Below are 164,962 nucleotides of genomic sequence, written 5' to 3'. Positions count from 1 at the left end.
CAGCCGAAGCCCTGGCCGTTCACCAGATCACCATCAGCCGCACGGAGCGAGGACTGTTCATCGACACCGCCCTCGTCGACCGCTACCGCGCCTGGATCCGCGCCGCTTGACACCCATAGGAGCTTCAGTGAGCGGCTCAGATCCCTTGTTTTGACCGGGATGTGGACAAACTTCGAAAGTTCTTTTCGACCAACTTTGGGTGCTCGACGTGGTGGTGGTTTCGAGGCTCGTCGCTGGCGCTCCTCGCACCTCAACCACCGTGCCGAGACCACCGGAAAGCCGGGGGCGGCGGTGACCCGAAGCGCGCCGTACCCGCTTTGCTGCCTATCGGCGAGCAGTCCGTGTCCTCCCGCAGGCCGAAGGTCGGCTCACCGGGGTTTCGAGGCTCGTCGCTGGCGCTCCTCGCACCTCAACCACCGTGCCGAGACCACCGGAAATCCGGGAGGCGACGTCGACCCGAAGCGCGCCGTACCGCCTTTGCTGCCTGTCGGCGAGCAGTCCGTGCCCTCCCGCAGGACGAAGGTCAGCTCGCCGGGTTTCGAGGCTCGTCGCTGACGCTCCTCGCACCTCACCAGCGGAAGGCCGCCGGCGGAAGTTCTCCACAGATCAGTCCCCAGATCTGTGCACAGAGCTGGGGACAAGGGTGTGCAGAACGCCGTCCGTATGTGGAGCGGCGGTGGAACCGGAGGAATGTTGCGCGAACCTCTTGCGCCGGCGTTCCGGGAGGGCATACAACTTCTCCCACGCACTCCGGAGACGGGGAGCGGGACGACTCGGAGACGAGGGTCCACACGGATGTTGGCCGGCTTGCCGGTGAGCAGACGCAGCGGCTGGGTGACGAGGTCGCTGGGACCCGAGGAGACGAGCGCGTCGACCGGAAGCGTCACCGGTACCGGTCACCCGGAAGGGCCCTTGCGACTCATACTCGCAAGGGCCCTTCGTCATTTCGCGGTGTCGAGAATCCCGCTCAACTGTGGGGATCTGAGCACTTTCTGTGGACAGCGACCCCACGTTCTGTGGACGAGCAGGCGAATTCCGGTGGAACCAGCAGAATGTTCGCGAAAGCCCTTGCGCGGCGCTGCGCGGAGGGCATAGAACTTCTCCCACGCCCTCCCGCAAGGGAAGGCGGGACAGCTCGGAGACGAGGGTCCACACGGTGCCGGACCAGCTTGCTGGACCGGGGCCGCGGCGGCAGGGTGACGAGGCCGCCGGGACCTGAGGCGAGGAGCGGTCGACCGGGAGCGTCACCAGTACCGGTCAACCCGAAGGGCCCTTGGGACTCATACTCTCGAGGGCCCTTCACCTATTTCCGGGCGCCTCTCCGGTGGGCGGGCTACTGGCGGTAGTTCTCCACCGTGCTCGGCGGCCGGACCTCGGTGTCCGCCGGGTCCTGGCCGGCGCTGCGTCGGGCGCGGCGCTGGCGGAGCAGGTCCCAGCACTGGTCGAGCTCCACCTCGATCGAGCGGAGCTTGTCGTGCTCCTCGTCGGGGGAGATCTCCCCGTCCGAGAGCGACGAGCGCAACCGGTGCTCCTCGTCGATGAGTGACTTGATGTGCTGCTGGATGTCGACGTCGGCCATCTCGCCAGTGTGGCACCGGGTGGGAGGACTGGTGGGTAACCCCGACACTGGGTCCGTGGTCATGTACGCCGTCCTGCACACCGTCGTCCCCCCGGTCGCGAAGGCGATCTGGCGGCCGACCGTCACCGGCCTCGAGAACATCCCGCGGAGCGGCGGCGTGCTGATCGCGAGCAACCACCTCAGCTTCGCCGACAGCCTGGTCATCCCGATCGTCTCGCCGCGCAAGGTGCACTTCCTCGCGAAGTCCGACTACTTCACCGGTCACGGGATCAAGGGTCGGCTGCAGAAGGCGTGGTTCGAGGGGATGGGCATGCTGCCCGTCGACCGCGACGACCCGAAGGCGGCGCTCGGCAGCCTCGACACCGCGCTCGAGGTGCTCGGCCGCGGCGACGCCTTCGGCCTCTACCCCGAGGGCACCCGCTCCCGCGACGGCCGGCTCTACCGCGGCCGGACCGGCGTCGCCCATCTCGCCCTCACCGCCGGCGTCCCGGTCGTCCCGGTCGGGATCTCCGGCACCGACCGGCTCCAGCCGATCGACGCCCGCTTCCCGAAGGTGGTCCCGATCAGCGTCGCCTTCGGCGCGCCGATCCAGGTCGCGGGCCGGTACGACGGCGTCGCGCCCGGCAAGGCCCGCCGGCAGATCACCGACGAGATCATGACCGCGATCCAGGCCCTGAGCGGCCAGGAGGAGGCCGGCGTCTACAACGACCGCGCCCCGGACGCGTAGCGGGGGACGACCCCGCTGGCAGAGGTTGCCGGAGAATCGGTCGTTCGTCGGCAACCTCTGCTGTGGTCCGGCGCGAGCAGGCCCGGTTGAATCGAGGCATGGCAGCTCAGCGGCGCATCCGGATCGGGATCGACACGGGAGGCACCTTCACCGACGTGGTGGCCACCGACCCGGACTCGGGCGAGGTGGTGACGACCAAGACCCCCTCGACGCCGAGCAACCCGGCCGATGGCTTCCTGGCCGGGATCGACAAGGTCCTCGGGCTGCTCGGGGCGACCGGCGCCGACATCGACGCGGTCAGCCACGGGACCACCGTCGCGACCAACCAGCTCCTCGAGGGCAAGGTCGACCGGCTCGGTTTCATCACCAACACCGGCTACGAGGCGATGCTCGAGATCGCCCGGCAGTCGGTCCCGGACGGCTACGGCAACTCCTACTTCTGGGTGAAGCCCGACCGGATCGTGCCGCGTGACCTCGTCAAGGGCGTCGAGGGTCGCCTCGACGTCAACGGCGAGGAGGTGCGCCCCTTCGACGAGGACGGCGCCCGCGCGGTCGTGCGCTGGTTCAAGGCGCAGGGCATCACCACCATCGGCGTCTGCTTCCTGCACGCCTACGCCAACCCGGTCCACGAGGAGCGGATGCGTGCGGTGCTCGCCGAGGAGCACCCGGACGCGGTCGTCTCGCTCTCGAGCGAGGTGCTGCGCGAGTACCGCGAGTACGAGCGCGCGATGACCACGCTGGTCGACGCGGCCGTCAAGCCGCGGCTCTCGGCGTACGTCAACAACATCAAGGCGCGCCTGACGTCGCAGTACCAACCGAACGGGGGCGACCGCACCATCCCCTTCTACGTGATGAAGTCCAACGGCGGCGTGCTCTCGGCCGACGAGGTCGTGCACCAGCCGATCACCACTGTGCTGTCCGGCCCGGCCGCGGGCGCGCTCGGCGCGGCCCTGATCGCCAAGGTCGCCGGCTTCGACAAGGTCCTCACCTCCGACGGCGGCGGCACCTCCACCGACGTCAGCGTCGTCATCGACGGCGAGCCGACGCTGACCACCGAGGGCTCGGTCGGCGCCTTCCCGTCGAAGATCCCGATGATCGACGTGGTCACCGTCGGGGCCGGCGGCGGCTCGATCGCCTGGCTCAGCCCGGAGGGCACGCTCAAGGTCGGGCCGCAGTCCGCGGGCGCCGACCCCGGCCCGCTCTGCTACGGCAAGGGTGGCACCGACGTCACGATCACCGACGCCCACGTCTACCTCGGCCGGATCCCCCCGCACCTGCTCGGCGGCGAGATCCCGCTCGACGTCGACGCGGCCCGGGCCGGGATCGAGACGCTCGCCAAGGAGCTCGACCTGAGCCCCGAGGCGTGCGCGACCGGCATCCTCGAGATCTCCGCCTGGAACCAGGCCAACGCGCTGCGCCAGGTCACCGTCAAGCGCGGCCTCGACGTCCGCGACTTCACGCTCACCACCTTCGGCGGATCCGGCTCGCTGCTGCTCTGCCGGCTGATGGACGTGCTCGGCATCCCGACCGTCCTGGTGCCGCCCAACCCCGGCAACGTCAGCGCCTTCGGCCTGCTCACCGTCGACGTCAAGAACGACTACGTGCAGACCCACGTGACCCTCGCCGACCAGCTCGACGCGGCCGCCGTCACGAGCGTGTACGACGCGCTCGCCGCCCAGGCCGCGGAGGCGTTGGGCAAGGAGGGCTTCGCGCCGGAGGACCACCAGTTCGTCCGCACCGCCGACCTGCGCTACTTCGGCCAGGCCTTCGAGGTGCGCGTCCCGGTCGGTCCCGGCGAGCTCGACCCGGCTGCGGTCGCCGACGCGCTCCACGCCGAGCACAAGGCGCTCTACGGCTACGACTTCTCCGGCGACTCCTCCCAGCAGGTCGAGTGGGTCAACCTCCGGGTCTCCGGCATCGGCCCGATCCAGCGCCCCGAGATCAAGCGCCACGAGGCCGGCGACACGGCGTACACCGAGAAGGGTCGCCGCGACGTCTGCTTCGATCCTGAGGACGGGTACGTCGACACCCCCGTGCTCTGGCGCACCGACCTCGCTCCCGGCACTGTCGTCGAGGGCCCGGCGATCATCGAGGAGTTCGGCTCCACGGTGCCGCTGCACCCGGGCTTCAGCGCCCGCGTCGACGAGTACCTCAACGTGATCGTGACCCGGAAGGACGCCCGATGAGCCGCCGCGCCCCCACGCAGTTCCCCTTCGGCCACCTCACGGCTGATGCCGGCGCGAGCGCCGACCCGGTCCTGGTCGAGATCGTCCAGGGCTCGCTCGCGAGCGTCGAGATGGAGGTCGAGACCGCGATCGGCCGCACCAGCCGCAGCCCGATGATCCGCGACGCCCACGACTTCCGCGCCGGCATCCACGACCGGCTGCTGCGCAAGCTCACCGGTCGCTCCTACTCCGCGCTCGTGCACCCGGTCGCTCGCGACTTCCCGATCGAGGAGATGCGCGAGGGGGACGTCTTCTTCCACAACGACGTCTACCAGTCCGAGGGCGGCATCGGGCACCTGCCCGACCTCTGCGTGACCGTCCCGGTCTTCAGCGGGGGCAAGGTCGTGGCGTTCGTGCAGGCCTTCGGCCACCACGACGACATCGGCGGCGCCGTACCCGGCTCCATGCCGTCCAACGCCACCAGCGTCTTCGAGGAGGGCCTGATGGTCCCCCCGATCCGGCTCTGGGACGCCGGAGTGCCCAACAAGGCCGCGCTCAGCATCATGACCCGCAACTCCCGGATGCCCGAGTCGCTCGCCGCCGACCTCGACGCCGAGTGCTCCGCCTGCCTGATGGGAGCGCGCCGGCTCGGCGAGCTCTTCGACCGGTACGGCGTGGAGACGGTCGAGTCCTGCTTCGACGCGATCATCAGCCGCACCACCGAGACCTACCGCCGCGAGATCCTCAGCCAGATCCCGGTCGGCAGCTGGACCTGGGAGGACTACGCCGAGCACGACGGCGTCGACGAGCCGATGCTGCACACGCAGCGGATCACGCTCACCCGCACCGCCGCCGACGACCCCGACGGGGAGCGGCTGATCCTCGACTTCGACGGCACCGGCCCGCAGGCCAAGGGGCCGATCAACCACTGCGGCGACTACAGCGACGGAGTCTTCCTCAAGAAGTGGCTCGCGCCGATCCTGCGCAACCTCGCCGACAGCCCGGAGCGGATGGCCGAGCTCGACGTCAACGAGGGCATCGTGCCGCTCATCGAGATGCGCTTCCCCGAGCCCGGCACCCTGCTGACCCCGGTCTTCCCGGCGCCCACCAACGCCCGCACCTTCGTGATCCTGCGGCTGCTCGGCGTCCTCGCCGGCGTCGTCGCCAAGGCGGTCGACGGCCGGATGCCCGCCGACCAGGAGACGATCCGCTACACCGGCGTCTACGGCGAGGACCTCGAGGGTCGGCCCTACCTCATGCGCGAGGTGCTCGGCGGCGGCTCCGGCGGGCGCTACTACGCCGACGGCGAGGACACCATCCACGTCGTCCCCGACTCGCGGAACCTGCCGACCGAGTTCACCGAGGCGCGCTTCCCCTTCCGCGTCGAGGCCCTGACCCTCGCGACGGACAGCGGGGGAGCGGGTCAGTTCCGCGGCGGACTGGGCTACGAGAAGCACATCCGGATGCTCAAGGACGGCCACTTCATGTCCATCGCGGACCGGTCGATCCTCGCCTGCTGGGGCGTCAAGGGCGGCCTCGCGGGCGCGCCCTTCCAGGTCACCATCGACCCGGACGGTCCGAACGAGCGCGACGTCGACGCCCTCGCCGACGCCGAGGAGATCAAGGCCGGCGAGGTGGTCCGGATCCGCACCACCGGCGGTGGCGGCTGGGGCAACCCGCTCGACCGGTCGCCGGAGCTGGTCGTCCGCGACGTGGTCTGGCGCAAGGTCTCGCCTGAGGCCGCGCTCGCGGCGTACGGCGTGGTGCTCACCGGCTCCCTCGACGACGACTCGCTGTCCTTCGACGAGGCCGCGACCGTGGCCGAGCGGGCCAGCCGCCCCGAGCCGAGCGAGGCGTTCTTCGACCGCGGGCCCGGCTACGCCGAGCTGGCCGCGGGTGCGCCGTACGCCGAGGTCGACCTGGTCTGAGGCGGGTCTGAACCAGACGCCTGCGGGGAAGGGTGCGGCCATGACCACGGCACCCACTCCCGACGGCGTGATCCCGTACGTCGACCACCACACCGGTCCGAAGCGCTACGTCTCGGTCACCCTCGACGGTGGCGGCAGCCCGCTCGCCGGGCTGTCGAAGTCGATGATCAAGCCCAACCTCTTCGTCGACGGCCGCCAGTACATCGTCTACTGGGGCCGGGTGACGGTCGAGGTGCCCGCTGACCGCCCCGTGCACCTGGGTGTCGGCATGCAGGACGGCGCCCGCGGCGCCAGCATGCTGCTGCCCGCCGGCGCCGAGCCGGTCGAGCTGACCTACTACGTGCCCGCCGCCGGAGAGGTGACCTTCGGGCCCGCGCGCCCGCCGCAGTGACCCTTGTCGGTCTCATCTTCGGGGCGCATGATCGAGGGCACGGCACTTCGAAGAAGGTGTGGCCGATGGGCACGACCGACGTCCTCCGCAGCTCGATCCGGGTGAGTCACAGCCAGATGGGCGAGCGCCTCGGCGCGGCCCGCGCGATGGGCGCCCCGCCCGAGCAGCCGCGGGCCGGCCACGAGCGGATCGACGTCTTCCTCGCCACGACCAGCAAGCACCTGCACGCCGTGGACGCGGTGCTGGTGCCGCAGGCCCGCAAGGAGGTCCCGGACGGCGCGGCACTGGTGCACGACTACCTCCGCTCCACCAAGGACCTCGAGGTGGTCCTCGCGCACGTGAAGGCGCACGAGTACGGCTCGGTCTACGAGACCTCGTTCCGCTGGTCCGAGGTGTGGTCGGAGGTCGATGTCGCGCTGACCGACCACCACCGCCACGAGGAGGTGCTCGGTGACCGGCTCTCCGTCACGCTCGACGACACCGACCTCGAGGACCTGACCCGCCGGCTGTGGAACGCCGAGCTCGTCGCGCCGAGCCGTCCGCACCCGTACACGCCGCACACCGGGATGCTCGGCCTGGTCGCCCGCAAGGTGATGCACACCGCCGACCGCTTCTGGGACGCGGTCGAGGGGCGGATGGTGCCCGAGCCGCGGCCGGAGCCGAAGAAGAGGCCGGGCCGGGTCGCGCAGTACTTCCTGGCCGACCCGCGCTTCGACGAGGAGGAGCCGCCAGCCCGTACCTAGGGCTCTAGGTTGGTCCGCATGACGCGGATCGCCGTCCTGGGTGGACACGGGAAGACCGGACGGGCCGTCTGCGCCGCGCTCACGCAGCGCTCCGCGCAGGAGGTTCCCCTCGGCCGCGCGGACTGGGCCGACCTGCCCGGCGCGCTGGCCGGCTGCGACGCGGCCTACCTCATCGCGCCCAACCTGCACCCGGACGAGCCGGAGTACGTCGCCGACGCGCTCATCGCGCTGGCCGAGGCCGGTGTGGGTCGCGTGGTCTACCACTCGGTCGCGTCGCCGTACGTGCCGGCGATGCCGCACCACCTCGGCAAGGCGGTCTCGGAGGACCTGGTCCGCCGCTCGGGCCTCGTGTGGACGGTCCTCCAGCCCGGCGCCTACCTGCAGAACCTCGACCTCTCCGGCCCGGTCGTCCGGGTGCCGTACGACGTGGACGCGCCCTTCGGGCTGCTCGACCTCGCCGACCTCGGGGCCGCCGCGGCCCGGGTGCTGACCGAGGACGGGCACGCCGGCGCGACGTACGAGCTCGCGAGCCGGCAGACCACCGTGCGCGAGCTCGCGGCCGAGGCCGGGCTGACCGCCGAGCGGGTCGAGGACCCGGGCGAGCACCCGTGGCTGAGCGCGATGTTCGCCTACTACGACCGGCACGGGCTCCCGGTCGGCACGCAGCCGCTGGCAGGGCTGCTGCGATGAGTCGCCGACTCGCCGTCGCGCTCGCGCCCCTGGTCCTGCTGCTCCTGGCCGGCTGCTCGGACGACCCGGAGCCGCAGGGCGCCCCCTGCGAGGGCCACGTCGCGCTCTGCGACCGGCCGTACGACGAGGTCGCCTTCGCCGCCACCCACAACTCGATGTCGGCCGCGTCCGAGCGCGGCTGGTTCTTCGCCGAGCAGCCGGACGGCATCGTGGCCCAGCTCGACCACGGCATCCGGGTGCTGCTGATCGACAGCTGGTACGGGCAGGACACCGACCGCCGCGGCATCGTCGCGACGGCGGAGAAGCAGCGGCAGCAGGCCTTCGACCAGGCGAAGGAGGAGTTCGGCGAGCGACCGGTCCGCGCCGTCCTCCGCGCCCGCGGTGCGCTCGGGCTCGCGCCCCACGGCGACGCGCGGCCCTACCTGTGCCATGCGATGTGCGAGCTCGGCTCGACGTCCTGGCTCCAGAGCCTGCGCGACATCCGGGCCTGGCTCGAGGACCATCCGCGCGAGGTCGTCACGCTCTTCGTCCAGGACGAGGTCACGCCCGCCGACACCGCCCGGGTGATCGAAGATGCCGGCCTGGACCGCTACGTCTACACCCCCGCCGCGGACGGGAGCTGGCCCACCCTGGGGGAGATGATCGACGCCGGGACCCGCCTGGTGGTGCTGATGGAGAACCACGGTGGCGGTGACCGGCTGCCCTGGCTGATCCAGGGCTTCGACGTCGTCCAGGACACGCCGTTCCTCTTCGCGAGCCCGGACGACTTCACCTGCGAGCCGAACCGCGGCGACCCCGACGCGCCCCTCTTCCTGGTCAACCACTGGATCGACCAGAAGCGGAACGTGCCGCAGAACGCCGCGCTCGTCAACGCCCGTGACGTCCTGCTCCCGCGCCTGCGGGAGTGCGAGGAGGAGCGCGGTCAGCTCCCGAGCTTCGTCGCCGTCGACTACTACGACCGCGGCGACCTCCTCGACGTCGTCGACGAGCTCAACGGCGTCGGCTGACGACACTGGCCCGGTTCGGGTGAGGCGGACCGCGGGAGTCCTCGGCAGCATGCCGAGCATGAGCACCCAGACGGAGGCGACGCCTGCCGGCACGATGAGCGTCCCCACGCTGACCGCGATGGTGGTCGGCGGCATGGTGGGTGCCGGGGTCTTCTCGCTGCCGGCCCGCTTCGGCGTCGCGACCGGCATCCTCGGCTCGCTCATCGCGTGGGCGGTCGCGGGCGCCGGCATGCTGATGCTCGCGTTCGTCTTCCAGAACCTCGCGATCCGCAAGCCCGACCTCGACTCCGGCGTCTTCATCTACGCCAAGGCCGGCTTCGGCGACTACGCCGGCTTCAACTCCGCAATCGGCTTCTGGGCCAGCTCGATCGCCGGCAACACCTTCTACTGGGTCTTCATCGGCGCGACGCTCGGCGCCTTCTTCGACAGCTTCGGCGACGGCGACACCGTCCTCGCGGTGGCGCTGGCGACGGTCGGCGTGTGGACCTTCCACTACCTGATCGCGCGCGGCGTCCGCGACGCCGCGGTGATCAACCAGATCGTCACGGTCTTCAAGATCATCCCGATCCTGGTCTTCATCGTGGTGATGTTCTTCTACTTCGATGCCGGCGTCTTCGCCGACAACTGGCTCGCCACCGGGTACGGCGACCTCGGCTCGCTCAACGAGCAGGTCCGCAACACGATGCTGATCACGACCTTCGTCTTCATCGGCATCGAGGGCGCCAGCGTCTACTCGCGCTACGCCAAGCGCCGCGAGGACGTCGGCCGTGCGACCGTCCTCGGCTTCCTGTCGGTGCTGTCGGTCTTCGCCCTGGTCACCCTCTCGAGCTACTCGGTGGTGCCGCAGCCCGAGCTCGCCGGCACCCGGCAGCCGTCGATGGTCGGTGTCTTCCAGTCCCAGGTCGGCGACTGGGGCGAGGTCTTCATCAGCGTCGCGGTCATCGTCTCGGTCCTCGGCGCCTACCTGGCCTGGACGCTGATGGCCGCCGAGGTCATGTACATCCCGGCCCGCCAGGACGACTTCCCGGAGTTCCTCGGCCGCGAGAACGACGCGGGCACGCCGATCACCGCGCTCGTGGTCACCTCGCTCGCCGTGCAGGGGCTGCTCGCGCTGACGCTCTTCGTCACCGACGCGCTCAACTTCATGCTCGACCTGGCGACCAGCCTCGCGCTGCTGCCCTACCTCCTGGCCGCGGCGTACGCGCTCAAGCTCGGGCTCACCGGCGAGGCCTACGAGGGCGTCGCGGCCGGCGTACGCCGCAAGGAGACGATCGTCGCGGGCATCGCGACGGGGTACACGGTCTTCCTCTTCGACGCCGCCGGCATGAAGTTCGTGCTGCTGATGACGGTGATCCTCGCGCCGGCGTCGCTGCTCTACGTCAAGGCCCGCAGCGAGCACGGCCGGCGGCTCTTCAGCCCGGCCGAGATCGGACTCTTCGCGCTCATCGTCGCCGGCGGCGTGATCGGGGCGATCGGCCTCTGGACCGGACGCATCACCCTCTAGGGCTCAGGGAAAGGGACTCTCCATGAACGCTTCCGCGACGTACGGCGTCCACTCCGAGGTCGGCCGGCTCCGCAAGGTGCTGGTCTGCGCGCCCGGCCTGGCGCACCGGCGGCTCACGCCGAGCAACAACGACGACCTGCTCTTCGACGACGTCATGTGGGTCGAGAACGCCCAGCGCGACCACGCCGACTTCGTCAACAAGCTGACCCAACGCGGCGTCGAGGTCGTCGAGCTGCACGAGCTGCTCGCCCAGACGCTCGCCGTGCCGGGCGCGCGGGACTGGATCCTGGACCGGAAGATCACGCCCAACCAGGTCGGTCTCGGGCTGGTCGACGCGACCCGCAGCTACCTCGAGACGCTCCCGGACCGCGACCTCGCGGAGTTCCTCATCGGCGGTCTCGCGACGAACGACCTCCCGGACGACTTCCGTTCCGACTACGTGACGCTCGTGCGCGAGTCGACGGGCGCGCGTGAGTACCTCATGCCCCCGCTGCCGAACACGCTCTACACGCGCGACACCACGTGTTGGCTGTACGGCGGGCTCACGATGAACCCGCTCTACTGGCCGGCGCGCAAGGACGAGACCCTGCTCTACAAGGCGATCTACCTCCACCACCCCGACTACGTCGGCTCGACGGTCTGGTGGGGCGACCCGGAGCGGGACTGGGGCCAGGCGAGCTTCGAGGGCGGCGACGTGATGCCGGTCGGCAACGGCGTGGTCCTGGTCGGGATGAGCGAACGCACGTCGCGCCAGGCGATCACCCAGGTCGCCAAGGCGCTCTTCGACCAGGGCGCCGCGACCCGCGTCGTGGTGGCCGGGATGCCCAAGCTGCGAGCGGCGATGCACCTCGACACGGTCTTCACCTTCGTCGACCGCGACATCGTCACGCTCTACCCGACGATCATGGACGCGGTGCACACCTTCACGCTCACGCCGTCCGACGCGGCGCCCGGCGTCGAGGTGCGGGACGAGGGGACGACGGCGTTCGTCGACGTCGTCGCGCGCGAGCTCGGACTGCCGTCGATCCGGGTGATCGACACCGGCGGCGACGTCTACCAGTCCGAGCGGCAGCAGTGGGACAGCGGCAACAACGCCGTCGCGCTCGAGCCCGGCGTCGTCTTCACCTACGACCGCAACACGCTCACCAACACGCTCCTGCGCAAGGCCGGGGTCGAGGTCATCACGATCGTCGGCGCCGAGCTCGGTCGCGGCCGGGGCGGCGGTCACTGCATGACCTGCCCGATCATCCGCGAGCCCGTGGAGTTCTGAAGGTGACCTTCTGAAGCCCTGGCTCATCCGCCTCGGCCTCCTGGCGGTGGCCCTGGTGGTCACCGTCGTGGTCGTCCGGCTGGTCGGCCGGGTCGACTGGGGCGAGGTCCGCGACGCGCTCGCGCACCTGGACTGGTGGCAGGCACCGGTCCTCGTCGTGCTGCTCCTGGTCCGCCAGGTGCTCAACGCGCTGCCGCTCGCGCTCTACATCCCAGGCGTCTCGGCCGTCCGCGCGACGCAGAACGACCAGGTAGCGATCCTGATGTCGACCGTGGCGCCGCCGCCCAGCGACCTCGCGCTGCGGATGGCGATGTTCTCGTCGTGGGGCGTGCCGGTCCCGAAGGGCATGGCCGGCACGGTCATGAACACGCTGACCTTCTACATCGTGCGCTTCGGCGCCCCGGCCGCCGGCTTCGTGCTGCTCGCCGCGACCGGGGGAGAGGTCGGCTACCGCTGGGCGGACCTGGTCAGCATCCTGGTCTCGGTCGCGATCCTGGTCGGGGTGCTGCTCGTGGTGCGCAGCGACGCCCTGGCCCGTCGGGTCGGCGTCGCCGCCGGCCGGGCGGCGACGCGTGTCCGCCGTACCGTGGACCCGGAGGCGTGGGCAGCGGCCTGCGTGCGCTTCCGCGGCGACGTCGCCGCCCGCTTCCGGCACGGCTTCCCACGCTCGCTGCTGGCGCTCTGCGGGATGCTCGCCGTCGACCTGACGATGCTGGTGCTGGCCCTGCGCTTCGTCGGCGTGAGCACCTCGGAGGCGGCGCTGTCGACCATCGCGGTGGCCTACCTCTTCGCCTATCCGTTCACGCTCTTCCCGTTCTCTGGCCTCGGCATCGTCGACGCGCTCGTCCTCGCGGCGGTCGTCGACGTCGGTGGCGCCGAGGTCGAGGCCGCGGCCGTCGCCGGACTCCTCGTCTGGCGGGTCTTCACCATCGGCGGCCCGCTCGCGCTGGGCGCCGTCTCGTTGGCACTCTGGAGACGGCGCCCCGTCACCTCGTGACGGTGAGCGTCACGAGCGCAACGTTCAGGCCGATGATGACGGCAGCGACCGCGACCGCGACCGCGGTCGTGGCTCGGCGGTTGACGAGCGCGCCCATCACGTCGGCGCGGCAGGTGAACATGATGAGGGGGACGAGCGCGAAGGGGATTCCGAAGGACAGCACGACCTGGGACGCGATCAGCGCCCGGGTCGGATCGGTGCCGACGGCGAGGATCGCGAGTGCCGGCGCCAGCGAGCTCAGACGGCGGACGACGAGCGGGACCCGGCGGCGCAGGAACCCCTCCATGACGACCTGCCCGGAGAGGGTTCCGACGCTCGACGCGGCGAAGCCTGACGCGAGCAATGAGAGAGCGAACAGCACGGCCGTCCCGTGTCCCTCGAGGCGCCCCAACTGGTCGTGGGCGGCCTCGATCGTGTCGGCTCCGGTGCCGCCCAATGTGGTGGCGGCGATCACGAGCAGGGCCAGGTTCATGGCCCCGGCGATCGTCATCGCCGTGACCACGTCGACGCGCTGGCTGCGCAGCAGCCCCCGTCGCTGTCGGTCCGTGGTTGCGACGTAGCGATCGGTGGTGAGGCCGCTGTGCAGGTAGATCGCGTGCGGCATGACGGTCGCCCCGAGCATCCCGGCGGCGAGCAGCACCGAGCCGGCGCCGTCGAAGCGTGGCTGCAGCCCGGCGGCCACCCCGGACGCGCTCGGAGCCCCCACCACGACGTTGTAGACGAAGCCGGCCAGGATCACCGCCAGCATGCCGGTGATCGCGGCCTCGAACGGACGATGTCCCCTCGACCTGAGGGCGAGCATCCCGAAGGCGACTGCCGCCGTGATCGCGCCGCCCACCACGAGCGGGGTGCCGAAGAGGAGGTCCAACGCGATCGCGCCACCGACCACCTCGGCCAGATCCGTCGCGATCGCCACCAGCTCGGCCTGCAGCCAGAGTCCGCGGACGACGGGGAGCGGCAGGTGGCGCCGGCACAGGGCTGGCAGGCTGCGACCGGTGGCGATGCCAGCCTTCGCAGAGAGGTACTGGATCAGCATCGCCATCAGGTTGCTGGCGACGACCACCCACACGAGCAGGTAGCCGTAGACCGAGCCCGCGCTCAGGTTCGTCGCGAAGTTGCCTGGGTCGACGTAGGCGATGGCCGTGACGAACGCCGGTCCGAGAAGGGGGAGCGGTCCCCGGACAGGCGTGCGCGGTGCGGCGAGCACGCGCTGACTTTCCTGGAACACCGGATTCCCGTCGGTCGTGGCGGCACACGAATGCAGTCGAGAACGCCGCTCAGATTCGCTGAGCGCCGTTCATTTCAGAGATTCGATTGGTATTCGGTGGCCTCGCTGGATCGGATTGGTCGGGCTGGCGAGAAATCTGGTCCCAACCTCTTTTCATTCCTCGAATCAGGCGTACCGTCGATCCGCGAGAGGCCCCGTAGAACCTGATGATCGGGACGCGCCTCTCTCGTCCACCGACTGTCGGACGCCGTCGATAAATCGATCTGAGAGCGTCTTCCTGCGCACCGGAGGTGAATCTCCCCGAATCGCCAACCGCTGGCGACCATCGGCAATCTTCTGTCGTCAGAGAATTGCGCTCCCAGTGGTGGTATCCCTTTTCGGCAATATCGGATGGAGATTGACCATGTTCGGAAAGACTGTCGTGCGCGACATGATCGAGCGCAGCGCGGAGAACGAGACAGATCGGCGCCTCTTCCTCAAGTCGGCCGGGGTCGCGGGACTCGGTGCCGTGGGTGGAGCGGCGCTCGCCGGGGTCGGCGTCGACCCGGCGTCCGCCGCGGCGCCGAGCGACGGCGCGGTCCTCAACTTCGCCCTCAACCTCGAGTACCTCGAGGCGGAGTTCTACTCCCACGCGGCGTTCGGGCACGGTCTCGCCGCCAAGCTCACCTCCGGCAAGGGGCGGCACGGCGGGGTGGTGGGTGGTCGCAAGGTCGACTTCTCGACCCCCAAGATCGCCAAGATCGCCCGCGAGATCGCCCACGACGAGGTCGCGCACGTGAAGTTCCTGCGTGCGGCGCTCGGCGGCGCGAAAGTGGCACGCCCGCAGATCGACCTCAAGCACAGCTTCACCGCGGCCGCCCAGGCAGCCGGCCTGATCGGGAAGAACCAGACGTTCGACCCGTTCGCGAACGAGAACAACTTCCTGCTCGCGGCGTTCATCTTCGAGGACGTCGGCGTCACCGCCTACAAGGGCGCGGCTCCGTTGATCTCGAACAAGACCTACCTCGACGCGGCCGCCGGCATCCTCTCCGTGGAGGCCTACCACGCCGGCATCGTCCGGTCGAAGGTCTCCGACAAGGGCCTCTGGCAGGAGGCGAAGAAGATCAGCGACGCGCGTGACTCGCTGGACGGGCGCGGCAGCGACGACCAGGGCGTCGGCAGGGCCAAGCTGAACCTGGTCCCTGCCGACGAGAACGCGATCGCCTTCGGCCGGCCGGCCGCCAAGGTCCTCAACGTCGTCTACCTCAACCCGAAGCGGGTCGACCACGGCGGCTTCTACCCGCGTGGTGTCAACGGCACCATCCGCACCAGCGCGGCGACGAAGAGCTAGGGCTCGCCATGACGTGGCAGCAGCTGGTCGGCGCCGGCGTCCTGGCGCTGATGTACGTACGCACGGGTTGGATGATCGTCCACCCGCGGCACGAGCGGACCGCACCGCAGACGGCGGTCCGCTGAGCCCCTCCGGTCGGGGCCCGCTCGACCCCGTGTCGGCCCCGACCGGACCACCTCTCGACGAGAGGAAGCACGACCATGTTCGGAATCGGTCTGCCCGAGCTCGCGGTCCTGACGGTGGTCGGGATCCTCGTGTTCGGGCCGGACAAGCTACCGGAGCTGGCCCGTCAGTCGGCCCGGATGCTCAAGCGCGCCAGGCAGCTGGCGGACAGCGCTCGGGACGAGCTGCGGGACCAGCTCGGCCCCGACTACGCCGACCTCGAGCTGCGCGACCTCGACCCGCGAGCCGTCGTCCGACGGCACGTGGTCGAGGCCTGGGAGCGCGAGCCCGACGACGTCCCGGAGAAGGACGATCGTGACACCCCTCCATCGGAAGTGAGCACCGCATCATGAACCCGTTCCTCGTCGGGGGTCTCGGCACCCCTGAGCTGTTGGTCCTGCTGGCCGTCGTCGTCCTGCTCTTCGGCGCCACCAAGCTCCCCGAGCTCGCCCGCGGCAGCGGCCGGGCGCTGCGCATCTTCAAGGACGAGACCAAGGGTGTCCTCGGCGGCGACGCCGAGGCGGAGCCCGACGTCGTCGCGTCACCCGATCGCGATCGCGCGGTCTGAGCCATGTCCTCCATCTCGGGAGGGATCGGCCTGCTGTCCGTCCGGCCGCGGCACCCGGTGGGTGCCGACGGCCGGATGGCGGTGGCCGACCACCTCCGTGAGCTGCGCGCCCGCGTCGTGCGCTCCGTCCTGGCGCTGGTCCTGGCCTTCTCCGTGGCGCTGTTCTTCTACGACCAGCTGCTCGCGCTGGTGCTGCATCCCTACAACGACGCTCGCGACATGCTCGGGGCCTCGACCCGCACCGAGGCGTACGTCGCGGGCGCGACCGGACCCCTGATGCTGCAGCTCAAGCTCTGCGGGGTGGCGTCGATCGTCGCGTCGAGCCCGTACTGGTTGCACCAGATCTGGGCCTTCGTCCTTCCTGGGCTGCGCCCCGAGGAGAAGCGGTGGACCCGAGTCTTCACAGCCATCGCGGGACCACTCTTCTTCGTCGGCGTGGCGACGGGCTACTACGTGCTGCCGCGCGGGCTCGAGGTGCTGATCGGCTTCACCCCGGCGGGCCTGGCCAACCTGGTCGAGTTCAACGACTACTTCAGCTTCCTCACCCGGATGCTGCTGGTCTTCGGCATCGCGTTCGAGATCCCGCTCTTCGTCATCCTGCTCAACCTGGCAGGCGTGGTCCGCGGTCGCACGCTCGGCCGTCACCGGTCATGGATCATCCTCGCCACGTTCGTGTTCGCGGCCGTCGCGACACCGTCGACCGACCCGTTCTCGATGACGATGCTCGCCATCCCGATGCTCGTGCTGTTCCTCGTCGCCGAGGTCGTGGCGCGCTGGTCCGACCGAGTGAGGGGACGCTGATCCGACCTCAGCTGCTGCTCTGCGGGAGCTTGGGGATCAGCCAGCCGAGGAAGGCGTCCTGGCTGCGGGTCTGGATGTAGATCCGACCCGGGCCGGTGAGGTCGCAGACCAGGCCCTCGCCGGAGAAGAAGGTCGACTTCCAGCTCCCGACCTTGCGGACGGCGTAGTTGACGCCCTCGGTCCACGCGACCATGTGGCCGGTGTCGACCGTGTAGGTCTGGCCCGGCTGGAGGTCGATGGCGTGCAGCGCGCCGTACGACGAGAGCACGACGTCGCCCTGGCCGCTGACCTTGAGGATGAAGAGTCCCTCGCGGGAGAAGAACGTCTTCGCGCCGCCCCAGCTCGAGTCCACCTCGACGCCCGCGGACGAGGCGAGGTAGGAGCCCGACTGGACATAGAGCGTGCCGTTGATCGGCCACGCGACGACGTCGCCGGCCAGCGCCGGCGCGAGCCAGAGCTCGGCGCCGTCGGCCTGCGCGGTGAAGGTGTTCATGAAGAACGACTCACCGCCCAGCACCGACCGGCGCAGGCCCTTGAGCACGCCGCCCTGGGTGGAGGTCTCCATCGCGAGCCCCGCGGACATCGCGAGCATCGCCCCGGCCTCGGCACGCACGGTCTCGCCGGCGCTCAGCGTGCACTTCGCGGTGGAGTACGCCGGGCCGTACAGGATCTCGGTCTGCATGCGGCCGAGCGTAGCCGTCGTCCCGGCGGTCAGACGGAGAGTGATCCGACCGGTCCGGACAGGCTGGACTTGACCCCGCGGGAGAGGTCGTCGCCGAGCACCTCGTCGTCGCCGCGCTCGACCGCGTCGAGGATCTGCCGGGCCAGCTCGGCCGGGTCGGTCTTCGGGCCGTCGACGTGGGCGGCCATGTCGGTGTCGAGGTAGCCGACGTGCACGCCGACCACGTGAGTGCCCTGCCCCCGCAGCTCGCCGCGCATCGCGTTGGTGAGCGACCAGGCGGCCGCCTTGGAGGCCGAGTAGCCCGACGTCGCCGCCATCGTCACCCAGGAGAGCACCGACAGGATGTTGACGATGGTGCCGCCGCCGTTGGCCTCGAGGGTGGGGGCGAAGGCGCGCGCGGCCACCAGCGGGCCGATCGCGTTGGTCTCGAGCTGCTGGCGCAGGGCCTCGACGCCGTCCGGGCCGAAGACCGAGCCGCTCGACGCGATGCCGGCGTTGTTGACGAGCAGGTCCACGTCGCTGGCGAGCGCGGCCGCGGCGAAGACCGAGGCGGGGTCGGTCACGTCGACCCGCACCGGCGTGAGCCGAGCGTCGGTCACCGACTGGGGGTCGCGCACCGCGGCGTACACGGTTTTGGCGCCGCGGGCGAGCAGCTCCTCCGCGATCGCCTTGCCGAGGCCGCGGTTGGCGCCGGTCACGAGGGCGGTGCTGCCGCTGATGGGCTGTCCGGTCATGGTCTTCATCCCTTCGGAACATATTTCGGACCGATCGGTCCGTCATGGACCAGAAGGAACACGGGTCGGCGTTTCATTCCCATCTGCGAGAAGATTCCGGACCGAGCGGTCCGGTAGACTCGGGACATGGCTCGCCCCGAGGACCCCACCGCGCGTGAGCGCATCCTCGATGCGGCCCACCCGCTCTTCTACGAACGCGGCATCCGCGCCGTGGGCATGGCGGAGGTGGTCGCGGCGGCCGGGACCGGCAAGCAGGCGCTCTACCGCCACTTCCCGGGCAAGGACGAGCTGGTGCTGGCCTACCTCGAGCGCTTCGCCGAGCTGCTGGACGCCTCGACGGCGCGGACTCTCGACGGCCTCGAGGGCGCCGACGGCCTGCGGGCGCTGATCCGGCTCGTCGAGCGGCGCGTCGGCGCGCGGGGGTACGCCGGCTGCCCCTTCCGCAACTACCTGCGCGAGATGCGGGACCCGCGAGACCGGCCGGGCCGCTTCGCCCTCCGGCAGGTGCGTGCGCTACGCCGGCTGGTGGAGCGGTACGCCGCCGAGGCCGGAGTGGCCGACCCCGGCGCGCTCGCCGAGGAGGTCTGGCTGATCGTCGAGGGGGTCTACGCCGGCGCGCCGTACCCCGAGCGCCGCGCGATGGCCGCCGCCGCGGTGGGCCGGGTCGACGCCTTGTTGATCTAAGTCGATAGAGTCACACGACATGACGCGTCCGAACGTGGTCCTGATCCTCGCCGACGACCTCGGCTACTCCGACCTCGGCTGCTACGGCGGCGAGATCCGCACCCCGTCGCTCGACGGGCTGGCGGCCCAGGGGGTGCGGCTCGCGCAGTTCTACAACACCGCACGCTGCAGCCCGTCGCGCGCGTCGCTGCTCACCGGCCTGCACCCGCACCAGACCGGCATCGGCATCCTCACCAACGACGACGGCCCGCGGGGCTACCCGGGCACCCTGCGCGCCGACTCCGCGACGCTCGCCGAGGTGCTCGGCGGCGCCGGCTACGACACGGCGATGTTCGGCAAGTGGCACCTCACCTCGCAGATCGAGGAGCCCGACGAGACCTGGCCCACCCGGCGCGGCTTCGGTTCGTGGTTCGGCACGCTCGCCGGCTGCGGCAGCTACTACTGGCCGACCACGCTGCACGACGGCGAGGAGCCGGTCTCGGAGCTCCCGCGTCAGGACGACGACTTCTACTACACCGACGAGATCTCCCGTCGGGCCTGCGACTACCTCGACGCCCGCGACGGCGAGACGCCCTTCCTCATGTACGTCGCCTACACCGCGCCCCACTGGCCGCTGCACGCGCGCGAGGAGGACGTCGCGGCGTACGACGGCGCCTACGCCGACGGCTGGGACCAGCTGCGCGAGCGGCGTCTCGAGCGGCTGCGCGGCACCGGACTGCTCGAGGAGGGCACCGGCCTCTCGGAGCGCGACCCGGCCCAGCCGCCCTGGACGGACGCCCCGGACCAGGAGTGGCAGCAGCGCCGGATGGAGGTCTATGCCGCGCAGGTCGAGGTGATGGACCGCGGCATCGGCCGGATCCTCGAGCGCCTCGAGGCGAGCGGCCTCGCCGACGACACGATCGTGATCTTCCTCGCCGACAACGGCGCCTGCGCCGAGGAGCTGCCCTTCGGCGACCCGGAGACCTTCGCGGCACGGCGGTCGATCGTGCCGCCGTCGACGCGCGCCGGCGCGCCGCTCGCGGTCGGCAACTACCCCCACCTGCTGCCCGGCCCCGAGGACACCTACGCCAGCTACGGCCAGGCCTGGGCCAACCTCTCCAACACGCCCTTCCGGCTCTACAAGCGGTGGGTGCACGAGGGCGGCATCGCGACGCCGTTCGTGGTCCGCTGGCCGGCCGGCGGGCTCGCGGACGGCGAGGTCGTCCGGACGCCCTTCCAGCTCACGCACGTGCTGCCGACCCTGCTCGAGGCCGCCGACGTGACCCACCCGGCTGCCGCGGGCGAGACCCGCTGGCAGCGCCCGGACGCACCGAGCATGCTGCCGGCCTGGCGGGGCGGGGAGGTCGACCCCGGCACCCTCTGCTGGGAGCACCTCGGCAACGCCGCCGTCCGTCGCGGCGGCTGGAAGCTGGTGCGCGAGTACCCCGGCCCCTGGGAGCTCTACGACGTGGGCGCCGACCGATCCGAGACCGACGACCGGGCCGCGCAGCACCCCGAGCTCGTCGCCGAGCTCGCGGCGGCGTACGACGCCTGGGCCGGCCGGGTCGGCGTCGTCCCGCGCCAGCAGATCATCGACCTCTACGACGAGCTCTTCGCCCAGGGCGCGGTCGTCGAGGGCGGCGTCAACGGATAGTCGACAGACTGGGGCCATGACCCGACCGCCCCTCGCCGAGACCCTCGACCTCGAGCCGCACCCCGAGGGCGGGTGGTACCGCCGCACCTGGCGCTCGCCGGTCGACGTCACCCTGGCCGACGGGCGGGTGCGGCCGACGGCCACGCTCATCTACTTCCTGCTCCCGGCGGGTGAGTCGTCGGCGTGGCACAAGGTCGCCTCCGACGAGCTCTGGATGGCGCACACCGGGGTCGTCACGCTCGAGCTCGGTGGCGACGGCCCGGCGCCCGGCGCGCCGACCACGCTCGCCGTCGACGTCGACCACCCCCAGGCGCACGTGCCAGCCGGGGTGTGGCAGCGCACGGTCCCGAGCGCCGCGGACGCGCTGGTGAGCTGCCTGGTCTCGCCGGGCTTCGACTTCGACGACTTCGAGCTGGCGCCGTCCTGACCGACGCCGGCCGGATCGGGTCAGACCGGATCGGGTCAGGCCGACGGGAGGTCGGCGACCACGACGAGCTGGCTGCCGGCGGTCTCGATCCAGCTCCGCTCGACGCCGTGCCGCTGGAGCGTCTGCTCGATCGCGTCGAGCAGCGCGAGGCGCAGCGCGAGGTCCGTCCCCGTGTGGACGGTGACGACCTCGCGCACGCGGGTCGGGGTGACGGGTCGGCGGGTGAAGGACAGGAGGGTCATGCGCGCCCCATCGGCCGGCCGTGCCGGGGCCTGCGGGACCGCGGCCGCCTTTCCCCGATATTGGGGACGGGGAGCGCGCGCGAGCGTTCTGGGAGACTCGCGCCATGAACCGGACCCTCGTCACCGGCGGCACCCGCGGCATCGGCGCCGCGACCGCGCTGCGCCTCGCGCGCGACGGGCACGACCTGGTGCTCGGCTACACCCGCGACGACCGGGCCGCGGAGGAGACCCGGCTCGCGGTCGAGGACGCCGGCGCCCACTGCGTGCTGGTCCGCACCGACCTGACCGAGCCGGAGGGCGTGGACCGGCTCTTCGAGTGCGCCGGCGACCTCACCGGCGTCGTCAACAACGCGGGAGCCACGCTCCACCTGGGGCCGCTCGCCGAGACCCCGCCCGACGTCGTCGCGGCCACCGTCGACCTCAACCTCACCGCCGCGCTGCTCGTCGCCCGGGCCGCGGTGCGGGCGCTCGGCACGTCGTACGGCGGCTCCGGTGGCGTGCTGGTCAACGTGAGCTCCGGCGCGGCGACCCTGGGGTCGCCGGGGGAGTACGTCCAGTACGCCGCCGCGAAGGCCGGCGTCGACGCCCTGACCGTCGGGCTCGCCCAGGAGGTGGCCGGCGAGGGCATCCGCGTGGTCGGCGTCGCGCCCGGGATCGTGCGCACCACGATCCACGCCGACGCGGGCGAGCCCGGGCGGGTCGAGCGGGTCGGACCGCTGGTGCCGCTCGGCCGGGCGGGGGAGCCGCACGAGGTCGCCGACGCGATCTCGTGGCTGATGAGCGACGAGGCGTCCTACGTCACCGGGACGACGCTGCGCGTGGCAGGAGGCCGCTGACATGACCGGCACGATCACCGTCTCCGAGCTGTCCGTGACCGCGGTCAAGGGCTTCGGACTGACCCATCCCGACCGGGTCGAGGTCGAGACGTCGGGCGCGGTCGGCGACCGCGACTTCTTCCTCGTCGACGACGCGGACCGGCTCTGGTCGGTCACCGGCCACGGTGACCTGCTCGGCCACTGGACGGGCTTCGACCGCGACTCCGGTGTGCTGACGCTGGGCCGCGGCGAGGACGTCGTGCTCAGCGTGCGCGTCGAGCGGGGCGAGCCGATCCACGCGCACCTGTGGGGCGACCGCTACCAGGACGGCCACGTCGTCACCGGCCCGTGGCAGGACCTGATCTCCGGTCTCGCGGGCGACCGGGTGCGGCTGGTCTGGGCGGACACGCCGTCCGGCGGCGTCGACGTCGAGCCGGTCACCCTGGTCTCGCGCAGCTCGGTGGCCGCGGTCGGCGCCGAGCGCGACGGTGCGCCGCTCGACCCGCGCCGCTTCCGGATGCTGCTCACCCTCGACGGCGCCGAGCCGTGGACCGAGGAGTCCTGGGCCGGCCGGGAGATCGAGGTGGGCGGGGCCGTGCTCCGCGTCGGCGGCGAGGTGCCGCGCTGCGCCGCGGTCCAGCGCGACCCGCGCGACGGCGGCTCCGCGGTCAAGGCGCTGACGATGATCGCCGACGTCCGCGGGCGGCGGTCCAGCCACGACGGTCAGACGCTCAACATGGGCGTCTACGCGTCCGTCGTACGGCCCGGCCCGATCGCCGTCGGGGACATCGTCACTGCTCGCCAGTGATCCCGGGTTCTCTTGGCAACTCCTGCCGTGGGCCGGGGTGGGAGGCGGTCGTTACGTTCGACGCATGAGGGTCCTGCTCGCGCTCGGCGGCAACGCCATGACGAACGCCGACGGGCGGGCCCGGCCCGAGGACCAGATCGAGGCGGCCCGGGTCGCGATGGCCGCGGTCGCGGACCTGCTCCAGCACGACGTCGACGTCGTCGTCACCCACGGCAACGGCCCGCAGGTCGGCAACCTCCTGGTCAAGAACGAGCTCGCCGCGGCCGTCGTCCCGCCGGTCCCGCTGGACTGGTGCGGGGCGCAGACGCAGGCCACGCTGGGGTTCGTGCTCATGGACGCCCTCGACGCCGAGCTCGGCCGGCGCGGGATCGACCGTCGTACGGCGACGGTCGTGACGCGCACGGTCGTCGACGCCGACGACCCGGGCTTCGCGCGGCCGACCAAGCCGATCGGACGGTTCCTCTCGGCGGAGGAGGCGGCCCTGCTCGTCGAGCACGGCGAGACCTGGGAGGACCGGGGCGCGAAGGGCTGGCGGCGGGTGGTCGCCTCGCCCGAGCCGCTGCGGATCGTCGACGCCCCGGCCGCGCAGGCGCTGGTCGACGCCGGCTTCGTGGTGATCGCCAACGGCGGCGGCGGCATCCCGGTCGTCGCCGAGCCCGACGGCTCGCTGCACGGCGTCGAGGCGGTCATCGACAAGGACCTCGGCGCGGCCCTGCTCGCCGGCTCGGTGGACGCCGACGTGCTCGTCATCGGCACCGACGTCCCGCACGCGGTGCTCCACTACGGCACCCCCGAGGCCCGCGACGTGGGGGTGGTGACCGTCGCCGAGATGCGCGCGTACGCCGCCGACGGCCACTTCGCCAGCGGCTCCATGGGCCCCAAGGTCGAGGCGGCCTGCCGCTTCGTCGAGCAGGGCGGCGCGCGCGCCGTGATCACCGACCTCGCCCACCTCGCCGACGCCGTCACCGGCGCGTCCGGCACCGTCGTCGTACCCAACTAGGTCCCACTAGGTAAGGAAGAGCCATGCCCAGCGCCATCGAAGTCCGCAAGGTCCCGATCCACTCCGTCGCCGACGCCAGCGAGCTCGCGAAGCTCATCGACGACGGGGTCATGGAGGCCTCGCGCGTCATCGCGATCATCGGCAAGACCGAGGGCAACGGTGGCGTCAACGACTACACCCGGATCATCGCCGACCGCGCCTTCCGCGAGGTGCTGGTCGAGAAGGGCGCGGACGCCGACGCGGTCAAGCAGGTCCCGATCGTGTGGTCCGGCGGCACCGACGGCGTGATCAGTCCCCACGCCACGATCTTCGCGACCATCGACGCCGAGCCGACCGACGAGCCGCGGCTGACCGTCGGCTTCGCGATGAGCGAGCAGCTCCTGCCCGAGGACATCGGCCGCACCGCGATGATCACCAAGGTCGCCGACGCGGTGAAGGTCGCGATGGAGCGGGCCGGCATCACCGACCCGGCCGACGTCCACTACGTGCAGACCAAGACCCCGCTGCTGACGGTGCACACCATCCGCGACGCCAAGTCCCGCGGCAAGACCGTGTGGACCGAGCACACCCACGAGTCGATGGACCTCTCCAACGGCTGCACCGCACTCGGCATCGCCGTCGCCCTCGGCGAGATCGAGATGCCGACCGACGAGGACGTCATGCACGACCGCTCGCTCTACAGCTCGGTCGCGTCCTGCTCCTCGGGCGTCGAGCTCGACCAGGCCCAGGTGGTCGTGGTCGGCAACGCGCCCGGTGTCGGCGGTCGCTACCGGATCGGCCACTCGGTGATGGAGGACGCCCTCGACGCCGACGGCATCTGGGCCGCCATCAAGGACGCCGGCCTCGACCTCCCCGAGCGCCCGCACACCTCGGACCTCGACGGCCGCCTGGTCAACGTCTTCCTCAAGTGCGAGGTGTCCCAGGACGGCGTCGTCCGCGGTCGGCGCAACGCGATGCTGGACGACTCCGACGTCCACTGGCACCGCCAGATCAAGTCCGCCGTCGGCGGCGTCACCGCCGCCGTCACCGGCGACCCGGCCGTCTTCGTCTCGGTCTCCGCCGCCCATCAGGGCCCCGACGGCGGCGGCCCGGTCGCCGCGATCGTCGACCTGGGCTGAGGCGCCGTCTGCAGGGATACCCGGTCGACCGGGTATCCCTGCGCCTGACAGCCGTTGCAACGGCTGTCAGGCGTCAGGACTCCCTGGCCAGTCGCCGCATTCCGCCCAGCGAAACCCGCGACGCGCGACCGCTTGACCCCCGCGCCAGACTCGGCGCATGACGCTCCTCGACGCGCAGACCTGGACCGGCAAGATCCTCCTCGACGGGTGGGTCGACGGGGGCGGGGGCACCGCGCCGAGCATCGAGCCGGCGACCGGCGAGGTCCTCGGCACGTACGGCGTGGCCAGCGCCGACGACGTACGCCGGGCCGCGACCCGGGCCGCGGAGGCCCAGCGGGAGTGGGCCGCGAGGAAGCCCGAGGAGCGCGCGGCGGTGCTCCGCAAGGCCGGCGAGCTCTTCGAGGAGCACGCCGAGGAGATCCAGGGCTGGATCGTCCGCGAGTCCGGCGGCATCCCGCCGAAGGCCGGGCTCGAGACCCACATCGCCGCGGGCGAGTGCTTCGAGGCCGCCGCGCTGCCGACCCACCCCGCCGGCGACGTGCTCGCCACCAACGAGGACCGCTGGTCCTTCGCCCGGCGCCGCCCGGTCGGCGTGGTCAGCGTGATCGCGCCCTTCAACTTCCCCCTCATCCTCAGCATCCGCGCCGTCGCGCCGGCCCTCGCGGTGGGCAACGCCGTGCTCCTCAAGCCGGACCCGCGCACGGCGGTCTGCGGCGGCGTCGTCCTGGCCCGCGTCTTCGAGGAGGCCGGCCTGCCCGCCGGGCTGCTCTCCCTGCTCCCCGGAGGGGGCGAGATCGGCGCGGCCGTGGTCGAGGCGCCTGAGGTGAGCGTCATCGCCTTCACCGGCTCCACCGCCGCCGGCCGCAAGGTCGGCGAGACCGCGTCGCGGCTGCTCAAGCGCGCCCACCTCGAGCTCGGCGGCAACAACGCCCTCGTCGTGCTGCCCGGCACGGACGTCGCCAAGGCCGCGAGCGCCGGCGCGTTCGGCGCGTTCATGCACCAGGGCCAGATCTGCATGACCTCGGGCCGCCACATCGTGCACGCCTCGCTCTACGAGGAGTACGTCGCCGCCCTCGCCGAGAAGGCGCAGCACCTGCCGGTCGGCGACCCGAAGTCCGGCACGGTCGCCCTGGGCCCGATCATCGACGAGAAGCAGCTCAAGCGCGTCGACGGCATCGTCCAGGACGCCGTCCAGCACGGCGCCCGGCTGCTCGCCGGCGGCACCAACGACGGCCCCTACTACCAGCCGACCGTGCTCGCGGACGTCGCGCTCGACAACCCCGCCTGGACCGAGGAGATCTTCGGCCCGGTCGCCCCGGTCGTGAGGTACGAGACGCTCGAGGAGGCAGCCGCCCTCGTCGACGGCACCGACTACGCCCTCTCCGTCGGCATCCTCGGCGAGGTCGGCGAGGCGATGCGCCTGGCCGACCTGGTCACCTCCGGCAAGATCCACATCAACGAGCAGACGGTCTCCGACGAGGCCCAGGCACCCTTCGGCGGCTTCAAGGCCTCCGGCAACGGCTCCCGGATCGGCGGCGCCGCGGCCAACCTCGACGCCTTCACCGAGATCCAGTGGCTCACCATGCGACCCGACGTCGCGCCGTACCCCTTCTAGATCGCGCTAGACGAAGTCGAAGAGCCGCTCGCCCGGCCCCGGCACGCCCGTCGGGCCGGGCCAGCGGTGCACGCCGACCCGGAAGCCGGCGTCGTCGTCGGCGATCAGCGTGACCGCCTCGAAGCCGGCGTCGGCGAAGAAGCCGCGCACCAGCTCGGCCGGGTCGCCGTCGTACGCCGTGGGGTCCTCCGACACCCGGCTGCCCCGCGTCCAGATCACGTGGGCGCCGGAGGTGAGCAGCGAGGGCAGCGCGGCGACGGTGCGGGCGATGTCGTCGTCGACGACGTTGCCGAAGACCCCGCAGGCGAGGAACACGTCGGCCGGGCAGGCGTCGGCGTACGACGCGGTCGTGCCGGCGTCGGCCGTGCGCACCTCGATCCCACCCGGTGCCACGGCGCGGGCTCGGGCGGACAGCTCGGGATCGAGCTCGACGAGCACCCCGGTCACCTCGACGTCGGAGGCGTCGAGGACGGGCAGCGTGTCGCGCCCGTCGCCGGCGCAGACGGAGACCAGCCGCACCGGGCCGCTCGCCGCGTCGAGCACGCCCTGCAGCGCGCCCCGGACCGTCGCGAGGCGTCGGGACAGACCGGAGTCGGGGTCGTCGTAGGCGCGGTACCAGGCGTGCCAGTCGCGGGTCATGCGTCCAGGGTGTCCAGCCAGTCGCGGATCGATGCGTCGTGCTGCCCGAGGGTCGGCGGCGCGAGGTGCTCGGAGCGGCCGCCGGAGAAGGGCTGGTCGTCGAAGCGGATCGGTGAGCCGGGGAGCTGCAGCGACCCCTTGGTCGCGTGCTCGACGTCGAGCAGCAGCCCCTGCGAGCGCACCTGGTCCCACGTGTAGACGTCGTCCATCGAGCGCACCTTGCCCGACGGCACCCCGGCGTCGGCCAGGAGCGCGAGCCAGTGCTCGGCCGGCTCGGCGGCGAAGGTTGCCTCCATCCGCGCGGTCAGCGCGGCCCGGTTGGCCACTCGCAGCGCGTTGCTCGCGAAGTCCGCCTCGGCCGGGTCCCAGCCGAAGGCGCCGCAGAGCAGGCGCCAGAGGTTATCGGAGCCGCACGCGATCTGGATCGGCGCGGAGCCGGTCGCGAACATGCCGTACGGCGCGATCGACGGATGGTGGTCGCCGGCCAGCCCCGGCACCTCACCGGCGATGGTCCAGCGGGTGCCCTGGTAGGCGTGCACTCCCACCATGCCCGCGAGCAGGGAGGTGCGGACGACACGGCCGCGGCCGGTCGTCGACCGCTCGTGGAGCGCGGCGAGCACGCCGTAGGCGCCGTACATCCCGGCGATCAGGTCCGCGATCGGCACCCCGACCTTGGTCGGCTGCTCGGTGCCGGTGATCGACATCAGCCCGCCCTCGCCCTGCGCGATCTGGTCGTAGCCCGACCGCGACGCCTCCGGTCCGTCGTGGCCGAAGCCGGTGATCGACAGGACGATCAGGCGCGGGTTGAGCTCGTGCAGCCGCTCGACGGAGAAGCCGAGGCGGTCGAGCACGCCGACCCGGAAGTTCTCCATCAGCACATCCGCCTGCTCGACCAGCCGCGCGAGCACGTCGCGGTCGGCCTCGGTCTTGAGGTCGAGGACCAGCGACTCCTTGTTGCGGTTGGCCGACATGAAGTACGTCGACTCGCGGTCCTCGCCGTCGCCGAGGAAGGGCGGGCCCCAGCCGCGGGAGTCGTCACCCGCGGGGGACTCCACCTTGATCACGCGCGCGCCCATGTCACCGAGCATCATCGCGGCGTGCGGCCCCGCGAGCGCGCGGGTCAGGTCGAGCACGAGCAGGTCGGAGAGCGGTCCTTCACCCATGCCGGCACGCTATCGAGCGCGACCGACAGGACCTACGGCGAGACGTGCCAAGTCGGACCGTCAGGATTGAGCGACATGCTCGCGCTCGCGCACGTCAGGCACGCTCGCGCACGTCAGGACTGCCACATCCACTCCATCTCGGTGACGGTGCGGTCCTTCGTCTCCTGGCCGGCCAGCAGCTGGACGACGTGCAGGGCGAGGTCGACGCCGGCCGACACCCCGGCCGAGGTGAGGATCGTGTCGCTGCTGCGCACGAAGCGTTGCCCGCGCACCACCTTGGTCGTCGGCGAGAGCCGCGCCAGCTCGTCGTACGCGTCGTGGTGGGTCGTGGCCGACACCCGCTCGAGCAGCCCGGCGGCCGCGAGCACGAGCGACCCGGTGCACACCGACAGCAGCAGCTCGACCTCCGCGGCGCGGTCCTGGAGCCACGTCAGCACCCGCTCGTCCTTCAGCAGCGCCCGGGTGCCGAAGCCACCCGGCACCACGACGAGGTCGGGGATCGGGGCGTCGTCGAGGGAGTACGTCGGCAGCACGGTGAAGCCGCCCCGGCCGACCGCCGGATCACCGGTCACGCCGACCGAGAAGACCGAGAACGGCGCGCCGTCACCCAGCTCCCCGGCCACGTTGAACACCTCGTAGGGCCCGGCGAAGTCGAGCACCTCCATGTCGTCGAAGGCGAGGATCGCCACAGTCCGCTGACTCACGGGGTCCATTGTCGGGCCCTGTCGGCGCCGGGTGGTCGAATAGCCACATGACGGCGAGCCCGACGACCTTCCGCCTGGTGCGGGGCGCGTCGTCGGTCACGGTGCCCGAGCTCGACGACCACCAGCGCCGCGTCGTCGACCACCCGGGCGGACCGCTGCTCGTGCTCGCCGGTCCGGGCACCGGCAAGACCACGACCCTGGTCGAGGCGATCGTGGACCGGGTCGAGACCCGCGGTGCGCGGCCCGACGAGGTGCTCGCCCTCACCTTCTCCCGCAAGGCCGCCGAGCAGCTCCGCGACCGGGTCACGGCACGCCTCGGCCGCACCATGTCGACCTCGCTGAGCTCGACCTTCCACTCCTTCGCCTACGGCCTGGTCCGGCGCTACGCGCCCGCCGAGCTGTACGCCGCGCCGCTGCGACTGCTCTCCGCGCCCGAGCAGGACGTCGTGCTCCAGGAGCTGCTGACCGACCACCCGGAGTCGGTGCGCTGGCCCGACGCCCTCCGCGCGGCCGTCGGCACCCGCGGCTTCGCCCGCGAGGTGCACGCCGTGCTCTCCCGCGCCCGCGAGCGCGGCCTCGACCCCGACGACCTGGTCGCGCTGGGCCGGGCCGAGCACGTTCCCGAGCTGGTCGCCGCGGGCCTCTTCCTCGACCAGTACCTCGACGTCCTGGGCTCCCAGGCCGCGATCGACTACCCCGACCTGATCGCGCGCGGCGTCATCGAGGCGCAGCGGCACCAGGCGGAGCTGCGCGCCCAGTTCACCCACGTCTTCGTGGACGAGTACCAAGACACCGACCCGAGCCAGGTGGCGCTGCTGCGAGCCCTGGCCGGCGACGGCCGCAACCTCACCGTGGTCGGCGACCCCGACCAGTCGATCTACGGCTTCCGGGGCGCCGACGTGCGCGGCATCCTCGACTTCCCCGACCAGTTCCGCACCGCCGAGGGCGAGCCGGCGACGGTGGTCGCGCTCGGCACGACCCGGCGCTTCGGGTCCCGGCTGCTGCGCGCGTCCCGCACGGTCGCCGCGTCGATCGGCATCAGCGGCGCGATCCCGCACCAGGCATGGGACTCCTTCCGCAACCCCCAGGCGGCGGCCCACGAGCTCGGACCCGGGTCGGTCGAGGTGCTCACCTTCGACACCGCCCGCGCCGAGACCGAGCACGTCGCCGACCTCCTCCGCCGCGCCCACCTCGAGGACGGCGTGCGCTGGTCGGACATGGCGGTGCTGGTGCGGTCGGGCCGGTCCAGCATCCCCGCGCTGCGCCGCTCGCTGACCGCCGCCGGCGTCCCCGTCGAGGTCGCCAGCGACGAGACGCCCCTGGTCCGCGAGCCGGCCGTGCTGCCGCTCCTCGGCGCGCTCGCGGTCGTCGTCGATGCCGAGGTCCAGGACCCGGCGGCCTCCGACTTCGTGGGCGCCGATCGCGCGGAGGCGCTGCTGACCTCCCCGCTCGGCGGGCTCGACGCCACCGACGTGCGCGCCCTCACCCGCGCCCTCCGGGCCCGCGAGCCCGAGGCCGCGCCGCGTGCGCTGGTCCGGCGTGCCGTGCTCGACCCGGCCGCGCTGGACGGAGTCGAGGGCGAGCCCGCCCGTCGTGCCCGCCGGCTCGCGGACCTGGTCGCCCGGGCCCGCCGCGAGGCCGCGGACGGGGCCACCGCCGAGGAGGTGCTCTGGACGCTCTGGGACGCCTCGGACTGGCCGCGGCGGCTGCGCCAGGCCACCCAGTCCGGTGGCCCCGGCGCGCGACTGGCCCACCGCGACCTCGACGCGATCTGTGCCCTCTTCGAGATCGCCGCGCGCACCGAGGAGCAGCGCGGCCACACCAGCATCGGCGCCTTCCTCGGCACCCTGCGGGCACAGGAGATCCCGGCCGACACGCTCGCTGACCGCGGCGTGCGCGGCGACGCCGTCCGGCTGCTCACTGCCCACCGGTCCAAGGGCCTGGAGTGGCGGCTGGTCGTCGTCGCCCACGTGCAGGAGGGTGCCTGGCCCGACCTGCGCCGCCGCGACTCGCTGCTCGGCGCCGACCGCATCGGCGCCGACGGGCTGCTGCCGCCGCTCACCCGGGGCGCCATGCTCGCCGAGGAGCGCCGGCTCTTCTACGTCGCCGCCACGCGGGCCCGGCAGCGCCTCGTCGTCACCGCCGTCCGCTCGCCCGACGACGAGGGCGAGCAGCCCTCGCGGTTCCTCTCCGAGCTCGGCCGCGACGCCGAGCACCGGGTCGGCCGGCCGCACCGACCGCTGTCGATGGCCGGCCTGGTGGCCGAGCTCCGCCGTACCCTCGCCGACCCCGACCAGCCCGAGCCGCTGCGCCGGGCCGCGGCCCGCCGGCTCCGGATGCTGGCCGACACCGACCTGCACGGCCGCCCACTCGCCCCGGCGGCCGACCCGGCGAGCTGGTGGGGGCTGCGCGCCCCGACCCGGTCCGAGCGACCGGTCCGGCCCGACGACGCCCCGCTCACCATCTCGGCGAGCACGCTGGAGGGCCTGCTCACCTGTCCCGCGCAGTGGTTCCTCCAGCGCGAGGCCGGGGGAGAGGTGGTCAGCTCGGCCAGTCAGGGCTTCGGCAAGGTCGTGCACGCGATCGCGGAGCGGGTCGCGTCCGGCGAGCTCGCCTCCGGCGACCCGATGCCGGAGCTGATGGCCCTGGTCGACGAGGTCTGGGGCCGCATGGAGTTCCGCACCCCGTGGTCGTCGGCCCGGGAGCGCGAGGCGGTCGAGGCCGCCCTGCTGCGCTTCCTGCTCTGGCACCGCCGGCCCGGCGCGCGCACCGTCATCGACACCGAGCCCCGGCTCCAGGCCCAGGTCACCCTGCCCGACGGCCAGGTGGTCCGGCTGCACGGCTACGCCGACCGCCTCGAGCTCGACGAGGACGGCCACGTGGTCGTGGTCGACCTCAAGACCGGCAAGTACGCCCCCACCGGCCCCGAGGTCGAGCGCCACTCCCAGCTCGGCCTCTACCAGCTCGCCGTCGACAGCGGCGCCGCCGACGAGCTGGTCGGCCGACCCGTCACGTCCGGAGGCGCGGAGTTGGTGCAGCTGCGGCTCGGCGACGAGCTGCCGAAGGTCCAGCACCAGGCACCCGTCTCCGGCGACGGGCCGCGGCTGGTCGAGCTCCAGCTGTCCCAGGCGGCGGCGGCGCTGCGCGACGAGGAGTTCGTCGCGCGGCCCGGCACCCACTGCGACCGCTGCACCTTCTGGGCGGTCTGCCCGGCCAAGTCGTCCGGGACGGTGCTGTCGTGAGGACCATCGACACCCCGGAGCAGCTGCGCGAGGTGCTCGGCGCCGACTTCACCTTCAGCGACCAGCAGTTCGCCGCGATCACCGCCCCGCTCGAGCCCGCGGTCGTGATCGCCGGCGCCGGCTCCGGCAAGACCACCGTGATGGCCGCCCGCGTGGTCTGGCTGGTCGCCACCGGCCGGGTCCGGCCCGACCAGGTGCTCGGCCTGACCTTCACCACCAAGGCGACCGCGGAGCTGCAGCAGCGGATCCGCGAGAGCCTGCGCCAGGCCGGGCTGCTGCCCGACCGCAGCCGGCCCCTCGACGAGGACGAGGAGGAGATCGAGGAGCCGACGGTCGCGACCTACCACTCCTACGCCTCGGCGCTGCTGACCGAGCACGGACTGCGGATCGGCCACGAGCCCGACACCCGCCTGATCGCCGACGCCAGCCGCTACCAGCTCGCGGCCCGCGCCGTGCAGCGCTACTCCGCGCCGGTGCAGAAGCTCAGCGACTCACCGAGCCACGTCGTCCAGTACCTCCTCTCCCTCGACGCCGAGATGAGCGAGCACCTCGTGCAGCCCGAGCACGTGCGGACGTACGACGCCGCCGAGCGGCCGCGCTTCGAGGAGGGGATGGCCACCGAGCACCGCAAGACCTACCGCGAGCGCAACGAGAAGGCGATCCTCGCGATCGACCGGCGCGCCGAGCTGCTCGGCCTGGTCGAGTCCTACCGCGGCCTCAAGGCACACCTCGGGCTGATGGACTTCTCCGACCAGATCGCGCTCGCGGCCCGGCTCGCCCAGGAGTGCCCCGAGGTCGGCGAGGCCGAGCGGGAGAAGTTCCGCATCGTGCTCCTCGACGAGTACCAGGACACCTCGGTCGCGCAGGCGCTGATGCTCTCGCGGCTCTTCGGCGGCGGCCACCCGGTGACCGCTGTCGGCGACCCCAACCAGGCGATCTACGGCTGGCGTGGGGCGTCGGTCTCCAACATCCTCGAGTTCGCCGCCGACTTCCCGGCCGCCGACGGCAGCGCCACGACCTACCCGCTCACCGTCAACCGGCGCTCGGACGAGCGGATCCTCGCGACCGCCAACCACCTCGCCGCCCCGCTCTACGCCGAGCGTCCCGACCTGCTGCCGCTCGAGCCCAAGCCCGGTGCCGCCCCGGGTGAGGTGCGGGCGATCGTCCACGAGACGGACGTCGATGAGCTCGCCTGGCTGGCCGAGCGGGTGATCGAGACCCACGCCGCGATCGCGGCCCGCGAGGACAAGCCGGCGTGGAAGGAGATCGGCGTCCTCACCCGCGACAACGCGACGGCCGCTGCGGTCTTCGACGCGCTGAGCGACCGGGAGGTCCCGGTGGAGATCGTCGGCCTCAAGGGCCTGCTCCGGCTGCCCGAGGTGGCCGAGGTCGTCGCTACCCTCACCCTCGTCCAGGACGTCACCGCCAACGCCGCGCTGCTGACCCTGCTGGCCGGACCGCGCTGGGCGATCGGACCGCGCGACCTCGCGCTCCTGGGCCGGCGCGCCCGCGAGCTCGCCGGCGCGACCGGCGGCGGGGCGACGTACTCCGACATCGAGGCGCAGCTGCGTGCCGCCGTGGAGGGCGCGGACCCGACCGAGATCCCGTCGCTGTGCGACGCCCTCGAGGACCCGGGCGAGGCCGACTACTCCGCCGACGCCCTCGCGCGCTTCCGGCTGCTGGCCGACGAGCTCCGGAGGCTGCGCACCGCGATCGGCGAGCCGATCCTCGACCTGGTCCGCCGGATCGTCGACACGACCGGCATCGACGTCGAGCTCGCCTCCTCGGTCAGCCCGGCCGCGGCCGCGCGCCGCGAGAACCTCGACCTCTTCGTCCAGGCGGTCGCGGAGTTCCAGGCCGTCGACGGCCAGGTCACGCTCGCCGCGCTGCTGGCCTGGCTGGAGGCCGAGGACGAGTTCGGGCAGGGGCTCGACGTCGCGACGCCGTCGGAGGCCGACTCGGTCAAGCTGCTGACCGTCCACCGCGCCAAGGGCCTGGAGTGGGACGCGGTCTTCCTGGTCGGCGTGACCGACCAGAAGTTCCCGACCAACCGAGGCCGGTCGAGCTGGCTGACCGTGCCGTTCGTGATGCCGGCGGCGCTGCGCGGCGACGCCCGCGACCTCCCGCAGCTCGGCGGCCACACCCCCGACGACATCGCCGCGCGGGCCAAGGCCGCCAAGGAGCACGAGGCCATGGAGGAGCTGCGGCTCGGGTACGTCGCCTGGACCCGCGCCCGGCACCAGATGTTCGTGTCGGGCTGGCGGTGGACGGCCTCGCGCAAGGGCGGGCTCGGCCCCTCGTCCTACCTCGTCCGGACCCGGGAGGCGATGGCCGCCTGGGGCGGCGAGCCCGACGAGTGGCGCGAGCCGGTCGCGAAGGGCGAGCCCCACCCCTTCGCCGAGGCCTCGCCCGACCTGCCGTGGCCGATCTCCCACCACACGCCCGAGGTGGACCGCCGGCGGGAGGCCGCGACCTGGGTGCGTGACGCCGACCCGACCGTGCCGGACGCCGTCGAGGACATGCTGCTGCTCGACCGGATCCAGCAGTGGGACGACGAGATCGTCCGGCTGCTCGAGGAGGCGACCCGCGACCACGCGCCCGACGTCGCCGTACCCCTGCCGTCCAGCCTGTCCGCGACGTCGCTCGCGCGGTTGCGTGACGACCCGGAGGAGTTCGCGCGCGACCTGGCCCGACCGATGCCGCGACCGCCGTCGTCGGCCGCCCGCTTCGGCACCCGCTTCCACGCCTGGGTCGAGGCGCGCTTCGGCCAGCAGCTGCTGCTCGACCCCGACGACCTGCCGGGCCGCGGTGACGCCGAGGTCGACGACGACGCCGACCTCCGCGAGCTGGTGAAGCGCTTCGAGGACGGCCCCTTCGGCGACCGGGTGCCGGCCGCGATCGAGCCGTCCTTCGCGCTGGTCCTCCGCGACCAGGTCGTGCGCGGCCGGATCGACGCCGTCTACGTCGAGCCCGACGGCACCCACCTGCTCGTCGACTGGAAGACCAACCGGTCGATCAGCGCGGACCCGCTCCAGCTGGCGATCTACCGGGTGGCGTGGGCCGAGCTGCACGGCCTGCCCCCCGAGTCCGTTCGGGCCGCCTTCTACTACGTGCGCACCGGCGACCTCGTCGAGCCCGACGACCTGCCCGACCGTCAGGCGCTCGAGGCCCTGCTCCTCTGATCGAGCCGGCGGGCGACGCCGGCCGCCGCGGCGCGCCCGGCCCGGTTGGCGCCGATCGTGCTGGCCGAGGGGCCGTAGCCGACCAGCTGCACGCGCGGGTCCGCGACCGCGGTGGTCCCGGCGTGGTCGAGCTGGATGCCGCCCTGCTCGGAGCGCAGGTGCAGCGGCGCGAGGTGCGCGATCGCCGGGCGGAAGCCCGTCGCCCACAGGATCGTGTCCGCCGACCACGAGGTGCCGTCGGGCATCCGGACGCCGTCCGGCTCGATCACGGTGAACATCGGGTGGCGCTCGTAGGCGCCCAGCCGCTCCGCCTCCCGCTCCTGCTCGCGCAGCGCGAGCCCGGTGACGCTGACCACGCTGCGGGGCGGCAGGCCCCGGCGTACCCGGTCCTCGACCAGCGCCACGGCCGCACGTCCGGCCTCGGGCGTGAAGTCGTCGGTGCGCCACACCGGCGCGCGCCGGGTCACCCAGAGCGTGTCGGCGGCGACCGGTGCGATCTCGCCGAGCAGCTGGACGGCGGAGGCGCCGCCGCCGACGACCACCACACGCCGGCCACGGAAGTGGTCCGGGCCGGGGTAGCCCGCCGTGTGCAGCTGCTCGCCGCGGAAGGTCCCGATGCCGGGGTAGTGCGGCACGTAGGGCTGCGTCCAGGTGCCGGTCGCGTTGACGATCGTGCGGGTCGTCCAGCTCCGGTCGCCGGCGTGCACGACGAGCAGGCTCTGCCCGTCCTCGGGCAACACGGACTCCACGCGGTCGACCCGCACCGGCCGCAGCACCGCCAGGTCGTGGGCGCGCTCGTAGGAGCCGAAGTACGCCGGCACCACGACGTTCGCGCGGCCCGCCGCATCGGTGGGGGAGTCGGAGTCGGGCAGCGCCGCGATCCCGTGCACGTCGTGCATCGTCAGCGAGTCCCACCGGTGCTGCCACGCGCCGCCGGGCGCGTCGTCCGCGTCCAGCACGACGTGGCTGATCCCGCGCCGCTTCAGGTGGTACGCCGCCGACAGCCCGGCCTGGCCGGCACCGATGACCACCGCGTCGTAGACCTCCACGCCGGGTCAACGCCGGCAGGAGGGTGCTTAGTCCTGGGCGGTGCCCGCTGTGAGCGCGATCTCCACCATCGCGCCGAAGGTCTCCTGCCGCTCCAGGGCGGAGGTCTCCTCGCCGGTGACGAGGTGGTCGGACACGGTGCAGACGGCGAGGGCGCGGCGGCCGTGGCGGGCGGCGATCGTGTAGAGCGCGCTCGCCTCCATCTCGACGGCGAGGGCGCCGTGCTCGACCATCCGGGCGGTCAGCTCGGGACGGGTCGGGTAGAAGGAGTCGCTGCTGTAGATCAGCCCGACGTGCACCCCCTCGTCCCCGGCGCGCGCGATCGCGGCGTCGTACGCCGCGCACAGCAGGCCGAAGTCGGCGACCGGGGCGTAGTCGAGGCCCTCGAAGGTGATCCGGTTCATCGAGGAGTCGGTGCAGGCGCCGGAGGCGATCACGAGGTCGCGGATGCCGACCTTCTCCGTCATGCCGCCGCAGGACCCCACCCGGATCACCGACTGCACGTCGTACTCGCGGAAGAGCTCGTTGGCGTAGATCGCCAGCGACGGCTGGCCCATGCCGGAGCCCTGGACCGAGACGCGGTGGCCCTGCCAGGTGCCGGTGTAGCCGTACATCCCGCGCACCTCGGTGTAGCAGCGGGCGTCCTCGAGGAACGTCTCCGCGATCCACCGCGCACGCAGCGGGTCGCCGGGCATGAGGACGAGTGGGGCGATGTCGCCGGGCTGGGCGCCGATGTGCGTGCTCACCCCGTCGACCCTAGAGCTAGTCCCGCGGGTGGAAAGTATCTGGATGGTTGGCGTCTTCAGGGTGCGTGCATCGCAAGGCGGCGTCGCGCCGGGCTACCGGGCGTAACTCCAGCGATGCCAACGCAGCGAGGTGGGTGCCATGGTGGCGTGAACCGTCCAACGACTTTTCGCCCGCGGGACTAGCCTCGGCCGCGTGACGTATCAGCACGAGCGCTTGTCCGCGAACGCCCACGACCGCTCCGGCGCCCACCGTGCGGACGACGCCTGGCTGGCCGAGCGGTGGGCCGACGAGCGCAGCCGGGTGCTGGTCGTCTCCGGCACCCGGATCAAGCCGGTCGACGGCGTCATCTCGTGGGTGTCGCCGGCCGAGGCCCCCGACGGCCTGCGCGTGCTGCTGGGCGAGCAGGACGGGCGCGCGTGGTTCGCGGTCGTCGTCGACGCCGACGTCGCGCGGGCCGACCAGGGGGAGTGGGCGCCGCTGCGCGGCCTGCTGCCCTTCCTCGCGGACGACGCGCTTGCCGGGGCGCCCCTGGTCTTCCACGCCCTCGGGCTGGCCGAGTGGCTGTGGGTGACGCGCTTCTGCCCGCGCTGCGGCGAGCCGCTGCAGCCGCGGTCGTCGGGCCACGAGCTCGCCTGCGTCAACGGGCACGTGCAGTTCCCCCGCACCGACCCGGCGGTGATCATGGTCGTCACCTCGGGCGAGCCCGGGTCCGCCGACGAGCGCTGCCTCCTGGGCCGGCAGGCGGTCTGGCCCGAGGGCCGCTACTCCACGCTCGCCGGCTTCTGCGAGCCGGGCGAGACGCTCGAGGACGCCGTACGCCGCGAGGTGCAGGAGGAGTCCGGCGTCGTCGTCGGCGAGGTCGAGTACTTCGGCAACCAGCCCTGGCCGCTGCCCGCGAGCCTGATGCTCGGCTTCATCGGCCGGGCGGTCACCACCGACATCACCGTCGACGACCACGAGCTCGAGGACGCGCGCTGGTTCACCCGCGCCGAGATGAAGGAGCTGGCCGAGGCCGGCACGCTCCTGCTCCCGCGCGGCGTCTCGATCAGCCGGTCGCTGGTCGAGCACTGGTACGGCGGGGAGCTCCCCGGCAGCTGGTGAGGCGCGCCGGCCGGGGTGGTCAGCCGAAACCTGCCGACTCGCCGTGCCGGCATCCGCGTGTCGGCGGGTCTCCCCGGGCAGCCGGGGAAACCCGCCCACGGACGCCTCAGGCGGTCGCGAGCTCCTCGAGCTTCGCCTTCACCTGGATGAGCGACGGGTTGGTCTGGGCGGTGCCGTCGGCGTACACCAACGTCGGGACCGTCTGGTTGCCGTTGTTGGCGGACTCGACGACCTCGGCGGCGGCCGGGTCCTGCTCGATGTCGACCACGTCGTAGGTGATGCCCTCACGGTCCAGCTGGCTCTTCAGCCGGTGGCAGTAGCCGCACCAGGGGGTGGTGTACATGGTGAAGGAACCGCTCATCTCGGACTGTCGCCTCCGGCGTCTAGGGTGTGGATCGTCCACCGGATCCAACCATCCGACCCCAGGAGTTGTTCCCCCGCATGCCCGGTCCCGACCTGCTCGCCGCGCTCGACCCGGAGCAGCGCCGGGTCGCGGAGGCGCTGCGGGGTCCGGTGCGGGTGCTGGCCGGCGCCGGCACCGGCAAGACCCGGGCGATCACCCACCGGATCGCGCACGGCGTGGCCACCGGCGTCTACGCCCCGACCGAGGTCCTGGCCGTCACCTTCACCACCCGCGCCGCCGGTGAGATGAGGGGCCGCCTGCGGGTCCTCGGCGCGGGCGGGGTCCAGGCGCGCACGTTCCACTCGGCCGCGTTGCGCCAGCTGCGCTACTTCTGGCCGCGCGTGCACGGCACCGAGCTGCCGACGCTCACCGAGTCCAAGATCGGCCTGCTCGCCTCCGCCGCCCGGCGGCAGCGGCTCCAGGCCGACCAGGCGCTGCTGCGCGACCTGGCCTCGGAGGTCGAGTGGGCCAAGGTCAGCAACGTCCACCCCGACGACTACGCCCGGATCGCCCGGGGTCGCGGGCGGTCGGTGTCCGGGCAGGACCACGAGACCGTGGCGCGGGTCTTCGCGTCGTACGAGGAGGTCAAGCGCGGCCAGGGCCGGATGGACATGGAGGACGTCCTGCTGCTGACCGCCGGACTCCTCGACGAGGACCCACGGGTCGCCGCGCAGATCCGCCAGCAGTACAAATGGTTCGTCGTCGACGAGTTCCAGGACGTCTCGCCCATCCAGTCGGCCCTCCTCGACCTGTGGCTGGGCGGCCGGGACGAGATCTGCGTGGTCGGCGACCCGGCGCAGACCATCTACTCCTTCGCCGGCGCCGACGCGACCTACCTGCGCGACTTCCCGGCCAAGTTCCCCGGCACCACCTCCATCGACCTGGTCCGCAACTACCGCTCCACGCCCGAGGTCGTCGACGCCGCCAACACGCTCCTCGCGGGCACCATCAGCCAGGGCGTCGAGCTGCGCGCCCAGCGCCCCTCCGGCCCGACCGTCAGCTACACACCCCGCCCCGACGAGGTCGAGGAGGCCGAGGCGGTCGCCGCCCAGGTCCTCCGCCTGCGCGACGCGGGGCGCTCGCTCGGCGAGGTCGCGATCCTCTTCCGCATCAACGCCCAGTCCGAGACGTTCGAGGAGGCGCTCGCCGCCCGCGGCCTCCCGTACGTCGTGCGCGGCGCCGCCCGGTTCTTCGACCGTCCCGAGGTGCGCGAGGCCGTCACCCGCCTGCGCGGCGCGGCCCGCTCCGGAGAGGCCGACGGGACCCCGATGGTCGAGGTCGTCCGCGGGGTGCTGGCCGGGATGGGCTGGACGGCCGAGATGCCGACGACCCGCGGCCAGACCCGGGACAGGTGGGAGTCGTGGGAGGCGCTCGTCGCCCAGGCGACCGACTTCGCCGCCACGGACGGCGCCGACCTCAACGCCTTCGTCGACGACCTCGACCGACGTGCCTCCGAGCAGCACGCGCCGGCCGCCGACGGCGTCACCCTCGCGACCTTCCACGCCGCCAAGGGCCTCGAGTGGGACTCCGTCTTCCTCTGCGGCCTCCAGGACGGCACCCTCCCGATCACCTACGCCGAGAGCCCGGCCGCGATCGAGGAGGAGCGCCGGCTCCTCTACGTCGGCATGACCCGCGCCCGCATCGACCTCGCGCTGTCCTGGTCGGCCGCCCGCAACCCCGGCGGCCGCGCGTCGCGCAAGCCGTCCCGCTTCCTCGACCCGCTCCTGCCCGACGAGGCACGCGCCCAGCGCGACCAGCCGCGCCACCGCAAGATCGCGGGCTGCCGTGAGTGCGGCCGTCCGCTGATGACGGGCGCGGAGAAGAAGCGCGGCCGCTGCGTCGACTGCCCGGCGTCGTACGACGAGGAGCTCTTCGAGCGGCTGCGCGAGTGGCGCAAGGAGCGCGCGAGCGAGGAGAGCGTCCCGGCGTTCGTGGTGTTCACCGACGCCACGCTCCAGCTGATCGCCGAGCACAAGCCGACCACGCCGGAGGCGCTCCTGCGCATCAACGGCATCGGTCGCTCCAAGCTCGAGCGCTACGGCGAGGACGTCCTCGGCGTCGTCAGCTGAGCCCCGCCGGCCCCGCGACCCGGGGTGGCAGAAACTTTCTGAGAAATGGGCAGTAAATCGTTTGCCCATTACTCACCGGAGACGATAGTTTTCTCAGCATTCGCCCGTAACAGCGCACCACGGCCCTGGCAAGGTCGGCGCATGAACTCACCGAAGGAGGTGGCCCTCGTGAACAGCAACCAGATCTGGATGACGGCTGAGACCCCGTCCGACTTCGGCATGCCCACGACCGGCTGCGCCTTCGGCGTGACCACGGCTTCCCGTCGTGCCGCTGTCCAGGGGACCGCTGTGTCCGCTGCCGCCCCGGCCACTGCCACGCTCGTGCGCGAGCGCAAGGCGATCGTCGGTTCCGGCATCGATGGACACCTGGGCCTCGTCCAGTCCTACTTCCCGGGTACCACCGCCTGGAGACCGCCAAGCTGTTGAGAACCAACAGCCACCGGCAGCCTCCAGGCCGCGGAACCCGAACCGGGATCCGCGGCCTTTGTGTTTCTCGGACACAAAGTCTTCCCGGACCGATGAACCGCACCACCCACCGCGATCAGGTCACAAGAAGGAGGTGAAACATGACCATCAGTGAACTCGTCCGCACCGATGGAAGTGCGCCGGAGGCCGTCAGCCTCGGTCAGCTGCACGACCAGGCCGGTCAGGTCGACGACGAGCTGCTGCCCTGCCGGGTCAACAACCCGGAGCTGTGGTTCGCCGAGTCGCCCGCCGACGTGGAGCACGCCAAGAGCCTCTGCTCGGACTGCCCGGTCCAGGCCCTCTGCCTCGACGGTGCGCTCGAGCGCCGGGAGCCCTGGGGCGTCTGGGGAGGCCAGCTCTTCCTCCAGGGCGTGGTGATCCCGCGCAAGCGGCCACGCGGCCGGCCCCGCAAGAACGAAGTCGCTGCCTAGTCCCACCGGTCAGCGTCCCCGCACCATCTCGCACCACCACCTCTTTTCGAGAACGACGTCAAAGGAATCGCCATGACGCACATCCACGAGAACCTGGCTCGCACCCAGGTCGCCGCCCGGCTCGAGGAGGCACAGCAGTGCCGTCCGGGTCGCCAGCTGACCCGCGCGCTCCGCACCGGCCGCCGTGCCGAGCAGCTCGCCCAGCAGGCCCGCCTCGCCATCGCCCGGACGCTGTGACCTCCCGGTCGAGCTAGCGCACCACCGAACCGAAGAAAGTCGATCCGACTCCCATGACCATCACCGTGAACACGAACCCGAACGGACGCACCGACATGAATCTCATGCACGAAAATCTGGCCCGCGCTCAAATGTCCGAGCGCCTGGGAGAGGCGCAGCAGCTCCGGCAGGGCTACCAGCTGGCCCGTGCCCGCCGGCTCAGCCGCAAGGCGGAGCAGGCAGCCCTGCAGGCGCGGCTCGCCCTCGCCCGGGTGCTGTAGGACAGCAGAAGACCTCACCTGATCGCGGGTGACAGCATTCCAACTGAGACCGAGAGCCGGTCCCGACGTAGGTCGTCGGGGCCGGCTCTCGGCGTTCCCGCCGGGGTTAGATTGGCCCCGTGCAGACCTGCGACTTCTGTGGCCGGCAGGAGACCGACGAGGCGAAGACGCTGACGTGGACCACCGCGGTCGAGCGTGGTCGCCAGCGCCTCTACTGCGACGAGTGCTCGCGCACCCACCTGCGGGCGATGGAGGGCAAGCTCGACAGCGAGTGGTGGTGACCGGTCGGGTCAGCCGAGCCCGGCGCGCAGCGCGACCTCGCCGGCGGACGGCCCGATCTCGACGGTGAAGACCCCCGGCTCGCGCACCCAGCCCGCCGTCGTGACGTCCCAGTGCTCGAAGGCCCGTGCCGGCAGCTCGAGGTCGACGCCGACGGTCTGGCCCGGCTCCGCCGACACCCAGGCGTACGCCGCCAGCCACCGCGTCGGCCGGTCCACCCGGCTGTCCGGCCGAGCCAGGTAGGCCTGGACGAGGTGGCGACCGGCCCGCTCGCCGGTGTTGGTCACCGTGACGGCGATGCCGTCGTCGCGGGCGGCGACCGCATCGTAGGACCAGGTCGTGTAGCCCAGCCCGTGGCCGAACCAGTACGCCGGCTCGACCTGGTCGTGCAGGAAGCGCCGGTAGCCGACGTGGATCCCCTCGTCGTAGGCGAGAGCGCCGTCGACGGGCGTCGTCGACGGGAGCGAGCGACCCTCCACGGCCGGCCAGGTGGTCGGCAGCCGGCCGCCGGGCTCGACGCGGCCGGTGAGGACGTCGGCCAGCGCACCGCCGAACTCCTGCCCGGGGAACCACGCGAGCAGGGTGGCGGCCACCTCGTCGCGCCACGGCAGCAGCACCGGTGCCCCGGCGTTGACGACCACGACGGTCTCGGGGCGGGCGGCCGCCACCCGCCGCACCAGCTCGTCCTGGCGTCCCGGGAGCGCCAGGCCGGTGCGGTCGAACCCCTCGCTCTCGACCTCCTCGCTGGTGCCGACGACCACGATGGCCACGTCGGCGGCCGCGGCGTCGGCGACGGCGTGGGCGAGCGAGGCGTCGTCGTCCTCGACCGTGCAGTCCACGGCGAGCTGCAGCGAGACCAGCAGGTCCTCGTCGGGGGTGTGCTCCTTGACGACGTGGACCAGCGACACCCGGACCGACTGGCCGGCCTCGAGGCGGACCGTCGACCACTCCTGCGGCGGCCGCATCAGGCCCTCCACCGGGTCGGCGCCGGGCGGCAGCTCGAGGAGCTCGTCGAAGGCCGGCTTGTCGTCCAGGCGCAGCCGGAACCGGCCGACTCCCGAGGCGCCGATCCGGTAGTCACCGGTCTGGTCGGCGGTGACGACGGTGTCCAGCGCGATCTCGGTGATGAGCGCCGGGTCGACGCCCTCGAAGGCGTTGTTCCAGTTGAACGCCGAGCCCAGCCGGTGGTCGACGCCGAGCACGGCACCCCCGGCGCCCCGGAACTCGACGCGGATCCCGCGCTCCCCGTCGAGGAGTGTCAGGAGCGCGGGATCCGCAGCCGAGACGCGCTCGTGGCCGCGGGCACCGAGGCAGTAGGTCACCTCGACGTCCGGCCCGAGCGCAGCCAGGAGGCCCGCCAGCGGCGACACCGTCGCCGGCGGGAAGACCAGGGCGCTGCCGCCACCGAGGAACCGGGCCTCGCGGGCGTTCGGCCCGATCACCGCGACCCGGCGTACGTCGGGTCGCAGCGGCAGCACGGGAGCCGGGTCGGGGCCGACCGGCTCGTTGCGGACCAGCACGAAGCCGGCCGCGGCGGCGCGTTGGACGAGCGCGTCGCTCTCCTCGTCGGTCCACGGCTCGACCGGCAGTGCGGCCGGACCGTCCGCGAGGGCGCCGACGCGGGAGGCCAGCCGCAGCAGGCGGACCACCTTGTCGTCGACCAGCGCCTCGTCGACCCGACCGTCGCGGACCGCCTCGACCAATGCGTCCCGCCAGGGGCCGGTCGGGCCGGGCATGATCAGGTCCAGGCCGCCGAGCGCGGCCGGAACGGTCGAGCGCCCGGCGTACCAGTCCGTCATCGTCACGCCGTCGAAGCCCCACTCGTCGTGGAGCACGTCCCGCAGCATCGGGCTCTCGGTCATCGTGGTGCCGTTGACCGTGTTGTACGCCGCCATCACCGCCCAGACCCCGCCGTCGCGGACGATCCGCTCGAAGGGGGCGAGGTAGAGCTCGCGGAGCGTGCGCTCGTCGACCCGCGCGTCGACGGTGAGACGGTCGGTCTCGGAGTCGTTGGCCACGAAGTGCTTCACGGTCGCTCCGACGCCCTGCGACTGCAGGCCGCGGACCAGGGCGAGGCCGAGGTCGCCGGTGAGGACCGGGTCCTCCGAGAGGCACTCGAAGTGGCGGCCGCCGTACGGCGACCGGTGCAGGTTGACGGTCGGCGCGAGGACGACGTCGACGCCCTTGCGGCGGGCCTCGTGGGCCAGGAGCCGGCCGACGGTCTCGACGAGCTCGGCGTCCCAGCTGGCCGCGATCGCCGTGGGGCTGGGGATGTTGGTGGAGGGGTCGCGCTCGTCCCAGAGCTCGCCGCGCACGCCCGCCGGTCCGTCGGAGGTGACCATCCGGCGCAGCCCGACGGCGGACTCGTCGTAGAGCGCCCAGAAGTCGGCGCCGGTCAGCAGCCGCACCTTCTGCTCGAGGGTGAGGCGAGCCACGAGGGCAGGCAGATCGGGGGAGGAGGACATGAGGGAGCTCCCGGTGTCGAGGATCGGGTGGGTGGAGGTCGCGGGGAGGGTCGGCTCTAGGACTTCACGCCACCCTCGCTGAGGCCGCTCTGCCAGAAGCGCTGGAGGGCGAGGAAGGCGATCATCAGCGGGATGATCGAGAGGAGCGCGCCGACCACGACGTAGAGCTGGAGGTTGCCGGCGATCGCCTTCTGGCTGTTCCACGTCGCGAGCCCGAGGGTGACCGGGTAGAGCTTGGTGTTCTGCAGCATCACCAGCGGGAGCAGGTAGTTGTTCCAGATGGTGACGAACTGGAAGAGGAAGATCGTCACCAGGGCCGGGCCCATCAGCCGCAGCGAGATGGTGAAGAACGCCCGGAACTCACCGGCGCCGTCCATCCGGGCGGCCTCGAGCAGCTCGTCGGGCACGGCGGCGGCGGCGTAGATGCGGGAGAGGTAGACACCGAACGGCGACACGATGCTCGGCAGCAGGATCGACCAGACCGAGTCGGTGAGGTCGACCTTGCTGAACATCAGGAAGAGCGGCAGCGCGAGGGCGGTGGCCGGGACGAGCACGCCGGCGAGGATGACGTTGAAGACCGCCTCGCGGCCGGGGAAGACGTACTTGGCGAGGGCGTAGCCGGCCATGCTGGCGAAGAGGGTGCCGACCAGCGCGCCGACGGTCGCGTAGAACGCGCTGTTGACCACCCACCGGACGTAGACGTGGTCCTGGTAGGTGACGACGTTCCTGATGTTGGTCCACAGCTCGAACTGGCCGTGGAACCACAGGCTGGTGTCGGTCAGGCCGCCGCGGGTGGTGCTCGAGGCGACCACCATCCACCACAGCGGCAGCAGGAAGTACGCCGTGCACACGACCATGAAGAGCGTGGTGGCGATGACCGGGATCGGCCGGTCGCGCAGGCGGGTCCTCTGGAGGGTGCTCACTGGAACGCCCTCCGCTGGGTGGCCTTGAGGAAGACGAACGAGAGCGCGCAGGTGATGAGCGCCAGCACCACCGAGTAGGCCGCGGCCAGGTGGTAGTTGGGAATGCTCGACGTCGCGTACACGACCATGTTCGGGGTGTACGTGCTGCTGACGGCGCTCGAGATCGTGCGGAAGATCTGCGGCTCGTTGAAGAGCTGCAGGGTGCCGATGATCGAGAAGACGCCGGTGAGCACCAGGGCCGGGGTGACGTGCGGGATCTTGATCGACCACGCGATCCGCACCTGCCCCGCGCCGTCGACGGTCGCGGCCTCGATCACCTCGGCCGGGATCGCGGTGAGCGCCGAGTAGATGATCAGCATGTTGTAGCCCGTGTAGACCCAGTTGACGACGCTCGCGATGGCGACCATCACCAGGTCCGGGCCGAGCAGGTCGAACCGGTCGGCGATCCCCGGGATCGGGGTGGTGCCCGGCGAGTAGAGGAAGCCCCACATGAGTGCGGCGATGACGCCGGGGACGGCGTACGGCGCGAAGAGCGCGAGCCGGAAGAAGCGGTGCGCCCGGAGGACGGGGGAGTCGAGCAGCAGCGCGAACACCAGCGCCAGCACGAGCTGCAGCGGCACCGAGACCAGGAAGAACTGCCCGACGTTGACCAGGCTGTCCCAGAAGTCCGAGTCGTGCACGACCTCGGCGTACTGGCTCAGGCCGCCCCAGACGTCGTGCGCCCGGCCGAACGTGCCCTCGCGCTCGATCTTGAGGAAGGACTGGTAGACGGCGTAGCCGATCGGCAGGACGTAGAACAGCGCGAAGGCGACGAGGAACGGCGCGAGGAAGCCGATCGCTGCTCGGTGGTGCCGTCTCGTCGAGTGCCCTCTGGTCCAGGGGAGTGCCGTCATCGGTTCAGGAGCCTCCGTCGCGGGTCGGGTGGGGCGTGGGGGGGGGGGGGGGGGGGGGCGGGCGGGGCGGGGGGGGGGGGGGGCCCGGCCGCACGTCGGGGATGCGGGTCAGTCGGACACGGTGAGCGACTGCGCCTTCATCGTCTCGATGGTCTTCGCCTGGGCGGCGGTCAGCGCGTCGTCGAGGGTGCCCTGCCCGTTGACGGCCTTGCCGATGCCGTCCGCGAGCGCGGCGTACGTGTCGGTCATCGTCGGGCCCCACTGGAAGCTCGGGTCGACGCCGGCCGCGGCCTGGGCGAAGACCTCCCAGACCTTCTGGTCGCCGTAGTAGGGGAGTCCCTCGGTCAGCGCCGGGAGCTGCTCCTGGCCCTCGGTGGTCGCGGGGTACTGCCCGCCGTTCTTGTTGTTGAGCGCGAGCGCGTCGAGGTTGCTGAAGGCCCACGTCGCGAACTCCGAGGCCTCGTAGGGGTACTTCGAGTCCTTGAAGACGACCGCCGTCGAGCCGCCCCAGTTGCCGGCGGCGTTGTCGCCGGCGGTCCACTGCGGCATCGGGGCGACCGCCCACTTGCCGGCGGTCTTCGGGGCCGAGCTCTCGAGCAGCTTGGTGGTCCAGGCGGCGCCGATGATCGACCACTCCTGGCCCGAGTCGAGCGCCTTCCACTGCGGGTCGCCGAGGCCGGGGATGGTGTCGACCAGGTCCTCGTCGATCAGCTTCTGCCAGTAGTCGGCGACCTGCTGGGTGGCGTCGTCGTCGAGCGAGACGGTCCAGCTGTCGTCGTCGACGGAGAACCACCTCGCGCCGTTCTGCCAGGCGAGGGAGGTGAACCACGCGGGCTGGTCGGTGGGGAAGTCGCCGATCACGCCGCCCTCGGCCTTGATCTTCTTCGCGGCGTCGTAGTACTCGTCCCAGGTCGTCGGGACCGGGATGCCCGCCTTGTCGAAGAGGTCCTTGCGGTAGTAGATCGCCATCGGGCCGATGTCCATCGGGATGCCGTAGACCGCGCCGTCCTCACCGAAGCTGGTCTGCGAGATCGCCCAGTCGACGTACTTGCCCTCGGCGTCCTGCACCGGCTGGCAGCCGCCGACGTTCGTGAGGCCGTCCTGGAGCCGGAACGACGGGAGGTTGTCGAACTCGATCATGCCGACGTCGGGGGTCTTCCCGGCCTTGATCTGGTTCGAGTACGCCTGGTAGGTGCCCTGGTTGCCGCCGACGACCTCCTTGTAGTCGACCTGGATGTCGGGGTTGTTCTTGTTCCAGAGGTCGACGGTGGCCTGCATGCCGGGCACCCAGGACGTGAAGGTCAGCGTGACCGGCTTGCCGGCGGGCTGGCAGGAGCCGGCGTCGGCGGACCCGCCGCCGCCGTCGGAGTCGTCGCTGCTACCGCATGCGGCGGTGAGCAGCAGCGCCGTGGAGACGAGGGCGACGGCCGCTCCCGTCCGGCGCCTACGAGCTGTGCGCATCTGGCATTCCCTTCCCGTCCGGCCGCGGCCGGCGCGATGTGCTGAGAGGCGTGGTGGGCCCTTGTGACTGCGGTCACAGGAGGTGGACGGCCAGATCTAAGCACACTTGCTGACAGGTAAGTAAGTAGCGGCGGCAAATTGTTACCGCGCCGCCCTCGGCCCGCAGGTGCTAGCCGAGCGCGGACGCGGAGCGCTCGTCGCTGCCCCAGCGTTCGAGGATGCTGTCGATGACGAACGCGACCGTCGGCGGCATCCGGACCGCGCCGGGGTCCAGGAGCCACTGGACCTGCAGTCCGTCCATGACCGCGATGATCGCCGAGGCGGCCTGGTCGACCTCGGCCTCCGGCGGATGGAGGTCCGCCGGGACCGACGCGGCGAGGGCGTCGGCGATGAGCCCGCGCAGCACGCTGAACCGGTCGCGGAAGGACGGCTGTGCCGGGTGACCCTCGGTCACCGACTCCGCCGACAGGACGACGTAGGCCTGCACCAGGCCCACCCGGCCGGTGTTGACCGCGGCCGTGCGCACGAGGTGCCGGAGCAGGTCGGGGCCGCGCGGCGGCTCATGGTTCTCGAAGTCGGCCACGTCGAGGTGCTCGCGCCAGGCGAGGACCTCGACGAACAGCTGCTCCTTCGAGCCGAAGTGGTGGAGGATCCCCTGGTGGGTGATGCCGACGCGCTCGGCGATCTCGCCGAGCGAGGCCTTGTGCAGCCCCCGCGCCCCGAAGACCTCGTGCGCGGCGACCAGGATCTCCTGGCGGCGCTGCTCGGCCGAGACCCGGGGAGCGCGGGGTCGGGTCGGGCCGGAGGTCGTCATGCGGCGAAGCCTACTCGTTGCTTACCGCTCGGTCAGTTGCGGTGAGTCCGTCGGCCCAGGTGCAGCCGCAGTGCGGGTGCCGGGTCCACGGCGTACGCCGCGGCAGCGGTCCGTCGTCGAGCGCGACCTCGGCCGACCAGCTGGCCGGCGTGCGTCCGTCGAGGTGGCCGAGGAGGTCGCGGACCGCCCAGGAGACGGCCAGGGCGCGCAGCGCCGGGTCGGGCGCGGCCAGCGGGCGCCCGGCGAGCTGCTCGACCACCACGGCCCGCCGCGGATCGCGCTCGCCGCGATGCGCGTCGACGCAGCGCAGGCAGGCGGTCACGCCGGGCCGGACGAAGGGACCGACCCGGTAGCCGGCGGCGTCGGCGCTGACGACGAGGTGGTCGCGACCGTCGCGCACGTGGTCGTCGACCAGGTCGCGCGGCGGCTCGCCGTCGGCGAGGACCAGCGCGACGCCCGCCGACTCACCGTGGGCGACCGGCACGCCCGCGGCGCCCAGCAGCCGGGTCGCCTCGACGGCCAACGGACCCGCGCCCGCCACCGAGACCGTCGGCCGCGGGGGCGTGGGTGCGTCGACCTGCAGCAGGCCCGCCGCCGCGAGCGATCGCGCCAGCCACTGCGCCGCACCGGTGCGCAGGTCGAGGGGGTGTCCCGCGACGAGGTCGTCGAGGAGCGCGCGGAGGTCGGGACGGTCCGGGACGACCAGCCGCGCCGGCGGGTCGAGGCCGACCTGGAGGTGCCGGTCGTCGCGGCGGACGACGTACAGGCCGGGGCGCAGCCGTGGGGGAGTGGGTCGTCGCATGCGGGTGACCTACCCGCTCAGCGGCCCCCGCGCCGGCTCATCCACAGGCGGAGAACGAGAACGGCGGCGCCGTCCCGGTCCGGGGACCGGGGCGGCGCCGCCGTCGAAGCTCGTTGGGGCGCTGCGTCGTGCGTCAGGCCTTGCCGAGGATCCGGTTGAGGTTGGTGCCACAGACCGGGCAGACGGCCTTCGCCATCCGGGTGCCCTTGTCGTTGACCTTGACCTCGCCCTCGGCCTCGCGCTTCTCCTTGCACTTCACGCAGTAGAACTCGCCGCTCCAGGTCTCCGCCATGACGGCCTCCTTGCCTATGTCTCTTCTCGGTCGTCGCGACGGGGATTCAGGGGAAGTCCCGTCGGAAGTCCGGCAGCGGGTGCCGCCGGGCCGTCTAGACCCTACGACACGCGGGGCTGAGCGTGCGTCAGGCGCACCGTTTCGGCGTGAAACCGCTCACGGCGCGTCGCGGGGGCGGTGAGTACGTTGACCCCATGCCCGAGCCCCAGCCCGACCTCGCCCACCTGCGCCTCGAGCGCCCCGCGGAGGGTGTCGCCCGCCTCGTCCTCGACAACCCCGACCAGCGCAACGCCATGTCCGACGCGATGACCGAGTCCTGGGTCGCCGCCGTCGACCACCTCGCCGCCGACCCGACCGTCCGGGTCGTCGTGGTGACCGGTGCGGGCTCGGCCTTCTGCTCGGGCGGGAACACGTCGTGGATCGCGAGCGAGCCCGACGCGACCGTCGACCACCTGCGCGACCGGATGCTGCCGTTCTACCGCGCCTGGCTCTCGATCCGGCGGCTCGAGGTGCCGACGATCGCGGCCATCAACGGTCCCGCGATCGGCGCCGGCCTCTGCATGGCGCTCGCCTGCGACATCCGGTACGCCGCGAGCGGCGCGCGGATGGGCCTGCCGTTCGTCAAGCTCGGCATGCACGCCGGCATGGCCGGCACCTACCTGCTGCCCGAGGTGGTCGGCCCGGCCGCCGCGCGGGACCTGCTGCTCACCGGCCGGCTCGTCGAGGGCGCCGAGGCGCTCGGGCTCGGCCTGGTCTCGCGGGTCATGGACCCGGCCACGTTCGACGACGAGGTGCTGGCCGCGGCGGAAGGGATCGCGGCCACCGCACCGATCGCGACCAAGCTGACCAAGCTGGCGCTGCTCGGCGGCCACGCCGACCTCGAGCACTGCCTCCAGTGGGAGGCGCTGGCCCAGCCGGTGACGCTCGCGACCGCGGACCTGCAGGAGGGCATCCGGGCCAGCCAGGAGAGGCGCGCACCGGTCTTCACCGGCCGATGAGCCCGGGACAGTGAGGAGGCCCCCGGCCCGCCTCGGGACACCTGCCTTCCCCTTGCGGGTGTCCGTCGACGGAGCCGGGGGCCTCATCTGCGGACCACGCTAGGAGCGCGCGCCGCGGAGGGTCAATCGGAGGCCGTCCCCACCTGTGGAAAACTCTGTGGAGAAGCCTGTGGGGAACCGCGGGCACCGGTGGAGGACGCGCGGCGGGCGCGGGATCGTCCTGTGGAGGAGACCGCACGCCTCCCGGCGTACCCCGCGCTGACCAGCGAGAATGGCCGTCCACCGGGTGTGGAGGAAAGAAACTTCGCGAGGAATTCGGAGGTGGACGGCGTGTCGGAGGGGAACGACGGTGCCTCGCACGGGGGACCGGTGGCCGCGCTGCGGCGGATCGCCTTCCTGCTCGAGCGCAGCCGGGCCGACACCTACAAGGTCAAGGCCTTCCGCAACGCCGCCGCCGCGATCCTCCCGCTCCCGGCCGAGCAGGTGGCCGCGGCGGTCGAGGACGGCACGCTCACCGACCTGCCCGGCGTCGGCGCGAGCACCGCGAAGGTGATCGCCGCGGCCGTCCGCGGCGAGGTGCCGGAGCGGCTCGCCGACCTCGAGCGCGAGCACGGCGGACCCCTCACGCCCGGAGGGGCGGAGCTGCGGGCGGCGCTGCGCGGCGACCTGCACTCGCACTCGGACTGGTCCGACGGCGGCTCCCCGATCGAGGAGATGGCCTTCACCGCCATCGAGCTCGGCCACGACTACCTCGTGCTCACCGACCACTCGCCGCGGCTCACGGTCGCGCACGGGCTCAGCCCCGAGCGGCTGACCAAGCAGCTCGGCGTGATCGACGCGGTCAACGACCATCTCTCCGGCACCGGCTTCACCCTGCTCAAGGGGATCGAGGTCGACATCCTCGACGACGGCAGGCTGGACCAGACCGAGGAGATGCTGCGCCGCCTCGACGTACGCGTCGCGAGCGTTCACTCGAAGTTGAAGATGGAGGCCGCGCAGATGACCCGCCGGATGGTCGCGGCCGTGCACAACCCCCTCACCAACGTGCTCGGCCACTGCACCGGCCGGCTGATCACCGGCAACCGCGGCACCCGCCCCGGGTCGCAGTTCGACGCGAGGGCCGTCTTCGAGGCGTGCGCGGAGACCGGCACCGCGGTCGAGATCAACTCCCGGCCCGAGCGTCGCGACCCGCCCACCAAGCTCCTCGAGCTGGCCCGCGACATCGGCTGCCTCTTCTCGATCGACTCCGACGCACACGCGCCCGGGCAGCTCGACTTCCAGGTCTACGGCTGCGAGCGGGCCGAGGACGCCGGCATCGAGGCCGATCGGATCGTCAACACGTGGCCGCAGGAACGCCTTCTGACCTGGGCGAACGGCTAGGTTCAGGTCATGTCAGCCCGGCCCGAGGTGGAGGTACGCCGCTCGAAGCGGCGCCGCCGTACCGTCTCGGCCTACCGCGACGGCGACCGTGTCGTGGTGATGATCCCCGCCTCCCTCTCCCGCAAGGAGGAGGCCGAGTGGGTCGAGACCATGCTTGCGCGGCTGGAGCGGTCCGAGCGGCGGCGCAAGCCCTCCGACGACGACCTGTTGAAGCGCGCGACGTCGCTCAGCGACCGCTACCTCGGCGGCCTGGCGATCCCGGAGTCGGTGAGGTGGGTCGACAACCAGGAGGCCCGATGGGGCTCCTGCACGCCGGGTGACCGGTCGATCCGGCTCTCCGCGCGGCTCCAGGGGATGCCGTCATGGGTGATCGACTACGTGCTCGTCCACGAGCTGGCGCACCTCTTCGAGTCCAGCCACAACGACCGCTTCTGGGGCTGGGTCGACCGCTACCCGCAGGCCGAGCGGGCCAAGGGCTACCTGCTCGGCTGGTCGGCGGCCGCCAAGGTCGACCCGCCACCGAGCGAGATCGACGGCGCGGTCGACTGACGCTCGCGCGCCAGCTCGACCAGCTCGACCAGGTCCGCCTCGGGGTCCGGCAGGTCGCCGACCGGCCACCAGCGCACGTCCAGCGACTCCTCGCTCACCGCGTGCGCGGCGCCCGCCGGCGCGACGGCCACGAACCGCACGTCGAGGTGGTGCACCTCGCCGTACGGACCGCAGAAGGGGACGGCGTGCTCGCTCAGCTGCACCGGCACCGGGTCGAGCACCAGCCCCTCGAGCCCGGACTCCTCGGTCGCCTCGCGGAGCGCGGCACCCGCCAGCGTCTCGTCACCGGGCTCGCAGTGGCCGCCGAGCTGGAACCACCGCTGCGCCTTGGCGTGCAGGGTGAGCAGCACCTCCCGACCGGCCCCGTCGACGACGAGCGTGCTTGCGGTGAGGTGGTCGGGCGTGCAGGAGCGGTCGAGCCCGTCGGCGTGGGCGCGCAGGTGGGCGACGTACCGCTCGCGCAGCGCCTCCTGCGCAGCGGTGGGCGCCCGCCAGGCCTCGAGGGCCGCGAGCGCGTCCGCGTGGAGGCTCACTCGCTGGTCACTGGCCGTCGAGGAGCTTCTTGAGCTCGGCGTCGAAGTCCTCGTCGCTGAGCTGCTCCGGCGCGCCGGCGTCCTCGCGGAAGCCGAGCGGGTCGTCGAGGTCGGCGGCCGAGGGCAGCAGGTGGGGGTGCATCCAGACGCCGTCGCGGGCCTCGACACCCTGCCGCGTGCGCAGCGAGCCCCACAGGGTCGAGGCATCGCGGAGCCGGCGGGGGCGCAGCTCGAGACCGACGAGGGTGGCGAAGGTCTGCTCGGCCGGACCGCCCGCGGCGCGGCGGCGGCGGAAGGCCTCCTGGAGCCTGGCGGCGCTCGGCATCCGCTCGGCGGTGGCCTGGCCGACGACCTCGTCGACCCAGCCCTCCACGAGGGCGAGGGTGACCTCGAGGCGCTGCAGCGCGGCGTCCTGGTCGGGGGAGCGGGGCAGGTCGAAGAGGCCGCCCTCGAGGAGCTGCTGCATCGACTCCGGGTTGGTCGGGTCGATGCCGCGCATCTGCTCCTCCATCCGGGCCTGCATGCCGGCGGCGTTGATCTCGATGCCGCGGGCGTAGTCGGCGACCGCACCGATGAGGTGCTCGCGCAGCCACGGGACGTGCGCGAAGAGGCGCTGGTGGGCGGCCTCGCGGAGGGCGAGGTAGAGGAGCACGTCGTCGTCGGACACGTCGAGGTCGGCAGCGAACTCCGCGACGTTGGCGGTCACGATCGCGGCCCGGCCCGGGGCCGCGAGCGGCAGGCCGATGTCGGAGCCGCTGAGCACCTCCGAGGCGAGCGTCCCGAGGCCCGAGCCGATCTGGGAGGCGAGCATGCCGCCGACGGCCTTGCCGAGGATGCCGAGGATGGGGCCGGACATCGCCTGGGCGTCGTCGGGCAGCGCGCTGCCGAGGGCCTGGACCGACGACTCGGCGATCGGCTCGATGAGCACCTTCCACACGTCGGTCGTGCCGACGATCCACTCCGCGCGGCTCCACGCGGCCGTCGAGGAGACGCCGGACGGGAAGCCCGTGGTCTCGTCGAGCCAGTGGTCGGCCAGGCGGACGGCGTCCGCCACGGCGTTCTTCTGCCGCTCCGTCGGCGACGGGTCGGGGGACTGCGCGACCGTCTTGCGGGCCAGGTCGAGGGCGAAGTCCCAGTTGATCGGGCCGTCGTGGGGCTGCATGAGGAACTGGAGCTGTCCCATGAGCGCGTTGAGGTCCGGCATCTGGCCGCCGCCGGCGACGCCGCCGAGTGCGCCGAAGAGCTGCTCGAAGGGCGTGCCCTTGAAGGGGTTCTGGCCGCCGTCGGGGGAGCCGGGCTGGTCGCTCATGCCTCAACCGTACGCGGGTGGCGGTTGCATCTTCTAAGGTCTGGCGGGTGACCGCCGTACGACTCGTGGACCTGCGTGAGGAGCCGCTCGACGTGGCCGAGGTCGTGGCTGCGCTCGACGACGACGCCTCGGGCGGGCTGACCCTCTTCGTCGGGCGGGTGCGCGACCACGACCAGGGCCAGGGCGTCCTCGGACTCGACTACTCCGCGCACCCGAGCGCCCTCGACAAGCTGCGCGAGGTCTGCGAGCGGGTCGCCGCCGAGCACGACGTCCAGGGCGTCGCCGCCGTGCACCGCACCGGCTCGCTCGCGATCGGCGACATCGCTGTCGTCGTCGCGACGACCGCCGCCCACCGCGGCGATGCGTTCGCCGCGTCCCGGGCGCTCATCGACACCCTCAAGGCCGAGGTGCCGATCTGGAAGCACCAGCGCTTCAGTGACGGCTCCGACGAATGGGTGGGCACGCCGTAGGACCTCCCCGGCGGGAGCCGTCCGGGTCCGTACCCTCCTCGGTGTGGAGATCCTGCTCTGGCTCGTGCCGTCGGCCGTCGTCGCGGTGCTCGCCATGCTGTGGGTCGCGTGGGTCGGCCGTGAGGGTCGCGGCGAGGTCGACCGCGAGGTCGCCGTCCGCCGCCTCGCCGGCGCCCTCGAGCCGGACGCCCGCAAGCGCCGTCGGCCCGCGCCCGGGTACGCCGCGCCGCAACCGGACCGCGATCGCAGCACCGGCGTGGCCGTCCGCCCCTCCCGCCGCGCGTCCTGAGCCTGCCGGGCCGTCGCTTGCCAGCGTTTGAGAGGCTTGGCCGCATGACGCAGCGCACCCTCGCCGGGCTCCTGGCTGTGCCGCTGCTGATCGGGCTGTGGGTGGCGGCCGCGTTCGAGTCGCTGCCCTACGTCACCTACGAGCCCGGGCTCACCGTCAACGTGCTCGGCACCAACGGCGACGGGGACGAGATCATCCAGGTCTCGGGGCACAAGACCTACCGCGACGACGGCGAGCTGCGGATGACGACGGTCTATGTCTCCCAGCGCGACGCGCACAACACGATCTTCGAGCTGATGCACGACTGGATCAGCCGCGACGCCGCGGTCTACCCCCACGACGCCATCTACCAGGAGGGCGGCACGCAGGAGTCGGACAAGCAGGAGGGCCAGGCCGAGATGACCTCCTCGCAGGACGCCGCGACCGCGGCCGCGCTGACCGACCTCGGCTACCACGTGACCGAGGCGGTCGTCGCCGACGTCAGCAAGGACTCCCCGGCGGACGGCGCGCTCGAGAAGGGCGACGTGATCACCAAGGTCGACGGCGAGCAGGTCGCCAACGCCGACCAGGTCGTGGTGGCCGTGCAGGGCGCGCCGGCCGGCGAGACGCTGCACCTCGTCGTACGCCGCGACGACGAGACCGAGAAGGTCGACGTGACGCCCGAGCAGGTCGACGGGCACCCGCAAGTGGGGGTGCAGGTCGGCACCCAGACCACGAAGTTCCCCTTCGACGTCACCGTCGGGATCGACCCGACCATCGGCGGCCCGAGCGCGGGGCTGATGTTCTCCCTCGGCATCTACGACACCCTGACGCCGGGGTCGCTGACCGGCGGCAAGACCATCGCCGGCACCGGCACGATGGACGCCGCGGGCCACGTCGGCTCGATCGGCGGCATCCAGCAGAAGATCGTCGGGGCCCGCAACGCCGGCGCCGAGCTCTTCCTGGTGCCGGCCGAGAACTGCGACGAGGCGCTGGGCGCCCCCAACGGCGACATGCGCCTGGTGAAGGCCACGACCATGCACGACGCGCGCGAGTCGGTCGAGAAGTGGGTGGCCGACCCGAACGCCGACCTGCCGAGCTGCGAGGACTCGTGAGGGACCAGCGATGAGCGAGTACGAGCCCGAGCTGCCCGGCTTCGACGACGTCGACCCGGCGCTGGCCGCCGCGGTCCTGGAGATCGAGAGCCACATCGCCGCGTCCGGCTGGGACCAGCCGGCCCGGCTCTACGCGCTGGTCGACACCCGCGCGCTCGCCGCGGCCGAGCCGGCCCTGGCCGCCGCGATGGGGCTCGACGACAGCTCGGCCGAGGGGTCGCTGACCCCGATCGAGCAGGACCAGCTCGCGCCCGAGCGGCCGCTCGAGGTCGCGCTCCAGTCGATCAGCTGGCCGGCCGAGGTGGTCGGCTGCGCGGCCGTCGTCGAGCGGCTCGTGCTGCCGCCGGACGCCGACCAGCACATCCCCGAGGACCCGGCGTCGGCCGAGGAGTTCGCGCGCGAGCACCCGGACCGGCAGGAGGTCCGGATCGTGGCCGGCGTGACGCGCGCCGGCGCGACGTACTGCGCCCTGCGGCTGCGCGCGCACGACGACGACCAGTCGGTCGTCGGCGGCGCGGAGCTCGTCCCGGGGCTGCTGGAGCTGCTGAGCGCGACGCTCGAGGACGAGCCGGAGCAGGGCACGTGAGCCGGACCGCAGGACAGGTAGGAGAGACCTGGCATGAGTGAGCTGTTCGACGAGGACCCGCGCGACACCCCGCCGCCACGGTCGGGCTCCCGGCGGTCGCGGGCCCTGATCATCACCGCGGTGGTGCTCGTGCTGGCCTTCCTCGGCCTCTCGACCTTCGCCAACATCTACACCGACCGGCTCTGGTACAAGTACGGCGGCTACTCCAACGTCTTCAGCACCCTCTTCTGGACCAAGACCGGACTCTTCCTGGTCTTCGGCGCGCTGATGGCGGTCGTGGTCGGCGTCAACGTCTACCTGGCCTACCGCTTCCGGCCGTTCTTCCGGCCCAACTCGCCCGAGCAGAACGGCCTGGACCGCTACCGCGACGCGATCACCCCGATCCGCACCTGGCTGCTGGTCGGCATCTCGGTCGCGATGGGCGCCTTCGCCGGCAGCTCGGCGATCGGGGAGTGGCGCGACTACCTCCTGTGGCGCAACGGCGGCGACTTCGGCACCGATGACGCCTACTTCCACAAGGACATCGGCTTCTACGTCTTCGACCTGCCGTGGCTCCACTACCTCGTGGACTTCGCCATGGCCGCCCTGGTGATCGCGCTGATCGCGGCCGCGATCGTGCACTACCTCTACGGCGGGATCCGGCTGCAGGCCACGCGCGACCGGCTCTCCGGCGCCGCGCAGGCCCAGCTGTCGGTGCTCCTCGGCCTCTTCGTCCTCGCCAAGGCCGGCGACTACTGGCTCGACCGCTTCGACCTCGTGCACCAGTCGGGTCCGCTCATCACCGGCATGACCTACACCGACGACCACGCGGTGCTGCCGGCGAAGAACATCCTGCTCGGCATCTCGATCATCTGCGCGGTCCTCTTCTTCGTGAACGTGTGGCGCCGCACCTGGCTGCTCCCGTCGGTCGGCCTCGCGCTGCTCGCGGTCTCGGCGATCCTGCTCGGCCTGATCTGGCCGGGCATCGTCCAGCAGTTCCAGGTCAAGCCGTCGGAGGCGGACAAGGAGGCGCCGTACATCCAGGCGAACATCGACGCCACGCGGGCGGCGTACGACCTCGGTGACGTGACGACCGAGGACTACTCCGACGACACGAGCAGCAACGACGCCTGGGCGAGCGTGCTCTCCCAGACCAAGTCGGTGCCGCTGGTCGACCCGCAGCTGGTCAACAAGACCTTCCAGCAGCAGCAGCAGGGCCTCGCCTACTACTCGGTCGCGCCGGTCCTCGACGTAGACCGCTACGACGTCGACGGCACCGACCGGGCAGTGGTGCTCGGCGTGCGCGAGCTCGACCAGGACAACATCAGCAGCAACAGCAAGAACTGGTCCAACCTGCACACCGTCTACACCCACGGCAACGGCATCATCGCCGCCTACGGCAACCAGCGGCCGGCCGACGACGGCGCGGAGGTCAACAGCGGCGGCAACGACGAGGCGACGGCGTGGGCGGAGGGCCTCAACGCCAAGCAGCGGTCGCTGCGCAGCGCGACCGGCGACTACGAGACCCAGGTCTACTACGGCGAGGACAGCCCGGACTACTCGATCGTGGGCAAGGCCAGCACCGACGCCGCGGACGTCGAGCTCGACCTCGACCTCGACGCGTCGACCGCGGCGGAGAAGCCGTCCGACGACCAGAGCAGCGACGACTCCTCCTCCACCGCCGGCACGGGCGCCACGACCCGGACGACGTACGAGGGCAAGGGCGGCGTGCCGGTCGGCAGCTTCTTCAACAAGCTCATGTACGCCGTGAAGTTCGGCGAGCCCAACTTCCTGCTCTCCGAGCGGGTCAACGCCAACAGCAAGGTCCTCTACAACCGCAACCCGCGCGACGCGGTCGAGAAGGTCGCGCCGTGGCTGACCATCGACGGCGACGCCTACCCGGCGATCGTCGACCACAAGATCGTCTGGATCCTGGACGGCTACACGACGACCGACCGCTACCCGAGCTCGCAGCGGGAGTCCTTCGCGACGATGACCGACGACTCGCTGCAGGACACCAGCGGGCTCCGCACGCTGCCGACCGACGAGGTCAACTACGTGCGCAACGCGGTGAAGGCGACCGTGGACGCCTACGACGGCACCGTGACGCTCTACGAGTGGGACGACCAGGACCCGATCCTCAAGGCTTGGGAGGGCGCGTTCCCCGGCACGGTGACGCCGAAGTCGGAGATCCCGACCGACCTGCTCAGTCACTTCCGCTACCCCGAGGACATGTTCAAGGCGCAGCGCTACCAGTACGCGCGCTACCACGTGACCGACCCGGGCGACTTCTACCAGGGCAACGACCGGTGGGAGGTCCCCGAGGACCCGAACTCGGTGGACCGGCACCTGCAGCCGCCGTACCGGCTCTTCGTGAACAAGGAGGGCGGGACCAGCACCGAGGCGACCGACCCGTCGGACGTGTGGTCGCTGACCTCCAACTTCGTGCCCTACGGCAAGAGCAACCTCGCCGCGTTCGTGTCGGTCGACTCCGACGCCACGGACAACGACAACTACGGCAAGATCAAGGTCCTCAAGATGACCGACGGGCAGACGCCCGGACCCGGTCAGGTCGCCAACGACTTCTCCAACGACCCGGACGTGCGCGACGAGCTGCTGCCCTACCAGAACAGCGGCAACCCACCGCAGTACGGCAACCTGCTGACGCTCCCGGTCGACGGTGGCCTCATCTACGTCGAGCCGGTCTACGCGTCCCGCATCGGCACCACCGGCAGCTACCCGGTCCTCACCTACGTGCTCGTCTCGTACGGCGGCGAGGTCGGCATCGGCTCGACCTTCACCCAGGCGCTCGACGACGCGCTCGGCGGCAGCGGCTCGAGCACCGGCGGCGGCGACAACAGCGGCTCCGGCAACAACGGGAACAACGGGAACGGGAACGGCAACAACGGAGGCCAGACCGGCACGATCCGGGAGCAGATCACCGCGAAGCTCCAGGCCGCCGACGCGGCCTTCCAGGCCGCCGACGCCGCCCAGCGCAACGGGAACTCGGTGAAGTGGGCCAAGGAGATGGAACGCGGCAAGAAGCTCGTCGAGCAGGCGCTCGCCCTGTCCGACCAGCTGCCGGAGAACTCGGGCGGCTCGGGCGGGTCCAGCACGCCCGGCGCGTCCGAGACCCCCAGCACCGAGCCCAGCTCCTCGGAGTCGGCCAGCCCGTCGTCCTGACGGGCTCGGCCGACCCCGATTTGGCGCGCCCCGGGCCGGTCTGTAATGTTGTGTTCACCGACGCGGGGTGGAGCAGCTCGGTAGCTCGCTGGGCTCATAACCCAGAGGTCGCAGGTTCAAATCCTGCCCCCGCTACAAAGTTTCAGGCTCGGAATCTACGGATTCCGAGCCTGAAAGCATTTAGAGACTTGATCAGCTGTCCACAAACGGCCGCGAAAGTCGGACACTGCCTCTGCTGCCCGGCACAGCAGGACCGCTCTCCGCAGGCTGAGCTGGCTGAGCTAGGCGATCTGGCTGATCTGGGTGACCTAGCGGGGGAGTGCGGGTGTTCGCCTGCGGTCATGACCACACCCCGCATGCAGCCCCCTCGCATCCAGTTCACCGCCACGGCCACCTCGAGCGTCCCGGCTCCGAGCGAAGCCCCCGCTGTCGGGACGAGCACCCTCGAGCCGAGTGCTGCCGGCCTCGCAGCTCTGATCCCCGAGTGGCAGCTCGCCATGCGCGCCGAGAACAAGGCCGCCGGAACGATCAAGCTCTACGCCGAGGGGGCCCGGCGCTACCTAGCCTGGTGCCAGACCACTGGCCTCGCCCCGATGGTCCGGACGTCGCTGCAGACCTGGATGGTCCACCTCCTCCAGCGCGGCAACACGCCCGGGACCGTCCGGACCCGGCACCAGGCCGTCCGGCGCTTCACCCTCTGGGCCATCGCAACCGGGACCCTGCCCGCCGACCCGTTCGCCGGCATGAAAGGACCCGTCCACCGGCAGAAGCTGGTCACGCCGCTGAGCGACGACGAGCTGCGCGCCCTGATCCGCACCTGCACCCACCCCACCTTCCGCACCGACGAGACCTTCCACCACCGCCGCGACGAGGCCATCATCCGGCTCATGCTCGAGACCGGCATCCGCATCGGCGAGGTCACCGCCCTGCACACCGACGACCTCGACCTCCCCGGCGGCCGGATCACCATCCGGCACGGCAAGGGCGGCCGAGGCCGCGTCATCCCCGTCGGCCCCGCCACCACCCGCGCCCTCCACGCCTACTTCGACCTGCGGCTGCAGCACCCCTCGGCCGACGTTCCGACCCTCTGGCTCGGCGCCCGCGGCACCCGGTTCGGCTACGACGGCCTCAGCAAAGCCCTGCGCCGCCGCGCCACACTCGCCGAGATCACCGGCTTTCACCCCCACAAGCTCCGCCACACCGCCGCCCACCGCTGGCTCGCCGCCGGCGGCTCGGAATCTGGACTCATGGCCATGGCCGGCTGGACCCGCACCGACATGCTCATCCGCTACACCCGAGCCACCGCTGCCGAACGCGCCCGCGCTGAAGCTGCGCGACTCAACCTCGGCAAACTCTAGAACGGGTGCGAGGCTTTGCGTCCTGCCCACCTAGAGTGATGCGCGCCCGAATCTGCAATGACGCAGCCCGTCGAGGTCCCACCTGACGCGAGAGTCGCCCAGGCCGAGAAACGTGCTGTGTTAGGTGCCCGGGCGCCGGCTGCGACTAGTCACGGGTACCGAGCTGCACGGCGCGTCGCAACTCGTGAGTGCGGTAGCGAGCGTGCCTGGCCGCCGCTGAAGTGGAACGAGAGACCTGAGCTGCAACGAGTTGAGCGTTGAGTTGGACGTCCTGCGGCCTCGTCGAGGCTGTGCCGGAGACCTCGCCAACCAGCCCGAAGTCACCTACCCGCAGAGCGTGAGGGCATCGATGACTCCAACGCGCGACACGCGTTGATTTCATGTTCCGTCAACCTTCCTTTAGATAGAGTCAACTTGACCTGCAGGTACCGCCGGTCAGACGTGCAGTTTCGAGAAGCCGCGGCGGCTCCGGCCCCGCGGCTTTGACCTGGTCAAAGGAGGATGCAATGGGCACCACGACGTCGCCTGCGGCCAGCGCGCTCCGCGACCGCCTACTCAAGCCATTGGCCAGCGACCCCGACTACTGGACATTCGCCGCTGATAGTCGACGGACCATGGGCCATGCGCTGTTCAACTACCCAGCCATGATGGTGCCCCAGGTCCAAGGTGCCCTCCTGGACGCATGGATCGCGACGGAGAAGCGACGGCAACTTGTCGTTGATCCGTTCGCTGGCTCCGGCACCGTGATGACGGAATCCATGCTGCGCGGCCTCGACTTCCGCGGCGTCGACATCAACCCGCTCGCCGTCTTGCTGTTGCGTGTCAAGGCTCGGCCACTCAAGGAGCAGACGCTCCGCAGAGCATTGGCGGACATCTGCGCGACTGTTGCGCGCGACCGTCGGACCGACATGCTCACCTTCCGCGGCCGGGCGAAGTGGTTCTCTGACCCGGTGGCCATTCAGCTCACCAAACTCCACCGTGCCATCGCGTCCGTTGCAAGTCGAGACGTCCGGCGCTTCTACTGGGTGTGTCTCGCCGGGACTGTGCGGCAAGTCAGCAACTCCCGCACCTCGACTTTCAAATTGCACGTGTACGAGGCATCGGTGCTGGAGCAACGCTCGGTTGATGCAGTTATTGAGTTCGAGAGGATCGCTGACGAGAACGTCACCGAAGCGACGGCGCAGCGGGATCAGCTGGTCAGTGCTGACATGGTGGCGCGAAATGGCCATTACGCCGGCGAGATCGGTACCCGGTTGGCCGATGTTCGCTCGCTCAAGACACCAGCCGTTAAGGCTGATCTTCTGATGACTTCGCCGCCGTACGGGGACAACCGAACCACTGTGCCGTACGGCCAGTACGCCTTCTTGCCGCTGTCCTGGATCGACCGAGCAGATCTCGACGGCGGTGACCGACTCGCCGACCTCATCGCGACTCCATACCGAACGGATGTGGCCAGTCTGGGGGGCAAGGCGGGGCCTGATGTGCTGAAGCGGGTTACCACGCTTGGGGCCAGCTCCGATGGGGTCCGGATCACTGCCAAGCTGTTGCAAGACCTGCCTGGCGACGGGCTGCGGCGATTTTCCACGTTCGTGTGCGATCTCGACGACGCGATGATGGCGATCAATCGTCAGTTGCGCGCCGGGGCGTTTCAGTTCTGGACGCTTGGCGAACGAAGCATCTCTGGGAACCGGATCCCGACGACGCAGATCGTGACTGAACTCGCGGCACGCCACGGTTGTGCGCACGTCGTGACACTTGCGCGGAACATCCCTAACGGGCGCAAGCGCATGGCCATCCGAAACGACACCGTCGGCACCATGCGAGCCGAGTCGATCCTCGTGCTGCAGGGCGCCCTATCCTCATAACGCCGCATCCGAGCGCTGGCGACTCTCTAGTCTGATCCCATGGCCAACCCGAGCAGCGACGGACGTACCGACGGCCTCACATTGTCGGTCCATCCGTCGGTTGTTTTTCGGCTCGGCGAGGAGATGATCCAGGATGACGTACAAGCGATCGTCGAGCTCGCCAAGAACGCCTACGACGCGGACTCTGCGAGTGCTCGGATTGTGGTCGATACCCAATCACTGACGGCTGTCGATGGCAGGTCCATCGATTCGCCGAACGATGCCGACGACGGCGGAGTCTTGCGGGGGGAGATCGAGGTCAGAGACCGCGGCACCGGCATGACTCGCGAGGAGATCATCCAGAGCTGGCTCACCGTGTCCGGTAGCCAGAAGCGAGATCTGAAAGCCAAGGGCAAGACCACAGCCAAGAAGCGCACCCCTGTCGGCGACAAGGGGCTGGGTCGGCTCGGGACGCAGCGGCTCGGACGGGTGCTGGATCTCTACACCGTCGTTAAGGGGAGCGGCGTCGCCCACCGATTGACGATCCCCTGGGATGAGTACGCGTCGGCGGACCGGCTCGACAGCGTCAAGTTCACGCTGACCTCCGAGCATGCTGGCCGCGACGAGCACGGCACCACGCTAAAGATCCGTGGTCTGCGCAGTCCCGACAGCTGGCATGGCCCGGATGGCGACGAACTCGAGCGACAGCTCGCGGCCATGATTTCCCCATTCGGGAACCGCGGGTTCAAGGTCAGTCTGAACATCGACGGCCAGGCAATCGATCTCCGTGAACGACCCCGTGCTGTGCGCGCCAACGCCATGCTCCGGTACGAACTGGACTATCGACACCGGGTTCTCTCAGTGTCCGGGACGATGACGCAGGACTACTTCAGGCCGGATCGGAGTGGAGCTGACAAGCGCGCCACGTATGAGCAAACCATCGCTGCTGATCGCGGCGCAGCCTTTCTCGATTGGCTGCTCACGAACAAGCAGGACCAAGTAGCCAGCCTGGGGGTTCGAGCGGATCCGGATGGCTACATCGCCTTTGACGCGCAGTTCGCTCTCGCGGACATGGATGGTGTGCCCAGGAGCAGCGGAGAACTGATCGACCCAGGCCCGTTCTCGGGCGAGATCGACATGGTGCGACTCCGCGACGACGTGCCGTCGGTCTTCGACTCGGCCAGCGACTACCGCGCCTTCCTGAAGGAGATAAACGGCGTCCGGATCTACCGAGATGGCTTCGGGATCCCCGTCTCGCGGGACTGGCTGAACCTCGCCTCCCGGTGGACGACGGGGTCATCGTTCTACAACCTCAGACCTGAGAACATCATCGGCTTCATCGACCTGAGTGCCGCTGACAATCCCGGCCTTGAAGAAACAAGCAGTCGTGAGAAGTTCCGCGACACCCCGGCCCATCGCAGCTTCCTGACGATCATGGAGCGCTGGCTGAAGTACACCGACAACGCGCAGTCTTTCGTACGCCGCAGCTATAACGACTACCTGCGTGAACTGGCCGCTGCCCAAGCGGACGTTCCCGCCGAGTCCACGCCGACTGTGCTGATCGAACAGACGGACCAGCAGGATGTTCAGACCGGCGTTCTCCTGACGAATCTCCAGGCTGCGCGTGGCGCTGCGCTGTCTGCGCTCACCGCAGCCGAGAGCCAAGAGGAGAGCCTCGGAGAGTCCCTCTTTCCGGAAGGAACCAAGTCCCTCCACGACGCCGCGGAACAGATACGCGCGGTGTTGTCGACCATCGATCAGCTGTCGACAGACGTCGAAGGCTTGCGGGCTACCTACGGCCGGCAGCGAAGCGCGCTGATCGTGCTTCGCGAGCAGTTCGACGCCGTCCAGGGACAGCTGTCGGAGGCCTGGGAGACGGTTGCCTTGGGATTGACGGCCGAAGCCCTTTCGCACGAGGTCAGCCAGATCACCGATCGTCTCCGCCGCCGTACCCAGGCAATGCTGCGTGGCCTCAAGCCACCGATCCGTGAAGTGACCGTGCGGACCTATGCGGAGCACGTTCTGTCCTCGACGGCCGCGCTCACCCGGCAACTCGGGCACTTGAACCCCGCCCTTCGCTACCGTCGCGAACACCGCGAGCAGGTGACAATGTCAGTGGTGCTCAAGGAGATCGCGACGCATTTCAATACGCGTTGGGATGATCTGGGCTACAACATCAACATGGCGGTAACGGTGAAGGACGACTTCACCGTCAGCATCAACCCTGGCCGACTCACGCAAGTCCTTGACAACCTGATCCTCAATAGCGAGTACTGGATCCGGAGCCTGCAGACCGCTGAACCGGGTCGCGTCACGATCATGGTCGACCGGCCAAGCCTGGTCGTGTCTGACAACGGACCCGGTATCGACCCGAGCCTTGAGGGGCTGATCTTCGACCCGTTCGTGTCGGGCAAACGTCGGAACGGGCGCGGTCTGGGGCTCTTCGTGATTCGTCAGCTTCTTGAACCCGAGGGTGCGACCGTCGAGCTCTCGCCCGAGCGCAGCAGTGATGGTCGGCGTCGGGACTTCGTCATTGAGTTTGGCTCGTCGAAAACGCAGGAGCTGGCGTGACCGAATCTGTCGTCGAACAGCCGAGTCTGCTTGACGCTGCTCGCGACGCTGTCGCTCCTGTCCTGGATCTCCTGGGTATTGAGCGAGTCATCGGCGTCGACGACCAGAACATGCTTGACGAGGGAAACGATCCATACGACGCGGACACCGTGGTCGCGCAGCTGCAGAGCGGCATGCTGCCGTTGGCGGACTTGGTTGCTGACTCGGTGCTACGCGCGGTCTTCACGGACGACGATGGCGAGGTCGTCGACCTCGATGAGGCGGTTGACATCGCGCGGGGTGGTGACCTGCCGAAACCCGCGCAGTCACGGTTGGCCGAGCTGTCCCAGCTTGCCGAGGTCGACGACGACACACCGGGACAGGTCGACCCGGTTGATGTCACCGACGTCAGCAGCCGGCCAGCCTTGGAAGCGATCTTTCGTGACCACGGGTTCGAGTCCTTGACGCTCGCGCAGTGGCAGGCAACGGGCAGCGCCTCGCTGGATCAGAATGGACCGACGCTCGTACTCGTCGACCGGGACTTCTCCCGCGAAGGGGGAGCGACTGACGCGGGCGACCGCGTGGTAGCCGAACTGCTCGCGCGGTCCGACGTTGACCGGACATGGTGCTGCTTGCTGACTCACTCAGCACAGGACGAGGACGACGAAGAGCAGCTCGAGCGTGAGATAACGGCTGCCAACGACCTGCAGCCGGGGGCGCTGGTTGTCCTAAGCAAGCCGCAGCTCGATGCCGATCCAGAACGGTTCGCGATCCGCCTTCTCGGTGTGCTGTTTCGCCAACATCTCTCCACCATGCGAGAGGTCCTCGGAACGGCGCTGACCGCCGGACATACCGCCGCTGCCGAGCTGCTTGCCAAGACCACGGACTTCCAGCTCCTCAGCATGTTCGCGGCCGCGATCAAGGAAGGCGTGCACGAACCAGATCACGTGCTGCGACCGCTGCAAGCCGTGGCGCGACGAGCGATGAGCGAAGCCGTACGACCCGCGGACGGCACTCGGGACACCCTCGCACCGATGCATGAAGCGCTCGCTCTCAACATGGGTTCCAGCGGTTTGAGGCCAGACGACGTCTCAGCGATCGAGGCTCTGGAGCTGTTCGACTCTGCCAGCTTCTTGTCGGGCACCGTGCAGCCGATTGAACCCGGCGACATCTTCCAGATCGTCAACCCGGACCAGGTGCTCCTCGGCAAGAAGCCGGAGAGCCGGTATCACCTCATCCTGCTCGCGCAGCCATGCGACGTAATGGTGCGGAGCGACGGCAGTCGCGGCAAGAACGTCTCGCCCTATTGGCTGCTGGCCCGGGTCAAGTCATTCGACCCGACGAAACCGGCAGACCTGAAGGAGCAAGACCGGCCCGAGAACGTAGTGCTGCCGTCGTTCCTGGATCTAAAACCGCGGATGATCAAGCTCGCCGAGATTGTCCACGTGCCGGTTATCGCGCTCGATATGTGCGCCTTCGATTCCCACGGCTACAGTCGGCTCAAGCTTGGCAAACTGCCACCGTCCCGGGCTTCGTGGGCATGGACGAAGCGCTACGAGACACTCACTGCCGCAGTTGACGAGATCCTGCAGGGTGCCAAGACTGCGAATCTCAGCCGGCTGAAGCCGACGAGCGCGGCGTTGTTGACTAAGGCGTTGACGGGGTGCCTGGACTCGCCTCCCGATGTCCCGGAGAAGCAGGTCGTATCCGCCCGGATCGGCATCAGAAGGCGGACCGTTGCATTCGGTCTAAAGCGGATTGGGCATCTCAACGACGCGGCAACCCGGTCCCTGCTAGTGCAGGCGACGCATCATCAAGGCCGTCCCGCTGACGAAGCTGCGCTAGTGATCGATCCGATCACGGGCGTGCCGACCGCTGGCTAGATCACCGGGCGCTCGACTACTCGACCTCCAGGCGTCTAAAGGTCGAGACGGCGGGCGTCTGCAAGGGTTCAGGCTGGCCATGTAAACCATTCGCCGCCAGGCGCCATGAGTGAGCGCCGAGCGATCGCGACTTCTTGGTTGTCGACGAGAACGGTAGGACTCGCTTCAGTAGCGTCTTGACGCGTTCGCCTGGCTCTGGGGCTACGCCACCTCGGACCGGCGGCGGTGCTCGGCACGCCTCGGCCTATCGCCCGACGGCAACCCAATCGGCGTTACCCAGGTCCAGGTCTGCGCGAGCCTCTGGGCCGAGCACGGTCAGAGTGATGCCGGTGCCGTCGCCTCCGAGCGGCGGCTCCGCAACTGCCGCCATGAATCCGTAGTCCCCGATGAGGCCAACAGGGTTGCTCTCTTCGTGACCGTCTTCCGCCTTGGTCATCAGGTACACCCCAGAGGTGTCGGACGAGTTCGGGTACCGGTCGATGACTGCGCCGATGAGGACGTAGCCGTGGTCGGCGTGGAGGAGAGTCAGGGAGTCTTCCTTCAGCGTGTCAATGCTGTAGGTCCCGGGCTCGTTGAGGGTGGAGTCGACCACATTGCCGTCCACTACTCCGCGGGCGCACACGAGTCCCTTGGACCCAGATTTCACCCAGACTGCGACTAGGTCCTTAGTGTCAGGGGTCAAGGCAATGGTTGTGTCGATGTCTCGCGACGCGACGCCGAGTTCTGCGCGGCAACGGTCTTCCGTTGCCAACCGGTCGGTGTCCGAGAGCTTCACTGTCACGGCAGTCTTTTCGGTCTCCCCGCCCTGTGCAGCCTGGTAGGAGAGCGCGCCGATGAGTGCGCCGGCGAGACCGGCGACGACATATCGGATCAGTGACCTAGTTGCCCACAACTCGGAAATCGGTCATCACCCACTTCATGTGCGAGTCGCAGGGCTCCCGTGGCACGTAGCCGACGACCGAAACCTCGACCCCGGCCTGGAGGACGCCGTCGGGTAGTGCCTGCAGCTTGACCGGGGTCTTGCCGCACTTGGCCGACTCCGTGTCGGGATGAGACACGACGTATCCGTAGAGGCGCGTTGAGCCTGCCACGGGGACGAGCCGCGCGCGCCGAGTTCCAGTCAGGTTGATCTTGCTTGAGCCCAGGTCGGTGTCCTGATCGACGGTGCCACTCACCGTCATGACACCGGATCGTGACGTGCTGGTGCGCAACCTGACGACATGTGAGAACTCGGTGGTTGAGCAGCTCGAGTCATGGACCATGACGAGCGCAGAGACAGTGTCTCCCACTCGTGCAGAATCGAGCTTGTTCCACTCGTGGTCGTTGACTGCGATTTCGACGGCGTTTCCCCCACTCATCGCCGCCGTGTCGGAGTCCGGGTACTGAAAGGTGCCCTTGATCGTGAGCGTCACGGTCTCGCCAGGATCGATGTCGCCGACGAAGTATCTGCCGACCGGGCGGTTCTCCTCGCGAGAGGAGGTCTCGGGAACCGGCATCGTCTCCTGGGTGAACGTGGCGCCGGGAAACTCCGAAGACCTTGAGGAGTAGGTGAGCCCGTCAGGGGAGAACTGGCCGGACGTTGAGCAATGGTCGTAGTCGCTGTCCGGTGCGGAGAGAATGGTTGAAGCCGAGTCATAGTTGGTGACGTTGTCCTCATCGATCGTCGCTGGCGATTCGTCGAGTGGGATGACGAAGCCCGTGGTCTCATTCGTCTTCACCCGTACCTCCAACGTCTCGGCCTCGTGGGAGGTGAGGTCGGTGTCATCCGGGGGGTCTGACTGCAGTTGGACCTGGATGCCGGTGAGGACCGTCTCGGTGGGGTTGCGCAGCTTGAGGCGAAGTTCGATGCGGTTCCCGACGACGACATCGTTCAGCCAGTCGGAGTATCCGGCGCCGTCGTAACTGGATGTGTAGGACAGGTTGCGGGCCTTGAGGACGCCGAGGAGGGGGGTCGTTGGCTCGTCGTAGGGGTCGGGGCTTGGGGAGTTGGTGACCGACACCCCAGCATCGGCGCTTCGGCTGGGGTGGCTGCCATACTGGTCGAGCGTGAGGTACGTGCAAAGAGCAGCGAGCGTGGCGACCGCGGCCGTGGCTGCCGCGACCCTCGGCGGTCCGAACACCTTGGGAAGGACGCGTCGTCGCCGGGTCCGAGGTCCCGGCTTCAGCTCACGTGCAGTCGTTGGGTCGTGGGGCATCGGAACGACCGGATTGACCTGCGCGGCAGTGGAGGCGGTGGCAGCAGTCAGCGGCCAGCGGGCGGTTAGGTTCTGCAGACGTTCCGGTGTACTCAGCCAACTGATGGCCATGTCGTGAAGTTGCCGCGCCAGCTCGTTGACCTTAGGACGGTGCCCGGTGTTCCAGCTGTGGTAGGTCAGTTCGCCGCGTGTGAGCAAGTAGGAGACGAGGACGCGCCGCGTGTTGAACTGCTTGGCGTCGAAGTTCGTCCCGAACCAGTTGACCGGGCCGCTGGCTGTCGAGGAAGTCCCTCGAGTCTCCTTCGCCTGGGCTCGCTTAGCCGTCAGGTCCTCGCAGATGTCCTTTCGTGACATGCCTAGCGGTGGCCACGTCTGTTTGCCGGCTGGGTCTTCGAGGGCCGAGTAGTACGAGCGGGGCGCGAGGCCAAGGAGGACGTACGCCGCTTGCCAAGGTCGGCGGGGGCTCTCGGTGTCCACCTCGTCGGCCGAGTCCTTCATCCCCTCGATGAGTGCGCCGCAGTACAGCCGGAAGGCCTGGTCGTCATCGACCTGATGTCCGAGGCTAGCGACCGCGTCCCGCGTCGCCTTCACGACGGCATCTCGCTGCGGCCCGTTGCGTAGCACCGGCGAGCCGGGGCCCCACAAGTCCTCGCTCGGGTCCCACTTTGGCGACCACCATGCGGTCCCATCCTTCGGTGCGGTCGACCTTTGCAGCGCGAAGACGAGGACCTCCTCGATGGCCTCGTGTGAGGCCGACGCGCTGCTGTCGTCCACCACTCGGACCCTCTCTCATTGCCGCCTTGACGTCTGCGAGAGCGATTCTCACAGCGCGGGTGCGACCTAGTCCGGAAGTCCACCAAATTGAACCGGGGCCCGGCGACGACCGTCGCCCTCGACGTGCGCTCGCCCACGGGCGCGCTACGAGAAAGCCGAGGTCCCCGAGCTCCTGTAGCTCGGGGACCTCGGCGGGCTGGTCGTACTAGTTGCGATGCTTGCAGCGTGGGCAGATCACACTGACGCGGTTCCAGCTTCGCTTCGCCCAGAAGGTCCGGCTGCATCCGCCGCACCGGTGCGGCTCGGTGTACTCGCTCGTACGGCTGCTCGAGGCGGTGTAGGCCATGTCGTTCACCCCCGTCCGTTCTCGTCGTCGACCGAGGAGGGAAGCACCGCGCTGAGGGTGAACTCGCCCGCGATCTCGGACTTGTGGGTCTGCTGGCGGCTCTCCTGCTCGAGACGGTCCGCGGCGTCGGTGAGCCGTCGCAGCCACGCGGGCTCGACGAACGTCGGCGCGGAGACGCTCTGGTGGCTCCAGGTCGACAGGAGGGTCGGGTCGAGCCGGCTCCGCACCCCGGCGTAGTACGCCGTACAGATCGCGGTCGCGTAGTCGACGCCCTGGTGCCACGTGTCGGCGATTGCACGCAACGTGGCTGCCCGCAGGTTCTGCACCCCGGCGCGGTCGAGCACACTGGCGCGCTGGGCGGCCAGCCGGATCGGCAGGTACTGCTCGACGCGGCGGCGGTCCTCCGCCGTCGCGTGCCACAGGTGGGCGATGACGACCGTCCACGTGTAGATTGCGGTCATCAGCAGGTAGATCGCCCATCGAATCCACTCGACGTCGTCGACGTTGGTCGCGGGCTCGGTGCTGGCGCTGGTGCCGCCCGACACGCCGCCGACCGTCGGGGCGTCGACGCCGCCCGCGAACGAGTACGCCATCGCGGCGGCGAACAGGACCATCAGGATCGCCGCGAGGACGAACAGCTTCGTCCCGTGCTCGCGGAGGACGCCGGGACGACGGTGGAACCACGTCATCGACGCGATCCACGACAGCGCGCCGATCATGATGACCACGCCCAGCGCGATGCACGCGGCGACCGTCGGGTCGTCACCGAGGACCCGCTCCCACTGCTGGCGACCGATGAAGTACTCGACCAGGCCGGCGACCCCCATGACGGCGATGACGGCGCCGAGGACGAGCCACATGGGCTTGAGCTTGGGGTAGGTCGGGTCGACAACGCCCAGCTCTTCGTCGGAGGCCGCGATGACGAGCTCCGCGCGGGCCGCGAGACCGTCCAGCGGCGCCTGCACCGCACCGACGACGGCGTCCTGGGTGGGGGTCGTCGTCGGCCCGGATCCGTAACCGGTGTGGACGTCGAACCCGGGCCGGTCCCCGTCGTTCTCGCCGAGGACGTAGGAGATCCGCGTCGCCTCACGGGGGTTGCCCCAGATCGCGGGCTTGGTGAGCTTCACGGGGATGTTCAACGCCGACATCAGAGTCGAATTGAGGTGCGAGATGTCGACGCTCCCGGTCTGGCCGGTGGTGACGTCGCTGTCGGCGACGTTGGTCGCCGCCTCGCTCTTGTCGTTGTGCATGTTGTTCTCCTTGGAGATGTTGGTGGTCTAGTTCTCGAACGTGACCGGCGTGCCGGTCGCGTTGCCCCACAGCGAGTAGGTGCTCCGCAGCGCCAGCAGCTGCTGGGCGTTGAGGTCGGTGCCACGGCCGAGGAACGTGAACTTGATGGGCACCCCGATCGGGGGCTTGAGCGCCGCGGGCATGTTGTTTACGAGCTGCTGCGGCCCGCTGGGACGGTTGAGGACCGCGGGGCTACAGGTCTCCGGAGCCGGCGTGAGCTCCTTCCAGCTGCAGCCGTCGGTGTACACGATCACTGAGCCGACGTCGTCGGCGTCGGTGGTCGCGGCCAGCACGACGGCACTGAAGATGCCCGAACCGCCACGGCTCATCCCGGTGACCGGGTCGCGCAGGCACTGCGCGTACGTCTCCCACTTGTTCGGCAGGTCCGAGGCGACGTCCTCGCGGAGCTGCTTAAAGCTCTCAGGGTTCTTCTGCTTCGGAAACGACACCGTGATCGGATCGCACTCCTGCCCGGGGCGGTTCGAGAACCCGATGACCTTGATCGTGGTTCCCGCCTCAACGTCGTCGATCGCGTTGACGATGTCGTTGCGGGCCGCGTCGTTCAGATCGGACCCGTTCTCAGCCTGCGCCGAGTCGCTGAAGTCGACGACGAAGACCTCGACCTTCGACTCTGGCGCCGGGCCGTCGTCGCTGCAGGCCGTGAAGAACCCGGCGACGATTGTGCCGAGAGCCAGAACAGTCGCCGACCGGATGCTCTGCTTGATCTCGATGTTCACGGACTTCACTCCTTCTCGTTGCTGTTGAACGGGCTGGTCTCGGTGTGACGGCTCAGAGCACTCTCGACGGCGCGCTGACCGATGTCGGCGGCGTCGCCCGGCAACTCGAACTCGGGGATCGCGAAATGCCCCAGGTGGTCGGGGTGGGGATGCTTGTCCTCCCACGCGCTCTTAAGCAGCGCCGTGGTCGTCCGCGCGGCGGACTGGAGCTTGCCGAGCTCCGCGCGGTGCTGCTCCTCGCGAGCACTGAGACGACCCAGGCACACCCCGAACTCGGCCTGGAGGCGAGACGAGCGCTCGAGGTCGAGCACCTCCTGGCCGCGCGACCCCGCCTTGCGCGCCTCGATGAACTCGGCGGCGTGGTTCACGAGGAACGCGACGTCCTCGGCGCAGTCGGTGACGGCTTGCTGGCGGACGCTCTCCGCAAGCTGCGCGAACGTGGCGTTCGACCGGACGAAGACCTCGGGAGCGCTCGTGCCCAGGATCGGGTCGGGCTGGCCCTGACGAGCAGCGGCACGAGCGCCGACGAGCAGGCTCTTGACGAGCTCCGAGTCAAGCGACAGGTACTCCCACGACGGGTGGACCACCCCGCCGAATTGGTCAACCGCCGAGGCGCTCGCGCGGCTCTTCTTGAACAACATGACGACCTCCAGGGGTGTCGACGTAGACGATTCGGCCGAGACGCCGAAGCGCGCCGAAGTCGACGCGCCGTCACGAGTTTGCCCAGGTCAGAGCACCTTTTCCGACAGTCGCGGGGGGTCATTCAAGTGCAAGCGTCGGGCAAATCAGTGCAACGCCGAGTGCACGCTCAGGTGCAGGCGCATGTGCAAGCCATGTGCACGGACACGCGGTCGTCCACCACCGCTAGGCGCAGGTGCCGCGGGTCCGAACTGCGTGGTGAGACCTGGTGGCCCGGTGCCTTTGGTAGGCGTCGGCACGACCTGCCTGGCACGAGTAGTCCTGGCGTTGCACGCCACGTCGGCGGGTCGTTCACGATGCAGTCGCAGGTCGACGACGACCTGTCGACCTGGGCGGCAGCGCAACCCCTGCGCTGGTCGACTACCGGACAGAGGCCCTGCACGATGAGCTCGGCGCTGACCACTGTTCGCGGCTGGCGTCGGAGGTCTGCCCGATACTCGGCTGGCCAGGGCTGACGTGGTCTCGCCGAGCAGCGCTCGGGCTCGTCGGCAAGCTAAAACGACCACACGGACACCGCTGCGGGCGACGGCGTCGCGCGGCCGCCAGCGCCTGCGTCCTAGGAAGTGAATTGGTGTCCGTTTACGGTCCACTTTGACTCAGTGGCTCTCGGTATGGAGCGGGTACAGTGAGTCTTGGAAGAGAGCGTGAATCTCCCGATACACCGAGTGAATTGGTAGCTTCCGGCCCGAGACCGTAGCAGTCGCGATGCCCCTGATGGCGTCCAGAGGTCGCAGGTTCAAATCCTGCCCCCGCTACCAATCGCGAGAGGCCCTCACAGTCTGACTGTGAGGGCCTCTCGCATGTGCGCAGCCGCTTCGCCGGAGAGAGTTCCGTCCGGCCGCGCGCGCACCTGTCGGTGACGCTCAGGCGCCGCGGCCGCCGAAGCCCCCGGTCGGCGCGATCTCCGCGACGCGGGAGAGGTCGGTGTCGGTGAGCGTGAGGTCTGCGGCGGCGATGTTGTGCGCCACGCGGTCGGGGTTGCGGGAGCCGGGGATCGGGACGATGTAGGGCTTCTGGGCGAGGAGCCAGGCCAGCGAGAGCTGGGAGAGGGTCGTGTCCCTCTCAGTGGCGAGCCGAGCGAGCTTGTCTGCGACGTGGACGTTGGCGTCGAAGTGCTCCGGTGCCCACCAGCCGATGCGTTGGCGGAAGTCGCTCTCGTCGTACGCCGAGCGCGGCTGGACCGCTCCGGAGAGGAAGCCGCGCGCGAGCGGGGAGTAGGCGACCAGGCCGATGCCGAGGTCCTCGAGAACGGGGAAGAGGGTCTCGGTCTCGCGCGCGAAGATCGAGTACTCCGCCTGCAGCACCGAGATCGGGTGCACCGCGTCGGCGCGGCGGATGCTGTCCCCGTCAGTGTTGGAGAGGCCGAGGAACCTCACCTTGCCGGCGTCCACGAACTCCTTCATCACGCCGACGACCTCCTCGATCGGGACCGCGGGGTCCTTGAAGTGCTGGTAGAGCACGTCGATGTGGTCGACGCCGAGGTTGCGCAGGCTGCCGTCGACGACCTCGCGGATGTGGTCGGGCTGCGAGTTCGGGGCGTAGGTGCCGGGGGTGAGCCCGAACTTCGTGGCGATCGTGACCTCGTCGCGGATGGGCGCGAGGGCGGTGCCGAGGAGCTTCTCGCCCTCGCCCCAGCCGTACATCTCGGCGGTGTCGAAGTGAGTGGTCCCGAGCTCGTGGGCGCGTCGGATCGCGGCGATCGACTCGGTGTCGTCCGTGGCGCCGTACCCGACGGCGGTGCCCATCGACCCGTAGCCGATGGCGGTGGCGGTCAGCCCCTGCTGACGGAGGGTGCGGGTCTCCATGGGAGCTCCTTCTCTGTGGTGTGCAGTCAGTGTACGCCGTAAGTGTCAGAGACTGACATATGCGTCACGGTATGCTGCATCACGTGACGTCGACACCCGCCAGCGGTCTCCGGTCCATGACCCGTGACGCGGTCCGGGCACAGATCGCCGCGGTCGCGATCGACCTGTTCGCCGAGCACGGCTTCGACCAGGTCACGGTCGAGCAGATCGCCACCGCGTCGGGTATCTCGGCGCGCAGCTTCCACCGCTACTTCCCGGCCAAGGAGGACGCGGTCATCGGCGACACGACCGTGTGGGCGGAGCTCGTGCGCGACACCCTCGACCAGCGCCCCACCGACGAGTCGCCGTGGGAGTCACTACGAGCGGCGTTCGGGGAGCTGCTCGCCCGGTCGGACGGCGACCGGGACCGACAGCGCCGCACCATGCGGGTCCTCTCGAGCACGCCGTCGCTGCGTGCGCGCAACCTCGAGAAGCACCTGATGTGGGCACGCATGTTCGCACCGATCGTGGAGGAACGCCTGGACGGCGACCACGTCGAGCTGCGGGCGCAGGCCCTGGTGCAGTCCGCGCTCGTGTGCTTCGACCTCGCGCTCACCACCTGGGCGGACTCTCAGGACGACACCTCGCCCGTGGACTACCTGGCTCTCGCCTTCGCCACGGTCGGTCCTCGCTAGGCGAGGTCCGGACGGACCAGAGCACCACGCGTGGATCGTCGTGACGCGCGGTCGTGTCGTCGGATCGTCATGGGCTGGGTCGCCCGAGGAGCTCCGAGCAGTAGGCCAGCAGGTCCCGGTTCCCCTCCTCCAGGTCGGCGCGGGTCATGGCGTACGGCAGGCCGCTGATGCCGAGGTCCTCGATGGGGAGGCCGTCGCCGGCGCCCGAACGGACTGCTCGGCGGATGGCGAGGGTGAACCCGACGCCGGCCGGCAGCGGCTGGAAGGCGTGGTTCGTGCCGGCGAGGGCGTCGCGGAGCTGCCCGCTCGTCCAGACGTTCGCCCCACCGGCGCCGGTGGCCCGGCCGACGACGACCAGGTCACCGATGCCGTTGTCGACCCAGCCGGCCGCGAAGAGGTCCCCCGACGAGTAGGTCATGGCGTCCACGACGGCCAGGGCCTTGCCCGGGTAGTGGTAGGGGAGGTCGTTGCACCAGGCGGGGTCGGTCAGGGGCAGCGGCTGGGCGTACTGGTCGCCGGTCGAGATCGAGTCCTCCAGCGAGGGGCTCCACGCCTCGAGCTCGAGGCGGTTGAAGGGGCTGGCCGCCATGTCCCGCGTCAGCGGGGAGGCGATCAGGGCGAACCGGGTCGGCTGGATGGGGCGCCGGTGGGGGTCGGTCGGATCCGCGAAGAGCTGCAGCATGCGCTCGGCCGCCCACACCAGGCCGCCGGGATTGGCGCGGAGGTCCACGATCAGCCGTTCCTGCGGCAGCTGCTCGAGCAGGCGTTGGACCTCGGCGAGGAACGCGGCGTCGTCCTCCAGGTCGAACGACCAGACCCGGAGATATCCGACCTCGTCCCCGGGCAGTGCGCGGGCTGCGAGGTTGTCCGGGAACGACGTGGGCAGCAGCGCGGTGCGGGAGGCGGGCCGGTCCGTGTCCGGCACGCGCGCCACGGGGTTCTGCTCGTCGGACCACAGGTCGGGGGAGAACAGCAGCTTCTTGGCTCGCCGTACCGCCTCGCCGCTGGGGTTGATGGCCTGCTTGGCCGCCGTGCGGGACTCCGGAGCGGCCGCGGTCTCGGCCTTGCCGGGGGCGACGACCCGCCACTCGAGCCGGATCTCGCGCGGGGTGCGGCCGTCGCGGTAGCCGATCACCACCCACTGCTCGTCGGGTGGCGGCTCGAAGTCGAGGGAGCGGAAGGTGAGTGACTCCAGCGCCCACGCCCGGCGGGCGTCGGGACGGCCACCGGTCTGCCGGTCGGCGTAGACGTCCACGGCTCGGGAGATCGGGACCCCGTTCCAGGACTCCACGACCACGCCTGGGCGGAACCGGTCGCCGCCGTCGACGTCGACGAGCGCGGCCGGGACGGTCTTGGTGACGAGGTAGGTGGGATCCTCGAGCGGGCCGTAGGCCTCGACCAGGAAGGGGAGGACCGCGACCACCCCGCGCAGCGGGGACGGCCCGATGTACCGGGTGTGCGCGTCCCGGAGCCCGGACACGATGCCGGTGACCTGGAGGTGGAAGTCGGCGTCGCTGAGCTCGCCCGCCCGCTGCCGCAGCAGGGTCAGCTGCTGGACCGGGTTCACGGCGTACGCCGCGCGCTTCGCCGGCAGGTGCGCGTACGCCCCGCCCAGGACGGTGATGAGCGTGTCCAGGACCTGCTGGCGCTGCCCGCCGTCCAGATGACCCTCCGGGAGGGGCGAGGGCACCGGTCGCGCTGCCGGGGCGGCGAGACTGGCCGCGACCGAGGGCGGCGGAGGCGCGGCTCCGGCCGTGCCTGCTGCGGCGGCGAGAGCCTCGCCGAGCCGTTCGCCGCGCTGGTAGTCGGCGAGGGCGGTCCTGCTGCGCTGTTGGGTGACCATGTGGTGCTCCGGACGTCAGCTGTAGAAGCCGGCGAGCCCGTCGAGCACGCCGCCGTGGAACGGATTGGCGGACACCGCCTGCAGCCAGTCGGCGTCATGGGTCAGCGACTGCACCGGCGGCACGTGCACCAGGGACAGGTCCTTGGGCAGACCGCCGACCGGAGCGACCCCGGTCGGCATGTCGAGCGCCAGCCGGAGCGGCGCTGCCGGGTCCTCCAGGCGACCGGCGAACGCCGCGTAGCCCTGGAGCGCCTCCCGGATCTCGTCCTCCGGGTGTGCCCGGACCTCGTCGAGCCGGTCGACGACGTCCTGCCAGTCCCACGCAGTCCCCGCGTCGTCGGACCGGGTCAGCGAGAGCTCCATGTCCCGGCCGGCCACCTCGATGGGGGTGACCGGGTCGGCGCCGGCCTTCGTCATGAGGTCAGGTGTCCCGTAGCGGGGCCGCCCGTCGATCACGACGAGCTCGACGTCCTCCTCGGTCGCCGTCACCACGCGGTGGAACGCGTGGGCCCGCGGCGGGGTGGACACGACCAGGACGTCGGCGATGGCGCCGGGCTGGAGCCGTCCGATCTGACGGTGCCACGCCCGGGCGAGCACGTCGCCGGGGTTGCAGGTGGCCATCCGGACCAGGTCCTCCTCCGAGAGGTCCCAGTCGGCATCGTCGGCGACCAGCTTGGCGGCCTTGATCTCGCCCAGGACGTGCTTGGTGCCCGAGGGCGCCCAGTCCGACCCGAGGCAGACGGTCAGTCCGTTGGCGACCGCCGTGGGGATGTCCGTGGTGCTGCCGCGGCCGTAGAGCCACAGGTTCGAGAACGGCGACCACGCGATCGCCCCGGTCGGCGACCAGCTCGCGAGCTCGGCCGGATCGATGGCGTTGACGTGCACGCCGACGAACCGGTCGCCGAGGCACCCGGCCCGCGATGCGGCCGTGTACTCCTGCGCGACCACGCTGCCGCGCTGCCCCTCGGAGCAGTGGTAGATGAAGGACGACCCGGCGCGCATCTTGTTCGCGCGGTCGGCGAGGAGCGCCGCGTTCAAGGTCAGGGTCGATGCGTAGATCAGGTTGCGGTCGCCGGTGCCGAAGCTCTCGTCCTCGACGTTGCGCACCAGCCAGCCGTCGCGCGGGCGGCTCTTGGGCGGCGAGCCCTGGACCGTCGTCGTGCCGCCGACGACCGCCTTCGCCTCGACGTACGCCAAGAGCTCCTCGGGGCACGCCGTGATGAAGGCGTACGCCGGCCACGTCGTACTGCCTGAGTAGCTGTCGGCGCCGGTCCACGAGTTGTGATGGGCGAAGGGGACCGGCTGCGTCGGTTCGGTCCACAGCGGAAGTGTGTTGTAGGCGAGGTGGTTGTGCAGGTCGATCAGTCCCGGCAGCACCAGGGACGACCCGACGTCGACGACCGGCGCACCGGCGAACTCGGGGGGCCCGGCCTTGGAGCCCTTCGTCACTGCTGCGACCAGGCCGTCGTCGCCGATCCACACCTGGCCGGCGAACGTCACCGACTCGTCCGGGGCGACGGTCCGGTCGTTGCTGATCGGCATGACGCGACCCCGGATCACCAACATGGCCCTGCACCTCGCCCTCACGCGCACCGCTCGATCACCGGCGAAGGCACAGAACGACGACGCCCGAGCGTGCATTCAGCTGGTCGGTCCTGCCGAGGGCGCCGCTGCAGCGATGGCCTGAGGCGCAGTCGACTCTTCAACCTAGGACCGCCCGACCGCCGTCCGCATGCCGAAAGTTGGCCATCTTGGCCTGACCCGGACGAGCCATGGCCGGCGGGAGGTCACCATGTGAGCCTCAGGTGAGCCTGGACCTCGACGGAGGCACCCGATGATCACTGACCGCTTCGACCCTGGACCGACCGGCACGTTCAAGTCCCTGTGCCGGAACTATCCGGACGACACCGTCTTCAGCGGAGCCGACGGCTTCCGTGCGCTCTGGGGTCCGATCTTCTACCGCGGGCGCGCGAACGGTCGTGCACGCCTGCTCGTCATCGGACAGGACCCGGCGCAGACCGAGGCGGTCACGCGCCGCATCCTGTCGGGCCAGGCCGGCCGCCGCGTGCAGGGCTTCGTCGAGAAGCTGGGCTTCACGCGGAGCTACCTGATGGTCAACGCGTTCCTCTACGGCATCTACAACCAGGACATGGCCCTGCCGCACCTGAACGACCCGGAGATCGTCGCGTACCGCCACCAGTGGCTGGAGGCGGCCTTCGAGCCGGGCCGGATCGAAGCCGTCGTCACCTTCGGCACTCCCGCCTTCAACGCGTGGACGGCGTTCACGGCGACGCCGGCAGGCCAGGCGGTGCTCCCCACGGTCGCCTTCCACAAGGCGCTGCACCCGACGGCCGACAAGCCCGGAGGCCCGATCTCGCGGAAGGACCTGCTCGACAACTGGAACGTCGCCCTGCAGAGCCTGCATGCCGGCATCCAGCACCCTGACCTCGCCACGCCCCTGGCTCTCTACGGCGACGACTTCGCGCCGGAGGAGCTGCCCGAGATCCCCAGCCGGGACCTGCCCCCGGGCATCCCCGCGTGGATGCGGCGTACGGACTTCTGGGCGTCGATGTCCGACTCCCCGGGCACCGAGCGCGCCAGCATCTCGATCGAGGTCCCGTAGGCCGACCCGCTGAGAGATGTCGGAAGGTGTGCGCCTACCGAGAACTGGCACCGTTGGTCTCGAACGTGCCGGGACCAGGCGAGCAACTACCGGAGCTCGACCCTCCGTGGCCGTTACACGGGTCATCGTCCTGACATCCCGTCGTCAGCATGGCTGTGGAACCCAGCGCCAGCAGCAGCGCGACGGGCGTGAGTCTCGATCGCATCCGACGCGCTCGGCCAGTACGTGACATGAGCGCTCTCCGATCGGTCGGGATCCGTCCCCGCCAACCCGGCCAGGACCGATAGCGGGTTCAGGCCGGGGTGCCGCGGTTCCAGCCAGGCTTCTGGATGAGCAGCCCATCGTGCTCGTGCCGGCGGCACTCGTCCGCGAAGGCCGCCGCGGCGGCGTCGTCGTGACCGAGGCGCTCGTGGTCGGCCGCGCTGATCTCGTAGTACTCCTCGTAGTCGACCGGGCCGTTGCTGACCGGGATCGAGAGGTAGGAGCGACCCGACTCGGTCTCGATGCCCAGCGAGAAGCGGTGCTCGCGGGTGAAGGAGGTGTCCTGGAAGTCCATCGATGTCCGTTCGCGGGGAACCGGGTCAGCGCTTGCTGCGGGCGAGGAGCACCGAGCGGCCGGCCTCGAGCCGGGCGACCGGGACGCGGAAGGGGGAGCAGGACACGTAGTCGAGCCCGACCTTGTCGAAGAAGTGGATGGAGCGCGGGTCGCCGCCGTGCTCGCCGCAGACACCGACCTTCAGGTCGGGCTTGGTCTTGCGGCCCTTCTTGGTGCCCATCTCGACCATGCCGCCGACGCCCTGCTGGTCGAGCGACTCGAAGGGGGAGACGTCGAAGATGGCGTGCTCGAAGTAGCGGGAGAAGAACGACGCCTCGACGTCGTCGCGGGAGAAGCCCCAGGCCATCTGGGTGAGGTCGTTGGTGCCGAAGGAGAAGAACTGTGCCTCCTTGGCGATCCGGTCGGCGAGGAACGCGGCGCGAGGGAGCTCGATCATGGTGCCGATGGAGTAGGTGAGCGTCACCTCGCGCTCCTCCTCGATCTCGCGGGCCACGGCGAGGATGTCGGCCTTCACGATCTCGAGCTCGCGCACGCTGGCGACCAGCGGGATCATGATCTCCGGCAGGGGTCGCATGCCCTCGGCGGCCCGGTCGGCCGCGGCTTCGAGGATGGCGCGCGCCTGCATCCGGAACAGGCCGGGGATCTGGATGCCCAGCCGTACGCCGCGCAGCCCGAGCATGGGGTTCTGCTCGTGCAGCCGCCGGACGTGGCGGAGCAGCACCTGGTCGCGCTCGTCGACCTCGCCGCGCTCCTCGGCCAGCGCCACCCGGACGGAGAGCTCGGTCAGGTCCGGGAGGAACTCGTGGAGCGGCGGGTCGATCAGCCGGATGGTCACGGGCAGGCCGTCCATCGTCTCGAAGATCTCGACGAAGTCCTGGCGCTGGAGCGGCAGGAGCGCCTCGAGGGCGGCGTGCTGGGCGTCCTCGTCCTCGGCCACGATGAGCCGCTCGACCAGCTCGCGCCGGTCGCCGAGGAACATGTGCTCGGTGCGGCACAGGCCGACCCCCTGGGCGCCGAAGCGACGCGCGCGGGCGGCGTCCTCGGGGGTGTCTGCGTTGGTCCGGACCCGGAGCCGTCGCGCGCCGTCGGCGTGGGCCATGATCCGGGCGACCGCGTGGACGAGGTCGTCGTCGACCTTCTCACCCTCGAAGTGGCGTACGACGAGCGCCGCGCTGACCGGGACCTCGCCCGCGAAGACCTCGCCGGTGGTGCCGTCGATGGAGATCAGGTCGCCCTCGCGCACGGTCACCCCGTCGGGGGTGCGGAACTCGCGCGCCCGGGTGTCGACGTCGAGCGTGTCGGCGCCGCAGACACACGTGCGGCCCATGCCGCGGGCCACGACCGCGGCGTGGGAGGTCTTGCCGCCGCGGCTGGTGAGGATGCCGCGGGCGGCGACCATGCCGCGGAGGTCGTCGGGGTTGGTCTCCTTGCGGACCAGGATGACGTCGTCGCCGCGGTCGGCCCACTCGACGGCCGTGTCGGAGTCGAAGACCGCCTTGCCGACGGCGGCTCCGGGGGAGGCGTTCATCCCCTTCGCGAGGAGGGTGCGCTCCGCGGACTCGTCGAAGCGGGGGAACATGAGCTGGGCCAGCTGGGCGCCCGTGACCCGGGTGACCGCCTCGTCCATCTCGATGAGGCCCTCGTCGACCATGTGGACGGCGATCCGGAAGGCCGCTTCGGGGGTGCGCTTGCCGACGCGGGTCTGCAGCATCCAGAGCTTGCCGCGCTCGACGGTGAACTCGATGTCGCACATGTCGCGGTAGTGACGCTCGAGCCTGGCCATGATGGCGAGGAGCTCGTCGTGCGACCGGCGGTCGACCTCGGCGAAGTCGGCGAGGCTGACGGTGTTGCGGATGCCGGCGACGACGTCCTCGCCCTGGGCGTTCTGCAGGTAGTCGCCGTACTGGCCCTGCGCGCCGCTGGCCGGGTCGCGGGTGAAGGCGACGCCGGACCCCGAGCTCATGCCGAAGTTGCCGAAGACCATCGCCTGGACGTTGACCGCGGTGCCGAGGTCGTCGGGAATCCGCTCCTGGCGGCGGTAGAGGCGGGCGCGGTCGGTGTTCCAGGAGTCGAAGACCGCGCGCATCGCCAGGTCGAGCTGCTCGCGGGGCTCCTGCGGGAACTCCCGGCCGGCGCGCTCGCGCACGATGCCCTTGAACGTCTCGACGAGGGCGGTCAGGTCGTCCGTGTCCAGGTCGAGGTCGCTGTCGGTCCCACGCGCCTTCTTGGCGGCGTCGAGCGCCTCCGCGAAGTGCTCGGCGTCGATGCCCAGGACGGTGGCGCCGAACATCTGGAGCAGCCGGCGGTAGGAGTCGAGGGCGAACCGCTCGTCCTCGCTCTGGCGCGCGAGCCCGACGACGGACTCGTCGTTGAGCCCGATGTTGAGGACGGTCTCCATCATGCCGGGCATCGAGAACTTCGCGCCGGAGCGGACGCTCACCAGCAGCGGGTCGTCGACCTGGCCGAGCCGTCGTCCCATCGTCGACTCGAGGGCGTCGAGGTGCGCGGAGATCTCCTCGGCGAGGCCGTCGGGGTCGCCACCGTCACGCAGGTACGCGCGGCACGCCTCGGTGGTGATCGTGAAGCCGGGCGGCACCGGGAGCCCCAGGTTGGTCATCTCGGCGAGGTTGGCGCCCTTCCCGCCCAGGAGGTCGCGCTGGTCCTTGTCGCCACTGGCGAACGTGTACACGTAGGTCATGTCGCGCTTCCTCTGCCGGTCCACCCTGGATGGTCGCCAGTGAACCACCGAACCCCGGTCAGGGCGATGCGTCGGCCGCATCCTGGGTGTCGGACCACCCTCCAGGCGGGTCAGCCGAGCCGGGCGCAGACGTGGACGGAGACGATCAGGCCCACCAGGCCGAGCAGCGCGGCGCCGGCCATCCACGCCCACCCCGGGGCCGAGGAGCCGTGGGTCTCAGTCCCGGGATGGACGGCCGGCGCCCGCTGGCCACTGATGTGGCGGTGTCTCCCCACGGCCAGATGGTGGTCCCCCCAGATGACAACGGACCCGACGACTTCTTTGCAGTCTCATGACAATCGAGGCACCAGGCGCCGCCGCGACCGCACGGCTCCCGGGCGATGGGATCATGGCGCCATGACTCGGGTCCTGGTGCTGGAGGACGACGCCGGCCTCCGCGCATCGCTGCGGATGGTGCTCGAGGACGAGGGCTACGACGTCGTCGAGGCGGCGGAGGTCGACGACGCCCTGCACGCGGTCGCCGGCCCGAGCAGCGTCGACCTGATGCTCGTGGACCTGATGCTCGGCGGGATGGACGGCTTCTCGTTCATCCACCGGGCCCGCCCCCGGACGGAGGCGCCCATCGTCGTCGTGAGCGCGCGTGACGGGGTCGAGGACATCGTCACGGCGCTCGAGGCCGGGGCCGACGACTACGTGACCAAGCCGTTCCTCGTCGACGAGGTGAAGGCCAGGCTGCGAGCCCTGCTGCGCCGCCCGTCGCTGGGGACGGCGTCGCCCCGCGAGGAGGCGGACGTGGTGGTCCTGGACGCGGAGGAAGGCCCCCTCGTCCTCGACCGCGGAGCGGCCACCCTGGCCCGGGGATCCGACCAGATCCACCTGACCAACACCGAGTTCCGCCTGCTCAGCGTGCTCGCCGACAACCTCGGCCGCGTGCTGAGTCGGGGAGCCCTGCTCGAGCACGTCTGGGACCAGGGGTTCTTCGGCGACGAGCGCATCGTCGACGTGCACGTACGACGGTTGCGCAAGAAGCTGGAGACCGAGCCGAGCTCGCCCACGATCCTGGTCACGGTGCGCGGGCTGGGATACCGGCTCGACGCGCGATGACGTCCGCCCTCGCCCGGCGCGGACTGCGAGCGTCGGTGACGCTCGCCTTCACCCTCGGGGCGCTGGCCCTGTCGGCGTTCCTGGCGTTCGGCACCTACTTCTCCGCGCGCCACTTCCTGGTCGACCAGCGCGAGCGGACGGCGATGCGGCAGGCCTTCACCGACGGAGCGCTCGTGCGCGAGAGCCTGCAGACGTCCGGTGCCCAGGTCAGCGAGGTGCTCGGCTCGCTCTCGCCACCCGCCGGTGCGGTCATCTACGTGCATCGCAACGGTCAGTGGTACTCGTCGGCGCTCGACAGCGCCGGCCCGGAGCTGACCGCCGACGTGCAGCCCGTGGTGGCGGACGGCTCGGTCGGAGTGGGGTGGACCGGTGCCACGGACCCGTCCGCGGTCGTGGTCGGAGTCCCGCTGCCGGCGGTGGACGCCGAGTACTACGAGGTAGCCGTCGCCGAGGAGCTGGACCGGACGCTGCGGACCCTCAGCATCGCGCTCGCGGTCTTCGCCGGCCTGACCACCATCGGCGGCGCGATCGTCGGTCGCACCGCTGGTCGCCGGGTGCTCGCTCCGCTCGAGGAGGTGACCTCGGCGGCGGTCCGCGTGTCGGCGGGTGATCTCACCACCCATCTCGGCACCACCCAGGACCCGGACCTGGCCGCGCTCGTCGGATCCTTCAACCACATGGTCGACGCGCTGCGGGAGCGGATCGAGCAGGACGCCCGGTTCGCCGCAGACGTCAGCCACGAGCTGCGCACCCCCGTGACCACCCTGACCACCAGCCTCAGCCTGCTGGAGCGGTCGCCCGACCTGTCGCCGCGGTCGTCGGAGGCGGTCCGGCTGATGGCCGACGAGCTCGCCCGCTTCCGGCGCGCGCTCGAGGACCTGCTGGCGCTCGGCCGGCTGGATGCCGGCGGGCACGAGACCGAGCCCGTCAGGACCGGGGCCGACGAGCTGGTGCGTCAGGCGCTGCGCGCCTGGGGGCAGCCGTACGACCACGTCGAGGTCGACGGCCCGAACGTCGCCGTCCGTGTCGACCGGGTCCAGATGCTCCGCGTCCTCACCAACCTCTTCCGCAACGCCGAGCTGCACGGCGGCGGCCTGACCGGCGTCACCATCGTCGCGGGCGACGACGTGGTCGACCTACGCGTCCAGGACCGGGGGCCCGGCATTCCCGCCGCCGACCGCGACCGGATCTTCGAGCGGTTCGCGCGGGCCGGTGGGCAGCGAGCGGGCACCGGCAGCGGTCTCGGCCTGAGCATCGTCGAGCGGACCGTGCGCAACCACGGAGGTGATGTGTGGTGCTCCGAGCGACCGGGCGGCGGTGCCGTCTTCGTGGTGCGACTGCCGATCGACGGAGCCGAGACCCCATGAGCCGCCGGAGGACTCGTTGCGCCGCAGCCGCCGTGCTGGTGGCGGCGTCGCTCACCCTCTCCGCGTGCGGGCTGCCCGGGGACGGCTCCGTGCACCGCGTCGACGACGGCGAGGTGCCCTACCACCTGCTCGAGTCCGGGTCGGCGGGCGCACCGGCCGCAGGCGCCGCAGGCGGGCCCGCGCGCGCACCGGTGGTCTTCTGGGTCGCCGGTGAGCGTCTCGTTCCCGAGGCGACCGACGACACCTGCGGCGACGACCCGGGGGCCGTCGTCGAGGGACTCCTGCACACCCTGGCGACCGGACCGTCCGACGACGCGCGGGCGAACGGACGCTCCTCGGCCGTCCCGCCCGACTCCGGGCTCGAGATGGCGGGCCTGGCCGACGGTGTCGTCGAGGTCGACATCGAGCCGGAGACCTCGCTCAGCGCGGACCGGTTGCCGGTCGCGGTCGGGCAGATCGTCTTGACGGTCACGTCCGCGCCAGGGGTGCGGTCGGTCGTCCTGGTCACCGATGGAGAGCCCGCCAAGGTGCCCCTGCCCGACGGCGCACTCACGGAGGGGCCGGTGACCGCCGAGGACTACGGCGACCTCCTGCCCGACCGGCTGGCGGCGCACGGCTCGTTCGGCTGCTCCGGATCCTGAGGCCGGGGCTGCGACCGGACCAACGGTCCGGCGCGGGCGCTCACGCGGTCGCGGCCACCATCCACAGCACCCAGCCGTCGCCCGCGCGGCCCACCCCCCACTCGTCGGCCAGGACGTCGAGGGTGGAGATCGTCGCGCCGACATCGGCGTCCGCCGCGCCGGGCTGGGCGCTGCTCGAGCCACCGACCCAGCGCGCGTCGAGGCGCACCCGCTCGAGGTCCAGCCAGCGGACGAGGATGATGACCCCGCGCGGCGCGAACCTCAGTCCGTGGCTGATCGCCGCCCGCGTCAGGGAGAGCAGGCGCTCCTGGCCCGCCTCCGGGAGGACCCGGTCCTCCGCCCACCGCCCGACGAGCTCGAGGGCGGTGTCGACCACGTCCGGGTGGCACACCAGGTCGAACCGCGTGACGCCGGGCACCCCTTCGTCGGAGCCGTCCGGGACCCGGGCGGCGGGCTCGTTCCGCGGCGTCCTCATGCCTGCGTCCCGGGCGAGAGCCGGGCGGACGTCCCTCCCGACGTCGGTTGCTCGAGGATCAGGACGCGGAGCAGCCCGACCCGTTCGAGCGTGTCGCGGCAGCGCCGCGTCGGGTGACGGACGACGACCGCGACCCCCCGTGACGAGCACCGGCGGCGCGCCCACAGCAGGGCCGCGATCGTGGTGGAGGAGACCTCGGTCACCGTGGCCAGGTCGAGCACGACCGCACGCGGACCACCGGTGAGCGCGACGTCCAGCCGTCGGTCCAGGTCATCGAGGACCTCGGTGAGCCCGTCGTCGGTCAACGGGACGACGACCGGGGCCGACGCGCCGTCCGCGGCGGGGACCACCGAGAGGTGACGGGTGCGCGATGACCGACGTGACGACTGTCGAGGAGATCGCATGGACATCACGTTCCCGCGTGCAGATGACGATCCGACCGGCCGTCACTTTGCAGTTGCATGACGACCAGCGGGAGAAGTGCGGACATCGGGTCGCACCCCCTTGTCCCGGGACGGCGGGGGTGTCTGGATGGGTGCTGCCGACGCGTTCGACCCCGTCGGCGAGGCAGCTCCCAGATCGATCCCGAGGAGGAGAGACATCATGCTCACGATCACCGCTCGCGCCATGACCGTCATCCGACGCGTCTCCGAGCACCCCAGCTTGGAGGCCACCGCCGGCGTGCGCGTCTCGGCGCGTCCCGAGGCCGACGCACCTACTGAGGTCCGTGCCGTGCATCACCCCGAGCCGGGGGACCGGGTGGTGGATCGATCGGGAGCGCGCCTCTACCTGGACCGCGAGACCGAGCACCTCAGCGACGGACGCGAGCTGGACGCGGTCACCCGGGCCGACGGCACGGTGCAGTTCGTCCTCCGGAGCGCGGCGTGAGTCCGACGCCGCCCGAGCCGGACCGGGCCGTGCACCGCGCCGTACGCCGGCAGGTGCTGCTCGAGCGGCGGCGGGTGGCTGCCGTGCGAGCGGCGCGCCGCCGCCGGGCGCCGCGAGTGCGCCGAGCCTGATCCATCCTGATCCATCCTGATCCACCGGCCGCCGGACGGCGGCAGCACGACGACGGGGGGACCGCCATGACCGTGATGGAGACCGAGCTCCGGTATCTCGCCGGCGGCGGGATCGAGCTGGCCGAGCCGGCCGCCGACCTGCGTGGCCTGGTCGTGGTCGGCCCCGACGGCCTCCGGATCGGCCAGGTGGAGGACCTCGTGGTCGACGTCGACGAGCGGCGTCCGCGCCTGCTCGTGGTGGCGTCCGGCGGTGTCCTCGGCCTGGCTGTCCGACGGGTGCTGGTGCCTGTCGAGACGGTCACGCGGGTCGCGGACCGCGTCCACCTCGACCGCTCGTCGGGCGTCGTGAACGCCCTCCTGGCCGACAGAACCGCCCAGCCCCCGGGTCCACCGGCGCAGCGGCCGACCGCCCCGGGGCCTGGGTGCCTCGCCGAGCTCTACGCGCTCTTCGGCGTGACGCCCTTCTGGCTGACCGGCTCGCACCCCGGGAGCTGACGAGCGGCGCGCGGCGGGGTGCCCGGCGTGGGAACCCCACTATCGGCGATGCGTCCGCGAGGACGGTGGTCCTAGCCTCCGACGGGGGCCGATGGCAGCACCGATCTCGGAGGTTCACGCCATGCTCGAGAGGATCGCCTCGTACGTCGTCGCCACGACAGCTCTCGCCGCCGTGCTGATCGCCCCGGTGGGCGGGGCGGAGGCGAGCTCGCCGGCAAGACCAGCCGAGCCCCGGCTGATCATCAAGCCGGTCTCCGGACCGTTGCACTGGTTCGACATCAGCTTCGGCGAGGTCGAGGGAGGCGTGTGGCGCAAGGTCGCGACGATCTCGATGAAGGTGGTCGGCTGCCAGCCCGGCGAGTACCTCTACTGGGCCGACGGACCCGCCTACCAGGACGGCGTGGAGGCCTACGGCGTGTTCGGTGGGCTGGGCCAGGGTGAGGCCTACTGCGGGGAGGACGGGACCTCGTCGTACGCCGTCGACTACTACCGCGAGCCGACGAACCTGCACCCGGGCCGGCTGACCTTCAGCGCCACGGTCTACCACGTCGACAACGTGCAGGTCCTCGCCAGCGGCACACGCCAGGTCCGGATCCCGGGCCGTCACTGCTCACGCTGACAGGGGTGAGGGGTGCCGCCGGAGCGGCACCCCTCACCGACCGATCAGCGACTACTTGCCGAGGACGGCCTCCTCGGCGTTCACGACGCCGTACCCGTCCACACCGGTCCAGCCGTGGCCGAGCTTGTTGACGAAGTGACCGCTCAGCCTCTTGCCGCCGACGGTGACCGCGGTGAAGCGCATGCCCTTCGTCTTCTTCGCACCGCTCGGGATCGCCACCGCGCCGCCGAGCTCGTCGGCGCCGTTGCCCTCGATCGCGCGCAGGGACGGTGACCACTCGGCCGCGTCACGGTCGATGCCGAACGTGAAGGACTGACCGCGGTGCAGCGGCTTGCGGAAGTGCAGCCGCATGGTGCTGAAGACGCCCTTCGGCAGCTTCTTCGACGTTCCGGAGAACGAGGCCGAGATCGACCGCTTGGTCAGGCCGTGGCTCACCGAGCCGACGGCGAACGGGAAGCCGCCCGCGCGGTAGTTGCCCGGCTTGGCCGTCTTGCGGGGGTCGAAGACCAGGCCCTGCAGCGAGGTCGGGCTCGCGGTCCGGCCGTTCAGCGTGATCGAGCGCAGCGGCTTGGAGCCGGTGTACCTGACCCGGAAGAACGACTTGCTCGCGAGCGAGCCCGGCGTCAGGTTGCGCTCGTCGCTCTGGTCGCCGACCGCGGTGATCTTCAGACCCTTGGCGGAGCCGTGGGCCTGGAACGGGTCGAGGTCGTGCGCGAACGCGCTCTTCTCGAGCCGGCTCCGGACCTGGGCCGGGGTGAGCGAGCCCGGGCCACCGGCCTTCTCCAGGACCAGCGCGGCGATCGCCGCGGCGTGCGGCGCGGCCGCGCTGGTGCCGCCGAAGTTCGGGAAGTCGTCCTTGTCCCGGGTGTCGTCGGCGACGAAGAACGTGGTGTTGCCACGGTCGGTCGACGCGACGTCCGGCTTCCGGCGCACCTCGGGTGCGTCGTAGGCGTCGCCCGCGGAGTCGAAGTAGACGGGCATCTTGCCGCCGTACGACGTGTACGACTCCGGCAGGTAGGACTTGAACGGGTCGTACGCCGCGACCGCGACCGCGCCGCGGGCGGCGGGGTGACCGACGATCGAGACGGCCTTCGGGCTGTAGTACTCGCCGGCGTACCCGTCGCCCCAGATCTGGTACGACATCTGCGTGACGGGCGTCTTGCCGGTGGTCGCGCGGGCGATGACCATCTGGAAGGACGACAGGCCGCCGATCGGCAGCGCCTCCTGCGGACGGCCGGACAGCGTGTTGTCGTCGCCGACGACGCCGAGGTAGTTGCCCGACTTGTCGAAGATCAGCAGGTTGAAGTCCGTGGTCACCTTGGACGGGGCCAGCACCGGGCTCATGTCGACGGTGAAGTCGCCGGTGGCGCCGTCGTACCCGCTCACGGTGATCGTGTAGGTGCCGGGCTGGTCGAGCGCGGTCGCGAGCCGCTCCGGCGAGCTGCCGGTGTCGACCGGGCCGATCTCGGTGCCGTCGGGCTTCTTCAGGTCGAGGATCAGGTCGACGGAGGCGGAGGGCACGCCGTCGGTCGTGAGGAGGACCTCGTTGCCGAGCTGGTCGTCGGTGGGCGTGAAGTCGAAGGTGACGCCGTCCTCGGTGTTGTCGTCGGTGAGCGTCCCCGTGTTCTCGTAGTAGGGGTCACCCACGCTGGCGCCGTTGACGTCGACGGGGTCGTTCCACGACACCAGGATCTGGGCGCCGCTGGACGGCACGAGGTCGATCGTCTGACCGACGTCGGTGCCCTTGCCGGGGTCCATGTCCTCGAGCCCGCCGGCGTAGAGCGCCGGGTCGACGTGCTTGAAGTCCAGGTTGGTGCCCTTGGTGCCCGCGGCCTTGCCGACCAGGTGCACCGGCGCGCTCCACGCCTGGTGGTCGCCGCCGTTGCCGGCCGCCGAGAAGTAGGTGACGCCGTCGGCGGTCACGTCGTCGATCGCGTCGCTGATCAGGTTGTCGGCGTACGGCGTCTCGTCGCCGTAGCCCACGTCGTCGACGATCACGTCGGCGCCGCACGCGCCGCTCTTGTCGGCCAGGGCGCGGATGTTGTTGGCGAAGCCGACCTGGCCCTCGCCGGCCTGCGCGAAGCAGAGCTTCGCGGCCGGGGCGATGTCGTGGACGATCTGCAGCATCGCGCGGCCCTCGTCGGTCGAGTCGTCGGGACCCTCGTCCACGACGACGACCGGCTGGGGGTTGTCCGGGTTGCCGACGCCGGGCAGGTCACCCGAGGCGACGTCGTCGGCGGCGTGGTCGTCGAGCGGGTCGCCGAAGACGTCGGTGCTCGCGGTGTCGTAGGAGTCCGACAGCACGCCGATCGTCATGCCGCTGCCGTCGATGCCGGCCTGGTGCACCTTGTCGACCCGCTGGAAGGCGACGCCCTGGGACGTCGTCGACCCGGCGTGCAGCTGGGGGCGCAGCACCTGCGAGAGGGTGCCGGTGTCGGGCAGCGCCGAGAGCTCGGGGACCGCGGACAACGGGACGTAGCCCTCGAGCGTGCCGAGGCCCGCGTCGGTCGCGGTGATCACCATGCCGAGCTTGACGGCGGTCCGGCGGTAGGCCGCGCGGTCGGTGCCGGCGCGCGGCGTCAGGTCGACGAGCACCCGACCCTGGGCGTCGCGCACGGCGAGGGACGACTGGTCGATCCGCAGGCCGCCACCGCCCGTGAGCGCGCTGGTGCCGGCGGCCTTCTCCGCGACCAGGCGCGCGAGGCCGTTGCCGAGTGACGACGCGACGTACCGCTCGGTCGACTGCGCGCCGGTGTCGGAGCGGCGGTCGGTCTGCGCGGCGACGCCGGGCGATGGTGCGAGGTAGGTGAGACTGCCCACCGCGGCCACGGCGGTGGCGACGGCGAGCAGGCGTCGGTTGTTCATCGATCCTCCCGGAGGCTTCGGACGCCCGTACGGCGACCGAAGTCAACCTAAGCCCTCGGAGCGCCGTCCGCGCCGGACCGCCTCGCGCTCCCGCCTCACCGGACAGCAGATCGGACCGCACCGAGGTGACCGGCCCCGGCCCGCTCGGAGGCCCTGCTGCTCGCGTCGTCGGCCGGGAGCGCCTCGTCGTACGCTCGGGGCCATGACCCAGGCCGCCCGTGAGGAGGAGCTGGTCCAACGCGTCCTCGACTCCTTCGAGGACACCGCGTCGCCACGGCTCAAGGAGCTGATGCAGGGGATCGTCCGCCACCTGCACGCCTTCCTCCGCGACGTCCGGCTGACCGAGGAGGAGTGGCGGCAGGGGATCGACTTCCTCACCGCGGTCGGCCACCTGACCGACGAGCGGCGCCAGGAGTTCATCCTGCTCTCCGACACCCTCGGCGCCTCGATGCAGACGATCGCCATCAACAACGCGGCGTACGCCGACGCCACCGAGGCCACCGTCGTCGGACCGTTCTTCGCCGAGGACGCCCCGGAGATCGAGCTCGGCGGCGACATCGCCGGTGGCGCGAGCGGTCAGCCGTGCTGGGTCGAGGGGACGGTCCGTGACACCGACGGCCGCCCCGTGCCGGGTGCGCGGATCGAGGTGTGGGAGGCCGACGCGGACGGCCTCTACGACGTGCAGTACGGCGACGACCGCACGGCCGGCCGGGCGTACCTCTTCAGCGACGCCGACGGCGGCTATCGCTTCTGGGCGATCACGCCGACGCCGTACCCGATCCCGCACGACGGTCCGGTCGGCGCGATGCTCGCCGCGACCGGCCGCTCGCCGATGCGGGCCTCGCACCTCCACTTCATGGTGAGTGCGCCAGGCCTGCGCACGCTGGTCACCCACTTCTTCGTCCGCGGCGACGAGCTCCTCGCCAGCGACAGCGTCTTCGGCGTCAAGGACTCCCTCGTCACGGACATCGAGGAGATGGCGGCCGCTGCGCCCACCCCGGACGGCCGCGACGTCGGCGACCGGACCTGGGCGCGGACGCGCTTCGACATCGTGCTGGCGCCCGCCGGCGCCTGAGTGCGCGGCCGCCCCGCGTCTCGACCCCCGGACACGTGCGGGTCCGCGTTGGTTTACTTGCCCCGGGGATGACGCACGGGGGTGAGCATGGCCGGGTTCCAACCCGAGGCGCGCGCCGACCTGCTCGCCCTGCTGGCGGACGCCCCGGACGAGCAGGCGCTCGTCGACCTCGTGGTCGGCCACACGACCCCGACCATCTCGTGGCTCTCCGCGCGCGAGTGGGCGGCGCTGGCCGACCGGGTGCGGCGGCCCGACGGGCGCTATCCCGGGGAGTTCGCCTGGCGGTGCGGCTACGCCCACCACCACCTCGGCATGTACTCACGTGCCCTGCACTTCTTCGAGCAGGCCGACGCCGACCGGCTCGACGACTGCGAGCTCGCCCACCTCTACGCCTGCCACGCCGGCACCGCCTGGAACCGCGGCGACGTCGAGCTCTGCGAGAAGTACGCCGAGCAGGCGCTGGTGCTCGCGGAGGCGACCGGTGACGCCGGGGCGCTGGCGTTCGCGTGGGTGAGCCGGGCGCTGCTGACCGCGATGCAGGGCGACCGGCACGCCAACGCCGCGGCGTACGTGACGGCGCTCGAGCACGCCACCGCGAGCGGCGACCTGCTGACCCAGACCCGGGTGCACAACAACCTCGCGTCGAGCCACCTCGAGGAGGCGCGCTACGCGCAGGCGGTCGAGCACCTCCAGACGGGCCTGCTGCTCAACGAGGCGACCGGTCACCTGTCGGTGCAGGCGCTGCTGCGGATCAACATGGCCGACGCCCTGCACGGCCTCGGTCGCCTCGACGAGGCGCTGGTCGAGGCCGAGGCGGCGCGGGCGATCTGGCTCTCCGTCCACTCGCCGATGGCGGCGGCCGCGTGGCAGGTGATCGGCGGGGTGCAGTCCGCGCGGGGCAACGTCGCGCAGGCCGCGATGGCCTTCGAGGAGTCAGCGCGGCTGGCCGAGGCCGAGGGCGACACCCAGTCGCTGATCCCGAGCCTCGCGGGCCTGGCGGTCTGCCGGGTCGCCGACGACCCGGAGGCCGCCCGGCAGCTGGCCGTCGACACCCTCGAGCTGCCGGCGGCGATGGGCCACGTGCCGTCGTACGTCGCGGCCGGGTGGGTGCACCTGCACAGCGGCGACCGCGAGCAGGCGCTGTCCTTCGGCGAGCGCGCCGTGCGCGAGGCGGGCCGGCGCCGCGACCTCGTGCGGCTGGCCGACGCCCTCGAGCTCTGCGCCCTCGCCTCCGGCGGCGACCACCGCGACCCGCGGCTCGCGGAGGCCGCGTCGATCTGGGAGTCGATCGGCAACGTCGTCCGCGCCCGGATCAACGACGTGATCCTGGCCCGGCTCGCCGGAGGCCTGCTCGCCGAGGACGTCGCCCGCCAGCGGCTGCGCGCCCTCGGCGTCCACGACGACGCGTGGGGGATCGCCGGGCCGCTGCTGGCGGTCCGCCCGCGCGAGGTCACCGCCGACCTGCACGTCCACGTGCTCGGCACGTTCGTCGTCTACCGCGACGGCACGCCGATCCCGACCAACGCCTGGGCGTCCCGCAAGGCCCGCGACGCCCTCAAGATCCTCGCCGTCCAGGGCGGCAGCGCGATCAGCCGCGAGGCGCTCGCCGAGCTGCTGTGGCCGGGGGAGCGGGACACCGGCGGCCGGCTCTCGGTGGCGCTGTCCCAGCTGCGCAGTGCCCTCGATCCCGAGCGGGAGCACGACAGCGGCCACTTCGTCGTCGCCGACCGGGCCACGGTGCGGCTCGACCCCGACCGGGTCAGCGTCGACGCGGTCGCCTTCCGGCAGGCCGCCCGGGAGGCGCTCGAGGCCGACCGGGCCGGGCGTCCCGACGCCGTCGAGCTGCTCGAGGCGGCCGCCGCGCGGCACACCGGCTCCCTGCTCGACGGCGACGCCTACGCCGCCTGGGCAGAGTCCGCCGCCGACGAGCTCGGCCAGCTCGGCCGCGACGTCATCCGCACCCTCGCCTTCGCCCTGGTGGAGGGCGACGACCCGCAGCGCGCCGTCCCGTGGCTGGCCCGCCTCCTCGTCGAGGATCCGTACGACGAGCCGACGTACCGCGCCGTCGTCGGGCTGCTCCTGGCCGACCGCCGGCACGGCGAGGCCCGTCGCCACTACCGCGCCTATGCGCTGCGGATGGCCGAGATCGACGCGCCCGTCTCGACCTGGGAGGAGATCGCGGAAGGCGACTGAAAGGTTTCTTCAAGGGTCGGCTCGCACAGTGGTGCCACGCCCGACCCACTCGGAGGAGAACCATGTCGATGCCGCAGATCCACGTCGTCGAGGACCCGGCCGCCGGTCAGGTCGTCCAGCTCGCGGCCGGCAGCGCGCTCCAGGTCCGCTTCCGTCGCCGGTTCGGCGGCGGCACCTGGGAGGTGTCCGGCCGCCCGGACCACCTCGTCCCGCTGGCGGAGGGGACCCACGAGCTCACGTTCCTCGTCTTCAGCGGTCCCGGCGAGGGCCACGAGGCGCCGCTGCGGCTGGTGCGGCGCCGCACCGCCCAGGCCGACCCGTGCGAGGTCCGCGAGCTGCGCGTGGTGCTGGCGGGCTGATGAGGTCCGCTCAGGCCGCTCAGGCCGCTCAGGAGTGCCGGGTGCGGGAGGCGACCACGAGGTCCGCCGAGCCCTCGGCCGGGCGCAGTCCGGTCGCGCCGGCGTACGTCGCGGTGGCGGTCGCCGCACCGGGACGCAGGCCGCCGAAGCGGGCGACGGCGACGCCGTCGACGAGCGCGACCTCCTGCCGCTGCCCCTCGACGGTGATGGTGACGGTGCCGGTCGGCACCCGGTCGGCGTCGACCACCCGCACCCGGACCTTCACCTTCGCCGACCGGACGTGCGGTCGCACCTTGAGGGTGAGGGTGGTGTCGCCCTCGACGGTGCCGGGGCCGGCGAGGTCCTCGACGGCGGGGTCGTGGCCGTCGAGGGTCGTCTCGACGCGAGCCGAGACGACGGTGCCGAGGTCGTCGCCGGTGAGCAGGTAGGTGAGGCCCGTCGCGCCCTCGACGACCTCACCGTCGCGCAGCCAGGTGCACGTGCTGGTGGTCCCTGCCGGGTCGAAGGTGCCCGGGGTGACGGTGAGGGTCTGACCGACCACGGGGGTGCCGGTCAGCGTCGAGGGCGTGACGACGGTGACGGCCGGCGGCTGCGCGGCCCGGCGGATGATGCGGGCCGCGCGTCGCCGGATGGCGGGGAGGTGCTCGTAGACGTGGTCGCCGGGGCAGGAGGTGTCGTTGGTGTCGCGGTGGCCGTCGATGACGGGGAGCGCGACGACCCGGCCGGCGCGGAACTTGTCGCTGCCCTCCGAGTCGACCCTCACCGTGCCGAGCGGGTCGCCGCCGTACGGCTGCAGCTTCCAGGCCGCGATCGCCGCGATCGACTGGAGCACCTTCTTCGACGGTGTGGCGGTCATGAAGTTGCCGATCACCGCGGTCCCGACCGAGGTCGCGTTGAAGCCGAGGGTGTGCGCGCCGCGGACCGGTCGCTTCGGCCCGCCGGCCCGCCCGACCCAGATCCGGCCGAACCGGTCGACGAGGAAGTTGTAGGCGATGTCGGACCAGCCGAGGGTGCCGGTGTGGTAGCGGTAGAAGCCGCGGATGATCGCCGGCACGTCGTCCTCGGAGTAGTCGTTGCCGCTCGCCGTGTGGTGGACGTGGGCCTGCTGGATCGTCGAGTTGTAGCGCGGCTTGCCGTTGCGCCAGCTCTCGTCGGCGCCCCAGTCCTTGCGGGTGAGCAGCGGAGGCTCGGGTACGGCGCCGGTCGCGGAGTCGTCCTGGGCGCGGCGTGCCCGGTCGGCCGCGGACGCCGCGAGCGCGGCCTTGCCGACGGCGGCGCGGTCGCTCGGCAGCGGCGCCGGTCGGAGCAGCACGAGCGTGAGGTCGGCGGGACGACGTCCCGTCACCTCGACCTGGATGCCGTCGGAGTCCCCGGTCCACACCGGCTGCGTGCTCTGGAGGTCGGTGTCCTCCGCGCTGCGCGCGTCGGGTCGGTCGTGGAGGTGCGGGAGCGGCTGCCAGGCGCCCCACCGGCCCTCGCTCCGCGACCGGATCCGCAGGACCGGCTCGGCGGCTCCCGTCCAGGTGGCGCCGACCATCGAGTGGAGGGAGGTCGTCAGCCTCGCCGTACGGGCGGTGTCGCCGGACCCGGAGGTCAGGAGCTGCCCGTCGAGGGGGACCGACAGCGACGACATGGAGGCCGACTCGGCGCTGAGGGTGAGCGCGGGTCCGCCTCCCGCGGGTCCGTCGTGGAGGGAGGACGACACCCGGGCCGCGACGGTCGCCGCCCCGAGGGCGGCGGCACCTCCGGCGAGCCCGATCAGCAGGGGACGACGCCGGGCTCCAGGTGCACTCACGGGAGTTGATTGTCGGTGACGAAGCGCCCGGAACCGGGAGACACGCGGGAGGGCCCCATAGCCGTCGAGTAGAGGTTTTCCGCGGGTTGAGTCGAGGTCTTCCGCGCCGTCGTACGACGGAAAGTCTCGACTCGTACGACGGAAAGTCTCGACTCGTGCGACGGAAAACCTCTACTCGACCATCAGCGACCGACCCGCTGCTCGAACGAGTCGAGCAGGCCCTGCACCTGCCGGTAGGTCTCGGAGCTGTAGGCGCCGATGCTCCGCTCGGACCCGAGCGCGTCGCGCATCGCGTCGAGGTAGCGGCGCTGCACCACGAGTGACTGCTCGAGGGTGTCGGGCCGCGCGTGGCGCACCTCGCGGACGCCGGTGAGCATCCGCGGCAGGACCTGCTCCTTGAGCATCGTGGCGATCTGGGGGTCGACCGGGATGCCGTCGACGGTCTGCTCGTCGACCGGGCCGACCGTGTCGAGCGCGGTCTCGCCGACGCTGCGCAGCAGCGACTGGAAGGCGTCGCGCTTGTCCTCGGCGCTCTCGGCCTCGAAGCCCATCCGGCGGATCACCAGCGGCAGGGTCAGCCCGAAGAGGACGAGCGTGATCAGCGCGACCAGGAAGGCCGCCAGCACGATCGTCGCGCGGTGGGGTGTCCCGACCGGGATGGTCTGCGCGGCGGCGACCGTCACGACGCCGCGCATGCCCGCCCACGCGATGACGACCAGACCTCGGGTGGTGACCGGCTCCCGCTCCTCGAAGGCGATGTCGGCGCGGCCGCGCGCCAGCCGCCGGCGCGCCCAGGCGAGCCGGGTCTCCTCGCGCTCGTCGGCGGGCGCCATCGCGTCGAGCCTCTCCTCGAACTGGTCGAGCCGCTCGCGCATCTGGGCGCCCTGCTCGTCGCGGTGGCGGTAGTTGCCGATCGCGGGCCAGGCGAGGCCGAGGAAGCGCAGCGCGATGAGCAGCCCGACGGTGATCGCGACGATGCCGCCGATCTCGCCGGGGTTGGTCTCGTCGCGGGCGGCGTCGAGGAGCTCGGGCAGCTGGTAGCCCATGGCCAGGAAGACGGCGCTCTCGAGGATGAAGCTGATCGTGGTCCAGGTCGTGGCCTGGGTCTGCCGGTCCCGGACGCTGAAGCGCCGGCTGCCGAGGGACCCGGTCACCAGGCCGGCGAGCACGACCGCGAGGACGCCGGAGACCCCGGCCTCCTCGGCCGGGAAGTAGGCGAGGAAGGGGACCGCGAAGGAGATCGTGGTGTTGAGCACCGGGTCGTCGAGCCGCTCGCGCAGCAGCACGGTCAGCCAGCCGACGACCAGGCCGATGAGCACGGCGCCGGTCACCGCCCAGAGGAAGTCGAGGGCGGTGTGCGCGACCGAGAAGGTGTCGGCCGCCGCGATCGCAGCGGTCGCGGTGCGCAGCACGACCAGCGCGGACGCGTCGTTGACCAGGCTCTCGCCCTCGAGCACCGCCATCAGCCGTGGTGGCAGCCCGACCCGCCGGCCGATCGCGGTGGCCGCGACCGCGTCGGTCGGCGCGACCACGGCGCCGAGGGCGATCGCCAGCGAGAGCCGGATGCTCGGGAACGCCCAGTGCACGACCAGTCCGATCACGACCGCCGACACGATCACCAGGACGATGGAGAGCCACGTGATGAGCTGGAAGTTCCGGCGTACGTCGAGGACCGGCAGGTTGACCGCCGAGGAGTAGAGCAGCGGCGGCAGCACGCCGGCGAGCACGAGCTCCGGCTCGACGTGGATCGTGGGGGCTCCGGGCAGGTAGCTCGCGCCGATGCCGAGCCCGACCAGCAGCAGCGGCGCCGCGACGCCGGTACGCCGGGAGAAGACCGACGCCGCGATCATGATCGCGAGGGCCGCTCCTGCGATGAGCGCGAACTGGTGGTCCACCGTCGGCAGTCTAGGAGGAGGCTCCTGCGAGGATGGGGCCGTGACCCGCGGGCAGGACGTTGTCGGCATCGTCGGCGGCGGCATCGTCGGCCTCGCCGTCGGTCGCGAGATCGTCCGACGCCGTCCGGGCACCCGCGTCGTCGTCCTCGAGAAGGAGGAGCGGCTCGCCACGCACCAGACGGGCCACAACTCCGGGGTCGTCCACGCCGGCATCTACTACAAGCCGGGCAGCCTCAAGGCCGAGCTCTGCACTCGCGGCCGCCGGATGATCCAGGACTACTGCGCCGAGCACGGCCTGCCCTACGACGAGTGCGGCAAGCTCGTCGTCGCGGTCGACCCGGACGAGATGGGCCGCTTCGACGCCCTCGAGCGGACGGCGACGCAGAACGCCGTGCCCGGGCTCCGCCGGGTCGACCGCTCCGGCATCGCCGAGATCGAGCCGCACGCCACCGGGGTCGCGGCGCTGCACTCGCCGCACACCGCGATCACCGACTACGTCGCCATCGCCGAGCGGATCGGCGAGGAGATCGTCGCCGCCGGTGGGGAGGTCCGGCTGTCGGCCGAGGTCACCGGCGTGGCCCGGCGCGCTGGACGGATCGAGGTCGCGTACGGGGAGGACCGGCTGACCGTCGATCGCCTGGTCGTCTGCGGCGGCCTGGAGTCGGACCGGCTCGGCGAGCTGGTCGGCGGCCCGCCGGCGCCGCGCATCATCCCCTTCCGCGGCGAGTACATGACCGTGTCCCCGGCGAAGCAGGACCTCGTGCGCGGGATGGTCTACCCGGTCCCCGACCCGCGCTACCCCTTCCTGGGCGTGCACTTCACGCGCCGCGTCGCCGGCGGCCTGGAGGTCGGTCCCAACGCCTTCCTCGCGCTCAGCCGCAGCGCCTACGGGCGGGCGTCCTTCTCGGCCTCGGACCTCGCGAACACCCTGACGTGGCCCGGGTTCTGGCGCTTCTCGGGCCAGCACTGGCGCACCGGCCTCACCGAGGTCCGGGGCGTCCTCTCGACCCGCTCCTACATGCGCGACGCCCAGCGCTACGTGCCCGCGATCGGCGCCGACGACGTACGCCGCTCCGGGCTCGGGCTGCGCGCCCAGGCGGTCGAGCGGGACGGCTCGCTGGTCGACGACTTCGTGATCCACCAGGCCGACGGGATCACCAGCGTGCGCAACGCTCCGTCGCCCGCGGCCACCTCGAGCCTGGCGATCGCCGAGCACGTCGTGGACCGCATGGTCCAGGTCTAGAGGTCCTACCGTCTAGGCCCGCTCCATCCGGCTCCACCCCGTCCAGCCACGCTCGGCCAGCCGCGCCTGGAGCTGCTCGACCAGCGGGTGGGAGTCGGTGGCGAAGGAGTCCACCAGGCCGACGAACGCGTCGTCGCGCATGTCCTCGCTCTGCTGCTCGAGCTCGCCCCGGGCGGCCGACTCCTCCATCATCTCGACCATCAGGTCGACGACCGGGTCCAGCCGGGCGTCGCTCGCGCCGTGCACCAGGAGGTCGTCGAGCAGCAGGTAGAGGCGGACCACGCGCGGGTCGTCGAGCTGGGCGTTCTTGTCGACCATGAACTCCGGGATCTTCTCCGGCCACCGGGCCGCCATCAGGATCCAGCCGTCGCGCTCGCCCTCGACCATCGCCTCGGAGATGCCGGCGGCGCGCATCCGGTCGAGGTACGCCGCCACCTCGGCCGGGACCGCGAGCGAGTCGCCGTCGGCGAGCCGGGAGATCCGGCGCCGGTGCTCCTGGAGCTCCCGGATCCGCGCGCGCAGCTCGGTGTCGATCTCGGCGACGGCCTCGGCGAACTCCGCCGGCGAGGCGCCCAGCAGCTCCTGGACCCGGGCCAGCGGGACGCCGGCCTCGGCGAGGGTGCGGATCCGGATCAGCCGGACCACGGCGGCGGCGTCGTAGGTCCGGTAGCCGGAGCCGTCGCGCGACGGCTCCGGCAGCAGCCCGACCTGGTGGTAGTGGCGTACGGCGCGCACCGTGACGCCGGCGTACCCCGCCAGCTGGCTGATCGTGAGCATGGACCTCAGCCTGCCTCAGCCGTTCCGCGCGCGGCCGAAGGCCCGCACGGCCCACGCGAAGCAGACCGCCGAGATCGCGACGCACCAGGCGACCGCCCACCAGGCGTCCGACCCGGGGCCGGTCCCGTCGAGGCAGGCGCGCAGGGTCTCGATGACCGGTGTGAAGGGCTGGTGCTCGGCGAACCACCCGAGCGGGCCCGGCATCGAGTCGGCCGGCACGAACGCGCTGGAGAGGAACGGCAGCAGGATCAGCGGCATCGGCGCGTTGCTCGCCGCCTCGACGCTGCCGCTGGCCAGGCCGAGGGCGAGGCACAGCCAGGTGACCGCCCAGCCCATCAGCAGCAGGGTGCCGACGGCGCCGGCCCAGCCGGCGACCGAGGCGTCGGAGCGGTAGCCGAGCGCGAGCGCGACGGCGAGGACGACCACGACGCCGAGCACCGTCTGCACCATCGCGGCCAGGGCGTGCCCGGTGAGCGGAGCCGACCGCGCGATGGGCAGGGTGCGGAAGCGGTCGATGATCCCCTCGGTGGCGTCCTTGGCGATCAGGATCGCGGTGCTCTGGGCGACGGCGACGACGGTCATCACCAGGATCGCCGGGGTGAGGTAGTGCAGGTAGTCGGCCCGCGGGTCGCCGGACGCGCTGCCCAGGTCGCCGGGCAGCCCGGCGCCCATCGTGCCGCCGAAGACGTAGGTGAAGAGCAGCAGGAAGACCACCGGCATCGCGATGACGGTGACGGTCAGCGACGGGTAACGGAGCAGGTGCTTGAGGTTGCGCCGCACCATCGTGGTCGAGTCGCGGACGGCGTAGGTCATCGTGCTCATCGGTTCTGCTCCATTCCGGTCAGGGCGAGGAAGACGTCGTCGAGGGTCTCGCCGCCGGCGAGGGCCTTGAGCTCGGCCGGGGTGCCCTCGGCGACCAGGCGGCCGCCGTCGAGCAGCCCGACGGTGTCGGCGAGCTGGTCGGCCTCCTCGAGGTACTGCGTGGTGAGGAAGACGGTCACGCCGTCGGCGAGCAGCTCGCGGACGACCTGCCACAGGTCGCGGCGGCTGCGCGGGTCCAGGCCGGTGGTCGGCTCGTCGAGGAAGATCAGGCGCGGCCGGGCCACCAGCGTCATCGCGAGGTCGAGGCGACGCTTCATGCCGCCGGAGTACGTCGCGGCGCGGCGGTCGGCCGCGTCCTCCAGCCCGAACCGGGAGAGCAGCTCGGTGGCCCGGGCCGCCGCCTCGGTGCGGGGCAGGTGGGCCAGGTCGGCCATCAGTCGGAGGTTCTCCCTGCCGGTGAGCAGCTCGTCGATGGCCGAGAACTGACCGGTCACGCCGATCGAGCGGCGCACCGCGTCGGCCTCGGCGCGGACGTCGTGGCCGGCCACCCGGGCGGTGCCTCCGTCGGCGCCGAGCAGGGTGGAGAGGATCCGGACCATGGTGGTCTTGCCGGCCCCGTTGGGCCCGAGCAGGGCGTAGACGGTGCCGGCCGGCACGGTCAGGTCGAGGCCGCGCAGGACCGGCTGGTCGCCGTACGACGAGGTCAGCCCGGCGACCTCGATGGCGGGCGTGCCGGGGGTGTCTGGTGTGGTCATGTGAGGAGCGTGCAGGGTTGACGCTGCGTCAAGGTCAAGCCGCTTCTCCACCGGCTCCTCGGCGAGCGACCTCGCCCGCTTCGGGGGATCCGCCCGGCGGCGCTCCGCCGCCACGCTGGAGCCATGACCGAGGCAGAGAACAGCCCGGCCGCCCCTGAGCGTCCGGGTCGCACGGGAGACAGGTCGGTCCGCGTCATCGGGATCGTCATCGCCGTCATGGGCATCGTGTTCCTCGTCGCCGGCATCACCACGTACGCCGTGGTGTCGTCCACGCTCGGGGACGAGAAGATCACGGTGTCCGACGACGCCGACCACTTCGCCGGCAAGGACGTGAAGGGCCCCTTCACGGCCTACGCGCAGGCCGACGTGATCGCGAAGCACGCCGAGGAGATCGGCGGCGGCAAGACCTACGCCGAGCTCGCCCAGGACGACCCCAACCGGTCGACCGTGATGACCGCGTCGTTCCTGCGGGCCAGCCTCTTCACGTCCGTGGTGGCGTTCGGCGTCGCGGCGTTCGTCGCGGTGATGGGCGTGCTGCTGATGCTGCTGGGCTGGGCGCTCATGCGGGTGGGGCGGTCGACGGCCTGACCCTCGGCCCTGGGAGGCGGGTCCTTGGCCCCTACGGGATGCCCGGCGCGCGCCGGACCGTGGAGGGGAGCGAAGGAGATCCGCCATGGTCCTCATGCCCGTCCCCGCCCCGGTGGTCGTCGCCGCCGTCGGCCGCAGCGGCTCGCGCACCGCGATCGAGTACGCCGTCGCCGAGGCGACGCGCCGCGGCTGCCGCCTGCACCTGGTACACGCGTTCGGCTCGGGTGTCGAGCCGCATCCCGACCTGCTCGCGGCGAGCCTGGGGCACGCGTCGGCGCTGGCGCACGGGCGCCTCGACATCACCGGCCAGCTGGTCGCCGCCGACCCGCTGCCGGCCATCGCCGCCATCGCCCAGCACGCCGAGCTCGTCGTCGTCGGCCGGCGCCGCGACACCCGGCCGGCCCACCCCAGCGTGGCCCGCACGGTGTCCGGCGGTCTCGGTGGCCGCGTCGAGGCCCCGGTCGTCACCGTGCCGGACGACTGGTCCGACGAGGCCGACGTCCCCACCGTGCTCGTCGGCGTCGACGAGCCGGAGCGGTCCCGCGACGTGCTCGCGACGGCGCTCGACGCCGCGCAGCGCCGCGGCGCCCGGCTCGTGGTGCTCGCGGCCTGGTGGCGCCCGCTCGGGGCCGAGCGCACCCCGCTGACGCAGGTCACCGACCCGGCTCGCTCCGCCCGCCTGCGTCGCGAGGTCGAGGCCGCGCTCGAGGACCTGCGGCCGGGAGCCGACGGCGTCGACGTCACCGTCGACATCCGTCGCGCACGGCCCGGTGAGGCGCTGATCGAGGCCTCGCGCGAGGCCTCGCTGCTCGTGCTCGGCCGGCACGCCACGCTGGTGGCGTCGGGATCCCACCTGGGACCGGTCGCCCGGGCCGTCGTGCGCGAGGCCGCCTGCCCGGTCCTGCTGGCCGCACCGGCCCGCCACCACTGGGTGTCGGCGGCGGCGCGGGTCGGCGCCGACCGCTGAGTCGCCACCCCGCGAGGGTCGCCGTCTGCCAGAGTTGCGTTCGTGGTGGAGGCGGTCGACGAGCACTTCACGGAGGCGGTGCGGTCGCACGTCGCGTCCGGCCCGTCGGCGTACCGGACCGCGGTGGCCCGGGACCTGGCGCTCGCACTCTTCGACGCCCAGCTCCAGAGCCGGCACCTCGACCTCGCCGCCCGGTGGCTGCAGGCACAGGGCGCGGGCTACTACACGATCGGCTCGGCCGGGCACGAGGCCAACGCCGCGGTCGGGCTGCTGACCCGCGTCGACGACCCCGCCCTGCTGCACTACCGCTCGGGCGGCTTCTACGCAGCGCGCGCCGGCCTCCTCGGCACCACCGACCCGGTCCGCGACGTCCTCCTCGGGCTGACCGCGGCCGCCGCGGACCCGATCTCCGGGGGCCGGCACAAGGTCTTCGGGCATCCCGAGCTGCACATCGTCCCGCAGACCTCGACGATCGCCTCGCACCTGCCCCGCGCGGTCGGGCTGGCCTTCGCGCTCGGCAACCTCGCCGACCTCGCACCCGCACGGCGGTGGCCGGACGACGCGCTCGTCGTCTGCTCGCTCGGCGACGCCTCGGTCAACCACTCGACCGCCCAGGGCGCGCTCAACACCGCGGCGTACCTCACCCATCGCGGGCTGCCCCTGCCGCTGCTCCTCGTCGTCGAGGACAACGGCCTCGGCATCTCCACCCCGACCCCGGCCGGGTGGGTCGAGGCGTCGCTCGGGCGGCTCCCCGGCATCGCGTACGTCGCCGCCCGCGACCCGCGTCCCGATCGGCTGGTGGCCGCGGTCCACGAGGCCGTCACCCAGGTGCGGGAGGAGCAGCGTCCGGTGGTGCTGCACCTCAGCACGGTCCGCTACCTCGGCCACGCCGGCTCCGACGTCGAGCTGGCCTACCGGACCCGGGCCGAGCTCGCCGACGACCTGGGCCGCGACCCCTTGGTCGCGACCGCGACGTACCTGGTCGACCACGGCGTGCTCGACGTCGAGGAGGTGCTGGTCCGCTACGAGCGCACCCGCGCCCGGGTCCTCGACACCGCGGCGTCGGTGATCACCGAGCGGCGGCTGACCTCGCGCCGTGAGGTGCTGCGACCGCTGCACGACCCGGCCCCGCTGGCCGTGGCCCCGCTGGTGCCGGTCGAGGTGCCGGCCGGCGAGCCGCTGACCCTCGCCCAGACGATCACCACCGCGCTCGGGCAGGTGCTCGAGGAGCGTCCGCACGCGCTGGTCTTCGGCGAGGACGTCGCCGCCAAGGGCGGCGTCTACGGCGTGACCCGCGGTCTGCGCAAGCGCTTCGGCGGCCGCCGGGTCTTCGACACCCTCCTCGACGAGCAGACGGTCCTCGGCACCGCGCTCGGGTCGTCGCTCGCCGGCCTGCTCCCGATCCCGGAGATCCAGTACCTCGCCTACCTGCACAACGCCGAGGACCAGCTGCGCGGCGAGGCGGCGTCGCTGGCGTTCTTCTCCGACGGGCACTACCGCAACCCGATGGTGGTCCGGATCCAGGGGCTCGCCTACCAGAAGGGCTTCGGCGGCCACTTCCACAACGACAGCTCGTTGGCCGTGCTGCGCGACATCCCCGGCCTGGTGCTCTGCGTGCCGAGCCACCCCGCGGACGCCCCGCGGCTGCTCCGCGAGTGCGTCGAGCTCGCCGAGCTCGAGGGCCGGGTCTGCGTGGTCGTCGAGCCGATCGCGCTCTACCACGCGCGCGACCTGCACGAGCCGGGCGACGGCCTCTGGACCGCGCCGTACGACGTCCGCGGGCCTGCGCGCGGCCCGCGGGCGCACGGCGACGGTGCCGACCTGCTCGTCGTCACCTTCGGCAACGGCGTCCCGATGTCGCTGCGGGCGATGCGCACCGCCGGGATCGACGCCACCGTGCTCGACCTGCGCTGGCTCGCGCCACTGCCGGTCGACGAGCTCGCGGCGTACGCCGGCGGCTTCGACCGCGTGCTCGTGGTCGACGAGACCCGCCGCTCCGGTGGCGTCGGGGAGGGCATCGTCACGGCGCTGGTCGAGCGCGGCTACACCGGCCGGGTCGCCCGGGTGGCGGGCGCCGACTCCTACGTGCCGCTCGGCCCGGCCGCCGGGCTGGTCCTGGTCGGCGAGGACGAGATCGTCGAGGCGGCGCGGGGGCTGCTCGGACCGGGCTGATCGCCGGGCGACGGTCTCGCCCGTTGCGGGTGACCCACGGGCGGCGCCGCTCGCCTAGCGTGGCAACGCCAGCGCACCTGCCACGCAACGGATCGGAGTCGACGTGTCCGACCAGCCGAACATCCTCATCATCTGGGGCGACGACATCGGGATCAGCAACCTGAGCTGCTACTCCGACGGGCTCATGGGCTACCGCACCCCGAACATCGACCGGGTCGCCGACGAGGGCGTGCGGTTCACCGACTACTACGGCGAGCAGAGCTGTACGGCGGGGCGCGCGGCGTTCATCACCGGCCAGAACCCCTATCGCACCGGGTTGACCAAGGTGGGCTTCCCGGGCGCCGACGTCGGCCTGCGCGCCGAGGACCCGACGATCGCGACGGCCCTGAAGAACCTCGGCTACCGGACCGGCCAGTTCGGCAAGAACCACTTCGGCGACCGCGACGAGTTCCTGCCGACGGTGCACGGCTTCGACGAGTTCTTCGGCAACCTCTACCACCTCAACGCGGAGGAGGAGCCGGAGCTCCCGGACTACCCGACCGAGGAGGAGTTCCCGAACTTCCGCAAGCGCTTCGGCCCGCGCGGCGTCATCCACTCCTGGGCCGAGGGTGACGGCACCCAGCGCATCGAGGACACGGGGCCGCTCACCAAGGAGCGGATGAAGACCATCGACGACGAGATCCTCCCCGAGGCGCTGCGGTTCATGAGCGACGCGAAGGATGCCGACACGCCCTTCTTCGTCTGGCTCAACACCACGCACATGCACTTCCGCACCCACATCAAGGACGGGTCGCGCGGCCAGGCCGGACGCTGGCAGTCGGAGTACCACGACGTGATGGTCGACCACGACCGGCTGGTCGGCTCGGTGCTGGACTTCCTCGACGAGCACGACCTGGCGGACAACACGATCGTCATGTACTCCACCGACAACGGACCGCACATGAACTCCTGGCCCGACGCCGGCATGACGCCGTTCCGGAGCGAGAAGAACTCCAACTGGGAGGGCGCCTACCGCGTTCCCGCGATGGTGCGCTGGCCCGGGCACGTCCCGGCCGGCGAGGTGCGCAACGGGATCGTCAGCCACAACGACTGGTTCGTCACCCTGCTGGCGGCCGCCGGCGACACCGACGTCGCCGACCGGCTCAAGGCCGGCACCACGCTCGCGGGCTCGTCGTACCGGGTCCATCTCGACGGGCACAACCAGCTCGACTACGTCACCGGTGCCGCCGAGCGGAGCCCCCGCAACCACTTCTTCTACGTCTCCGACGACGGCGACCTGACGGCGCTGCGCTACGACAACTGGAAGTTCGTCTTCCTCGAGCAGCGCGCGACGGGGACGCTCCAGATCTGGCAGGAGCCCTTCACCGAGCTGCGCTTCCCCAAGCTCTTCAACCTCAAGACCGACCCCTACGAGCGGGCCGACATCACCTCGAACACCTACTACGACTGGGTGCTCGACCACATCTGGCTCTTCGTGCCCGCCCAGATCTACGTCAGCCAGATGATCCAGTCGTTCGAGGACTTCCCGGTGCGACAGACGCCGCCGAGCTTCAGCGTCGACCAGGTGCTGGCCAAGCTCCAGTCGGTGGCGGGGAGCAGCTGAGTGCTCGTCGACCTTCCCGGTGGCACCTTCACCATGGGCTCCGACCAGCACTACCCCGAGGAGGCGCCCTCGCACCGCGTGCGGGTGGACGCCTTCTCGATCGACGCGACCCAGGTCACCAACGCCGACTTCGCGGCGTTCGTCGAGGCCACCGGCTACGTCACCGTCGCCGAGCGTGAGCTGGACCCGGTCGACTTCCCCGACGCCCCGGCCGAGAACCTCGTGCCGGGGTCGATGGTCTTCACGCCGACCCGGGGACCGGTGGACCTGCGCCACCTCAGCCAGTGGTGGCGCTGGAAGCCCGGCGCGTGCTGGCGGCACCCGAGCGGCCCGCGGAGCACGATCGACCACCGGCTGGACCATCCCGTCGTGCACGTCGCGCACGAGGATGCCGCGGCGTACGCCGCCTGGGTGGGTGCGGCGCTGCCCACCGAGGCGGAGTGGGAGTACGCCGCCCGCGGCGGACTCGAGGGCGCGGCGTACACCTGGGGCGACGAGCCGCGTCCCGGCGGGCGGATCATGGCGAACACCTGGGACGGTCCGGACTTCCCCTGGCGCAGCAGCGGCGAGAGCGGCTTCCAGAGGACGGCTCCCGTGGGGAGCTTCCCGGCCAACGGCTACGGGCTCTACGACATGGCCGGCAACGTCTGGGAGTGGACCGACGACTGGTGGACCGAACGACATCCCGCCGAGGTGGACAAGCCGTGCTGCATCCCCAGCAACCCGCGGCCGGGCTCGCGCGAGCACAGCTACGACCCGGCGCAACCGCAGTTCGAGATCGCCCGGAAGGTGGTCAAGGGCGGGTCGCACCTGTGCGCCGACACCTACTGCCTGCGCTACCGGCCGGCCGCCCGGCGGCCGCAGATGATCGACACCGGCACCAGCCACCAGGGCTTCCGGTGCGTACGACGGGTCGAGGAGGGCGCCGGACATGAGCGCTGACCTGCTGCCGTCGTGGCGGCCCGGCCCCACCCGGGACGCCCTCGTCGCCTTCCTCGACGCCGTCGCGACGGTGCCGGTCGAGCACCGGGTGGCCTGCCTCGACAACGACGGGACGCTGTGGTCGGAGAAGCCGACCTACGTCCAGCTCGACTTCTTCGTCGCCGTCATGAAGGACGCCGTGCAGGCGGACCCGACCCTCGCGGAGCGACCCGAGCTCGCCGCCCTGATCAGCGGCGACCAGGCGGCGATCGGCGAGCTCGGGCTGGAGCGCATCGCCCACGCGCTGACCGGGCTCTTCGTCGGGCTCTCGCCGGAGGAGTTCACCGACCGGGTCCGCGCCTACATGGCCGGTCGCAGTGCCCCCACGTACCTGCCGATGCTCGAGCTGCTCGACGAGCTCCGCAGCCGCGACTTCACGATCTGCGTCGTGACCGGGGGCGGCACCGAGTTCGTCCGCGCGGTCAGCGAGGAGCTCTACGGCGTCCCTCCGCAGAACGTCGTCGGCAGCCTGATCTCCTACGAGTTCGTCCCCGCCTCGGAGGCGGGCGGTCCCGGGTTGCGGCGCACCGCCGAGCTGGTCGCGGGCGCCAACGAGGGCGCGGCCAAGGTCGGCAACATCCAGGCCCAGCTCGGCCGCCGCCCGATCTTCGCGGCCGGCAACTCGGGCGGCGACCGGGAGATGCTCGAGTGGGCTGCCGGCGGCGAGGGACCGACGCTGGCGCTGCTCGTCGACCACGACGACGCCGACCGCGAGACCGCCTACGTCAGCACCGCGGCGACCTTCGCCGAGTCCGAGCCGATCACCGACGTCGGACGGCGACGGGGGTGGACAATCGTCAGCATGGCGCGTGACTGGGACACGGTGTTCGGCTCCGGGCGTGACTGAGCTCCCGTCGCGGGCCTCGGTCGTGGTGGTCGGCGGGGGAGTGATGGGCCTGAGCGCGGCGTACCACCTGGCCGCCGCGGGCGTCCCCGACGTGCTGCTGCTCGAGCGCGACGGCTTCGGCTCGGGGTCGACGTGCAAGGCGGCCGGCGGGGTGCGGGCGATGTTCTCGGACCCGGTCAACATCGAGCTCGGGCTGCGCAGCCTGCGGGTCTTCGAGCGCTTCGTCGAGGACTTCGACCAGGACATCGACCTGCACCGCTCGGGCTACCTCTTCCTGCTCGACGACCCCGAGCACGTCGCGGCGTTCACGGCGGCCGTGGAGCTGCAGAACTCCGTCGGCGTCCCCAGCCGGATGATCTCCGCGGACGAGGCGGGCGCGCTCTCACCGCTCGTCTCCCTCGACGGCGTGCTCGCCGCCGCGTGGTCGCCCGAGGACGGCCACTGCACCCCGGAGTCGGTGGTGCTCGGGTACGCCGGGGCCGCCCGGCGTGCCGGCGCCCGACTGGTCTCCCACTGCGGGGTGACCGGGATCGAGGTGTCCGGCGGGTCGGTGCGCGCGGTGGTCACCGACGCCGGCCGGGTGGAGACCGGCACGGTGGTCTGCGCCGCCGGCGCGTGGTCGGGCGAGCTGGGCGCGATGGCCGGCGTCGACCTGCCGGTCGAGCCTCTGCGCCGGCAGATCCTGGTCACCGAGCCGATGCCGGGGCTCGACCCGGCGACGCCCTTCACCATCGACTTCTCGACCAGCCTCTACTTCCACCGGGAGGGGCCGGGCCTGCTGCTCGGCATGTCCGACCCGGACGAGGAGCCGGGCTTCCGGCTCTCCCGCAGCGACACCTGGCTGCCGCGGCTCGGCGCCGCGATCGAGCGCCGCGCGCCGGCGCTCGCCGAGGTCGGCATCGCGTCCGGATGGGCGGGGCTCTACGAGAACACGCCCGACCACAACGCCCTGGTCGGGGAGGCCGCGTCGGTCTCCCGCTTCCTCTACGCCACCGGCTTCTCCGGTCACGGCTTCCTCATGGGGCCGGCGATCGGCGAGGTCGTCCGCGACCTGGTGCTCGGCCGGGACCCGGTCGTCGACGTGTCGGGGCTGTCGGTGGAGCGGTTCGCCGGCGGCGTACGGCCCGAGCTCAACATCGTGTAGGCACCCTCCATCCGGTAGGAATGGCCGCATGAGCCTCCCGTCCTCCGCCGAGCTGTCCGCCCTCGCCCTGGAGACCGCGCGCCGCTGCGGCGTCGATGTCGACGCGATCGCCGGCGACGTCACGACCCGTTCGCCGATCAACGGCGGCCAGGTCGCCTCGTTGGCCTGGCAGGGCATCGCCGACGTCGACATCGCGGTCGAGCGCGCGGAGGCGGCCTTCCGCGAGTGGCGGCGGGTCCCGGCGCCGGCGCGGGGCGCGTTGGTCAAGCGCTTCGGTGAGCTGCTCGTCGAGCACCAGGACGACCTCGCCACGCTGGTCAGCGTCGAGGCCGGGAAGATCACCTCCGAGGCGCGCGGCGAGATCCAGGAGATGGTCGACATCTGCGAGTTCGCGGTCGGCCTGTCGCGCCAGCTCTACGGCCGCACCATGCCCTCCGAGCGGCCCGGCCACCGGCTGATGGAGACCTGGCACCCGCTGGGCGTGGTCGGCGTGATCTCCGCCTTCAACTTCCCGGCCGCCGTCTGGTCGTGGAACACCGCCGTCGCCCTGGTCTGCGGCGACCCGGTGATCTGGAAGCCGTCCGAGCTCACGCCCCTGACCTCGCTCGCCTGCCACGCGGTGCTCGCCCAGGCGATCGCCGAGGCGGGGGCGCCCGCCGCCCTGTCGCAGGTGCTGCTCGGCGGGCCGGAGGTCGGCGAGGCGCTCGTCGGGCACCCGGGCGTCGCGCTGCTCAGCGCCACCGGCTCGACCCGGATGGGCCGCACCGTCGGGCCGCGGGTCGCCGAGCGCTTCGGCCGGTCGCTGCTCGAGCTCGGCGGCAACAACGCCGCCGTCGTCACCGGCAGCGCCGACCTCGACCTCGCCGTCCGCGGGATCGTCTTCTCCGCCGCCGGCACGGCCGGCCAGCGCTGCACCACGATGCGCCGCGTCATCGCCCACACCAGCATCGTCGACGAGCTGACCGACCGGCTCGCCTCGGCGTACGACCGGCTGCCGATCGGCGACCCGATGGCCGCCGGCACGCTCGTCGGCCCGCTCATCAACGGCCGCGCGTACGACGCCCTCGACGCCGCGATCTCGCTCGCCACGGGGGAGGGCGGCACCCTCGTCGCCGGCGGTGGCCGGGCGCTCGAGGACGTCGCGCCCGACGCCTACTACGCCCGCCCGTCGATCGTCCGGATCGAGAAGCAGACCGAGGTGGTCACCCGCGAGACCTTCGCGCCGCTGCTCTACGTGCTGCCCTACGACGACTTCGCCTCCGCGATCGACCTCAACAACGCCGTACCCCAGGGCCTGTCCTCGAGCGTCTTCACCTCCGACAACGCCGAGGCCGAGCTCTTCCTCTCCGCCGAGGGCTCCGACTGCGGCATCGTCAACGTCAACATCGGCACCTCCGGCGCCGAGATCGGCGGTGCCTTCGGCGGCGAGAAGGAGACCGGCGGTGGCCGCGAGTCCGGCTCCGACGCCTGGCGCGCCTACATGCGCCGCGCCACCAACACCATCAACTACTCCGGCGAGCTCCCGCTCGCCCAGGGCGTCGACTTCACCGTCTGACGGCCGCGACCCACGGTGGTTGAGGTGCGAGGCGCGCCAGCGCCTGGCCATTCCGGTGGTTGAGGTGCGAGGCGCGCCAGCGCCGAGCCTCGAAACCCCGGAAAGCCGACCGGCGCCTGGTGTTCTGGGATCGACTGTTGGCGTCCTCCCGGCGGCGCCAGTGTTCGTCCTCCGCCGGTGAGGTCAAGGGTCCGCTTCGCCGCTTCGCGCCCTTGACCTCACCGGCTCCGGACGAGTTGGCGCCTATCGGGACGACGCCGACCTGCGGTCGAAGACCGGGCTCCACGCGAGCGGCGGGCTGGACACGGTGGTTGAGGTGCGAGGGCCGCCAGGCCCGAGCCTCGAAACCCCGGGGGACGAGCTTCGGCGTGCGGGGTCACACCGTATTGAGGTGCGGGGCAGGTGCGAGGCAGGAAGACGTGCTCGAACACATGCTCGAATATATGTTACAATGAGGCATGGTCCTCCACCAGGCGACGCCCGCACCCACACCCGGGGTCCTGCTGGCTGCCGTCGAGGACGTCCACGCGGGCCTCGCGTCGTTGGACGTCGACCTGTTCAGCCTCGCCGCACAGTGGGCTGAGGCGCACCCCGGTGAGCTGGTCGACGCGAGCGTGCCCTGGCACCTGCGGCCCCTGGAGGTCGCCGGCGACGGCGCCCCGACCGTCGACGAGGCGTGCATCGCCGAGTTCGCCCTGGCCACCGGCCGTTCCACCGACGGCGGTCGGGCCTACCTCGGTGACGCCGTCGAGTGCCGGTGGGGGCTCCCGAAGCTCTGGGAGCAGGTCATGGCCGGCCGGGTGCCGGTCTGGAAGGCCCGCCGGGTCGCCGACCTGACCCGATCCCTTCCGCTCGAGGGCGCGACGTTCGTGGACGCGCACATCAGCCCGGTGATCGGGCACTCCACGTGGGCCCAGCTCGAGCGGACCGTGGAGGAGGCGCGGGTCCGGTTCGACCCCGCTGAGGCCGAGGCCCGCCGGATCGCGGCGGCCGAGGACCGACACTTCGACATCGACCTGGCTCACGTCACCTACGACGGGGTCGTGCACGTCGACGGCGACCTGGACCTGGCCGACGCCACCCTCCTGGACGAGGCTGTGACGACCGGCGCAGCCGAGCTCGCCGCCCTCGGCTCGCTCGAGTCGCTCCATGTCCGTCGCTCGCAGGCCGCGGGGCTGCTGGCCCGCCGCGCACTGTCCGGGCAGGGCGAGCTCGACCTCACCATCTACGTCCACATCTCTCCCGACGACCCGGTCGCCCACGTCGAGCACACCCGCTCGATCGTCGCGGTCGAGCAGGTCGAGAGCTGGTGCCGGCAGGCTGGTACGACGGTCACGGTCCGGCCGGTCCTCGACCTCAACGAGGAGCTGCGCACCGACGCCTACGCGCCCACCGACCGGCTGCGCGAGCAGGTGGTCCTCACCAACCCGACCTGCATCCTCCCGGGCTGCCGCCGGCCGGCCCGCCGCGCCGACCTCGACCACCTGCTGGAGCACGAGCGTGGTGGCCCGACCGGCTCGGTCAACCTCGCACCCGAGTGCCGCGGCCACCACCGGATCAAGACCCACACCGACTGGACCGTCACCAGGACCGGACCCGCGACGTTCGCCTGGACCAGTCCGCACGGCCGCGTCTACACCAGCGACACCACGGCACACCACCACCGGCGACGAGCCGGCTGACCCGCACCCCACCGGCCCGAGAGAAAGGCGTCGGTGGGGTCACAGCCATGGCCAGCGATCGAGTATCGGCACTCAGGCGGTCCTGCTCGAGGGAGTGGGAGGTTCGCCTCGGCTCGACGGACGAGACGCGGGAGGCTGGGATGGGACGACGACGTCGGACGGTGCTCGTGGGGTTGGTGGCAGCGATCTACGTGGCCGCGTGGTCGGGATGCGGCACCGAGGCCGTGTCGAGCGCGGGTGGACGCGTGACGCTGCCGCTCTACGCGTTCGACGACAGCTGCTCGGGCACCGTGACCCTCGACATGCCGCCGGGGTGGCAGGCCGGGGACCATCCGCACCAGCTGGTCAGCCGGAGCCACGGCGGCGTGGAGCTCGCCGCGACGTGCCAGAGTCGCGCGAGCTATCGGGAGATGGGCTACCGGGGTCCCTGGAAGGCGGAGGCCGTGGCTGGCTGGCGAGTGCCGCCCGACATCGGAACGCGGCGCGTGACGGTCGACGGTCGTCCGGCCGTCCTGCGGGACCGCGCCATCCAGCTCGCGCAGGTCGTCCAGTACCTCGGGCTGAGCACGGTCGTGGGCGACGTCTACGTCAGCATCGGGATCACGCTCAACGACGCGGCATTCTTCCCCGAGCTGGAGGACGAGCTGGTCGCGCTCGTGACCTCGGCCACGATCGGGGCGACGGCCGGGCCATGAGCCTTGGGGCCGCAGGATCGACCGAGGCTCAAGCCTCGGTGCCCAGCGGTCGACACCTTCTGCAGGACCGTCGCGAGGGGAGGGGTCCGCATGTCCGGTCTTCGAGGTGCCGCGCTGTTCCTGGGGCTCGTCCTGGTCGCTGGGTGCGGTGAGCTCCACGAGCCGCAGCCCCGCACGGCTGCCGAGGTCACGCGAGCGCCGGCCGATGCGGTCGGGCCCTACCTGACGGTCAGCCAGGCCCGGGTCCGGGAGGCGACCGAGTGCTCCGCGCACGGGTGGCTCGACCCGGCGACGCGGACCCGCTTCCGGGGCGTCGGGTTCGACCCCGAGTCGCACGTCAGGCTGACCTGGAGTGCGCCCGGGGCCGCCCGGGCGCGACCGGTGGTGATCGCCACCGTCACCGCGTCGAGCTCCGGCCAGGTCGACGTGGTCGCCCGCACGCCGCGGTCGCCCCGGTCAGGTCACGGCCTGGTGCGAATGACGGGTCTCAGCGCGCGAGGGACCCGTCTCGCGATGACCTCGCACCCCGGCGCCGTCCGACCGTGCCCGGTCAGCCGAGCCGCCGCACCGTGAGCGACTGGGCGGCGCGGCCGACGGGGCCGGCGACGTCGTGGAGGACCGAGCTGGTCAGGCCGAGGCCGTCGGGGCCGAAGGTGACGTGGTTGGCGATGCCGACCGGGCCGGGGACGGGCTGGCGGAAGAGGTGGACCGAGAGGTCCAGGTTGGGGAACATCCACTCCCGCGGCGACTCGCGTACGCCGATGCCGTTGGCGGTGTCGACCAGGCCGATGAAGCGGGCGAGCGTGCTCACCGGCTCGTCGGCGACGAGCGGGATCGGGGTGTCGATCCAGGCGGTCGCGCGGCCCGGGGCGCTGTCGGCGGTCCGGCGTACGTCGATCGAGGCGATGAAGCCGCCCGGCCAGACCGCGGTCATGTCCCAGGCCGGTACGTCGACGGGCGCGGGCATCGACGTGGGCGGCCCGCCGGCGACGGACGTGGTGTCGCCGGTCGCCATCCGCCACGCCCGGACGACGAGGACGTCCCGGCCGCGGCACGAGGCGACCGCCTCGACCAGGTCGATGCTGCGGCCCGGACGGACCACCGAGACGCGGAAGGTCACCTCCTCGATCGGCACCACGCCGAGGATGTCGAAGGTGACCCGGCCGACCGCCTTCCCGTCACCGAGGCCGAGCGCCGCGAGGTGCCGCTCGATGACGTGCACCCCCAGGCCGGTGAGCGGGGCGATGTGCTGCTCGGTCAGCGACCAGGCGCCTCCCGTGTGCTCGGTCGCCAGGTAGCGGACGTCGGTGGAGTCGGAGGACAGGGGGACGAAGTAACAATCGGGCACCACGTGGAACATTCTGCGACCCGGTCGCGCTACCATCATCACGGACGTCCGGCCTGCGGCGTGTCCCAGCGGCGACGTCCTCCCGCGATCGAGCGCAACCAGGCCGATCGCACGCGCTCGCAGAACGGCCCGCGCGTGGGTCGGTTCGACGCGGCGCTCGTTCGTACTCTCGAGGAGGGGTCCTTGGCTCGACAGGGCCAGCGTCAGACGGCGTCCCGCCGTCCCAGCCAGCGCAACAACCGCGGCAACGGTCAGCGCCGCAAGCTCGACAACGAGGGCATCATCCCGGTGCTCGCCCGCGCGGTGCGCGAGGTCGAGAACGCCGTCGAACGCCGCTCCGCGATGCCCGGCGTGCGCACCAAGTTCCAGGTGGTCGCGCTGCTGGTCCGCGAGGAGCGCGCCCGGATCAAGGCCGACACGGAGATGACCGAGGCGCAGCGCGGCGAGCAGCTCAAGCGGCTCGACGGCATCGCGACCATCCTCGCCAAGACCGCCGCCCGCGACCCCTCCCTCTTCCAGCTCCTCGCCGAGGACGCCACGATCTCCGACTCCGCCAAGACGCTGCGCCGCGAGATGCTCGACAGCGCCGGCCTCGAGGTCGAGGAGGAGGTCGTCGAGGAGACCGCGCCGGTGGTGGTCGGCGCCCCGACCGAGCGCCGAGTGGTGCCGATCTCGGTCAAGCAGCGCCAGCTGTCCAACCCCTTCCTCGTCCCCGACTTCTCCGCCGTCGCCCCGAAGCCCGCGACCCACCGGCTCGCCAGCTGGGAGCTCCTCGGCCCGCTCTTCCGCTCCTTCGAGTACGCCGCGGCCGGCGCGGTCTCCTGCATGGAGCTGCCCGCCGACCCGATCGGCCTCAAGGTCCCGGCCGGCCGGGAGCTGATGCTCCACCAGGCGCAGATGGTCGCCGCGGCCGCCGCCGGCCACCGCACCTTCCTCCTCGCCGACGAGCCCGGCCTCGGCAAGACCGCGCAGGCGCTGCTCGCCGCGCAGGCCGCCGACGCCTACCCGCTGCTCGTGGTCGTGCCCAACGTGGTCAAGACCAACTGGGCCCGCGAGGTCGGCCTCTGGACGCCTCGCCGTACGGCGACCGTCATCCACGGCGACGGCGAGCACGTCGACGGCTTCGCCGACATCGTGGTGGTCAACTACGAGGTGCTCGACCGGCACGTCGGCTGGATGAGCGAGCACGGCTTCCGCGGGATGATCGTGGACGAGGCTCACTTCATCAAGAACAAGACGTCGCAGCGCTCCCAGAACGTCCTCGGCATCGCCGAGCGGATCCGCCAGCGCACCGTCCGACCGCTGCTGATGGCGCTGACCGGCACCCCGCTGATCAACGACATCGAGGACTTCCGCGCGATCTGGCAGTTCCTCGGCTGGGTCGACGACAAGAAGCCGCTCGGCGAGCTGATGGTCAAGCTCGAGGAGATCGGGCTGACCCCGGCCGACCCGGGCTTCTACCCGGCCGCGCGCCGCGCGGTCGTCGACATGGGCATCGTGCGCCGCCGCAAGGTCGACGTCGCCGCCGACATCCCGGCCCGCCGGGTCGCCGACCTCCCCGTCGAGCTCGACGACGAGGCCGGCCGCTCGATCCGCGACGCCGAGCGCGAGCTCGCCCGCCGGATGGTCAAGCGCTACGAGATCGCGCTGGAGACCCGTACGTCGGGCCGCGTCGTCGACGGCATCGACCACGACCTGGTCCGCCAGGTCGCGACGTGGGAGCGCGAGGACAACGACACCGCGACCGGCGAGAACGTCTTCACGATGATGCGCCAGATCGGCCAGGCCAAGGCCGGCCTCGCGGCCGACTACGCCGCGCAGCTGTCCCGCAACGTCGGCAAGGTGGTCTTCTTCGCCAAGCACATCGACGTCATGGACACCGCCGAGGACACCTTCGCCCGCCGCGGGATCCGCTACTCCTCGATCCGGGGCGACCAGACGCCGAAGGCGCGCGAGAAGGCCATCGACGACTTCGTCAACGACCCCGAGGTCGAGGTGATCGTCTGCTCGCTGACCGCGGCCGGCGTGGGCCTCAACCTCCAGGTGGCCTCCAACCTGGTGCTGGCCGAGCTGTCCTGGACCGACGCCGAGCAGACCCAGGCGATCGACCGGGTCCACCGGATCGGCCAGGAGATGCCGGTGACGGCGTGGCGGATCATCGCCGCGCAGACCATCGACTCGCGGATCGCCGAGCTGATCGACAGCAAGGCCGGCCTCGCCGCCCGCGCGCTCGACGGTGCGGGCGAGACGGTCGCCAGCTCGGTCGACGTCCAGCTCGAGGCCCTGGTCACGCTCCTGACCGACGCGCTCGCCGAGCAGGGGCTCGCCTGAGCGTCGGGACGACCGGTTGAACCGTTCGGCCGTCGCTACCGTGCCCTTGGTGGGAGGTGCCGATGGCCGACAAGCAGGCCGCGTTGATGGTGCAGCTGCACGACGAGCACGCCGCCGCGCTCTGGGGCTACTGCCTGCGCCTCACCGGCAACGACCGGGCGAAGGCGGAGGACGTCGTCCAGGAGACGCTGCTGCGCGCCTGGCGCAACCTCACGGTGCTCGACGAGTCCCAGGGCTCGGTCCGGTCGTGGCTCTTCACGGTGGCCCGCAACATTGTCATCGACGAGTGGCGCACCAAGCGCTCGCAGAGCGAGCTCAGCGTCGCCGAGCCCCCCGAGGCCGGCGGTGAGCCCGACCGCACCGACCAGGTCCTGCTGTCCTGGGTGGTCGCCGAGGCGCTCGCCCGCCTCTCCGCCGAGCACCGGGCGGTGCTGGTCGAGTGCTACTACCGTGGCCTGCCGGTGGCCGAGGCCGCGCGCCGGCTCGACATCCCGGCCGGCACCGTGAAGTCCCGCACGCACTACGCCCTGCGCGCCCTGCGCCTGGCTTTGGAGGAGATGGGGGTGGTCGCATGAGCTGCGAGTTCGCGCACGACGACGCGGCGTACGTGCTCGGCGCCCTCCCGCCCGACGAGCGGCTGGCCTTCGAGCGCCACCTCGCCACCTGCGACGACTGCTCCCGCTCGGTCCGCTCGATCGCCGGGCTCACCGGGCTCCTGTCCCGGGTGCCGCTCGAGGTCGTCGAGTCCGAGCCGCGGCCCGAGCCGGTGCCGCCGACCCTGCTGCCGTCCCTCGTCCGCGAGGTACGCCGCTCCCAGGTCCGCCGCCGCTGGGTCGCCGGCCTGGCCGCGGCGGCGGTGCTGGTCGTGGGCGCCGGCGTCACCACCGCGGTGGTTGCGACCCGCGACGACCCGACGCCGCCGGCGGCCGTCGGGCAGACGATGACGCAGGTCGACCAGGACTCGGTCGAGGCGAGCGTCGCGCTGACCTCCGTCGCGTGGGGCACCAAGCTCGACCTGACCTGCACCTACGACGAGCCGGCCAGCGCCTACGGCGAGCACCACGAGCCCCCGACGTACGCCATGGTCGTGCGGTCCGCCGACGGCGACACCCAGCAGGTCGCGACCTGGCGGGGCCTGCCCGGCAAGACGATGCACGTGTCGGGCGCGACCGCGCTGACGGCCGACGACATCGCCTCGGTGGAGGTCGTGGCCGCCGACGGTCACGCGCTCCTGGAGCTCAACGGCTGACGGCTGCGCTGAAGGTCTGGAGGAACCGGTCCCGGACGGTGTCCATCCGCCACACCGGCGCCTCCGGGTCGGGCCGCAGCCCGGGCTGCCAGCCCCAGTCGTCGATCCGGTGCAGCACGGAGCGGTCCGGCGAGATCAGCGAGACCGGTACGTCGTGGCCCGGATCGGGGCCGGTCACGTAGGAGTGCGGCTGGTGGTCGCCGAGGACCAGCAGCACGAGGTTCGGGTCGGGCTGGCGGGTCAGCCAGGACACGAGCGTGTGCCACGTGTAGCGGATCGAGTGGGCGTAGGCCTCCTGCACGTCCGGGAGCGCGAGGCCGTCGATGTCGTCGAAGACCGAGCCGTCGCCGACCTGGTCCCACGGCACGAGGTGGGGGAGCGGCGTCCACGGGTGGTGGCTCGAGATCAGGTCGATCTCGGCCATCACCGGCGTGCGGTCCGCCGGGTCCAGCTCGCGCTGCTGGAAGGCGTCCAGCGTGTACTGGTCCGGCATCGGCGCGTAGCCGAACTCCGGGCCCTGGTAGCCGACGTTGCGGGAGTCGTAGAGCTGGTCGAAGCCGTAGAAGCCCTCGCCCTCCGGCCAGTCGCGGGTGTTGGCGGGGACATCGAAGACGGTGCGCCAGCCCGCGCCCCGGAAGGCGGAGGTGAGCGTGAGCCGGTCGGCGCCCATCAGCTGGTCGTAGCGACGCTGGCTGTCGACCCACAGGCCGGACTGCAGCGTCGAGTGCGCCAGCCAGCTGCCGGCGCCGAAGGTGGGTGAGGTGAGGAAGGCGCTGCGCGCGCCGTACCCCGCGGCGGCCAGGCGACGGGTGCCGGCGTCGAGCACGTGGTCGATCGGCGCCGAGTACGACGTGCCCTGCACCGCGACCTTGCCGTAGGACTCGACGAAGACGACGAGGACGTCCTTGCCGCGCAGCCCCCGCAGCAGCCGGCCGCCCGGGACGGAGGCCCACGGGTCGACGCCGATCTCGCGGGCGAACTCCTGCTGGTCCGCCAGGTCCGCGCGCACCTGGACGACCTCGTCGTAGGCGAGCGTCGTGGCGCTGGTGCTGCCGACCTGGGCCGCCCCGGCGACCACCAGGACGCCCGCGAGGACGAGCACCGGACGCCGGTGGCCGGCGGCGGTCCGGGCGACCCGGACGGTCGCGAGCGGCAGCGCCACGAGCACCACGACGACCAGGAGGACCGCCGCGACCGCGGTCGCGCGGGCGGCCGTCACCCCGACCTGGTCGCCGAGCACGCCGATCCCCGACAGCAGGTAGGTCCAGTCGGCCAGCGGGTCGAAGGAGCGGTCCAGGAAGGTCTCGAAGCCGACGTCGAGCGCCTCCATCACCACGACGACGCCGAGCGCGACGCCCAGGACGACGGCGGTCGCCGCCCGGGCGCGGCGCCACGGCAGCAGCGCGACCGCGACGACCAGGAGCGCGTCGACCGGCAGCCGGAGCAGGTCGCCCGGGTCGTGGGGCAGCACGAGTGCCACCCAGACGGCGCCGAGCGCGACCAGCGTGCGGCCGCCGCCGTACGGGTACGGCGCGGGCGCGGTGCGGGTCCGCCACAGCCACCACACGTCGCGGCCGAAGGACTCCAGCAGGAGTCCGAGGGCGACCAACAGCGCCACCTCCGCCGCCGCATCGGGCACCCGGCCCGAGGCCGCGACGGCCAGCACCACACCCTGGACGGCCGCGACCACCTTGCGCCACTGGCGCGGCGGGATCGGGCGGCGCAGCCACGGCAGCACCCGCTCGGCCAGCCAGAGCAGGTAGCGCATCGCGCCGATGAGCAGGACCCACCACCAGCCGTGGTCGACCGCGACGTACCAGCTCAGCACCGCGATCAGGAACGCGTCGGTCTCCATGTCGAAGCGGGCGCCGAAGGCCGTCGCCGTGCCGGTACGCCGGGCCACGCGCCCGTCGACCCAGTCCAGGCAGAGCGCGACCACGACCAGCGCCAGGGCCCAGCTGTCGGGGCCGAGGACCGCGACGACGACCGCGAGCGCCGCCCGGGTGGCGGTGATGAGATCCGCGGGTCGCTGAACCAGTCGCACGGTGCCTCCGTGTGTGGGGTGTGACCAGCCATACGGCGAGCCCCTTCGGCGGGTTCACGCGGGCCTTCTGGGTCCGCGAGCCCGGCCGCGGCGAGCTGCGGTCCGAGCCGGTGCCGGAGCCCGGCCCGGGCGAGGTGCTGGTCCGCACGCTGCACTCCGGGATCAGCCGCGGCACCGAGTCGCTCGTCTTCCGCGGCGGCGTGCCGGAGAGCCAGTGGGGGGACATGCGGGCGCCGTTCCAGCAGGGGTCCTTCCCGGGCCCGGTGAAGTACGGCTACCTCAACGTCGGCGTCGTCGAGCGCGGGCCGGCGGAGCTCGCCGGCCGGACGGTCTTCTGCCTGCACCCGCACCAGGCGGCGTACGTCGTCCCCGCCGATGAGGTGGTCACGGTGCCCGACGACGTGCCCGCCCGGCGGGCCGTGCTCGCCGGCACCGTCGAGACCGCCCTCAACGCGCTCTGGGACCTCCGGCCGCTGGTCGGCGACCGGGTCACCGTGGTCGGCGCCGGGATGGTCGGCTGCTGCGTCGCCCGGCTGCTGGCCCGGGTCCCCGAGGTCGAGGTGACCCTCGTCGACGTCGACCCCGCCCGGGCGGCCGTCGCCGAGGTGCTCGGAGCCGCGTTCGGCACGCCCGAGGACCTCGGGGACCGGCTCGGCCGGCAGGACGCCGTCGTCCACACCAGCGCGACGGCGTCCGGGCTCCAGCTCTCCCTCGACCTGCTCGAGCCGGAGGGCACCGTGCTCGACCTCAGCTGGTACGGCGACCAGCGCGTCCACCTCGCGCTCGGCGGCGCGTTCCACTCGCGGCGGCTGCGGATCCGCTCCAGCCAGGTCGGCGTCGTCGCCGGCCGCGGGCGGCGCTCCCACGCGGACCGGCTCGCGCTCGCGCTCCGGCTGCTCCGGGACCCGGCGTACGACGTCCTGCTGACCGGCGACTCGCCGTTCGCCGACCTGCCCGACGTGATGGCCCGGCTCGGGTCGGGCGCGCTCCCGGCGCTGTGCCACACCATCGACTACCGGCAGGAGCCGCCGTGTTCACCGTGACCGTCCGCGACCACATGATGATCGCCCACAGCTTCACCGGCGAGGTCTTCGGACCGGCGCAGCGGCTGCACGGCGCGACGTACGTCGTGGACGCGGCGTTCTCCGGCCCCGAGCTGGGGCCGGACGGGATCCTCCTCGACATCGGCGCGGCGACCGAGCTGCTGCACGAGGTGCTCAGGCGCCTCACCTACCGCAACCTCGACGACGAGCCGGCCTTCGCGGGGGTCAACACCTCGACCGAGGTGCTCGCGAAGGTCGTCGCCGACGGGCTGGCCGCGCGTGCCACCGGACTCGGGCCGGTGGTGCGCGTGGCCGTCACGCTGCACGAGTCGCACGTCGCCTGGGCCAGCTACGAGAGGGCGGTGTGAGCGTGGTCCACCTCGTCCGTCCCGCCGCCGTCGACGACCCCACCCGGCCGTCGGGCGGCAACGTCTACGACCGCCGCGTCGCCGACGCCCTCGGCGCGGTCGAGCACGACACGACCGCGACCGTCCCCGACGGCGAGCTCGCGCTCGTCGACGGCCTCCTGCTCGGCCCCGACACGGTCGCCGAGTGCGAGCGGGTCCGCGTGGTCGCGCTGGTGCACATGCCGCGGCGCGAGCCCTGGGAGGGCGCCGTGCTCGGCGCGGCCGCCGGCGTGATCGCGACCAGCGAGTGGACGCGGACCTGGCTGCTCGCGACCTACCCGCTCGAACCGGCCCGCGTCTTCGTCGCGGCGCCCGGCGTCGACGCCGCCCCGCTCGCCACGGGACGCGCCGACGGCCGCGGTCTGCTCTGCGTCGGTGCCGTCACCGCGCTCAAGGGGTACGACGTGCTCGCAGCCGCCCTCGACGCGCTCGCCGACCTCGACTGGGAGTGCGTCGGCGTCGGGTCGACCGAGATCGATCCGGACTTCGCGGCCGGCCTCGGCCGCACGATCCGGCTGGCCGGGCCGCAGACGCCCGAGCGCCTGGCCGCGACGTACGCCGAGGCCGACCTGCTCGTGCTCGCCTCCCGTGCCGAGACCTACGGCATGGTCGTCACCGAGGCCCTGGCCCGCGGGCTGCCCGTCGTCGCGACCGACGTCGGCGGCGTCCGCGAGGCGCTCGGCGACGGGGGCGTGCTCGTCCCGGCGGACGACCCGCCGGCCCTGGCCGCCGCGCTGCGCCGCTGGCTCACCGACCCCCGACACCGAGCCGAGCTGCGCAGCGCGGCCCGGCACCGGCGGGTCGAGCTCGCGGGCTGGGACCGCACCGCCGCCCGGGTGGCGGAGGCACTGCTGGAGGTGGGCTGGTGAGGCGCCGGCTCGAGGTCCTCGGCGGCGTGGTCGTGCTCGCCGTCGTGCTCGCCCGGGTCGGCCCGGACCCCTTCGTCGACGCCGTCCGTGCGGCCGGCCCGCTCGCCCTCGCCGCCGCGCTCGCGGTCACCGGCGTGACGACGCTCTGCTGCGCGATCCGGTGGCGTGCGCTCGGGGGGACGCTCCCGCTGCGCGAGGCGGTCGCGACCTACTACCGCTCGCAGTTCCTCAACGCCACGCTCCCCGGCGGAGTGGTCGGCGACGTCGGCCGCGCGGTCCGGCACGGCACCCTGCCGGTGGTCGCCGACCGCGGCCTCGGCCAGGCCGTCCAGGTCGGCGCCGCGGGGACCGTCCTGCTCGCGACGGCCTGGGTGCCCGGTGCCGTGGTGGCCGGGCTGCTGCTGCTCGGCGCGGCCGCCCGGTGGCCACGCGTGGTGCTCACCTCGCTGGTCGCCTCGGTCGGACACGTCGCGGTCTTCCTCGTGGCCGCCCGCGCGGTCGGCTCCGACGCCTCGCTCGCGCGGCTGCTGCCGCTCGCGTTCGTGGTGCTCGTCGCCGCCGCGATCCCGCTCAGCGTCGCCGGTTGGGGGCCGCGGGAGGGCGTGGCCGCCTGGGCCTTCGCCGCGGCCGGTCTGGGGGCCGCCGAGGGTGCCGCCGTGGCCGCGACGTACGGCGTGCTCTCGCTGGTCGCGACCCTGCCCGGCGGCCTGCTGCTCCTGCCGACACCCGCTCCCAGGGCCGAGCTCCCGGAGGTCGCCCGTGCCTGACCGTCCCTACACCCTGCTCAGCTGCGCGATGTCGCTCGACGGCTACCTCGACGCCGGCACGCCCGAGCGGCTGGTGCTCTCCAACGACGCCGACCTCGACCGGGTCGACGAGGTGCGGGCGCGCAGCGACGCGATCCTGGTCGGCGCCGCGACCGTGCGCCACGACGACCCGCGACTGCTCGTCCGCAGCGACGCCCGCCGCGCGGAGCGGGTCGCGCGCGGCGCGAAGCCCGACCCGCTCAAGGTCACCGTCACCGGTCGCGCCCACCTCGACCCCGGCGCCCGCTTCTTCGCCACCGGCGGCGCCGAGAAGATCGTGTACGTCGCCTCCGCGGTGCTCGGCCGGGCCCGCTCCCGGCTCGGCTCGGTCGCGACCGTCGTGGACGGGGGCGCCCGGGTCTCGGTGCGGTCGCTGTCCGAGGACCTGCACGACCGCGGCGTCCGCCGGCTGATGGTCGAGGGCGGCGGCACCGTGCACACGCAGTTCCTCATCGCCGGGCTCGCCGACGAGCTCCAGCTCGTCGTCGCGCCCTTCTTCGTCGGCGACTCGCGCGCCCGGCGCTTCGTCGACGACGGGTGCTTCCCCTTCGCGGGCGACCGCCGGGCACGGCTGGCCGACGTCCGTCCGATCGGCGACGTGGTGCTGCTGCGCTACGCGCTCTCCGACCGCTTCGAGGAGGCGTCATGATCCCGTCGCCGGCGCGTGTGCGCACGGAGGTCGAGGTGCCGATGCGCTGGTCCGACGGCTGGTCCGGCACCGCCCGGGTGATCACCTTCGACGGCCTCGTCGACGGCCGCGAGCACCTCGCGCTCCGGCTCGGCCCGGTGGTCACCGGACGCCCGCCGCTGGTGCGGGTGCACAGCGAGTGCCTCACCGGCGACGTGCTCGGCAGCGGCCGCTGCGACTGCGGCCCGCAGCTGCGCGAGTCCGTCGAGCGGATCGCCGACGCCGGCGGCTACCTGCTCTACCTGCGTCAGGAGGGCCGCGGCATCGGCCTCTACGCCAAGCTCGACGCCTACGCGCTCCAGGACGACGGCCTCGACACCTACGAGGCCAACCTGGCGCTCGGCTTCGCCGAGGACGAGCGCGACTACACCGTCGCCGCCCAGATGCTGCACGCCCTCGGCGTACGCCGGCTGGCGCTGCTCAGCAACAACCCGGACAAGGCCGAGCAGCTCGAGTCGCTCGGCGTCGAGGTCGCCGAGCGCCGGCCGACGGCCGTCCACCTCACCGCGGCCAACGCCGGCTACCTCACGGCGAAGGTCCGGCACGGCCGGCACACGCTCCGAGGCCTGTCCCGCCTGGGCTGATCGGCGTACGTTGCGCCCATGAAGTGGGTGGCCCTGCTGACGCTGGTGGCCGGCCTGCTCGCGACCCCCGCCCCGGCAGAGGCCGTCCCGGTCGGCAGCCTCGACCTCCACCGCTGCCGGGTCACCGCCCGCGCGCTGTGCGGCACGGTCGAGCGCGAGTGGGAGCCCGGCCACCCGGAGGCGGGCACCGTGCGGGTCGGCTTCGCGTTCGTGCCCGCGCGGGACGGCTCGCGGCCCGCGCTCGGCACCCTGGTCCCGCACGAGGGCGGCCCGGGCTACAGCACGACCGGCTCGGTCGGCTACTACACGCGGATGTACGCCGGCCTCCTCGACCGCCGCAACCTGCTGCTCGTCGACCAGCGCGGCACCGGCCGCTCCGAGGCACTCGACTGCCCCGACCTGCAGGACCTGCGGATCGCCTACTCCGTCGCCGCCGGGCGCTGCGGCCGCAGCCTGGGGGAGCGGGCCGACGACTACACGACCGCGCTGTCGGCCGACGACCTCGCCGCCGTCGTCGCCGCCCTCGGCCTCGGAACCCTCGACGTCTACGGCGACTCGTACGGCACGTTCTTCGCGCAGGTCTTCGTCGGCCGGCACCCCGACCTGGTCCGCAGCGTCGTGCTCGACGGCGCCTACCCGGCGTACGGCGAGACGGGCTGGTACCCCACCCAGGGGCCCGCGGTGCGGAGCTCGTTCGCGATCGTCTGCCGCCGGTCGGCCGCCTGTCGCGAGGGCGGCCCATCGTGGCGCCGCGCCCTCGAGCGCGTGCTCGACGAGGTGCGGCGGCACCCGTGGCGCGGGACCGCCCACGACGCCGACGGCCGCCGGACGCGGGTCACGGTCCGGCCGAGCTCGCTCGCGACGGTGGCGTACGGCGCGACGTACGGCCCGGCCTTCTACCGGGAGATGACGGCCGCCCTCCGCTCGGCGCTGCGGGGCGACCGCGCGCCGCTGCTCCGGCTGGTCGCCGAGGCGACCGGCGGCGGCACCGACGCCGGCCCCGTCCGCGACTACAGCGAGGGGCTCGACGCCGCCGTGGCCTGCCACGACTACCCGCAGCTCTACGACATGACGGCGTCGCCCGCGGTGCGCGAGCCGCAGTACCGCGCCGCGCTCACCCGGCGCACCCGCGAGCGGCCGCGCACCTACGGACCCTTCAGCGTGCGGGAGTACGCCGCGTCCGACTGGCAGATGCTCGACTGGTGCACGCGCTGGCCGGCGGCTCCCGCCAGCAACCCAGCCGGGCCGGTGCACCCGCCGGGCGGCTCCTACCCCGACGTACCCGTGCTCGTGCTGAGTGGCGAGCTCGACTCGATCACGACGCCGGCCGAGGGCGCGATCATCACCCGCCAGTTCCCCGACGCGACCCAGGTCGTGGTGCCGAACAGCTTCCACGTGACCGCCCTGGGCGACACCGACGGCTGCGCGAGCGCGCTGGTCCGGTCCTTCGTCCGCGACCCGGCGCGGGCGGTGCCGGCCCACCCGTGTGCGGGCCGGACCCACCCGGTCGACGCGCTCGGGGTCTTCCCGCGCACGGTCGCGGACCTGGGGCTGCGCGGCACCGCTGCCGCGACCGTCGCCGACGTGGTGGACCGCTGGTGGAACAACTACTCCGGTCACGGGGTCGGGCTGCGCGGCGGCTGGTTCACCTACCGGGGCGGCGCAGTCACGACCTTCCGGCTGCACCGGGTCCGGCTGGTCGCAGGCCTGCCCGTCAGCGGCCGGGTGGTCTGGGACCGCTACCGCGAGCGGATCACCGCGCACCTCACCGCCGGCGGGCGGCCGCTGACGCTCACCGTCCACGCACCGGCTCACCCCTCTCGGGTGAGTCGGGTCGCCGCACCCCGCGCCTAGCGTCGGGGGGTGACGACCCCCGGCCCGCTCGCGCTGCTGCGGCAGACCCCCGCCGCCGTCGTGGTCGGCATCGGCTGCGCGCTCACGCTGGTCGGCCTCTCGGCGCTGGCGGAAGCGCTTCAGGCCCTCGTGTGGGACGACCTGACCGACGCGCTCGGGATCGACGCGGACTCCTGGTGGTGGATCGTCCTGGTGCTCACCCTCACCGGACTCGCGGTCGGTCTCGTGGTCCAGCTCGTCCCCGGGCACGCCGGGCCGGAGTCGGCGACCGCGGAGCTGGTCTCGGAACCGATGCCGTTGAGCGCCGTACCCGGGCTGGCGCTCGCGCTGGTGCTCATGCTCGCCGGCGGCGTCAGCCTCGGCCCGGAGAACCCGATCATGGTGATCAACGCGTCCCTGAGCGTCATCCTCGGGCTCCGGCTGGTGCCGCGGATCGCCGCGCCGGAGTGGATGGGCTGGAGCGTCGCCGCGACGATCGGCGCCATGTTCGGGACGCCGGTCGCAGCGGCGCTGATGCTCACGGAGGCCCAGATGGGCGACCCGCGCATCCCGCTGTGGCACCGGCTCTACGCGCCGCTCTTCGCGGCGGCCGCCGGCTCGGCGACGATGCTGCTGATCTCCGACAGCAGCATGCGGCTCGACGTGCCCGGGTACGCCGGCTTCCAGGTCGGCGACCTCGGCTGGGCGGTCGGCGTCGCGCTGCTGACCGCGCTCCTCGGCCTGGCCGCGTCGTACCTCATCACGCCGCTCTACCGGGCCTTCCAGTCGCTCCGCTACCCGGTGGTCGCGCTCACCGTCGGCGGCTTCCTGCTCGGCTGGCTGGGCGTCCTCGGCGGCCGGGAGACGCTCTTCAAGGGGCTCGAGGAGATGTCCCAGGTGACCGACCACATCGACGACTACTCGGTCGCCGAGCTGAGCCTGATGGTCGTGGTGAAGATCGCCGCGCTGCTCGTCGCGGCGGCGGCCGGCTTCCGCGGCGGCCGGATCTTCCCGTCGGTCTTCGTCGGCGTGGTCGCCGGCTGGGCGGTGGTCGGCGTCTTCGACAGCGCGCCGGTGCCGGTGGTCATCGCGGCCGGCGCGCTCGGCATCACCATCGCGGCCACCCGCAGCGGCTGGCTCGCGCTCTTCCTCGCCGCGGTGATCGTGCCCGACATCGAGCTGCTGCCGCTCCTCCTGGTCGCGACCCTCGTGGTCTGGCTCGTCGTCGCGGGCCGGCACGAGCTGCGCGCCGACCCGGTGGCAGGATCGGGGGCGTGACCGACTACGGCCAGGAGCTCCTGTTCGGCACCTTCCTCACGCCGGACGCCGACCGGCCCGAGCGCGTCGTGGAGCTCGGCCTGCTGACCGAGGCCGCCGGCCTCGACCTCGCCACCGTCCAGGACCACCCCTACCAGGCGCGCTTCCTGGACGCCTGGGCGCTGATCGCGACGATCCTGGCCCGCACCTCGACCCTGCGGCTGACCACCAACGTCAGCAACCTGCCGCTCCGCCCGCCCTTCGTGCTCGCCAAGACCGTGGCCAGCCTGGACCGGCTCAGCCGCGGGCGGGTCGAGCTCGGCATCGGCGCCGGCGGCTTCTGGGACGCGATCGAGGCGGCCGGCGGCCCGCGGCGTACGCCCGGCGAGGCGCTGGCCGCCCTGGACGAGGGCATCGCGGTCATCCGCGCCGCCTGGGACACCGGCGAGCGGTCGGTGCGGGTGAGCGGCGACCACTACCGGGTCAGCGGCGTGCACCCGGGCCCGGCGCCCGCCCACGACGTCGAGATCTGGGTCGGCGCGATCGGGCCGCGGATGCTCGACCTCACCGGCCGGGTCGGCGACGGCTGGCTGCCCAGCCAGTCCTACGTGCCGCCGGAGACCCTGGCCGAGCGCAACGCCCGGATCGACGCGGCGGCGACCGCGGCCGGGCGCGACCCGGCGGCCGTGCGCCGGCTCTACAACGTCACCCCGTCCGACGACCCGGCCTGGGCCGAGTGGCTCGCCGAGCTGGCGCTGACCCACGGGACCAGCACCTTCATCGTGGCCGGCGACGACGCGACCACGATCCAGCGCTTCGGGACCGAGATCGCCCCGGCCGTGCGCGAGCTGGTGCTCGCCGAGCGCGCCCGGGAGGACCGGCCGGAGGACGCCCCGGCGCCGGCTGAGCAGGTCGAGGTGCGGGTGCCCGGTGGCGAGCCGGTGCGACCCACGCCCGACGACGGCGCCCGGCGCAGCGACCGGGCGCCCTGGGACGACGCGACCCGCCCGACGTACGCCTCGGCGCACGAGCCGCTGCACTGGACCGACCACGAGCGGGCCGCCGGGCAGCACCTCGTCGACGTCCACGACCACCTGCGCGGCGAGCTCGCCCAGCTCTTCGACCTGATCGGCCAGGTCGAGGCCGGCACCCTCGAGGCGGGTCGGGCGCGGTCGCTGATCAACACCATGACGATGCGGCAGAACGACTGGGCGCTCGGCGCCTACTGCCAGTCCTACTGCCGGCTGGTGACCACGCACCACACGATCGAGGACACCTCGATGTTCCCGCACCTGCGCTCCCGCGACCCGGAGCTGGTGCCGGTCATCGACCGGCTCGAGGAGGAGCACCACGTGATCGCCTCGGTGCTCGACGACGTCGACCGCGCGCTGGTGGCCGTGGTGTCCGAGCCGGACGGCCTGGCCCGCCTGCGCGAGGCCGTCGACCTGCTCTCGGACACGATGACCTCGCACCTGTCCTACGAGGAGCGCGAGCTGGTCGAGCCGCTGGCGCGCTTCGGCTTCTACTGAGGAGCTTCCGGCGCCGCCGTCGGCGCCCGCATGGTCCACAGCAACGCGGCCACCGCGACCACGAGCTGCGGCAGCAGGTGGGGCCCGGTGAGACCGAGCAGCACCAGGGTGGAGGCGAAGGCGACCACCGCGCCCCGCCACGCCCAGCTGCGGCGGGGGAGCAGCCGGATCGCCGCCGCGGTGCCGATGACGTAGACCAGCGAGAACGCGCCGGTGACCAGGAACATCGTGCGCTCCAGCGGCACCCCGGTGACCGCGACGGCGAGCAGCGTCGCCATCGAGCCCGCGGTGACGACGGCGAGCGAGCGGCGGGGGACCTCGCTGGCCGCCGCGCCGCGGGCGAACCAGGCCGGCAGGGAGCCGTCGCGGCCGAGGGCGGCGCCGAGGCGGGCGCTGCCGGCGAAGTAGGCGTTCATCGCCCCGAGCGTCAGCAGCACGGCGACGACCGTGGTGACCCCGCGGGCCGGCTCGCCGAAGCCGAGGACCAGCAGGTCGGACAGCGGGGCCTTGCCGGTCGACGGGCCGAGCACGGCGACCGTCGCGAACGCGACGCCGAGGTAGAGCAGGCCCATCACGACCAGCGCGATCGCCGTCGCGCGGGCGATGTCGGGGTGGGGACGCCGGTAGTCGGACGACAGCGAGGTGACGACCTCCCAGCCCGCGAACGCCCAGATCAGCAGCACCGCTGCCGAGCCCACGGCCGACCAGCCGTGCGGCGCGAACGGCGTCAGGTGGTCGGTCGTCGCATGCGGCAGCGAGACCAGGGTCGCGACGGCGAGCAGCAGCGCCAGCACCGCGGCGATGACCAGCTGGACCCGCCCGGAGACGCGGACGCCGTACCAGTTCATCAGCGCGACGGCCGCGATCAGCAGGCCGGCGGTCGCCAGCTGGGTGTGGCGGCCGCCGCCGACGCTGTCGGCGACGTAGGCGCCCGCGAAGCCGGCCGCCGGCGGGGCGCCGACCGGGATCGCGAAGTAGAAGCACCAGCCGACGACGGTGGCGGTGCGGGCGCCGAAGGCCCGGCGGGCGTAGGTCGAGACGCCCCCGCCGTCGGGGTGGCGGGCGCCCAGCGCGGCGAAGGTGGCGGCGAGCGGCACGGACAGCAGGACCAGCGCCAGCCACGCGACGAGCGACGCCGGTCCGGCCTCGCGGGCGGCGAGCGCCGGCAGCGAGATCACGCCGGTCCCGAGCACGGCCCCGAGGGTGAGGGCCGCACCCTGCGGCACGCCGAGCGCGCCGGTGGGCACCGGGTCGGGGGTCAGCGAGCGGGTCACGGCGACAACCTAGGGGCGGCCGCCGACAGTGCTCGCCGGATCAGCTGCCCCCGGAGATCTTCTCGATCAGCGCGGTCGTCGAGATGGCCGGCGTCCGCGGGAGGTAGACGACCTCGCAGACGTCCTCGAACTCGTCGAACCGGCCCGCCCAGTCGTCGCCCATCACGAGCACGTCGGCGCCGTACCGGAGGATGTAGTCGCGCTTGAGCTCGAGGCTCTCCTCCACGAAGACCTCCGAGACCGGCTTGAGCGCGGCCACGATCGCGAGCCGCTCGGCCTGGCTGAAGACCGGCTCGCGGCCCTTCTTCCGCAGGTTGAGCGCGTCGGCGGAGACCCCGACCACGAGACGGTCGCCGAGGGCGGCGGCGCGCTCGATCACCCGGAGGTGTCCGACATGGAACACGTCGAACGTGCCGAAGGTGATGACGGTGCGAGACATGGGCGGCATTCTGACACGACGGTTTCGGCTTCCTGTGTGGGGGAGGATGGCGGCGATGAGCGCGACCGTCTCCCTGATCACGCCCGACCCCGAGGCCGACGAGCACCGCCGCAGCGCCCTGCGGCGGATGCGGACCCTGGCGGTGTCGCTGCTGCTGCTCGCCGCGGTGGTGTACGTCGCCACCCTGACCATCGACGGCGGTCAGGAAGGCTTCTGGGGCTTCGTCAACGCCGGCGCCGAGGCCTCGATGGTCGGTGCGATCGCCGACTGGTTCGCGGTGACGGCGCTCTTCAAGCACCCGCTCGGACTGCCGATCCCGCACACCGCCCTGATCCCGCGCCGCAAGGACGACCTCGGCCGCGGGCTGGAGGAGTTCGTGGGGGAGAACTTCCTCCAGGAGCAGATCATCCGCGAGCGGGTCGCCGCCGCGACGATCTCGATGCGGGTGGGCCGGTGGCTCGCCGTACCCGCCCACGCGCGGCGCGCCGTCGACGAGGTCGCGGACGTGGCGACCGCCGCGCTCGCCCGGGTGCGCGACGACCACGTCGAGGGGCTGATCCGGGACGCGCTCGTGCCGCGCTTCCGCGAGGAGCCGATCGCGCCGCTGCTCGGCGGCCTGCTGGAGGAGACGGTCCGCGACGACCTGCACCACGGGCTGGTCGACCTCGCCCTCGTCGAGCTGCACCAGTGGCTGGTCGACAACCCCGAGACGGTCGCGGCCGTGCTCGGCGAGCGGGCGCCCTGGTGGGCGCCGACCCGCCTGAACGACGCCGTCATCTCCCGGCTGCACCGCGAGCTGGTGAGCTGGGTCGAGGACATCCGCGCCGACCCGCGCCACCACGCACGCCAGGCGCTCGACTCGATGCTCGCCCGGCTCGCCGACGACCTCCTGCACGACCCCGAGACCCAGGAGCGCACCGAGCGGCTCAAGGAGCGGTTGCTCGACCACCCGCAGGTGATCGCCTCCAGCGTGTCGCTGTGGAACGCCCTGCGCCGCAGCCTCCAGGCGTCGCTGACCGACCCCGACGGCGCCGTACGCCAGCGGCTGCTGGCCGAGACCTCGGCCTTCGCGCAGCGGCTGGTCACCGAGCCCGAGCTCCGCGCCCGCCTCGACGGCCTCGCCGCCGACGCCGCGGTCTTCGCCGTCGAGCGCTACGGCACCGAGGTCACCACCGTCATCACCCACACCATCGAGCGCTGGGACGGCAAGGAGGCCGCTCGCCGCATCGAGCTGCACGTCGGCCGCGACCTGCAGTTCATCCGGATCAACGGCACCATCGTCGGCGGCCTCGTCGGCGTCCTGATCCACGCGGTCTCGGTGCTGATCCGCTGACGGGCGCCCCTTCCTCGTCGAGACCCGTCAGATGGCTGCCGACCGGGTCATCTGACAGCCATCTCACGGGTCTCGATGCCGGATGCGTGGCTCAGGCGGCGTCGCGGGCGTCGAGGTACTCGTCGAGGGTGGGCGTCTCGGGTGGGGCGAGCTGCCAGCGTCGTTCGAGGTGGGCGGCGCGGGCGGCGGCCTGCTCCATGCGGCGCACGACCCGGGACTCGTCGCGCAGGTCGCGGCCGACGGTCTCGACGATCTCGAGGCCGGCTGCGCGGAGGTCGGCGGCCCGCTCGACGTCCTTCGCGTGCCGGTCGCCGTCGCGGTGGTCGGCGCCGGCGTACTCGCCGATGACGCCGCGGACGGGGTCGAAGAGGTCGGGGGTGGCGATGAAGCGGCCGTGGAGGTCCAGGAGTGTGCGGTTGACCAGGGGGCGGCCCCAGCCGGCGGTGTACTCCCAGATGATCCGGAACCTGTCTTCCTGGGGTGAGCGGCAGCCCTCGCAGGACATCTCGACCGCCGCCTTCACGGTGCGGACGTCGCGGTACCAGCGTCGGGTGGCGGCGTAGAGCCGCATCCGTCTGATCGAGGTCAGCCTGGCGGCGTACGCCGCGCCGGCGGCCACGGCCATCTCGCGGACCTCGCCGATGCGTTGCATCTCGTCGTAGAGAGCGCGTTCGACCTTCGCGCAGCGGATGCCGTGGATGATGGTGACCTCGTCGAGGGGGATCCGGTCCTCGACCACCACGGCACCGAAGCCGCTGGCGAGACGCTCGCCGTTGGCCGCGATCGGGACCGGCACGCGGGTTCGGCCGTCGCGCGCCAGGCCGTCGAAGAAGGCTCCGCCGTGCAGGCGTAGCGCTGCCCACCCGGTGACGACGGCCCGTTCACGGGCTCGGGCGTGGGCCTCCACGATGCGTTGCTCGACCAGGGCGTCGGTGGTGCTCGTGGGCACGAAGAGACCCGGCGAGGTGGCCCGCCAGCCAGGCCCGCGGCTCTGACCGCGGGTCGGTCCGGCCAGGCCGGTGACGTCGACCCGCACCGGACGCACCAGTCCCACGACAGGTGGTGCGATCGGATCCCAGCGGTGCGCCATGGGTCCTGCTTGCCCGGGCCGGCCTGTGGACGAATCCTGGCCCCGGCGTGCCTGTGGAAAGCGCGTCGAGACCCGTCAGATGGCTGCCGACCGGGTCATCTTGCAGCCATCTCACGGGTCTCGATGCCGGATGGGCGACACTGGCCCCATGGCCGAGCCGTACGACGTCCCGATCCGCGACGAGTCGATCCGGCTCGGGCAGTTCCTGAAGCTGGCCAACCTGGTGGAGAGCGGGGCCGAGGCCAAGCCGCTGATCCAGGAGGGGAAGGTGTCGGTCAACGGCGAGGTCGACACGCGCCGCGGCCGGCAGCTCGTCGCCGGCGACGTGGTCAGTGTCGCCGGGACCGGGCAGGCCGCCCGGGTCGCCGACGAAGCCACCTTCGAGGACAACCTGCCCTGGTAGGCGCCGCCTGCGGGGGCCCGGCGGCGTTGTCGTCGCTCGAAGGCCGCTCCGCTCAAAGGCCGCCTTCGCTCCTCCGCCTTGCCGGGCATCCCGCAGGACGACGCCTACGCCTCAGCTGACGCCGAGCAGGTCCACGACGAAGATCAGCGTCTCGCCCGGCTTGATGACGCCGCCGGCGCCGCGGTCGCCGTAGCCGAGGTGCGGCGGGATCACGAGCTGGCGGCGGCCGCCGACCTTCATGCCCTGCACGCCCTGGTCCCAGCCGGAGATGACCTGGCCGACGCCGAGGCGGAACTGCAGCGGGGTGCCGCGGTTGTACGACGCGTCGAACTCCTCGCCGGTCGAGTGCGCGACGCCGACGTAGTGGACCGACACGGTCGAGCCGGCGGTCGCCTCGTCGCCGGAGCCCTCGGTGATCTCGGTGACGACGAGGTCGGCGGGCGGGTCGAAGTCGGGGAAGTCGATCTCGGGCTTGTCCATGCCCGACACCCTACGGGGTCGCTTCCTGCGCGTTTCGGCGTCGTCCGACGGGACGGCTGGCACTATCTGCGGGTGAGCATGACCATCGGGGGCCGGCGTCTCGACCCGGGCGTGACCGCAGGGATCGTGGTCCTGGCGGTCCTGGTCGTGCTGTCGATCCTGACACCGGCCCAGCTGATCGGGGTCTTCGCGGCAGCCCCCATCGTCGCGAGCGTCCTGACCACGGCCCGGCGCACCGCGGCGATGGCCGTCCTGGCGGTCCTCTGCGGCCTCGTGGCGGGTCTGTGGCTGGGGAACCTCGGCTCGTTCGACTGGTTCATCCGCGTGGGGCTCTGCGCGCTCCTCGGCATCGTCGCCGTACAGGGTGCCGCCCTGCGCGAGCGCAGCGAGAGCAGCCTGAAGCGGATGACGGTGATCGCCGAGACCGCCCAGCAGGCGGTGCTGCGGGCGATGCCCACCGCGATCGGCTCCATCGGCCTGGCCGCCCGCTACGTCTCCGCGTCCAAGGAGGCACTGGTCGGCGGCGACCTCTACGAGGTCGCGGCCACGCCGTACGGCGTCCGCGTGATCGTCGGCGACGTGCGCGGCAAGGGACTGGAGGCGGTGCAGACGGCCGCCGCGGTGCTCGGCGCGTTCCGGGCGGCCGCCTTCACCGAGCCCGACCCGGTCGCGCTGGCCCGCACGATCGACGAGACGCTCGGCCGGATGCTCGGCGACGAGGAGTTCGTGACCGCCATCGTCGGGGAGTTCCGCGAGGGCCGGGTCGCGCTCGCCAACTGCGGCCACCACCCGCCGGTGCTCGTGGTCGGCCACCGGGCCGCGATGGTCGACACCGGCGAGCCGACGGTCCCGCTCGGACTGGGCTCGGATCCGGTGCTCACCGAGCACCGGTGGCCGGTCGGCGCGCGGATGCTCTTCTACACCGACGGCCTGGTCGAGGCTCGGGACGCCCGCGGGGAGTTCTTCCCGCTCGACGACGTCGCCGCCGAGCTCGGAGACGGGACCCTCGAGGAGGCCCTGGACCGGCTGGTCGCGCAGATGCTCGACCACGGCCGGCAGCGGATGGGCGACGACCTCGCGCTCGTGCTCGCCGAGGGTCGTGGGGTCGCCTCCGACTGACGGCCTCAGGTCTGGTGCACGTAGGAGTCGAGCTGGTCGCGCTCGAACTGGAGCTCGCCGATCTTGTGCTTGACCACGTCGCCGATGCTGATGATCCCGACCAGCCGACCCTCGTGGACGACCGGCACGTGCCGGATCCGCCGATCGGTCATGGTCTTCATCAGCTCGTCGAGCGGGGTGTCCTCGTCGCAGGTCTCGACGGCGTCGGTCATGATCGCGCCGACCGTGTTGTTGATGACCGTGCCGTCGTGGTGGAGGTGGCGCACGACGTCGCGCTCGCTGACGATCCCGTCGACGGACGTGCCGTCGGAGCTGACGATCAATGCACCCACGTTGTGCTCGGCGAGGCTCGCGATCAGCTCGCGCACGCCGGCATCGGGGGAGATCGTCACGACCTCCGCGCTGGGCTTCGCCGAGAGCACCTCACCGATCCGCATGGATCGACGGTACTCGTGGCGCACGTCACACGTACAGGACCTTCGGCCCGTGTGTCAGTCCCGTCGCCGGTCCCGCAGGTCGGAGACCGAGCCCGGTCCGGTGCGTCGTACGTCGGGGTCATCCTCGTCGTCGGGCAGCGACCCGAGGAAGGCGAGCGCGGCCTCGTGGAGGTGGCCGTTGCTGGCCAGCGCGTTGCCACCGAAGGGCCCGTCGGTGCCGTCGAGCGAGGTGAAGCGGCCGCCCGCCTCACGCACGATCACGTCGAGCGCGGCCATGTCGTAGACCTCCAGCTCCGGCTCGGCGGCCAGGTCGACGGCACCCTCCGCGAGGAGCATGTAGGACCAGAAGTCGCCGTACGCCCGGGTCCGCCAGCAGCGCCGCATCAGCGACTCGAAGTCGTCGAGCTGGCCGCGCTCCTCCCACCCCGAGAGGGAGGCGTAGGACAGCGACGCGTCCTCCAGCCGGCGTACGTCGGAGACCTGGCAGCGGGTCGCCTTGAGCAGTGACCGTCCGGTCCATGCACCGTTGCCGGTCGAGGCCCACCAGCGGCGCTGGAGCTGCGGGGCGGAGACGACGCCGAGCACCACCTCGTCGTCGACGGCCAGGGAGATGAGCGTCGCCCAGACGGGGACGCCGCGCACGAAGTTCTTCGTGCCGTCGATCGGGTCGATGATCCAGCGGCGCTGGCTGTGGCCGCTGGAGCCCTGCTCCTCGCCGGTGATCGCGTCGCGGGAGCGGACCCGGCCGAGCGTCCGGCGGATGCTCTCCTCGACGGCCTGGTCGGCGTCGGTGACGGGCGTGAGGTCGGGCTTGCTCATGACGTGCAGGTCGAGCGCCTTGAACCGGCTCTCGGTGATCGAGTCGGCGTCGTCAGCGAGGACGTGCGCCAGGCGCAGGTCGTCGGTGTAGTCCGTGGGGGTCGGCACGGCCTCACCTTAGGGCCACGGCCGAGGGCCGAGTCCGGAAGGGCGGAGTCGCTGGGACGGCGGCCCGCACGACACCCCTCCCCGCCTTAGCCCTTTCTCATCAACCTCCTCCACGATTCACGCATGGAGATCAACGGACTGCCGCTGCACCCGCTCGTCGTCCACGCGGCCGTGGTGTTCGGCCCTCTCGCCGCCCTGGCGGCCCTCGCCTACCTGGTGCCGTCGTGGCGGGAGCGGGTCCGCTGGCCGATGGTCGGGCTGGCCGTCGTCGCCACCCTGGCGATCGTCGCGGCCTACCTCACCGGCGACAACTTCCTCGAGAACAAGCCGGAGCTGCGCAGCAGCCCGCTGGTGGAGAAGCACGAGGACCTCGCCGGTCAGCTGCTCTGGATCACGATCGCGTTCGGCGTGATCGCGCTGGCCACCGGCTTCCTCGCTCGGCGCGGCGCGCTCCGGGTCGTCCTCGACGTGCTGCTCGCCGTGTCGGCGGTGCTCGTGCTCGTCTGGGTGGTCCGCACCGGCGACGCCGGCGCGCAGTCCGTCTGGAGCTGACTCAGTACGCCGGCTCGCTGCGTGCCGCCAGCAGCCGGCGGAAGGACGCCACCCGGTCCGGGTCGGCCTGCCCCTCGGCGACGGCCTCGTCGAGCCCGCACTCCGGCTCGTCCTCGCCGTGGGTGCAGCCGCGCGGGCAGTCCTCGGTCATCTCGTCGAGGTCGGGGAAGGCCTCGATCAGTCGCTCCGGCTCGACGTGCGCCAGCCCGAAGGACCGGATGCCCGGGGTGTCGACGATCCACCCGGCGCTGTCGGGCAGCTCGAGCAGGTAGGCGGAGGTCGAGGTGTGCCGGCCGCGGCCGGTCACCGCGTTGACGTGGCCCACCTGGCGGTCGGCGGTGGGCACCAGCGCGTTGACCAGGGTCGACTTGCCGACGCCGCTGGAGCCCAGCAGCACGCTGGTGCGCCCGTGCAGCCGCTCCCGCAGCTCGGTGAGGTCGCCACCGCGCTGGGTGACCACCCACGGCACCCCGAGCGAGCGGTAGGTCGACAGCAGCGTCTCCGGGTCCGCCAGGTCCGCCTTGGTCAGGCACAGCAGCGGCTGCATGCGGGCGTCGTACGCCGCCACCAGGGCCCGGTCGAGCAGCCGCGGCTGCGGGTCGGGGTCGGCGAGCGCGGTGACCACGACGAGCTGGTCGGCGTTGGCGACGATGACGCGCTCGACGGGGTCGTCGTCGTCGGCGGTGCGGCGCAGCACGGTGGTGCGCTCGACGACCTCGACGATCCGGGCCAGCGTGCCGTCGTCGCCCGTGGTGTCGCCCACGACGCGCACCCGGTCGCCCACGACCACGCCCTTGCGGCCCAGTGGCCGCGCCTTCATCGCCAGCACCCGTCGGCCGTCGAGCAGCAGCGTGTAGCGACCGCGGTCGACGGTGACGACGACGGCGTCCTCGGCGTCGTCGTAGGTCGGGCGCTCCTTGGTGCGCGGGCGGGTACGCCGACGCGGGCGGTCGTAGTGCTCGACGTCCTGGTCGGAGTACCGGCCCGTCACTCGATGAGCCCCGACCAGAAGCCCGCGAAGTCGGGGAAGGTCTTGCTGGTCGTGGCGACGTTCTCGACCAGGACGCCGTCGACGGCGGCGCCGACGATGACGCCGGCATGGGCCATCCGGTGGTCGGCGTAGGTGCGGAAGACGCCTCCGTGCAGGGGCGCGGGGACCAGGCTGAGCCCGTCCTCGTGCTCGGTCACATCGGCGCCGAGGGCGCCGAGCTCGGTCGCGAGCGCGGCCAGCCGGTCGGTCTCGTGGCCGCGGATGTGGCCGATGCCGCGCAGGTGCGACGGCCCGTCGGCCAGCGCGCAGAGGGCGGCCACGGCGGGGGTGAGCTCGCCGACGTCGTGCAGGTCGGCGTCGATCCCGAGCAGGGTGCCGGATCCGGTGACCCGCAGGCCCGAGCCGTCGGGACCGTCGACGAAGCCGACCTCGCAGCCCATCGCGGTGAGGATGTCGCGCAGCGCGTCCCCGGCCTGCGTCGTACGACGTGGCCAGTCGCGCACCGTGACCGTGCCGCCGGAGACCGCGGCCAGCGCCAGGAAGGGTGCGGCGTTGGACAGGTCGGGCTCGATGAGGTGGTCGACCGGCTTGATCGGGCCGGGAGCGACCGACCAGCGGTTCGCCTCGCTGTCATCGACGTCAACGCCGTGCTCGCGCAGCATCGCGACGGTCATGTCGATGTGGGGGAGGGAGGGCACGGGCTTGCCGTCGTGGCGCACGTCGACGCCCTCGTCGTACCGCGCGCCGGCGAGCAGCAGCGCGGAGATGAACTGCGACGACGCCGACGCATCGACGACGACCGTGCCCCCGCGCACCGAGCCGGTGCCGCGGACCGTGAAGGGCAGGGCGTCGCCCGGCACGTCGACGCCCAGGGAGCGGAGCGCGCCGAGGATCTCGCCGATCGGCCGCTTGCGCATGTGCGGGTCGCCGTCGAAGGAGACGGTGCCGCGGGCCAGGCCCGCCACCGGCGGGACGAAGCGCATCACCGTGCCGGCCAGGCCGCAGTCGACCGCGGCGTCGCGGTCGAACGCCCCCGGGGTCACGGTCCAGTCGTCGCCGCTGGCGTCCACGGGCGAGCCGAGCGCCGTCAGCGCCGCGGCCATCAGCGAGGTGTCGCGCGAGCGCAGCGCGCGGCGTACGACGGAGGGCCCGTCGGCGATGGCGGCGAGGAGCAGCGCGCGGTTGGTCAGCGACTTGCTGCCGGGCAGCGTGACGATCGCGTCGACGGGGTGGTCAGCACGCGGGGCGGGCCACGGATCGGGCAGGTCGGTCACGCCAGCAGCGTAGTGGCGTCAGTGGACCCGGGCGGCGGCGAGTCTCGCCTCGCGGCGGGCGTCGTGGGCGAGGCGCCGGGCCTCGCGGCGTGCGTCCTTGGCCGCGTGGCGGGTGCGCCACACGACACCGGGGCGGCCCTCGGTGTCGCCGGCGGCGATGATCAGGCCGCCGATGATCGAGACGTTCTTGAAGAAGTGCAGCCGCTGCTGGGCCTTCGTCGCGTCGTCGTCGGCCTCCCAGTAGCGGTGGCCCGCGGCGGTCGTCGGGATCAGCGAGGCGGCGAGGACGGCGGAGGAGATCCGCGGCGCGCGGCCGGTCGCGAGCGCCAGGCCGGCGCCGATCTGGACGCCGGCGTTGATCCGGACCAGCGTCTGCGGGTCCTCGGGGACCGGGATGCCGGCCTTCTTCAGGACCGGCACGAGGCGGGAGGTGACGGGCTCGGCCTTCGCGGCGGTGCCGGCGCTGTTCTTCAGCGCGGTGACGGCGCCGACCACGAAGATCGACGAGAGCATCGGACGGGCGATCAGGCGGCTGAGGGTCATGCCCTCATGTCTACCCCGATGTCGGGAACGGCACGCCCACGGTCGTGTCCGGGATGATCGTCGCGCCACCGAGGCCGAGCCCCAGGCCGACCTCGACGCCGTCGGCACCGGCGGAGACCGACGCGTGCACGTCGACCACGGGCGGCTCGGACGGGTCGGGGCCGGAGGTCGGCCCGTCGCCGGGCCCGACGGTGGGGCTGCTGCTGGTCGGGCCGCTCGTCGGGCCGCCGGTCGCCGGCGGCGAGGACGGGGTCGATCCCGCCGACGGGGCCGTCGACGACGGAGCGCTCGGGTCGTCCGCGGCCGTCGGGGCCGTCGGGGCCGTCGGGGCCGCGGTCGTGGAGGGCACCCGGTCGGCCCGGGTCGTCGACGGCGAACGGCGGTCCTGCCGGGGTGCGTCGTCGGGACCGGTCGTGCCGGTCGGCGTCACCTGGACCACCGGCGCGTCCCCGGCGGAGGGCGGCTCGGTGGCGGCACCCTGGTGGAGCGCGACCACCAGGCCGGCGACGACCGCGGAGGCGGCGGCGCCGGAGACCGCGGCGGTCGGGGCGTGGGAGACGACGGCGTCGCGGGCCCGACCCAGCAGCACCAGGACGCCGCCGCCGGCGACGCCGACGGAGCCGGTGGTGCCGAGGTAGGCCGCGGCCGCGGCCCCCAGGAGCAGCGGCGCGAGCACGGCCCGCAGGTTGGAGTTGACCTCGGTCAGCTCGAGGTAGATCGCCGCGCACGCGCGGCACTCGTCGAGGTGCTTCTCGACGCGGTGGGCGTCGCGCTTGGCCAGCCCGCCCCGGACGTAGGCGCCGAGCTGGGCCCTGGTCCGCTCGCACTCGTCGTCGTCGACCGTCTGGGCGTGCAGCGCGAGGTAGGACTGGCGCAGCCCCTCGCGCGCCCGGTAGGCGAGGGCGGAGACGGAGTTGGGGGTCATGCCGAGCAGCGGCGCGACCTCCGCGGGCTTCTGCCCCTCGACCTCGGTGTGCCAGAGCACCAGCTGCCACCGCTCGGGCAGCGAGGCGAAGGCCCGCGCCGCGGTCGCGCTCTCGAAGCCCTCGACGGCGGTGTCGCGGAAGGGCACGCCCGGGTCGAACGGCGTGAGGTCGTCGGTCGTGTGCAGCCGGGACGACGCCCGGATCCGGTCGACGTGGAGGCGGCGTACGGCGGTGAGGAGGTAGGCCCGGAAGGCGAGGTCGGGGCCGCCGCCGCGCTGGAGGACGACCAGCACCTTGGCGAACGCCTCGGAGACCAGGTCGTCGACGTCGGGTCCGGGGACGAGCTGGCGCCCGAGACGCCGGGCGGCGTCGACGTGGCGGCTGAAGAGCTCGCCGTAGGCAGCGACGTCACCGGCACGCACGGCCGAGATCAGCTCGGCGTCGCTGCGCCCGTCGAGGGTGGAGACGGTGGAGCCCACGAAGGGACCAACGGAGCACCGCCCGAAAGATCACGCACGAATTCCTCGAATTTTTCTCCGGGATCCGCGTCATGGCTCCCGAGCGCCCCCGTTTCACCCCCGACCGACCAAGTGAGGGGGCACCGTGGAGTGGATGACGTGGGGACGTCGCCGGGGGACCACGGCCGATTCCGAAGCAGGGCGGGGACTGTCGTCGGAGCTGCAGGCGGTGCTGCCGCCGCGCTTCGAGGCGGTCGGGGAGGCCCTTGCTTCGGGATCGGGGTCGGAGGTCGCGTGCGAGGTCACCGGCGCGGCCCTCGCCCGTGAGGGCTGGTCGCTGGCCGAGGCGCTCGACGGCCTGAGCTCCACCACGCGGACCGTGCTCGGCCGGGAGCCCGAGCACACCGCGACCCGCGCCCTCGCGGTCGCCTGGAGCGAGGCCATGCTCGGCTACCTCCACGGACTGTCCTGCGAGGACCCGCTCACCGGGCTCGCCAGCCTCGCGCACCTGCGCACCGAGATCTCCGGTCTCTACCGCTCCGAGCCGCCCTCCGTGGCCCGCGACTCCCACGCGCTCGTGGTCGTGGCCGCGCCGCCGTGGCCGGACGCGCCGTACGAGCCGGCCGCCGGCACCGAGACCGGTGGCGGCGAGGTCCTCGCCCGGGCGATGCGCGCCGCGCAGCTCGGCGCCACCACCCGCACCGTCTTCTCCGGGCCCGAGACGATCGGGCACGTGGCCCCGGGCCGCCTGGTCGTCCTCGCCGGCCGCGACGACCGGATCGGCCGCCGCGTCGGACTGCTCCGCACGATGCTCGACACCAGCACCGTCCAGCACACGCGGGTCTGGATCGAGGGCCTGCCCGACACCGACGACGGTGCCGCCGCCCTGCTCGACGAGCTCGCCCGGGTGTAGGACCGCACCGACCCCCGCGCCAGCCCGTTTCTGCCCGGGCGGCGCGGTACGAGGGGGACGCGGGGCCTCGCGCTGCGGGGCCCCGCGTTGGTGTCACCGCTCCCGGGTCACCGCTCCGCTCTAGAGTGGCCGCCATGTGTGGTCGGTACGCGTCCAGTCGGCGCCCCGAGGACCTCGCCGACGAGTTCGACGTCGTCGACGTGCGCATCCCCGCGCCCCTCGAGGCCGACTACAACGTCGCGCCCACCGACCCGGTCTACGCCGTCGTGGAGCGACCGCCGTCGAAGGAGAGCGCCGAGCCGCCCGAGCGTCAGCTCCGGGTCGTGAAGTGGGGTCTGGTGCCGTCGTGGGCGAAGGACCCCGGGATCGGCAGCCGGATGATCAACGCGCGCATGGAGACCGTCGCCGAGAAGCCGGCGTACAAGCGGGCCTTCGCCAAGCGGCGCTGCCTGCTCCCCGCCGACGGCTACTTCGAGTGGTACCCCACCGAGGAGAACACGAAGGCGGGCAAGCCCCGCAAGCAGCCGTTCTTCATCCGGCCGAAGGACCACGGCGTGCTGGCGATGGCCGGGCTCTACGAGATCTGGCGCGACCCGGCCAAGGCGGAGGATGCCGACGACCGGTTCCTGTGGACCTGCACCGTGATCACCACCGACGCCGAGGACGACGTCGGCCACATCCACGACCGGATGCCGCTCATGGTCGAGCGCGACCGGTGGTCCGACTGGCTCGACCCGCGCGTCGAGGGACCGGACCTGCTCGACCTGCTGGTGCCGGCCGCACCGGGCAGCCTCGAGGCCTACCCGGTCTCGACGCTGGTGAGCAACGTCCGCAACAACGGCCCCGAGCTGCTCGACCCCCTGCCCCTGGAGGACGGATCGTGAGCGTCGAGCGCCGGATCGACACCGCCCAGGGCGAGGCACGGCTGCTGGTCCACCAGGCCCGCAACGTCTTCGCCACCCTGCTGCTCAGCCACGGTGCCGGCAACGGCGTCGAGGACTCGCCGGACCTGATGGCGCTGGCCGCCGCGCTGCCGCGCAACGGGGTGACCGTGGTGCTGCTCGACCAGCCGTGGAAGGTCGCGGGCCGCAAGGTCGCGACCCCGCCGGCGACGCTGGACGTCGGCCTGACCGCCGCCGCCAACAGCCTGCGCACGCGCTCGCCGCTGGTCGTCGGCGGCCGGTCGGCGGGCGCCCGGTCCGCGGCGCGCTGCGCCCGCGCGCTGGCGGCCAGCGGCTGCCTGGCGCTCGCGTTCCCGCTGCACCCGCCCGGCCGGCCCGAGAAGTCCCGTCTCGACGAGCTCACCGGGTCCGGCGTGCCGACGCTGGTGGTCCAGGGGGAGCGCGACCCGTTCGGGCGTCCCGACGAGTTCCCCGGCGACACCGACCTCTCGGTCGTGCCCGAGGCCGACCACTCCTTCGGCGTACCCAAGCGCGCGGCGTTGAGCCAGGAGGAGGCGCTGGCGATCGTCGTGGAGTCGACGCTGGAGTGGCTGGTGCGCGAGATCGCCGGGAATGGCTGACGGGGGTCCGGCGTTCTGATCACATGCTCGCCGTGCTCGAACGCCCCGTGACGGGTCTACGCTGGGATGCGATGACCGATCCCACCGAGACGACCCCTGAGGTCGTCGACACCCCTGTTGAGCCCGAGCCGGTCGACCTGGAGACCGAGTCCGAGGCCGAGCGTTCCGCCCGCTTCGAGCGGGACGCGCTGCCCTTCCTCGACCAGCTCTACTCGGCCGCGATGCGGATGACCCGCAACCCGGCCGACGCCGAGGACCTGGTGCAGGAGACCTTCGCGAAGGCCTATGCCTCCTTCCACCAGTTCCGGCCGGGCACCAACCTCAAGGCCTGGCTCTACCGGATCCTGACCAACACCTTCATCAACAACTACCGCAAGAAGCAGCGCCAGCCGCAGCAGTCGATGTCCGAGGACGTCGAGGACTGGCAGCTCCACCGCGCCGAGTCGCACGCCTCGACCGGGCTCCGGTCCGCCGAGACCGAGGCGCTCGAGCACCTGCCCGACTCCGAGGTCAAGGACGCCCTCCAGCGCCTGCCCGAGGAGTTCCGGCTCGCGGTCTACCTCGCTGATGTCGAGGGATTCGCCTACAAGGAGATCGCCGAGATCATGGACACCCCCATCGGCACCGTCATGTCGCGCCTGCACCGGGGACGCCGGCAGCTGCGCGACCTGCTCTCGGACTACGTGCGCGAGCACGACCTCCTGCCCGCCGGCCGGGACGGGGGCGCGTGATGAGCCACGACCACGCCGCCGAGCCCAGCCCGAGCGACTGCGCCGACTTCCTCGACCAGATCGTCTACTTCATCGACAACGAGCTCGACGAGGCCGACTGCACCGTCGTCCGTGCCCACCTCGACAGCTGCAACCCGTGCCTGGAGAAGTACGACCTGCAGCGCACGGTGAAGTCCGTCGTCGCGCGCTCCTGCGCCGAGTCGGCGCCGGCCGACCTGCGCCAGCGCGTGCTGCTGCAGATCCGCGCCGTCCAGGTGGAGATCCGCAAGGGCTGACCGTCGGCGTACCGCCCGAGACGCGAAGAGCCCCCGGAACCGTGAGGTCCGGGGGCTCTGTCGTGTCTGCGGGTGCAGCGCTCAGGCGTTGGGGCGCTTGCCGTGGTTCGCGCCCTTCTTCTTGCGAGCGCGGCGCTTGCGGCCGGTCTTGCCCATGATTTCCTCCTGATCGAGACGTGGTCGGCCCGAGGGCCAGCGACCAGTCTCTCAAATCCGGCCCGCGAGCGCGAAATCGCCCTCCCTCAGAGCCGGCCGAGGAACCGCTCGGCGTCGACGACGACCCGGGTGACCTCGCCGGTGGCGAGCAGCTTCGGGCCGGCCTGGGCGGCCACGGTGAAGCGGTGGAGGCGGCCGTCGACGTACGCCGCGGAGGCGGTCACGATGACCTCCTCGCCGACCGGGCTGGCGGCGAGGTGCTCGAGGGAGACGCGGGTGCCGACGCTGGTCGAGCCCTCGGGGAGCGCGGGCTCGATGGCGGCGCAGGTGGCCGCCTCGCACCAGGCGAGCAGGCGGGGTGTGCCCAGCACCGGCAGGCTGCCCGAGCCGACCGCCTCGGCGGTGTCCTCGGCGGTGACCGTGAACCGGAGCGTCGCCTCCATCGCGCCTCCGGACGCTGCCCCCGTCACAGGTCCGCCACGAACGCGATCAGGTCCACGCCCGGCACGGGGGACCAGTCCCGGTCCGGGACGCGGCGGAAGCCGTGACGCTCGTAGACCCGGTGCGCCGAGGTCATCTGCGCGAGGCTCGACAGCACCACGGCCCGGAAGCCCAGCGACCGGAAGCGGTCCATCACCAGGCGGGTCAGGGCCTCGCCGACGCCCTGGCGACGCGCCGTCGGCGCGACCGCGAGCATCCGGAACTCGCCCTCGTCCGCCGTGCCGATCTCGCGCCACGGCGAGCCGGGGAGCGCGATCGTGACGGTGCCGAGGACCTCGCCGTCGCGCTCGGCGACCCACAGCTCGGCCTCCCGGTCCCGCCTCGCGGCGTCGCGGAGCTGCGCGATGTAGTGGTCGTCGGGGCCCTGGGTGAACTCGGCGTACGCCGCGACGGTCACCTCGCCCGCCGCCGGCAGGTCGGCGGCCTCGGCCCGGCGGATGACGAGCTCAGACACCGAAGCTCGTCCTCGGGTAGGTCGCGGCGACGTCCGTGATCACGTTGACCAGGTAGGGCACCCCGGAGGCGAAGGCCCGGTCGAGCGCCGGACCGATCTGACGCGGGTCGGTGACGGTCTCGCCGGCGCCACCGAGCGCCTTGACGACCTCGTCGTACGCCGTGCGCGGGGCGAGGTCGGCGATGACGTCGTACCCGTAGAGCATCTGCATGGGGCCCTTCTCCAGGCCCCAGGCAGAGTTGTTGCCCATCACCATGACGACGGGGAGGCCGTGCCTCACGAGGGTGTCGACGTCCATGAGCGAGAAGCCCGCGGCGCCGTCGCCGAGCAGCAGCACCACCTGGGCCGACGGGCGGGCCAGGCGGGCGGCGATCGCGGCGCCGAGACCGGCGCCGAGGCAGCCGTAGGGGCCGGGGTCGAGCCAGCCGCCGGGCCGCTTGGGCTCGACGAACTTGCCGGCGAAGGACACGAAGTCGCCCCCGTCGCCGATCACGACGGCGTCATCGGCGAGGCGGGGGAGCAGCTCGCCGTAGATCCGGGCCGGGTGGACCGGGTCGGCCTCGGCGCCGAGCAGCGCCGCGTCGCGCTCGGTGGCGGCCGCGACGGCGGCCTGGAGGTCGCTCACCCAGCCGGACCAGTCGGGTCGGCGGACCACCTGCTCGAGCTCGGCGAGCAGCCCGTCGAAGACGCTCGTGAGGTCGCCGGCGATCGACGCCGCGAGCTCGGCGTGGGTCGAGACCTGCTCGGCCGAGTCCGCGACGTGCACGACCTGGGCGTCGCCGAACACGCCGTACCCGAGCCGGAAGTCGAGCGGGGTGCCGACCACGACCACCAGGTCGGCGCCCTTGAGAGCGTGGCCGCGGGCCTTCGTGACCAGCAGCGGGTGCCCGCCGGGTACGACGCCCCGGCCCATGCCGTTGGTGATGGTCGGGATGCCCGCCGCTTCGACGAGCCGGAGCGCGGCCTCCTCCGCATGGTCGGCCCAGACGTCGGTGCCGAGGATGAGCACCGGGCGGGAGGCGTCGGCCAGCAGCTCGGCGACCTCGCTCAGCGCCTCCGGGTCCGGGACGGCGCCGCGGACCCGGGTGACGTCCGGCAGCGGCCCCGAGGCGGCGTTGAACAGCTCGTCCATGGGCACGTCGACGAAGACCGGCCCGCGGTGCGGGGAGCCGGCGGTCACGAACGCCTCGTGCACGCCCTCCAGCACGTCGCCGGCGGTCGGGATGGTGCGCGCGAGCTTGGTGACCGGGGCGAGGAGCGGCGGCTGGTCGATCTCCTGGAGCGCTCCGGTGCCCCACCGGTTCTGCGGCGCACGACCGCCGACCACGACCAGGGGGGAGCCCGCGAACTGGGCCTGCGCGACCGCGCTGATGCCGTTGGTGACGCCCGGACCGGCGGTGAGGACCGCCAGCCCCGGCACCCGGGTCAGCTTGCCGGTGGCCTCGGCCGCGAACGCCGCCGTCTGCTCGTGGCGTACGTCGAGCAGGCGGACCGGCCGTTCGCTCTCGGCGACCTTCACCGCGCCGTCGTACAGCGGGAAGACGTGCGCCCCGGAGAGGGTGAACATGGTCTCGACACCGTGGGCGCGGGCGACCGCGACGGCGAGCTCGCCGGCGTGACCGGAGAGCTCGGTCGGGTCGGCTGTCTGGTCGGGCATGCCCCGCAGGCTATCGAGCCGTGGTGCCGAGGTAGGCGTGGTTGGTCGCCTTGAGGGCGTCGACGACCACCAGGAGCAGGTCGGAGCGCAGCTGCGGCGGCTGCCCGCCGAGCGAGAGCTGGAGGTAGAGCGCGCGGAGGAACATCTCGGCGTTGCCGCTGGTCAGGTAGGGGTCGCGGCCCTCGTCGGAGGCGCGCAGTCGGGCTCCTGCGGCGATCCGCGCGATCCACGGCTCGAGCACCCGCAGCGGCACGACGTTGCGGCGCAGGACCTCGATGGTGGCGTGGGCGAGGCGGTCGGGCTCGCCGCTGGCGAAGACCTGGGGGGTGCGCGCGAGCACCCGGTCGGCGATGACGTCGAGCAGCACGGTCAGCTCGGGAGTCGCCAGGTGCGGGGAGCGGGCCAGGACCGAGATCGTGTCGGCGCCGTGGGCGACGGCGTGCGCCCAGCCCTTGCCCGTCACGTAGCCACGCAGGTCGCGCTCGCGCAGCAGCCAGGTGGTGATCCGGTCGCCCCACTCGAGGATCTTGCCCCCGGGCAGCAGCGGTCGGGTGTTGTCGCGGGCGATGCACTCGCCGAGGACCAGCGCGGAGAAGCTGCGCCGGAAGACCGTGTCGGTGTCGCGCTCGCCGATCCCGACGAGCAGGCCCATCGCCATGCCGTCGCCCAGCCCGCCGAGCAGGTCGTCGTACACGCCCCGGTCGACCCAGGTGGCGAGGGCGGGGTAGGCGGTGCCGTCGCGCCGCAGCGGGTCGGGATCGCCGAGCATCCGGGTCAGCTCGGCGGTCAGCTCGTCGAGCGGTCGGTCCGTGGGGACGGCGAGTCCGTCAGCCTGCACCTGCTGCCAGTAGGACCCGGACATGGGCTGCATCTTGCCAAAGGTCCAGACCAGATCGAAGAGGGGCCCGGGGGTGCCCGATCTCACCTCGATCCCAGCGCGCCTACCCTTGCGTTCGTGCCGTCCCTGACCGACCTCGTGCGCAGCCACACCGACCTCGACGTCGACGACGTGGCGTGGCTGCAGCTGCTCCAGGCGGACTGGCAGATCATCGCCGACCTGTCCTTCGCGGACCTCGTGCTCTGGCTCCCCGACCGCGAGGGACGGGGCTTCTGGGCGGCGGGGCAGATGCGCCCGACGACCGGCCCGACGGCGTACGTCGACGACGTGATCGGGACGTTCGTCCCGGTCGGCCGCCGGCCGCTGATCGACGCGGCGTACGGCCAGGGACGGCTGGTGCGCGAGGGCGACCCGGAGTGGCGCGACGACGTGCCGGTGCGGGTCGAGACGATCCCGGTGCGCCGGGCCGGGCGGATCATCGCGGTCGTCGCCCGCAACACCAACCTGCTCGGCGTCCGCACCCCGAGCCGGCTCGAGCTGTCCTACCTCCAGACCGCCGCGGACCTGACGCAGATGATCGCCCACGGTCACTTCCCGGCGGCGGGGCAGCGCTCCGACCACGCCGACACCCCGCGCGTCGGCGACGGCTTCCTGCGCGTCGACGCCGCCGGCCGGGTCGCCTACGCCAGCCCCAACGCGCTCTCGGTCTTCCGGCGCCTGGGCCTCTCCGGCGACCTCACCGGGCTCTCGCTGGCCGAGACCACCCGCGCGCTGGTGCCGCCGCGTCGACGGCCCGACGAGGAGACGCTGAGCGCGGTGCTCGGCGGCCGCGCGCACCGCGACACCGAGATCGGGACCGACGGGGTCTCGCTGATCGTGCGCTCCATCCCGCTGCGGCCCCAGGGCGACCACATCGGTGCGCTGGTGCTGGTCCGGGACGTGACCGACCTCCGTCGCCGTGACCGCGAGCTGGTCACCAAGGACGCGACCATCCGGGAGATCCACCACCGGGTGAAGAACAACCTCCAGACCGTCGCCGCGCTGCTGCGGCTCCAGGCCCGCCGGATGGACAACGAGGCGGCGCGGCTCGCGCTCGAGGAGGCGGTCCGCCGGGTCGGCTCGATCGCGCTCGTGCACGAGACGCTCAGCCAGGCGGTCGAGGAGCAGGTGGACTTCGACGAGATCGTCGACCCCCTGGGCCGGATGGTCACCGACGTGAGCGCCGTCGGCAGCCGGGTGCGGGTCCGCCGCTCGGGGAGCTTCGGGGTGCTGCCCTCGGAGTCGGCCACCGCGCTGGCGATGGTGCTGACCGAGCTGCTCCAGAACGCCGTCGAGCACGGGTACGACGCCGACGCCGCCGACGTCGCCGGCGAGATCGTCCTCACCGCCCAGCGCCTCGTCGGTCGCCTCCACGTGTCGGTCGACGACGACGGGCGGGGTCTGCCGCCGGACTTCGACGTCGACGGGTCGACCAGCCTGGGGCTGTCGATCGTGCGGACGCTCGTGGAGTCCGAGCTGGGCGGTCAGCTCGAGCTCGGGCCGCACCCCTCGGGGCACGGCACCCGAGCCGCGCTCGACCTGCCGTTGGAGTAGGCGTCAGCCCTGGATCAAGCGGTGCGGACGCGGGCGCGGGCGTTGCGACGCTTGAGCGCGCGGCGCTCGTCCTCGCTCAGGCCGCCCCACACGCCGTGGTCCTGACCAGCCTCCAGCGCCCACGCGAGGCACTGTTCGCGCACCTCGCAGCGACGGCACACCTGCTTGGCCTCCTCGATCTGGAGGATGGCCGGTCCGGTGTTACCGATCGGGAAGAACAGCTCCGGGTCCTCGTCGAGACACGCGGAACGGTGGCGCCAATCCATGGCTGGGCAGTACCTCTTTCGTTCAAGTCTGTGACCAGGGGGGCAGTGGCCCGGCTGGCGGCGGCGGCGTCGTGGCGCAACACCAACGTGGCACTCACGCGCGCACCGCCAAGATTGGCAACTATTTGATCGTGAAACAACCCTTTCGCGAGGTCGGTTCCGTCACAGGTGTCACATCCGCCTAGGCTTCCGCTCCGTGACTGCTCGCGCAACCCCTGCTCCACTGATCGTCGCCGCCTCCTTGACGGCTGTCGAGGGGCTGCTGCTGCTCGGGTACGCCGTCCTCGAGCTGGTCAGCACCGACGCGGACCGCCTGGCCGTCGGCATCACCACGGCGCTCTTCTTCACGGCGTACGGCGGCGGCCTGGTGCTCTGCGCCTGGGGGCTGAGCCGGCTGCAGTCGTGGGCGCGCAGCCCGGTCGTGCTGGCCCAGCTGATCCAGCTCGGCCTCGCATGGAGCTTCGCCGGCGGCGACACCACGGTCGTCGCGGTGGTGATCGCGGTCGTGGCCGTGCTCGTGCTGGTCGGGGTGTTCGTCCCGTCCAGCCTGGACGCGCTCGGCGAGGCGGAGAACCCGCAGGCCTGACGATCGGCCGAGCGGGCCGGTCTAGCTCTGCTCCTCCAGCGAGGTGCGGAGCTGCTCCAGGGTGCGGTTGAGCAGCCGGGAGACGTGCATCTGCGAGACGCCGATCTCCTCGGCGATCTGCGACTGCGTCATGTTCTTGAAGAAGCGCAGCAGCAGGATCTTCTTCTCCCGCGGTGCGAGCCGGTCGAGCAGCGGCTTGATCGACTCGCGGATCTCGACGTGCTCGAGCCCCTCGTCGTCCTGCCCGATCGCGTCGAGCATCGTGGCGGCGCCGTCCTCGTCGTTGTCGCTGGCGTCCAGCGACAGGGTGGAGTAGGCGTTGCTCGACTCGATGCCCTCCACGATCTCCTCGACCGTGCAGCCGATCGCCTCGGCGAGCTCGCGCGGCGTGGGGGAGCGGCCCAGGGACTGGGTGAGCTCGGCGCTCGCGGCGCCGATCTGCATGCGCAGCTCCTGGAGCCGGCGCGGCACCCGGATCGCCCAGCCCTTGTCCCGGAAGTAGCGCTTGATCTCGCCGATGATCGTCGGGGTCGCGTACGTCGAGAACTCCACGCCCCGGTCGGAGTCGAAGCGGTCGATCGACTTCAGCAGGCCGATCGTGCCGACCTGGACCAGGTCCTCGAGCGGCTCGCCGCGGTTGCGGAAGCGTCGCGCGCAGTGCTCGACGAGGGGCAGGTGCAGGTGCACGAGCGACTCGCGGGCCGACTCCCGCTGCGCGGGCGAGGAGTCGTCGCCGCCGAAGACCGCGAAGAGCTCGGCGCTGCGCCGGCGCGTCAGCTCGACGCCGGTCAGACCCTCCTCGGGCGCCTGGTCGTCCCCCGAGGTGACCGCCATGTCAGGCACCGGCATCCAGCAGGCTCGACTCCATGGTCAGCGAGATCGCGAAGTGGCCGTCGGCCACGGTCGCGGTCGCGGTGCTGGCCAGGGTGTCGAGCACCTGCCAGGCGAAGCTGTCGTAGTCGGGCGTGACGTCGTGGTCGACGTCGACGCTCACCTCGACGGTGAGCAGACCCGGGGCGAGGTGGAAGGCGCAGTGCAGGTCGGCGTTCGGGGCGGCCTCGGGCAGCACCATGGCGCTGGCCTCGCCGACGGCGATGCGCAGGTCCTCGATGTCGTCGATCGGGAAGTCGAGGCGGGCCGCGAGGCCGGCGGTCGTGGTGCGCAGGACCGAGGCGTAGGCGCCGTCCGCGGGGAGCCGGAGCTCGACATCCGGGCGGCCGTCCTGGGTGCTGGTGGTCATCTCCACGTCCTCGGGGCTGTCGTCGTGCGGGATCCGGGTGATCGGGACCGTGCCCGCACAGTAGCGGGACCGGACCCGAGTACGTGGAGGTACCCGGGGTCCGGTCCCGCAAACAGTCGGAGAACTGAGCTCAGAGAGCGTCAGGCCTTCGCAAGCTCAGGCCTGCCTTCGACGTCCGCCGTGGTCACCGCGAACGGTCGCGACCTCGCTGCGCTCGGTCGCGCTTGAGACGGCGAAGGCTCTCGCTGCGCTCAAGCCTTCTTGGTCTCCCAGAAGATCTCGGCGATCTCGTCGATCTTGGCGAGCAGCTCGTCGGCCTTGCCGGCGTCGAGCTCGCCCTTGGTGCCGGAGGCGCCGGCCAGCTTGGTGGCCTCGTTGAAGAGGGTGTGCAGCTGGGGGTACTTCTCGAAGTGCGGCGGCTTGAAGTAGTCGGTCCACAGCACCCACAGGTGGTGCTTGACCAGCTCGGAGCGCTGCTCCTTGATGACGATCGCGCGGGTGCGGAAGTCGGGGTCGTCGTTGTCGGCGACCTTGGCGATGATCGCCTTGATCGACTCGGCCTCGATGCGGGCTTGCGCGGGGTCGTAGACGCCGCAGGGGAGGTCGCAGTGGGCGGAGACCTCGAGAGTGGGGGCGAACAGCTTCGCGAACATGCGGGTCCTCTCGTCTTCGGTTGTCGGTGTCACTGAGCTATCGCTGCGACACTACCCGCATGTCGCGGTGGGGATTCGCCCTGGTCACTGGGCGATCGATGACCCCGACGCTGGCGGCGGGCGACCGGCTGCTCGTGTCCTACCGGCGTACGCCGCGGGCGGGTGACGTCGTGGTCGCCCGGCTCGCCGACGGCACGGTCGCGGTCAAGCGCGCGACGGAGCGGCGGACGACGGCGTCGGGGTCGCCCGGCTGGTGGCTGCTCAGCGACAACCCGGCCGAGGGCGTCGACTCGCGGCACCGTGGGCCGGTGCCCGACGGTGACGTGATCGCGGTCACCGTGGCCAGGATCTGGCCGCGCCCCCGGCCGCTCTGAGCCTGTGCCAGACTGCTGACGAGGGAGACCCCCGACGGTCCGTCGATCCATCCGCGCACACCCCGCGCCCTGATCCGGACCTCCCACCCACGCACGCCCTGTCTCGATGGAAAGCACCCCTCATGTCAGCTCCGCACCCGCACTCCGGTGACCCCGTCTTCGACCTCCACGTCGGCGGCAAGATGGAGGTAGCGGCGACCGTGCCGCTGGTCGACCGCGACGACCTGTCGCTGGCCTACACCCCTGGTGTGGCCCGCGTCTGCGAGGCGATCGCGGCCGACCCGTCGCTGACCCAGCACTACACGTGGGTGCCCAACACCGTCGCCGTCGTCACCGACGGCACCGCGGTGCTCGGCCTCGGCGACATCGGGCCGGCGGCCGCGATGCCGGTGATGGAGGGGAAGGCGGTCCTCTTCAAGCAGTTCGGCAACGTCGACGGCGTCCCGATCTGCCTGGACACCACCGACACCGAGGAGATCATCGAGACCGTCGCCCGGCTGGCGCCGAGCTTCGGCGGCATCAACCTCGAGGACATCTCCGCGCCGCGCTGCTTCGAGATCGAGGCGCGCCTCAAGGACATGCTCGACATCCCGGTCTTCCACGACGACCAGCACGGGACGGCGGTGGTCGCGCTCGCCGCGCTCTGGAACGCGCTGACCCTCACCGGGCGCGACGTCGCCACGACCCGGGTCGTGATCTCCGGCGCCGGCGCCGCCGGTGTGGCGATCGCCAAGATCCTGCTCGAGGCCGGCATCAAGGACATCGCGGTCACCGACCGCAAGGGCGTCGTCCACTCCGGCCGCAGCGACCTCACCCCGGTCAAGCGCGAGCTGGCCGAGATGACCGCCGACAAGACCGGGCGCACCGGCACCCTCGCCGACGCGCTCGACGGCGCCGACGTCTACCTCGGCGTCTCCGGGGGCACCGTGCCCGAGGAGGACGTCGCGCGGATGGCCTCCGACGCGATCATCTTCGCGATGGCCAACCCGATCCCCGAGGTGCACCCGGACGTCGCCCACCGGCACGCCCGCGTCGTCGCGACCGGCCGGTCGGACTTCCCCAACCAGATCAACAACGTGCTCGCCTTCCCCGGCATCTTCCGGGGCGCGTTCGACGTGCACGCGACCGCGATCACCGAGGGCATGAAGCTGGCCGCCGCCCAGGCGCTGGCCGACCTCGTGGGCGACCGGCTGGCCGAGGACTACGTGATCCCGTCGCCGTTCGACCCGCGGGTCGGGCCGGCCGTGGCCGCCGCTGTGTCCGATGCCGCACGCCGGGACGGTGTCGCGCGCCGCTAGGGCCTCGGTAGGTTCGAGGAATGCTCGCCGTCTACGCCGACCGCTTCTCGAAGGACGATCCGCTCTCTGCCCTGCAGGTGGGGGAGCGGCCCGACCCCGACGTCCCCGACGGGTGGACGACCTTGACCGTCAAGGCCGCCTCGCTCAACCACCACGACCTCTTCTCCCTGCGTGGCGTCGGCCTGCGCGAGGAGGCGCTGCCGATGATCCTCGGCTGCGACGCCGCCGGCTACGACGAGGATGGCAACGAGGTCGTCGTGCACGCGGTGATCAGCGACCCGTCGTGGACCGGTGACGAGACCCTCGACCCGAGGAGGTCGCTGCTGTCCGAGCGCTACCAGGGGACGCTCGCCGAGAAGGTCGCGGTGCCGCGGCGCAACGTGGTGCCGAAGCCGGCGTCGATGTCCTTCGAGGAGGCCGCCTGCCTGCCGACCGCGTGGCTCACGGCCTACCGGATGCTCTTCACCCGCGGCGACCTGCGGGCCGGCGAGACCGTGCTCGTGCAGGGCGCCGGCGGCGGCGTCGCCACCGCGGCGATCGTGCTTGGTCGCGCGGCCGGTCTGCGGGTGCTGGTGACCAGCCGCGACGAGGCCAAGCGGGCGCGCGCTCTCGAGCTCGGCGCGCACGAGGCCTTCGAGTCCGGCGCGCGGCTGCCGGGGAAGGTCGACGCGGTCATCGAGACCGTCGGCCGTGCCACCTGGTCCCACTCCATCCGCTCGCTGCGGCCCGGCGGCCGGATCATCACCTCCGGCACCACCTCGGGTCCGAACCTCGACGACGCCGAGCTCACCCGGATCTTCTTCCTCCAGCTGAGCGTCATCGGCTCGACCATGGGCACCCGCGACGAGCTCGCGAGCCTGGTGACGATGCTCGACGCCACCGGCGCACGACCGCTGATCGACCGGACCCTGCCGATGGCCGACGCCCGCGAGGGCTTCGCCGCGATGCTCGAGGGCGAGCAGTTCGGCAAGATCGTCTTCACGCTCTGATGGCGACCCACCTGATCACCGGGGCCGGCTCCGGCATCGGGGCGGTGCTCGCCCGGCGGCTGCTCGACCGGGGCGACTCGCTCGTGCTGCTCGCCCGCTCCGAGGAGCGGGCCGCCGAGCTGCGGGCGACGTACGCCGGCGCCGAGGTGCTGGTCGCCGACCTGGCCCGGCCGGAGTCGGTCGAGCCGCTCGCCCTGCCGGCGTCGCTCGACTCGGTCGTGCACGGGGCCGGCGTGGTCGAGCTCGGTCCGGTCGCCGAGCTGTCGGTCGACGACTGGGTCAGCCAGCTGCAGGTCAACCTCGTCGCGCCCGCGACGCTGACCCGGGTGGCCCTGCCAGCCCTACGCGCGGCCCGCGGCACGGTCGTCTTCGTCAACTCCGGCGCCGGCCTGCACGCCCATCCGCAGTGGTCGGCGTACGCCGCCTCCAAGCACGGCCTGCGGGCCCTCGCCGATTCGCTGCGCGGCGAGGAGCCGTCGGTACGGGTGACCACGATCTACCCCGGCCGCACCGCCACCGCGATGCAGGAGAAGGTGCACGCCCAGGAGGGCAAGGAGTACGACGCATCCGCGTGGACCCGCCCGGAGACGGTCGCCGACGCGATCCTCGGCGTCCTCGACCTGCCGCGCGACGCGACGATCTCCGACGTGACGGTGCGTCCGACGGTCTAGCCGTCAGGGCTGGGACCGCCAGTTCAAGGCCCCGACCAGCACCATCCGCAGCTGGGTGCGGGCGCGCTCGACGGTCTCCTTCTCGACGTCCGGGCGGCGCTCGGCGGCGAGGATCGCCTCGGCCGTGGCGACCATCGCGGTGACGATCAGGTTGGCGAGGACCCGGAGGTCCTCGGGCGACCAGACGTCGGTGCCGGGCAGCCGGGCGAGGTCGGTGGCCAGCTCGCGCTCGAAGAGCTCGATCTGGTGCCGGATCGCGGCGCGCACCTCCGGCGGGCCGGCGCCGCGCTCGCGCGCGATGAAGGCGAAGTGGGCGCGCTGGTCGTGGACGTGGTCGACCAGGATCGTCACCGAGCGGTCGACGATGTCGGCGAGCGCCGGGTCGCCCTGCCGGATGTCGCGCATCATCGTGCGCAGCGAGGCGAAGGACTCGTCGACCAGCGCCAGCCCGAGCGCCTCGACCGAGTCGAAGTGCCGGTAGAACGCGGTCGGCACGATCCCCACCTGCTTGGCGACCTGGCGCAGCGAGACCGCCGCGAGCGTGCTCTCCGCGGACAGCTCGAGAGCGGCGTCGAGGATCGCGCGACGGGTGCGCTCCTTCTGCTCGACGCGGGTGGTCATGGGCTCAGGCTAGTCCTCGGTGCACGGGCGTGCTCCGGGTCACGCGGCGCGCCCTTGACCGTACCTCCGGTATGTGGGCACACTCTGAGTGTACAAATGTTCACCGAATGTCGAATCTCAGGAGTGGACATGACGCTCACCCAGATCGGTGGCCGGGTCCTCCGTTCCCGCGCCGTCGCGGCCCTCACCTCGCCGCACGGGGTCGACCGCTACCTCGAGCAGATCAACCCGATGTGGGCCGCGCACGAGGTGCGCGCCCGGGTGGTCTCGGTCGCGCGTGAGGTCGACGTCGCGGGCCATCCGCCCGTCGCCACCCTCACCCTCCAGCCCACCTCGACCTGGCGCGGGCACCGCGCCGGTCAGCACGTCCAGCTCGGCGTCGAGATCGACGGCGCGCGTCGTACGACGCGGGTCTTCTCGGTCTCCAGCCCCGAGTCCCGGACCGGTGACCGCATCACCATCACCCTGCGGGCCAACCCCGGGGGGCGGGTCAGCCGCTTCCTCGTCGAGCGCGCCGAGCCCGGCACCGTCGTGCACCTCACGCAGGCGCAGGGCGACTTCGTGCTCCCGGACCGCGTGCCGGAGCACGTCCTGATGATCAGCGGCGGCTCCGGCATCACCCCGGTGATGTCGATGCTGCGCACCCTGCAGCGCCGCACCCACCGCGGCCGGATCACCTTCCTGCACTACGCGCAGAGCCCGGAGCACCAGATCTTCGCGACCGAGCTCGACGAGGTGCGCCGCTCCGGTCACGGCATCGACGTGCACCTGCTGCACCCCGAGCTCGGCGACCCGAACCTCTCGCCGGCCTTCCTCGAGCGACTGGTGCCCGGCTACCGCGACGTGCCCACCTGGGCCTGCGGACCGGCGCCGATGATCGAGGCCGTGCGAGCGGCGTACGACGGGTCCGACGCGCTGCGCCTGGAGTACTTCAAGCCGCCCCGGACCGGCTCGGGTGCCGCCGGCGGCGAGCTCGTCTTCGAGCGCTCCGGTCGCACCGCCACCAACACCGGCGCGTCGCTGCTCGAGCAGGCGGAGGCCGCCGGGCTCACCCCGGAGTTCGGGTGCCGGATGGGCATCTGCTTCTCCTGCACCAGCCGCAAGACCGAGGGCACCGTCCGCAACGTGCTGACCGGTGCCGAGTCCTCGCTCCCCGACGAGGACATCCAGATCTGTGTCAACGCCCCCGTCGGCGACTGTGCCATCGAGCTCTGAGTCGTCGACCTCCTAGATGGGAGCACACCCATGAAGCTCACGAAGGAAGAACTCGACCGCTTCGGCGAGGAGATGGACGCCATCCGGCGCCGGGTCCTCGACGACCTCGGCGAGGAGGACGCGGCGTACATCCGCAACGTCGTGAAGACGCAGCGCGCCTTCGAGGTGGCGGGTCGCGCGCTGTTCTACCTGCCTCCGGCCTGGCCGCTCGCCGTCGCCTCGCTGTCGATCTCGAAGATCCTCGACAACATGGAGATCGGCCACAACGTGATGCACGGCCAGTACGACTGGATGGGCGACCCCGCCCTGTCGTCGCGGATGTACGAGTGGGACAACGTCTGCCCCTCGGAGCAGTGGAAGTACAGCCACAACTACATCCACCACACCTACACGAACATCCTCGGCAAGGACCGGGACATCGGCTACGGGATCCTCCGGATGGACGAGGACCAGCCGTGGCATCCCTACTACCTGGGCAACCCGGTCTACGCGTTCCTGCTGATGGTCTTCTTCGAGTGGGGCGTCGCGATGCACGACCTCGAGGTCGAGAACATCGTGGCCGGGCGCCGGAAGATGTCGGAGAACAAGGCGCTGCACGCCGGGATCATGCGCAAGGTGAAGCGCCAGGCGCTCAAGGACTACGTGCTCTTCCCGGCGCTCACCGGTCCGCTCTTCCCGATGACGCTGGCCGGAAACGCGACCGCCAACCTGGTCCGGAACATCTGGGCCTTCAACATCATCTTCTGCGGCCACTTCCCGGCGGGCGTCGCGACGTTCAGCCAGGAGGAGTGCGAGGACGAGAGCCGCGGCCAGTGGTACTACCGCCAGCTCCTCGGCTCGGCCAACATCACCGGCGGCAAGCTCTTCCACCTGATGACCGGCAACCTCTCGCACCAGATCGAGCACCACCTCTTCCCGGACCTGCCGGCGCGCCGCTACCCGGAGATCGCGATCGAGGTGCGCGAGATCTGCGAGCGCTACGGCCTGGCCTACAACACCGGGCCGCTCCGCAAGCAGCTCGGCAGCGTCGCCGCGAAGATCTGCCGGCTCGCGCTGCCCGACCGCCGGCGTACGACGTCGGACGCGCCGGTTGCCGCCGAGCCGGTCGCCGCCTGAGGATGGCGGCGTGAAGGACCACCTCAGCCGGGCCGAGATCCGCAAGGACGCCGTCCAGGGCACGGTGGAGGCCGCGGCCTCCACCGTGGGCCAGGTCGCGACCATCCTCACCGGAGCGGTGCGCGACATCGCGGGCGCGATCGGCGGCTTCGCCACCGAGGTGTTCGAGATCCGCGACTCCGCGCGGCGCGCGGAGCAGGACCACGGGGTCGAGCCGGACCCGGAGGACTAGTCCCCTGGTGCAGTCCAGCGCGCCGTACGGCGTCGGTGGACCTACCCTCCGCCCATGCAGGTACGACACCGGCTGGGCTCGGCCGTGGTCGCGGCGCTGCTGGTACTCGGATCCACCGCCTGCGACCTCAACGGCGGCACCATCGACACCGGGAAGCCGGTCGAGGTCGCCAAGGTCAGCTCCCAGCAGACCAGGGACGGCAAGGTCGTGCGCAAGACCGTCCGCAGGCGCGAGCGGATCCCGCAGCCGACCCGGACCCGCAAGGTCGCCTCGATGCGCTCCGGGATCACCCACGTGGCCCGACCGGGCCGGCCCGGCACCCGGCTCAGGGTCTACCGGCTGACCCTGCGCGGCGGCGTCGTCACGCGCCGTACCGTCCTGCACACCACCGTGCTCCGCCGCCCGGTCGCGCGCCTGGTCCTCGTCGGGTCCTCGACCGGCCCGTCGGTCCCGCGCAACGCCCCCTGCGACCGCAACTACTCCGGCTGCGTCCCCTTCGCCAGCGACGTCGACTGTGCCGGCGGTGGCGGCGACGGCCCCGGCTACCTCGACCACCCGGTCCGCGTCATCGGCATCGACGTCTACGACCTCGACCGCGACCGCGACGGCATCGCCTGCAACTAGGCTCCGACTGGTTGAGGTGCGAAGGCGTGCAAGCGCGTGAGCGCAAACCCCGGAAACCCGACCGGCGCCTGGTGTTCTGGGATCGGATTGTCGTCGTCCTCCCGGCGGCGCCAGTGTGCGTCCTGCGCCGGTGGCGTCAAGGGTCCGCTTCGCCGCTTCGCGCCCTTGACTCCACCGACTCCGGACGAGTTGGCGCCTATCGGGAGGACGCCGACCTGTGGTCGGGGCGCGCTCGTTCGCGCGGGCTTTGCGCTGGTTGAGGTGCGAGGAGCGTCAGCGACGAGCCTCGAAACCCGGTGACCCGAGAGCCCGGGTCCGGGGAAGGGTGTGAACGTCTGCCGAGGTCGGCCTATAAGCGTCGATGGAAGCTGACCGAGCCTGACGGGTGGTGAGTCATCTCGTAGCCGTTGTCGTGGGCGCGCATGTGGTGCCAATGGCACAGGCCGACGGCGTTGGCGAGGTCGGTGGGTCCGCCCTTCGACCACTCGGTGAGGTGGTGGGCATGCGGGCCAGTGCTGCGGTCGCAGCCTTCGGTGGCGCACTGTCCGTGCTGGCGGAGGGTGATCGCGATGCGTTGGGCCTGGGAGTGGAGCCGCTGCTCACGACCGAGATCGAGGACCTCGGACTTCCCGTTCATCACGACGGGGAGGATCCCGGCCTCGCAGGCCAGCTGCCGGGCCAACGCGGGGCTGATGCGGTCGCCGGTGTCGAGGATGGTCCCGGTCTGCTCGAGCCGCCCCAGCAGCGACTCCTCGGAGATGGTCACGAGGAGGGTGGCGTTGAGGCCGCCGAGCTTGGGGAGCTTGTTCTTGGGGAACCGCATCAGCAGCTCGTAGAACGCCTGCCCCTGTGCCTCTGGCCCGGTTCGCTCTGAGGTGAGGTGCCCGTTGCCGGCGCCCTTGGTGGCGTTCTGGTGCTTGGCGCCCATGACCGCGGCGAGGATCTTCCGCAGTGCGGCGCCGCCGAGGTGCGGCATCTTGAACGCGCCGCAGGTGGACCCGTCGCCGTCGTCCCAGACCTTGAGGTACATCGACCGCGCGGCGGCCTGCTCTTGGCGTTCGAGGATCTCGGCCTCGCGGGCATCCGCGCCGTCGGGGTCGATGACCTCCCAGAGCCGCCTCCCGAGCCGGTTGAGCGCTTTGGCGTCGTGGTCGGCGGCGAGGTCGAGCAGATGCTGCTCAGCCTTCACCCTCTGATCAGCACTGACCTCGTCGGGCAGGGCGTCGACCCACCGGAGGATCACCCGGGCCTGGTCGCGACCGATCACCCCGGCAGCCAAGGCGGCTCGGGTGTACGGGTGGGCGTGGAGGTCCTTGCCGAGCTTCACGATCGCGTGCGCGGCCGCGCGGGTGGTCCGGGTCTGGTTGGCCAGCCACACCGCGGTCGAGGACGCGCCGCGGTCCTGCCCGACGTGCTGGTCGTCGGCGTGCCGGGCGAGGCGGGCTTCGAGCTCGGCGACCTGGGCCTTCAGTGACTGAAGCTCGACGAGAGCTTCGGCGGCTTCGGTGTCGCTCATCGACCAGACCGGAGCGTCCGCGATCGAGGTCAGATCAGCACTGGCGTGCGCGACCGCCACCGACACTCGGTGGGCGGGAGTCGCGTTCGTTGCCATACGTCCACTGAAGCACTGGCCACCGACACTGATGATGCTTGTAGCGCTTGGGGATTCTGACTCTGCCGCCGACTGTCGACCTGTTGGTCTGACCCTCAGATTGGACTGTCGAGTCCCTGGGCGTTCGTTCGCCGGCCGGGCGGACA

160 protein-coding genes and 1 tRNA gene are annotated in these 164,962 nt (G+C 72.0%); 99 read left to right on the top strand and 62 right to left on the bottom strand.

Going from position 1 to position 164,962, the window contains the following annotated elements; genetic code table 11:
• Positions 1–1,333: 1,333 nt before the first annotated feature.
• On the bottom strand, positions 1,334–1,579 hold the full coding sequence (locus K8U61_RS21335) for a DUF2630 family protein (RefSeq protein ID WP_224125082.1): 246 nt from the start codon (positions 1,577–1,579) through the stop codon (positions 1,334–1,336).
• Between the two features lie 61 nt (positions 1,580–1,640).
• On the opposite strand from K8U61_RS21335, the gene K8U61_RS21330 reads away from it, so the two are divergent.
• The 10 genes from K8U61_RS21330 (at position 1,641) to K8U61_RS21285 (ending at position 13,001) form a co-directional block, all read left to right on the top strand.
• Positions 1,641–2,306: a lysophospholipid acyltransferase family protein gene (locus tag K8U61_RS21330; protein WP_224125087.1), complete on the top strand. Its 666-nt coding sequence runs from the start codon at positions 1,641–1,643 to the stop codon at positions 2,304–2,306.
• A 98-nt stretch (positions 2,307–2,404) separates the two neighbouring features.
• Positions 2,405–4,492 carry a hydantoinase/oxoprolinase family protein gene (locus K8U61_RS21325; protein ID WP_224125081.1) on the top strand — a complete coding sequence of 696 codons (2,088 nt, stop codon included), beginning with the start codon at positions 2,405–2,407 and terminating at the stop codon, positions 4,490–4,492.
• On the top strand, positions 4,489–6,399 hold the full coding sequence (locus tag K8U61_RS21320; RefSeq protein WP_224125080.1) for a hydantoinase B/oxoprolinase family protein: 1,911 nt from the start codon (positions 4,489–4,491) through the stop codon (positions 6,397–6,399). Before K8U61_RS21325 ends, K8U61_RS21320 begins: the two co-directional genes overlap by 4 nt.
• A 40-nt stretch (positions 6,400–6,439) precedes the next feature.
• Positions 6,440–6,790, top strand: a complete 351-nt coding sequence (locus K8U61_RS21315; RefSeq protein ID WP_224125079.1) for a hypothetical protein — start codon at positions 6,440–6,442, stop codon at positions 6,788–6,790.
• 65 nt (positions 6,791–6,855) lie between these two features.
• Complete coding sequence (locus K8U61_RS21310) at positions 6,856–7,533, top strand: hypothetical protein (protein WP_224125078.1); 678 nt, start codon at positions 6,856–6,858, stop codon at positions 7,531–7,533.
• A gap of 18 nt (positions 7,534–7,551) precedes the next feature.
• Entirely contained in the window at positions 7,552–8,223 is a 672-nt protein-coding gene (locus K8U61_RS21305) for an SDR family oxidoreductase (protein WP_224125077.1), read from the top strand.
• Complete coding sequence (locus tag K8U61_RS21300; protein WP_224125076.1) at positions 8,220–9,230, top strand: phosphoinositide-specific phospholipase C-related protein; 1,011 nt, start codon at positions 8,220–8,222, stop codon at positions 9,228–9,230. Before K8U61_RS21305 ends, K8U61_RS21300 begins: the two co-directional genes overlap by 4 nt.
• A gap of 58 nt (positions 9,231–9,288) precedes the next feature.
• Positions 9,289–10,734: a basic amino acid/polyamine antiporter gene (locus K8U61_RS21295; protein ID WP_224125075.1), complete on the top strand. Its 1,446-nt coding sequence runs from the start codon at positions 9,289–9,291 to the stop codon at positions 10,732–10,734.
• Positions 10,735–10,756: 22 nt separating this feature from the next.
• Positions 10,757–12,004: an arginine deiminase gene (locus K8U61_RS21290; RefSeq protein WP_224125074.1), complete on the top strand. Its 1,248-nt coding sequence runs from the start codon at positions 10,757–10,759 to the stop codon at positions 12,002–12,004.
• A 46-nt stretch (positions 12,005–12,050) separates the two neighbouring features.
• The gene (locus tag K8U61_RS21285; protein WP_224125073.1) at positions 12,051–13,001 is read left to right on the top strand and encodes a lysylphosphatidylglycerol synthase domain-containing protein; all 951 of its coding nucleotides are present in this window, start codon (positions 12,051–12,053) and stop codon (positions 12,999–13,001) included.
• Here the strand turns inward: K8U61_RS21285 and K8U61_RS21280 are convergent.
• Positions 12,991–14,208 carry an Nramp family divalent metal transporter gene (locus tag K8U61_RS21280; RefSeq protein WP_224125086.1) on the bottom strand — a complete coding sequence of 406 codons (1,218 nt, stop codon included), beginning with the start codon at positions 14,206–14,208 and terminating at the stop codon, positions 12,991–12,993. The two genes, K8U61_RS21285 and K8U61_RS21280, sit on opposite strands and share 11 nt — an antisense overlap.
• Before the next feature lie 424 nt (positions 14,209–14,632).
• Between K8U61_RS21280 and K8U61_RS21275 the strand changes: the two genes are divergently transcribed.
• From K8U61_RS21275 to tatC, 4 genes are all read left to right on the top strand, one after another.
• Positions 14,633–15,559, top strand: coding sequence for a ferritin-like domain-containing protein (locus tag K8U61_RS21275; protein ID WP_224125072.1), 927 nt, complete (start codon positions 14,633–14,635; stop codon positions 15,557–15,559).
• A gap of 200 nt (positions 15,560–15,759) precedes the next feature.
• Positions 15,760–16,074 carry a sec-independent translocase gene (locus K8U61_RS21270; RefSeq protein WP_224125071.1) on the top strand — a complete coding sequence of 105 codons (315 nt, stop codon included), beginning with the start codon at positions 15,760–15,762 and terminating at the stop codon, positions 16,072–16,074.
• Positions 16,071–16,289 (top strand): twin-arginine translocase TatA/TatE family subunit, encoded by a 219-nt coding sequence (gene tatA / locus K8U61_RS21265; RefSeq protein ID WP_224125070.1) that lies wholly within the window; start codon positions 16,071–16,073, stop codon positions 16,287–16,289. The genes K8U61_RS21270 and tatA overlap by 4 nt, the downstream gene beginning before the upstream one ends.
• A gap of 3 nt (positions 16,290–16,292) precedes the next feature.
• A complete protein-coding gene (gene tatC / locus K8U61_RS21260) occupies positions 16,293–17,090 on the top strand; it encodes a twin-arginine translocase subunit TatC (RefSeq protein WP_224125069.1) in 798 nt (265 codons plus the stop codon).
• Positions 17,091–17,097: 7 nt separating this feature from the next.
• Here the strand turns inward: tatC and K8U61_RS21255 are convergent, their stop codons facing one another.
• Both K8U61_RS21255 and K8U61_RS21250 read right to left on the bottom strand, forming a co-directional pair.
• Positions 17,098–17,772 (bottom strand): TIGR00266 family protein, encoded by a 675-nt coding sequence (locus K8U61_RS21255; RefSeq protein ID WP_224125068.1) that lies wholly within the window; start codon positions 17,770–17,772, stop codon positions 17,098–17,100.
• Between the two features lie 29 nt (positions 17,773–17,801).
• A complete protein-coding gene (locus K8U61_RS21250; protein WP_224125067.1) occupies positions 17,802–18,506 on the bottom strand; it encodes an SDR family oxidoreductase in 705 nt (234 codons plus the stop codon).
• Between the two features lie 126 nt (positions 18,507–18,632).
• On the opposite strand from K8U61_RS21250, the gene K8U61_RS21245 reads away from it, so the two are divergent.
• The 3 genes from K8U61_RS21245 to K8U61_RS21235 are packed head-to-tail and all read left to right on the top strand — an operon-like array spanning position 18,633 to position 21,250.
• Positions 18,633–19,190, top strand: a complete 558-nt coding sequence (locus K8U61_RS21245; RefSeq protein ID WP_224125066.1) for a TetR/AcrR family transcriptional regulator — start codon at positions 18,633–18,635, stop codon at positions 19,188–19,190.
• Between the two features lie 19 nt (positions 19,191–19,209).
• Complete coding sequence (locus K8U61_RS21240; RefSeq protein ID WP_224125065.1) at positions 19,210–20,823, top strand: arylsulfatase; 1,614 nt, start codon at positions 19,210–19,212, stop codon at positions 20,821–20,823.
• A 16-nt stretch (positions 20,824–20,839) separates the two neighbouring features.
• Positions 20,840–21,250: a cupin domain-containing protein gene (locus tag K8U61_RS21235; RefSeq protein WP_224125064.1), complete on the top strand. Its 411-nt coding sequence runs from the start codon at positions 20,840–20,842 to the stop codon at positions 21,248–21,250.
• Positions 21,251–21,285: 35 nt separating this feature from the next.
• Here K8U61_RS21235 and K8U61_RS21230 read toward each other — a convergent pair whose 3' ends face one another.
• A complete protein-coding gene (locus K8U61_RS21230; protein ID WP_224125063.1) occupies positions 21,286–21,492 on the bottom strand; it encodes a hypothetical protein in 207 nt (68 codons plus the stop codon).
• Positions 21,493–21,596: 104 nt separating this feature from the next.
• On the opposite strand from K8U61_RS21230, the gene K8U61_RS21225 reads away from it, so the two are divergent.
• The 5 genes from K8U61_RS21225 (at position 21,597) to K8U61_RS21205 (ending at position 26,848) form a co-directional block, all read left to right on the top strand.
• Positions 21,597–22,328 (top strand): SDR family oxidoreductase, encoded by a 732-nt coding sequence (locus K8U61_RS21225; RefSeq protein WP_224125062.1) that lies wholly within the window; start codon positions 21,597–21,599, stop codon positions 22,326–22,328.
• Position 22,329: 1 nt separating this feature from the next.
• Entirely contained in the window at positions 22,330–23,115 is a 786-nt protein-coding gene (locus K8U61_RS21220) for an MOSC domain-containing protein (RefSeq protein WP_224125061.1), read from the top strand.
• Between the two features lie 64 nt (positions 23,116–23,179).
• Positions 23,180–24,115 carry a carbamate kinase gene (locus K8U61_RS21215; protein ID WP_224125060.1) on the top strand — a complete coding sequence of 312 codons (936 nt, stop codon included), beginning with the start codon at positions 23,180–23,182 and terminating at the stop codon, positions 24,113–24,115.
• Between the two features lie 23 nt (positions 24,116–24,138).
• On the top strand, positions 24,139–25,233 hold the full coding sequence (bar, locus tag K8U61_RS21210; RefSeq protein WP_224125059.1) for a barbiturase: 1,095 nt from the start codon (positions 24,139–24,141) through the stop codon (positions 25,231–25,233).
• Between the two features lie 157 nt (positions 25,234–25,390).
• Positions 25,391–26,848, top strand: a complete 1,458-nt coding sequence (locus K8U61_RS21205; protein WP_224125058.1) for an aldehyde dehydrogenase family protein — start codon at positions 25,391–25,393, stop codon at positions 26,846–26,848.
• A 6-nt stretch (positions 26,849–26,854) separates the two neighbouring features.
• Here K8U61_RS21205 and K8U61_RS21200 read toward each other — a convergent pair whose 3' ends face one another.
• The 3 genes from K8U61_RS21200 to K8U61_RS21190 all read right to left on the bottom strand — a co-directional run bounded on the left by K8U61_RS21200 (position 26,855) and on the right by K8U61_RS21190 (position 29,354).
• Positions 26,855–27,487 (bottom strand): class I SAM-dependent methyltransferase, encoded by a 633-nt coding sequence (locus K8U61_RS21200; protein WP_224125057.1) that lies wholly within the window; start codon positions 27,485–27,487, stop codon positions 26,855–26,857.
• Positions 27,484–28,650 (bottom strand): CaiB/BaiF CoA transferase family protein, encoded by a 1,167-nt coding sequence (locus tag K8U61_RS21195; protein WP_224125056.1) that lies wholly within the window; start codon positions 28,648–28,650, stop codon positions 27,484–27,486. Before K8U61_RS21195 ends, K8U61_RS21200 begins: the two co-directional genes overlap by 4 nt.
• A 113-nt stretch (positions 28,651–28,763) precedes the next feature.
• The gene (locus K8U61_RS21190) at positions 28,764–29,354 is read right to left on the bottom strand and encodes a DJ-1/PfpI family protein (RefSeq protein WP_224125055.1); all 591 of its coding nucleotides are present in this window, start codon (positions 29,352–29,354) and stop codon (positions 28,764–28,766) included.
• Positions 29,355–29,401: 47 nt separating this feature from the next.
• Between K8U61_RS21190 and K8U61_RS21185 the strand changes: the two genes are divergently transcribed.
• Together K8U61_RS21185 and K8U61_RS21180 are read left to right on the top strand one after the other, a co-directional pair.
• Positions 29,402–32,596: an ATP-dependent helicase gene (locus K8U61_RS21185; protein WP_224125054.1), complete on the top strand. Its 3,195-nt coding sequence runs from the start codon at positions 29,402–29,404 to the stop codon at positions 32,594–32,596.
• Complete coding sequence (locus tag K8U61_RS21180) at positions 32,593–35,778, top strand: ATP-dependent helicase (protein WP_224125053.1); 3,186 nt, start codon at positions 32,593–32,595, stop codon at positions 35,776–35,778. The genes K8U61_RS21185 and K8U61_RS21180 overlap by 4 nt, the downstream gene beginning before the upstream one ends.
• On the opposite strand, the gene K8U61_RS21175 is transcribed toward K8U61_RS21180, so the two are convergent.
• Together K8U61_RS21175 and deoD are read right to left on the bottom strand one after the other, a co-directional pair.
• Positions 35,751–36,827 (bottom strand): FAD-dependent oxidoreductase, encoded by a 1,077-nt coding sequence (locus K8U61_RS21175; RefSeq protein WP_224125052.1) that lies wholly within the window; start codon positions 36,825–36,827, stop codon positions 35,751–35,753. The two genes, K8U61_RS21180 and K8U61_RS21175, sit on opposite strands and share 28 nt — an antisense overlap.
• Before the next feature lie 27 nt (positions 36,828–36,854).
• Positions 36,855–37,571, bottom strand: a complete 717-nt coding sequence (gene deoD / locus K8U61_RS21170; protein ID WP_224125051.1) for a purine-nucleoside phosphorylase — start codon at positions 37,569–37,571, stop codon at positions 36,855–36,857.
• Positions 37,572–37,764: 193 nt separating this feature from the next.
• Between deoD and nudC the strand changes: the two genes are divergently transcribed.
• Entirely contained in the window at positions 37,765–38,673 is a 909-nt protein-coding gene (nudC, locus tag K8U61_RS21165; protein ID WP_224125050.1) for an NAD(+) diphosphatase, read from the top strand.
• 106 nt (positions 38,674–38,779) lie between these two features.
• Here the strand turns inward: nudC and K8U61_RS21160 are convergent, their stop codons facing one another.
• Positions 38,780–39,034 (bottom strand): mycoredoxin, encoded by a 255-nt coding sequence (locus K8U61_RS21160; RefSeq protein WP_224125049.1) that lies wholly within the window; start codon positions 39,032–39,034, stop codon positions 38,780–38,782.
• Between the two features lie 80 nt (positions 39,035–39,114).
• On the opposite strand from K8U61_RS21160, the gene K8U61_RS21155 reads away from it, so the two are divergent.
• From K8U61_RS21155 to K8U61_RS21130, 6 genes are all read left to right on the top strand, one after another.
• The gene (locus tag K8U61_RS21155; RefSeq protein WP_224125048.1) at positions 39,115–41,145 is read left to right on the top strand and encodes an ATP-dependent DNA helicase UvrD2; all 2,031 of its coding nucleotides are present in this window, start codon (positions 39,115–39,117) and stop codon (positions 41,143–41,145) included.
• 141 nt (positions 41,146–41,286) lie between these two features.
• A complete protein-coding gene (locus K8U61_RS21150) occupies positions 41,287–41,571 on the top strand; it encodes a hypothetical protein (RefSeq protein ID WP_224125047.1) in 285 nt (94 codons plus the stop codon).
• Between the two features lie 140 nt (positions 41,572–41,711).
• Positions 41,712–42,041, top strand: coding sequence for a WhiB family transcriptional regulator (locus K8U61_RS21145; protein WP_224125046.1), 330 nt, complete (start codon positions 41,712–41,714; stop codon positions 42,039–42,041).
• Positions 42,042–42,113: 72 nt separating this feature from the next.
• Positions 42,114–42,278, top strand: coding sequence for a putative WhiB-interacting protein (locus K8U61_RS21140; RefSeq protein WP_224125045.1), 165 nt, complete (start codon positions 42,114–42,116; stop codon positions 42,276–42,278).
• A gap of 53 nt (positions 42,279–42,331) precedes the next feature.
• The gene (locus K8U61_RS21135) at positions 42,332–42,538 is read left to right on the top strand and encodes a putative WhiB-interacting protein (protein ID WP_224125044.1); all 207 of its coding nucleotides are present in this window, start codon (positions 42,332–42,334) and stop codon (positions 42,536–42,538) included.
• A 119-nt stretch (positions 42,539–42,657) separates the two neighbouring features.
• A complete protein-coding gene (locus K8U61_RS21130) occupies positions 42,658–42,819 on the top strand; it encodes a hypothetical protein (protein ID WP_224125043.1) in 162 nt (53 codons plus the stop codon).
• A gap of 9 nt (positions 42,820–42,828) precedes the next feature.
• Here K8U61_RS21130 and K8U61_RS21125 read toward each other — a convergent pair whose 3' ends face one another.
• The 7 genes from K8U61_RS21125 to K8U61_RS21095 form a co-directional block, all read right to left on the bottom strand.
• On the bottom strand, positions 42,829–45,252 hold the full coding sequence (locus tag K8U61_RS21125; protein ID WP_224125042.1) for a beta-glucosidase family protein: 2,424 nt from the start codon (positions 45,250–45,252) through the stop codon (positions 42,829–42,831).
• 86 nt (positions 45,253–45,338) lie between these two features.
• Complete coding sequence (locus K8U61_RS21120; RefSeq protein WP_224125041.1) at positions 45,339–46,205, bottom strand: carbohydrate ABC transporter permease; 867 nt, start codon at positions 46,203–46,205, stop codon at positions 45,339–45,341.
• Complete coding sequence (locus K8U61_RS21115) at positions 46,202–47,098, bottom strand: carbohydrate ABC transporter permease (protein WP_224125040.1); 897 nt, start codon at positions 47,096–47,098, stop codon at positions 46,202–46,204. The genes K8U61_RS21120 and K8U61_RS21115 overlap by 4 nt, the downstream gene beginning before the upstream one ends.
• 108 nt (positions 47,099–47,206) lie before the next feature.
• Positions 47,207–48,559 carry an ABC transporter substrate-binding protein gene (locus K8U61_RS21110; RefSeq protein ID WP_224125039.1) on the bottom strand — a complete coding sequence of 451 codons (1,353 nt, stop codon included), beginning with the start codon at positions 48,557–48,559 and terminating at the stop codon, positions 47,207–47,209.
• 169 nt (positions 48,560–48,728) lie between these two features.
• Positions 48,729–49,373 (bottom strand): TetR/AcrR family transcriptional regulator, encoded by a 645-nt coding sequence (locus tag K8U61_RS21105; protein WP_224125038.1) that lies wholly within the window; start codon positions 49,371–49,373, stop codon positions 48,729–48,731.
• Between the two features lie 10 nt (positions 49,374–49,383).
• The gene (locus K8U61_RS21100) at positions 49,384–50,175 is read right to left on the bottom strand and encodes a serine/threonine-protein kinase (protein WP_224125037.1); all 792 of its coding nucleotides are present in this window, start codon (positions 50,173–50,175) and stop codon (positions 49,384–49,386) included.
• Between the two features lie 133 nt (positions 50,176–50,308).
• On the bottom strand, positions 50,309–50,467 hold the full coding sequence (locus K8U61_RS21095; protein ID WP_011754982.1) for a DUF5679 domain-containing protein: 159 nt from the start codon (positions 50,465–50,467) through the stop codon (positions 50,309–50,311).
• Positions 50,468–50,661: 194 nt separating this feature from the next.
• On the opposite strand from K8U61_RS21095, the gene K8U61_RS21090 reads away from it, so the two are divergent.
• The 3 genes from K8U61_RS21090 to K8U61_RS21080 all read left to right on the top strand — a co-directional run bounded on the left by K8U61_RS21090 (position 50,662) and on the right by K8U61_RS21080 (position 53,394).
• On the top strand, positions 50,662–51,465 hold the full coding sequence (locus K8U61_RS21090) for an enoyl-CoA hydratase/isomerase family protein (protein ID WP_224125036.1): 804 nt from the start codon (positions 50,662–50,664) through the stop codon (positions 51,463–51,465).
• A 330-nt stretch (positions 51,466–51,795) separates the two neighbouring features.
• On the top strand, positions 51,796–52,845 hold the full coding sequence (locus K8U61_RS21085) for a PHP domain-containing protein (protein ID WP_224125035.1): 1,050 nt from the start codon (positions 51,796–51,798) through the stop codon (positions 52,843–52,845).
• 9 nt (positions 52,846–52,854) lie between these two features.
• Positions 52,855–53,394: a M48 metallopeptidase family protein gene (locus tag K8U61_RS21080; RefSeq protein WP_224125034.1), complete on the top strand. Its 540-nt coding sequence runs from the start codon at positions 52,855–52,857 to the stop codon at positions 53,392–53,394.
• On the opposite strand, the gene K8U61_RS21075 is transcribed toward K8U61_RS21080, so the two are convergent.
• Positions 53,322–53,927, bottom strand: a complete 606-nt coding sequence (locus K8U61_RS21075) for an NUDIX hydrolase (RefSeq protein ID WP_224125033.1) — start codon at positions 53,925–53,927, stop codon at positions 53,322–53,324. The genes K8U61_RS21080 and K8U61_RS21075 overlap by 73 nt on opposite strands.
• A gap of 7 nt (positions 53,928–53,934) precedes the next feature.
• Positions 53,935–55,236, bottom strand: a complete 1,302-nt coding sequence (locus tag K8U61_RS21070) for a zinc-dependent metalloprotease (protein WP_224125032.1) — start codon at positions 55,234–55,236, stop codon at positions 53,935–53,937.
• A gap of 47 nt (positions 55,237–55,283) precedes the next feature.
• Here K8U61_RS21070 and K8U61_RS21065 point away from each other — a divergent pair, with 47 nt between their 5' ends.
• The 10 genes from K8U61_RS21065 to K8U61_RS21020 all read left to right on the top strand — a co-directional run bounded on the left by K8U61_RS21065 (position 55,284) and on the right by K8U61_RS21020 (position 68,472).
• Complete coding sequence (locus K8U61_RS21065) at positions 55,284–55,706, top strand: molybdenum cofactor biosynthesis protein MoaE (RefSeq protein ID WP_224125031.1); 423 nt, start codon at positions 55,284–55,286, stop codon at positions 55,704–55,706.
• Positions 55,707–55,749: 43 nt separating this feature from the next.
• A complete protein-coding gene (locus K8U61_RS21060) occupies positions 55,750–55,995 on the top strand; it encodes a hypothetical protein (RefSeq protein WP_224125030.1) in 246 nt (81 codons plus the stop codon).
• Positions 55,996–56,039: 44 nt separating this feature from the next.
• Positions 56,040–57,089: a YlbL family protein gene (locus K8U61_RS21055; protein WP_224125029.1), complete on the top strand. Its 1,050-nt coding sequence runs from the start codon at positions 56,040–56,042 to the stop codon at positions 57,087–57,089.
• Positions 57,090–57,099: 10 nt separating this feature from the next.
• Positions 57,100–57,675, top strand: coding sequence for a PPA1309 family protein (locus tag K8U61_RS21050; RefSeq protein ID WP_224125028.1), 576 nt, complete (start codon positions 57,100–57,102; stop codon positions 57,673–57,675).
• 33 nt (positions 57,676–57,708) lie between these two features.
• Positions 57,709–60,837 carry a UPF0182 family membrane protein gene (locus K8U61_RS21045; protein ID WP_224125027.1) on the top strand — a complete coding sequence of 1,043 codons (3,129 nt, stop codon included), beginning with the start codon at positions 57,709–57,711 and terminating at the stop codon, positions 60,835–60,837.
• Positions 60,838–60,898: 61 nt separating this feature from the next.
• Positions 60,899–60,972, top strand: a tRNA-Met gene (locus tag K8U61_RS21040).
• A gap of 206 nt (positions 60,973–61,178) precedes the next feature.
• Entirely contained in the window at positions 61,179–62,195 is a 1,017-nt protein-coding gene (locus K8U61_RS21035) for a tyrosine-type recombinase/integrase (protein WP_224125026.1), read from the top strand.
• A gap of 506 nt (positions 62,196–62,701) precedes the next feature.
• A complete protein-coding gene (locus tag K8U61_RS21030; protein WP_224125025.1) occupies positions 62,702–64,060 on the top strand; it encodes a TRM11 family methyltransferase in 1,359 nt (452 codons plus the stop codon).
• A gap of 39 nt (positions 64,061–64,099) precedes the next feature.
• Entirely contained in the window at positions 64,100–66,610 is a 2,511-nt protein-coding gene (locus K8U61_RS21025) for an ATP-binding protein (protein ID WP_224125024.1), read from the top strand.
• Positions 66,607–68,472, top strand: coding sequence for a hypothetical protein (locus K8U61_RS21020; protein ID WP_224125023.1), 1,866 nt, complete (start codon positions 66,607–66,609; stop codon positions 68,470–68,472). Before K8U61_RS21025 ends, K8U61_RS21020 begins: the two co-directional genes overlap by 4 nt.
• 244 nt (positions 68,473–68,716) lie before the next feature.
• Here the strand turns inward: K8U61_RS21020 and K8U61_RS21015 are convergent, their stop codons facing one another.
• From K8U61_RS21015 to K8U61_RS20990, 6 genes are all read right to left on the bottom strand, one after another.
• On the bottom strand, positions 68,717–69,253 hold the full coding sequence (locus K8U61_RS21015; RefSeq protein ID WP_224125022.1) for a hypothetical protein: 537 nt from the start codon (positions 69,251–69,253) through the stop codon (positions 68,717–68,719).
• 97 nt (positions 69,254–69,350) lie between these two features.
• Positions 69,351–71,441 (bottom strand): hypothetical protein, encoded by a 2,091-nt coding sequence (locus tag K8U61_RS21010; protein WP_224125021.1) that lies wholly within the window; start codon positions 71,439–71,441, stop codon positions 69,351–69,353.
• A 351-nt stretch (positions 71,442–71,792) separates the two neighbouring features.
• Positions 71,793–73,037 (bottom strand): hypothetical protein, encoded by a 1,245-nt coding sequence (locus tag K8U61_RS21005; protein ID WP_224125020.1) that lies wholly within the window; start codon positions 73,035–73,037, stop codon positions 71,793–71,795.
• Between the two features lie 27 nt (positions 73,038–73,064).
• A complete protein-coding gene (locus tag K8U61_RS21000; protein WP_224125019.1) occupies positions 73,065–73,814 on the bottom strand; it encodes a vWA domain-containing protein in 750 nt (249 codons plus the stop codon).
• A 5-nt stretch (positions 73,815–73,819) separates the two neighbouring features.
• On the bottom strand, positions 73,820–74,455 hold the full coding sequence (locus K8U61_RS20995; RefSeq protein WP_224125018.1) for a hypothetical protein: 636 nt from the start codon (positions 74,453–74,455) through the stop codon (positions 73,820–73,822).
• A gap of 921 nt (positions 74,456–75,376) precedes the next feature.
• Positions 75,377–76,318, bottom strand: coding sequence for an aldo/keto reductase (locus tag K8U61_RS20990; RefSeq protein ID WP_224125017.1), 942 nt, complete (start codon positions 76,316–76,318; stop codon positions 75,377–75,379).
• Positions 76,319–76,401: 83 nt separating this feature from the next.
• Between K8U61_RS20990 and K8U61_RS20985 the strand changes: the two genes are divergently transcribed.
• Entirely contained in the window at positions 76,402–76,992 is a 591-nt protein-coding gene (locus tag K8U61_RS20985; protein WP_224125016.1) for a TetR family transcriptional regulator, read from the top strand.
• Positions 76,993–77,059: 67 nt separating this feature from the next.
• On the opposite strand, the gene K8U61_RS20980 is transcribed toward K8U61_RS20985, so the two are convergent.
• Complete coding sequence (locus tag K8U61_RS20980) at positions 77,060–78,835, bottom strand: S41 family peptidase (protein ID WP_224125015.1); 1,776 nt, start codon at positions 78,833–78,835, stop codon at positions 77,060–77,062.
• Positions 78,836–78,850: 15 nt separating this feature from the next.
• On the bottom strand, positions 78,851–80,377 hold the full coding sequence (locus K8U61_RS20975; RefSeq protein WP_224125014.1) for an amidohydrolase family protein: 1,527 nt from the start codon (positions 80,375–80,377) through the stop codon (positions 78,851–78,853).
• 292 nt (positions 80,378–80,669) lie between these two features.
• Here K8U61_RS20975 and K8U61_RS20970 point away from each other — a divergent pair, with 292 nt between their 5' ends.
• The gene (locus K8U61_RS20970) at positions 80,670–81,458 is read left to right on the top strand and encodes a uracil-DNA glycosylase family protein (protein WP_224125013.1); all 789 of its coding nucleotides are present in this window, start codon (positions 80,670–80,672) and stop codon (positions 81,456–81,458) included.
• Between the two features lie 292 nt (positions 81,459–81,750).
• Here K8U61_RS20970 and K8U61_RS20965 read toward each other — a convergent pair whose 3' ends face one another.
• From K8U61_RS20965 to K8U61_RS20955, 3 genes are all read right to left on the bottom strand, one after another.
• Positions 81,751–82,014: a hypothetical protein gene (locus K8U61_RS20965; protein ID WP_224125012.1), complete on the bottom strand. Its 264-nt coding sequence runs from the start codon at positions 82,012–82,014 to the stop codon at positions 81,751–81,753.
• A 25-nt stretch (positions 82,015–82,039) separates the two neighbouring features.
• Positions 82,040–84,712, bottom strand: a complete 2,673-nt coding sequence (gene ppdK / locus K8U61_RS20960; protein WP_224125011.1) for a pyruvate, phosphate dikinase — start codon at positions 84,710–84,712, stop codon at positions 82,040–82,042.
• A 110-nt stretch (positions 84,713–84,822) separates the two neighbouring features.
• A complete protein-coding gene (locus tag K8U61_RS20955; protein ID WP_224125010.1) occupies positions 84,823–84,987 on the bottom strand; it encodes a hypothetical protein in 165 nt (54 codons plus the stop codon).
• Positions 84,988–85,108: 121 nt separating this feature from the next.
• Between K8U61_RS20955 and K8U61_RS20950 the strand changes: the two genes are divergently transcribed.
• From K8U61_RS20950 to K8U61_RS20940, 3 genes are read left to right on the top strand one after another with little or no spacing between them, the layout of a single operon-like run.
• Positions 85,109–85,816, top strand: a complete 708-nt coding sequence (locus tag K8U61_RS20950) for a response regulator transcription factor (protein ID WP_224125009.1) — start codon at positions 85,109–85,111, stop codon at positions 85,814–85,816.
• Positions 85,813–87,183, top strand: coding sequence for a sensor histidine kinase (locus K8U61_RS20945; protein ID WP_224125008.1), 1,371 nt, complete (start codon positions 85,813–85,815; stop codon positions 87,181–87,183). The genes K8U61_RS20950 and K8U61_RS20945 overlap by 4 nt, the downstream gene beginning before the upstream one ends.
• On the top strand, positions 87,180–87,824 hold the full coding sequence (locus K8U61_RS20940; RefSeq protein WP_224125007.1) for a GerMN domain-containing protein: 645 nt from the start codon (positions 87,180–87,182) through the stop codon (positions 87,822–87,824). The genes K8U61_RS20945 and K8U61_RS20940 overlap by 4 nt, the downstream gene beginning before the upstream one ends.
• A gap of 40 nt (positions 87,825–87,864) precedes the next feature.
• On the opposite strand, the gene K8U61_RS20935 is transcribed toward K8U61_RS20940, so the two are convergent.
• Positions 87,865–88,299: a hypothetical protein gene (locus K8U61_RS20935; protein ID WP_224125006.1), complete on the bottom strand. Its 435-nt coding sequence runs from the start codon at positions 88,297–88,299 to the stop codon at positions 87,865–87,867.
• Complete coding sequence (locus tag K8U61_RS20930) at positions 88,296–88,649, bottom strand: STAS domain-containing protein (protein ID WP_224125005.1); 354 nt, start codon at positions 88,647–88,649, stop codon at positions 88,296–88,298. Before K8U61_RS20930 ends, K8U61_RS20935 begins: the two co-directional genes overlap by 4 nt.
• 253 nt (positions 88,650–88,902) lie before the next feature.
• On the opposite strand from K8U61_RS20930, the gene K8U61_RS20925 reads away from it, so the two are divergent.
• From K8U61_RS20925 to K8U61_RS20915, 4 genes are all read left to right on the top strand, one after another.
• The gene (locus K8U61_RS20925) at positions 88,903–89,187 is read left to right on the top strand and encodes an iron-sulfur cluster assembly accessory protein (protein WP_224125004.1); all 285 of its coding nucleotides are present in this window, start codon (positions 88,903–88,905) and stop codon (positions 89,185–89,187) included.
• Positions 89,184–89,318, top strand: a complete 135-nt coding sequence (locus tag K8U61_RS25190; RefSeq protein ID WP_263427517.1) for a hypothetical protein — start codon at positions 89,184–89,186, stop codon at positions 89,316–89,318. The genes K8U61_RS20925 and K8U61_RS25190 overlap by 4 nt, the downstream gene beginning before the upstream one ends.
• A 66-nt stretch (positions 89,319–89,384) precedes the next feature.
• Complete coding sequence (locus K8U61_RS20920) at positions 89,385–89,813, top strand: PRC-barrel domain-containing protein (protein ID WP_224125003.1); 429 nt, start codon at positions 89,385–89,387, stop codon at positions 89,811–89,813.
• 121 nt (positions 89,814–89,934) lie between these two features.
• Positions 89,935–90,432: a hypothetical protein gene (locus K8U61_RS20915; protein WP_224125002.1), complete on the top strand. Its 498-nt coding sequence runs from the start codon at positions 89,935–89,937 to the stop codon at positions 90,430–90,432.
• 51 nt (positions 90,433–90,483) lie between these two features.
• Here K8U61_RS20915 and K8U61_RS20910 read toward each other — a convergent pair whose 3' ends face one another.
• The gene (locus K8U61_RS20910; protein ID WP_224125001.1) at positions 90,484–93,297 is read right to left on the bottom strand and encodes a S8 family serine peptidase; all 2,814 of its coding nucleotides are present in this window, start codon (positions 93,295–93,297) and stop codon (positions 90,484–90,486) included.
• Positions 93,298–93,499: 202 nt separating this feature from the next.
• Between K8U61_RS20910 and K8U61_RS20905 the strand changes: the two genes are divergently transcribed.
• The 3 genes from K8U61_RS20905 to K8U61_RS20895 all read left to right on the top strand — a co-directional run bounded on the left by K8U61_RS20905 (position 93,500) and on the right by K8U61_RS20895 (position 96,924).
• The gene (locus K8U61_RS20905) at positions 93,500–94,372 is read left to right on the top strand and encodes a hydroxyquinol 1,2-dioxygenase (protein ID WP_224125000.1); all 873 of its coding nucleotides are present in this window, start codon (positions 93,500–93,502) and stop codon (positions 94,370–94,372) included.
• Between the two features lie 87 nt (positions 94,373–94,459).
• Positions 94,460–96,565: an AfsR/SARP family transcriptional regulator gene (locus tag K8U61_RS20900; RefSeq protein ID WP_224124999.1), complete on the top strand. Its 2,106-nt coding sequence runs from the start codon at positions 94,460–94,462 to the stop codon at positions 96,563–96,565.
• Between the two features lie 62 nt (positions 96,566–96,627).
• Positions 96,628–96,924 (top strand): hypothetical protein, encoded by a 297-nt coding sequence (locus tag K8U61_RS20895; RefSeq protein ID WP_224124998.1) that lies wholly within the window; start codon positions 96,628–96,630, stop codon positions 96,922–96,924.
• Positions 96,925–96,952: 28 nt separating this feature from the next.
• Here the strand turns inward: K8U61_RS20895 and K8U61_RS20890 are convergent, their stop codons facing one another.
• The gene (locus K8U61_RS20890; RefSeq protein WP_224124997.1) at positions 96,953–98,719 is read right to left on the bottom strand and encodes an N-acetylmuramoyl-L-alanine amidase; all 1,767 of its coding nucleotides are present in this window, start codon (positions 98,717–98,719) and stop codon (positions 96,953–96,955) included.
• Between the two features lie 182 nt (positions 98,720–98,901).
• Positions 98,902–100,614, bottom strand: coding sequence for a cation:proton antiporter (locus tag K8U61_RS20885; RefSeq protein WP_224124996.1), 1,713 nt, complete (start codon positions 100,612–100,614; stop codon positions 98,902–98,904).
• A 40-nt stretch (positions 100,615–100,654) separates the two neighbouring features.
• Between K8U61_RS20885 and lhgD the strand changes: the two genes are divergently transcribed.
• A complete protein-coding gene (gene lhgD, locus K8U61_RS20880; RefSeq protein WP_224124995.1) occupies positions 100,655–101,857 on the top strand; it encodes an L-2-hydroxyglutarate dehydrogenase in 1,203 nt (400 codons plus the stop codon).
• Positions 101,858–101,869: 12 nt separating this feature from the next.
• On the opposite strand, the gene K8U61_RS20875 is transcribed toward lhgD, so the two are convergent.
• The 3 genes from K8U61_RS20875 to K8U61_RS20865 are packed head-to-tail and all read right to left on the bottom strand — an operon-like array spanning position 101,870 to position 104,211.
• Positions 101,870–102,634 carry a MerR family transcriptional regulator gene (locus tag K8U61_RS20875; protein ID WP_224124994.1) on the bottom strand — a complete coding sequence of 255 codons (765 nt, stop codon included), beginning with the start codon at positions 102,632–102,634 and terminating at the stop codon, positions 101,870–101,872.
• A gap of 15 nt (positions 102,635–102,649) precedes the next feature.
• Positions 102,650–103,456 carry an ABC transporter permease gene (locus K8U61_RS20870; protein ID WP_224124993.1) on the bottom strand — a complete coding sequence of 269 codons (807 nt, stop codon included), beginning with the start codon at positions 103,454–103,456 and terminating at the stop codon, positions 102,650–102,652.
• Positions 103,453–104,211 carry an ABC transporter ATP-binding protein gene (locus tag K8U61_RS20865; protein ID WP_224124992.1) on the bottom strand — a complete coding sequence of 253 codons (759 nt, stop codon included), beginning with the start codon at positions 104,209–104,211 and terminating at the stop codon, positions 103,453–103,455. Before K8U61_RS20865 ends, K8U61_RS20870 begins: the two co-directional genes overlap by 4 nt.
• Positions 104,212–104,334: 123 nt before the next feature.
• On the opposite strand from K8U61_RS20865, the gene K8U61_RS20860 reads away from it, so the two are divergent.
• The 11 genes from K8U61_RS20860 (at position 104,335) to K8U61_RS20810 (ending at position 117,018) form a co-directional block, all read left to right on the top strand.
• Positions 104,335–104,799 carry an aromatic ring-opening dioxygenase LigA gene (locus K8U61_RS20860; protein WP_224124991.1) on the top strand — a complete coding sequence of 155 codons (465 nt, stop codon included), beginning with the start codon at positions 104,335–104,337 and terminating at the stop codon, positions 104,797–104,799.
• An 85-nt stretch (positions 104,800–104,884) separates the two neighbouring features.
• Complete coding sequence (locus K8U61_RS20855) at positions 104,885–105,766, top strand: universal stress protein (RefSeq protein WP_224124990.1); 882 nt, start codon at positions 104,885–104,887, stop codon at positions 105,764–105,766.
• 42 nt (positions 105,767–105,808) lie between these two features.
• Positions 105,809–107,938, top strand: coding sequence for a thiamine pyrophosphate-dependent enzyme (locus K8U61_RS20850; RefSeq protein WP_224124989.1), 2,130 nt, complete (start codon positions 105,809–105,811; stop codon positions 107,936–107,938).
• A gap of 103 nt (positions 107,939–108,041) precedes the next feature.
• On the top strand, positions 108,042–109,541 hold the full coding sequence (locus K8U61_RS25580; protein WP_224124988.1) for an arylsulfatase: 1,500 nt from the start codon (positions 108,042–108,044) through the stop codon (positions 109,539–109,541).
• The gene (locus tag K8U61_RS20840) at positions 109,542–110,483 is read left to right on the top strand and encodes a formylglycine-generating enzyme family protein (RefSeq protein ID WP_224124987.1); all 942 of its coding nucleotides are present in this window, start codon (positions 109,542–109,544) and stop codon (positions 110,481–110,483) included.
• On the top strand, positions 110,473–111,369 hold the full coding sequence (locus K8U61_RS20835) for an HAD family hydrolase (RefSeq protein ID WP_224124986.1): 897 nt from the start codon (positions 110,473–110,475) through the stop codon (positions 111,367–111,369). Before K8U61_RS20840 ends, K8U61_RS20835 begins: the two co-directional genes overlap by 11 nt.
• Positions 111,362–112,513 (top strand): NAD(P)/FAD-dependent oxidoreductase, encoded by a 1,152-nt coding sequence (locus K8U61_RS20830; RefSeq protein WP_224124985.1) that lies wholly within the window; start codon positions 111,362–111,364, stop codon positions 112,511–112,513. Before K8U61_RS20835 ends, K8U61_RS20830 begins: the two co-directional genes overlap by 8 nt.
• A gap of 28 nt (positions 112,514–112,541) precedes the next feature.
• On the top strand, positions 112,542–114,068 hold the full coding sequence (gene amaB, locus K8U61_RS20825; protein ID WP_224124984.1) for an L-piperidine-6-carboxylate dehydrogenase: 1,527 nt from the start codon (positions 112,542–112,544) through the stop codon (positions 114,066–114,068).
• Positions 114,069–114,526: 458 nt separating this feature from the next.
• On the top strand, positions 114,527–115,750 hold the full coding sequence (locus tag K8U61_RS20820) for an HNH endonuclease signature motif containing protein (protein WP_224124983.1): 1,224 nt from the start codon (positions 114,527–114,529) through the stop codon (positions 115,748–115,750).
• 140 nt (positions 115,751–115,890) lie between these two features.
• On the top strand, positions 115,891–116,445 hold the full coding sequence (locus K8U61_RS20815) for a hypothetical protein (protein WP_224124982.1): 555 nt from the start codon (positions 115,891–115,893) through the stop codon (positions 116,443–116,445).
• 90 nt (positions 116,446–116,535) lie between these two features.
• The gene (locus tag K8U61_RS20810; protein ID WP_224124981.1) at positions 116,536–117,018 is read left to right on the top strand and encodes a hypothetical protein; all 483 of its coding nucleotides are present in this window, start codon (positions 116,536–116,538) and stop codon (positions 117,016–117,018) included.
• Here the strand turns inward: K8U61_RS20810 and K8U61_RS20805 are convergent.
• A complete protein-coding gene (locus tag K8U61_RS20805) occupies positions 116,996–117,796 on the bottom strand; it encodes a thioesterase family protein (protein WP_224124980.1) in 801 nt (266 codons plus the stop codon). The genes K8U61_RS20810 and K8U61_RS20805 overlap by 23 nt on opposite strands.
• A 180-nt stretch (positions 117,797–117,976) precedes the next feature.
• Here K8U61_RS20805 and K8U61_RS20800 point away from each other — a divergent pair, with 180 nt between their 5' ends.
• The 3 genes from K8U61_RS20800 (at position 117,977) to K8U61_RS20790 (ending at position 121,373) form a co-directional block, all read left to right on the top strand.
• Complete coding sequence (locus K8U61_RS20800) at positions 117,977–120,124, top strand: DEAD/DEAH box helicase (protein ID WP_224124979.1); 2,148 nt, start codon at positions 117,977–117,979, stop codon at positions 120,122–120,124.
• A 62-nt stretch (positions 120,125–120,186) separates the two neighbouring features.
• Positions 120,187–120,699, top strand: a complete 513-nt coding sequence (locus K8U61_RS20795; RefSeq protein ID WP_224124978.1) for a sigma-70 family RNA polymerase sigma factor — start codon at positions 120,187–120,189, stop codon at positions 120,697–120,699.
• The gene (locus tag K8U61_RS20790) at positions 120,696–121,373 is read left to right on the top strand and encodes an anti-sigma factor family protein (RefSeq protein ID WP_224124977.1); all 678 of its coding nucleotides are present in this window, start codon (positions 120,696–120,698) and stop codon (positions 121,371–121,373) included. The genes K8U61_RS20795 and K8U61_RS20790 overlap by 4 nt, the downstream gene beginning before the upstream one ends.
• Here the strand turns inward: K8U61_RS20790 and K8U61_RS20785 are convergent.
• Positions 121,363–123,417: a CDP-alcohol phosphatidyltransferase family protein gene (locus K8U61_RS20785; RefSeq protein ID WP_224124976.1), complete on the bottom strand. Its 2,055-nt coding sequence runs from the start codon at positions 123,415–123,417 to the stop codon at positions 121,363–121,365. The genes K8U61_RS20790 and K8U61_RS20785 overlap by 11 nt on opposite strands.
• Positions 123,418–123,437: 20 nt before the next feature.
• Between K8U61_RS20785 and K8U61_RS20780 the strand changes: the two genes are divergently transcribed.
• Genes K8U61_RS20780 through K8U61_RS20740 form a run of 9 tightly spaced genes read left to right on the top strand, consistent with a single transcriptional unit; the run spans position 123,438 to position 132,433 of the window.
• Entirely contained in the window at positions 123,438–124,460 is a 1,023-nt protein-coding gene (locus K8U61_RS20780; protein ID WP_224124975.1) for a zinc-dependent alcohol dehydrogenase, read from the top strand.
• Positions 124,448–124,828: a 6-pyruvoyl trahydropterin synthase family protein gene (locus tag K8U61_RS20775; protein WP_224124974.1), complete on the top strand. Its 381-nt coding sequence runs from the start codon at positions 124,448–124,450 to the stop codon at positions 124,826–124,828. Before K8U61_RS20780 ends, K8U61_RS20775 begins: the two co-directional genes overlap by 13 nt.
• A complete protein-coding gene (locus K8U61_RS20770) occupies positions 124,825–125,736 on the top strand; it encodes a glycosyltransferase family 4 protein (RefSeq protein ID WP_224124973.1) in 912 nt (303 codons plus the stop codon). The genes K8U61_RS20775 and K8U61_RS20770 overlap by 4 nt, the downstream gene beginning before the upstream one ends.
• Positions 125,733–126,503 carry a lysylphosphatidylglycerol synthase domain-containing protein gene (locus K8U61_RS20765; protein WP_224124972.1) on the top strand — a complete coding sequence of 257 codons (771 nt, stop codon included), beginning with the start codon at positions 125,733–125,735 and terminating at the stop codon, positions 126,501–126,503. Before K8U61_RS20770 ends, K8U61_RS20765 begins: the two co-directional genes overlap by 4 nt.
• Positions 126,496–127,191, top strand: coding sequence for a RibD family protein (locus K8U61_RS20760; protein WP_224124971.1), 696 nt, complete (start codon positions 126,496–126,498; stop codon positions 127,189–127,191). The genes K8U61_RS20765 and K8U61_RS20760 overlap by 8 nt, the downstream gene beginning before the upstream one ends.
• The gene (locus K8U61_RS20755) at positions 127,188–127,814 is read left to right on the top strand and encodes a GTP cyclohydrolase II (protein ID WP_224124970.1); all 627 of its coding nucleotides are present in this window, start codon (positions 127,188–127,190) and stop codon (positions 127,812–127,814) included. Before K8U61_RS20760 ends, K8U61_RS20755 begins: the two co-directional genes overlap by 4 nt.
• Positions 127,815–127,832: 18 nt before the next feature.
• Positions 127,833–129,668 carry an alpha/beta fold hydrolase gene (locus K8U61_RS20750; RefSeq protein ID WP_224124969.1) on the top strand — a complete coding sequence of 612 codons (1,836 nt, stop codon included), beginning with the start codon at positions 127,833–127,835 and terminating at the stop codon, positions 129,666–129,668.
• A 9-nt stretch (positions 129,669–129,677) separates the two neighbouring features.
• Positions 129,678–130,925: an ion channel protein gene (locus K8U61_RS20745; protein ID WP_224124968.1), complete on the top strand. Its 1,248-nt coding sequence runs from the start codon at positions 129,678–129,680 to the stop codon at positions 130,923–130,925.
• Entirely contained in the window at positions 130,922–132,433 is a 1,512-nt protein-coding gene (locus K8U61_RS20740) for an LLM class flavin-dependent oxidoreductase (RefSeq protein ID WP_224124967.1), read from the top strand. Before K8U61_RS20745 ends, K8U61_RS20740 begins: the two co-directional genes overlap by 4 nt.
• Here the strand turns inward: K8U61_RS20740 and K8U61_RS20735 are convergent.
• Positions 132,427–133,707, bottom strand: coding sequence for an APC family permease (locus K8U61_RS20735; RefSeq protein ID WP_224124966.1), 1,281 nt, complete (start codon positions 133,705–133,707; stop codon positions 132,427–132,429). The two genes, K8U61_RS20740 and K8U61_RS20735, sit on opposite strands and share 7 nt — an antisense overlap.
• 40 nt (positions 133,708–133,747) lie before the next feature.
• Complete coding sequence (locus tag K8U61_RS20730) at positions 133,748–134,146, bottom strand: FAD synthase family protein (protein WP_224124965.1); 399 nt, start codon at positions 134,144–134,146, stop codon at positions 133,748–133,750.
• Between the two features lie 55 nt (positions 134,147–134,201).
• Here K8U61_RS20730 and K8U61_RS20725 point away from each other — a divergent pair, with 55 nt between their 5' ends.
• Positions 134,202–135,479, top strand: coding sequence for a DUF445 domain-containing protein (locus tag K8U61_RS20725; RefSeq protein WP_224124964.1), 1,278 nt, complete (start codon positions 134,202–134,204; stop codon positions 135,477–135,479).
• A gap of 91 nt (positions 135,480–135,570) precedes the next feature.
• Here K8U61_RS20725 and K8U61_RS20720 read toward each other — a convergent pair whose 3' ends face one another.
• The gene (locus K8U61_RS20720; protein ID WP_224124963.1) at positions 135,571–136,524 is read right to left on the bottom strand and encodes a hypothetical protein; all 954 of its coding nucleotides are present in this window, start codon (positions 136,522–136,524) and stop codon (positions 135,571–135,573) included.
• Positions 136,525–136,717: 193 nt separating this feature from the next.
• Here K8U61_RS20720 and K8U61_RS20715 point away from each other — a divergent pair, with 193 nt between their 5' ends.
• Positions 136,718–136,972, top strand: a complete 255-nt coding sequence (locus tag K8U61_RS20715; protein WP_224124962.1) for an RNA-binding S4 domain-containing protein — start codon at positions 136,718–136,720, stop codon at positions 136,970–136,972.
• A gap of 111 nt (positions 136,973–137,083) precedes the next feature.
• Here the strand turns inward: K8U61_RS20715 and K8U61_RS20710 are convergent, their stop codons facing one another.
• The gene (locus K8U61_RS20710) at positions 137,084–137,452 is read right to left on the bottom strand and encodes an FKBP-type peptidyl-prolyl cis-trans isomerase (protein ID WP_224124961.1); all 369 of its coding nucleotides are present in this window, start codon (positions 137,450–137,452) and stop codon (positions 137,084–137,086) included.
• 78 nt (positions 137,453–137,530) lie between these two features.
• On the opposite strand from K8U61_RS20710, the gene K8U61_RS20705 reads away from it, so the two are divergent.
• Complete coding sequence (locus K8U61_RS20705) at positions 137,531–138,571, top strand: PP2C family protein-serine/threonine phosphatase (protein ID WP_224125085.1); 1,041 nt, start codon at positions 137,531–137,533, stop codon at positions 138,569–138,571.
• Between the two features lie 5 nt (positions 138,572–138,576).
• Here the strand turns inward: K8U61_RS20705 and K8U61_RS20700 are convergent, their stop codons facing one another.
• Positions 138,577–139,008, bottom strand: coding sequence for a CBS domain-containing protein (locus K8U61_RS20700; protein WP_224124960.1), 432 nt, complete (start codon positions 139,006–139,008; stop codon positions 138,577–138,579).
• Positions 139,009–139,062: 54 nt separating this feature from the next.
• Entirely contained in the window at positions 139,063–139,935 is an 873-nt protein-coding gene (gene hisN, locus K8U61_RS20695) for a histidinol-phosphatase (protein WP_224124959.1), read from the bottom strand.
• Positions 139,936–140,058: 123 nt separating this feature from the next.
• Between hisN and K8U61_RS20690 the strand changes: the two genes are divergently transcribed.
• Positions 140,059–140,487: a DUF2231 domain-containing protein gene (locus K8U61_RS20690; RefSeq protein WP_224124958.1), complete on the top strand. Its 429-nt coding sequence runs from the start codon at positions 140,059–140,061 to the stop codon at positions 140,485–140,487.
• 1 nt (position 140,488) lies between these two features.
• On the opposite strand, the gene rsgA is transcribed toward K8U61_RS20690, so the two are convergent.
• From rsgA to K8U61_RS20670, 4 genes are read right to left on the bottom strand one after another with little or no spacing between them, the layout of a single operon-like run.
• A complete protein-coding gene (gene rsgA, locus K8U61_RS20685) occupies positions 140,489–141,478 on the bottom strand; it encodes a ribosome small subunit-dependent GTPase A (protein WP_224124957.1) in 990 nt (329 codons plus the stop codon).
• Positions 141,475–142,752 carry a 3-phosphoshikimate 1-carboxyvinyltransferase gene (gene aroA, locus K8U61_RS20680; RefSeq protein ID WP_224124956.1) on the bottom strand — a complete coding sequence of 426 codons (1,278 nt, stop codon included), beginning with the start codon at positions 142,750–142,752 and terminating at the stop codon, positions 141,475–141,477. Before aroA ends, rsgA begins: the two co-directional genes overlap by 4 nt.
• 18 nt (positions 142,753–142,770) lie before the next feature.
• Positions 142,771–143,295, bottom strand: a complete 525-nt coding sequence (locus K8U61_RS20675; protein ID WP_224124955.1) for a DoxX family protein — start codon at positions 143,293–143,295, stop codon at positions 142,771–142,773.
• Positions 143,296–143,305: 10 nt separating this feature from the next.
• The gene (locus tag K8U61_RS20670; RefSeq protein WP_224124954.1) at positions 143,306–144,700 is read right to left on the bottom strand and encodes a sigma-70 family RNA polymerase sigma factor; all 1,395 of its coding nucleotides are present in this window, start codon (positions 144,698–144,700) and stop codon (positions 143,306–143,308) included.
• Positions 144,701–144,908: 208 nt separating this feature from the next.
• Between K8U61_RS20670 and K8U61_RS20665 the strand changes: the two genes are divergently transcribed.
• From K8U61_RS20665 to rsrA, 5 genes are all read left to right on the top strand, one after another.
• Positions 144,909–145,592: a hypothetical protein gene (locus K8U61_RS20665; protein ID WP_224124953.1), complete on the top strand. Its 684-nt coding sequence runs from the start codon at positions 144,909–144,911 to the stop codon at positions 145,590–145,592.
• Between the two features lie 134 nt (positions 145,593–145,726).
• Positions 145,727–146,476, top strand: a complete 750-nt coding sequence (locus K8U61_RS20660; RefSeq protein ID WP_224124952.1) for an SOS response-associated peptidase — start codon at positions 145,727–145,729, stop codon at positions 146,474–146,476.
• Positions 146,473–147,114, top strand: coding sequence for an alpha/beta hydrolase family protein (locus tag K8U61_RS20655; protein WP_308043249.1), 642 nt, complete (start codon positions 146,473–146,475; stop codon positions 147,112–147,114). The genes K8U61_RS20660 and K8U61_RS20655 overlap by 4 nt, the downstream gene beginning before the upstream one ends.
• Positions 147,115–147,185: 71 nt before the next feature.
• Positions 147,186–147,845, top strand: coding sequence for a sigma-70 family RNA polymerase sigma factor (locus tag K8U61_RS20650; RefSeq protein ID WP_224124951.1), 660 nt, complete (start codon positions 147,186–147,188; stop codon positions 147,843–147,845).
• Positions 147,845–148,120: a mycothiol system anti-sigma-R factor gene (gene rsrA / locus K8U61_RS20645; protein ID WP_224124950.1), complete on the top strand. Its 276-nt coding sequence runs from the start codon at positions 147,845–147,847 to the stop codon at positions 148,118–148,120. The genes K8U61_RS20650 and rsrA overlap by 1 nt, the downstream gene beginning before the upstream one ends.
• 81 nt (positions 148,121–148,201) lie before the next feature.
• Here rsrA and K8U61_RS25650 read toward each other — a convergent pair whose 3' ends face one another.
• From K8U61_RS25650 to K8U61_RS20625, 5 genes are all read right to left on the bottom strand, one after another.
• Positions 148,202–148,276 (bottom strand): 50S ribosomal protein bL37, encoded by a 75-nt coding sequence (locus K8U61_RS25650; protein WP_369759046.1) that lies wholly within the window; start codon positions 148,274–148,276, stop codon positions 148,202–148,204.
• A gap of 86 nt (positions 148,277–148,362) precedes the next feature.
• Positions 148,363–148,719, bottom strand: a complete 357-nt coding sequence (locus K8U61_RS20640) for a thioesterase family protein (RefSeq protein ID WP_224124949.1) — start codon at positions 148,717–148,719, stop codon at positions 148,363–148,365.
• Positions 148,720–148,742: 23 nt separating this feature from the next.
• A complete protein-coding gene (locus tag K8U61_RS20635; RefSeq protein ID WP_224124948.1) occupies positions 148,743–149,231 on the bottom strand; it encodes a GNAT family N-acetyltransferase in 489 nt (162 codons plus the stop codon).
• Positions 149,224–150,888 carry an acetolactate synthase gene (locus K8U61_RS20630; RefSeq protein ID WP_224124947.1) on the bottom strand — a complete coding sequence of 555 codons (1,665 nt, stop codon included), beginning with the start codon at positions 150,886–150,888 and terminating at the stop codon, positions 149,224–149,226. The genes K8U61_RS20635 and K8U61_RS20630 overlap by 8 nt, the downstream gene beginning before the upstream one ends.
• Positions 150,889–150,898: 10 nt before the next feature.
• Entirely contained in the window at positions 150,899–151,759 is an 861-nt protein-coding gene (locus K8U61_RS20625; RefSeq protein WP_224124946.1) for a DUF2785 domain-containing protein, read from the bottom strand.
• Between the two features lie 84 nt (positions 151,760–151,843).
• Between K8U61_RS20625 and K8U61_RS20620 the strand changes: the two genes are divergently transcribed.
• Positions 151,844–153,319: a sensor histidine kinase gene (locus K8U61_RS20620; RefSeq protein ID WP_224124945.1), complete on the top strand. Its 1,476-nt coding sequence runs from the start codon at positions 151,844–151,846 to the stop codon at positions 153,317–153,319.
• Positions 153,320–153,333: 14 nt separating this feature from the next.
• Here K8U61_RS20620 and K8U61_RS20615 read toward each other — a convergent pair whose 3' ends face one another.
• Positions 153,334–153,585: a WhiB family transcriptional regulator gene (locus tag K8U61_RS20615; RefSeq protein ID WP_011755173.1), complete on the bottom strand. Its 252-nt coding sequence runs from the start codon at positions 153,583–153,585 to the stop codon at positions 153,334–153,336.
• A gap of 196 nt (positions 153,586–153,781) precedes the next feature.
• Here K8U61_RS20615 and K8U61_RS20610 point away from each other — a divergent pair, with 196 nt between their 5' ends.
• The gene (locus K8U61_RS20610) at positions 153,782–154,171 is read left to right on the top strand and encodes a hypothetical protein (protein ID WP_224124944.1); all 390 of its coding nucleotides are present in this window, start codon (positions 153,782–153,784) and stop codon (positions 154,169–154,171) included.
• Positions 154,172–154,192: 21 nt separating this feature from the next.
• Here K8U61_RS20610 and K8U61_RS20605 read toward each other — a convergent pair whose 3' ends face one another.
• The 3 genes from K8U61_RS20605 to sodN form a co-directional block, all read right to left on the bottom strand.
• Positions 154,193–155,020, bottom strand: a complete 828-nt coding sequence (locus tag K8U61_RS20605) for an RNA polymerase sigma factor SigF (RefSeq protein WP_308043243.1) — start codon at positions 155,018–155,020, stop codon at positions 154,193–154,195.
• Positions 155,007–155,411, bottom strand: a complete 405-nt coding sequence (locus K8U61_RS20600; RefSeq protein WP_224124943.1) for an ATP-binding protein — start codon at positions 155,409–155,411, stop codon at positions 155,007–155,009. Before K8U61_RS20600 ends, K8U61_RS20605 begins: the two co-directional genes overlap by 14 nt.
• A 251-nt stretch (positions 155,412–155,662) precedes the next feature.
• Entirely contained in the window at positions 155,663–156,064 is a 402-nt protein-coding gene (sodN, locus tag K8U61_RS20595; protein ID WP_224124942.1) for a superoxide dismutase, Ni, read from the bottom strand.
• A gap of 59 nt (positions 156,065–156,123) precedes the next feature.
• On the opposite strand from sodN, the gene K8U61_RS20590 reads away from it, so the two are divergent.
• The 4 genes from K8U61_RS20590 to K8U61_RS20575 all read left to right on the top strand — a co-directional run bounded on the left by K8U61_RS20590 (position 156,124) and on the right by K8U61_RS20575 (position 159,396).
• Positions 156,124–156,438: a S24/S26 family peptidase gene (locus K8U61_RS20590; RefSeq protein ID WP_224124941.1), complete on the top strand. Its 315-nt coding sequence runs from the start codon at positions 156,124–156,126 to the stop codon at positions 156,436–156,438.
• A 122-nt stretch (positions 156,439–156,560) separates the two neighbouring features.
• Entirely contained in the window at positions 156,561–157,736 is a 1,176-nt protein-coding gene (locus tag K8U61_RS20585; protein WP_224124940.1) for an NAD(P)-dependent malic enzyme, read from the top strand.
• Between the two features lie 20 nt (positions 157,737–157,756).
• A complete protein-coding gene (locus tag K8U61_RS20580) occupies positions 157,757–158,725 on the top strand; it encodes a zinc-binding dehydrogenase (protein WP_224124939.1) in 969 nt (322 codons plus the stop codon).
• Positions 158,725–159,396, top strand: coding sequence for an SDR family oxidoreductase (locus K8U61_RS20575; protein WP_224124938.1), 672 nt, complete (start codon positions 158,725–158,727; stop codon positions 159,394–159,396). Before K8U61_RS20580 ends, K8U61_RS20575 begins: the two co-directional genes overlap by 1 nt.
• A gap of 3 nt (positions 159,397–159,399) precedes the next feature.
• On the opposite strand, the gene K8U61_RS20570 is transcribed toward K8U61_RS20575, so the two are convergent.
• Positions 159,400–160,017 (bottom strand): TetR family transcriptional regulator, encoded by a 618-nt coding sequence (locus K8U61_RS20570; RefSeq protein WP_224124937.1) that lies wholly within the window; start codon positions 160,015–160,017, stop codon positions 159,400–159,402.
• A 129-nt stretch (positions 160,018–160,146) separates the two neighbouring features.
• On the opposite strand from K8U61_RS20570, the gene K8U61_RS20565 reads away from it, so the two are divergent.
• The 4 genes from K8U61_RS20565 to K8U61_RS20550 are packed head-to-tail and all read left to right on the top strand — an operon-like array spanning position 160,147 to position 163,204.
• On the top strand, positions 160,147–161,232 hold the full coding sequence (locus K8U61_RS20565; protein ID WP_224124936.1) for a ferredoxin reductase: 1,086 nt from the start codon (positions 160,147–160,149) through the stop codon (positions 161,230–161,232).
• A gap of 30 nt (positions 161,233–161,262) precedes the next feature.
• Positions 161,263–162,348, top strand: a complete 1,086-nt coding sequence (locus K8U61_RS20560; RefSeq protein WP_224124935.1) for a fatty acid desaturase family protein — start codon at positions 161,263–161,265, stop codon at positions 162,346–162,348.
• A gap of 10 nt (positions 162,349–162,358) precedes the next feature.
• Positions 162,359–162,580: a hypothetical protein gene (locus K8U61_RS20555; protein WP_224124934.1), complete on the top strand. Its 222-nt coding sequence runs from the start codon at positions 162,359–162,361 to the stop codon at positions 162,578–162,580.
• Between the two features lie 54 nt (positions 162,581–162,634).
• A complete protein-coding gene (locus K8U61_RS20550) occupies positions 162,635–163,204 on the top strand; it encodes a G5 domain-containing protein (protein ID WP_224124933.1) in 570 nt (189 codons plus the stop codon).
• A gap of 349 nt (positions 163,205–163,553) precedes the next feature.
• Here K8U61_RS20550 and K8U61_RS20545 read toward each other — a convergent pair whose 3' ends face one another.
• Positions 163,554–164,720, bottom strand: a complete 1,167-nt coding sequence (locus K8U61_RS20545; RefSeq protein ID WP_224124932.1) for an HNH endonuclease — start codon at positions 164,718–164,720, stop codon at positions 163,554–163,556.
• Positions 164,721–164,962: the final 242 nt, after the last annotated feature.

Origin of the sequence: Nocardioides mangrovi (genome assembly GCF_020073815.1) — a bacterium.
GTDB lineage: Bacteria > Actinomycetota > Actinomycetes > Propionibacteriales > Nocardioidaceae > Nocardioides > Nocardioides mangrovi.
The sequence above is the reverse complement of the archived record's forward strand: the minus strand, read 5'-3'. Positions and strand labels throughout refer to the sequence as shown.

Excerpts from the sequence above, each read along its gene's own strand:
- K8U61_RS20855 (WP_224124990.1), top strand. The coding sequence starts at position 104,885 with ATGGTCCTCATGCCCGTCCCCGCCCCGGTGGTCGTCGCCGCCGTCGGC.
- K8U61_RS21135 (WP_224125044.1), top strand. The coding sequence starts at position 42,332 with ATGACCATCACCGTGAACACGAACCCGAACGGACGCACCGACATGAAT.
- K8U61_RS20860 (WP_224124991.1), top strand. The coding sequence starts at position 104,335 with ATGACCGAGGCAGAGAACAGCCCGGCCGCCCCTGAGCGTCCGGGTCGC.
- K8U61_RS21025 (WP_224125024.1), top strand. The coding sequence starts at position 64,100 with ATGGCCAACCCGAGCAGCGACGGACGTACCGACGGCCTCACATTGTCG.
- K8U61_RS21240 (WP_224125065.1), top strand. The coding sequence starts at position 19,210 with ATGACGCGTCCGAACGTGGTCCTGATCCTCGCCGACGACCTCGGCTAC.
- K8U61_RS20545 (WP_224124932.1), bottom strand. The coding sequence starts at position 164,720 with ATGAGCGACACCGAAGCCGCCGAAGCTCTCGTCGAGCTTCAGTCACTG.
- K8U61_RS21115 (WP_224125040.1), bottom strand. The coding sequence starts at position 47,098 with ATGACGGCACTCCCCTGGACCAGAGGGCACTCGACGAGACGGCACCAC.
- K8U61_RS21290 (WP_224125074.1), top strand. The coding sequence starts at position 10,757 with ATGAACGCTTCCGCGACGTACGGCGTCCACTCCGAGGTCGGCCGGCTC.
- amaB (WP_224124984.1), top strand. The coding sequence starts at position 112,542 with ATGAGCCTCCCGTCCTCCGCCGAGCTGTCCGCCCTCGCCCTGGAGACC.
- K8U61_RS20660 (WP_224124952.1), top strand. The coding sequence starts at position 145,727 with ATGTGTGGTCGGTACGCGTCCAGTCGGCGCCCCGAGGACCTCGCCGAC.
- K8U61_RS21005 (WP_224125020.1), bottom strand. The coding sequence starts at position 73,037 with ATGCACAACGACAAGAGCGAGGCGGCGACCAACGTCGCCGACAGCGAC.
- ppdK (WP_224125011.1), bottom strand. The coding sequence starts at position 84,712 with ATGACCTACGTGTACACGTTCGCCAGTGGCGACAAGGACCAGCGCGAC.
- K8U61_RS21215 (WP_224125060.1), top strand. The coding sequence starts at position 23,180 with ATGAGGGTCCTGCTCGCGCTCGGCGGCAACGCCATGACGAACGCCGAC.
- K8U61_RS20910 (WP_224125001.1), bottom strand. The coding sequence starts at position 93,297 with ATGAACAACCGACGCCTGCTCGCCGTCGCCACCGCCGTGGCCGCGGTG.
- K8U61_RS21050 (WP_224125028.1), top strand. The coding sequence starts at position 57,100 with ATGAGCGAGTACGAGCCCGAGCTGCCCGGCTTCGACGACGTCGACCCG.
- K8U61_RS21070 (WP_224125032.1), bottom strand. The coding sequence starts at position 55,236 with ATGAGCGACCAGCCCGGCTCCCCCGACGGCGGCCAGAACCCCTTCAAG.
- K8U61_RS21275 (WP_224125072.1), top strand. The coding sequence starts at position 14,633 with ATGTTCGGAAAGACTGTCGTGCGCGACATGATCGAGCGCAGCGCGGAG.
- K8U61_RS21335 (WP_224125082.1), bottom strand. The coding sequence starts at position 1,579 with ATGGCCGACGTCGACATCCAGCAGCACATCAAGTCACTCATCGACGAG.
- K8U61_RS21090 (WP_224125036.1), top strand. The coding sequence starts at position 50,662 with ATGCCCGAGCCCCAGCCCGACCTCGCCCACCTGCGCCTCGAGCGCCCC.
- K8U61_RS21255 (WP_224125068.1), bottom strand. The coding sequence starts at position 17,772 with ATGCAGACCGAGATCCTGTACGGCCCGGCGTACTCCACCGCGAAGTGC.
- K8U61_RS20875 (WP_224124994.1), bottom strand. The coding sequence starts at position 102,634 with ATGCTCACGATCAGCCAGCTGGCGGGGTACGCCGGCGTCACGGTGCGC.
- K8U61_RS21155 (WP_224125048.1), top strand. The coding sequence starts at position 39,115 with ATGCCCGGTCCCGACCTGCTCGCCGCGCTCGACCCGGAGCAGCGCCGG.
- K8U61_RS21310 (WP_224125078.1), top strand. The coding sequence starts at position 6,856 with ATGGGCACGACCGACGTCCTCCGCAGCTCGATCCGGGTGAGTCACAGC.
- K8U61_RS20605 (WP_308043243.1), bottom strand. The coding sequence starts at position 155,020 with ATGCCGGTGCCTGACATGGCGGTCACCTCGGGGGACGACCAGGCGCCC.
- K8U61_RS20820 (WP_224124983.1), top strand. The coding sequence starts at position 114,527 with ATGGTCCTCCACCAGGCGACGCCCGCACCCACACCCGGGGTCCTGCTG.
- K8U61_RS21045 (WP_224125027.1), top strand. The coding sequence starts at position 57,709 with ATGAGTGAGCTGTTCGACGAGGACCCGCGCGACACCCCGCCGCCACGG.
- K8U61_RS20895 (WP_224124998.1), top strand. The coding sequence starts at position 96,628 with ATGTCGATGCCGCAGATCCACGTCGTCGAGGACCCGGCCGCCGGTCAG.
- sodN (WP_224124942.1), bottom strand. The coding sequence starts at position 156,064 with ATGTTCGCGAAGCTGTTCGCCCCCACTCTCGAGGTCTCCGCCCACTGC.
- tatA (WP_224125070.1), top strand. The coding sequence starts at position 16,071 with ATGAACCCGTTCCTCGTCGGGGGTCTCGGCACCCCTGAGCTGTTGGTC.
- K8U61_RS20690 (WP_224124958.1), top strand. The coding sequence starts at position 140,059 with ATGGAGATCAACGGACTGCCGCTGCACCCGCTCGTCGTCCACGCGGCC.
- K8U61_RS20590 (WP_224124941.1), top strand. The coding sequence starts at position 156,124 with ATGTCGCGGTGGGGATTCGCCCTGGTCACTGGGCGATCGATGACCCCG.
- K8U61_RS21100 (WP_224125037.1), bottom strand. The coding sequence starts at position 50,175 with ATGCGACGACCCACTCCCCCACGGCTGCGCCCCGGCCTGTACGTCGTC.
- K8U61_RS20810 (WP_224124981.1), top strand. The coding sequence starts at position 116,536 with ATGTCCGGTCTTCGAGGTGCCGCGCTGTTCCTGGGGCTCGTCCTGGTC.
- K8U61_RS20915 (WP_224125002.1), top strand. The coding sequence starts at position 89,935 with ATGCTCGAGAGGATCGCCTCGTACGTCGTCGCCACGACAGCTCTCGCC.
- K8U61_RS20625 (WP_224124946.1), bottom strand. The coding sequence starts at position 151,759 with ATGCAGCCCATGTCCGGGTCCTACTGGCAGCAGGTGCAGGCTGACGGA.
- K8U61_RS20600 (WP_224124943.1), bottom strand. The coding sequence starts at position 155,411 with ATGACCACCAGCACCCAGGACGGCCGCCCGGATGTCGAGCTCCGGCTC.
- K8U61_RS21225 (WP_224125062.1), top strand. The coding sequence starts at position 21,597 with ATGAACCGGACCCTCGTCACCGGCGGCACCCGCGGCATCGGCGCCGCG.
- K8U61_RS20965 (WP_224125012.1), bottom strand. The coding sequence starts at position 82,014 with ATGGACTTCCAGGACACCTCCTTCACCCGCGAGCACCGCTTCTCGCTG.
- K8U61_RS20705 (WP_224125085.1), top strand. The coding sequence starts at position 137,531 with ATGACCATCGGGGGCCGGCGTCTCGACCCGGGCGTGACCGCAGGGATC.
- K8U61_RS21160 (WP_224125049.1), bottom strand. The coding sequence starts at position 39,034 with ATGAGCGGTTCCTTCACCATGTACACCACCCCCTGGTGCGGCTACTGC.
- K8U61_RS20935 (WP_224125006.1), bottom strand. The coding sequence starts at position 88,299 with ATGAGGACGCCGCGGAACGAGCCCGCCGCCCGGGTCCCGGACGGCTCC.
- K8U61_RS20640 (WP_224124949.1), bottom strand. The coding sequence starts at position 148,719 with ATGGAGGCGACGCTCCGGTTCACGGTCACCGCCGAGGACACCGCCGAG.
- K8U61_RS21305 (WP_224125077.1), top strand. The coding sequence starts at position 7,552 with ATGACGCGGATCGCCGTCCTGGGTGGACACGGGAAGACCGGACGGGCC.
- K8U61_RS20565 (WP_224124936.1), top strand. The coding sequence starts at position 160,147 with ATGACGCTCACCCAGATCGGTGGCCGGGTCCTCCGTTCCCGCGCCGTC.
- K8U61_RS21185 (WP_224125054.1), top strand. The coding sequence starts at position 29,402 with ATGACGGCGAGCCCGACGACCTTCCGCCTGGTGCGGGGCGCGTCGTCG.
- K8U61_RS20920 (WP_224125003.1), top strand. The coding sequence starts at position 89,385 with ATGACCGTGATGGAGACCGAGCTCCGGTATCTCGCCGGCGGCGGGATC.
- K8U61_RS21270 (WP_224125071.1), top strand. The coding sequence starts at position 15,760 with ATGTTCGGAATCGGTCTGCCCGAGCTCGCGGTCCTGACGGTGGTCGGG.
- K8U61_RS21295 (WP_224125075.1), top strand. The coding sequence starts at position 9,289 with ATGAGCACCCAGACGGAGGCGACGCCTGCCGGCACGATGAGCGTCCCC.
- K8U61_RS21110 (WP_224125039.1), bottom strand. The coding sequence starts at position 48,559 with ATGCGCACAGCTCGTAGGCGCCGGACGGGAGCGGCCGTCGCCCTCGTC.
- K8U61_RS20995 (WP_224125018.1), bottom strand. The coding sequence starts at position 74,455 with ATGTTGTTCAAGAAGAGCCGCGCGAGCGCCTCGGCGGTTGACCAATTC.
- K8U61_RS21325 (WP_224125081.1), top strand. The coding sequence starts at position 2,405 with ATGGCAGCTCAGCGGCGCATCCGGATCGGGATCGACACGGGAGGCACC.
- K8U61_RS20675 (WP_224124955.1), bottom strand. The coding sequence starts at position 143,295 with ATGACCCTCAGCCGCCTGATCGCCCGTCCGATGCTCTCGTCGATCTTC.
- K8U61_RS20950 (WP_224125009.1), top strand. The coding sequence starts at position 85,109 with ATGACTCGGGTCCTGGTGCTGGAGGACGACGCCGGCCTCCGCGCATCG.
- K8U61_RS20750 (WP_224124969.1), top strand. The coding sequence starts at position 127,833 with ATGAAGTGGGTGGCCCTGCTGACGCTGGTGGCCGGCCTGCTCGCGACC.
- K8U61_RS21200 (WP_224125057.1), bottom strand. The coding sequence starts at position 27,487 with ATGACCCGCGACTGGCACGCCTGGTACCGCGCCTACGACGACCCCGAC.
- K8U61_RS21235 (WP_224125064.1), top strand. The coding sequence starts at position 20,840 with ATGACCCGACCGCCCCTCGCCGAGACCCTCGACCTCGAGCCGCACCCC.
- K8U61_RS21315 (WP_224125079.1), top strand. The coding sequence starts at position 6,440 with ATGACCACGGCACCCACTCCCGACGGCGTGATCCCGTACGTCGACCAC.
- K8U61_RS20900 (WP_224124999.1), top strand. The coding sequence starts at position 94,460 with ATGGCCGGGTTCCAACCCGAGGCGCGCGCCGACCTGCTCGCCCTGCTG.
- K8U61_RS21300 (WP_224125076.1), top strand. The coding sequence starts at position 8,220 with ATGAGTCGCCGACTCGCCGTCGCGCTCGCGCCCCTGGTCCTGCTGCTC.
- K8U61_RS20795 (WP_224124978.1), top strand. The coding sequence starts at position 120,187 with ATGGCCGACAAGCAGGCCGCGTTGATGGTGCAGCTGCACGACGAGCAC.
- K8U61_RS21030 (WP_224125025.1), top strand. The coding sequence starts at position 62,702 with ATGGGCACCACGACGTCGCCTGCGGCCAGCGCGCTCCGCGACCGCCTA.
- K8U61_RS21320 (WP_224125080.1), top strand. The coding sequence starts at position 4,489 with ATGAGCCGCCGCGCCCCCACGCAGTTCCCCTTCGGCCACCTCACGGCT.
- K8U61_RS20715 (WP_224124962.1), top strand. The coding sequence starts at position 136,718 with ATGGCCGAGCCGTACGACGTCCCGATCCGCGACGAGTCGATCCGGCTC.
- K8U61_RS21195 (WP_224125056.1), bottom strand. The coding sequence starts at position 28,650 with ATGGGTGAAGGACCGCTCTCCGACCTGCTCGTGCTCGACCTGACCCGC.
- K8U61_RS20790 (WP_224124977.1), top strand. The coding sequence starts at position 120,696 with ATGAGCTGCGAGTTCGCGCACGACGACGCGGCGTACGTGCTCGGCGCC.
- K8U61_RS20560 (WP_224124935.1), top strand. The coding sequence starts at position 161,263 with ATGAAGCTCACGAAGGAAGAACTCGACCGCTTCGGCGAGGAGATGGAC.
- K8U61_RS20970 (WP_224125013.1), top strand. The coding sequence starts at position 80,670 with ATGATCACTGACCGCTTCGACCCTGGACCGACCGGCACGTTCAAGTCC.
- K8U61_RS21140 (WP_224125045.1), top strand. The coding sequence starts at position 42,114 with ATGACGCACATCCACGAGAACCTGGCTCGCACCCAGGTCGCCGCCCGG.
- K8U61_RS21205 (WP_224125058.1), top strand. The coding sequence starts at position 25,391 with ATGACGCTCCTCGACGCGCAGACCTGGACCGGCAAGATCCTCCTCGAC.
- K8U61_RS21080 (WP_224125034.1), top strand. The coding sequence starts at position 52,855 with ATGTCAGCCCGGCCCGAGGTGGAGGTACGCCGCTCGAAGCGGCGCCGC.
- K8U61_RS20710 (WP_224124961.1), bottom strand. The coding sequence starts at position 137,452 with ATGGACAAGCCCGAGATCGACTTCCCCGACTTCGACCCGCCCGCCGAC.
- K8U61_RS20730 (WP_224124965.1), bottom strand. The coding sequence starts at position 134,146 with ATGTCTCGCACCGTCATCACCTTCGGCACGTTCGACGTGTTCCATGTC.
- K8U61_RS21230 (WP_224125063.1), bottom strand. The coding sequence starts at position 21,492 with ATGACCCTCCTGTCCTTCACCCGCCGACCCGTCACCCCGACCCGCGTG.
- K8U61_RS20585 (WP_224124940.1), top strand. The coding sequence starts at position 156,561 with ATGTCAGCTCCGCACCCGCACTCCGGTGACCCCGTCTTCGACCTCCAC.
- K8U61_RS20975 (WP_224125014.1), bottom strand. The coding sequence starts at position 80,377 with ATGCCGATCAGCAACGACCGGACCGTCGCCCCGGACGAGTCGGTGACG.
- K8U61_RS21150 (WP_224125047.1), top strand. The coding sequence starts at position 41,287 with ATGAACTCACCGAAGGAGGTGGCCCTCGTGAACAGCAACCAGATCTGG.
- K8U61_RS21220 (WP_224125061.1), top strand. The coding sequence starts at position 22,330 with ATGACCGGCACGATCACCGTCTCCGAGCTGTCCGTGACCGCGGTCAAG.
- K8U61_RS20580 (WP_224124939.1), top strand. The coding sequence starts at position 157,757 with ATGCTCGCCGTCTACGCCGACCGCTTCTCGAAGGACGATCCGCTCTCT.
- K8U61_RS21145 (WP_224125046.1), top strand. The coding sequence starts at position 41,712 with ATGACCATCAGTGAACTCGTCCGCACCGATGGAAGTGCGCCGGAGGCC.
- K8U61_RS21105 (WP_224125038.1), bottom strand. The coding sequence starts at position 49,373 with ATGACGACCTCCGGCCCGACCCGACCCCGCGCTCCCCGGGTCTCGGCC.
- K8U61_RS20575 (WP_224124938.1), top strand. The coding sequence starts at position 158,725 with ATGGCGACCCACCTGATCACCGGGGCCGGCTCCGGCATCGGGGCGGTG.
- rsrA (WP_224124950.1), top strand. The coding sequence starts at position 147,845 with ATGAGCCACGACCACGCCGCCGAGCCCAGCCCGAGCGACTGCGCCGAC.
- K8U61_RS20925 (WP_224125004.1), top strand. The coding sequence starts at position 88,903 with ATGCTCACGATCACCGCTCGCGCCATGACCGTCATCCGACGCGTCTCC.
- K8U61_RS21245 (WP_224125066.1), top strand. The coding sequence starts at position 18,633 with ATGGCTCGCCCCGAGGACCCCACCGCGCGTGAGCGCATCCTCGATGCG.
- K8U61_RS20905 (WP_224125000.1), top strand. The coding sequence starts at position 93,500 with ATGACCCAGGCCGCCCGTGAGGAGGAGCTGGTCCAACGCGTCCTCGAC.
- K8U61_RS20940 (WP_224125007.1), top strand. The coding sequence starts at position 87,180 with ATGAGCCGCCGGAGGACTCGTTGCGCCGCAGCCGCCGTGCTGGTGGCG.
- K8U61_RS20550 (WP_224124933.1), top strand. The coding sequence starts at position 162,635 with ATGCAGGTACGACACCGGCTGGGCTCGGCCGTGGTCGCGGCGCTGCTG.
- tatC (WP_224125069.1), top strand. The coding sequence starts at position 16,293 with ATGTCCTCCATCTCGGGAGGGATCGGCCTGCTGTCCGTCCGGCCGCGG.
- bar (WP_224125059.1), top strand. The coding sequence starts at position 24,139 with ATGCCCAGCGCCATCGAAGTCCGCAAGGTCCCGATCCACTCCGTCGCC.
- K8U61_RS21250 (WP_224125067.1), bottom strand. The coding sequence starts at position 18,506 with ATGACCGGACAGCCCATCAGCGGCAGCACCGCCCTCGTGACCGGCGCC.
- K8U61_RS20835 (WP_224124986.1), top strand. The coding sequence starts at position 110,473 with ATGAGCGCTGACCTGCTGCCGTCGTGGCGGCCCGGCCCCACCCGGGAC.
- K8U61_RS20980 (WP_224125015.1), bottom strand. The coding sequence starts at position 78,835 with ATGGTCACCCAACAGCGCAGCAGGACCGCCCTCGCCGACTACCAGCGC.
- K8U61_RS20570 (WP_224124937.1), bottom strand. The coding sequence starts at position 160,017 with ATGACCACCCGCGTCGAGCAGAAGGAGCGCACCCGTCGCGCGATCCTC.
- K8U61_RS20815 (WP_224124982.1), top strand. The coding sequence starts at position 115,891 with ATGGGACGACGACGTCGGACGGTGCTCGTGGGGTTGGTGGCAGCGATC.
- K8U61_RS21055 (WP_224125029.1), top strand. The coding sequence starts at position 56,040 with ATGACGCAGCGCACCCTCGCCGGGCTCCTGGCTGTGCCGCTGCTGATC.
- K8U61_RS20700 (WP_224124960.1), bottom strand. The coding sequence starts at position 139,008 with ATGCGGATCGGTGAGGTGCTCTCGGCGAAGCCCAGCGCGGAGGTCGTG.
- K8U61_RS20755 (WP_224124970.1), top strand. The coding sequence starts at position 127,188 with ATGATCCCGTCGCCGGCGCGTGTGCGCACGGAGGTCGAGGTGCCGATG.
- K8U61_RS20990 (WP_224125017.1), bottom strand. The coding sequence starts at position 76,318 with ATGGAGACCCGCACCCTCCGTCAGCAGGGGCTGACCGCCACCGCCATC.
- K8U61_RS20650 (WP_224124951.1), top strand. The coding sequence starts at position 147,186 with ATGACCGATCCCACCGAGACGACCCCTGAGGTCGTCGACACCCCTGTT.
- K8U61_RS21330 (WP_224125087.1), top strand. The coding sequence starts at position 1,641 with ATGTACGCCGTCCTGCACACCGTCGTCCCCCCGGTCGCGAAGGCGATC.
- K8U61_RS20870 (WP_224124993.1), bottom strand. The coding sequence starts at position 103,456 with ATGAGCACGATGACCTACGCCGTCCGCGACTCGACCACGATGGTGCGG.
- K8U61_RS20725 (WP_224124964.1), top strand. The coding sequence starts at position 134,202 with ATGAGCGCGACCGTCTCCCTGATCACGCCCGACCCCGAGGCCGACGAG.
- K8U61_RS20615 (WP_011755173.1), bottom strand. The coding sequence starts at position 153,585 with ATGGATTGGCGCCACCGTTCCGCGTGTCTCGACGAGGACCCGGAGCTG.
- K8U61_RS21095 (WP_011754982.1), bottom strand. The coding sequence starts at position 50,467 with ATGGCGGAGACCTGGAGCGGCGAGTTCTACTGCGTGAAGTGCAAGGAG.
- K8U61_RS20865 (WP_224124992.1), bottom strand. The coding sequence starts at position 104,211 with ATGACCACACCAGACACCCCCGGCACGCCCGCCATCGAGGTCGCCGGG.
- K8U61_RS20945 (WP_224125008.1), top strand. The coding sequence starts at position 85,813 with ATGACGTCCGCCCTCGCCCGGCGCGGACTGCGAGCGTCGGTGACGCTC.
- K8U61_RS21035 (WP_224125026.1), top strand. The coding sequence starts at position 61,179 with ATGACCACACCCCGCATGCAGCCCCCTCGCATCCAGTTCACCGCCACG.
- K8U61_RS20630 (WP_224124947.1), bottom strand. The coding sequence starts at position 150,888 with ATGCCCGACCAGACAGCCGACCCGACCGAGCTCTCCGGTCACGCCGGC.